Here is a 225381-nt window from a genome sequence, read left to right as displayed (position 1 = left end):
GGCCTACGCCGAGAGCCAGCCGACCTGGTTCGACCTTCTCTCGCAGGCCGTGCTCGACTGGTTCGGATCGCTCTCACTCGGTGAGGGCGGCGGACCGCCCGCGCTCGCGCTCGTCATCGGTGCGGTGCTCATCGCGGCCGCGATCGGGGCCGCGCTGCTCGTGTACGGGCTGCCGCGCTGGCGCGCCCGCAGCCGACACGACGCCGAGCTGTTCGGCGAGCGCGACCGCCGCTCGGCGCGCGAGCTGCGGCGCGATGCCGAGCGGGCCGCGGGCGCCGGCGATTTCGATCGTGCGATCGCCGAGCGATTCCGTGCCATTGCGCGGGCGCTCGACGAGCGCACGCTCGTCTCGGCGCTGCCGGGCATGACGGCGCACGGCTTCGCGCGGGCCGCCGGCCGCCGGTTTCCCGAGCACGCGGGGGCGCTGGAGGCCGCCGCCGACCGATTCGACGGGGTGCGCTACCTCGGCCGGCCGGGGACGGCCGAGCACTACGCGGCCGTGCGCGCGCTCGATGAGACGCTCGACGCCGCCCCCTCGCCGCTGCACGACGAGCTCGACGCCATGGTCACGGCCCCCCGATGAGCGCACCCACGACCGACCTCAACGCCGAGCTGTCGAGCGTCATCACGACGCCCACGGTGCGGCGCGCCGTGCGGCGATCGCTCTACTGGGCGGTCGCGATCGCCGGCCTGCTCGTGCTCGGGGGCGTGACGGTCGCGCTCAGCGGCGCCTCGCGCGAGCCGCAGCGCTGGGGCGCCGACGAGACGGCCCCCGCGGGCTCGCGCGCGGTGCTCGAGGTGCTGCGGGACGCCGGCGTCGAGGTCGTGACCGTCGGCCGGCTCGACGAGGCGCTCGCCGCGCTCGACGGAGAGGGCACGACGCTGTTCGTCGGCGACACCCGCGAGATCCTCGGCGACGAGCAGTGGCCGCTCCTGCTGGGCGTCGCCGACCACCTCGTCATCGCCGAGCCGACCCAGACGGCACTGGATGCCCTGCGCATCGATGCCCTCACCGCAGCGCCGCTCAGCGACAGCGGCGACCCGCTCGAGCTCGCCGCGGGGTGCACGGTGCCGGCCGCCGAGCGGGCGGGAAGCGTGCGCGCGACCGGCATCGGCTACAGCACGATCGACGGCGAGGTCTGCTTCGACGCCGGGGAGACGGGCGCGGGCCTCGTGCGGCTCGACGTCGAGGGGCGGCAGGTGAGCGTGCTCGGGGCGGGCAGCGTGCTGCAGAACGGCGACATCACGCTGGCCGGCAACGCCGCGCTCGCCCTCGGACTGCTCGGCGAGCATCCGACCCTCGTCTGGTACCAGCCCACGCCGGCCGATCTGTCGGCGCCGACGATCGGCGAGTTGACGCCCGACTGGGTGAACCCCGTCGCCTGGCTCGCGGTGCTCGTCGGGCTCGCCGCCGCGTTCTGGCGCGGTCGCCGCTTCGGCCCCGTCGTCGTCGAGAACCTGCCCGTCGTCGTGAAGACGACCGAGACCATGGAGGGTCGCGCCCGCCTCTACGCGCGCGAGGGCTCGCGACTGCGCGCCATCGACGCGCTGCGGGTCGGCACGCTGCGCCGCATCGCCGCGGGGCTCGCGCTCGGCCGCGGGGCCGGGGTCGACGACATCGTGACGGCCGTCGCCGCCATCACGGGCCGCGATCCGGCCGCCCTGCGCGCCCTGCTCATCGACCGCGAGCCGTCGAGCGACCGCGAGCTCATCGAGCTCAGCGACGGCCTGCTCGAGCTCGAGTCGCACATCGCGCGCCGCGTCGGGCTCGACGACCTCAGTACCGCCACCGACCCCGCTCCGACCGGAAGAATGGACGCATGACCACGACAGATCTTCGCGACGCCTTCGGGCGCGTTCGCACCGAAGTCGGCAAGGCCGTCGTCGGCCAAGACGGCGCCGTCAGCGGCCTCATCGTCGCCCTGCTCACGGGCGGCCACGTGCTGCTCGAGGGCGTGCCCGGTGTCGCGAAGACGCTGCTCGTGCGCTCGCTCAGCGCCGCGCTCGATCTGCGCACGACGCGCGTGCAGTTCACGCCCGACCTCATGCCGGGCGACGTCACGGGCTCGGTCGTCTACGACGCGAAAGCGGGCGACTTCGAGTTTCGGCGCGGACCGGTCTTCACCAACATCCTGCTCGCCGACGAGATCAACCGCACGCCGCCCAAGACGCAGTCGGCCCTGCTCGAAGCCATGGAGGAGCGCCAGGTCACGATCGACGGCGAGACCCACCCGCTGCCGCACCCCTTCATGGTCGCGGCGACGCAGAACCCCGTCGAGTACGAGGGCACCTACACGCTGCCCGAGGCGCAGCTCGACCGCTTCCTGCTCAAGCTCGTGCTCGACCTGCCCGCGCGCGACGCCGAGGTCGAGGTCATGCAGCGGCACGCCGAAGGCTTCAATCCGCGCGATCTCGCCGCGGCGGGCGTCACGGCGGTGCTGAGCGGCGAGCAGATCACGCAGGCCCGCGCGCTCGTGGGCGAGGTGGGCGCCTCGGCCGAGCTGCTCGGCTACCTCGTCGACCTCGCGCGCGCGACGCGCCAGAGCCCCTCGGTCAAGCTGGGCGTGAGCCCGCGCGGCACCACGGCGCTGCTCGCGGCGGCGAAGGCCTGGGCCTGGCTGCAGGGGGCCGAAGCCATCACCCCCGACCACGTGCAGACCATGCTGCTGCCCGTGTGGCGGCACCGCATCGCCCTGCGCCCCGAGGCCGAGCTCGAAGGCGTCTCGGCCGACACCATCCTGCGCTCGATCGTCGCGCAGGTGCAGGTGCCGCTCTGATGATCGGGCGCTAGCCATGGCCCTCACCGGGTGGTTCGTGCTGCTCGTCGCCCTCGGCGTCGTGCCCGTCGTCGCGCTGTCGCCGGTCGCGCCCGCCGGGCTCGTGCTGCTCGGCTGGCTCGTGCTGTGCGTCGTGCTCGCGGGCCTCGACCTCGCGCTCGCGGCGTCGCCGCGCGCGCTGCGCCTGCAGCGCCAGACGGATGCCCGGGTGCGGCTGACCGAGACCGCGACCGCGACGCTGCTGGTCACCAACCCCTCGCGGCGAATGATGCGCGGCATGATCCGCGATGCGTGGGAGCCCTCGGCCGGTGCGGCCCCGACCCGGCAGCGGCTGCTCGTGCCGCCCGGCGAACGCCGGGCGATCGTCACCGAGCTCACGCCGTGGCGCCGGGGCGAGCGCCGCACGGCGCTCGTCACGGTGCGCGCCCGAGGACCGCTGCGGCTCGCCGAGCGGCAGGCGAGCATCCGCGTGCCCGGGGCCATCACGGTGCTGCCCGAGTTCGCCGCGCGCAAGCACCTGCCCTCGCGGCTCGCGCGCTTGCGCGAGCTCGACGGCCGCACGAGCGTCATGGTGCGCGGCCAGGGCACCGAGTTCGACAGCCTGCGCGAGTACGTGCGCGGCGACGACGTGCGATCGATCGACTGGCGCGCGACGGCGCGACGCTCGGGCGGGCCCGGACCCGGCGGCGCGCCCGGGCAGACGCTCATGGTGCGCACGTGGCGGCCCGAGCGCGACCGGCACGTCGTCGTCATCGTCGACTCGGGGCGCACCGCCGCCGCCCGCATCGCCGACGAGACACGGCTCGATACTGCCTTCGAGTCGACCCTGCTGCTGAGCGCCCTCGCCGACCGCGCGGGCGACCGCGTCGACGTCGCCGTGTTCGACCGGCGCGTGCGGGGCCGTGTGCAGGGAGCCCGCGGTGCCGACCTGCTCGCGAAGCTCGTCGAGACCATGGCGCCGATCGACCCCGCGCTCATCGAGACCGACTACACGGCCGTGCCCGGGCTCGTGCGGTCGATGACGGCGCAGCGCTCGCTCGTCGTGCTGTGCGTGCCGCTCGAGTCGCCCGGCGCGACACGCAGTCTGCTGGCGATGCTGCCGCAGCTCACAACCCGGCACCTCGTGCTCGTCGCCGCGGTGACCGACCCCGCGCTGCTCGACGCGGCCGGCGAGCGCGACACTCGGGCGTCGGTCTACCGGGCCGCCGCGGCCGAGCGTGCCCTGCTCGACGCCGAGCGCGTCGCGGCCGCCGTGCGCCGGTTGGGCGGCGATGTCGTCAGCGCGGCGCCGCTCGACCTGCCGCCCGCGGTCGCCGATCGGTACCTCGCCTACAAGGCGGCCGGACGGCTGTAGTCGCGCGACTCGGCGCGAGGGGGTCAACGGCGTCGGCAGATCTCGCGGCCCATTTGCAGTCCAAACAGCCTCAACTCGGGTTAGTCTGGCGCCATAAACCCCCGGCACTCCATGGTGCCCCTGCGCCCGAGAGAGTGCTCATGCCGACGCATCACCCGAATTCAGGCGCGCGCGTGCGCCGACCCGTTCGCCGCATCGCCACCGTCTCGGCGGTTGCGATCATCGCCTCCGCACTCGTGTTTCCGACCGCGGCGATCGCGGCGGTCGACACCCCGTTCACGTTCGACGATCCGGCGCCCGCGACCTCGGGCGTCGTGCAGTACTCCGCCAGCGGAGCCACCGTCACGACACTGACGGGCACCGGTCCGGATGGCGCAACCGTGCGCATCGAGACCATCGATGCCGGCACGTTCGCCTTCGGGTACCCGTGCTCGACCACGGTGGTCAACGGCGCCTGGAGCTGCGACGTGACCCTTGGGTCGTTCGTCGGAACCGTCGGCGCGCAGCGGATGGAAGACGTGGGCGGACTCTCGCTCCCCGCTGAAACCATCAGCCGCACGATCGTCGCGCTCTCGCCCCCCGCCTTCGACTCGGCCTCGACGGGCGTGGTGAGCTCGAGCACGTCGCCGACCATCTCGGGAACCGTCACGCCGCTCGCCGGAACGACGAGTGCGACCGTTCGGCTGACCGTCGAAGGAGACGAGGTCTGCATCGCCACCGTCGCGATGGCGGGAACGTGGACGTGCTCCATCTCGGTCGCCGGAGCACTGGACGGCCCGCTCGACCTGGCCGTCACGCAGACCCGCACGGCGGGGGGTGTGAGTGGCACGTCGCTCGCCGCGACGACCACCTACACCCTCGACACGACCGGACCGACCGTGCCCGCCACGTTCACGACGCCGGCAGGTTCAACCCTCACGGTGGGGCCGGGGGCGTTCGTGCTCGCGGGCACGGCTGAGGCATCGGGCACCGTGCGCGTCACGGCAGGCGCAACAACCGTCTGCGGGCCGCTGACCGTGAGCGTCGGGGGCACCTGGTCGTGCACCGCAACAGGATTGCCCGTCGGTTCGTACACGCTGTCAATCGTGCACGCGGATGCCCGGGGCAACGCCTCCTCGAGCACGTCCGAGTCGATCGCTCTGACCGTGCAGTCGGTGATCGTCATCCCCCCGCCGAACCTCATCATCTCGCCGCCGTCGTTCGTGACGCTCCCGAACCTGAACATCGCGCCCCCCGCGGTGCCCACGACGATCATCACGGATCTGCCGGGGCAGCTGATCGAGGTGTCGACCGCGCTCGCTACTGACTCGCCCGCGCGCGACATCTTGCAAGACATCCTGGTCACGAATGTGCAGGGCTTGTTTGAGGCAGTCGATGATCGCGGTCTTACGTACCGCTACGCGGTTCCCATCAACCAGTTGCCCGATCTGAACATGCGGCTGGCGTTGAGTCGGATGTTTCCCGACGGCTTGACAGACGTCAACGTGATCGACCCCTCCACAGGCCTGACCGGACCTCGCCCCCCTACCTGGAGCGACATGCCCTGGCGAGCGCAGGTCGTCTTCCTTTTCGCCGACTACCGCCCCCCCACTACGGACGAAGACCCGTTCAACCAGGGCCTCGCAAACTCAATTGCTCCTTTCGCGGACGCCTCCGGTAGGAACGCTCGTACCGTCCTCAATGAGGGCGAGATTCTCATCGACCAGCAAGAACTCACTGGCGACGGCGATGTCACGCTCTCCGGTTCCTTGCCGGAGGGCGTGGAGCCCGGGGATTACGACCTCATTGTGCGCGTCGTCCTCGAGCCCGACGAGAATGTCGGCATTCCCGTGCCCGACACGATCGAACCGATCGAGGTCAGTGTGCCCGTCACGCTCGTCGCGGACGAGCCTGCGGCCGCAGCGGGCGTCTCGCCCTGGCTGTGGGCAGGAATCGCGGCCGTCGTGCTCGGTATCGTCGCCATCGTCGTGATCATGGCCCGAACCACGCGCCGCAGGGCCTGACGACCGCGCGGCGGCAAGGCAGCGGAACCGCCCCGCCGGCTCAGTCGCCGACGACGACCCGGGCGCCGCGGCTGATCGGGTCGAGGTCGCCCGTCTCTCCGTCGCGGAAGGCTCGGCCCCCGAGCATCCACTGGTAGAGCAGGAAGGCGACGAGCGCGACCGTGCCGATACCGATGCGGATGACGTCGGGCCACTCCTGCCGCGTCACGTAGCCCTCGATGATGCCGCTCACGAGCAGCGCCGCAACGAGGCCGCCGATGATCGAGAACAGCGAGCGGCCGTCCTCCGCGAGCGCCTGCAGGCGTGTGCGCGGACCGGGCGACACCCACGACCAGAAGATCATGAGCCCGCCCGCCGCGGCCACGAAGATCGCGTAGATCTCGAGCTGGCCGTGCGGCAGGATGTTGAGGAAGAACACGTCGAGGCGGTCGAACTCGGTCATGATGCCCGCGCTCAGCCCGAGGTTCTGCGCGTTCTGGAACACGATGAACGGCACGTAGACGCCCGTGATGCCGAAGGCCACTGACTGTGCGGCGATCCAGGCGTTGTTGCTGAACACCTGCAGGCCGAAGACGGCTTCGCTCGACGCGCTGTAGTAGCCGACGAAGTCTTCCTCCGCGTAGCGGCGCAGATCCTCGTAGTCGCCCAACGCGGCGATGACGGCGGGGTTCGAGGCCACCCACACGGCGTAGAGGGTCGCGATGACGGCGAAGAGTCCGGCCACGACGAGCGTCAGATACCGGATGCGGTACAGCGCCGCCGGCACCTCGCGCGTCGCGAAGCGGGCCAGCTGGGCGAGCGGCTCGGCCGTCGCCCCCGTGAACCGCAGCCGCGCGCGCGACAGCAGCACGCTGAGCGAGGCCGCTTGCGGAACCTGGCCGGCACTCGTCGTGATCGCCGAGAGCTGGGTGGCACCCGCCTGGTAGTGCTCGATGAGCTCGTCGGCGTCGCGGCCGGCGAAGCGCCGACGGCGCGCGAGTTCACGCAGCCGATCCCATTCGGCGGCGTGGGCTGTTGAGTAGGCGTCGAGATCCATCTGTTTAGATGATGGCATGTCGAGCCCGCAGAACGCCGCGAGCGAGTACGACGCCGAGCGCGAGCTGCTGACGGGCGAAGCCGTGGCCCTTGAGCTGCGGCCGACGAGCGTCGTGCTGCGCATGGCGGGCGGCATCATCGACTACCTGCTCTACTCGATCGTGACGGGGCTGCTCGTGTGGCTCTCGCTCTCGGTGGCCTTCTCGATCGGGGTGCCGGAAGAGCTCGGCACGGCGATCGTCATCGCCTGCATCGTCGTGGGGCTCGTGCTGCTGCCGGCCGTCGTGGAGACGGCGGCGCAGGGCAAGTCGCTCGGGCGCCTCGCGCTCGGCGACCGCATCGTGCGCGACGACGGCGGTGCCATCGCGTTCCGTCACGCCGTCATCCGCTCGTTCGTCGGCGTCGTCGAGATCGTGTTCACCTTCGGCGGGCTCGCCGTCGTCGTGGCGATGCTCAACACGCGCGCGAAGCGGCTCGGCGATCTACTCGCCGGCACCTACAGCCAGTACGAGCGCGTGGGCACGGTGAACGCTCCCGTCTACGGGGTTCCTGTCGAGCTCACCGAGTGGGCCTCGACCGCCGACGTCGCTCGGCTGCCCGACGCACTCGCTCGCCGTATCGCCCAGTTCCTGCGCCAGGCGGGCGGGCACACTCCCGCGACGCGCGAGCGCATCGCGCGCGACCTCGCGATCGAGGCGGCGCTCTTCGTCTCGCCGGTGCCGGCGGGCGACCCCGAACTGTTCCTCGCGGCCGTCGCCGCGCTGCGCCGAAGCCGTGAGGCGACGGCGCTGCGGCTCGAGCGGGCGCGGCTCGATGAGTTGCAGCCCACTCTCGCGGCGCTGCCCCACGGGTTTCCCGACCGCGGCTAGGGTCGCAGCATGAGCTCGAGCGCAGCATCCATCGCCGTCACGGTCGTCGGCGGCCCCACCGCCCTGCTGGAGTGGGCGGGCCTGCGGCTGCTGCTCGACCCCACCTTCGACGAGCCCCAGCGCTACGGGCCCGATGACGACGACCTCGAGAAGACCGACGGCCCCGCTGTCGCCGTCGATGAGCTCGGGCGCATCGACGCCGCCCTCGTCTCGCACCACCACCACGAGGACAACCTCGATCACCAGGGCCGCAACCTCGCGCTGACCCTGCCGCTCGTCGTCACGACGCCCGCCGGGGCTGAAGACCTCGGAACCCGCGGCGGTACCGCTCGCGTCATCGGGCTCGCCGACGACGAGGGGATCGCGCTCGACGACGCGCTCATGGTCGGCACGGTCGTCGCCTCGCTGGCGCCCGCGGGCGCTCGACTGCACGCCCTGCCCGCCCAGCACGGCCCTGCCGAATGGGCCGAACGGCTCGGGCCAGTCTGCGGGTTCCTGCTCACCGCCCCCGGGCACCCGACCGTCTACGTCTCGGGCGACAACTCAGAGGTCTCGGTCGTCGAGACGATCGTCGCCCGATACGGCACGGTGGATGCCGCGGTGCTGTTCGCGGGCGCCGCCCGCGTTCCGGCGATCGACGCCGCCCTCACCCTCACGGCGGCGGACGCCCGCGCCGCCGCCCTCGTGCTCAGCGCGCGCCGCGTGGTCGGGCTGCACGTGGACCAGTGGACGCACTTCAGCGAGGGCCGCGACGCCCTCGAGCGCGAGTTCGCGGGGCTCGAGTCGCCCGCGGGCGGAGCGCTGCTCGCCGCCACGCCGCTCGGCGCCCGAACCGAGATCACCCTCTAGCCCGAGCCAACACTCCCCCCTGGCCGCTCACCTCGAGGGGCGACGCCCACGGCGCTGACTGTGCCGACGACGATGAGCGTGTTGACCCACGGGTCGTCGGACCCCGACCACTCCCTCGCGGCGACTTCAACGGATTCGGAACTTCATGATGCAGATTCATGAAGTTCCGCGTCCGTTGTAGTGCGCGCACCGTGGAGCAGTCCGCATGGAGCAGTCCGATTGATCACCAAACCTTGACGAGCTCTTCATCGGTCTCGGTGGCCGTACGCGTCGCACCCTCGTCGTCGACGTACTCGTAGGTTGTCGTGCTGACGACTCCCGTCCGCACGAAACCGAGTCGTTCGTAGAGCGCAGCGGCCCTCGGGTTGTCGAACACGACGCCCACCACCAGGCGTCGCGCGCGCCCGGTCGCGAGGTCGGCGCGCTCTTCCACCACTTTCTCGGCCGCAGCGATGATGGCTGACCCCACTCCGCGGCCTCGTGCCGACGCGTCGACCGAGAGGCTCTTGAGCTCAGCCGGGTCAGTCATCGCCGCAGCATCGTCAGGCGTGCAGCGCCGCACGACCACGCCAGCGGATGCCATGCCGACCTAGAAGTCGGTGTTGAGGGGGTGCGCGCCGACGCGCTGGTCGCGGTCGCACGCCGCGATCGTCGCCATCTCGTCGGCCGAGAGCTCGAAGTCGAAGACCGCCGCGTTCTCGAGCATGCGCTCGCGGCGCACCGTCTTCGGGAAGACGATCAGGCCCTCCTGCAGGTGCCACCGGATGGCGATCTGCTGCACGCTCTTGCCGTGGCGCGCGGCGATCTCGGCGAAGCCGGGTAGCTCGGCGAGGTCGTAGTTGCCGCTGCCGAGCGGGCTCCACGACTCGGTGTGGATGCCCCGCGCCTCGTGGAACGCCCGCAGGTCGCGCTGCTGGAACGCGGGGTGCAGCTCGACCTGGTTGACCGCGGGCACGACCTCAGTCGCCGCCGCGAGGTCGTCGAGGTGGGTCTGCATGAAGTTCGAGACGCCGATCGAGCGGGCAAGCCCGGCGTCGCGCAGCTCGATCACGGCCTCCCACGACTCGACGTGCTTGCCGTACTTCGGCGACGGCCAGTGGATCAGGTACAGGTCGACCTGCTCGAGCCCGAGCCGTTCGAGGCTCGCCTCGGCCGCGGCGCGCACGGTGTCACGGCCCTGGTCGCTGTTCCACAGCTTGGTCGTGATGAAGAGCTCGTCGCGCGGAATGCCCGACTCGGCGATCGCCCGGCCGACACCCGCCTCGTTCTTGTAGACGCGCGCCGTGTCGATGTGGCGGTAGCCGACCTCGAGGGCCTCGGCGACCACACGGTGCGCTTCATCGTCGTCGATCTGCCACACGCCGAGCCCGAACTGCGGGATGCGGTGGCCGTCGTTGAGCGTGATGTGCGGGGTGGGAATCGCGTCAGTCATCCTGCCAGTCTCCCCCATCTGCCTTGACGCTCCCTCTCAGACGGCGCTCCCCTTCAGACGGCGCTTCCTCTCAGACGGCGCTCGGCACCGATCGCTCATCGGGGCCGGTGTAGAGGCTCAGCGGGCGGATGAGCGCGTTCGCCGCGAGCTGCTCGCGCACGTGCGCCGTCCACCCGGTGACGCGCGCGGCGATGAACAGCGGCGTGAAGAGCTCGGTGTCGAAGCCCATGAGGTCGTAGGCCGGCCCCGAGGGGTAGTCGAGGTTCGGCTTGATGCCCTTCGCCTCGTCCATCGCCTTCTCGAGCGCGTCGTAGAGGTCGAGCACCTCGGGCCGCTCGTAGTGCGCCACGAGCGTCTCGAGCGCGGCCTTCATGGTCGGCACGCGCGAGTCGCCGTTCTTGTAGACCCGGTGGCCGAAGCCCATGACCTTGCGCTTGGCGGCGAGCGACTCCGCCAGCCAGCTCTCGGCGTACTGCGCCGAGCCGACCTCGCGGAAGGTGTGCATGACGGCCTCGTTCGCCCCACCGTGCAGGGGGCCCTTGAGGGCGCCGATCGCGCCCGTGACGGCCGAGTAGACGTCGCTGAGCGTCGAAGCGATGACGCGCGCCGTGAACGTCGAGGCGTTGAAGGAGTGCTCGGCGTACAGGATCATCGACACGTCGAACGCGCTCACGACGACGAGCTCGGGCACCTCGCCGAACGTCATGTGCAGGAAGTTCGCCGAATAGCCGAGGTCGTCGCGGGGCTCGACGAGCTCCTGCTCGCGCAGGCGGCGCTGCGCGTAGGCGACGATCGACGGCAGCTGCGCCCACATCCGGATGCTGCGCTCGAGGGTGAGGTCACCATCGATCCACGTGCTGTCGATCGTGAGCGACTCGTCGAGCGCGCCGAGCACGCTCACGGCGGTGCGCACGACATCCATGGGATGCGCGCTCAGCGGCAGCGCATCCATCGCCTGCTTCACCGTCGGGTCGAGGTGCCGCAGCGAGCGCTCGAGCGTCTCGAACTCCGCCAGCTGGGTCGGGCTCGGCAGCTCGCCGTGCCACAGCAGGTAGGCGACCTCTTCGGCCGTGCACCGCTCCGCGAGCTGCTGCACGGGGTACCCGCGGTAGAGCAGCGAGTTCGTGTCGGGGTTGACCTTCGAGATCGCCGTGACGTCGACGACGACGCCGGCCAGGCCCTTCTTGATGTCGTCGAGCATGTCGGTCTCCTTGTGGGTCAGCGGCCGTTATAGGTATAGATGCCCGCGTCGAAGGCGTTGTACGCCTCGTAGTCGAGCAGTTCGTAGAGCCTGCCTCGAGTCTGCATGCCCGCGACCTCGCCGTCGAGGGTTCCGGTGGATTGCAGCGTGTCGAGCGCGCGCTCGATCGCGCCGAACGCGATGCGCAGCAGCGAGACGGGGTGGATCACCAGGTTCACGCCCACGTCGGCGAGCTGCTGATGCGTGAAGAGCTCGCTCTTGCCGAACTCGGTCATGTTGGCGAGGATCGGCACGCTCACGGCCTTCCGCATCTGCTCGAACTCCGCGAGCGTGCCCATCGCCTCCGGGAAGATCGCGTCGGCACCGGCCGCTTCGAGCGCCTTGGCGCGGTCGATCGCGGCGTCCATGCCCTCCACCCCGCGGATGTCGGTGCGCGCCATGATCACGAGGTCGGGGTCGCGGCGGGCATCGACGGCCGCGCGGATGCGCTTGACCGCCGTGTCGAGATCGACGACGGCCTTGCCGTCGAGGTGCCCGCAGCGCTTGGGGTTGACCTGGTCTTCGAGGTGCAGGCCCGCGACGCCCGCGTCTTCGAGCTCGTGCACCGTGCGGGCGACGTTCATGGGTTCGCCGAATCCGGTGTCGGCGTCGACGAGCGTCGGCAGGTCGCTCATGCGGCTGATCTGGTGGGCGCGGTGCGCGACCTCGCTGAGCGTCGTGAGGCCGATGTCGGGCAGTCCGAGCTCGGCGGCCATGACGGCACCCGAGATGTAGGCGCCGTCGAAGCCCTTGTCTTCGATGAGGCGGATGCTGAGCGGCGTGAACGCGCCCGGGAAGACCTGCAGGCGCCCGCTCGCAAGCCCCGCGCGGAACGCCTGACGGCGCTGGCTCGGCGTGGTGGAGGTGGAGAGCATCAGAAGAGTCCCTTCGGGGCGGCGGGCACGGGGTGCATCGGGGTCACGGTGAGGCCGCCGAGCTCGGCGGGGCTCAGCTCGGGCAGGCGCTGGGCGACCGAGAGGAAGCGGTCGATCTCGTCGGGGCTCAGGATGCCCTGCGCCAGCATCCGGAACTTGCCCACGTACTCGGCCCGACCGAAGGGCCGCGCGCCCAGCGGGTGCGCGTCGGCCACGGCGATCTCGTCGACCACGCGCTCGCCGTTCGTCAGCTCGATCTCGATGCGGCCGCCGAAGGCCTTCTCGCTCAGGTCGAGGGAGTGGTAGCGGCGGGTCCACTCGGCGTCTTCGGTCGTCGTGATCTTCTGCCACAGCTCAACCGTGTCGGGGCGGGTCGCGCGCTCGGGGGCATAGGAGTCGACGTGGTGCCAGCCGCCGTCCTGCAGGGCGACCGCGACGATGTACGGCACCGAGTGGTCGAGCGTCTCGCGGCTCGCCGTGGGGTCGTACTTCTGCGGGTCGTTCGCGCCCGAGCCGATCACGTAGTGGGTGTGGTGGCTCGTGTGCAACACGATCTTCGCGATGTTCGCGGGGTCACGCAGCTCGGGGCGCTCGGTGCCGAGGCGACGCGCGAGGTCGATCCAGGCCTGGGCTTGGTATTCGGCAGAGTGCTCTTTCGTGTAGCTGTCGAGGATGCCCGTGAGCGGTTCACCGCTGTCGGGCAGCGGAACCTCGTAGCGAGCATCCGGCCCGCTCAGCAGCCACGCGATGAAGCCGTCTTCGCCTTCATAAATGGGGCTCGGGCTCGTCTGGCCGCGGATCGCCCGGTCGACGGCTTCGATCGCCATCTTGCCGGCGAAGGCGGGGGCGTGCGCCTTCCAGGTCGAGATCTCGCCCTTGCGCGACTGCCGTGTGGCGGTCGTGGTGTGCAGGGCCTGGCCGATGGCCTGGAAGATCGTCTCCGTCGGCAGCCGCAGCAGCGTGCCGATGCCGGCCGCGGCGCTCGGGCCGAGGTGGGCGACGTGGTCGATCTTGTGCTCGTGCAGGCAGATGGCGCGCACGAGGTCGATCTGGATCTCGTAGCCGGTCAGCAGGCCCTTGAGAAGCTGCGCTCCGTCGGCGCCGGTGTGCTGGGCGACGGCGAGGATCGGCGGGATGTTGTCGCCGGGGTGCGAGTAGTCAGCGGCGAGGAAGGTGTCGTGGTAGTCGAGCTCGCGCACGGCGACCCCGTTGGCCCAGGCGGCCCACTCGGGGCTGTAGCGCGTGTCGGCGGGCGTGCCGAACACGGTCGCGCCGGGGCGGTAGGGGTGCGCTTCGGCCTGCCCGCGCGCGCTGATCACGGGGGCCCGGTCGAGGCTCGCGACGGCGACGGCGGCGTTGTCGATGACGCGGTTGATGACCATGTCGACGGCCGCCTCGTCGAGCGGACGGTCCTGCTCGGCGGCGAGCGCGGCGAGCTTGCCGGCGAGTTGGTCGGCGGCGGCGAGGGGTTCGCTGCTCTTGTAGGTGCGCACGGTGTGGGTGGTCGTCATGGTCGCTCTTTCGTCTGGTCGTCGCCGCTACGCGGCAGGTGGGCGTGGATGCTCGTGAGGGCTTCGTGCAGGTGCAGCCGAGTCGCGGCGGCTGCGCGCTCGGGGTCGCCGTCGGCGATGGCGCGGGCGATGGCGGCGTGCTCGGCGGCGCTGCAGGCGAGGCGGTCGTCGTCGTCGCGGGCGAGGCGGCGCACGCGGGCGAGGTGCACGCGCGTGCTCGCGATCGCGGAGGCGAGGTAGGGGCTGTCGCTCAGACTGTCGTCGAGGGCGGCGTCGAACTCGGCGACGAGGGCGTAGTAGTCGTGGCGCTGCGGGTCGTCGGCGCTCAGGCTCGCGGCGTCGACGGCGGCGAAGCGGGCGGCGAGCTCGGCAAAACGTGCGCTGCTCTCGTCGGTGCTCGCCCGGCGGGCGGCGAGGCGCGCGGCCTGCTCGTCGAGGGCAGTGCGCAGTTCGAAGAGGGCGGTGACGTCGTCGGGCTCGATCTCGCTCACGACGAGGGTGCGGGGTCCGCGCTCGGTGGCGAGCCCGGCGGCGATGAGGCGGGCGAAGGCCTCGCGCACGGGGGTGCGGCTGACTCCGAGTCGCGTCGCCTGCTCGACCTCGGTCAGCGGGGCGCCCGGCGTGAGCTCGCCCTCGACGATCGCAACGCGCAGGGCGTCGAACGCGCGGTCAGCAGCCGTGCGCAGCCCAGCGGGAACGCCCGCACGCGCCGCGCTCTCGATCGCCATGCCCCCAATGTATACATTGAGCGACTTGAGCGCTACACAGCGCCGATTTCACGAGACTTTCGTATACACCAACACCCCTCCTCGTCCTCTTCCTTCCCGCTCGGCGCTCTCTCCACTCCGATGTCGAGGTCGCGACCGTCGAGGTCGAGGTCGTCGTACCGGGCCGGTTCGCGAAGGCTGACCAGGCGCTCGACGAGGACGGCGAGCGCTCCGATCACTCGCGGACTCAGCCGGTAGATGCGAGCGTTCATGTCGATGCGTGTCGTCACGAGGCCCGCGCGGGCGAGCCGGTTCAGGTGCTTCGAGATGGCCTCGCGACCGACGCCGCGCTCGCTCTGCAAGGCGTCGGCGAGTTGGCCGGCCGAGTGCTCGCCGCTCGCGAGCACCTCGATGAGCCGCCAGCGCAGCGGATGGGCAAGGAGGAAGAGGGTTTCCATTCCGCGAGTGTGCCCGCCGCGGCATGTGCCGCGAGCGGCACATTGCCCGAGCGGGAATACCGCTCCCGGGAGACGGGCGGAGGAGGGAGCTCGGTGCTGACGAGAAGGGGCGGGCGGGCACTCCGCATCGATGTCAGCAGAGCGCCCCGCGGCTCAGCGGTAGCGGCGGCCCTCGTCGCGGCGGTAGAGCCAGAGGGCGAGGGCCGCGGTGGCGAGGGTCCAGGCGAGGGCGCCGGCGAGCATCCACAGTTCGGGGGTTGTTCCCTCGACGGCGGCGAGCGTGAGCTCACGGGCGTGCCGCGACGGGAAGAACCGCGAGAGCGTCTCGAGCCAGTCGGGGAAGAACTGCGGCGGGAAGAACAGCCCACCTCCGAAGGCGAAGCCGAACATGCCGACCTGGATGATCGCGATCGCCGCCTTCGACGAGAACGCGTAGCCGATCGACGCCCCGAGCAGCAGGAACGGGATGCTCGTGAGCGCCAGAACCACGAGCCCCGCGACGAGACCGACAGCGGAGACCGACGCCTCGGTCGCGAGCGCACCGACGATCAGCACGGGCACGATCGAGAGGAAGCTGAACACCGCGGTCGCCGTGATCTGCGCGCTGATGCGCACCGCGGCGGGCAGGGGCAGGCTGCGCAGGTAGGGATCCCACGGCTTCTCGCGGTTCTCGGCGATCGTGAGACCCAGGTTGAAGAGGGCGCTCACCATGACGGCGAAGACCGCGAGCGATGCCACGGCCTGCGTCGCGAAGACCGGGTCGTCGGCCACGCCGCGGTTGGGCACGACGAAGAAGAGCAGGCTGAGCGCGGGGAACACCATCGTGCCGATGACGGCGATCGGCACGCGCAGCGTCTCGATCACGAGCATGCGCACGTGCATCGCATACAGCGGAAGCATCGGCACTGTGCGCGGCGCGACGGCCGAGATGTCGGGGGTCGTGATGGTCATGCGGCGCTCCGATCGGTCAGCGTGAGGGCGAGGAAGGCTTCTTCGAGGGATGCCCCGCGCACGGTGAGGCCCGAGAACGGCACCTCGGCGCGCACGAGCGAGCGCACGAACGCATCCGCGTCGTCGACCGTGAGACGTATCCGCTCACCGCCGACCTCGCTGCGCACCACGCCGGGCAGGGCGCGCACCGCATCGGGTCGGTCTGTTGCCAGCTCGATCACGGCCGAGTCGACCCGATCGCGCACGGCGGCGAGGGTGTCGTCGGCGAGCACGACGCCGTTGTCGATCACGATGACGCGCTCAGCGAGCGCCTCGATCTCCTCGAGGTAGTGGCTCGTGACGACGATCGTCGTGCCCTCGGCGTGGTGACGGCGGATGCCCTGCCAGAGGCCGTGCCGCGCATCGACGTCGAGCCCCGTCGTGGGTTCGTCGAGCAGCACGAGCTGCGGGCGCCCGACGAAGGCGAGGGCGACCGCGATGCGGCGCTTCTGGCCGCCCGAGAGGGCGCCGCACTGGCGGCGGAGCAGGTCGGAAAACCCGAACTCGTCGGCGAGAGCATCCGTCGGCACGCGGTCAGGGAAATGCGCGGCCACGAGGTCGACGACCTCCGAGACCCGCAGGGTGTCGGGCAGGGCCGTCTCTTGCGGCGTGCTGCCGAGGCGGGCCCGGCGGCGCGGGTCGGTGGGGCTGCCGCCGAAAAGCTCGACGGTGCCCGACGACGGACGGCGTCGGCCCTGCAGCAGGCTCAGCAGCGTCGACTTGCCGGCTCCGTTGGGGCCGAGCAGTCCGACGAGCTCGCCGCCGCCGATCGTCAGGCTGACATCGTCGAGCGCGACGGTCTCGCCGAAGCGGCGGGTCGCGTTCTCGAGGCGCGCGAAGGTCGTATGCGCGGTCGCGGTCATGGCTTCTCTCCCAGCAGGTGTCGAAGGGTCTCGGTGTAGTCCTCGAACGCACGCCGTCCGCGGCGGGTGAGGCTGACGAAGGTCGTGGGGGTGCGGCCCTGGTGGGTCTTCTCGACGACGACGTACTCGGCGTCTTCGAGCTTGCGCAGGTGGGTCGAGAGGTTGCCGGCGGTCATGTCGAGCAGCTCCTGCAGCCGCGGGAAGGTGATGCGGTCGCCCTCCTCGAGGCTCGCGAGCGTCGCCGAGATGCGCAGGCGGGCGGCGGCGTGGATGACCGGGTCGAGCTCGGTCACGCCCGGCCCCTCTTCAGGCCCAGGTGCATGACGAGGGCGGCGATGAGGAACGACCCGCCGCCGAGCACCGCCATGACGAGGTTGTTGGTCGGGGCGCCGAAGAAGGGCGCGATCGTTCCGGCGACGATGATGACCGCGCCGAGGACGAGCTGGTCGATCGATCGCCAGAGCGCAGCGCCCATGAGGTACATGACTCCGGCGACGAGCGCGTAGATCGCCGGGAAGTACAGGCTCTGCAGCGTGGAGTCCATGCCGTTGACGGCGAGGGCGACCCCGATGAGGTACGCCCCGAGCGAGACGACGGGCCAGGCGATGCCATAGACCGCTCCCGAGAAGTTCGAGGGGCCGCGCACGCCGCGGTTGAGGCGCATGCCGATCACGGCAGAGATGATGATCGACACGAGCAGCAGCACGCCGAAGATCGTCGCGGCAAGGCCCAGCGGGAGCTGGAACCACCGGTTGCCGCCGTCGTAGCCCGACCAGAGAGCGAGGAAGCCGACCGTCCAGGCGACGCCCCACACTCCGAGGATCCAGGGGATGCCGCGCAGCTGGTCGCGCTCGAGCGCGCTCTGCTGCTCGCGGATCAGAGCGAGCGCCTCGTCGGCGCTCGGCGGGGCCTCATCGAGGTCGGCCGGCGCGGGGTGATCGATGTGGTCGGTCATGAGTACTTTGTAACGCAAACCAGTTTGCGTGTCAAGAAGGTTTGCGGACGCCGCACCGCAAGCGGCGCCGCTCTAGACTGGAGGGCTGATGACTGCCGACGCCGATCACCCTGAGCCCCGCATCCCGGGCCTGGTGATCGCCTACCCGCCCGACCTGCCGGTGTCGCAGCGGCGCGACGACATCGCAGCCGCAATCCGCGACAATCAGGTCGTCATCGTCGCGGGCGAGACCGGATCGGGCAAGACGACGCAGCTGCCGAAGATCCTGCTCGAGCTGGGCCGCGAGCGCATCGCCCATACGCAGCCGCGCCGCATCGCCGCGCGCACGATCGCCGAGCGCGTCGCCGAGGAGCTCGGCAGCGAGCTCGGCGGGCTCGTCGGCTACAAGGTGCGCTTCACCGACCAGGTCGGCCGAGACACGCGCGTCACGCTCATGACCGACGGCATCCTGCTCGCCGCCCTCCGCGGCGACCGCGAGCTCAAGAACTACGACGCCATCATCATCGACGAGGCGCACGAGCGCAGCCTCACCATCGACTTCCTGCTCGGCTACCTCAAGCAGTTGCTCCCCCGCCGCCCCGAGCTCAAGCTCATCATCACCTCCGCCACGATCGACCCTGAGAGCTTCGCGAGGCACTTCGCCGCAGCCGACGGCAGCCCCGCGCCGATCATCGAGGTGAGCGGGCGCACCTTCCCGGTCGAGATCCGCTACCGGCCGCTGGTGCCTGACGGCGCCGACACCGACAACCTCACCGACCCCGACGATGACGATTCAGACGGCCCGAGCACCCCCGGCGAGGCCATCGACATGATCGAGGGGGTCATCGCCGCGGTCGACGAGCTCGGCCGCGAAGGCGACGGCGACGTGCTGGTGTTCTTCAGCGGCGAGAACGAGATCCGCGACGCGGCGGATGCCCTCACTGGGCACCTCGCCCGCCAGGGACCGCGCGGCGCGGGCACCGAGGTGCTGCCGCTGTACGGCCGGCTCAGTGCGGCCGAGCAGCACCGGGTGTTCGAGCGGGCGCCCGCGGGCATCCGTCGCCGGATCGTTCTGGCGACCAACGTCGCCGAGACGAGCCTCACCGTGCCGGGCATCCGCTACGTCGTCGACACCGGCACCGCGCGCATCAGCCGCTACAGCGCGCGCTCGAAAGTGCAGCGGCTGCCGATCGAGCCGATCTCGCAGGCCAGCGCCAACCAGCGGTCGGGCCGCTCGGGGCGCACGAGCGACGGCATCGCCATCCGCCTCTACAGCGAGCTCGACTACACCAAGCGGCCCGAGTACACCGACCCCGAGATCCTGCGCACCAACCTCGCGGCCGTGATTCTGCAGATGATCTCGCTCGGGCTCGGCGACATCGAGCAGTTCCCCTTCCTGCAGCCGCCCGACAAGCGCGGCATCGCCGACGGGCTCGACCTGCTGCTCGAACTCGGCGCGGTCGACAAGAAAGACGGCGCCCACCGCATCACGCGCGTCGGTCGCGAGATCGCGCAGCTGCCGCTCGACCCGCGCTACGCGCGCATGGTTGTCGAGGCTCAGAAGCTCGGGGTGGCGCGGGAGGTCATCGCGATCGTCGCGGGGCTCAGCATCCAAGACCCGCGCGAACGGCCGGTCGAGAAGCGCGAGCGCGCCGACCAGCTGCACAACCGGTTCCGCGACCCGACGAGCGACTTCATCACGCTCCTCAACCTCTGGAACCACCTGCAACGGCGGCAGCGCGAGCTCAGCGGCAACCAGTTCCGCAAGGAGGTGCGCAGCGAGTTCCTCAACTACCTGCGCATTCGCGAGTGGGCCGACGTCGAGCGGCAGATCAGACGCCAAACCAAAGGCGTTGGCAAGCATCCCGCCGATGGCGAAACAGGAGCCGACGCCACCGCGATCCACAAGGCGATCCTCAGCGGCCTCCTCTCCCACATCGGCCTGAAAGACACCGCGAAGCGGGACTACCTCGGCGCGCGCCAGCGCCGCTTCGTGCTCTACCCGGGCTCGGGGCTCGCGAAGAAGCAGCCCGACGCTGTCATGGCCGCCGAGCTCGTCGAGACGAGCCGGCTGTTTGCCCGCACGGTCGCCGTCATCGATCCGGCGTGGGCCGAGCCGCTCGCGGGCGAGCTCGCGAAGCGCTCGTTCAGCGAGCCGCGGTGGGAGAAGCGCCAGGGCGCCGCAGTCGTCGACGAGAAGGTGACGCTGTTCGGGGTGCCGGTCATCCCGCGCCGGCGCGCGCAGCTGAGCCGCATCGATCCGGCTCTCGCGCGCGAGCTGTTCATCCGCCACGCGCTCGTCGAGGGTGAGTGGGATACCTCCCGGCTCGACAAGCGCCTCACCGCGTTCCTGCGCGACAACGCGCGCGTGCGCCGCGAGCTCGAGCAGCTCGAAGAGCGCAGCCGGCGCCGCGACATCCTGCTCGACGACGAGAAGATCGTCGAGTTCTTCGAGACACGTATCCCCTCGGACGTCACCGACGTGCGCCGCTTCGAGCGCTGGTGGCGGGATGCTGTGCGCGAGCATCCCGAAACGCTCACCCTCACCCGCGATGACCTCGTCGAGGCCGAGCAGCTGCCGGCCGACGACGGTTCGTACCCGACGCGGCTCACGCTCGGCGATCAGACGCTCAGTGTCGGATACCGCTTCGAGCCCGGAGCCGCCGACGACGGCGTCACCGTCACCGTGCCGCTGCCGCTGCTGCCCCGTCTCGACACGGCGGGGTTCGACTGGCTCGTTCCGGGTTTGCGGCTCGAGCTCGTGACCGCGCTGCTCAAGACGCTGCCGAAGGCCATTCGCCGCAACGTCGTGCCCGCCGCCGACTGGGCCGCTCGACTCTTGGCGGCCGTGCCGCCCGGGGCCGACCTGCGCGAGCTGTCGATCACCGAGTTTCTCGCCACCGAGATCCGCCGCCAGACCTTCACGCCCGTCGACCCCGACGACTTCGATCTCGACCGCCTGCCCCCGCACTTGCGCATGGGGTACGCGGTCGTCGACGAGCGCGGCAGCAAGCTCGCGCGCGGCACCGACCTCACCGCTCTGCAGCAGAAGCTGCGCGAGCGCACGCGCGACTCGGTCGCTCGCGTGGCCACGGCCGCCGCGAAGAGCCCGATCGAGCGCGGCGGCATCACGGCGTGGGACGACACCATCGGCAAGGGGTCCGGCGGCGACGGCGGTGCCGGCGGCACCCTGCCCCGGCAGCTCGACATGCGCCGCGGCGAGACCACGATCCGCGCCTACCCCGCGCTCGTCGACGAAGGCGGCTCGGTGGCGATCCGACTGCAGACCTCGGTCGCCGACCAGGTGGCCGCGCACCGTGCGGGGGTTCGCCGGCTCGTGCAGCTGGGGGTTCCGTCACCGCTCGCGTACATCCAAGAGCACTTGACGAGTGCCGAGAAGCTCAGCCTCGGCGCCTCGCCCTACCGCTCGACGGCCGCGCTCATCGATGACGCGCTGCGGGCCGTGATCGACGCCGAGCTCAGCGCCGCCGACGCGAACGCTGATGCGCGGGATGCTCTGCCCTGGTCTCGCGCGCAGTTCGAGTCCCTCCGCGACCGCGTCAACGCCGGCCTGCCCGACCGCCTGTTCGGCATCGTGGCGACGACGGCGGCCGTGCTGGCGGCGGCGCGCGAGGTCGATGTGCTCATCGGTCGCAGCTCGAGTCTGCAGTTGATGGCGCCGCTCGCTGACGCGCGCGAGCAGCTCAACGCCCTCGTGCACGACGGATTCATCGGACGCACGGGCCTCGCCCGCCTCCCCCGGCTGGTGATCTACTTGCGGGGCATCGCCCACCGCGTCGAGCGGCTCGCCGACAACCTCGGCCGCGACCGCGCGTGGATGCTCGAGGTGCAGCAGGCCGTCGAGCTCTACACCGCGGCGGGTGGCACGCTGCCGCTCGGCGTCGACCCCGAGCCCCGCATCCGCGAGGCCCGCTGGATGCTCGAAGAGCTGCGCCTCTCGCTCTTCGCGCAGCCGCTCGGCGCGCAGGGCCCGATCTCGGTGCAGCGCATCCGCAAGGCCCTTTCGGTCTGATGGAGAGTCGCCCAGAACTCGAGATGGCCGATCGGCCCGCGGACAACAGCTGGGCGGCTGGGCGGCGCGTAGGATCAGAGACCATGTCGACGACTCACGACCGCGCCCTGACGATCTCGCGAATCGTCAGCGCCGTGATGCTGCTGGCGGCGGGCGGCATCCACCTGTTCCTGGTCATCGACGGCGCCGGCGGGCTGCTGGGCGTCGCGTTCGCCCTCAACTTCGTCGCTGGCCTGGTGCTCGGGGTCGGGATTCTCGTGGTCTCGCGGCGACTCCTGCTCGCCGTCACCGCGCTCGGGCTGGCGTTCATGGCGGCGAGCCTCGGGGCGATCATCGTCTCGATCACCGTCGGCCTCCTTGGCGTGCAGCCCGACTGGGACTACCCGCTCATCCGAGAGACGGCCATCATCGAGTCGATCGGGGTCGTCGTGCTGGCGGTCGCCACCGTGATCGCCTTCCAGGAGCGGCGTACCCGGCTCACTCCGGATCGCTGAACGCGGCGACGAACCGGTCGCGGAAAGCGTCCATGCGCCACACTGGCGCGTCGGACGACGGACGGAATCCGGCGTCCCACCCCCATTCCTCGATGTGCTCAAACACGGCAGAATCCTTCGACACGATCGTGATGGGCACGTCGGTGTCGGCTGTCTCGCCGCTCACGATGCGCGAGGGCTGGTGGTCGCCGACGAGCACCAGAACGAGATTCGACGGGTCGTACGTCTCGAGAAACGAGAGCGTCGAGCGAAGCGAGTATCGGATCGACTCGGCGTACGCGGCACGCACGCGCTGGGCATCCGGCCAGACGTCTGCAGAGTCGCGCGGTTGAGCGGAGAAGGGGCCGGGCTTGCCGATGTGTGCCCACGGGACCAACTGCGGGTTCGGTGTCCAGGGCGAGTGCGACGAGATGAGACTCAGCTGGGCCATGATCGGGGCGGGCCGCGACAGCTCCTCCTCGGCGAAGCGGTGCCACGTGAACTGGTCGGGCACGCTCGCGAAGCCGAAGGCCGGCCCCTCGTATGCCAGGGCACTCTTGTCGAGCAGCCGGTCGAAGCCGTAGAAGGCGGCGCCCTCGGGCCAGGGCTCCGTGACGGCCGGACTGACGACGACGGTGCGCCAGCCCGCGTCGTGAAAGAGCCGACTGATCGTCAGGCGGTCGCTCTCGAGCAGCGTGTCGTACTTCTGCTGCGAGTCAACCCACATGCCGCTTTGCAGGGTGCTGTGGGCGAGCCAGCTGACACCGCCGAAGGTCGGTGAGCTCAGGAACGCGCTTTCGGCGCGGTACCCGTCACGGCTCAACCGCGCCGCGTACTCGTCGATGGTGCGGCTGATGCTCGACATCGGCCCTGTGCCCGACACCGCGACCTCGCCGAAGCTTTCGACGAAGGCGATGACGACATCCTTGCCACGCAGTGATCCGAGCAGTTGCCCCGAGGCCTGCGCAACCAGCGGATCCACCCGGAGCTCTGCGGCGAACGCGTCCCGTTCGCGGGCGCTCTGTGTCGCATATTCCACTGTCGTGGACAGCGATCTCAGCGAATCGGCCGCGGCGACAGCTGTGCCGGTGGGGTACTGCACCCCGGCGATCGCGAGCGCGCTCCAGGTGACAGCCGCCGCGGTGACCGCAATGCGTCCGTGGTTGCCTGTGTCGTGGAGGGTACGCGCGCATCGTTGGGCGCACCACACGAGCACCACCATCAGGGCGATTGCGATGGCGACGGCGAGAGTTGCGGCGAGGGCCGCAAGGGTCGGGCCCACGACGCCATCCACGACGCGGTAGGCGTTGGCGACGGCACGCCAGTCCTCCGCAAGCGCGAAGCCGCGGTCGATCGTCGCAAGGAACGACCGATCGAGCACAGCGATCGCGATGGCGACGACGGTGATCATCGCAAACGCTGACGCCACGACGAGTCGGAGCGTGGGGTGCCGCAGAAGGAGGCTCAGAAGAAGCAGCAGGATCGTCTCCACGGGAAGCCGTGCCGCTGACGCCGATGCGCAGCCGAGCATGCCCGGCAGCAGCGGGGCCGCGATCACGGTCACCCAGGCGAGCACGGTCAGCAGCATCGCCCGCGGGGATGGCGTGGTGGCGATCAACGATTCACTGCCCATGGTGGCATCGTACGGCGGGCAACGAAACGGCCCCGCCGAGGCCGAGCTGATCGTGAGCGGAGACGGCACGTACGGGTCGCAGTCGGTCGCGGCTCGAGCGTCGCGGCCCGAGCCGCGCATCCGCGAGGCCCGCTGGATGCTCGAAGAGCTGCGTCTCTCGCTCTTCGCGCGGCCGCTCGGCGCGCAGGGCCCGATCTCGGTGCAGCGCATCCGCAAGCAGCTCAGCACCTAGCGGACGGGCATCGACGACACTCGCTACCCAGCCGCGAGCGGGAAGACGCTGGAGCTGATCGAACCGTCAATGTTGACGCCCACGGTCCAGACGCTCTCGGGAGTGCGGAGTTGCACCGTGAGTCCGCTTCGTTCGACGCGCGAGAGAGCGCCGCAACTCGTCGTAGAAGCCACTTCAGGATGGCGCGCCCTCAGGCAGTACTCTGGCTCGCCGTCGAGCTCAGCACTGTCGATGAGGTACGCCGAGAAGTCTGCACCACTACCCTCCGCCTCCCGTGACACATAGACCGCGGAGGGCCCCATGAGAAGTCGATCAGGCTCGTCGATGTCGTCAAACGGTTCGACGACAGCAGAGCCCCCGTAGGCACCGAAGGCAATGACATCGAGCACGCTCAGCGTTTGCTCGTTGCCGTGCAGGCTCTGATCGTTCTCAAGCCTGGGGCTACCTACGGGTCCCCACGCGAACAGGCCAGAACCGGAGGTGCTGCCGCCCGGACTCGCGACCACGCCTGCTTCTTCGAACACAGATGGCAGTACGCAGCTGCCCCCGGCACTCCATCCCCCAGACCCTTCGGGGAGATCGGCGACAGTGATGCAATACAGGTCCCACTCGGTACTCCGCCCGTCGGGCACGGTCGAAGCCCGATACACGATGCCGAAACGATCGTTCCCCAGTGGAGTGACCCTCGGACCTCGCGTGATGTTCGACGTGTAACCCTGCTGAAGTCGCGATGCCCACTCGCGATCCTCTTGGCTCTCCGGTTCGTCGAAGATCGCGAGGGGATCGGGATCGGGTAGTGCCAGCGCCCACCCGATCATCGGGATGGCCAGCAGGGCCGAGATCACGCCAGCCACCCCGACGGCACGCATCCTCCGCCTTCTGCCATCGTCCGCGTCGTCGGGTGCAGATTCCCGTTCGTTCTGCTCGGCGAGATTCGCGATGCTGGCGGCGAGTTCTGCGCTCGCCCGTTCCGCAGCCGCAACGTCGGCACGACGCGCGAGCTCCTGGGCCGCGGCGTCGGCCAGCGCTACTCGCTCGGACGTGTCTGCACGAGAGTAGGCCAGGCGTTCAAGCTCCCGGTCGTATGCCTCTGACAGATCGCGGTTCATGACGATCAGTCAACCATGGTGGTGGCAGGGTCCGATCTCGGTGCAGCGCATCCGCACGCAGCTCAGCGGTTAGTCGGCACCCCAGGCGAGCAGCTCAAGCGGGATCGGGATGGGCTTGCGGCGCAGCTCCATGAGATCGCGGGCGTGCTCGTCGAGCCGATGGTCCTCATCGCTGACGAGCGGCAGCGGGGCGACGGGGGCGGCCCGGCCGTCAGCTGCGCGGTCGACGAAGACCGTCATGCACGTGGTGGTGAGGGCGAGGTCGTGCGGGCGACGCGGCGAGCCAGCACGCACGCGCACCGCGATGTGCATCGAGCGGTGTCCGGTGTGGATGAGCCGGGCATCCACCTCGACAAGGTCGCCGATGCCGATCGGCTGCGAGAACTGGATGCCGCCCGAATAGACGGCGACGGCGTGCTCGCTCGACCAGCCAGCGGCGCAGGCGAAGGCGGCCTCGTCGATCCAGCGCATGACGGTGCCGCCGTGCGCCTTGCCGCCCCAGTTGGCAACCGAGGGCGAGGCGAGGAAACGGAACGTCGTCCGCGGCGCCGTGCCCTCCTCGGTGTACGCCTGCGCGAGCATCGCCTCGCGGATCTCGCGCCGAACGAGGATGCGCTGCTCGGCGCTCGCCTGCAGCACGCGGTCGTCGTCGGAGCGGGGCCGCCAGGGTTCGACGGGGCGCGCGGAGCCATCGGCATCCACCGCGACGAAGACGAGGATGCAGTGGGTCGCGATCGAGAACTCGCGCGTGCGCGGGCTCGCCGACTCGATGACGACGAGCACCTGCATGCTCGTGCGGCCGGTGTGCACGATGCGCGCGTGCGCCTGCACGAGATCGCCCGGCGCGATCGAGCGCGTGAAGTGCACGTTGCCGACGTAGGCGGTGACGCAATAGGAGGCGCTCCAGCCGACGGCGCAGGCGTAGCCGGCCTTGTCGATCCATTCGAGCACGCTGCCCGCCGCAACGGTCGCGCCGCCCACCGCCGAATCCTTCGGCTCGGCGAAGAACTGCAGCGTGATGCGGTCGGCCGGTGACTCCACGTGTCGATTAGACCACGCGGCGACCCGGGCTAATCGGCCGGCGACGCGACCGGCATACCCAGCGCGGATGCCGCGGCCAGCAGTCGCTCGTCGTACGCAACGAACGCGGTCAACTCGTCGCGAAGCTCCAGCGCGCTCGCGAGGTGAATCGCGTCGAGGCTGCGCAGTGATGGCGGCGACAGTCGCGCTGCCGTGTCGAGCACCTGGGTGTCGATGACCAGCAGGTTGCCCTGCGCGAGCAGGTCGAGCGCCCGTGGCACAACGGAGGGATCGGCGCGAAGGAGTGCCCGCACCAGCTCGGTTCGCACGAGTGCGCTCGAAGCCCAGTCGTGGTGGCTCAGGTACGCCCGAAGTGCCGAAGACTCCTTTTCCTCGATCAGAAGCTTCACCGCGGCAGACGTATCGAGATACAGCACCTAGAGCCGCTCTTCGCGTTGTTCATCGAGAAGATCAGCGATCGACGGCCTGCCGTGCTCCGGGTTGATCGGGGTGGGAGGATTCGCGGCGAGCCACGCGGCAGAGCCCCCGCGCCCCGGCGTCATGCGCCTTTCGTCAATCAGTTCTTGCACTCGCGAATCTTTCACTGTCGGCACGGGCCCGATGATCGCGACCGGCACCCCACGCTCGGTCACCTCGATCGACTCGCCTTGCTTCACGCGGTCAAGGTACTTGCTCGCGTTCTGCCGCAGCTCGCGCACCCCGATCCGGTCCATGTGCTACACGGTAGCACTTTGGTGTGGAGGACGCCGCTCGGTGTCCGCGGGTCAGCCGAAGACGCGACGGCCCGCCACCCAGGTGCCGACGTTCCGGGTGGCGTGGATGCTCGCCGCGGGCCTCGCGAACGGGTCGCGGTCGGTCGCGGCCAGGTCCGCGACCGCTCCGACCTCGATGACGCCCGTAACGTGCGCGTCGCCCGGCCCGTTCCCGTTGATGAACGCCGAGCCGGCCGTGTAGGCGTCGAGCGCCTCGGCCAGCGTGAGCTCCTCGTGCGCGAGCAGCGGCTCGGGATCGTGCTCGGGGTCGTCGGCGGGCAACGTGCGATTCACCGCCACGTGGATGGCCTGCCACGGATCGGGCGTCGAGACGGGCCAGTCGCTGCCGGCGCACAGGCGCGGGCGAGCATCGGTCGCCGCGCCGTCGTGACCGGCACTGCTGCCTGCGTGCAGGATGCTCGCGAAGGGGTACTGCGTCGCGGCGCGCTCGGGGCCGACGAGCGGCACGGTGAGGTCGCGCATCTGCGGCTCGTTGCAGGCCCAGAGCGCCTGCATGTTGGCGGTCACGCCGAGCGCGGCGAAGCGCGCCACGTCGTCGGGGTGCACGAACTGCAGGTGGGCGAGGTGGTGGCGGCGGGCATCCGTCGACGGGCGCTCTGACCACGCGTTCGCGGCCGCGGCCGCCTCGAAGGCGTCGAGGGCGTCGCGCACTGCGCGGTCGCCGATGACGTGCACGTGCGCGCTGAAGCCAGCGGCGTCGAGCGCCATGATCGCGTCGGTGAGCGCCTGCCCGCCGACGAAGGCGATGCCGGTGGGATGCTCGCTCGGCGCCGCGCCGTCGAGAACCAGGTACGGCTCGAGCATCGCCGCCGTGCCGTTCTCGACGACACCGTCGGCCATGATCTTGACGGCGCTGAGTCGAAAACGGGAGGCGGGGCCCAGCTCGGTCGCATGCGCCTCGCGGCGCGCGACGAGCTCGGGCACCTGCTCGATGCCGCGGGCACGATCCCACCACAGCGCGCCGACGACGTCGACCGTCAGTCGCCCCTCCGCCAGGGCGCGGCGGTAGACGAGAGCCGTGTCGCTCGCGCCGAAGTAGTCGCCGACGATCGCGTCCTGCCACGCGGTGATGCCGAACGAGTGCGCGTAGCGCTGCGCCTCGAGCAGGGCGGCGTACTCGTCATCGGGCGTCGCGGCGGGGGCGACCGCGGCGACGAGCGCGGCGGCGCCCTCGTGCAGCGTGCCCTGCGGACTGCCATCGGGTAGCCGCTCGATGCGGCCGTCGGCCGGGTCGGGAGTGTCGGCGGTGATGCCCGCGAGCGCGAGCGCGGCCGAGTTGGCCCAGGCGCCGTGGTGGTCGCGGTTGTAGAGGAAGACCGGCCGGATGGGCTCGATCGCGTCGAGCTCGGCGGCACTCGGCGTGCCGCCGGCGAACGCGCTCATCGCCCAGCCGCCGCCCGTGATCCACGCGCGCGAGGCGTCGCAGCCGCGCGGAGGATTGAGCTGCGCGTACTCCGAGATGAGCCGCGCGTAGTCGTCGGCTGAGGAGCCGTCGCTCAGGTCGCAGCCGAGCCGCTCGAGGCCGCCCTGGATGGGGTGGATGTGCGCGTCGACGAACCCCGCGTGCAGCATCCCGCCCGCCAGATCGACCACCTCGGTAGCCGGGACGCGCCAGGCACTGAGGTCAGCATCCACCGCCGCGATGCGGCCGTCGACGACCGCGACCTGCAACGGAGCGGGCGCTGCAACCCCCGGAACAGTGCCGCGGCCCGGCCCCGCATAGACGACTCCTCCGAGGAAGAGCAGATCTGCGTGGGGCACGGGCCGCGGACTGGGGGGTGGGAAAGGGCGCGAACGCCGGGGCTAGGCCGAGGTCTTGGCGTTGACCTCGTACGAGGTGTTCGTCGACTCGAAGAAGTTGACGAGCTGCAGGGTGTCGTTCGCCGTCGCCATCCACTTCGCCGGGTTCGACACGTTGTACTCGGGCTCGAAGCCGAGCTCTTCGAGACGACGGTCGGCCAGGTACTTGACGTACTGGTTGATGTAGTTGGCGTTGAGGCCCAGGATGCCGTTGGGGAGGAGGTCGTGGTTGTACTGCTCCTCCATCTCGACGGCGTCGAGGATCATCTGACGGATCTCGGCGGCGAACTCCGGCGTCTGCAGGTCGGGGTTCTCCTCCAGCACCGTGAGGATGAGGTTGATGCCGAACTTCAGGTGCAGGCTCTCGTCCCGCACGATCCAGTCGACGAGCGAACCGAAGTTGCGCAGCAGGTTGCGCTGGCGGAACGACAGGGCGACCATGAAGCCCGAGTAGAACCAGATGCCCTCGAGGATCACGTTGTAGGCGACGAGGTTGCGGATGAAGTCCTGCTTGCCCTCGGTCGTCGTGATGTCGAGCGTGTCCTCCGTCATGCGGCGGATGAACTTGACCTCGAACTCCTCCTTGCGCGCCATCGACGGCACGTCGATGTGGCTGTCGTAGGCCGCGGCGCGGTCGATCGGGAAGGTCTCGAGCACGTACTCGAAGCTCATGCAGTGATTGGCTTCCTCCCACATCTGCTTCGCGAGGTAGAGGTGCGCCTCGGGAGCCTTGACGTAGGGGTAGACGCCGAACGCGAGCGCCTTGTTGACGAGCAGCTCGTTCGGGTTGAAGTACGACATGAGGAACGTGATGGCGTGACGCTCTTCGTCGCTCATCTTCTTGAAGTCGGCGATGTCTTCACCGAGCTGGATCTCGTTGGGGAACCAGGTGTTGGCAACCGCCTGGTCGTAGAGGTCCATGGCCCACTTGTAGGTGACCGGCTTGAGCAGCAGGCCCTCCTGGATTCCGGTTCCGAGGATTCCCATGATGATTTCGCGCTTTCTGTTCCGTGATGCGGGATATGAGGAGTGTGGGGTGGATGGCGAGCGCGGCCTACTGGCAGCTCTCGCAGTGCAGCTCGTCCATCGGGTCGATCGGAACCTCGTACTGGGCGAATGATTCGAACCGAGCCGGCATAGCCGTCTCGGCGCTGGCGTCGCGAGATCGCGGTGCGATCTCCATAGCTCCAGCGCGGGTGGAGGTCATGACGCTCACTCCCCCGCCTTCGCGGCGCCGCCGAAGCCGAAGCCCTTGCGCGCGGGTGCCGCGCTCGCGGTCTCGGCCGGAGCCGCGGCGACGGCCGAGCCGAAGCCCTTCTTCGGGGCGCTGCTCGCATCCGCGTTGATCGCCTCAGCCTTGTTGACCTTGACCGTCGACTGCTCGGCGGTGTGGCGCGGCTTCATGTGCAGGTAGTAGGTCGTCTTCACGCCCTTCTTCCATGCGGCGCTGTAGATGTCGATCATCTCGTCGACGTCGCGCGTCTCGAGGTACATGTTGCGGCTGATGGCCTGGTCGATCCACTTCTGGGCGCGCGCCGCGACCTCGAGGAAGGCGTAGGGCGAGAGCTGGAAGCTCGTCTTGTACGCCGCCTTGATGTCGTCGGGGATCGCCGAGATGCCCTGGATGTCGCCCTGGCTGCGCAGGATGTCCTCCCGCACGCGCTCCCAGAGCCCGTGCGCCTGCAGCGCGTTCACGAGGTTGCGGTTGACCTCGAGGAACTTGCCCGAGCTCGTCGAGCGGCTGAAGATCTGCGAGAACTGCGGGTCGAGGCCCGGCGTGGTGCCGGCGACGAGACCGATGGATGCCGTGGGCGCGATGGCCATGAGGGTCGCGTTGCGCATGCCGCCCTTGACCTTCGTGCGCAGGGCGTCCCAGTCGAGACGCGTGGTGCGGTTGACCTGCACCTCGACACCGCGGTCGGCCTCGGTGAGGTCGATCGTGTCGAGCGGCACGAGGCCCTGCGACCAGCGGCTGCCCGCGAAGTTCGCGTACGAGCCGCGCTCCTGCGCCAGGTCGGCCGACTCGTCGATCGCGGCGTACGAGACGTGCTCCATGATCTCGTCGATGAGGTCGAAGGCCTCCTCCGAGTCGTACGAGAAGCCGAGGCGCTCGACGACGTCGGTGAAGCCCATGACGCCCAGGCCGATGGCCCGGTTGTTCTGGTTGGCGTGGTCGGCCTCGTCGACGCTCGACACGGTGATGTCGATGAGGTTGTCGAGCTGACGCACCGCGAGGCGCGCGCTCTCGTCGATCTTCGCCCAGTCGAGCGCGCCGCGGCCGTCGGCCCCGACGACGAAGTGCTGCGAGAGGTTGATCGAGGCCAGGTTGCAGACCGAGATGTTGTCGCGGTCCTGCGGCAGGCAAATCTCGGTGCAGAGGTTCGAGAGGTGGATCGTGCCGGTGTTGTTGTTGATGGCCCGGTTGTTGATCGTGTCCTTCCACGTCAGCCACGGGTGGCTCGTGCTCTGCAGCGAGATGAGGATCTGCTTGAACTGCTCGCGCGCACCGATCTTCTTGAACATGTTGAGCTCGCCGCGCTCGGCCATGGCGATGTACTCGGCGTAGCGCTTCGAGAACTCCTTGCCGTACAGCTCGTTGAGGTCGGCGACCTCGAGCGGGTCGAAGAGGTACCAGTCCTCGTCGTTCTGCACGCGCTTCATGAACTCGTCGCTGATCCACACGGCGGTGTTGGCGGTGCGGGTGCGGCGGTAGGGGTCGCCCGAGTTCTGGCGCAGGTCGAGGAACTCGGGGAAGTCCATGTGCCAGTTCTCCATGTAGAAGCACAGGGCGCCGAACTTCTTGCCGCCGCGGCTGACCGCGCGCAGCACCGAGTCGATCGTGTGCATGAAGGGGATCGGCCCGGTGGAGGTCGTGTTGTTCGAGCGGATGGGCGAGCCCTGGGCACGCAGCTTGGTGACCGCGAGGCCGATGCCGCCCGTGCCCTTCGTGAGCCACATGACGTCGCGCACGCTCTTGGCGATGTGCTCGATGTCGTCCTGCATCTCCATGACGAAGCAGTTCGACAGCTGCGGGTAGCTCGTGCCGGCGTTGACGAGCGTCGAACCCGCCGCGAGGTACTCGAGCTTCGACATCTTGGCGTAGAAGGCGATCGCGTGCGTCGTGGGGTCGGCCTCGTTGAGCGAGAGGCCCATGGCGACCCGCATCCAGAAGTACTGCGGGGTCTCGAGCGGCTCGCCGTTGCGCGCCTTGATGCCGTACCGGTTGTTGAGGGTGACGACGCCGATGTACTTGAGCAGCTCGTCGTTCGAGGGGTCGAGCACGTCGGCGAGGGCGTCGAGGTCGAAGAGGTCGGGGAACCGCGGGTCGAGCAGCGCCTCGTCGACGCCGCGGTGGATGTACTCCGCGAAGTGCGCGCGGTGCAGCTCGCGCAGTTCGGCCGAGTTCTCGTAGTCGCCGAGCACGCGCTTGTAGATGGTCTTGAGCAGGAGGCGGGCGGCCACGACGTCGAACGCCGGGTCGTCTTTCACGTTCTGCAGGGCGACCTGAATGACCGCCTCGTCGAGCTGCTGCGTCGAGATGCCGTCGAAGAGCGTGAGCTCGAGCTCGCTCGCGATCTGGGTCACCCAGGCGATCGAGTCGGGCAGACCCTCAGCAGCGCGCTCGATCGCCAGGTTGATCTTGTTGGCGTCGTACGGCTCCCGGGCCCCATCGCGCTTGACAACGGTGATGCTCACGTGGCCACTCTCCCTCTTGCGCCTCGATCGGCGCCCTGCTCGATAACGGTGCTCGCGCTCCCGTGTGCGGTGTGTACTGCTGGTCAAAAAAGCCCGGAATTCCGGGCTGATCGCGCTGTTCCCCTCGCGCGGTTCCATCACTATATATGCGGGGTCTGACAAAGTTCACACCCAAGATGTAGTGGGCGTGTCGTCCACAGCTGTGCATAAGTCGGGCGACTTATCCCCAGCCTGTGGGCAAGCACCGACACGCCGACAGCAGCCGCGAGAACGCCGTGAATCGGGGCGAATCGGGCGCTCCGCATCCCGTCGCGCAGCCGCCGGAGGCGCCCACCGGACGCTCTAGGCTGGAGACCTTGTGAGTGGATACGTCGATCTTCTGAAGACGCCTGGCGTCGCGCGCATCATCGGCGCACAACTGACCGCGCGTATTCCCTCGGGCATGATCTCGCTCGCCTTCCTCATCCACATCGAGAAGATCTTCGACTCCTATGGCGCCGCCGGGCTCGTGCTCGCCGCGACGAGCGTCGGCCAGGCCATCGCCGGTCCGCTCACCAGCCGCTGGATGGGGCGCTTCGGCATGCGCCCCGTGCTCATCACGACGCTCGTCATCTGCAGCACCGGCATCGGCCTGATCGCCTTCGCGCTCATGCCCCTCTGGCTGTTCATGGTCATGGGCTTCATCGTCGGCATCTCGACGCCGCCCATCCAGCCCGCCGTGCGCACCATCTACCCGAAGATGGTCACCGGCAAGCAGCTCACCCCGCTGTTCTCGCTCGACGCCTCGGCGCAAGAGATCATCTGGGTGACCGGCCCCGTCATCACCGTGCTGCTCGCCACCCAGGTGTCGAGCGTTGCAGCCATCGCCGTCGCCGGGCTCTTCCTCGTCGGGGGCGGCATCTGGTTCATCGCGAGCCCCGAGGTCGGCAAGGTGCGCATTCCGCTGAGCCGGCGGCGCATCGGGGTGGTGCTCAAGAACCGGGCGGTGCTGCTCGCCACCGTGTGCGGGTTCCTGCTCATCGGCTCGGCCGCCTCGATCGAGGTCGGCGTCGTCGCGGTGTTCGGCGAGGGCGGCACCGAGGCGGGCATCCTGTTCGGCATCTGGGCGATCGCCTCGCTCGTCGGCGGCCTCTCGATGGGGCACCTGCCGATCGGGCCCTGGGCGCTCGCCCGCCGCTTCGGCATCGTCGTGGTCGGCATGGCCGCCGCGCCGTTCGCGCTCGAGTTCTGGTGGCTCGCCCTTGCGCTGACGATCGCCGGCATCGGCATCGCGCCCGTGCTCGCCGTCATGTTCGCGATCGTCTCGGCGAGCGTCAAGTTCAGTGAGACGGCCGAGGCCTACGGCTGGCTCGGTACCGGGCAGCTCATCGGTGCGGCGCTCGGCTCCGCCATCGCGGGCTTCCTCATCGACGGCATCGGGCCGATCGGCGGGTTCTACGCCGCCTTCGCGTTCGCCGCGATCGGGATGCTCGTGGCCGTGCTGTTCCGCAGCTGGCACCCCGACCTGCGCGGGCGTGACGCGAGCCCGCTGCCTGACACCGAGCCGGTGCAGACGATCAGCTGACCCTGCTGGGCACTACCGCTCGAGAACGACCGCGAGCCCCTGCCCGACACCGATGCACAGCGCCACGACCGCGACACCCCGCCCGCGACGCGCGAGCTCGTGCGCGGCGTGACCGATGATGCGACCCCCTGACGCCCCGAGCGGATGCCCGATCGCGAGCGCGCCGCCGTGAACGTTGACGCGCTCCGGGTCGAGGTCGGGCCAGAGCCGGATGCACGCGAGGCTCTGCGAGGCGAACGCCTCGTTGAGCTCGACCAGGTCGACGTCGGCCCAGGTGCGACCGGCCCGCGCGAGCGCGCGGTTCGCCGCCTCGACCGGAGCGACACCGAACATGTCCGGATCATTGCCGAACGCGGCTCGGCCGGCGATGCGCGCCAGCGGCTGCGCATCCACGGCGCCCTCGGCGCCGAGCAGCACGGCGGAGGCCCCATCGTTGATCGACGAGGCGTTGCCCGCGGTCACCGTGCCATCCTCGGCGAACAGCGCGGCGAGAGTGGCCAGTCGCTCGATCGTCGTATCGGGTCGGATTCCCTCATCACGCGCCAACTCGTGACCGGCGACCTGCACGATCTCGCCCTCGTACGCACCGCTCTCCCACGCCGCAGCCGCGAGCGCATGGCTGCGGAGCGCGAAGGCGTCCTGGTCGTCGCGCGAGATGCCGTAGACGCGTGCGAGCTTCTCGGCCGACTCGCCGTTCGAGATCGTCCACTCCGACGGCAGCGAGCGGTTGACCATGCGCCAGCCGATCGCGGTGTTCCACAGGGTGGGGTTGCCGATCGCCGGATACGGCCTCGCCGACTTCTCTAGAACGTAGGGCGCTCGGCTCATCGACTCGACGCCGCCCGCGAGGATCACCTCGGCGTCGCCCGACTCGATCGCGCGCGAGCCCTGGATGACGGCGTCGAGCGACGATCCGCACAGTCGATTGACGGTGGTTCCCGTGACGGTGGTGGGAAAGCCCGCGAGCAGAGCGCCGAACCTCGCGACGTTGCGGTTGTCCTCCCCCGCCTGATTCGCGTCGCCGAACACGACATCATCGATGCGCGCGGGGTCGAGGCCCGCGCGCTCGACGGTGGCGCGCATGACCGTCGCGGCGAGGTCGTCAGGGCGCACGTCGGCGAGGGCGCCGCCCGCGCGGCCGAACGGAGTGCGCACGGCGTCGTACACGAAGCTCGCAGTCATCAGAACTCCTCGTCGATGGCGGCCTGATCGACCAGGGTCAAGGCCAGGCCGGTCAGCTGGCGCAGCTCGTCGAGGGTTGTCGTGCCGAACACCTCGCGAACGGCGAACCCCTCCGGCGTCACATCGAACACGGCACGGTCGGTGTAGACCCGCGTCACGCATCCGACGCCGGTCAGCGGGTAGGTGCAGGTCGCGACGAGCTTCGACTCACCGCTCTTGGTCAGCAGGTCGGTCATGACGTAGACCTCCTTCGCGCCCATCGCGAGATCCATCGCGCCGCCGACGGCGGGAATCGCGTCGGGAGCGCCCGTTGACCAGTTCGCGAGGTCGCCGGTCTGCGACACCTGGAAGGCGCCCAGGATGCACAGGTCCAGATGGCCTCCGCGCATCATGCCAAACGAGTCGGCGTGGTGGAAGTACGCCGCCCCGGGCAGTTCGGTGACCGCGAGCTTGCCGGCGTTGATGAGGTCGGGATCGATCTCACCCGGTGCGGGCGCGGGGCCCATGCCGAGCATCCCGTTCTCGGTGTGCAGGATGATCTCGGTGCCGGCAGGCAGATGGTCGGCGACGAGCGTCGGTGCGCCGATGCCGAGGTTCACGTAGGCGCCATCGGGAATGTCGGCGGCGACGCGGCGGGCGAGCGCGTCACGACCGATGCGGTCGGTGCGGTCGGTGCCGTCGATTCGGTCGGTCATCGGTCTCCTCCCGCGCTCGGGGCTGCGGTCGCGCCCGCGAGCGGCTCGCCGTGCAGGTCGACGCCGCCGACGAAATCGCCGTTGTGGAGCCAGCGTCGGCCCCCGACCGCGACGACACGGTCGACGAAGATGCCCGGGGTGACGATCGCCTCGGGGTCGAGCGTGCCCAGCGGCACGACCTCATCGACCTGCACGATGGTCGTGCGCGCGGCCGTCGCCATGATGGGTCCGAAGTTGCGCGAGGTTTTGCGATAGACGACGTTGCCCCAGCGGTCGGCGCGCAGGCCGCTGATCAATGCGACATCAGCAGGGATGGGGTGCTCGAGCAGGTAGGTGCGGCCGTTGATCTCGCGATGCTCCTTGCCCTCGGCCAGCGGGGTTCCGACGGCGGTCGGCGAGTAGAAGGCGCCGATTCCGGCCCCGGCGGCACGAATGCGCTCGGCCAGATTGCCCTGCGGCACGAGCTCGAGCTCGAGGCGACCCTCGCGGTAGGCGCGGTCGAAGTGCCACGAATCGGTCTGACGCGGGAACGAGCAGATGATGCGGCTCACGCGGCCCTCGGCAATCAACCGAGCGAGGCCCGCATCGCCGCCACCGGCATTGTTGCTCACGATCGTGAGCCCGCTCGCGCCGACCTCGATGAGCGCGTCGATAAGCTCAATGGGCTGGCCGGCGCGACCGAAACCGCCCACCATCACCGTCGCTCCATCGGCGATACCCGCGACCGCCGCGATCGGGTCGCTCACTGTCTTGTCGATCAAGAATCCCCCTTAGTCCGCTCTACGAACGCGTGATTGTCGGGCGAACCCGGTGGTCGATCCGCCGCTCCGAGACTCCTCAGCGGCGTCGGTGCACCGACTGCGGCGTCAAGTAGGCCTCCAGACCCTCGACGCCGTACTCGACACCCATGCCCGAATCGTGTCGACCTCCGAAGGGAGCCGAGTGGTTGGAGGCGAAGAAGTTGATGCCGACCGACCCCGAGTCGACGCGGCGAGCGACCTCGAAGGCGCGCTGCTCGTCGGCGCCGAACACGATGCCGCCGAGGCCGAAGGGGGTGTCGTTGGCGACCTCGATCGCGTGCTCGACGTCGCGCACCGGAATGATCGTGATGACCGGCCCGAAGATCTCCTCCCGGGCGATCGTCATCTCCGGGGTCACCTCGGTGAACACCGAGGGCACGACGAAGGTGCCGACACCGACCGGGTTCGGCAGGTCGCCTCCGGCCACGACGCGCGCACCCTCCTCGATTCCCGACCGGATGTAGCCCCGCACTGTTGTCTCTTGCGCGGCCGTCGCCGTCGGCCCGAACACGGTGGCCGGATCAAGCGGGTCGCCGAGCGGGGAGTTCGCGATCGTCTCGGCAACCAGGTCGACCACGGCGGCCTCGTTCTCGGGCGTCACGAGGATGCGCGTCGAGATGTAGCAGGTCTGGCCCGTGTTGCGCATGCAGCTGCGAACGAGCACACGGCGAAGCTGGTCGAGGTCGGCGTCGGGAAGAACGATCGCCGACGACTTTCCGCCGAGCTCGAGGGTGACGGGCCGCAGCAGCTCGCCGCACGCGGCGGCGATGCGGCGGCCGACGGGCGTCGAACCGGTGAACGCAACCTTGTCGACACCCGGGTGGCGCACGAGGGCATCACCGGCCGCGGCGTTGCCGGTGATGAAGTTCACGACGCCCGCCGGTATGCCCGCGGCCGCGGCCGCGTCGACGAGAAAGCGCGTCGACAGCGGGGTCGGCGACGCCGGCTTCATGACGACGGTGCAGCCGGCCAGCAGCGCAGGCGCGAGCTTGATGACGACGAGGTTGATGGGAAAGTTCCACGGCGCGATGAGGGCGCAGACCCCGATGGGGTCACGGTTCACGACCGTCTCGTTGACGCCGTCGGGGAAGGGCCGGATGTCGTCGCGTTCGAGGTGCGGGGCCAGCCCCGCGAAGTGCCGCAGGATCGACGCCGCGTTCGCGGCCGCCTTCGAGGTCTCCGCCACAGGCGAGCCGTTCTCGAGGGTGTTCGTGAGGCCGAGCGGCACGGCGCGTGCCTCCACCTCATCGGCCATGCGGCGCAGCAACTCGGCGCGATGTGCGGGCGTGGTCGCCCGCCAGTCGGCGAGCGCGGAACGCGCGGCGCCGACGGCGGCATCCACATCGTGGCTGTCAGCGACCGGCACCGAGCCCCACTGCTCACCCGTCGCCGGGTCGGTGACCGGCGAGGTCGCCGTGCTGTGGGATGCCCGCCACGCGCCGCCGATGAACTGGTCGGTCACGTGACGGTAGGGCAGGCTCTCTGCCGCCGAGGCATGCGCGCGGCGCAGCGCCTCGACGTCGATCGTCACGACCGTCACGAGAGGAGCGCCGTCTTCAGCAGCGCTTCGGCTCGCGCGAGTTCGGCCTCGGCCATCTGCACGGCGGCCTCGGTGAGCAGTTCGGGGATGATCTCGGAACGCAGTCGGCGCGCGTACTCGGCCGGGCTCAACCCGAACCAGCCGGAGGCGAGCGCGATGCCGGTGGCCGTGAAGCGCCAGAGCCGGTCGGCGTCGCGCACGAGGCTGTCTTCGAGCGAGTGCGAGACCTGCCGCGTGTCGTGACCGTCGATGATGTCGGTCACGCGGCGGATGAACGCGTCGTCGTAGCCCAGCCCCGGGAGCACCTCGCGCGCGATATCGCAGCCGTGACGCTCGTGCTCGAACCGGATATCGGCCTTGCGCCAATCACCGGAGAAGCCCTCGGAGATGATCTTGGTCTCGTCGACGCGCGCCCACCCCGTGTCGTGCAGGAGCGTCGTGACCCGGACGACCAAGGCATCCGCCTCGGGGTAGGCATCGCACAGACGCTCGGCGTAGGCGACCGAGATCGGCAGGTGGATGTCGTTGGCGCGCGTGCGCGACTCCACGACGATCGCCCGCCAGAGCGGGTCGAGATCGTCGATGTCGGAGTGCGCCGTGATGGGCGAGGTGTCGACGGCGACCGCGGTGGGGAGGGGCATGACGGGCTCCTGGATCAGACGAGGGAGGGCGCGGTCGGTTCGACCACGGACTTCTTGAGGGGGGTGGACAGGTCGGCGGCCGCGTCGGCGGGAACGGTGGCACCGCGTCCGAGGGCGGAGCGCACGGCCATGAAGTCGAGCGGCTGGTTGATGCAGTCGGCCGCGATGAGCTCGCCGTCGCGGTAGTAGAGCACGGAGAACTTCTCCGACTCGGGGTCTCCGCGCAGCACGGTGGCGTCGTACCCGGTCGACAGACCAGCGATCTGCAGCTTGATGTCGGCCTGGTCTGACCAGAACCAGGGCACCGTGCGGTAATCCGCGGGCTGCCCCATCAGCGTTGCGGCGGCCACCTTGGCCTGCTCGAGCGCATTGTGCACGCTCTCGAGGCGCACCATGGGCATGCTGCCGCGCGCGTAGGGGTTCGGCATGATCGCGCAGTCCCCCGCCGCGACGATCGACGGGTCAGACGTGCGGCAGGCCGAGTCGACGACGATGCCGCCGTCGACCTGGAGTCCGAGCTGGGTCGCGAGGTCGATCCGGGGCACCACGCCGATGCCGACGAGCACGATATCGGCGGCGATCACCGTGCCGTCGTCGAGGCGCACCCCGGTCACCGCGTCGGTGCCGTCGAGGGAGGCGATGCGAGCATCCAGCACCACATCGATGCCGCGCCGGCGATGCGCGTCGAGATAGAACGCGCTCGTCTGCTCCGAAACGACCCGCCCGACGAGCCGGGGGGCGGCCTCGAGGACTGTGACGGCGACACCCCGCTTGCGCGCGGATGCGGCCACCTCAAGACCGATGAAGCCTCCGCCGATGACCACGAGCGACCGCGCTGTCGCCAACCGTGCGGCGATCGCCGCAGCGTCGTCTGCCGTGCGCAAGTAGTGCACGCCGGGCAGGTCGATACCGGGCAGGTCGAGCCGGCGGGGTTCGGCACCGGTCGTGAGCGCGAGGCGCGCGAAGGGGATGCGGCGGCCCGAACCGGTGACGGCCTCTCCGCCCCCGGTGGCATGCCGGTCGACCGCGGCGATCGTCTCGCCTGCCAGCACCTCGATGTGGTGCTGCGCGAACCACTCGGGAGTGCGAAAGACGAGGTCGTCACTCGTGATCTCGCCCGACAGATAGGCCTTCGAGAGCGGGGGGCGCTGATAGGGAGCGTGCGGTTCGTCGCCGACGAGCACGATGGGGCGGTCGTCGCCGAGCTCGCGCAGGGTCGCCGCGAGCTGCACGCCCGCTTGCGATGCCCCGATGATGAGCGTTGCATCTGCGATGCCGGTGGTCATGTCACACCTGCTCTCGGGGAGTGGTCACGCAGTAGGTGTTTCCGTCGACGAGCTTGATCTGGCACGACAGCCGCGAATTCGGCTCGCGGTCGACGGCCGTGCCGTCGAGCATCTCGTCTTCGATCTCGCTCATCTCACCCGCGATCGCAGCCGTCTCGTCCGAGACGAAGACATGGCACGTCGCGCACGACATGCTGCCGCCGCACTCACCGACGATGCCGGGCACGCCGTTCCGCAGTGCGGTCTCCATGATGGATGCCCCGGGTGCGCCCTCGACGGTCGTCTCGGTGCCGTCGAATGCGGTGTAGGTGACGGTGGTCACGTTTCCTCCTGGTGGTGTGGATGAGACAACGGCGACTAGAGATACTGGCGGCCGCCGTCGACGACGACGGTCTGACCGGTGACCGATCGACTGGCCTCATCGGCCAGGTACAGCACCGTGCCCACGATGTCGTCGGGCTGAATCGGGCGGCGCAACGCGCTGCGCTCGACACCGTAGGTCTCGGCGCCCTCGATGAGGCCGTGGCTCGCCTCGGTCAGGGTGAAGCCCGGGGCGACCGTGTTGGCGGTGATGCCGCGCGGGCCGAGCTCGGTCGCCATCACGCGGGTCAGACCGATCACGGCGGCCTTGCTCGCCACATAGTGGGCCCAGTGAGCCGAACCGCTCATGACGGTCGCCGACGAGATGTTGATGATGCGCGAGCCCTCGCCCAGGTGCGGCGAGCAGGCGCGCACGACCTGCCAAGGACCCTTGGCATTGACCGCCATCACGCGATCCCACTCGGCTTCGGCAATCTGCTCGAGGGGCGATCGCGTGAGCGTTGCGTAGATCGCGGCGTTGTTGATCACGACATCGATGCGCCCCGCGCCGAGCTCGGCGGCCGCAGCCGCGAGCGCGTCGGTCGAGGCGGCGTCCGTGACGTCGACACCGACGGCGAGGGCCCCCTCGAGGGCCGCCGCGACGCGGGTCGCGGCGGCCACATCGATGTCGGCGACGACCACGCGGTCACCCCGGGCCGCGAAGGCTTCGGCGAAGGCGCGGCCGAGGCCGCCCCCCGCGCCCGTCACGATCACCGTGCGGGCGTTCCGCGTGGTCGTCATCGTCAGCTCCCCCTAGTCCAGAATCGTGACGGTGCCGGTGTTGCCGTCGACGCGCAGCATCTGACCAGTGCGGATCTCGGTCGAGCCGGTTCCCGTTCCCGTGACCGCGGGCATCCCGTATTCGCGGCAGACGATGGCCGCGTGGCTCATCATTCCGCCGATGTCGGTCACGGTCGCGCGAATCTTGCCGAACACGGGCACCCAGCTCGGTGCCGTGACGGGAGCCACGAGGATCTCGCCCTCCTGCACATCGCTGAGCTGGCTCGCGCTCGAGATGACGCGAGCAGGACCCTCGGCGATGCCCGGCGACGCCGCCATGCCCTTGAGCGTGCCCTCGACCGCGTCGCCCTTGCCGAGCCAGTTCTGAATCTGCTCGGTCGTGATGCCCCAGAGCATGAGGGTGAAGGGCTCGGTGATGACCTCCGGCGGCGTGTTGAGGGCCGGCTGAGGCCGCGCGGTCTCGAGCGCGGCGACGATGCTGCGCCGACGCTCGACCTCGGCGGGCCAGTAGTCGGGCCCGATCGCCGGTGCGCCGACCATCCAGCCGTTGACGTAGTCGAACAGCACCTCGCGCACCTCGTCGCGGCGCAGGTAGAACATGTCGTTCGCCTGGGGCCAGAAACCCGCCTCGTGCAGCACGGCCGAGAGCTGACGCGTCTTGCGCCAGAACACGCCCATCGTCCAGTGCTCGATGTAGAAGTTGTGGTTCTCGACGTACGGGTACACCGTGCGAGCGAGTCCGATCTTGCCGCGGAAGGTCTCGAGCGCCTCGCCCTCGAGCAGCTCGGCGTACTCCTCGGTGATGCGATCGCGCTCGACGATCAGGTGCTGGATGTCGCGGTCGATGTCCTGACCGGAGTGGATTCGGTCGATGTAGCCCTTGATGAACGCCAGGGGCGTGGAGGGCACATCGCGCCAGTACTCGTCGTGGGCGTAGAAGCCGTTGCCGGTCGTGAAGTTGAACCACGGGTCTTGCGACTCGGTCCACTGCGCGAGCCACTCGGCACCGCCGCTGCGCGCGCCGATCGCCGCGAGGAGCGCCTCGGCGTCAGAGGTGTCGGCGAACAGGTCGGCAAGACCGTTCGCGACCGCGAGCTTCGCGAGCTTCTTCAACTCGTCGTCCGGCCGGAAGAGCTCCATGTCGACGCCCTGCACCATCGTCGCGATGGCCTGGTCGGAGATGCGGGGGAACACCTGCTTGCAGAACATGAAGAGGTCGAGGTAGGCGACGTAGCCGAGGTTGAGGAACTCGAAGTGGTACTGCCACGCGCGGTACGCGAGCGCGATGATGCGGTCGTAGTCGCCGAGCAGCTCAGTGCCGGGGCCCGTCCCCTTCCCGCTCAGCACGTCCTCGAGCGCGATCTTCTCGGGCAGCGCGGTGAACTCGATCGACTCCATCTCGTCGATGGTCGCGCGCAGCTTGACGTGCCAGTTCTTGAGCAGGCTCTCCCAGTTCTGGAAGTAGTGCCCGGCACGCTCCATGAACTGAGGCACGCGCGCCTCGATCTGCTCGGGAGCGACCGCGACGGGCGACATGTAGAGGTACCCGTTGTGAATGCGGTACTCGATGCCGTTCGCGGTCGGGATGAGCAGCTGGCGCGAGTTGTACTGGCCCAGGCAGCCGACAGCGAACTCGAAGCCGATCGTCTCGAAGGGCTTGGTGACGGCCGGCCAGTGCTGGCTGTCGCAGAACCAGAACTTCGCCTCCTCGACCGCACGTCGGTTGTCTTGGAAGACCAGGTTGTAGGCGTACAGGTCTTTCCAGCCTTCGGCTCCCGCGGGCGGGGCCTGGTTGTACGGGCTGGGGAACGACCCCGAGGCAGCGGAGTCGCCCTCACGGGAGGGGGCGGCAGTCGTCGTTGACATGCGAATCCTTTCAGCGGAACGGGTTGACGTCGAACGGTCGCGGTCAGCGACCGATCTGGGTGAGCAGGGAACGGGTGATGCTTTCGATGCCGAACCCCGACGTGGCCGTCGAGGGCTCGGTGGTCTTGATCGACCAGACGGTCTCGGGCCGCGACTGCAGGAGGAGGAGGTTCTCTCCCTCCGGCAGGCCGCGATCGATCGCCCACTCGATGTCTTGCGGGCAACCGAAGTGCTTCTCGGCACGCTTGGCGATCGCGGCGATAGCGGCGACGTCGGCATCGCTCAAGCACCGCACGGTGCGTCGCTCGGGCTCGACCTCGCGCTCGATGACGCTGCGCGACGCGGCGTCGGGCACCAGCTCGATGTGCTTGTCGCCGATGATCTCTTCCGACACCGTGCGCATGACCTTGTCGACCCGCAGGTTGTCGGGGGTGACAGTGCCGGAGACGACGAGCTCGCCGAGGCCCCACGAGGCGTCGATCACGATCGTCGACTTGTCGCCGTTCACCGGGTCGATCGTCATCGCGACGCCCGCGGTGCGGGCGTCGACCATCTTCTGCACGGCGACCGCCATGGAGAGGCCTTCGTTCGGGATGCCGTTCTTGAGCCGGTAGACGATCGCGCGCGAGGTGTAGAGCGAGGCCCAGCACTGACGCACGTGAGCGGCGACCTCGTCGCGGCCGAGGAGCCACAGGTAGGTGTCCTGCTGACCGGCGAAGCTCGCGTCGGGCAGATCCTCCGCCGTGGCCGACGAGCGCACGGCCACGGGAGTCTCGCCGGTGAATCGCGCCTGCAGCGCTTCGAAGGCCTCGGTGAAGGCGTCGTGGATCTCGACCGGCACCGGTCGGCTGATGATCTCCGAGCGGATCTGCTCCGACACGGCATCGATGCTGGCGGTGTCGTCGGCATCGATCGTGCCGAGCATCCGATGGATGTCGTCTGCGATGCCGGCCGCGTGGATGAAGGCGTCGAATGCGATCGTCGTGACGGCGAAACCGGGAGGGACCGGCAGCCCGGCTTCGGTCAAGGCGACGAGCGAGGCGCACTTGCCCCCGAGGAGCTCATGGGCGGCAGGCTCGCCGCCGTCGAAGAACTGGATGTATGCGGGCGCAGTCATGTCAGGCCTTCCAGGTGACGGGAACGGAGGTGGGAGCGCGGAACGAGAGGTTCTCGCCGAAGGTGATCTCTGCGCCTTCGACGAGGCGCAGCTGCGGCGCACGGGCGATCGTCTCTTCGAGCACGATCTTCGCCTGCAGCTTGGCGAGCTGGTTTCCCAAGCAGTAGTGGATGCCGAAGCCGAACGACAGGTGGCTGCGGGCGTCAGGGCGCGTGATGTCGAACTCGTCGGGGTTCTCGAACACGGCCTCGTCGCGGTTCGCGGACCCCATGACGAGCAGAATGTCGGCCCCCTTCGGCACGGCCACTCCGCCGATCTCAGCGTCAGCGAGCGCGCGCCGGCGCCAGGCAAGAATCGAGCCGCTGTAGCGCAAGACCTCGTCGATCGCTCCGGGAATGAGGGCCTGGTCGGCGACGATCCGGTCCCACTGATCGCGATGGCTCAAGAGCACGCGTGCGGAGTTGGCGATGAGCGTCGTCGTCGTCTCGTGTCCGGCGAAGAGCAGGCTGTAGCAGAGCGAGGCGATCTCGTGATCGCTGATCTCGGCGCCGCCCTCCTGGGCACGCACCAGGTCAGCGACGAGGCTGTCGCCGCCGTCGCGGTGCGCCTGCACGACCAGCTGGATGCACTCCTGCCAGTACTCCACGAGGTTGCGAGCGTGGGGCAACTGCTCGTCGTCGCTGAGATCGCCCCAGGTCATGGCTGCGCGCGAGTCTGACCAGCGCTTGTAGGTCGGCACCATCGACGGGTGGACGCCGAGCAGGGTGAGGATCGTGATGGTGGGGATGTCGTAGGCGACGTCGGTGAGGAAGTCACCGGTGGCGTCGCTCGAGGCGAGCATGGCGTCGAGGGCGAGACGGGTGTTCTCGCGAATCGTGGGCTCGAGCAGCTTGAAGCGGCGCGGCGTGAAGGCGCGCTGCGCGATGGCACGAATGCGCGTGTGCTCCGGGGGCACGCGGGCCGAGAGACCCGAGTACGCGGTGAAGCCGCCCTCGGTCATGATCTCGGTGGCACCGGCACTGCGCGGACGGATGGGGGCCTGGGCGTTCTCGCTCGAGAAGGTCTCCCAGTCGTCGAAGACGGCCTTGACGTCGGCGTAGCGCGTGACGACCCAGTAGCCGATGCGCTCGTCGAAGTGCACGGGAGCGTTCCGACGTAGGCGCTCGTAGGAAGGGAACGGGTCGGTCATGTCGAACGGCTGGTACCCGTAGTGGTTCTCGGCACCGTCGTGCGTGTCGGCACCGGAGCGATCGGCCGTGCCGAACTGCCCGTGGTCGACGGGGCACCCGCCGGTAGCGGCGGGTGCGGTGCTGGTCTCGATGGCCATGACGACTCCTTCGTGGTCTGGCAGCGCGAACGATGCGCTGGCTGTATTGAACGCACGGTCTGCACCACGCGACACTCAACCTTCCATTGAATGGAAGTGACCTTAGGGCCGGTCGACGACCGGGCGCACGCCGAGCTGGCGCAACGGGAAGGCTCCGACGCTCGCCTCGATTCGCCGCGCGATGCCGCGCATGGCGGGAAGATGGCGCTCGAGCACGTCAGCGTCGCCGCGCTCGGCGACGAGCCCCAGAGCCGCGCCGATACCTCCCCCGCGTTGGAAGACGGGAACGGCGATCGAGGCCGATCCCACCCGCACCTCCTCGATCGCGAGCGCGTATCCGCGTTCGGCGATGATCGCCAGTTCCTGGCGAAGCTGCCCGGGGTCGACGTGGGTATGCGGGGTGCGGCTCTCGAGCGGCTGCGCGAGCACGGCCTCGCGCAACCACGATTCCTCGAACGCCAGCAGCACCTTTCCCACCGCCGTCGCGTGCAGCGGCAGGCGCCCGCCGACCCGCGAGGCCTGCGGCACGCGGCGGGTGCCGTACACGCGGTCGATGTAGAGCACCTCCGTCTTGTCGCGAATCGCGATGTGCACGGTGTGCTGGGTCAGGCTGTACAGATCTTGCAGGAGCGGGCGGGCGATCTCACGCACCTGTCGCCCGGCATGCTGGCCGAGCTCCCAGAGCCGCAAGCCGATCTGATACCGGCCATGCGGGTCACGCTGCAGGGCCCCCCATTGCTCGAGCTCGCCGACGAGGCGGTGCGTCGTGCTGAGCGCCAGCCCGGTCTCGGCACTGATCTCGGTGAGGCTGCGAGGGGCCAGGCTCTTCTCGAAGACCGACAGGATGCTGAGCACCCGCCCGGTCACGCTCGAGGGCGGCGACTCGCTCTCAGGGTTCTTCGTCATGGGGCCTCCTCGCCACCGACACCGCGACCATCACCGACCTTCCGGTGAACGGAAGCATAGTTGTGCTGCCCGAGCAGTGGTGCGAGCGTTCGTTCATGAGCTCACCGACGAGCACGCGGTACGGTCGCGACGTTCGTGCCCACATTCCGAACGCGGTCGACGTGCCCGGCTATCTCACGCTCAGCGAGCGAGACAGTGCGATCTGGGAGCTCGCTCGCGGCCACCTGCGCGTGCGCAACAACGACACCCACACGCTCTACGCCTACGGCATCGCTCGGGCCCTGGTCGCCCTCGTACCCGACGCCGACGAATCCGTCGTCTTGCCGGCCATCCTGCTGCACGACACCGGCTGGTCGACCGTGGCCGACCACGAGATCCTCGAGGCGATCGCGCCGGGCGGCGGCCGACCCGACCTCGTGCGGCAGCACGAGATCGAGGGTGCTCGCATCGCCACCGAGGTGCTCGGCGAGCTGGGGCATCCACCCGAGATCATCGATCGGGTGGTCGCGATCATCGACGGGCACGACTCGCGCCACGAGGCCCTCTCGGTCGACGACGCGTGCGTCAAGGACGCCGACAAGCTGTGGCGGGTGACGCCGCACGGCATCGAGATCGTGTGCGGCTGGTTCGGTCTCACGCGCGACGAATCGCTGCGCATCACCTCGGCGCGCGTGCAGTCGAGCCTGTTCACCGACGAGGCGCGAGCCATGGGCCTCGCGCTCGCGGCGATCGCGTCGATCGATCTCGTGCCGCAGCGGCAGGGCCTGATCTAGAGAGGCCCGTCGGCCGCGATCACGCGCCGGCCGACTCCCCCTCATCGAGGATCGGGCGGGCGAGCGCGAACGCCGTGTTGGCCGCCGGAACGCCCGCGTAGATCGCGCTCTGCAGTATGACCTCGACGATCTCGTCGCGCGTCAGCCCGTTGCGCAGCGCCGCGCGCGCGTGCATCGCGAACTCCTCGTGGTGGCCGAGGGCGATGAGCGAGCTCAGCACAGCCACGGACCGCGACCGCCGGTCGAGCCCCGGCCGCGACCAGATGTCGCCCCAGGCGTAACGGGTGATCAGGTCTTGGAACGCCGCCGTGGTCGGGGTGGTGCGCTCGATGGCGGCATCGACGTGCGCGTCGGAGAGCACCTCGCGGCGCACGCGCATCCCCTGGGCATAGCGCTCGCCGTCCGTGAGTCCGTCTCCTGACGGGCGTGCGGGTGAGTCGGCCATCTCAGTCCTCTCGGGCAGCATCGGCGAAGAACCGGCGCAGAGCAGCGGCGGCCGCCTCCGCGTTCTCGGCAGGAGGCAGGTGTGCCACGCCGGGCACCATCGCCGAGCGACCGTCGACGACGCCGCGGGCGATCTCGACGGCCTTCGCCTCGGGGGCGACCGTATCGTGTTCTCCCCAGAGCGCGAGCACGGGCATCCGCACCTCGCCGAGTCGTTCGCGCACGTCGTACCCGGCGAGCGCTTCGCAGCAGCGCGCGTAGCTCTCGTCATCGGCGTCTTGCAGCGCATGCAGCAGTCGCCCCGACAACTCGGGCTCGCGCTCCATCGCCCCGGGAGCGAACCAGCGCTGCGCCGAGGGGATGATGAGCACCGAGGTTGACTGCGCGCGCACGGTCGCGGCGCGCTCGTGCCAGGCGGCGGGATCGCCCAGCTGGGCTCCCGAGGCGACGATCGCCGTCGCCGCGACGACGGCGGGATGCCGCAGCGCGAGCTCGAGGCCGGTCGCGCCCCCGAGCGACACCCCTGCGTACAGGATGCGGGCTTCGCCCCGCTCGGCGACGGTAGCCGCGACGGCATCGGCCAGCTCGCCGACGGTGAACGGCTCGGCGGCCGGCGGCGCGTCGCCGTGCCCCGGCAGATCCCACGCGCACACCCGGTAGCGCTCGCGCAGGAGCGGCACGGTCGACTCCCACAGAATCGTGGAGGTGCCCAGCGACGGGCCCAGCACGAGAAGAGGCGCCTGGGCGGGTCCCTCGATCGCGGTGAGATGAATCTTCGGTACCGTCATGACCCCTCCCCGAGGGTGGTCGCGCGATCGACGAGGGTGCCGGCGAGCCCGAGGTAGGCGGCGGGATCGAGAAGCGCCGCGATGTCGTGCCCGGCAAGGCCGGGCTCTGCGTGCAGCACGCGCTCGAGGTCGTCGACACTGGTGGCCGCGGCCACGATGCTGCGCGCGCGATCGATCCCGATGATCGGGCCCAGAACGATCGCGAGGCGTTCCGTCACCAGCAGGCCCGCCGACTGGTCGAGGTTGCGCGCGACCGCGGCGAGGTCGACAGCAAGCCCTGCAGTGAGTCGACTCGCCGTTCCGGCGGCGCCGAGCGCGAGCCGCAGCAGCTCGCGCACCGTGGGCCACTCGGCGTGCCAGGCACCGTCGGGGCGCTCGTCGACAGCGAGAGCCGCCGCGAGATGCAGGGTGGCTCCGAGCTGGGGGGCCCGCAGGGCCGCCGACCGGATCAGCACCGAGGCGGCAGGGTTGCGCTTGTGGGGCATGGCCGAGGACCCCCCGGGAGCCGATTCGACGAGCTCGCCGATCTCGGTGCGCGCGAGGGTCGCCACATCGCCAGCGATCACGCCCAGGCTGTCGATGGTCTGCACGAGCGCATCGCCGAGCTCGGTCACGGGCCAGCGCACGGTATGCCAGGGGTGCTCGGGCACCGCGAGATCGAGCTCGTTCGCGAAGGCCGCCACGAGGCGCTCGACGACCTGTTCGGCTTCGGCACCGTGTGCGACGCGCGCGTGCTCGACGAAGGCCGACAGCGTGCCCGCGGCACCGCCGAGTTGCGCGGGCAGGTGCGCGAGGGCGTGCTCGAGGCGACGTCGCGCACGCCGAACGCCCACGAGCCAGGTTGCCGCCCGCAGACCAACGGTGGTGGGCACCGCATGCTGACCGAGCGTGCGCGCGACCGCGACCTCATCGCGGTGCCGCACCGCGAGCGCGACCAGCGAGGCGTCCACCTCGCCGAGGTGCTGCACGATCGTGTGGCCGACCCCTCTCGCCAGCAGCATCACCGCCGAGTCGAGAACGTCTTGACTGGTCGCTCCGCGGTGGACCCAGGCGCGGTCGCTCTCGGGGACGCGGGACCGCAGGCGACCGACGAGCGGGATCACCGGGTTGCCGCCGTCAACGGCCGCCGTCGCCAGTTCGGCGAGGTCGATGCCGTGGCCGAGGGCGAGGAGGCCGGGGCCCGACCACCCGAGCTGGGTCGAGACGCGCTCGGCCAACTCGGCCGGGGCATCCCCCACCACCGCCCACGCCCGCGTCAACGCGATCTCGACGGCAACGAGGGCGCCGAGGACGGCGTCATCGCCGACCGCGTCGGCAGTGCCCACGGTCACGGGCGAGAGCAGACCCCGGTCGACCGACCCGTCAGTAGGCAAGGAACACGGTCTCCTTCTCGCCCTGCAGCCGGATGTCGAAATGGAGGGCACCCTCGGGCGTGCGCGTTGCGATGAGCGTAGCGCGCTCGTCGGCCGACAGAGCGGAGAGCAGCGGATCAGCGTCGAGCGCGGCCGCGTCGTCCGGCAGGTACGCCCGGGTGTGCAGCTTGTTCGGCAGCCCGCGAGCGTAGACGACGATGGCGAAGAAGGGCGCCTTGCCGGCCTCGGCGCCCGGCTCCCGGGTCCAGAACTCGTACCGGCCCTCGTCGCTCGTGAACGCGCGCCCGAACCCGGTGAACGTGTGGCCATCGCGTTTGCAGGCGCCGCGAACGCGGGGAATCGAACCGTCGGAGTCAGCCTGCCAGAGCTCGATGAGCGCATCGGGAATCGCCGCCCCAGCTCCATCGGTGACCGTGCCACCCAGAACGAGCGAGTCCGGCGAGTGCGGGAAGACGACCTGGTTCATCGCGGGGTACTGCAATCCGAAGGCGAAGAAGGGGCCGACGGTCTGGCCCGGGGTGGGCTCGAGGGTGCGGGGCGGGACGGTGGTCATCAGTGGCCTTCCTCGGGCTCGAACCAGGTGGCATCGGGGCCGTCGACGACGATGTCGAAGCGGTATCCCATCGAGAACTCGGGGCTCGTCAGGTCATGGTCGTAGACCCCGATGAGTCGATCACGGTCTTTCTGCGTGCGGATCGAGTTATAGATCGGATCGAGCGCGAAGAGCGGGTCGCCGGGGAAGTACATCTGCGTGATGATCCGCTGGGTGAACGACGAGCCGAAGATCGAGAAGTGGATGTGCGCGGGCCGCCAGGCGTTGACATGGTTGCGCCACGGGTAGGGCCCGGGCTTGATCGTGACGAAACGGTACCGGCCGTCGTCGTCGGTGATGGTGCGGCCGGCTCCGGTGAAGTTCGGGTCGAGCGGCGCGGGGTGCTGGTCGCGCTGGTGGATGTAGCGCCCCGCGGCATTGGCCTGCCAGATCTCGATGAGCTGGTTGCGCAGCGGGCGTCCCCACGAGTCGAGCAGTCGGCCCTCGACAGTCATGCGCTCGCCGAGGGGCTCGCCCGTGTGCTGCAGCGTGAGGTCGGTCTCGATCGCGGCGACATCGCGCTGCCCGAACGCGGGCGAGAAGAGCTCGATGGTCTCGGGGTCGACGAGCCGCGGGTTCTTCGTGGGGTGCCGCAGAATGCTCGAGCGATAGGCGGGGAAGTCGTAGAGCGTCGTCGGCAGCGACTCGCCCGCCGCGACGCGCCTCTCGGCCTCGGCGTGAGCGGCCACGATCTCGGCGGTGATCGCCGACTGGGTTGCCTGGTCGGGCGCTGCGAGCAGTGACTCAGGCGCGGCGGCGGGCGGCGGGGTGATCGTCATGGGTGCTCCTCGACAGCGGGGTGGCGGTGCCGGTCATTCTTGCGGCCGCCGCGATCGCGGCGCCCGAGGCTTCCCACTGAATGGGAATGAATGTCATGCTCGGGTCATGGCGAACTCCTCCACCGGCGACTCGGTGACCGACCGTCTCGTTCGCGTGCTCGAGACCTTCACCCCGGCGCGCACGGTGCAGACCGCCGCCGAGATCGGGCGGCGGTCGGGGCTTCCTCGCTCGACGGCGCACCGCATCGTCGGTGAGCTCGTCGACGCGGGGCTTCTCGAACGAGACGACGATCGCCGCATCCGCATCGGCATGCGCCTCTGGGAGCTCGCGACGCGGTCGTCTCAAGCGCTCCGCCTTCGGCAGGCCGCGATGCCCGCGATGGAGCGCGTGCAGGCACGCATCCGCGAACACACCCAGCTCGCTGTGCTCGAGCAGGACGAAGCGCTCTTTCTCGAGCGCCTGAGCGGGCCGGAGTCGGGCTCGAACGTCACCCGCGTTGCCGGCCGCCTGCCGCTGCACGCCTCGTCATCCGGCCTCGTGCTGCTCGCCTACGGCGGGCATGAGCTGCAAGAACGAATACTGGCCAGCCCGCTCACCCGGCTGACGACCGAGACCATTGCCGATGCCGGCGAACTGCGGCGCAAGCTCGCCGAAGTGCGCGCGCTCGGCCACGCGATCGCCCGCGGATCCATCGAAGCCGTGTCGACCGGGGTCGCCGTGCCCGTGCGAGACGAGACGGGCACCGTCGTCGCCGCACTCTCCGTCGTGATCCGCCGCGATGCACCCACTGTGCCGGCCCTCGCCGAGCTGCATCGCGGCCGCACGGAGATCGAGCGCGCGCTCGGCGTGCGCTCCTGAGCGCGTCGGCGAGCGAGACTAATCCCGTTCATCGGGACTCTTTCGCACTCGGAGCGGTTGCCCGCCACACAATGAGGGCGCCGCATCCCGCACCCCGTCGAAGGAGACCTCATGACCACCACCGTGCGCACGCCCGTCGCCATCGTCGGAGCCGGCCCGGCCGGCCTCATGCTCGCCCACCTGCTCGACGAGGCGGGCATCGACTCGGTGATCGTCGACCTGCGCACGCGCGGTGAGATCGAGAGCACCATCCGCGCCGGCATCCTCGAGCAGGGCACGGTCGAACTGCTCGACACGATCGGCGAGCACAGCCGAGCGCGCACCGTCGGGCGGCGCCATGACGGCATCGAGCTGCGCTTCGAGGGCGAAGGCCACCGCATCGACTTCCCGAGCCTCACCGGCCGCAGCGCCTGGCTCTACCCGCAGCACGAAGTGCTGAAAGATCTCATCGCCGCGCGCCTCGCCGCCGGGCAGGACCTGCGCTTCGGGGTGACCGTCGACCGCATCGACGACTCGAATCCCGATCGCCCGCGAGTGCTCGCGGCCGATGCCGATGGGCAGGAGCTCGTCATCGAGGCCGACTTCGTCGTCGGCGCCGACGGTTCCCGCAGTGTCGTGCGCCCCACCGTCACGGGCTCGAGCCAGGGCGGGTACTTCCGCGAGTACCCCTTCGCCTGGTTCGGCATTCTCTGCGAAGCACCACCGAGCTCGGAGGAGCTCATCTATAGCAACTCGCCCGACGGCTTCGCGCTCATCAGCCAGCGCAGCGAGACGGTGCAGCGCATGTACTTCCAGTGCGACCCCGCGCTCGACCCCGACTCGCTCTCAGAGGCCGAGATCTGGGAGAACATGCAGAAGCGCGTGCCCGGCACCCGCCTGATCGAAGGCCCGATCTTCCAGCGCGATGTGCTGCGATTCCGCAGCTTCGTGGCACACGCCATGCGCCGCGGCCGCGTCGCCATCATCGGGGATGCCGCTCACACGGTGCCGCCCACCGGCGCGAAGGGCATGAACCTGGCGATCGCGGATGTCGCCCTCCTGCACGTCGCGCTGCGTGCGCTCCTTCTCGAGAACGACGCGCGCCTCATCGACTCCTTCGAAGAGCGGGCGATGCAGCGCATCTGGAAGGCGCAGCACTTCTCGTGGTGGCTCACCACCATGCTGCACGTGACCGACGACGCCTCAGACTTCGATCGGCGTCGACAGCTCGGCGAGCTGCGCTCGATCGTGGAGTCCACCGCGGGCCAGACCTATGTGGCCGAGGGCTACACCGGCTGGCCGCTCGCCGCAGAGTCCTGACGACGACCGGCTAGCTGCGCAGCGGGCGCAGCGCCTCGGCGTATCGGTCGAGGCCGTCGAGGAGCTTCGCGAGCGTCGCATCGTTCTTCGCGTCCGCCGCGAACGTGCCGTCGACGAGCTGAGCGTGCGGCCCGTTGATCGCCACGTCGACGGGAACCCGCACGAGGCCGATCGTCGTCAGCACCGCATCGAGGGCGGCGGCGCCCCGCAGGCCTCCGGATGCTCCGCCGTAGCTCACGACGCCGACGGGCTTGCCCTGCCATTCGAGCGCGAGGAAGTCGAGCGCGTTCTTGAGCGCCGGGCTGTAGCTGTGGTTGTACTCGGGGCTCACGAGCAGCACGGCATCGGCCTGCTCGACGCGCGCGCTCCACGCGATCGTGTGCGGCTTCGTATAGGCGCGCTTGGCGGGGTGCTCGGGCTCGTCCATGAACGGCAGGTTCAGCACGGCGAGGTCGACGAGGTCGACCTCGTGACCCGCGGCGGCGACGCGGTCGCGCACCCAGTGGGCGATGGGCAGGCCGATGCGGCCGGGACGGACGGAGCCGATGATGATCATGATGCGGGTCATGCTGAGCCGTAACCGGGGTGCCGGGCGATCGATTCCCGCACTCAGCCGATTCGCGGTCCGGCCCGACGCGGCGGGCCGGCGACGGCGCGACTAGGCTCCTGCGCATGAGCACGGTGACACTGCCCCGCTGGCACTGGGGCGACCCCGAGAGCCCCCGACGCGCGCTGCTCGTGCACGGACTGGGGTCATCCGCTCAGACCACGTGGCGCATCAGCGAGGGTCTCGCCGATGCCGGGTGGTCGGCGACGGCCGTCGATCTGCGGGGGCACGGCGCCGCGCCGCGGGCATCCCGGTACCGCATCGAGGACATCGCCGGTGATCTGCTCGGCACGCGGCCCGAGGGCGACGGCCCCTGGCAGCTCGTCGTGGGGCACTCGATCGGCGCGGCCGCGGCGGCGCAGGCGGCGGGCACCGAGTCTGCGTGGTCGGAGCGGCTCGTGCTGCTCGACCCCGCGCTGCAGCTCGACGAGCCCGCGCGGCAGAGCGTGCTCGCGGGTCAGCTCGCCAACCACGACGGCGCGACGGTCGCGAGCATCGCCGAGCAGTTTCCGCACTGGCACCCGCTCGACATCGAGTTTCGGGTGTGGGCGGTGCAGGCCGCGTCGCGGTTCGCGCTCGAGCGCATGGTGCTCGACAACGACGACTGGAATGTCACGGCGTTCGTGCCGCACATCGCCGCCCCGACGCTGGTGATCGCGGCCGACCCCGACCACGGGGCGATGTTCGCCGGCGAGCACGCGGCGGCGGTGCTCGCGACCAACCCGCTGCTCGAGGCCGTCGTGGTCGCGGGCGCGGGTCACAGCGTGCACCGCGATGCGCCCGAGGCGACGCTGCGGCACCTGCTCGACTGGCTGCGCGCGAGCGAGACGCCCTAGCGCTTCCAGTAGCCCTTGACGACGGCGCGCTCGACGTCGATGCCCCAGTGGGCGAGCACCGCGCGGGCGGGGGCGACGAGCGACTGCTCGCCGCACGCGAAGACGAAGCGCTCGAGCGGGTCGGTGGGAGCCGGCAGCGCGGCGAGAGCCTCGGCGAGCGCCACGCTCGGTCGGTGCGGGTCGGGGCTCAGGATGCTCACGCGCAGCCCCCCGGGCGGCTCGATGCCGAGCGATGCCAGGTCGAACCGGGTCTCGAGCAGCAGGTGCCCGGTGATGCTCGGGCCGAGCATCCGGAGGTAGCGGCGCACCGCCGGCAGGGCGCTGTCGTCGCCCGCGAGCACGACCTCCTCGGGTGCTCCGGACAGCACGACCGAGCCCTTGGGCCCCGCCATGACGGCGGGCGACCCGAGCGGAGCCTGCGCCGCCCACGCGCCGATCACCCCGAGCTCGGCGCCCGGCTCACCGTGCACGAGCACGTCGAGGTCGATCCATCCGTCGTCGACGGAGTGGTCGACGACGGTCTCGGTGCGGGGTTCGCCCTCGACCGCCTCGACGCGCACGTGGTCTCCCCCGCCGGGCGCGACGAATCCCGCGAGCTCGCCGGGCCTCGCCTCGACGAGCCGCAGGCGCACGTAGGCGTCGTCACCGGCGACGCTCAGCACCGTTCGCGCGCCGAGGCGCACCTGCCGCACCGCGGGCGGGAAGGGGTGACGGGCGAGCGAGTACGGCACGACGGCTCGATTCAGGCGGCGGGCACGACCGGCACGGTGCCGGTCGGCGGGGGTGGGGCATCCCCGTTGTCGATGTCTTCGGGATTCGGAAGCGTCATCAAGAAGCGGTAGAAGATCAGGCCGAGCACGGTGATGCCCGCGCCCCCGACGATCCACGGCACCGTGAGGTCGATGAGGGCGAGCGCTCCGCCGATGAGCGAGCCGATGGGCATCGTGCCCCACAGCAGCGTGCGCCACGTGCCGTGCACGCGGCCGAGCAGCCGGCCCGGGATGATCGCCTGGCGGAACGACATCATGAGCACGTTCCAGATCGTCGTCGTCGCGGCGCCGAGCGCGAACAGCACGATCGCGGCGATCGGCACCGGGAACAGCCCCGTCAGCAGTACGAGGATGCCCGCGAGGAGGTTCATCGCCGCCATCACGGGCCCGAGCCCGAAGCGGCGCGCCAGCCGCGAGGCGACGACCGAGCCGAGCAGCCCGCCGACGGCGCCGGAGAGCAGGAAGAGCCCGAATCCGGCCTCGGGGATGGCGAGGGTGTCGAGCACGAAGAGCACGAGCGTCGCGCTGGAGGCCGAGAACAGGATCGCGACGGGGATGCTGACGAACCACAGCGTGCGCAGCATCCGGTTGCCCATGATGAAGTGCCAGCCGTCGGCGAGCTGCCGGCGGAACGGCACGACCGGCTCGGTCGATGCCGCATGGAACTGCCGCCCGGAGGCGATCGCCGGCAGCAGCACGGCGAGGAGGGCCGCGAGGCCGAACGCCGCGACGAGCCCGCCGATGGGGATGAGCACGGCGACCGCGAAAAGTGCCGAGGTGAGCGGCGCGGCCGCGAAGTTCTGCACGACGAGTTCGGCACCCTCGATGCGCGCGTTGGCCCGGGGCAGCTGCTGCTTCGGCACAACGCTCGGCACCACGGCGCGGATGGCCCCGTCATACAGCGTCTCGCACACGCCGTAGACGAAGATCACGAGGTAGAGCCACCAGATCGTGAGTGCGTTCATCGCGACGAGCACGAGAAGGACGACGGCGAGCAGTGTGCGCACGCCCGCGGCGAGCGCGAGAGCTCGGCGGCGATCCATGCGGTCGACGAGGATTCCAGCCGGCAGGGCGAAGAACAGCCACGGCAGCATCGCCACGGCGCCGATGCCGGCGATGAGCACGGGGTCGTCGGTGAGCCGCGCGGCGAGCAGCGGGGACGCCGTGCGCGCGATGCCGTCGCCGAGGCTCGAGGCGAGGTTCGCCGTGAAGACGTTGGCGAAGGTGCGGCCGAGCCCCCGACGCGGGGTCGGGCCGGTGGATGCTGCGCCCGGGGTGGAGCCGGAGATCACGCCGCGCTCGCTACCAGCGCTCGTGCACGGCCGCGCGGAACCGCCGGTCGTAGAGCTCGACGACGCGGGCGTGGAACTCGGCGCCGAGCTCGTCGACCTCTCCCGCAGCGGCATTGCCCCGCGCCTGCTCGGGCGAGCGGGCACCGGGGATGACCGTGCTGACGCCGGGCAGCTGCGCGAGCCAGGCCAGCGCGGCCGTCGCCGGCGCGAGGCCGTGCTCGGCGGCGAGCGCCGAGAACTCGACGGCCGCCTCGACGCCGGTGGCGTAGTCGACCCCCGCGAAGGTCTCGCCCTGGTCGAAGTGCGAGCCGTCGCGGTTGTAGGTGCGGTGGTCGTTCTCGGCGAAGACGGTGTCCTTCGTGTAGCGCCCGCTCAGCAGGCCCGAGGCGAGCGGAACGCGCGCGATGATGCCGACGCCCGCGGCGATCGCGGCGGGCAGCACCGCGTCGAGCGGCTTGAGCCGGAACGCGTTGAGCACGATCTGCACGCTTGCCACGTTGGGGCGGGCGATCGCCGTGAGCGCCTCCTCGGCCGTCTCGACGCTCACGCCGTAGTTCTTCATGACACCCTCGTCGACCAGCTGATCGAGGTCGTCGTAGACGCGGTCGATCGAATAGACGGGAGTCGGCGGGCAGTGCAGCTGCACGAGATCGAGCGTGTCGACGCCCAGGTTGCGGCGGCTGCGGTCGCTCCAAGCGCGAAAGTTCTCGGTCGAGTAGTTCTCGACCGTCTGCTCGACGCGGCGGCCCATCTTCGTCGCGACGAACACGGAGACGTCGGGGCGCGACTGCAGGTAGCGGGCGATGAGCTGCTCGCTGCGGCCATCGCCGTAGGCGTCAGCAGTGTCGAAGATCGTGACGCCCGACTCGACGGCGGCGTCGAGCACCGCGTGGGCATCCTTCTCGCTCACGTCACCCCAGTCGGCACCGAGCTGCCAGGTTCCGAGGCCGATAGAGGAGACGGTCGCACCGGTGCGGCCGAGGATCGAGGTCTTCATGCCGCCAGCCTATTCGCCGTTCGAGGCTCCCCACGGCGCCGGTGGTTCGGAGACGACGCGCGCAACCGCCTGCGCGAGCTTGGGGCGGATGATGTGCGCGACACCCGAGACGCGGTGCGCGCGCACGTGCCGAAGCTGCTGCACGATCGCCAGACCCCCGGGCGCGAGGAAGGGGTCGAGGGCGCCGTAGACGAGGTCGATGGGCACCCGCACGCGAGACAGGTCGGCGAGCGTCGTCTGCGACTCGATCGCGTTCTGCAGCGAGAGCATGAACGGCTGCCAGTTCTTCTCGGTGAGCTCGAGCACGTTCTTGATCGGCGCGATCGCGGCGAGCGCGGCCGCCGTGCGCCGCGTGAAGCTCGGATTCAGGCGCAAGAACTCGTAGACCGTGAAGTAGGCGCCCATGCTGGCCCGGTCGACCGAGTCGCCGATCATCGCGGGGGGCAGGTAGATGGGCGAGCTGACGAGCACCAGCCGGTCGAGCTCGCGCCGGTGGGCCACCGCATAGCGCGCCGCGATCAGGCTGCCGAGCGAATGGCCGACGAGCGTGAAGGGCTCGCGCAGCCGCAGCGAGCGGATCGTGCGGTCGAGCGCGGCGGCGTGCTCGTCCAGCGAGTACGTGGCCCCTTCCGGGCTCGGCGACGCACCGAAGCCGAGAATGTCGATCGTGATGCAGCGGTGCGTCGGCTCGAGCAGCGGCACGAGGTGGTGAAACGTGACCGACGACGAAGCGATGCCGTGGATCATGACGACGACCGGCCCGCTGCCGGTGTCACCCGTGACCGACAGCAGCGGAGCATCCCGCCGGAACCACGACCATCGCGCCATGGCCCGATTATGGCGGATGCTCACGACCGCCGTGCGAGACCGGGAACGAGAGAAGGGGGCCGGCTGAGCCGACCCCCTTGACCTACGCGTCCACCCCTAGTCGCGGAGGAATTATTCGAATGTAGGCGACCGATCGGAGCCGCGGCCGGCTTCTCGCCCTTCCCTCTGGGTTCTCTCGGCACAGGCACAGGCTCGCGCGGCAGCGGCCGGCACTCGGCGGCAGGTCACGATCGTGTTTCAGCCGAAAACGTTGGGTGGTGCCGCGGCGAACGACGGGTCTACCGTGAGCGCCATGCGCACCCCACGACTGCTCACCGCCCTCCCCGCCCTCGCCCTCAGCGCACTGCTGCTGAGCGGCTGCGCGGCGGCCGCCACGTCCGAATCGGGCAGCGACTCGGGCGGGATGCCGGGGTTCGAGGAGGGCGTCGGCGCCCCGGTCACCGACGAGGCGGCGGGCGACGGCGACCTCGAGAGCCAGCCGGGCGACGAGGATCGCGCCGTCATCACGACGGGGTACCTCTACCTGACCGTCGATGCTCCGCTCGACGCGGCGACCGAAGCCGTGTCGATCGTCGAGGCCGCGGGGGGTCGTGTGGACGGGCGCACCGAGTACGGCCCACAATCGCTCTCGTCGCGCATGGCAACCGATGCCGGCGGAGCAGAACTCGTGCTGCGCATCCCGGCGGAGCGCCTCACGGCCACGATCGAGAAGCTCAAGGCGCTCGGCGAGGTGGAGGAGCTGCAGGTGAGCTCGAGCGATGTGACGCGCGAGGTGCAAGACATCGATGCGCGCGTCGTCGCGCTGCGGTCGTCGATCACGCGCCTCCTGGCGCTGCAGGATGCCGCCGCGACGGTCGAAGATCTCATCGCCCTCGAGACGGCCATCAGCGATCGTCAGGCGCAGCTCGAGAGCTACGAGGCGCAGCAGCGCTACTACGCCGATCAGGTCGGCCTGTCGACCCTGACCCTCACCCTGGGATCGCTCGCGATCGCCCCGATTGACGAGCCCGACACGTTCCTGAGCGGACTCGTCACGGGCTGGGAAGCACTCGTCGCCTTCGGCTCCGGGCTGCTCGTGGTGGTCGGCGTGCTGCTGCCGTGGCTGCTCGCGCTCGGTCTCATCGGGCTCGTCGTGCTGCTGATCGTGCGGGGCGTCGTGCGCCGAGGATCGTCGCGGGCCGCGACCTCGCCCGAGGCTGCCGCCCCCGTCGCGACCGACACCGATCACTCGTAGACCTTCACGACGAACCAGCGGGCCGGATCCCCCTCGTCGCGCACGTCGAGCACGCAGCTGCGCCCATCGTCTGCCGTGGCCTGGAAGCGCCAGCCGGTGCAGGTGCGGGGAGCCACGGCGAGGGCCTGAGCATCCACGTCGAGGCGGCGCCACCACGAGACGGGCTCGGTGATGACGGTCGGGCGGTCGGTGACGCGCCAGCGGGCCCCGGCCCAGACGAGCCGCATGGGGCGGCCGTCGGGGTCGGCCCACACGATCGCGACCGGGTCGGCAGGGCTCTCGTCAGGAGCCGAGGGGTCAGGGAGAGAGGAGGCACGGGCCGGCACGGCTGTCTCGCATTCAGGGGTCGCGCGCGCTCCGGCCCGGCGCTGGTCTGACGGGGTTCACTCGAACATACGTTCGAGCGCCGACACTACGCCGGGCGGCCGCGACACGCCAAGCCGCGTCAGCACGAACCGCCGGATACGCTCGAGCCATGCCGCTGACAGGGGAATACGCACCGAGCACCTCCGACTGGGCCCGTGAGCAGGCCGAGCTCTACGAGCGCACGAACGGCGTCGAGGGCAATGACCTGCGGGGTCGCCGCATCATCGTGCTCACGACCCTGGGCGCGAAGACCGGGATGCTGCGCAAGACGGCCCTCATGCGCGTCGAGCACGACGGCGACTACGTCGTCGTCGCCTCGAAGGGCGGTGCGCCCGAGAACCCGGTCTGGCACCACAACCTCATGGCCCACCCGCTGTGCGAGCTGCAGGACATGGCCGAGAAGCACGACTACCGCGCGCGCCTGCTCGAGGGTGACGAGCGCGTCACCTGGTGGGAGCGGGCGTGCGAGAACTGGCCCGACTACGCCAGCTACCAGCTGAAGACTGAGCGGCAGATTCCGCTCTGGGTTCTCGAAAGGGCGTAGTGCTCGAGCGGGCCTAGCCGGCCGAGCCCTCGCGGCGCTGCAGCAGGTCTTCCGCGGCGACCCAGGCGAGCATCGCGCACTTGACGCGCGCGACATACTTCGAGACCCCGCTGAGGGCGGCCGCGTCGCCGAAGCGCTCCTCGTCGAGCGGCATGGCCCCGCGCGAGCGCAGCGCCTCGCGGAACTCCTCGATGAGCGCCGTCAGCTCGGCGGGCGTCCACGCGGCGCTCTCCTCGGCCGACTCCTCGGCGAGGGTCGCGAGCAGCGAGGCGCTCGCCTGCGAGATCGAGCAGCCCGAGCCCTCCCATGCGACGGCCTCGACGCGCTCGCCCGCGGCATCCCAGCGCAGCGCGAGCGTGATCTCGTCGCCGCACACGGGGTTGCGCTGGTGGCTCGTCTCCTCCCCCGCGGCCAGGCCGACGCCGTGCGGGTGCTTGGAGTGGTCGATGATGATCTGCTGGTACAGCTGCTCGAGGCCGCTCACGCCGGCGCTCCTTCCGTGAACCCGAAGAATGGGCGGATGCTCGCCACGGCCTCGAGCGCCCGGTCGACCTCGTCGGCCGTCGAGTGCACGCCGAGACTCAGGCGCAGGCTCGCCGTGACGCCGAAGCGGCGATGTAGGGGTTGCGCGCAGTGGTGGCCGACGCGCGCGGCGATGCCGGCCTCGTCGAGCACCTGACCGGCGTCGTGCGCGTGCACGTCGTCGACGACGATGCTCGCGAGGCCGACGCGCGGCGCGGGGTTCTCGGCCCCGAGCACGCGAACGTGCGGGATGCGCGCAAGGCCCGCGAGCATCCGTTCGGTGAGGGCGTGCTCGGTCACCGCGATGCGGTCGAGGCCGATCTCGGTGACGAAGCGCACGGCCTCAGCGAGCCCGATGGCCTGGGCGATGCGCGGCGTGCCGGGTTCGAAGCGCTGCGGCGCGGGCAGGTACTCGGCACGCTCCATCGTCACGGTCGTGATCATCGACCCGCCGTAGAGGAACGGCGGCAGCGCGTCGAGCAGGGCCGCGCGTCCGTAGAGCACGCCGATGCCCGTCGGCCCGTAGAGCTTGTGACCGCTGAACACGGCGATGTCGACGTCGAGCTCGCGCGGGTGCAGGGTGAGGTGCGGGGCCGACTGGCAGGCGTCGAGCACGACGAGCGCGCCGACGGCGCGCGCAAGCGGCACGAGGTGCTCGAGCGGGGTCACGCCGCCCGTGACGTTCGAGACGTGCGTGAGCGCGAGCACGCGCGTGCGCTCGCCGATGATCGTGGCGGCGGCATCGAGGTCGAGCGCGCCGTCGTCGAGCACGGGGATGAAGCGCAGGGTCGCTCCCGTGCGGGCCGCGAGCTCTTGCCACGGAATGAGGTTGGCGTGGTGCTCAAGCTCGGTCACGACGATCTCGTCGCCCGCGTGCAATCCATAAGGAGCCGCCGCGGCGCTCGCCCCGGCGCCGCGGCCGAGGCTCGCCGTGCCGAGGGCGTAGGCGACGAGGTTGAGCGCCTCGGTGGCGTGGCTCGTGAACACGACCTCGTTCTCGTCGACCGCGAGGAGGGCGGCGATCGTGCGGCGGGCATCCTCGTACAGCTCGGTCGCCTCGCCCGCGAGCGTGTGGGCTCCGCGATGCACGGCCGCGTTCGACTCGCGATAGAACGCGCTCTCGGCCTCGATGACGCGCAGCGGCTTCTGCGCCGTCGCGGCCGAGTCGAGGTAGGCGAGCGGATGCCCGTTCACCTGCCGCGCGAGGATCGGGAACTGCGCGCGCACGCCCTCGAGCTCGGCAGAGGTCAGGGGTGCGGCGGTCACCCCTCCAGGGTATGCCGTGCGGCTCGCTGCGTGCTTCGCGCGGAACACCGCCATGCTGGCAACACCGCTCCGTCTCGTGCTCAGCCCTGCCCCCTGCGTTCGGTGGCCCGCGAGACTTCCAGAAGCGCGGAACATCGTGACGCGTATTCGCAGAAGTCCGCGCTTCTGGAAGCGAGTCCACGGGCATAACGACCCAGCGCGCTGAGGGGGCTCAGCGGGCGGTTAGAGAACTGTTACTCAGCGCCCAGTCGACCGCCGCCTGAGCGTGCAGGCTCGTGGTGGCGAAGAGCGGAATGCCGACGTGGCGCGCATCGATGAGCAACTCAATCTCGGTGCAGCCCAGCACGACCCCCTGAGCACCCCGTTCGACGAATCGTTCGATGATCTGCTCGTACTCCGCGCGCGAATCGTCGCTCACGACGCCGCGGACAAGCTCGTCGTAGATGACCCGGTGCACGACGGCCTGGTCGTCGAGATCAGGCACGAGAACCTCGATCCCATGGGCCTCCACACGCTCGCGATAGAACGCTTGCTGCATAGTGAACCGCGTCCCGAGCAGTCCGACGCGGGTGAGGCCGGCGGCCATGACCGCCTCGGCCGTGACGTCAGCGAGATGCAGCAACGGGATGCTCACCGCGGCCTCGATCGCCGGTGCGACGATATGCATGGTGTTGGTGCAGAGCACGATCACCTCAGCGCCGGCCACCTCCAGAGCACGCGCCTCGCGCGCGAGCAACTCACCGGCGCGTTCCCACTCGCCCGCGGCCTGCAACTGCTCGACCTCGGCGAAGTCGACCGAGATCATGACGACGTCGGCCGAGTGCACCCCGCCGAGCCGCTTGGCGGTGCCGTCGTTGATGAGCGAGTAGTAGAGCGCCGAGCTCTGCCAGCTCATGCCACCGAGCAAACCGATGCGTCGCATCGCGCCAGCGCTCACGAACCGAGCTCGACCTCGTAGACCGGCGTCAGCACGACCGTGACCAGCTGGGGGTCGACGCCGCGGTCGGCCAGCGCCGTCTCGAGCGATGCGGTGTCGGGCACCGGCAGGGGCCCTTCGAGGTGGATGGTGAGTTCCGCGCCGCTGTAGTCGATGTTCTGCACGCGCCAGCCGGCGTCGCCGCTCCAGTCGTCGATGACCTCGATCACCGCTCGTTCGATGATCGACTTGGCGCCGATCTCGACGCTTGTCAGCGAGAGCGGGATGCCGATGATGATGAGCATCGAGATGAGCAGCACCGCGGGCTTGCGCAGGCTCGCCGCCCGAGAGCCGCCCGCCGCCACGGCGTCGGCGCCCACAGCGCTGAGCTTGTTCACCCCGTAGAACGACATGACCACGATGCCCGTCGCGATGATCGCCACGACGTTCGTGACGAACAGCAGCAGAGCCCCGAAGGCCTCGTCGACAGCGCCAGCCTCGAGGGTGAGCCCCACGACGGTCAGCGGCGGCACGAGCGAGATCGCGATCGCGACCCCCGGCAGGGTGTCGGAGATGTCGCGGCGCACGAGCGCGACCGATCCGACGACCCCCGTGCCGAGCGCGGCGAGCAGGTCGATGAGCCGGGGGCTCACGCGCCCCGCCACTTGCGAGTTCGTCGCCGTGACGACGTCGCCCGTCACCGTGAGCCCGATCGCGAAGCCGATCGCGACGGCCACCGCAGCCCCCGCCACGACGAGCAGCAGAGAGCGGATGAGGTTCGCCCGATCGCCGAGCACCGTCGCGAGCATCGTCCCCTGGATAGGCCCGAGCAGGGGCGCGACGATCATCGCGCCGATGACGGCGGCCGTCGAATCGGCCACGACGCCCGCCGAGGCGATGATCGATGACAGCACCAGCAGCATCCAGAACCGCGAGTACCGGGCGGGCGCCTCGGGTCCGTCGAAGAACACGGATGCGCGCATGTCGACGGGGGTGGCGAATCTCGACTCCATGGCGCGAATCTAGCCCCCGCGCGGCCCCGCGACCATCCCTATAGTGAGAGCATGATCCGCCACATCGTGCTGTTCCGCCTGGCCGCCACCGACGACGCCCAGCGCCGCGACGACGCCCACGGCATCGCCGAGCGGCTCGAAGCGCTCGAGACGCAGATCGCGGGCATCCAGAGCATCCGCGTCGACCGCGACCTCGGCCTCGTCGATGGGCACTGGGATGTCGCGCTCGTCTCCGAGCACGACGACAACGCGGCCCTCGAGGCCTACCAGGCGCACCCCGCGCACAAGGAAGCCGCCGCCTACATCGCGAGCGTGATCACCGACCGCGCGGTCGTCGACTACTCGGTCTAGCGTGCCGCGATGACGGCCGACGAGCAGGTCGCGGCGCCCGTTCCGCGCATGCCGGGCTGGATGATCGCCCGTTCGGGCGAGCCGCTCAGCGTCGAACGCCTGCGCGTCCGACTGGCGGCGTACGTCTACGGCAACATCCTCGTGCTCACGGCGATCGTGATCGCCACCGGCAAGTCGATCGTCGGCGGCGAGGCGGCCCTGCTCGTGACCGTGACCGCCCTCACGACCTACAGCGCGCACATCCTCGCCCACGATGTCGGCCAGCAGCTGGGCCGCGGGCACGGCGAGCACCGCCCGCACATGGCCCACGAGATCCGCGACGCGCTGCCGATCCTCGTCTCGGGCTTCGTTCCGGCCGTCATCCTCTTCATCGCCACGTTCAGCTTCATTCCGACGCAGCTCGCGCAGCTGACGGCTGCCGTGTGGGTCGTCGGCCGGCTCGCCCTCATCGGCTTCATCGTCGAACGGCTCAGCGGCCGACGACCCACCTGGCGCACGCTCTCGGGCGGCATGCTGCTCGCCCTGCTGAGCGCGGTCGTCGTGGTGCTCAAGGTGGTGTTCGCGCACTGAGCGCGCGCGGCGCGGTCAGCGCTGCGCGATGGGCGCGACCCGCGCCCCCGGCAGCCCGGCGAGGTACTCACCCGTCACGAGCAGCTTCGCCCCGCGGATGCCCGCCCCCACGATGAGCGGCCCGCTCGCCGCGACGGCCTCGTCCACGAGGATCGCCCACTCGGCCGGCAGGCCGAGCGGGGTCACGCCGCCGTACTGCATGCCGGTCGCCTCGATCACGGCATCGAGCGGCGCGAAGGATGCGCGGCGTGCGTCGAGCATCCGGCGCACCGCCCCGTTCACATCGATGCGATCGCTGCCGAGGATCATGCAGGCGACGAGCGTGCGGGTCTCACCGCGCCTCGCTTCGACGACGACGCAGTTCGCGCCCTGCGACGGGTCGACCTCGTAGCGCGCGCAGAACGCGGCCGTGTCGGCGAGCACGGCGTCGATCGCGCCGACGAGCACGCGCTCGTCAGGGTGCGCGGCGAGGAAGTCGCGCACGGGCGCCGCGAGCAGCTCGGGGTGCTCGGCGGCGGGGGCGAGCTCGAGGGTTCCGAAGCGGGTCGTGCTCACACGCCGAGGGCGTTGAGCCCGCCGTAGACGGCGTAGGCCGGCCACACGATCGCCTGCAGCAGACCGAGGATGACGCCGCCGAAGCTGCCGTCGCTCTGGCTGATGAAGTAGATCGCCGCGCCGATGTAGGCGAGCAGGCCGGCGAAGCCCCACGTCGCACCCTGCTGCACTGCCTTGCCTGCCATGGTGGTCCTCCTCGTCAATGCACCAGCAGCGCGGTGCAGCACCCGAATCTACACCTGCGCGGCGTGCCGTCCACGGCGTGAGAGCCGTCCGTCATGCAGCTCGAGAACGCGATCAGCGAGGGCCGCCACGGCGGGGTCGTGGGTCGACACGAGTGCGGCGACCCCCTCCGAGCGCACGACCGAGACGATGAGGTCCATCATCGAGGCTCCCGTGCCGCTGTCGAGCTGACCGGTGGGCTCGTCGGCGAGCAGGATGCGCGGCCGGTTGGCGAGCGCACGCGCGATCCCGACCCGCTGCTGCTGCCCGCCGGAGAGCTCGTACGGCCGCTGCTCGCTGTGGGAGCTGAGACCGACCCGATCCAGCAGCTCGGCCACCCGCGCCTCGCGCTCCGCGGCGGGGGTGCGCAGGATCCGGAGCGGGATCTCGATGTTCTCCGCCGCCGAGAGCACGGGGATCAGGCCGAAGCTCTGGAAGACGTATCCGATGCTCCGCGCACGCAGATCAGCGGCCGCCGGCTCGCTCAGCGTTCCCAAGTCGGTGCCGTCGATGACGACGCGACCCGCGGTCGGCACGTCGAGCCCGCCCAGCAGCGTGAGCAGAGTCGTCTTGCCCGATCCCGACGGACCCCGCAGCACGACGAGCTCGCCCGCGTCGATGCTCAGATCGACGTCGTCGAGCGCGGTGACCGCCCGATCACCCGACCCGAATACGCGGCTCAGGCCCGTGGTCTGGAGCACCGCGCTCATGATGGCTCCTCGGTGGGTGCGGTCGGCGCGACGGGGTCGAGCCCCGGCCTCACCTCGACGTGCTCGGGCTGCAGGCTCAGCCGCACCCGCTCGCGCAGGCCGAGCGCATCGACGTAATCCTGCGGCAGCTGCAGCCGGCCGACCTTGTCGAGCACTGCGAACTCCTCGGCGTGCACCTCGCCGCCGTCGACGGCCGTGCGGCGCAGCGTCTCGGTCGCTGTGCGGCCGTCGCGGATCTGCACGGTGCGGCGCACGTGCTGCGAGACGCTCGCATCGTGCGTGACGATGAGGGTGGTGACCCCGAGCTCGCTGTTGACGGTGCGCATGGCCTCGAGCACATCGGCCGTGCTGTCGTCATCGAGCTCGCCCGTCGGCTCGTCGGCGAGCAGCACCGTGGGATTGTTGGCCAGCGCCACAGCCATCGCGACGCGCTGCTGCTGCCCGCCCGAGAGCTCCGCCGGCAGGCGATCGGCGAGCTCGGAGACTCCGACGAGCTCGAGCAGCTCGGCCGTGCGTGCGGCGCGCTGCCGACGCGGTGATCCACCGATCGACAGCACGAGCTCGAGGTTGTCGGCCGCACTGAGGTACGGCACGAGGTTGCGGCTCGTCTGCTGCCAGATGAACCCGACCGTGTGCCGCCGGTAGAGCACGCGCTCGCGCTCGCTCATGGTCAGCAGGTCGTGGCCAGCGACTCTCGCCGCGCCCGCGGTCGGGGCATCGAGCCCCGACAGGATCGTCAGCAGGGTCGACTTGCCCGAGCCGCTCGCGCCGACGATGGCGGTGAGCTCTCCGGGGTCGACGCGCAGGGTGAGACCCTGCAGCGCCTGCACCTCGACGCCCTGGGCGATGAAGATGCGCACCAGGTCGGTGCACACGATGTGCGGTTCGGTCATGATGACTCCGTTCGCAGGGTGGTGAGCAGGGGCGGTCGTCGGTCGAGCGCGGTCGCGATCGCGATGACCGCGATCACGCCGACAAGCACGCAGACGACCGTGCCGATGATGAGGCCGGCATCGAGGGATGCGGCGACGGGGTCGGGAACGCCGATGACGAACCGCAGGTCGACCGCAGCGGTCGCGAGGGGCACGAGGCCGAGGCCGACGAGGCTGCCGACGAGAGTGCCGAGGACCGCCGGCGGTGCGAGCTCCCAGGCGACGAGCGACGACGACCGTCGCGCGCCGAGCACGAGCGCGAGCCCCTGCACACGCTGCCGACGCGGTCGACCGACGAGCGCGGCGACGGCGAGCGTCGTGATGGCGAGACCGACGGCGAGCACCGCGGCGCAGAGCAGCGTGACGCGCAGAGCGGCCGTCAGGGGCACGGCGCGCGCCTCCGTCGCAGCGGACTGGGCGATCGCGATCCGGGCTTCCCCGTCCGGCTCGTCGGAGGTGAGGGTGCGCAGAGCATCGCCGAGCTGCGTCGGGCTGACTCCTGGCGCCGGCTCGACCAGCACGGTGTCGATGGCCAGCCGGTTCGTGAATAGATCCGCATCCGCCTCGCCGACGAGCACCCACGAGCTCGGAGCGCCGTAGCCCGCCGCGACCCGGCCGGTGGCGACGACCGTCACGGGCACCCCGTCGACCGCGATGTCCGCATCCGCAGCCGGAAGCCCGTCGACGGTCGGCAGCAGGTCATCACTGAACATCACGGGCACCCGGTCGTCATCAACCGTGGCTGTCGCAGGGGGCCAGTCGGCGGGCGCGTCGGTGCGCAGCCGGGCGGCGGTCTCGTCCAGGACGATGACCGTCGCGTTCTCGCGCACTCCGTCGATGCCGAGCACGACGGGGCCGATGACGTCGATGCCTCCTACGGCGGCCGCCTCGGGCAGCTCGCGCACCGCGGCGACGAGCACGGCGTCGACGGCGGGACCGGTGATGCGCACCGCGGCACCCAGCCGGTCTCGCGCGGCACCGTCGAGTCCGGCGTCGATCACGGCGAGCAGCGAGAGCGACGAGACGGCGACCGATGCCGCGATGACGGTCGCGACGACGACGGGCAGTCCCACCGCCCGATCGCGGGATGCCCGCCGCGCGCCGATCACCGCGACGGCACTACCAGCCCGGCCGATGACGCGCTGGGCCAGGGCGACCAGCACGGGGTAGAGCCGAGCCGTGAGCACGCTCGCGGCGAGCGCGACGAGCAGCGGCATGGCGACGAGCAGCGGATCGACGCCGACCGCAGCCGCGGCGGTGACGATACCCCGCTGCAGCACGAGCGCGACGGAGATCACCGCGAGGGCCACGGTGACGAGCTCGACGAGCGTGCGCGCGCGGCTGGCGCCCGCGAGGTCGGCTCGGCGCTCGCGCACATCAGCCGCGCGGGGCACGAGGGTAGCGAGCATGACGGCGGGGACGAGCGTGATGACCACGAGCGCCGTGAGCGGGGCGGGTGAGAGCAGGCTCGCGGCCGAAGCGGACAGGCTGTCGCCGATCAGCGTCCCGGCGACAAGCGCCCCCGCGACGGCGCCGAGGAGCGTGGCGGGAACCGTGATGAGCAGCGTGTCGACGACGACCGCTGCGCGCAGTCGCGTGCGCGAGGCACCGCGCGCGAGCTGCAGGGCGAGCACCGACCGACGCCGGTCGATCGTCGAGCGGGATGCGAGCATGAACACGACCCCGAGCGCCCCGAGCGGACCCGCCGCCATGAGGGCGAGCACCGCGGTCGTCACCGATGCGCGATCGAGCACGTCGTCGGCGGCGGCGGGGATCTGCGAGGCCAGCGATGCCGTCGTCGAGAGAGACCCGCCGCCGACGACCAGGGGCACCGTCAAGCCGGTCGACACGAACGCCCGCAGCTGGGGCAGCAGGACGTCGATCGTGCGCGCGTCGAGGCGGGAGACATCGAGCGGGAACCAGACCCGGATCGGCCCGAACGCCGTCGGCGCCCCGACGCTCAGCGGGTTCACAAACGCCGCGGCGGTCTCGCGCGGTTGCTGATTCCCGTCGTCGAACCGCTCGGACTCGGGAGCGCCCGGGATGCCGAGCCAGTACGCGTCCTGCTCATCGATTGGCCCGACGATGCCGACGAGCTGCAGATCGATGCCCGAGACGGGATCAGCCCGGCGTTCTCCGATCGACCAGCGCAGGGCATCCGCACCATCGGTGGTGAGCACGAGCTCAACGGGCGCCGCCGTGCCGCCCTGCGGTTCGGGCACGACGAGCGTTCCCGGCGGCTGGGCAGCGGCGCCCGGGGCCCACGGCTCGGGAAGACGTCCGTCGATGACGGTCACTCGCTGCTCGAGCAGCGGGTCGATGACGGTGCGGACGAGGAACCGGGGATCCGCGGGATCCGGGCTCTGCGGCAGAACAGACACCGGCTCGTTGATGATGACGATCTGCGCCTCACCGAGCGCTGAGCGCAGTGGCTCTGGTTGCGATTCCCGCGCTTCGCGGAGGGTGCCGAACAGGCTCCCGTAGGCGTCGTCTTCGGTCACGGACTCGTCGGAGAAGACCGGCAGGTCGATGACGGTGAGATCGAGGATCTCACCCGTCGGGTCGCGTCGGTCGGCGGGAAGAGTCGCGATCGCGGTTCGCAGTTCTTGCGAGGTGGCGTGGGTCAGCCCGATCGGAGCCGCGATGACGATCGCCGCCGTCAGGGCCACGAGAACCCCCAGCAGTGCGAGCGTGGCACCGGACGAGCGCAGCTGGGCGAGGGCGATGCGGGCAGGGCGCGTCATCGCAGCACCTCCCGGGCGGAGAGCGTTCGCGCCTGACGAGCCGCCTGCCGTGCGGCGCTGAGGCTGAGCGCAGCGATGGCCCCGAGCAGGAGCGCGCCGAGCACTGCGGCGAGCACTGGCTCGATGGTCGCGCGAACCGGGAGTGCGGGCGGAACGTCGACGATGAGGGCTCGAGCGAGGTCGCCGACGAGCAGGAGCGCTGCACCGGTTCCCACTGCGATCCCGCCCACCGTCGCCACGGTCAGCACGGCCCCGAACTCGAGGGCACGCGCACGGGCCTGCGCACGCGCAGCGACCCCGATCGCTCGAAGCACCACCACGTCGACGTCGCGGACCCCGCCGATCGCACGGGAGACGATGGCGGCGGCAGCGATCGCGAGCACCAGGGCGCCGAGCGCCGCAACCCACAGAGCGGTGCGAGCACCCTCGGCGAGCACGCCCGTCGGCGCATCGGCGACCGCATCGACCGACGACCCGCTGGGGACCAGCATCCGCAGCTCGTCAGCAGCCTGCCGGGCCGACCGCGCGTCGATCACGGCGTCGTCGTCGGGCGACAGCAACACCCCGGTCACAGGCAGGGGGGTCTCCGAGCCCGCGAGCTGCGACTGCGCGACAGCGACCAGGTCGGCGACGACGGCCACGACGGTCACGGCGCCGGGCACAGCGGGCACGATGTCGGTCACGACCCCCACGATCTCGCGCCCCGAGCCCGCGACGATCACCGTGATGCTGTCTCCGAGCTGCGCCCCGACCCGATCCGCTGCGGCCGGAGTGACCGCGAGCCGCACGGGCGCCGGTTGCGGCATCACCCGCACCGTCCCCGACCCACCGGGGCGCGCATCCCATTGCTCGTCCACATCGATCACCGTCTCTGCGCCGGCGGCGTCGGTGACGATGACTCCCGACCGCGCGATCTCGAGCTCGTCACCGCTCACGACCGGCTCGATGTCGAGGGCGAGCACGCGCCAGGGACCGCCGGCTCCGGGGAGCGAAGCCTCCCCGCTCTCGTCGGCAGCCACGCGGGTCACGCCGCCCTGCGCATCAGCGACCCAGAAGGCCGCCGCCGCCTCGGTGCTGCCGAGCCGGATGCTCGTGGCCGTCGCCGCGATCTCGATCCCCGGTGCTGAATCGACGCGGATCGCGGCGGCGATCCGCTCACGATCGACGGCACCCCCAGCTTCCGCGACGACCTCGGTGAGGGCGGTCGGATCGATGGCGACGAGCGTGCCCGGCCCATCGTCACCCGTGAGCTCGGCGACCGAGACCGGCACCCCGCGCCAGGCCGTCCCGGCGAGGGCGACGGGCTCGCCGGCCGCCCCGACAACCGCTCGGGCATCAAGGTCGAGCACGCCCCCGCTGATCGCGAGCTCGGCACCGAGCGCGAGTTCTCGAGCGGCGCGTTCCGACGAGCGCGTGGTCGCGTCGACCGTCGCGGCGATGACGAGCCCGCCCACGGTGAACCCGATCAGCAGTACCGGCGCGGTGACGATCGCCGTCGACCGCGCGAGCGAGCGCGAGATGAGCACGGGGATGAGGCGGTCTGCGCCCGCCGTCGCGCGTGAGACGAGCCGAGCGAGCGGTTCCACAAGCACCACAGCCAGCAGTGCTCCGGTGACGAGAACGAGTACGGGCGTCAGCGCCGCGATCGGGTCGACCGCAATGCCTCCCTCTGCCGTCGGCACAATCGGGCCGCGGTAGAGCACGAACTGGCTCACGGCGACTCCGGCGGCGATGGCGCTCACGACCAGGGCGGCGCCGCTCACCGCGCGCGACGGGCGGCCGGAGTCGAGAAGTGTGTCGCGACGCAGGGCAGAACGAGCGCTGCGCGTGGTGATGACGACCGCGAGCACCACCGTCACGACGGCGACAGCGAGCGCGCTTGCGCCGGTCACGACCATCAGGGGTGCGGGATCGGCCAGGGCGCGCTCGAGAGTTCCGGGACGCGTGACGAGGGTGATGGCAGCACCGAGAACCGAGCCGATCACCGCGCCGGGTACGGCGATGATGAGCGACTCGACCGCGGCGTTCGACGCCAGCCGTCGCGGCGACGCGCCGCGCGAACGCAGCAGGGTCACCTCTTCTCGCCGCACGGTCGTCAGCAAGCGCTGCAGTTCGAGCAGGGTCGTGAGCGCGGCGACACCGACGAGCGCGATCGCCACCGGGAGCACAGCCCCGACTCCCGCCGCCGCGCGCTGAACCTCGGTGACCGTGCTGCCGAGCCCGCCGTCGACGACGATACCCGTGCCCTGGCTGCGAGGATCATCGTCGATCACCTGCGCCAGTGACGGCAGCCCCGCCGCGATCTGGTCGAGAGCAGCGGGCGAGGCCCTGCGCGGATCGAGCGCCGAGACCCACTGCGCGATCGGGCGCGTCGAGAGCCCGCGCCATAGCGCCTCATCGACTACGAGCGGGCCGACGGCCGAGCCCACCCGCCCGCTGTCCACGAGCGGATCGCCTGCCCAGACGGGGTCGCTGCTGTCGAGCGGCAGCCAAAGGGCGGCGACGGTGACCTCGACGGGCTCATCACCGGCTGCCGGAAGAGTGATGCGGTCGCCGATGCGCACGTCGAGCGCGTCGGCCGCGCGGCGGTGCAGGGCGGCCTCTCGGGGTGTCTGCGGCCACGTACCCTCGACGACCTCGACGCGGTCGAGCAGGCTCGCATCGCTCAGGAGCACGACGGTGTCGGTGAACGGGGCGACCTCAAGAGGCTCGCTCCGGATGCTCGGCTGCGGCGCGAACACCGCCGTCGGCATCAGGGTATCGAGCGCGTCGCGCACCGCCGCATCCTGCTCCTCCGCCGCGCGGAGCGCGGCCGACTCGCTCGTGCCCCCTTGCCCGGCCCAGCGGATGGCGACCCGCACGACGGCATCATCGTCCTGCGCGGCACCGATGACGGCGCCCGCTCCGTCGATGATCGTCGCGTTCGCGAGCACGCCGATCCCCGCGCCGAGCCCCGCCGACAGCGCCACGACGCCCGCGGTCGCGAGCAGCAATGACTGGCGGCTGCGCAGTCTGCGGACAAGCATCATGAGCGCGGGGTGCTCGCCGTCGCCACCGAGAAACCGCTCATCGGACGAGGCTATCAGCGACGAGAATTGCTCGACCAGGGCGCGCGGGAGGGCCCGCGACGCTCACGTCGACTCTCACCGCTCGGCGACGTACTCGGCGAGGTGCTGCCCCGTGAGCGTCGAGCGGGCGGCGACGAGATCGGCGGGCGTGCCCTCGAAGACGACGCGGCCGCCGTCGTGGCCCGCGCCCGGCCCGAGGTCGATGATCCAGTCGGCGTGCGCCATGACGGCCTGGTGGTGCTCGATGACGATGACCGACTTGCCGCTGTCGACGAGTCGGTCGAGCAGGCCGAGCAGGTTCTCGACGTCGGCGAGATGCAGGCCGGTCGTCGGTTCGTCGAGCACGAAGACCGCGCCCTTGTCGCCCATCTGCGTGGCGAGCTTCAGCCGCTGCCGTTCGCCGCCCGACAGCGTGGTGAGCGGCTGGCCGAGCGTCACGTACCCCAGCCCGACATCCACGAGGCGCGCGAGGATGGCGTGCGCGGCCGGCAGCGTCGCATCACCCGCGGCGAAGAACTGCTCCGCCTCGGAGACGGGCATCGTCAGCACCTCGCTGATGTTCTTGCCGCCGAGGGTGTACTCGAGCACGCTCGCCTGAAAGCGCCGACCCTCGCACTCCTCGCAGACGGTCGACACTGTGGCCATGGGCCCGAGGTCGGTGAAGATGAGACCGTTGCCGTTGCACGCGGGGCACGCGCCCTCAGAGTTGGCGCTGAACAGCGCGGGCTTCACCCCGTTGGCCTTGGCGAAGGCGCTGCGAATCGGATCGAGCAGGCCCGTGTAGGTCGCGGGGTTGCTGCGCCGGGATCCTCGAATGGCACCCTGGTCGATCGCCACGACTCCGTCGCGGTGTGCGACCGAACCGTGGATGAGCGAGCTCTTGCCCGAGCCCGCGACACCCGTGACGACGACGAGCACCCCGAGCGGAACATCCACGTCGATGTTCTGCAGGTTGTGCGACGAGGCGCCGCGCACCTCGAGAAGGCCCGTGGATGCCCGCACCGCACTCTTGAGCCGTGCGCGATCGTCGAGGTGCCGCCCCGTGAGAGTGCCGCTCGCCCGAAGCCCCTCGAGGGTGCCCTCGAACACGATCTCGCCGCCGGCGGTTCCCGCGCCGGGGCCGAGGTCGACGATGTGGTCGGCGATCGCGATGGCCTCGGGCTTGTGCTCGACGACGAGCACGGTGTTGCCCTTGTCGCGCAATTGCAGCAGCAGCTCGTTCATGCGCTGGATGTCGTGCGGGTGCAGGCCGACGGTCGGTTCGTCGAAGACGTACGTGACGTCGGTGAGCGATGACCCGAGGTGCCGGATCATCTTGGTGCGCTGCGCCTCGCCTCCCGAGAGCGTGCCCGAGGGCCGGTCGAGCGAGAGGTAGCCGAGACCGATGGTGACGAACGAGTCGAGCAGGCGCCGGAGGTTGGCCATGAGCGGTGCGACCGAGGGCTCGTCGATCGTGGCCGCCCACGCGGCGAGGTCGCTGATCTGCATGGCGCACGCGTCGGCGATGCTGATCCCGTTGATCGTCGACGAGCGCGCGCCGGCGTTGAGGCGTGTGCCCTCGCACTCCGGGCACAGCGTGAACGTGACGGCGCGCTCGACGAAGGCGCGAATGTGGGGCTGCAGCGCATCCACGTCTTTCGACAGCATCGACTTCTGAATCTTGGGAACGAGGCCCTCGTAGGTCATGTTCATCTTCTCGATCTTGACCTTGACCGGCTCTTTGTAGAGGAAGTCATTGCGCTCGGCCTCGGTGAAGTCGCGAATGGGCTTCGCCGGGTCGAAGAACCCTGACTCGATGAAGATGCGCACCATCCAGCCGTCGACCGTGTAGCCGGGGATCGTGAGGGCGCCGTCGAGCAGCGACTTCGACTCGTCGAACAGTTGCGTGAGGTCGATGTCGTTCACGCGCCCCATGCCCTCGCACCGCGGGCACATGCCGCCGAGGTAGGTCTCGTTCTCGATGACCGTCGTCGCACCCGTGCTCGTCGTGCGGGTTCCACTCGTCTGACTCGACGGGATGTTGAACGAGAAGGCGTTGGGCGAGCCGATGTGCGGCTCGCCGAGCCGCGAGAACAGGATGCGCAGCATCGCATTGGCATCGGTCGCCGTGCCGACCGTCGAGCGCGAGTTGGCGCCCATGCGCTCCTGATCGACGATGATCGCCGTCGTGAGCCCGTCGAGGCTGTCGACGTCGGGCCGGGCGAGGCTCGGCATGAAGCCCTGCACGAACGAGCTGTAGGTCTCGTTGATCATGCGCTGCGACTCAGCCGCGATCGTGCCGAACACGAGGCTCGACTTGCCCGAGCCCGAGACGCCCGTGAAGACGGTGAGCCGCCGTTTGGGCAGGTCGACGCTGACGTTCTTGAGGTTGTTCTCGTTCGCACCCTCGACGCGGATGATGTCGTGGCGGTCGGCGGGGTGCTGGTCGGCGGGGTGCGGCGTGCTCGTCATGAGCACAGTCTGGTGGCTCGGGGCGACACCATGCGAGGGCGGTCGCGCGCAGGTGCATGGGGCAGGATCGACCCGTGACCACCTCCGCCTCGCCCGATGTCGACGCTGTCGTTGTCGGCGCGGGGCCGAACGGACTCGTCGCCGCCGTGCGGCTCGCTGAGGCGGGCCTGCGGGTGCTCGTGCTCGAGGCGGCTGAGCACCCCGGCGGCGGGCTGCGCAGTGCCGAGCTGACGCTGCCCGGGTTCGTGCACGACCTCGGCGCGACCGTGCACGCCCTCGGCCTCGCCTCGCCGGCGATCCGGGCGCTCGACCTGCAGGCTGATCGTGATGGGCACAGCGGTCTTGAGCTCGTGCATCCGCCCACCCCGCTCGGCCACGCGATCGACGCGGGCCGCTCGGCGCTGCTGCACCGCTCGATCGACGCGACGGCCGAGGGCCTCGGCCGCGACGGGCGCGCCTGGCGCGGGATGCTCGCGCGCCTCTCCACGAATTGGCCGGGCCTCGCCGCCTCGGTGCTCGACCCGACCCGACTGCCGCCGCACGATCTGGGCGCGCTGCTCGGCTTCGGGGCGCGGGGGCTCTGGCCGGCGTCGCTCGTCGAGCGCACCGTCTTTCGCGACGAGCCGGCCCGCGCGCTGTTCGCGGGCCTCGCCGCCCATGCGGCCGTGCCGCTCGGGCAGCCGCTGACGACGGGCATCGGGCTCATGCTCGGCGGCCTCGCGCACGGGGTCGGCTGGCCCGTCGCCCGCGGCGGCTCGCAGTCGGTCGCCCACGCGCTCGTCGCTCGCCTGCTCGCGCTCGGCGGCGAGCTGCGCACGGGTCACCGCGTCACGTCGCTCGCCGAGCTGCCGAGCGCGAGCATCGTCGTGCTCGACCTCACCCCTCGGCAGGTGCGCGCGATCGCGGGCGACGCCTTGCCCGCGCGCTACGCCCGCCGCCTCGACCGCTGGCGGTACGGCGCCGGGGCGTTCAAGGTCGACTGGGCGCTCGACGGCCCCGTGCCGTGGGCCGACCCCGCGCTCGCCGGCGCCGGAACCGTGCACATCGGCACGGCCGAGCAGGTGGCTCGCACCGAGCGCGAGGCCGCGCGCGCCCGGCACGTCGACGACCCCTGGGTGCTCGCCGTGCAGGCGACGGTCGCCGACCCCACGCGCGCGCCCGCCGGCAAGCACACGCTGTGGGCCTACTGCCGGGTGCCCAATGGCTCGACCGTGGATGCTCTGCCCGCGATCGAGGCCCAACTCGAGCGCGTCGCCCCGGGGTTCCGCGAGCGCGTGCTCGGGCGGCACGTCATGGGCCCGGCCGCCCTCGAGGCGTGGAACGCCAACCTGGTCGGCGGCGACATCGGCGGCGGCGCGACCGACTGGCGGCAGCTCGCCGCCCGGCCCTCGCTCTCGCTTACGCCCTGGGCCACGCCCGTGCCGGGGCTGTACCTGTGCTCGTCGTCGACGCTTCCGGGCGGTGGGGTGCACGGCATGGGCGGCTGGAATGCGGCGGGTGCCGCGCTCGCCCGGCTGACCTAGGCGACCGAGTCCCACCAGCGCAGTACGCGGAGTGACAAGAAGGTCAGCCACGGCGACGGCGCGCCGACGGGCACGTCGAGCTCGAACCAGACGCGGCCCGGGTGGCGGCGCTCTTGCAGCCAGCTGCCGTCGGGCTGCTGGGCGGCACGAATGATCCCGATCGCGTCAGATGCCCGGTCATCGGGCGCGGTGCCCTCGAGCAGTGAGGCGCGTCGTAGGTAGTCCATGACGTTGAGGGCGCTGTAGACGTGGCGGAACGGGTAGCCGAAGTGCGTGGCCCAGGGCGCCACGAGCTCGCCGGTCGACTCTCGGTAGAGCATCCGTCGCCGCAGCAGGTAGTCGTGCGCCGCATGTCGCGCCGGGCGCAAACGGGTGTCGCCCGTGCGCTCCTCCCACTCCAGGATGCCCTTCAGCGCGTTGAGCGTCGAGTGGAAGCTCGACCGCACCGAGCCCTGGACCCACTCGCAGTTCCAGCCGCCCTCGGCCATCTGGTGCTCGGCGAACCACGTGGCGATCGCATCGACGTCGGCGCCGAGCCAGGGGCCGTTGGCGAGGGTGAAGCCGTTGATGCACGCGTCGACCTCGCCGCCCCAGTAGGGCAGGTCGTCGTACTCCCAGCGCGCGTTCGCGGCGAGCTTCTCGGCCGTGCCGGCGAGCGCCGCGGCGTCGAGGCCGAACTCGCGCAGGGTGTTCAGGGTCCAGGTGGTGGCGGTCCACGGCTGGCCCTCCTGGGCTTCCTCGCTGTCCCAGTCGAACCCCGCGGGGAAGTACGCGCCACCCGCCCACTGGCCGTCGGCATCCTGATGCGCCAGGAGCGCGGCGCCCATGCCCTCGGTGGCGACGCGGGCGCGAGTCGCCTGCCACACGTGCTCGGGCTCATCGGCCAGGTCGCGCTCGACCTGCCAGCGCAGGGCCGGGTCGGTGTCGAGCAGCCACTGCAACACGACCGAGTCGATCGGGGTGGGGTCGTTTGCCATGCCGCGAGCGTAGTGCGCCGCGCTACCGTGCGCTTTTTCTCAACGACTCTGTCACGTCGAGGTGTCTTGGTGAGCGAGTTGCCAGATGATGTCGATCTCACGGAACTCGTGTTCGTAGCAGCGTTGGTCTACCCCGCTGTCGACAGCCTCAGCGGGAATTCCGAACTGATAGCTTTCGTTCTTCTCGCCGTTGAGCACGAGGGCGTAGCCCTCAGCCGCTAGGCACGAGCGGTATCGGGAAAACCCCGACTCGTACTCATCCGAGCTAATGACACCATCGGCAACTGCTGTGGCTTGATCGTCAGACATCCATTCTGGCGTCGACGTTCCCACCGGAGCCGGACCCGCACACGCAACAAGCGCAGCCCCCACCGCGACACCGATAGCTGCCCACGTCACCCCTATCCGCATCTGTCTGCTCCTCGGGCTCATGGGGTCGAGAGCTCTCAGTCGGTCTCTTGCGGTGCGGCGTGCCGTCGATGCAGAGGGCCAACATAGGCGTCAAGCACGAGAAGAGTCACGACCACGAGTGCACCGATGACGGTCACCATAATGCCTATCGGGACGAGGTCAACCGTGTAGCCCGTCTCCGTATCGACATCGAAGTCTGACGCCACCCACACGACTGTCTGCCGAGTGGCCAAGAGCACGCTGCCCACAAGAAGGGCTACCGCCCCTACACCCCACAGCGCCCAGTAACTGAAGCGTGCACGGGCGGGGACCGAAGTATTCGTCGACATGGGCTGTAGTCAACCAGGAGGAAAGGCTCAGCGACACGAACTCGCCGAACTCAATGCGCGGATGCCGCCAGGTCAGTCAGCAAGTACTGCTCGAGCTTGAGCCACTTCGGTGGCCGCTGGGTGCCCTCCGGCAACAGCGCGAACGCCGTGGCCTCGTCGATGAGCCGCGGTTTCGTCACGACCACCTCAGTGCCTCCGGTGCGCAGCCGCGCCGACCCGGCGGCCAGTACGTTGCGCACCCAGTCGGAGTTCACGCCGTAGACCGGCACGAAGAGGTAGCCACCGTCGACAGCGTGCGCATCGAGAGGGGTCTGGTACTCACGACCCGACCTGCGCCCGACGTGAATGATCACGGGGCGCTCGCCCTTCGCGAGCTCGCGCGGATTGAAGGTCCACTTGTTCATGCGGGCCCACCATCGCGGCATCGGCATGGCTCGAACCCTATCGCCGAGACCGCTGTTCACGCGAGCGTGCGGCGACGGCTCGTCGAGCGATGTGAGAGCAGAGCGGGAGACGGTGGACCTGAGGGGATTCGAACCCCTGACCTCCTCGATGCGAACGAGGCGCGCTACCAACTGCGCCACAGGCCCGTGGTGCGTCGACCACATTACCATTCACGCGCGGGGCGCTCGACCGGGTGCCTCGCGGGCTCAGCCGGCGGCGCGACGGCGCTCGAGCACCTCGTCGAGGTCGGGCGCGCGCGTCGGCAGCCCGTCGACGAGGCCCATGCCGGCGAACCGGCTCGCGGCGGGTTGGGCGACCTCGGGCGACTTCGACTCCGAGGTGATGGAAGCCGCGGCGACGTCGAGGGATGCCGCGCGGGCTGCCGCCCGCTGCGCCCGCTCAGCCTCGGCGGCGGCAGCGGCGAGCGCGGCCGCGTGGTCGAGAGCCGGAGCCGCGGCCCCGGTCGGCACGACCGGCGCGCTGAGGTAGCTCGGCTTGGGCAGCGGCACGGGCGTCCACTCGCGGCGCGCGACCGCGGGAGCCCGACGCACCGGAGGTGCCAGATCGACGAACTCGGGGGCGGCGACACCCGCGACGGGAGCCGTGCGGCGGCGCTGCGCGCGCGCGAGGCCCGTGAGCAGCATCCCGCCGCTGATGGCGACGAAGGCTGCGAAACCGGCCCAGGCCCACGCTCCGAGAGCCACGGCAACGCCGATGCCGACGAGAGCGAGCAGGGTTGTGAGCGAGGTGAGGGCGCGCGACCGACGCAGCCGGCGCTGGCCGACGCGCGCGGCATCCATCTCGGCCATGAGGCCCGGCGCCGACTCGGTGAGTCGCGCCCGCAGGGCCCGCTGCGCGGCGGCCTCGCGCGCGCGTTCGATCGCCGCGAGCTCGCGCTGCCGGGCGGCGAGTGAGCGCTGCTGCGCCGCGACGTCGCGCGCCGTCAGCTCGGCGCGCACCGACTCGGGCACCTCGGCCGCGTGCGCCATGATGCGCAACGTCTGCTGCAGGCGGATGGCGTTGCGCTCGGTCGCGAGGTACTCGCGGCGGCGGCGCCACATCGGCACGAGGTAGAGCAGCCACAGCCCAGCGGCGATCGCGATGAGGATCGCCGTGCCGCCGCCCGTGGACTCCATGCGGCAAAGGTACGATTCACGAGCCGATGCGGTCGGCAGGTCGGCGGAGTGTTGGCAGACCGGAGGCCGCATCCCCCTTCCCCCACCCCCTCTCAAAGGACACCATGTCGTCGACCCCTGCCCCCGCGCCCGCCGAAGCCGCCGCTGCACCCGCGGAGAAGACCGGCCTGCGCGCCTTCTTCGGCAACGCCGAGCTGCTCATCGTCATCCTGCTCGGCATCGTCTCGGTCGCCACCGCCTGGGTGTCGTTCCAGGCGGCGCTCTACGACGGCCAGACTGCCAAGTCGCTCTCGCTCTCGCAGAGCGCGACAGCCGAGGCCGAGTCGCTCTACCTCGAAGGCAACCAGGAGTACGTGCAGGATGCGCAGACCCTCGCCCGCCTGACCGAGCTGCAGGCACAGATCGACGCGGGCGACCCCGTCGCCGCCCAGGTCTACGACGCCCTGTTCTTCGTCGCCGTGAGCGAGCACTTCGGTGCCGCGATCGAGCGCACCGACGCGATCAACGCCGCCGACACCGAGTTCTACACGAGCCCGCTCGACGACGAGGAGTACCAGAACGTGCTGTTCGGCGCCTACGGCGAGAAGAGCGAGGAGGCCGTCGAACTGACGAAGCAGGCCGACGAGCTCGATGCTCGCGGCGACTGGCTCACGCTCACGACCGTGCTCATGGCCATCTCGCTGTTCCTGCTCGGTGTCGCCGCCGTCGTGCGCGCGCGCCGCGTGCAGTACGCGCTCATCGTCATCGGCTCGGCGATCTTCGTGTTCGCCGCCGCCATCATGCTGACGATCCCCGTCACCTGGGTCTGAGGTCCGCCGATCACCGCACGGGCGGCAGGCTGATGCCCCGGCGTGCGGCGATGACATCCAGCTCAGGGATGCTCGCCGCACCCGGGGGAACCCGCCCCGCCTTCCAGCGCTGCAGCACGCCCTGCGGCACCTCTTCGACCGTGAGCGCGAAGCAGAAGTGGTCGCGCCAGTCGCCGTTGATGTGGATGTAGCGCCGCCGAAGCCCCTCGTACCGGAACCCGAGCTTCTCGACGACCCGCAGGCTGGGCGCGTTCTCGGGACGGATGCAGATCTCCATTCGGTGAAGTCCGACGGTGAAGAACACGTGGTCGGTGGCGAGCGCGACAGCCGTGGGCGTGAGCCCGCGCCCGGCGAACCCCGCCCCCACCCAGTAGCCGATCGTCGCCGAGGCGAGCGAGCCGTAGGTCATGCCGCTCACGTTGAGCTGGCCCGCGAGTCGACCGTCCGTCTCGATGATGAACGGCAGGCCGGTTCCCGCGCGCGCGGCGCTCAACAGGCTGCGGATGCTCCCCCGCGTATCCCAGTGCAGGGGCGCCGACGGGCTGGTCGCCTCCCACGGCCGCAGCCAGCTGCGGCTCTCAATCAGCTCCGACTCGAGCGCGCGCGCGTCGCGCACCCGGATGGGACGCAGCACCGTCGCGCCATCGCGCAGCGTGGGGATGATCGATGCCACGCCTCAGTCTAAGCGCGCGGCGAATTCCTTCAGCCAGGGGCGCAGCTCGGGCCCGAGGTCGTCGCGGTCGACAGCGAGCTGCACGATCGCCTTGATGTAGTCGAGGCGATCACCCGTGTCGTACCGGCGGCCGCGGAACACGACGCCGTAGACGCCGCCGTTCTCGGGCTGCTGGGCGAGCTCGAGCAGGGCATCCGTCAATTGGATCTCGCCGCCCTTGCCCGGCGCCGTGTGCTCGAGGATGTCGAAGATCTCGGGCCGCAGCACGTACCGGCCGATCACGGCGTAGTTCGAGGGCGCCGTGCCGGGCGCGGGCTTCTCGACCAGGTCGACGACCTTCACGACGTCGGGGTCGTCGGTCGGCTCGATCGTGGCGACGCCGTAGAGGTGCGCTTGCGCGGGATCGACCTCGAGCAGGGCGATGACGCTCGTGTTGTGCGACTCGTGCACGTCGATCATGCGCTCGAGCAGCGGATCGCGCGGGTCGATGATGTCGTCGCCGAGCAGCACCGCGAAGGCCTGACGCCCCACATGCATGTGGGCGCGCAGCACGGCGTGGCCGAGGCCGAGCGGATCGCCCTGCCGCACGTAGTGCATGTCGGCGAGGCCCGTGGAGTACTCGACCTTGGCGAGCTTCTCGGTGTCGCCCTTAGCCTCGAGCGTCGCCTCGAGCTCGCCGACGCGGTCGAAGTGGTTCTCGAGCGCATTCTTGTTGCGCCCCGTGATCATGAGCACGTCGGTGAGGCCCGCGCCGACCGCCTCTTCGACGACGTACTGGATGGCGGGCTTGTCGACCACCGGCAGCATCTCTTTCGGCATCGCCTTCGTGGCGGGCAGGAACCGGGTGCCGAGTCCCGCAGCGGGGATCACGGCCTTGCTGATGCGCGGGGTCATGGGCTCAGCGTATCGGGGAGGCCGTTTCGAGCCCCGGGCTTGCCACAGCCGTAGCATGGCGGTATGCCCTCCGAGCCCGACGGCGACGCGATCGCGACCAAGCGCGCCCTGCGCGCCGAACTGCGCGGTCGGCGGCGCATCCGGCCGCAGCACGAGCGCGAGGCGGCGACCGAGGCGCTCACGACCCAGCTCATCGCCCTCACGTCGACGCTCGGGCCGCGCTCGCTCGCCTGCTACCTCGCGACGCCCGACGAGCCCGAGACGCGCCCGTTCCTCGCCTGGGCGTGCGCGCAGGGCATCCGCGTGCTGCTGCCCGTCTCGCGCGACGACGGGCTGCTCGACTGGGCGCCGTACGACGCCGCCGACGAGCGGCTCGACGTGATCGGCATGCCCGTGCCGACGACCGAGCTGCTCGGGCCGATCGCCGTCAACGACGTCGGGCTCATCCTCGTTCCCGCCGCCGCGGTCGACCGATCGGGCATGCGCATGGGCTGGGGGCGCGGCTACTTCGACAAGACGCTCGGCTCGATGGACCGCCGCCCGCCCGTGTTCGCAATCGTGTTCGACGGCGAGCTCGTCGACGAGCTGCCGCGCGAACGCCACGACCAGGGGGTTGACGGCGCAGTGACCCCGAGCGGCATCACGCGCTTCACCGCCTGACCGCGGTTCGGGGGGATGCTCGGCCCGCCGTATCCTGGAGGGTGGAGGTCTTTCATGCCCACGTACTCGTACCGCTGCACGGAGTGCTCGACCGCGTTCGACATTCAGCAGGCCTTCACCGACGACTCGCTCACCGAGTGCCCGACCTGCCAGGGTCGGCTGCGCAAGGTGTTCTCGGCGGTCGGCGTGACCTTCAACGGCTCGGGGTTCTACCGCACCGACAGCCGCTCCACGACGAGCTCGACCGACTCGGGGTCATCGTCGGGGTCTGCTGCCCCCGCGAGCACCCCGGCCCCCGCGGCCACTCCCGCCGCCAGCTAGACGCGTTCGGTCGCTAGCATCGGGGCATGCTCAAAGGTTTTCGTGAATTCATCCTGCGCGGCAACGTCATCGACCTCGCCGTCGCCGTCGTCATCGGGGCGGCCTTCACCGGAGTCGTGAATGCCATCGTCACGGCCGTCATCAACCCCGCAATCGGGGCGCTCTTCAACGCCGCCACGCTCGAGAAGGCCCTGCCGGTCGTCATTCCGACGGTCTCGGGCGACGAGGCCGTGCTCTACTTCGGCGCGGTCATCGGCGCGGTTCTCAACTTCCTCATCGTCGCCGCGGTCGTCTACTTCGCGCTCGTCGCGCCCGTGAACCACCTGCGGCGCCGTGCCGAGCAGCGCCGCCTGGCCGGTCAGCCCGCCGACGAAGCGGCGCCGCCGACCGAGCTCGAGCTGCTCGCCGAGATTCGCGACCTGCTCGCGAAGCGCGACGCAGCACCGCCCGCGGCGTAGAGCCGCGCAACGTTGCCGCCCGCGGGCGGCGACGTCAGTAGTGCGGCGACGTCAGTAGTGCGGCGGCTTCTCGGCCGTGAGGCGCTCGTCGTTCTCGTCGAGCCGATGCCGTGCGGGTTCGGGGCTCGGAGCGGGATCCGACCCGGGCGGTGGAGGCGTCGTGGCCCGGCGCGCCCCGCGGGCGCGGCCGCTCGGGGCGCGCCCCGCATCCACCTCGTTCATGCCCTCCAGGGTACGCGAGCGCGCGGCGGGGTCAGCGGGTGATGGCGAGCTCGTCGGTGGGGTGATCGGAGCCGCGGCCCAGCACCGGACCCGTGCCGGCGGGCGCTGAGGGCGCACCGCCCGCGAGGGCGACAACGCGGTCAGCCACCGCTTCGGGGTCGCTGAACAGCTCGAACACGTGCACGCGTGCATAGTGCCAGCCGAGGCGGCGCAGCAGGTCGGGCCGCAGGCGCAGCGACTCGCGCAGGCTGAGGTGCCCGAGCGCCGCATCCGTCTCGATCGCGACGCAGTAGCCGCCGCGGCTCGCCACGAGCGGCAGCTTGCCGCGGTGCCCGAGCGCCACGGTCATGCCGCGGGCCTCGAGGCGACGAGCCAGGTCGATGAGCATAGGGTCGCTGTCGTCGGGCAGCTCGACCGCGGTGCGGCGCGCCTCGATGTCGGCGAACAGGTCGGCGAGCGCGCGGGCGCCGTGCGAGAGCCGGTCGTCGTCGAGATCGCTCGGGCGGATGCAGCTGACGATGCGCACGTAGCGCCGCGCCCGCGTCATCGCGACGGCGAGCAGACGGTCGCCGCCCGCGCGCCCGAGCGAGCCGAACTCGCTCAGCACGCGGCCGTGCGGGGTGCGGCCGAAGCCGATCGAGAAGATGACGCGGTCGCGCGACTGCGCCACCGACTGCTCGATCGTGAGCACCGCGAAGGGCTCGGGGCGGTCGCCGAGCAGCACGTCGTGCAGATCGGGCCGGTGCGTGAGCGCCTCGAGCACCGCGGTGTGCACGCGCGCGGCGTGCTTGGCGCTCGCCGTGACGACCATGAGCGACTCGTTCGGCCGCGCGGTGGCGTGCTCGATCACGAGGTCGACGGTGCGGCGTACTTCGACGTCGACGCTCTCGATCGCGCCCGTGTCGTCGTCGGGCATGCCGTGACCGTCGTCGAGGTAGTCGACCGCGATCGAGGGATGCCCGAGGAACGACCCGGCCCACGGCAGCGACTCGATGCGGCCGGCGTAGAACCTCCGGTTCACGAGCTCGGCGAGGTCTTCACCGCCGGCGCGGTACGAGCGCGTGAGGGAGAGCGCGGGCAGCAGCTCGCTCAACTGGAAGAGGGCGGATGCGGCGTGCCGGGCATCCACATCGCCGTCATCGACGGGGTCGCCGACCGCGATCGCGAACGGCGCGGGAGCCTGAGTCACCGGATCGCCCACGGCGACGACCTGGCGGGCACGGCGCACCGAGCCGGCGACCTCGGCGACCGTGACGGCGCCCGCGTCGAGCAGCAGCACGGTGTCGAAAGGAATCTCGTCGCTGATCTCGTGCACGTCGTAGGGCGAGGCGAGCCACACGGGCGCGATCGGGCGGCTCAAGTGCGGGGCCTCGCGCTGCAACTGCATCGAGGTGATCGAGCCGCTCTTGAGCAGGGCCTTGAGCGCCGCGGCCTCGTCGGGCCAGTCGGTGATGCCGATGGACCAGTTCTCGGCGAGCTGCCACGCGAGCAGCTGCGCGCTGCCCGCCGCGTGCGCCTCGTCGACGAGCCGGAAGTCGGCCTCGAGGCGGTCGAGCACGCTCGGCTCGGCGCCGAGCAGAGCACGATCGTGCTGCAGCAGGCTGTCGAGCGCCGAGCGCCACCAGGCGAGCTCGAGCTCGGCCGCGACCTGCGACTGCGGCACGTGCCGCGCGGCGAGGTCGCTCAGCAGCGGCCCGACATCCCAGCGCTCGAGCCGCTCGAGCAGGGCGGTGCGCTCCTGCAGGTTGGCGAGCACGTCGCTCTCGGCGGCGAGACCCTCGAGCAGGGCGTGCAGCTCGGCCAGCGGGCGGTGGGCGAGCTGCTGGTCACGGCTGTGGTGGCCGAGCGGAGCATCCAGCGCCTCGAGATCCTGCTCCACCTGCTGGTAGGCGACGGCCACATCGGCGATGCCGACGGGCACGGTCGGCGTGAGCCCCGTGGGTACGAAGCGCTGCCACAGCACGCGCTGCTGCTGGATGCGCACGAGCGCCTCGTGCAGGTCGCTGACGGCGACGCCCGGCCGCAGGTACTCCTTGGCGAGGCCCTTCAGTCGTCGACGGGTGGCCGCGGGCATCGTGCTCGCCTCGCGACGCGGGGCCGTGGCGGCGATGAGCTCGCTGAGCGAGCGGTCGAACACGGCTGGCTGGAACTTGTCGAGCGTGTCGCGCAGGTCAGAGAGCAGGCGCAAGTACACGCCGAGCTCGGCGATCGTCTCGAAGGGGCGCATCGGGGTCGCGCCGATGAGGGCACGACCGCGCTCGACGAGGCGCGGGACGAGCTCGTGGTGCAGGCGGCGGGCGCGCTCCTGCGCGTGCGCGGCGTCGTCGCCCGTCGTGAAGCGCGCGCCGTACCAGGGTGAATCGCCCGGGCCGTAGCTGAACTGGCCGAGCTCCGCGGCATGCACCATGGCGGCCGCGGCCTCGCTGCGGTCGGCGGCGAGCAGCTCGACGGCCGCACGGCTAAGGCGCGCGCGCGTCGTCGGCGGCGTCGGCAGCAGCTGCAGCCGGCTGAGCTCGGCGATGCAGTCGAGCACGCTGATGCCAAGCTCGGCGTCGGGGCGCCCGAGCGCTTCGCGGTAGTCGACGAGCACCGTGCGCAGGCGCACGAGGGCGTCATTGACGTCGGCGACGCGCGGGCGCTGCGCCTTCTCGTTGCGGCCGATCGCCCGGATGAGGTCGCGTCGCAGCGTCGCCGCGGCGACAGCCGTGGCGGGCAGCCCGATGTCGACGAAGCGCTGCGCGATCGTGCGCAGTGTCGCGCGCCGCGGGCTCACGACGAGCACGCGCTTGTTCTGCGCCACGAGCGCGCCGAGCGCGTTGACCACCGTCTGCGTGCCGCCCGTGCCGGGCAGGGTCTTGACCACGATCGAGTTGCCGGCCGCGATGCTCGCGATCACCTGCTCTTGCTCGGCATCGGCGTCGAGCAGCAGCAGGTCGGTCTCGGGCGGGCGCTGATCGGCGGGCATCGCCTCCACCGGCGACTGGCCCTCCTGCACCGCCCAGCGCGCGCTCGTATTGCCCGCGAGCGCGTCGAGCACGGGGTGCGCGAGGTCGTGGGCGTCGGCCACCATCGCGGGGCCGACCTCGGCGAACGTGCTGACGACGAGGCGTGGGCTGATCGTGAAGCCCTCGAGGTGCGCGGTGAGCCCGCGCAGGCGATCGAGCGGCGGGTTGGGCTTGAAGGCCTCGCCGTCGTGGGCGAGGGCGACGAAGGCGTCTTCGTCGAGGTGCAGCGAGAACTGGGCGGCGAGCGCCCGCACCAGGGCCGGGTTGACGCCGACGCGTCCGGTGAGCGTGAGCTCCACATCCCGACCCCGACGCCGCAGGCGCAAGGGGCGCAGCAGCAGCGGGGCGCAGTGATCGACGCCGTCGTGCTGCCAGGCCACGAGACCGATGCCGAGGGCGACGGCGTCGATGCCGCGCACGCTCGCGAGCTCGACCCCGAGGTCGGCGATGCGCTCGGCCGCGACGCGCGCCTGCCGCAGGGCGACGTCGTCGCGCACGAGGTTGCTGAGCAGGGTCGGGCTGCCCGCGATGAAGCGTGCGAGCCCGCCCGGGTGGCTCGTGCCGAGCTCGATGCGACCGCGCGGGTCGTCGGTGAAATGCAGCAGCGTGCTCGCCCCGCCGACGCGCGCGAGTTCGACCCGCCAGCGGTCCCAGATGGGGGCGGCGACGTTCATCGGCACGACCCGGGGGTCGTCGAACCGCACCGACGAGGCATCGAGCGGGTTCTCACCGCTCGCCTCGCCGGCGTCGATCTCATGATCGTCGTATCGGTCGGCGCGCCACACGCGGCCACTGTATGTCTGGCGGGCCGGAGTTCTGGGGATTTGGCCCGGTCTGCCGCGGTTTCGAGCGCGACACGACGGCGGACGGTCACGACTCGTGCCGCTCGTCGTTCGCCGTTCAGGAAGCGCGGCGGGCAGGACCGGTTCGGGGCGTGGTGCGCCGCGTGTCGCGCGCGGTGGCGTCAATCTTCCTGAACCAGCAGCAGTGCGCGGCTCTCTAGAATCGGTGCGTGGAGCTCGTGGGCGGTCTCGTGTCGGCGATCGTCGCCGCGGGCACGACCGTGCTCGTCGTCGTCGCTGCTGTGCTCATCGGCGGCATCGTCGTCGTCGCGCGGCGCCGCGGCCGCTCGGGCCGGCTCGTGAAGGCCCCCGACGACATCCGCCGCCGCGCCGGCTCGGCCCTCGTGCGGGCCGACGACCGCATCGGCGAGGGCGAGGCCGACGTCGAGTTCGCGATCGCCCAGTTCGGCGAGCGCGCCGCGCAGGATTACCGCGGTGCCGTGCGTCGGGCCCGCGCCGACCGCGACGAGATCTTCCGGCTGCACCGGCTCATCGACGCCGAGCCCGAGGCGGGGCTCGCGAACCGCGAGCGCGCCGACCGCATCGTCATGCTCGCCGACCGCATCGAGCGCGGCCTGGGCGAGCAGGCGGCAGCCTTCCGCGACCGCCGCTCGCTCGAATCGACCGCGCCCGACCGCCTCGACCGGCTGCGCTCACGCATCGCGGAGGCGCGCGCCCGACTGACCGAGGCGACGCGGCAACGGGATGCCCTCCTCGCCCGGCACGCCCGCACCGCGCTCGGCGCCGCCGCCGACGCGCCCGAGCGCGCCACCCGCGAGCTCGATCGTGCCGAGGGCCTGGCGGCGGATGCTGTCCCGGGCAGCACGGCCCCCGCGAGCAGCGTCATGGCGACCATCAGCGAGGCCGAGCGGCTGCTGTTCTCGGCCGAGGAGGCGCTCGAGCAGGTGCCGGCCGCGGCCGCGCGGCTCGATGATGCAGGCGACGCTCTGCGCCGACTGCGCGACGACGCACGCGTGGCGCGCACCGAAGCGCTCGAGGCCGCCGGCGCCGCACCCGACGGCGACACGGGTGTCGCGATCACCGAGGCCGTGGCGCAGCTCGACCGCGCGGCGGACGCCGACCCGGCGGGAGCCGACGACCCCATCGAGCGGCTGGGGCAACTGCGCGCCGCGATGGACGCCGTCGAGGTGTCGCTCGCCTCGTCGCGCACGCAGGCGCAGCGCCTTGCGCACGCGCGCGAGGCGTACCACGCGGCGCGCGTGCAGGCCGAGGCGCAGGTGCTCGTCGCGCGCGACGCCGTCGGCTCGGGCGGCTCGGCGGGCGCGCGGGCACGACTGGAGGATGCGGTCGACGAGCTGCGAGCATCCCGCAGCATGCTCGACACCGACCCGGTCGGCGCGCTCGACGCCGTACGCCGCGCCCTCACGCATGCGCGCGACGCCGAGGTGCTCGCCCGCTACTGAGCGCTACTGAGCCTGCAGCCAGGCCAACACGGCGAGCACGCGGCGGTGGTCGCCGTCGGCGGCGTCGAGGCCGAGCTTGGCGAAGATCGCCGAGATGTGCTTCTCGACGGCGCCCACCCCGATGAACAGGGCCCCGGCGATCGCCCCGTTGGTGCGGCCCTGCGCCATGAGCTCGAGCACGTCGCGCTCGCGCGCCGTGAGCGACTGCAGCGGGTCGACGCGACGCGCCATGAGCTGCGTGATGACCTCGGGGTCGAGCACCGTGCCCCCCGCGGCGACCCGGTCGAGCGCATCCCGAACCTCGTCGAGCGAGACGACGCGGTCTTTCAGCAGGTAGCCCACGCCGCCGGTGCCGGCCGCGAGCAGCTCTTGCGCGTAGGCCACCTCGACGTACTGCGACAGCAGCAGGATCGCGATCGAGGGATGCCGCCGCCGCAGCTCGATCGCCGCGCGCACGCCCTCGTCGCGGAACGTCGGCGGCATGCGCACATCGAGCACGACGGCGTTCACCTCGAGCGACGGCACCGCCGCGAGCAGTGCCTCCGCGTCGCCGAACGCCCCGACCACCTCGACCCCGGCGTCGCGCAGCACGCGAACCAGCCCTTCGCGCAGCAGCACCGAATCATCGGCGACCGCGACGCGAAGGGCTGACATGCCCTCCAGATTAGGCACTCGGCTCGCTGCCGTCGGCAGGGGCGAGGGATGCGGAGCCCACGCCCGCGAGCGGCAGCGCCACCCGCACGGTGGTCGGGCCGCCGTCGGGGCTCGAGATCTCGAACGTTCCGCCCATGCCCGCCGCGCGGTCGCGCAGCCCCGCGAGGCCGTGCCCGACCGACTCGACCGCGCCGCCGACGCCGTCGTCGGTCACGGCGACGACGAGCGCGCCGTCGACGGTCGTGACGCTCAGCGTGATGGCGCTCGCCTGCGAGTGCTTGGCGGCGTTCGCGATGAGCTCGCTCGCCACGAAGTAGGCGTTGCGCGCCACCTCGTCGGGCAGGTTCGCGGTCGCGCCGAGCTCGGTCTCGAGCGTGACGGGGATGCTCGACCGCGTCGCGAGCGACTCGAGCGCGGCGAACAGCCCGCGGTCGAGCAGCAGCGGCGGCGCGAAACCGCGCGACAGGTTGCGCAGTTCGTCGAGCGCGTCCTGCGCCTGGCGCCGGGCATCCTGGATCAGACCGGCGGCCTCATCGGGGTTCTCGGCGAGGCGGCGCTCGGCGGCGGCGAGATCCATCTGCAGGCGGATGAGGCGCTGCTGCGGTCCGTCGTGGATGTCGCGCTCGATGCGGCGCAGGGCCGAGCCCTCGGCCGCGACGGCCGCCTGACGCGAGGTGAACAGGCTCGACACCTGCTGCTCCAGCTGCTCGTTGGTGAAGCGTCCGAGGAAGGGGCGGGCGATCGCCGCGTGCAGCCAGGTGAGGCCGCGCAGCACGTAGGGCAGGGTGACGAGGGCGATGACGCCGAGCACGATCGCCACGATCACGGCAACGGGCGCGAAGTTCTCGACCCACTCGTTCGGAATGACCCAGCTGCCGCCGTCGCGACCCTCGATGACCCAGCGGTCGAGGTCGAAGAAGGCGACGCGGATGGGGACGGCGATGCTCGCCGCGATGAGCGACAGCCACACGGTGACGACGATGAAGCTCAGCGTCGCGATGATCGGCGCGACGATGGCGCCGTGCAGCAGGCTCAGCCAGTAGCGACCGTTCGCGAGCGGTCGCAGCCAGCGCTTCCACCACACGATGCTCGGGTCGTTGGGCCACGCCGGTTCGGTGATCGGCGTCTCGCCCGACCAGCGCAGACGGATGACCTCGAAGGTTCCGGTGTAGCGCGCGAGCAGCAGGGTGAGGGCGAGCAGGTAGATGCCGACGATGACGATGAGCAGGCTCACGGCCGTCGAGACGAACGAGCTGAGCGCCACCGAGACGGTGATGGCGATCACGAAGGTCGGCAGCAGGTAGCCAAGAGCGCGCGGCACGCGGCGCCACAGGGCGCCGTAGCTCCAGCTGTCGGCGACGGCGGGCACCGCGGCGGGAGCCGGGGCTGCGGGGGCGGTGGTCATGGGATTCTCCTGAGGTCAGACTGCCACGGCGCACGGCGCGCCGGGGTGACTCCAGCCTCGCGATCGGCCGCGTGCGGCGGCATCCGAGCCACCCCCGAACCGTGCGGGGGCAATCCCCCGTGCCGGTGCCTCAGAGAGCTCAGGCTTCGAGGCGCAGCGCCACCACGGTCACGGCGATCGTCACGCTGATGGGCGCCTGCCACTCGAGCAGCACCTTCTCGACCTTCGCCCGGTCTTGGTGGAAGGCATTGGGCCCCATGAACACGGCGTCGAGAGCCTGCTCGACACTCAGCTGTACGCGCTGGCGCACCTCGACCGAGCTCACGAGGGTCGCATCGGGGATGCTCGCCGCGACCTCTTCCGCCTTGCCGGCCGGCACCTTCATGAGCTTGAGGCCGTGGCCCAGCTCGCGCATGTGGTCGGCGTGCGGCACGGCGAACACCGCGGTGCCGCCCGGCGCGAGGATGCGCCGCACCTCGCCCGCGGCGCCGGGCGCGAAGATGCGCAGCACCACGTCGACGCTCGCGTCGCGCAGGGGCACGCCCGTCCACACATCGGCGCTCACCCCGGCCAACCGCTCGTGCGCGCGGGCCGCGATGCGCACCGCCGGGGCCGAGGCGTCGAGGACGACGCCGTGCAGCTCAGGGCGGGCATCCAGAACCGAGGCCGCGTGCCAGCCGGTGCCGCCACCGAGGTCGGCGAGCCAGCCGCGCGCATCAGCCGGAACGGCCGCGAGCACGGCCGCGCGAATGTCGTCGTGGAAGCCTTCGGCCTGGAAGCGCTCACGCGCCTCGAGCATCTCGGGGGTGTCGCCCGTCGCCGGAGCACCCTTGCCCTTGTGGGCGGCGCGCAGGCTCAGGTAACCCTGGCGGGCCCGGTCGAAGTGGTGACGGTTGGCGCACGAGGCGCCGCCGTCGGCCGCGCTCAGCGGCTCGCCGCAGCTCGGGCACTGCAGGATGTCGAAGGCCGCGTCGAGGGTGCTCACGTGCGCAACCGTACAGGGCGGGGCGGCCGGCGCCGCCCTCGGTAGGCTGGCGACGGCGACTCCCGAGCTCGTTCGGCGGCCATCCTCCTCTGCGCGAAGGTCACTCCATGGCGGTCGTCTTCATCCTCATCAACGCGCTGTTCATCTCGGTGAGCAACGTCATGGGCGGGGTCGCAGCGCGCCGCTTCCCCATCGCGATCGTCGTCGCGATCGCTGGTCCGACGACGATCGTCATCGCGCTGCTGCTCGCCCTCGTCATGCCCGGCACGCCGAGCTGGCCCGGATTCTGGATCGGGTTCCTCGCCGGACTCTTCGGCGGAAGCGGCCTGCCCGTCGCCTATCGCGCCTTCGCGATCGGGCCCGTCGGCATCGCGGGCGCGGTGCTCGCCGTCGTCGGCACGGCGCTGCTCGTGCTCGTGGGCGTCATCACGGGCGACACGATCACCCCCCTGCGCGGGGCGGGGCTCGCCCTCGGGCTCGTCGCCATCCTGCTCGTCACCTACCGCCCGCCGGTCGACGGGGTGCGGCCGAGCCTGCGCGGGCCGCTGCTCGCCGCGGTCGCCGCCACGCTCTTCACGGGCTTCATCGTCACGATCAACTCCGCCCCCGCAGCTGACGGCCTGTGGCCGATCGTCGGCGCCCGCTTCGGCGTCACGACGATCGCCATGGTGCTGCTGGGGTGGATGCTGTGGCGCGAGGGCGCTCGCACCGTCGGCGCGCACGTCCGCACCCGGTACGTTCTCTTCCCGATGATCACGGGGGCCGCCGACATTCTCGGCAACCTGTTCCTCGTGCTCGCGCTGCAGACGGGCGACCTCGTGCTGCTCGCGATCCTCGCGCCTGCCGCCCCCGTCTTCACAGCGATCATCGGCCGCGTCTTCCTGCGCGAGCTCATGACGCGCTGGCAGGTGCTCGGGCTCGTCGTGGCCTCGGCCGCGCTCGTGCTCGCGTCGCTCTAGCCGCGGCGTCGAGCCACCAGGCGGGCGAGCACGCGCGCCCCGATGAGCACCTCGACCGCGGCGGCCGGGCGCAGCCAGCGCGAGCGCGGCACGTCGACCATGCCGCCTTTCGCGAAGCTGGCCACCGTCAGCCCCGCGACCGGGATCGCCCACGCCGCGAAGGTCGCGAGCTGCCATCCCCGGCTGCGCTCGTGCGTCACGGTGAACCAGGTCCAGAGCGCGGCGTCGGCGAGGTAGTCGCCCTGCGTGCCGAAGCGGGTGACCGTGCCCGTGCGGCGCGCGAGCTTGCCGTCGACGAAATCCGTGGCCAGCGCCAGAACCGGAACGGCCGACCCGAGTCGCGCCGCGGCGGCCGGCAGATTGGCTCGGGCGACCGTGAGCAGATTGGGCAGGCCCATCGTGCGGCGCTCTTCGAGCATCCCGAGATGCGTGACGGTCATGAGCCAGCTCGTGGCGACCCAGACACGGCCGTGCGGGTGCGCGAGCGCGGCCATGCCCGCGTGCACGGCGGTCGCCTCGGCGAGGGCGATAGGCCGCTTGCGGGCCTCGCGGATGCTGCGCAGCGTCGCGTCGGCGATGAACGCCCCGAGAGCGCGGCCCCCGAACCCGCCGCGGCGAAGCCCGCCGAGCAGCTCGTCGGTCGCGGCGCGCGAGTCGGCGCCGTCGAGGATGCGCGCGCGATGCCGATCGTTCCAACTCATCGCCCCACCCCCTCGCTCGTCACCCTATTCGGCGCGAGCGAGGCGATGGTGGCAGTCAGCGGCCGGTCGAGTCGGGCGCGCGGTCGACGTCGCCGCGCCAGGCGCCGGTCTCGAAGCCGTTCGTTTCGACGAGGTGCTTGAACTTCTTCAGGTCGCGGTCGATCTGGATGTCGTCGACCTGCAGCAGGGCTCCGATCTTCTCGACGATGCCCTGCGGGGTCCAGGTGAGCTGGAGGGTGATGCGGGTCGTGTCGGCCGCGAGGCGGTGGAACGTGACGACACCCGAGTGCTCCTCGCCGACGCTGGAGTTCCAGGCGATGCGCTCGTCGGGGTGCTGCTCGACGATCGTCGCCTCGAACTCGCGCGTAACGCCGGCGATCGAGACGGTCCAGTCGGTGAGGGTGTCGCTCTTCTGCACGATCGAGTCGACCCCCGACATGAACTGGGGGAAGCTCTCGAACTGAGTCCACTGGTTGTAGACGGTCGAGATGGGTGCGTCGATGTCGATGCTGGAATTCACGGTGGCCATAGTGGTCTCCCCTGTTCGGTCGGTGGTCAGCCACGCTATGGCTGCTGCTCGATCGCCCGTCAGGGGTTGACTTCACAGGGTCGCGGTCACGACCCGGGGGTTCGGCGCGCGTCGAGCGCGCGGGCGATGGTCTCGATCACGTCGAGCGGCAGGGGCTGTGCGTGCGGGAAGTGCACCGAGTCGGTCTTCGCGCGATACGGCCCGACCACTGCCTCGAAGGCCTCGTCACCCCGGTAGATCGGGTACAACGCGAGGTGCTTCGTCCAGTTCGCATAGTGCAGGCCGTGGCGCGCGTCGATCATGACGGCGGGCATCCCGTACCGGAACGCCTCGGTGCCGCCCGGCACGCAGCGCCGCAGCGTCTCGCGCACGGCGAGCAGGCGCTCGCGCGCGGCCTCGGGCGCTGCCGCGATGTAGTCGTCGATCTCGCTCATGCGCTCATCCAACACCCCGGCGGAGCTCAGCGGGCGGCGGCGACTCGGGCGAGGGCAATGCGGTCGGCGGCGTCCAGCGGTGTAATGCCCTCTGCCTCGGCCGTCGCGAGCACCTCAGCGAGGGTGCCGCCGATGCCGCGCAGCCGCGCGTCGACGGTCTCGGGAGTCTCGCCGCGCTCGGTGAGAGCGAGGTGAATCACTCCCCCGGCGTTGACGACATAGTCGGGGGCGTACAGGATGCCCCGCGCGGCGAGCGCGTCGGCCCCACTGCGCTCGGCCAGCGGGTTGTTGGCCGGCCCGCAGACGGCGCGCACGGGCAGCTGCGCGATCACGGGCGCGGTCAGGATTCCGCCGAGGCCCGCCGGCACGAACACGTCGGCGGGCGTCGACACCGCGTCGGCCGCGTCGATCCAGGTCGCGCCGAGCTGGTCGGCGATCGCGAGGGCGCTCGGGTTGATGTCGGTGACGGTGAGCACGGCCCCCGCCTCGGCGAGGCGCCGCGCGAGGCGCGAGCCCACCTGCCCGAGTCCCGAGATCACGAACGACCGGCCTTCGACCGAGGCCGAGCCGAACACCGCGAACAGCACCTGCTCGATCGAGGCGAACACGCCGAGCGCCGTACCGGCGGCCGGTTCCCCCGCGCCGCCATCGGCGGCGGGCAGGCCGACGACGTGCTGGGTCCGCTCGCGCACGATCAGCATGTCGTGCTCGGTGACTCCCACGTCTTCGGTCGTGATGTACGCGCCGCCGAACGACTCGACGAGGTCGCCGAGGTCGAGCAGGGCATCCCGTCGCCGCGCCGCGTCGAGAACGTCACCGGGGGCCAGCGCGATGACGGCTTTGCCGCCGCCCGCGCCGATGTCGGCGAGCGCGTTCTTCATCGTCATGGCCTGGCCGAGCCGCATCGCGTCGGCGACGCCGTCGAGCCAGTGCTCGTAGGTCCAGAGACGGCAGCCGCCGAGGGCGGGGCCGATCGCGCTCGAGTGCAGCGCGACGGTCAGGTGCAGGCCCGAGCGCGCGCCCGTGACGGTCGTGACGCGCTCATGGGTGAAGTCGGGAAGAGGGGCGGCGATGGTCATGCGAGCTCCTTGACGCTCTCGGCGGGTCGGGTGGCGAGGCGCTGTGTGAGCTCGACGAGCAGGCGCGGGGCGTCGTCGCGCGGCAGCTGCACGCGCACGAACAGGGCGTCATCCGCGGCCGACCCGGCGACGGCGAGGGCCGCGCGCAGCTCGCCCGCGGTCGTCGCCTCGAGAACGCGCACGCGCGAGCCGCCGAGCGCGGCGGGGATGAGCCGCCAGTTCCACGGCACGATGTCCTGGTAGACGGCCTCGGGGCTCTGGATCATGCGCTCGACCGTATACCCGGCGTTGTCGATGAGCAGGATGACCGGCGCGAGCCCGTGGTGGAACACCTGCCCGAGCTCTTGCACCGTCAGCTGCGCGGCGCCGTCGCCGATGATGAGCACGGGCCGACGGTCGCGGCGGGCGAGGCCCGCGCCGAGCATGGCGGGGATCGTGTAGCCGATCGACGACCACACGGGCTGGCCGAGCAGGTCGCTGCGCTCGGGCAGCCGCAGGTCGAGGGCGCCGTAGAACGAGGTGCCGGCCTCGGCGACGACCGTCGTCTCGCGCGGCAGCCAGCCCTGCAGCTCGTGCCAGAAGATCGCATGGTCGAGCGACGCTGCGTCGTCGGCCGCCGCGGGTGCGGCAAGGTCGGGCACCTCGATGACCTCGGCCGCCGCGAAGCCGGCCGCAGCGGTCACGCGCGCGAGCACCTCGAGCGCGTCGTCGAGCCGCACCTCGGGGTAGACGGCGTAGCCGATGCGCGCGTGGTCGAGGGCGAGCTCGACGGCCGCGGTCGGGTCGAAGGCCTGCGTGAAGAAGCCCGTCGTGAAGTCGCTCACGACCGTGCCGACCATGACGAGCAGGTCGGCCTCGTCGACGGCGCGGCGCGCGCGCTCGGTCTGCGTGATGGCGCCCATGTAGGTGCCGAGGCTCGCCGGGTGGTCTTCGTCGATCACGGCTTTCGAGCCCACCTGGCTGGCGATGCGCACCCCGGGCAGGTCGGCGAGCGCGGCGACCCGGCCCTCGACTCCGCGGCGGTGGATGCGCGGCCCGGCGAGCACCGTCACTGCAGTCTCCCCGGCGAAGCGCTGCGCGAGCGCACGCTCGAAGGCGGCGAGGGCGCCCGGCTCGCTGCCGCGGGCCCGGATCGGCTCGGCCAACCCGGCGGCGCTCACCCGCGCGACCGCGACGTCGGTGGGCACCCCGAGGTACACGGGCTTGCTCGAGGTGAGCGCGACGGTCAGCACGCGGTCAATTTCCGCGGTCGCCGTCTCGGTGGTGAGCACCGTCTGCGCCGCGGTGACCTCGCGGAAGGCGCGCACGAAGTGCTCGTGGTCGCCGTCGAGCAAGCTGTGGTGCAGCAGGGCGCCGCTGCCGAGCGCGCCCGTGGCGGGCATGCCGACGATCGAGATGACGGGCACGTCTTCAGCGAAGGCGCCCGCGATGCCGTTGATGGCGCTGAGCTCGCCGACGCCGTAGGTCGTGACGACGCTCGCGATGGTGCGGCCGACGCGCGCGAAGCCGTCGGCGGCGTAGGCGGCGTTGAGCTCGTTACTCGAGCCGACCCAGGTGAGGCGGTCGTCACTGTGCTCGTTGACGCTGAGCAGCTCGTCGAGCAGGCTCAGCGTGAAGTCGCCGGGGATGCCGAAGGCGTGCGATCCGCCGCACTGCACGAGGCGGGAGGCGAGGTACTGGCCGACACTGATGGTCTCGTCATTGGTCACCATGACGAGAACAGTGGCCCCTGGTGGATGCTCACGACAAGATCAGCGTCAAAAACTGGTCGATTCGACCACACTTCGGCGTAAAGTGGCGCGCATCATGGTCAGATCAGCCACCATCCTCGACGCCACCACGCGGCGCATCGTGCTCGCCCTCGACGCCGACCCGCGGGCGACCGTCGGTGGTCTCGCCGAGTCGCTGCGGCTCGCGCGCGGCACCGTGCAGAGCCGCATCGCGCAGCTCTTCGACGGCAGAACCCTGCGACCCCAGAGCGTGACGGTGCCGCCCGAGGCGCTCGGGTACAGCATCCGGGCCATCGTCACGGCGGAGGTCGATCAAGACCGGTTCGACGAGGCGATGGTCGCGCTGCGCGAGATTCCGACGATCATCGAGTGCGTCGCCACGTCGGGGCAGAACGACCTGCTGTGCCAGGTGGTCGCGCGCGACACCGACGACCTCTACGCGGTGGGCCAGCGCATCCTGCGGTGCCCCGGAATCCGCCGAACGGCGACATCGATCGTGCTGAAGGAGCTCATCACCTACCGCACGACGCCGCTGCTCGAGCAGTAGCGCGACACGTGCACGATGTGCGTTCCATAGAAAACGGGTCTAGCATCGCGCGAGTGGGAGATATGCAGTCGCACCTGACCTGCAACGTCGAGCAGTTCAGTCAGCGCATCAAGATGCGCGACAACGTCGATGAACCGCGCGAGGTCGAGCACTTCGCCAACTTCGCCGCCATCAAGGATGCGCGCGCGGCTGCCACGTCGCTCGAGGCCCTCGGCTACGCCGCGACGGTGACCCGGCGCATGCTGTTCCGCGGCACACTGCGCGTCGCCAAGATCGCCACGGTCGACGTTGAGACCGCCGACCGCATGGTCGAAGAGGTCTTCGCCGTCGTCGCCGCCCACCACGGCGACTACGACGGCTGGGGCGCCCCGGTCATCCAGGGCTGACGACATCGTGCGCGGATTGCTCTGCGCTCTGTGTTTCAGCCTGTCGGTGGTCATGCTCTCCGCGTGCTCCGCCGTCGTTCCGGGTGGCAGTGCGACTGCTGTGTGGGAGCTCGCGCCGCAGCAGACGATCGATGACAGTACGACGACCGTAACGATGCTCGTCTCGCGCCTCGGCTGCAACGACGGCGTGACGGGAACCGTGAACGAGCCGAGCGTTCAGGTCACCGATGAGCAGGTCATCATCACGGTGACGGTAAGCCCCGGGGAGCCCCTCGCCGCGAACTGCCAGGGCAACGATCAGGTCGCCTACGAGCTCACCCTCACCGAGTCGCTCGGCGACCGGGCGCTCATCGACGGGGCGTGCACGACCACTGACGCGGCGGCGACCGTCTTCTGCGAGAGCGACGTCCGGTACGCGCCCTAACGAGGCTCAGGCACCAGCGGCCTCGAGGTCGCCGACGCTCAGCGACACCGCGTCGGCGAGGTCGGTGATGGAAGACGGGCGCGCGGGCATCCACGTCACGCGCTTCTTCCAGCGGCCGCGGCCGAAACCGCCGACGAGCGCGCGCAGCACCGCCGTCTCGTCGAGGCCCGCCTCGGCGAGCGCCGCGAGCTCGTGCGGGTTCACGCCGAGCGGCTGCGGACCGTTGCCGAGGTCGCTGCCGTAGAGCAGCTCTCCCCTGGCGGCGAGGAACCGGCGCACGTTCGCCGTCGCGATGTCGCGATCAGTCGCCGGAACCTGTTCCTCCGTAGTCACAGGCCGGTCGTCCTCGGGCCTGTGGATCGCGAGCGTCGACACCCAGCGCTGCCCCTGCGCGACGGCCTTCGCGATAAGCGACTCCGTTAGCGCTTCAGTGAACGGCGCGTGGGCGAGCACGTCGACGCCCGCCTCGATCGCGCGTGCCGCCTGGCCCGCGCCCTCGACGTGCGCGACGACCGGCAGCCCGGCCGCGCGGATCTCGGCGACGACCTCGGCGAGCAGCGCGTCGTCCCAGACGGGCCCGGCGTCGGCGTTGAGGGCGATCTTGATGCGGGATGCTCCTGCCGCGACCTGCTCGGCCACCGCGAGCTCGGCATCGTCGGCCGACGAGACAGCGCGCCACGAGCCCGCGGGCGCCCACGCCCGATCGCTCGGGTAGCCGCCCGTCGCGGTGAGGAAGGCCCCCGCGAACTCGAGCGCCGCGGCGAAGGGGTCGGGCTCAGCGAGAACCGCGAGCGCGTCGGGGTCGCCCCCGAGGTCGATCACGCGTGAGAGGCCACCCGCGGCGAGCGCCTCGAGCGCGTCCGCCGGCAGCAGCTGCAAGTGCACGTGGTGGTCGGTGAATCCGGGCAGCAGCACGCCCGGCAAGGGGATGGCCGCGGCGTCCGCGTCCGCTGGCCCGACGTAGTGCAGAGTCGACCCGCCACGGCGGAACACGCTGGGGCCCATCCACTCACCGCGCCAGGCGTCGGCGACGCGGAAGGTCGCGGGAGGAGCATCCATCGCCTTCGGGGTCACGACTGGCCGATCTCGGTGCGCACCGCGTAGAGCTCGGGGAAGAACGTGAGGTCGAGCGCGCGCTGCAGGAAGTCGACGCCCGCCGAACCGCCCGTGCCGCGCTTGAAGCCGATCGTGCGGCGCACGGTGCGCAGGTGGCGGAAGCGCCAGAGCTGGAAGTTGTCCTCCAGGTCGACGAGCTCTTCGCAGGCCTCGTAGACGCGCCAGTTCGACGCGTCGGCGTCGTGCGCGCCCTCGTAGATCTCGACGAAGACCGGCACGAGCTCGGGGGTGAAGACGTGCGCCTTCGTGACATCGCGCTCGAGCACGCTCGCGGGGATCGCGATGCCGTGACGCGAGAGGTGGCGCAAGAACTCGTCGTACAGGCTCGGCTCGTGCAGCAACTCGTCGAGCACGGCATGCGCCGCCGGGTCGCTCTCGAAGACGGCCAGCATGCCGGCGTGCTTGTTGCCGAGGATGAACTCGATCGCGCGGTACTGGTGCGACTGGAAGCCGGAGGAGTTGGCGAGGAAGCCGCGGAACTCGGCGTACTCGGTGGGCGTAAGCGTCGCGAGCACGCTCCACTGCTGGATGAGCGCCTCTTGAATGTGCTTGATGCGGGCGATGCGCTTGAGCGCGCCGCCGAGGTCGTCGTCGATGAGGCACTGCCGGGCCGAGCGGGCCTCGTGCAGCAGCAGCTTCATCCAGAGCTCGCTCGTCTGGTGCTGGATGATGAACAGCAGCTCGTCGTGGTGCTCGGGCTCGCTGATCGGGCGCTGCAGTTGCAGCAACTCATCGAGCGCGAGGTACGAGCCGTAGCTCATGCGGGTCGAGAAGTCGGTGACGACGCCCTCGTCGATGTCGCGCGTGTTCTCGGTCATCACAGCTCCGGGGTGTGCGGCGGCGGCACGCGCGTGCCGCCGAGGGCGGACCCGGGCCGGTCGGCCGAGGCTTCGAAGGCCGCCGCGAAGGCGAGCAACCGGGAGTCGTCGTACGCGCGGCCCGCGAAGGTCAGCCCGATGGGCATGCCGATGTCGGCCATGAGCCCCATGGGCACTTGCACGCACGGGATGCCGAGGTGCCGCGGCACGAGGTTGCCGTTGGCGACCCAGGTGCCGTTGCGCCACGCGAGCTCGGCGCTCGCGGGGTTCACGTCGGCGTCGGCGGGCCCCACGTCGGCGACTGCCGGGAAGACGACGGCGTCGAGGCCGAGGTCGTCCATCCACGCTTCGAGGTCGAGGCGCCGCGCCTCTTCGAGCCCGCGCACGCCCTCAGCGATGTCGGGGATGCTCTCGAGCGCGGGCACGCCCGTCGCGCGGGCGCGGTGCACGTAATCCTCGAGCGGAACGTCCTCGGGCGCGAAGCGGCTGAGGTGGTCGTCGTACCGGCCGGGCAGCGAGCCGGGCGGGGTCGGGAAGATCAGGTCGGGATCCACGTCGGCGAGCCGGTGCAGGGCGGGGTCGCCGTTGGCCTGGAGGAACTCCTCCCACCCCCACATGCTCAGCTCGTAGAGCTCGTGGTCGGCGAAGTGCGGCGGAACGAGGCCGCGCGCGACCATCGAGCGGTCATCCGCCCGCCCTCGGCTCTCGTAATTCGTGACGACCGGGAAGTCGACCTCGACGACGGTCGCCCCCGCCGCCTCGAGATCGGCCCGCGCCTTCTGCCACTGGGCGATCACGGTGGGCCGCGTCTCGATCGGGTCGTCGACTGTCATGTCGCCCACATACATGCGCGGCACGCCGAGGCGCACACCCTGCAGCGCGGCCGGGTCGGCGAGCGCGGGGTACGACTCCGGCCGCAGAGTCGATGACGGCGGGATGCTCACCCACGGCTGCACCCGCCAAAAGTCTCCGCGGGTCTCGCCATCGTCGGCCACGACCGCGTCGAGCACGAGCAGCAGCTCGGCCATCGTGCGCGTGTACGGAACGACGACGTCCATCGTCGGCACGAGCGGCCAGTTGCCCCGCACCGAGATGACGCCGCGGCTGGGCGTGTAGCAGCACAGGCCGTTATTGCTCGCGGGGCCGCGGCCGCTCGACCAGGTCTCTTCGGCGAGCGCGAACGCCGCGAAGCTCGCCGCGAGGCCCGAGCCCGAGCCGTTCGACGAACCCGAGCCGAACGGTGCCGTCAGGTAAGCGGGGTTGTAGGGGTTCTCGGCGCGGCCGTAGAGCCCGCGCTGCATTCCGCCGTTGGCCATGGGCGGCATGTTCGTGAGCCCCAAGCAGATGGCACCCGCCGCGCGCAAGCGCTCGACCGTGAAGGCGTCGTTCTGGGCCACGAGGTCGGCGAAGGCGGGCGAGCCACTCGCGACCGTCAGGCCGCGCACCATGTAGCTGTCTTTCGCGAGGTACGGGATTCCGTCGAGCGGGCCGAGCGCGGCGCCGGATGCTCGCCGTTCGTCGCTCGCCCGCGCCTCGTCGAGCGCAGCCGGGTTGTCGACCACCACGGCGTTGAGGGCGGGGCGCGTGCCATCGGCCGACGGCTCACGGTCGTAGGTCGCGATGCGGTCGAGGTAGCCCTGCACGAGCTCCACCGCCGTCACCTCGCCCGCAGCGAGCGCCGTAGCGAGCTGCGTGATCGAGGTCTCGACGAGCGGAATGCGGGTCATCGTGCCGGAGCAGCAGGCTGCTGCTGCGTGATGCAGTGAATCCCTCCGCCGCGCGCGAGAATTTCACGGGCGTCGACCGTCACGACCTCACGGCCGGGGTACGCGGCGCCCAGCAAGTCGCGGGCACGAGCATCCGCCACCGGGTCGTCGTAGCCGCACGCGATGACGCCGCCGTTGACGGTGAGGTGATTGACATAGTTCCAGTCGACGAATCCCTCGTCATCCGTCAACTGGGCCGGGGCGGGCAGGTCGATGATCTGCAGGCTGCGGCCAGCGGCATCCGTCGCCTGCTCGAGCACCGCGCGCACCTCGCGCATGACGGCGTGGTCGGGGTGGCTCGCATCCGGCTGCTCGTGCACGAGCACGGTGCCGGGCGCGGCGAAGGTGGCGATCATGTCGACGTGGCCGCGTGTGCCGAGCGGCTCGTAGTCGCGCGTGAGCCCGCGCGGCAGCCAGATCGTGTGCGTCGTGCCCAAGGTGCGAGCGAGCTCGGCTTCGACACGCTCTTTCGTGGCGTAGCGGTTGCGGCCCGGGTCGAGCTGCACGGTCTCGGTCACCATCACGGTGCCCTCGCCATCGACGTGGATGGCGCCGCCCTCGTTGACGAGCAGCGAGGGCACGCGCTCGACGCCCGCCCGGGCGAGCACGAACTCGGCGATGAGCGCGTCGCGCGCGAAGCTGCCGCCCTGGTCGCCCCACGCGTTGAAGATCCAGTCGATGCCGCCGAGCTCACCGGTCTCGTCGTCGATGACGAACGTGGGGCCGATGTCGCGCATCCAGAAGTCGTCGAGCGGCGCCTCGACGACGTCGATCTCGGCGCTCAGCATGCGCCGGGCGCGCTCGCGCTCACTCGGGTCGACGACCATCGTCACGGGCTCGAACGGCAGGATGGCGTGGGCCACGCTCGTCCACGCGGCGTAGGTCGCCTCTCGGGCGGCCGAACTGTCTCCCATGACCTCTCCCTCGCGGGGGAAGGCCATCCAGATGCGGTCATGCGGAGCGGTCTCCGCGGGCATGCGCCAGGTCATGCGGTGAGCCTATCGAGCGCCTTCACCCCCGTCATCCGGCGCCGCCTGTCATACTTCCCGCAACCCGATGCACGACGAGGCAGGGGTGGGGGGACACAGAACGATGGGAACACTGACCTACGATTCGACCTTGTCGGCCGACTTCGATGACCGCACGCTCGCGCACCTGCAGATGGTCATGGGTGCCAAGTTGCGCCGCAATGAGGCCTTCTACTTCAGCTGGAAAGACGACCACTCGATCGGCAACGGGCGCAGCGTCATCTGGATGCACCCCACCATCCCGATCTCATTCAAGTTCTTCGGCAGCCGACCGCCGGCGATCAACCGCGAGTGGATCGACGAGCTCATGCTGCTCGCCAACACCCCCTCGGGGCTGTACCTGGTGCCCGAACCGACGACGCCCGCCAGCACGGCCAAGGAGGATTCGTGATGCGCACCACCATCCACTACGACGGCGAGGAATACATCGTTCCGCGCAACTCGAGCGAGCTGAAGGTGGAGATCGAGGCGATCCTCGCGACCGGCGAAGCGGGCTGGCTGCGGGTCAACCACGGGCGCGGACAGCTCAAGACCGCCGACCTGCTCATCCACCCGGGCGTGGCGATCGGCCTCATCGACACGAGCGACCCCGAGCACATCGCCGGCGAAGAGTAGCCGCCGAACGCACGACGAAGGGCCGGTCCCCGCGGGGTCCGGCCCTTCGTGGCGTTCAGGTCGTCTCTAGCGCGTGGCGCGCGACCCGCGCGTCACGAGGCCGTAGATGAGCAGCACGATGATCGCGCCGCCGATCGCGAGCAGCCACGTGGTGATGTCGAAGAAGCCCTCGAGCCCGACACCGAAGAGCTGGCTGCCGATGAAGCCGCCGAGCAGAGCGCCCACGACGCCGAGCACGAGGGTGATGACCCAGCCGCCGCCCTGGCTGCCCGGCAGGATCGCCTTGGCGATGGCTCCTGCAATCAGTCCGAGGATGATCCATCCGATGATGCCCATGTCGACCTCCCAGTCGATTCTGTGGTGCTGACCCCGCAGTTCAGGGCCCGGATGAGACAACCACAGGCGCAACCGTCAGCCCCACCCCTTGCCACGCTCTCCGACACGTGATACGAGCGCCTACCGCACTACGCCAGGTCGGGTCAAGACCCCCTCTCGCGCTTGCCCCCCGAACGGGGGCCATGTCAGTGTGAGGCAACGACCGCCGACGGCCAGAGGCACCCTCTTGGCTGAATCAGTGGCGATGCAGGAGGGGCGCACGTGGGAATTCTGAGGTACCACAACGAAGAGTTCGATTTCGATGATCGGTTGCTCGCCCACGTGCAGATCGTCATCAGCACGAAGCTTCGCCGCGGCGAGAACTTCTTCCTGACCTGGGCGCTTCCAGCCAGCAGCGGCAGCGGTCGGCATGCGCTGTGGATCGACAACGGCGTTCCGTTGCACATCACCTACTCCGGATCGCGCTCGCCCCAGATCAACCGCGAGTGGATCGAGGCGCTGATCCTGTCGTCGGCGACAGGTGGCGTCAACCTTGTCGACGACCCTCCGCCATCCTCAGCCGACTGACCGCCGCGAGAGCAGGACGACGTAGCCGCATCCACCGCAAATAGCAAGGCCTGTCGAACACCGCGGCACCGCACGTACCGTGAACCGCGAAGGAAGGCTTCTGCCATGACCGCCGCACTGCTGATGATCAACAACGAGCGCATCGCGCTCGCCGAGGATGTCGACCTCTCCACCCTGATTGCCGAGATCATGAACGCTCTCAGCCAGGGCGGGGCGTTCGTGCACATCGATGGTGGTCGCGGTGATCAATACGACGTTCTGATCACCGAGGCCACTCATGTGATGGTGCGACACGGGAGCCTGTCATTCGAGGCCGGTACGCCCGCAGGCCCCTGGAACTCCAGCATCGACCTCGACATCTAGGAGGCACACCGCATGTCACTGCACGAACACCGACGATTCCGACCGCACGGACCTCGAGACGACAGCGAGGGCAATGCGTGGGATGACGTGCGCATCACCTCGGTCACCCGCCCGACGCTGTCGGCCCCCCTCATCTCGACGGTCGACTGGCTCGACGGCGATCTGGGCGGCGACCTCAGCGCACCGAGCGAATCGGCAGCACCGCGAGGGCCCCAAGCACACTCAGGGTGATCGCGGCCGGGAACAGGCCGACGAAGCCGAACGCCAGCACGACGGCACCTGCGATGGCGGGGGCGATCGTCTGGGGCAGCGTCGCCGCGATGTTGACGACTCCGAGGTCTTTCGCGTGCGCGTGGGAGTCGGGCAGCACCTGCGAGACGAGGGCCGTGTCGACCGCCTGGAAGGCGCCGAAGCCGAGACCGGCGAGCAGCGCGAAGACGATCATGCCCTCGAACGTCGGCCACACCCATGGCACGACCTGCGCGAGTCCCACGATGAGCGACGAGGCGACGACGAAGGGCTTGCGGCGCCCGACGTGGTCACTCCAGGGCCCTGAGATCGCCACAGCGAGCACGAGCGTCGGCAGCGCCGCCGCGGAGACGAGCGGCAGCAGCACGACGGCCTCATCGCCGAGCCCGATGTAGTCCTGCAGCAGGTAGAGCTGGTACGCGACGACGAGGAAGTACCCCGTGTAGAGCAGCAGTCGACCCGTGAAGGCCCAGAAGAAGTCGGGATGCGCGATCGGGTTGACCCAGAAGGTCAGCAGGAAGTCGCGCACCCGGAACGCGGCGCGCGGCTCGGCGCGGTTATCGCGCGGACCGGTGAACACGGCAAAGAGAGTGAGCAGCACGACCGAGACGCCCGCGAGCACGAGGTAGGCGCCAGGGATGCTGCCGGCGAGCAGCGAGGCGAGGATGACGCCGCCGAGCGAGCCGACCATCGTCATCGCGCCGATGACGGCCGCGAAGGTACCGCGCACCGACTCGGGCACGCGATCGGGCAGCATCGCCGAGTAGGGGCCCTGGACGACATTGAACGAGACCTGCACGAGGGTCCAGCACAGGGCGACCATGAGGATGCTGCTCGAGAGCCCGAGCGCGACGAGCGCGAGCCCCCCGACGAGGGCCCCGCCGACGATGTAGGGCGCCCGGTTGCCGAACCGACTGCGCGTTCGGTCGCTGATCGTGCCCGCGACGGGCTGCGCGATCATGGCCGCGAGCGCGCCGATCGTCGTGACGATCGCGAGGTTGGCGACCTTGTTGGCCGGGTCGAGCTGCTCGACCTGCAGCGGCAGCAGCACGGTGGGGATCGCGCCCCACAGAATGAAGATGCCGAGCGTGCCGGGCACGAACCAGAGCAGCAGGCTGCGCAGCGGGCCCTGGATGCGCACGCGCTCAGCAGTCGTCACGTCCGCGGGCGTCGCGCCGTCGGCGGCCGGCGGGGTCGAGGTGGTCGTCACGGGCTTCCTCTCGCGGCGCTCCCTTGCGCCGCACTCAGCGTACGACGCGTGCACGTGTCGGCGAGCACGACCTAGTCTCGTGTTCGTGACGACCCGCATCGACGCGACCTCGCTGAGCACCGACGAGCAGCTCTCGCTGCTGTCGGGAGCTGACTTCTGGCGTACCCGCGCCCTGCCCGAGCACGGCATCCCGGCGGCGATGCTGGCCGACGGCCCGCACGGCCTGCGCGCGCAGCTCGAAGCGACCGACCACTTGGGGCTCGCGAGCAGCGTCGCCGCCACGTGCTTCCCGCCCGCGGCGACGCTCGCGAGCAGCTGGGACGAGCGGCTCGTGCAGGAGGTCGGTGCCGCCGTGGGCCGCGAGGCGCGCGCGCTCGGCGTCGACGTCGTGCTCGGTCCGGGCATGAACATCAAGCGGCACCCGCTGTGCGGCCGCAACTTCGAGTACTCGAGCGAAGACCCGCTGCTGAGCGGGCTGCTGGCGGCGAGCGCCGTGCGGGGCATCCAGAGCGCGGGCGTCGGGGCGTGCCTCAAGCACTTCGCCGTCAACAATCAGGAGCACCGCCGCTTCGTGATCGACGCGATCGTCGACGAGCGCACGCTGCACGAGCTCTACCTCCGCGGCTTCGAGATCGCCGTGCGCGCGAGCGCTCCGCGCATGGTCATGGCCGCGTACAACCGCATCAACGGCGACCATGCGACCGATGCGCGCTGGCTGCTGACCGAGACGCTGCGCGAGCGCTGGGGCTTCGACGGCGTCGTGGTGAGCGACTGGGGCGCGACGGCCGACCGGCCCGCCGCTGTGACCGCCGGCATGGATCTCGAGATGCCCGGCGGCGCGGGCACCGAACCCGCCATGCGCGCCGCCCTCGCCGCCGGCACCCTCGACCCCGCCGACGTCGCGCGGTCGGCGCAGCGCGTCATCGACCTCGCCGTGCAGGCGCAGGATGCCCGTGCCCACGCCGCCCCGACGATGGCCGAGCTGCTCGACCCCCACGACGCGCTCGCCCGCCGCGCGGCGGCGTCGAGCTCGGTCGTGCTCACGAATCACGGGATTCTGCCCCTGCAGCCCGGCGCCCGCGTCGCGCTCATCGGCGCGTTCGCCGAGCACCCGCGCTACCAGGGCAGCGGCAGCTCGCTCGTGACGCCGACGCGCCTGACGACCGCGCGCGAGGCGCTCGAGGCCGCGGGGGTGGTGGTCGACTACGCCCCCGGCTACGAACCGGTGCGCTCGGCGGCCGATGCCGCGCTCATCGACGAGGCCGTCGCGGTCGCCCGCGACGCCGACATCGCGATCGTCATGGTCGGGCTGCCCGGCATCGCCGAGAGCGAGGGATTCGACCGCGACACGCTCGCCCTGCCCGCGCAGCACGACGCGCTCGTCGCGGCGGTCGCGGCGGTGAACCCGCGCACGGTCGTCGCCCTCAGCGTCGGCGCGCCGGTGCTGCTGCCGTGGCGCGACGATGTCGCCGCGATCCTGCTGAGCTCCCTCGGCGGGCAGGCGAGCGGCGGCGCACTGGCCGACGCGCTGCTCGGCATCGTCGAGCCCGCCGGCCGACTCGCCGAGACGTGGCCGGCCGCGCAGAGCGATGTCGCCGCCGATCCCTTCTTCCCCGGAGACGACGCGCAGGTGCACTACCGCGAGGGGCTGTTCGTCGGTTACCGGCACGCGACGACGGCGGGCGTCTCACCGGCCTTCGCCTTCGGGCACGGCCTCGGCTACGGGTCGAGCGAGTGGGTCGAGGCGCGCGCGAGCGCCGCGACGCTCGCCGAGGGCGGCCGTCTGACCCTCACGGTCGAGGTGACTAACACCGGGCCGACCGCGCGCTCCGAGCTCGTGCAGGTCTACGCCCGCGACCGATCCGGGGTCGTGCTGCGGCCGCGCCGCGAGCTCGTCGGCTTCGCCCGGGCGATGCTCGCCCCCGGCGAGACCCGCTCGGTCGAGGTCGAGGTGGCCGCCGAGGCGCTGCGCTACTGGGATGTGCGGGTGCACGACTGGGCGCTGCCGCGCGGCCCGGTCGACCTCGAGGTCGCGCGCTCGAGCGAGACGATCGAGGCCGTGCTGGCGATCGAGGTGCTCGGCACGGCATCCGACTCGGCCGAGCCGCCGTCGACCGCTCCGATCGCGGCGAGCGATGAGCAGTGGGCGCGGCGCCTGGGCCGCGCCATCCCCACCCCTGCGCCCGCCCGCCCCTTCACGCGCGAGTCGACGCTCGGCGACATCGGCGGTACGCTCGTCGGCCGCACGTTGCGGAGTGCCGTCGTGCGCATGGCCCCGGTGAGCGAGGAGGACCGCCGCGACCCCGCCTCGCTCGCCCTCATCGAGCGCAGCATCGACGAGCTGCCCCTGCGCGGGCTCGCCCAGATGTCGCAGGGGAAGATGTCGTGGGCGGTCGTGGATGCTGTGGTCGCCGCCGCGAACCGCCGTCCGCTGGCGGCAGTCGGGGCCCTGCTGCGTCGTCGCTGACGACCACGCGCGCGGGCGCACTCACCCGAAGAGTGCACCCGCGCGGGGCGGCGCGCGCGACGGATCGTCGGGCGCCGCAGAGCAGCGCTAGCCCCCTAGCGCTCCTCCTCCTCAGCGCGGGTGAGGCGCTGAGAGACGTAGACGGGGATGAACGACAGCAGGATCAGCACCGTCGCGATGACGTTGACCTGCGTCGCCTCGTTGGGGCGGGCCATCTGGTTGAACATCCACAGGGGCAGCGTCTCGACGCCCGCCGGGGCCGTGAAGATCGTGACGACGATCTCGTCGAAGCTCAACGCGAACGCGAGCAGGCCGCCGGCCACGAACGCCGTGCGGAACTGCGGGAACGTGACGAGTCGGAACGTCTGCCACAGGCTCGCCCCGAGGTCCATCGACGCCTCCTGCATGCTCGGGTTCATGCGGCGCAGGCGGGCGAACACGTTGTTGAAGACCATGACGATGCAGAAGGTCGCGTGGGCGATGATCATGCCGAAGTAGCCGACCTGGATGCCGGCGGGCTCGAGCACGTTGTTGAACGAGTTGCTGAAGGCCACACCGGTCACGACGCCCGGCAGGGCGATCGGCAGCACGATGAGCAGGTTGACGGTGTGCTTGCCGAAGAAGTCGTAGCGCTGCAGCGCGAAGGCCGCGAGCGTGCCGAGCACGAGGGCGATGACCATGGCCCCGGCGGCGACGATCGCCGAGTTGGTCACGGCCGTCCACAGCGCCTCGTTCTGGAACGCCCGCACCCACCAGTCGAGCGTGAAGCCCGTGATCGGCCAGCTCGCGATGGGCGCGATGTTGAACGAGTTGATGATGACGAGGAACAGCGGCACGTACATGAACAGCAGCACGATGGCCACGACGATGCCGAAGGCGACCTTGGTTCCGCGGGTGAGTCTCAGCACGGGCCGCTCACATCCTCTCGAGGGCGCCGGTGCGCCGGGTGACCAGCAGGTAGATGACGACGAAGGCGATCGGGATGACCGAGAACGCGGCGGCGACGGGCGGGTTCAGGTTGATGTTCGAGGCGATGATGCTGCCGATCATCTGCGCGTTGGCCCCGCCGACGAAGCGCGCCACGATGTAGTCGCCGAGGCTCAGCGAGAACGTGAAGACGCTGCCGGCGATGAGGGCGGGCCAGAGCAACGGCAGCACGACCGTGCGGATGGTCGTGAACCCGTGGGCGCCGAGGTCGGCCGAGGCGTCGAAGAGGTTGACGGGGATCTGCCGGATGGCCGTGTAGACGGGCAGCGCCATGTAGGGGAACCAGAGGTAGGTGAGCGTGAGCACGACCGTGACGATGCTGAAGCCGGGCCCCGTGATGCCGAACGGCGCCATGAGCCAGTTGAAGAAGCCCTCCTCGGTGAAGGTGATGCGCATGGCGAGGATCTTGACCAGGTAGCCGGCCCACAGCGGCAGCGTGATGGCGACGGCGAGCACGGCGCGCATCCACGGCGAGGCCAGCTTGGCCATGAAGATGCCCAGCGGTACCGCGAACACGGCGCTGAGCACGGTGACGGCGAGCGCGACGCCGAGCGTGCGCAGCGAGGTCGTGATGTAGGCGGGCTCGCTGAAGACGAGCGCGAAGTTGTCGAGCGTGAAGCCCGGGATCACCTTCGAGGTGAATGAGTCGATGTACCAGAAGGCCGTGACGAGCAGCAGCGCGAGCGAGACGATGTAGAGGCCGATGAGCCAGGTGAGCGGCAGGCTCAGCAGCCCGACGAGGCGCATCCAGCGATGCCGGTAGAGCAGCGTCGAGAGCGGCTTGCTCGGTCTCGCCGGTGTCGTCGTGGTGGTCACGGGTGTCCTTCTCGCGTGCGGGGGTGGAAGCGGGTGGTGCGGAGGGGCGGGACGGTCGGCCCCGCCCCTCCGCGGTCAGGGTCTAGCCCTTGATGGTCGCCCAGGCGTTGGTCCAGTCCTGGAACGAGGTGCACTGCACCTCGGTGCGGCCGTCGATGCACTGCTCGATCGGGGTCGTCCAGTACCAGACGTTCTCGAAGTACTCCTCGTTGAGCGCGTTGAACTGCTCGCAGTGAGCAGCCGCCTCGTCGCTGAGCTCGCAGAACGCACCGTTGGCGGGAGCCATACCGAAGTTCATGGCGATGGCGCCGTTGACTTCGGCCGCGCTCGTGTAGTCCATCCAGAGGTAGGCGCAGTTCGGCGCGTCCGACTTGCTCGAGATCATCCACGCGTCCGACCAGCCGGTCGAGCCCTCGACGGGCAGGGTGCCGCCGAACTTCTCGGTGTCCTCCGTGAACTTGCGCAGCACCTCCCACGAGGTGCCCGCGACGGTCGTGCCGCCGAGGAACGAGGTGATCTGCGCGACCGGGTCGGCCCAGTACTCGGCAACGATCGCGTTCTGCTGCTTGAGCAGGTCGACCGCGGCGGCGAGCTGCGTCTCGTCGAGTGCGTAGGGGTTCTGGATGCCCAGCTCAGGCTGGTGGTACATCAGGTACACCGCGGCGTCGGCGATGTAGATCGGCGCGTCGTACGCGGTGATCTGGCCGGCGTAGGGGCTGTCGGCCTCCCACACGATGTCCCAGCTCTCGGGCGTCTCGGTGACGACCTCGGTGTTGTACTGCAGGATGTTGGCGCCGCGGCCGATCGGAACGCCGTAGACCTTGCCGTTGATCGTGTCGTACAGCTGGCCCTGCATGCCCGGAACGATGTCGTCGCCGAAGTTCGGCAGCAGGTCGCGGTTGATCGGGGCGACGTCGCCACCGACGATGAGGCGCAGGCTCGCGTCGCCCGAGGCCGAGACGAGGTCGTAGTCGCCGGTGCGCATGAGCTGCACCATCTCGTCGCTCGTGCCCGCGACCTTGCGGTTCACGACGCAGCCGGTCTCCTCGGTGAAGGTGTCGGACCAGGCCGGCTCGACGAAGCCCGACCAGGCGATGATGTCGACCTGGCCTTCGCCCTCGCCGAGCGCCTCGAGCATGGGCACGTCGGGCACGTCGAAGACGAGCTCGCCTGAGCCCTCGTTCGCGGCGGGGGCCGCGCAGCCGGCGAGCATCAGCGCCGACACGGCGGTGATCGCCGAGAGCGCCATCAGTTTCTGTCGCATGTTTCCTCCTTGATGTGGGGGTGGTGCTGTGGTGGTGCTGTGGTGGTGCTGGGGTGGTGCGTCGGTGGTCGTCGGGGCGCGGGTCAGGGCACGATCGCGGCGTGCTCGGTGACCCAGACAGCGCGCACGGCGTCGCCGCGGTGGTACGGCGCCGTGTCGCTCGGGGCGTGGTCGTTATGGCGCTCGGCGACGACGCGGAGCCCGTCGACGGTGTCGACGATGTACCGCGTCGTGGGGCCGGTGTAGACCGTCTCGACGATCGTGCCGTCGACGCAGGTCTCGTGGGCGGCGGGCTCGGTGCGGGCATCCATGAGGCGAACGCGCTCGGGGCGGACGCTGATGGCGGTCGCGACGCCCGTGAGGCGCTCGGCGTGCGCGGCGTCGATGAGGTTCGACAGGCCGAGGAAGCTCGCGACGAAGGCGGTCTGCGGGTACTCGTAGACCTCGCGCGGCGTGCCGACCTGCTCGACGCGGCCGTTGTTGAAGACGGCGATGCGGTCGCTCAGGGTGAGCGCCTCCTCCTGGTCGTGCGTGACGAAGATGAAGGTGATGCCGACCTCGCGCTGAATCTGCTTGAGCTCGATCTGCATCTGCTCGCGCAGCTGCTTGTCGAGGGCGCCGAGCGGCTCGTCGAGCAGCAGCACGCGCGGCTGCAGGATGAGCGCGCGGGCGAGCGCGATGCGCTGGCGCTGGCCGCCCGAGAGCTGGTGCGGCAGGCGGTCGGCCACGTGGCTCAAGCGCACCTGCTCGAGTGCCGTGGCGACGCGCTCCTGCTGCTCGGCCTTGGCGACCTTGCGCACGCGCAGGCCGTAGGCCACGTTCTCGGCGATCGTCATGTGCGGGAAGAGCGCGTAGTCCTGGAAGACCGTGTTGACCGTGCGGTCGAAGGGCGCGGCGCCCGTCACATCGGTGCCCGCGATCGCGATGGTGCCGCTCGTGACCTCTTCGAATCCGGCGATGAGGCGCAGCACGGTGGTCTTGCCCGAGCCCGAGGGGCCGAGCATCGAGAAGAACTCGCCCGACTCGACCGAGAGCGTGAGGTCGTCGACGGCGGTGGTCTCGCCGAAGCGCTTGGTGACGGACGTGAGCTCGACACCGCCGTGGCCGCGGCCGGAATCGGAGGGCGCGGCGTCGGGCGCGCTGGGGGCGGTCGTCGCGTGGGGGGCGGACATGGCGGCGGGATTCCTCCGAGACATCGTTGGTCGGTGCAATAACTGTAAACGTATAGTTTCATATCTTTTATTTCGATCGCATAACGGCGGTGTAACGCTCTCGGGTCTGTGCCGGACAATGGGGCTATGAGCACCCGCAGCGTCGCGCCCCGGTCGGGCCGACCCACCCGGCTGCACAGCGCCGTCTTCCAGCCCATCGGCGACGAAGGGCGCGCCGCCCTCGTCGAGCGGCGTATCGCAGAAGCGATCATGGGCGGCGTGCTCGCCGCCGGCGAGCGCCTCCCGCCCGAGACCGAACTCGCCGCGGCGTTCGGAGTCGCCCCCGCCACCGCCCGTGAAGCCCTGCTGGCCTTGCGCGAGCGCGGCCTCATCGTCACGCGGCGCGGCCGCACGGGCGGCAGCTTCATCGCCGACAGCGCCGACCCGGTGCGCTTCGCCACCCGGGCCCTGCTCGACGGCTCGCGCGTGAGCCTGCGCGACGCCGCCCAGCACTACCTCGCGATCACCGCCGCCTGCGTCGAGCTCGCCGCCCGTCGCGCAGACGCCACCGAGATCGCCATGATCGTCGCGCGCCTCGAGCGCGGCGACGATCGCGACCTCGCGGCCTGGCGCCGCGCATCCGACGACGCGGTCATCGAGCTCGCCGCCCTCAGCCAGTCGGCGCGGCTCACGCGCGAGCAGATGAAGCTGCAAGGCGAGTTCTCGCCGCTGCTCGCGCTCATCGACACCGATCCGACCAGCCGCACCGAGAGTCGAGCCCACCTGCTCGACGTGCTGCGGGCCGTCGGTGCGGGCGACGCTGAGGCCGCCGTGCAGGCGCTCCGCGCCAGCACGCGCGCCACGATCGACTGGCTCATCGCCTACCGTGAGCGGCACGCGAGCGCCGTCACCGCCCCCATCGCGACCGTCGCGCCGCCGAACGCGTCGACCGCGGCCACCCCGCCCCGAACCGAGAGGAGCAGCACGTGAGCATCCACCCCGCCCCGCCCGCGTCGCGCACGACGACCGAGCATCCTGTTGATCTCGTGACCGAGTACTTCGGCCGCGCCATCACCGCCCTCGCCGCCTGGAACACCGCGCTCGCCGACGAGATCGCGGCCATACGACGCACCGGCCCCATCACGACCGACCGACTCGACGAGGTCGTCGAGCCCTCGGCGCTGCGGCTCTTCGACACCGTCGACCTGCCCGTGTACGGCTCGGGCTTCATCGCGGCGCTCGACTCGCTCGCCGACGCCAACAGTCACCTCGCATGGTGGCAGGGGCCCGAGCGGGCGCAGCTCGTGCTCGCCTCGCAGTCGGTGAACAAAGAGCACATCGACTACAGCGAGCTCGAGTGGTACCGCGTGCCGCACGCCACGGGCCAGCCGCATGTCGCCGGGCCCTACGTCGACTACCTGTGCAGCGACGAGTACACGATCACCGTCGCGGCCCCCGTGCACATCGACGGCGAGTTCATCGGCGCCGTGGCGCTCGACCTGCTCATCGATCGCGTCGAGCGCGACCTCACTCCGCGCCTGGCGGCGTTCGGCGATGACATCTCGATCGTCAACGGCGTCGGACGCGTGCTGCTCTCGACGAGCCCCGCGCGTGAGACGGGCGACACGATCCGGGGCGATGACCTCGCCGCGTTCGAGCGCTTTCCCTGCCCGGGCATGGCGCTCGACGTGCTCATCGCTCGCTGAGGCGACCTCCCCGAACAGACACGCACGGGCGAGGCGACCCGATCGCCCCGCCCGTGCGCGGTTTCTCCCCAAGGCGCTATCCGACGCCCTCGAGCAGGTCGGTCTCGGTCGTGCCGATGGCCTTCACGACCTCCGGTCGACGACGGGCCAGGTAGAGGTACCAGACCATCGTGAGACCGAACAGCAGCGCGAAGAGCCACGGGATGATGTTGAACGGGAAGGCGGGCACGGGCACGATGTTCGACCAGAACACGTACGCCATGCCGCCGACGGCGACGATCACGGCGACGGGCAGCAGACGGTTGGTCACGCCCAGTCGGCGCACGTAGACGATCGACGCGATCGCGATCACGGCGTACGCGACCATGTAGCCGTACGTGCCGAAGGTGTTGACCCACACCAGCACGCTGATCGGGTCGACCCCGACGAGGTAGAATACCGCGGGCACGAGAACCACAGCGGCCCCGGAGATCAGCAGCGCCCGGTGCGGTGTCTGGAAGCGATCGTGCGTGCGGCCGAGGCGGCCGTCGACGACGCCCTCCTTGCCCATGACGTACAGGATCCGGCCGATCACGTTCAGCGGAGCGACGACAACCGCGAAGAACGATGCCGCGACGCCCGCATTGAGGATCGGGTTGAACCACGAGGGCATGCCGATCAGCACGGCGATTTCGTCGAGCGGGCTCGCCGAGGCGCCGAGGCCATCGCCGAGCGCCGCGACCTGGGTGTAGGCGCCGAAGATGTACAGCACTCCCACCCCGAGTGCGCTCCACATGATGGCGCGGGGAATCGCGCGGAACGGGTTCTTCGCCTCGCGACCGAGGGCATCCGCGCTCGAGAAGCCGACGAAACCGAGAATCGCGAGCACCATGCCGGCCGCGACTCCCGAGAAGCTGGTCTGCGACAGGTCGAACTGGCTCGGATCCCACGCCGCCGGGCCGAGGTAGCCGAGGGTCAGCACGAAGAGCAGCACGATGATGCCGATCGAGAGCAGCTCCAGCACGAACGAGACACGGGCCGAGATGCGGATGCCGCGGATGGTGAAGAAGACCGCGAGCCCCCCCAGCACCGCAGCGACCACGATCTGCGCCACGAGCCCCTCCAACGGCACACCGATCTGGGTCAGGGTGAGCATCGTGTACGAGACGCTTCCGCTCAACGAGGCCGCGGCGATGCAGAAGCAGCCGATGACGAGCGTGACGCCGGTGACGTAGGCCCCGACCGGACCGAGGCCGATCGCGGCGTAGTTGTAGAGCGACCCCGCAGAGGCGCGGCGCTTGGCGAACTGCAGGATCGAGTACCCGACCGCGAGGATGATGATCGTCGCGAGCAGGAACGAGAGCCACGTGCCCTTCCCCGCAGAGAGGTAGATCGCCGCCGCCGTGAAGGCGATGACGGCACTCGGAGCGATGTTGGCGATGGCTTGCGCGAAGAGCTCGGTCGAGCCCATGACGCCGCGCCGAAGACCGGCGTCGGCAGGAGGGGTGGATGTCGCGGTCACAGCATTGTGCCTTTCGTGAGGGGTTGGATGGAGGAGGGGTTTCAGGGGATGAGCAGCGTGCGCAGCGCGGTGCCAGCCTGCAGATCATCGAGGGCGGCGACCGCCTCGTCGAGCGAGCGTCGGCCGCTCACCATGGGCTCGAGCAGCAGTTCGCCGTCCATGACGCGGTCGACGAGGGCCGGAATGTCGATCGCCGGTCGCACGCTGCCGTAGTTGGAGCCGAGGATGCGCTGATCCGCTTCGGCGAGAACGAGCGGCTCGAACGACGCGCGGGCCCCGGCCGGCGGCAGGCCGACGATGACCGCCGCGCCACCGAGGCCGAGCATCCGGATCGCCTGCTCGGTGGTCGACGTCGTGCCGATGGCGTCGAAGGCATAGTCGACGCCATCGGGAAGCAGGGCGCGGATGGCCTCCACCGCATCGACCTGCGAGGCGTCGATCTCATCGGTGGCCCCGAGGCGGCGCGCCAACGCGGTCTTCTCCATGCGCACGTCGATCGCGACGATGCGCTCCGCGCCGGCCAGGCGCGCACCTTGAACGACGGAGAGGCCGACGCCACCGCACCCGATCACGGCAACATGCGCTCCGGGCTCGACGGCCGCGGTGTTGACGACGGCTCCCACCCCCGTCGCGACGGCGCATCCGACGATCGCGATCAGATCGAGCGGCGCATCATCGCGAACCTTGATGGCCCCGGATGCGGGAACCACGGCCTCCTCCGCGAACGACGAGACTCCCAAGTAGTGGTGCACCATCTCGTCGCCCAGGCTCAACCGCGATGTGCCGTCGTGCAGCACGCCGCCGGGAGCGACGACGGTGGCGACGAGCGAGCAGCGCGCCTCGTGCCCGGCCAGGCAGTACCGACAGCTGCCGCAGGGGGCGACCCACGACATCACCACGTGGTCGCCCTCGACCAGGTGCGTCACCCCCGGTCCGACGGCGGTGATGACGCCGGAGCCCTCGTGCCCCATGACGAGCGGGGTCGGAACGGGCCATTCACCGCGCCGCACGTGCAGGTCGGAGTGGCACACCCCCGCCGCCGCGATGCGCACGCGCACCTCACCGGGGCCGGGGTCGGCGAGATGAACGTCCTCGATGCTGATCGATCGATCGCTGCTGCGGAACACGGCGGCCTTCACGGGCGTCCTCCTGATGGGGCGGTGAGCGGATTCCGCAACGGTACGGAGACCGATGACCGGCGCGCGATGACCGAAGTGGACAGCGTGAGGGGAACACCACGCCGAAACGGTTAATCGCAGGCCGCGTAGGGTCATCTGCGTGAGCATCGATGTGCCGGAACCCCCTGCGCAATGGACGGGTGAGGCAGGCCTGCGGTACGTCAACCGCGGGATGCGAACGCTACTGCTCGCGAGCACGCGGGGCGGCTCGGCGGCGACGCTGGCTGAGCTCTCTCGTCTCGTCCGCGGCTGGTCGGTGCTGTTCGATGCCCACGGCACCGTGGTCGACGCGGCCGGCGCCGGAGTCGTGCACCGCGATGACGCTCGGCGCGCTGCGTTCGGCCCTACCCGGGCGATCCGTCACACGGGGCTCAGCGTGCACCCGATCGGTGGCGACAGCGCGCCGCGCGGTTTCCTCGTGGTCGCGACCCGGCCGCAGCACATCGCGGTCGCGCGCGAGCTCGCCTCCATCACCGCCGAGCTGCTGACGCACGTTTTCTTCCCCCGCGCTGACGGGCGCCTCGAGCCGATCGCGCGCGCCGACGCCATCGACATCCTGCTCTCGAGCGATGCCGCTCTCGCCGGTCGGGTGGCACGCCGGTGGTCGCTGCACTCGACCGACGCCGTCGTGAGCGTCGTGCGAGCCCGATCACGGGGCGTGCGCCTCGAGAATCACGTGCTCGACTGGCTCGACGACTGCGCGCTGCCGCCGCTCGCGACGACCCGGGGCGATGACGTCATCGCGGTGCTGATGCCCGATGCGGTCGACGTCTGGCGGGCCCGCGTCGAGCTCGGCCACGAGCGTGACGGGGTGCCCGTGCGATGCGGCGTCGGCGGCGCGGCTGAACTCGGCGAACTCGACCGCAGCCACCGCCAAGCGGTGCAGGCGCTTTCGAGCGGCATGGCCAGTCGCGCGCCGTTCGTCGCCTTCGACGAGGGGGCGGTGCTGCGCACCGTCTTGAGCAACCTGACGGGTGCGGCGCAGCGAGACCTCACCGATGTGCTCGTGCCGCTCGACGACGCCGACCCCGTACTGCGCGCCACGCTCGAGATCTTCCTCAGCGAGAACGGCAGCTGGGAGGCAGCGGCGACTCGCCTCGGCGTGCACCGCCACACCGTGCGCAACCGCATCGCCCGCATCGAAGAGCTCAGCGGGCTCGATCTCGATCGCGTCGACGACCGCGTTCTCGCGTGGCTCGCTCTCTCGGCGCGCAATACGGGCAGCTGAGGATCACGGGTTCTGCGATGCCTGACACAATGGCGGCATGTCGTCGTGGACCTTCCTGACCCACCATGCGCACGTGCTGCTCGAGGTCGCGAAAAACCCCGATGCCACCGTGCAGCAGCTGGCCGATGAGGTCGGCATCTCGACGCGCTCGACCGTGACGATCCTCGGCGACCTCGTCGACACGGGATATCTCGAGCGTGAGCGCCGCGGGCGGCGCAACCACTACGCGGTGGTGCCGACCGCCCCGCTGCGGCACCCCTCGAACGCCGGCCACACCGTCGGCGAGCTCATCAGCGCCCTCGCCGAACTGCGCTGAGCCCCGAGACCCGCGCTCGCGCCGATAGGCTCGCCCCATGTCTGATCACGACGACCGCCCGGTGGGCTTCCTCGGCAAGCTGCGCAGCATGAAGGTCATCACCTGGGTGCTCATCATCGGCCTCGTGGCCATCACGCTGAGCGGCACGACGCTGCTGTTCGTGCTGCTCGGCAGCTAGGCGCCTCAGCCCAGGATCACGGCCTTCTTCGCCTCGAACTCTTCGGGCGTCAGGATGCCCGCGTCACGCAATTCTCCGAGCTGCTTCAGCTGCTCGAGTTTCGCGCCCATGTCGTTCGCCGGCGGGGCGGGCGCGGCAGCGGGCGCGGGGGCCGGAGCGGCCGCAGCCGGCGCCGCGGCGGTCTGCTGAGCCCACTGGGCCTGCTGGCGGCGCGAGACCTTGTTGTGCACCGAGCTGGCGACGGCGGCGTGGGTGGCGGTGCGGAGCAGTCTCATGGTCAGTCCTTCTCGGTCGTCGACGACGCGGTCGCGTCGGGCTCAGTGGAATCGATGGCGGCGACGAGCGCCTCGACCTCGATGGGCCCTTCGGCCAGCAGCACGGCGCCCTCGTTCTCCCACGCGAGGAGTGCCGAGATCATCGACAGCTCTTCGTAGATGACGACGACGGCGACGCTGCCGGGCGACATCGCCTGGCCGATCTCGTGGATGTCGTCGTCTTCCAGCAGGTACGAGGCCGCGCCGTCGAAGAATCCCATGTCGACGCCGTCGATCTCGCCGAGGTCGTGGGCGGGCACCGTGACCACGTGCCCGTCGGCACTCTTGCTGAGGAACTCGATGTCGAGCACGAGGATGCGCGCGGCATCCGACAGCTCGACGATGCGGCGGAAGCCCGCCCCCGTGACGTGGCCGTCAGGAAACTCGATGACCAGGTAGTCGATCGGTCCGAGGCGTTCTGTGGTCTGGGCCATCGTTGCTCCATCTGCTCGGGCCGCCGCTCGCGGGCTGGTGCCGCTCACTGTAGCGAGGCGCGGCACGCGGCAGAAGTGCTTCTCGATGAACGCTCAGGCGTGACACGGTCGTGGGGCTGCGCCACGATGGGGCGATGCAGCCCGTCACCGATCTCATCGCGGGGCTCGACGAGCCCGCGCGCTCCGTGCTCGAGGGCTGGCGCTCGCGCGCGCTCGAACTCGTCCCCGACGCCCTCGAGGGCGTCTCGTACGGCATGCCGGCACTGCTGCACCGCGGCAAAGGGCTCGTCGCCGTCGCGGTCACGGCGTCGGGCTACTCGCTCTATCCGTTCAGCGGGCAGGTGATCGCCGCGCTCGGGGACGCGCTCGGCGACCTGCCGCGCTCGAAGGGCGCTGTCTCGTTCACCGACGCCCGCCCGCTACCGCGTTCCGCGTTCGACGCGATCGTGCGGGCGCGCCGCGACGAGATCGATGCGGCACTCGACCGAACGAGCTGAAATCCGCTGCGCGGTGCCGGACATGGTGCAGTGTGAGAGCCGTGACCGATGCCGTGCGCGAGCAGCGCTTCCGCACGATCGCCGAGCTCGTGGTCGAGCCCGTGCGGCGCTATCTGGCGCGCCGCACCGACGCCGCGACGGCCGACGAGGTGCTCAACGAGACCCTGCTCGTGTGCTGGCGTCGACTCGACGAGGTGCCGGCCGGCGACGAGGCGGTGCCCTGGGCGATCGTCGTGGCCCGCAACCTGCTCGCCAACGCGCAGCGGGCCGAGCGGCGCCGAACCCGGCTGGTGGGCAAGATCATCGCGCTCGATCCGCCCGAGTCGGTGGTCGAGTACACGCTCGACGGCGGCGATCCGATCGCGGTGCGGGATGCCCTCACCCGGTTGCGCCGCGACGACGCCGAGCTGCTGCGGCTGTGGGCCTGGGACGGCCTCGAGTCTCCGCAGCTGGCGACCGTGCTCGGCATCAGCGCGAACGCCGCGGCGATCCGACTGCACCGGGCGAAAGCGCGCCTGAAGACCGAACTGATGAAATCCGCACCGCCTGCCGGACATGTCGAAGCAGAGGAAGGGAGCACCGATGCACGACGATGACCGCTCGCTGCGTGACCAGTTGCGCGGCGCCGACCCGGCGCGCGATCTGGCTCCCCTCCCCCCGACGTGGCTCGACCACAGGATGGAGCAGATCATGACCGACACCACCACCCCCTCGGTGCCCGCGCGCAGCGCTCGCCGCACCTGGATTCCGATCGCGGGAGTCGCCGCGGCTCTCGCCATCGGCGCCGCGATCGCCGTTCCACTCGCGATCGGCGGCACGCCGACCGTCGAGCCGCTCGCTCTGCCTGAGGGCGGCGGGCTCGCCAGCGGCAGCTGCCTGACCGTGGACGCCGCAGGGCTGCTCGCTCAAGAGCAAGCCTTCGCCGCGCGGGTACTGACCGTCGAAGGCGACATCGTGACCTTCGAGGTGACCGAGCGTTTCGCGGGCGACGTCGCTGACCGAATCACGGTGCCGCAGGTCGACGAGCTGACAACGAGCACCGACTTCTCACTCGAGCCCTTTGCTGCCGGCGACAGCTACCTCGTCACGGCGACCGACGGCACCATCAGTGCATGCGGACTCAGCGGCCCCGACACCCCCGAGCTGCGCGCCCTGTTTGTTGAGGCCTTCGGCGGCTAGATGCTCTAGATCAGCCAGCGGGCCTGCCGCACGAGCGCGAGTCGCTTCCACGGCAGGCCCGCTCCCCACGTGTCGCCCGCGTGCGTGACGGCGATGACGGTGAGCGACAGCGCGTAGATGACGTGGTAGTTGACGATCGGGTTGGTCGAGCCCGCATCCATGCCGATCGGCCACTCGGCCAGGTACATGGCGAGCAAGACGAACGACCCGATCACGGCGCTCACGCGCAGCCCGATGCCGAGCATGACCGCGAGGCCGATGCCGAACACCGCGAGCATGAACAGCACGTCGGATGCGGGGCTCGCGATCGCCGCGAAGAACGGCTTGAGCGGCCCGACGACGGCGTCGCCCAGCAGGAAGCCCTGGCTCGGCGTGCCGCCATTCACCCAGGCCCGCTCGGCGGGCGTGGAGTAGCCGAGCCCGAAGGTCTTGTCGAGGAAGGCCCAGAGGAAGATGAAGCCGGTAGCGAGTCGCAGCACGGCGAGCACGCGTCGGGCGACATCGGACCGCACGATGTCGAGCTGCGTCGCGGGGCGGGATTCGGTGGTGCGGGGAACGGTCGTTGCGGGCTCGGTAGTCATGGAGTGTCCTCAGCGGTCGGCGGGCAGATGAGCCGCTGCCGAGGTCTGGGGCAACTGGCCGAACGGTAGCACGCGGGCGCGTCGCCCGGGTATAGCGTGTTCGCACCTGCCCTCACCCCGTCGAAAGGTGCCCGACATGCTCCGGTTCCTCATCCGTCTCGCGATCTACGTCGGCACGGCCGCGCTCGCCCTGCTCATCACCTCGTGGATCCTCCCCGGGTTCGGGCTCTCGCTCTCGGGGTTCATCGTGGCCGTCGCGGTGTTCGCGCTCGCGCAGAGCATCCTGACCCCGTTCATCGTCAACATGGCGCGCAAGTACGCGCCCGCCGTGCTCGGCGGCATCGGGCTGGTCTCGACGTTCGTGGCGCTGCTGCTCGCGAGCTTCTTCCCCGGCGGCATCACGCTCACCGGCATCGACACGTGGGTGCTCGCGAGCCTCATCGTGTGGCTCATCACGGCGCTCGGCGGATGGCTGCTGCCGCTGCTCCTCCTGCGCGGCAAGCTCGCCGACCCGGGCCCGGCCAAGAAGTAGCCCGACTCAGGGGGCGGTCAGCGCGCACCGATGCGGCCGTCGGCGCGCATCCAGGTGGCGTGCGTACTGTGAGAGCGCGTGAGGGACGCCGTTCGACGCTCCCCCGCCATCGCGTGAAGGGAACCGCTATGCGCAGCTCATCCTCCTCCTCCGGCTTCGACATTCGTGAGGCCGTCGAGAACCTCCGCGAGGCCTTCACGCCGCGCGGCAGCAGCGGCTCGGGTTCGGCGCACCCCGACCTGCGCACGGCCATCCTGACCGCGCTCGCCCACGAGGCGAAGAACGGCCACCAGATCATGCAGGCCATCGGTGCCGCGAGCGGCGGCGCCTGGATGCCCACCGCGAGCCAGGTGTACCCGATGCTGCAGCAGCTCGCCGACGAGGGTCTCATCAGCACCCAGCACGACGGCGAGCGCACCGTCTACACGCTCACCGATGCGGGCCGCGAGGCCGCGGCCGCCGCGAGCGCCGAGCCGCACGGCACCGAGCGCGAGGGCTGGTCGCGCCCTGACTGGGGCATGAGCGACTTCACCGACCGCATGAGCGGGCGCTGGAACGACCACTGGAACGAGCGCACGGCGGCGGTGCCGCGCGCGGGCGCGAAGCTCGCCCAGGCCGCCGCGCAGGTGACGCAGAGCGGCACGCGCGAGCAGCAGGAGCGCGCCGCCGCCCTGCTCGACCAGACGCGCAAGGCGCTGTACGCCATCCTCGCCGAAGACTAGAACGTGCCGACCGAGGGCGCGAACCGCGCTCCGACGACCGATCCGGCCCTGACGGCCCGCTACCGCCGCATCATGCGCTTCGCGGCGCGCGCCCTGGCGCAAGCCTGGTGGTTCGAGCTCGTGCTGCCGCGGTTCGGCCTGGCGCGCTTTGCGGCGCGCGGGCGCATCCGTCGCCTGCAGAAGCTCGCGCGACGGTTCCACGACCTCGCCGCCGACCTCGGCGGGCTCATGATCAAGGTCGGGCAGTTCCTGTCGTCGCGCCTCGACATCCTGCCGCCCGAGATCACGCGCGAGCTCGAGGGGCTGCAAGACGAAGTGGCTCCCGAGTCGTTCGCGCGCATCGTCGAGCAGATCGAGCGCGAGCTCGGCATCCCGCTCGATCGCGCTTTCGCCAGCATCGAGACCGAGCCGATCGCGGCGGCCTCGCTGGGCCAGGCGCACCGCGCGCGGCTCTCCCCCGGCATCGCCGCCGACCTCGGGTTCGAGCAGGTGGTCGTCAAGGTGCTGCGGCCCGGCATCGAGCAGATCGTCGAGGTGGACCTCGCCGCCCTGCGTCGCGTGGGCCGCTGGCTCTCGCGCGTCAAGCTCGTCAACCGCCGGGCCGACGCGCCCGCGCTCGTCGAAGAGTTCGCGACGACGAGCCTCGAAGAGATCGACTACGTGCATGAGGCGATCAACGTCGAGCGCTTCGCGGGCGACTTCGCCGACGACCCCCGCGTCGGCACCCCCGTCGTCGTGTGGGAGCGCAGTGCGCGCCGCGTGCTCACCCTCAGCGACGTGACCGCGATCAAGATCTCCGACGTGGCAGCGCTGCAGGCCGCGGGCATCGACCCGAACGCGGTCGCCGCCGAGCTCGCGCGCGCGACTTTCGAGCAGATCTTCGTCGCCGGCTTCTTCCACGCCGACCCGCACCCGGGCAACATCTTCGTCACCCCGAGCGCCGAGCACGGCTTCACCCTCACCTACATCGACTTCGGCATGATGGGCGAGATCACCGACGAGCTGCGCACGGGCCTGCAGCAGTTCATCTTCGCCGTGGCCGCACGCGACGCCCGCGGTTGGGTCGTCGCGACCCAGCGGCTTGGCGTGCTGCTGCCGAGCGCCGACACCGTCGAGCTCGAGCGCGCCATCACTGCCCTCTTCGACCGCTTCGGCGGCATGGGCGTGGCCGAGCTGACGCGCATCGACCCGCGCGAGCTCGAGCAGTTCGCGCTGCAGTTCAGCGAACTCGTGCGCACCCTGCCGTTCCAGCTGCCCGAGAACTACCTGCTGCTGGTGCGCACCATCTCGCTCATCTCGGGCGTCACGAGCGCACTCAACCGCGACTTCAACATGTGGGACGCCGTCGACCCCTTCGCCCGCACCCTGCTCAACGGCGGCGGCGCCTCGACCCTGCGCTCGGTCGGCCGCGAGGGCGTCGCCATCCTCTCGGCGCTCGCGCGCCTGCCGCAACGGGTGGATGCTCTCGCCACGCGCCTCGACCGCGGCGAGCTCGCCACCCGCAGCCCCGAAGTCGAGCAGCGGCTGCGGGTGCTCGATGGCAGCGTGCGCCGCGCGACCTCGGCGATCCTCTTCGCGGCGCTCCTCATCGGCGGCATCCTGCTACGCCCCAGTGATGAGGTGCTCAGCTGGGTGCTGCTCGGCGCCTCGGCACTGCCCCTGCTGCACGTCGTGCTGCCCTGGCGCCTGCGGTAGCCCGGCGCGCGCGTCGCTAGGGTTGGCCGCATGCGCACACCCGCTCGGCTCGCCCTCGCCCTCACGCTCGCAGCCGGCGTCGCCCTCGCGCTCGCCCCGAGCGCAGCCCTGGCCGACACGAGCGACTTCACCTTCGACTCGTTCGACGCCGAGTACACGCTCAGCCGCGAGGCCGACGGCACCGCGACCCTGCAGGTCGTCGAGACGATCGTCGCCCGTTTCCCCGAGTTCGACCAGAACCGCGGCATCATCCGGGCGATCCCCGACGACTACGACGGCGTGCCGCTCAACACGCAGGTCATCAGTGTCGTCGACGAGAACGGCGACCCGGTGCCCTACGAGTCGGCGTACTCCGGCGAGTTCATCGAGCTCGCGCTCGGCACCGACGACTTCGTGCGCGGCGTGCAGACCTATGTCATCAGCTACACCCAGCAGAACGTCGTGCGCTCGTTCGACGACACCGCGTCCGACGAGTTCTACTGGGATGTCAATGGCACCGCCTGGCAGCAGCCCTTCGGCCGCGTGAGCGCGACGGTGACCCTTGCCCCCGACGTGGCCGAGGCCCTCACCGGCAACGCGGCCTGCTACGTCGGCGCCTTCGGCGAGAACGAGCAGTGCACGATTCAGGATGCGAGCGGCGTGTTCACCGCGAGCGCGACAGACCTCGCCCCCCGCGAGACGGTGACCGTCGCCATCGGTTTCGAACCCGGCACGTTCCTCACCCCCGAGCCAACACCCCCACCCGAGCCGCAAGACGTGCCGTGGTGGATGCACCTGCTCTCGGGCGGAGTCGGCCTCGCGAGCCTGGGCGCACTCGCCGCCGCGATCGTCTCGCGCGTGCGCGCGGGCACGGGTGCGAAGAGTCGCGGAGCGATCATCGCGCAGTACTCCGAACCCGAAGGCATCGACATCGTGCAGTCGGCGCACCTCCTCACTCGACCGGCGAGCGGCATTCCCGCCGCTGTCGTGCGCCTGGCCGTCCGCAAGAATCTGCGCATCCTGGCGTACGCGGTCGATGAGGGCGGGGCGCCCTACACGCTGCAGTACCTCGGCGACGATCGGGCCGACGCGCTCGACCTCGCCCTCCTCGACGCGATCTTCGGCACCGATCGAGTCGCGGGGGCCCTGACCCCCTACGGCGAGTACGACTCGGCGCTCGCGGTGAAGCTCGACACGCTGTCGACGAGTGCGTTGTCGTCGCTCGAGCCGCAGGGCTTCCGGCGCACGCCCTCCGGTCGCGGCTTCGGCTGGCTCATGCTCGCCGCGCAGTGGCTGCTGCAGGCGCTCGCGTTCGGCGCGATCGTCGTGTCGACGGGGCTGTTCCTGAACGTCAGCCCGCTCGCCTTCGTGTCGCTGCTCGTCGCCTTCCTTGCCGGCTTCGCGGCCTTCGGCCTCGCCATCCGGCCCCTGCAGCTCACCGAGAAGGGTCGGGCGGCGAAAGACCAACTCGACGGCCTCAAGCTCTACCTCACGGTCGCCGAAGAGGAGCGGCTGCGCGTGCTGCAGAGCCCGCAGGGTGCCGAGCGCATCGATGTCGGAGACAATCTGCAGCTCGTGAAGCTCTACGAGAAGCTGCTGCCGTGGGCGGTCGTCTGGGGCGTCGAAGACCAGTGGATGCGCGAGCTCGAGGTGCGCGTCGCCGCCACCGACACGGCCCCTGACTGGTTCGTCGGCACCAACGGCTTCGAGGTGGCGCTCTTCACGTCGGCCGTGCGGGGAATGACCGCGACGACGACCGCGCCGGTGTCGAGCTCGTCGTGGTCGGGCAGCGGCGGCGGCAGCTTCTCGGGCGGCTCGTTCGGGGGCGGCTTCTCGGGTGGCGGCGGAGGAGGAGGCGGGGGCGGCGGGCGCTAGCCCGCGGCGGCCGTCTCGGCCGCGCGACGCGCGAGGTGCCGTCGCTCGGCCTCGTTGCTCGTGAGCTCCCGAGCCCGCTCGAAACTGGCGGCCGCGGGTCGACCGGCGCGCGCGAGCAGCTCGCCGCGCGTGGCGTGGAACAAGTGGTAACCGTCGAGGCCGGCGAGCCGGTCGAGCACCGCAAGGCCGGCGAGCGGACCGTCGGCCATCGCAATCGCCACAGCACGGTTGAGGTCAACGACGGGGTTCGGGGCCATACGCCCCAGTTGCGCGTAGAGCTCAGCGATCGCCGACCAATCGGTATCGGCGGCCGTGCGCGCGTTGGCGTGGTGGCCGGCGATGATCGCCTGCACTTGGTAGGGACCCGGCGCCATGCGCGTCATGGCGCTGTGCAGTCGGGCGTTGGCTTCGGTGATGACGTCGAGGTTCCAGCCGGTGCGGTCTTGGTGCTCGAGCAGCACGAGTTCGCCGAGCCCATCGACCCGCGTGCCCGAGCGGGCGTGGTGGTAGAGCTCGAGGGCGAGCAGCCCTTCGGCCTCGGCACTTGCGGGCAACTCGTCGACCACCTGGCGCGTCAGCCGAATGGCCTCGAGCATGAGGTCGACCCGCGTCACGTGCGCGGCGCCGCGCGACAGGTACCCCTCGTTGAAGATCAGATAGAGCACCCGCAGCAGCGCGTCCACGCGCTCGTCGAGATTCGCCGGAATCGTGAGCGGCATGCCCGCCTCGCGAATCTTGCGCTTGGCCCGCACGACGCGCTGCGTGAGCGTGGCCTCGGGCAGCAGGTAGGCGGCCGCGACTTCGGCGGCGGTCAATCCCCCCGCCAGGCGCAGGGTCAGTGCGACCTGCGTGTCACGGTCGAGCGCCGGGTGGCAGCAGAGCAGAAGAAGTCGCAGCCGTTCGTCGCCGAGAGAAGAAGCATCCATGATCAGGTCGTCCTCCTCTTCCGGCTCGGTGGTCGTGTGGTGCGCGGTCAGTTCGGGCGCGGCGTCGTGCAGGCGGCGACGGGATGTCCGGTCTCGCCGTAGTTGGTCGATCAACGTGTTGCGGGCCACCGTGTAGAGCCACGCGGCCGGACTTTCGGGAATGCCCGACTGCCACGCGGTCAGGGCGGTGATGAGGGCATCCTGAACCGCATCATCAGCGGCGTCGAGGTTGGTGAAGCGTCGCGTGAGGAGAGCGAGCACGCGCCCGCTCTCCTCACGCGCCAGCCGGGTGACGGCGTCGGCGATCTCCGCCGAAGTGGTCACGCTGTGGTCACTCAGCGACGGTTACGCCGCGTCGGGCCGGAACGCGACGGGGCGAATCTCGAGCGAGCCCGAGTCCATCGGCAGCTTGCTCGCGAGAGCGATGGCCTCGTCGAGGTTCTCGGCCGAGATCAGGTAGTAGCCGCCGAACTGCTCCTTCGTCTCGGCGAACGGGCCGTCGACGATCTCGGGGGCCTGGCCGGGGCTGCACCGCAGGGTCGTGGCCGAGCTCGTCGGCGCGAGGTTTGCGCCGCTGACCCAGTGGCCGCCCTCGATGAGCATCTGGTTGTAGGCCATCCAGCTGCCCATGAACTCGTCGAAGCCGGGGTCGCCCGGGGCGAGGCGCGGGGAGGACTCGTCGCCGTGGATGAGGATCATGAATTCCATTGTCGTTTCTCTCTTTCTGGGGTGGACGGGATCAGTTGCCGACGAGACCGATGACGAGCGCCATCGTGAGGAGAACAGCGAAGTCGTGCCCGGTGTTGATGAGAAGCAGTTTCACAGAGCGCGACTCGAAGACGGTGGTGATGAGCGCGCGACCCGCCGAGAACGCGAGCCACCCGAACACGGCCGAGTAGAGCGCGGCCTCGAGCAGGCTCACCTGGTTGGCGATCTGCGATGCCGAGCCGATGTAGGCAAGCACGAATGCGCCGAGCAGGTTGACCACGAATGCGATCGGGTACTGCACCGCATCCTTCGCCGCGGGGCGCTCATCGAGCTGCGCGAGGCGCGTCCAGGGCTTGCGGAAGAGAAGGCCGAACCACAGCCAGCCCACCACCATGGCGGCGACGGCGGCTCCGAGAACGGCGAACAGGTTGATGTCGATCGACATGAGGGTCTCTTTCTGAGGCCCGCTCCTTGCGTGCTCTCACTCAGATGACGCGCGGCTCACGACCGATCGACAACCTGAGGAAAAGGTTCTTTCTCAGCGGTCTCGTCGGGGCGTGAGCGCCACCAACGGATCGAGAGCAGCGAGGCGAGAGCCGCACCGAGCGCATTGATGAGCACGTCGTCGATCGACGAGACCCGGCCGACCTGCAGCACGAACTGCAGGGTCTCGACCATGACCGAGAGCCCGGCGGCGACGAGCACGACGACCGCCGGCACCCATCGAGCGCGCGCCAGCCGTAGCCGAATCGGCAGGAAGAACCCGACCGCGGCGAAGGCCAGCAGGTTGCCGACGAGCTGCACGAGCGTGTCGCCGCCGCGCAGCACGTCGAGCAAGTCGCGCAGCGGCACGAGCTGCAGCCCGCCGGCCCCACCCGACGGGGTGAGGATCATCCACAGCCACGGGGCCGTGCCCACGAGCATCCCGATCTCGCTGATGCTCGCGCGCAGCGCCCACGATCGCGACCAGCCCGAGCGCACGCGGGCCCGCACGAGCAGGGCCACGGCGAGAGCGCCGAGCGGCACACCCACGAGCAGGGTGACCAGGATGACCGGGCCGTAGCGCTCTGCGATCGACGTCATCATGGGTGTGGTCTCGCCCTTACGCGGCGGGGGCTCGGTGGTCGATCGCGAGCCAGCTCGTCAGCACGCGCCGCAGCCCCGGTTCTTTCGCGCGAATGTCGTCGGCGTCGGCGAAGGTGATCAGCCCGCGAATGTCGGAGGCCCACTCGACGAGCCCCTCGTCGTCGACGAGCACGGGGGCACCCTTCTTGTCCTCCGGCCGCGTGGCGCCCATGTGCAGCACGAGCTTCACGACGCCCTCCTTGTTGCGCAGGTTCATCGTGATGCGGTCTTCGCCGTCGAGCACGTAGCTCGGGGCGTTCCACTTGACGTGCTCGGTAAGGTCTGGGTCGAGCGACCCGATGATGTCGCGCAGCAGCTGCACCTGCTCGCGCGTCTGGTCGTCGAGCGCGCTCACGAGGTCGGCGACAGACGGCTGCGCGCTCGGGGTCATGGGCTCAGCGTAGAACGACGTGCCGTCATCACGGCGCGGCGGCGGTGGTCGCGTCCAGGCGTGCGAGCTTGCGGATGAGCCGGTGCACGATGAGGAGCGGGATGATGCCGATGATTCCGAACGACATGTCGATGAGCATCCACCCGAAAGGAATGCCGCGCACGCTGCCGGCGATCAGGGCCAACGGAATGACGGCGACGCAGCAGATCATGCCCCACTGGATGATCCAGATGTTGCGCACCGGGTCGCGCAGCGGCCCGATGAACGCGATCGCGATGACGAGGTGCGCGAACGCGAGCCAGTCGGTGCCGTAGGCGAGGAACGGATAGTCGTCGTTCGTGGCGATTAGGGCGTCGCGGATGCGGTCGATCCACGCCATGAACTCGGGGGCGAGCTGCGGGATGGGCGTGGCCCGCAGCAGATCGGAGCCCCAGCGCAACTCTGTCTCCAGCGGAAACGCCGTGATGCCGCTGACCACGAGCGCCACGATGAAGAAGATCAGCCAGGCGCGGATCCACCGCAGGGTTGTGGTGCGCTCGTCGCGAGGGGCCATGGTTGTCATTCTCTCGCGTTCGCAGTGGTGCGGCGGCGAGCCCCGACCCACGCCACGACGAACAACACCGTCGCGAGCGGAACGGTGATGCCGTAGAAGAGCCAGCCCGTCGGGATCGGGTCCGGTGCCGACGTGAGCAGCGCGAACACGGGCGTTGCCACGACCGGGATGACCGCCAGGCGACCCAGGGCACGCCAGGGCGTCGGGCCTGCGAGGGGCTCGGGCGCAGCATCCGTCGGCGCAGATTCGAAACGCCGCGGCGCGGTCGTAATGAGCGCCAGCACTGCCAGCCCCACGAGAGCCGGCCCGACGAGCGTCAGCGGGTTTTCGATGGCGTTGAGCACGGCGAGCGCCGCGAGCAGCAGGAGGGCGGTGAGGGTTCCGGGCAGGCCGGGTGCCGCACGGTGGCGCAGCGCCCACCAGCCGGCGAGGCCCGCGGCGAAGGCGACGGTTGTGACGCCGACGTAGGCCGCGAACTCGCCGATCGAGCTGGTCGCGCCCTCTTCGAAGCGCCAGAAGGCGGCCCATGCGCCGACGGATGCTCCCACCGCCGCGAGCCGCCACACCGAGCCGCGCGCCGGGCGGTCGAGGGTTCGCGGAATCCACCACCACCCCACCAGCACCGTGAATAGTGCGTGCCAGGCGAGGCCCGTCCAGCTGATGGTGAGCGGCAGGTCGTCGATGACGGTCGTCACGATGCCTCCTTCGACGAGCCAGCCGAAGAGCGCCCCGAGCAGCAGGATGCGCCGCCACGCGCCCGGCCCCGTCGCGCTCACGCGCCAGCGCTGCGCCACGAAGCGCACCACCTGCACGGCGAGCCCGTAGGCCACGACCGTGCTCGCGAACCCCAGCACCGAGTCGCCCGGCCGCAGCTTCGCCCAGAACCACGACTCGCTCACCACCACCGTGGCCACGGCGAGAGACGCGGTCGCCGCGAACGAGAGCGCGAGGCGCGCTACGGGGCTGTGGGCGTGTGACATGGTTGCGCGCTTAGTGCCGCCCGCGCGCGCCCATCACCGACCGGCTCCCGCGAAACGCCATGATCGACACCACCGACACGGCCGACAGCACCGCCGCGAAACTCAGAAACGACCCGATCGACAGCACCGAGAACGCCGACCCAATCGAGCCGATCGACCCCACCGACCCCACGCTGCCCACCGACAGCACCGACCCCGAGCTGCCCACCGACAACAGCGAATTTCGCGAACGGATGCTCAGCAACGACCCACTCGACCGGCGACCCTTCGGCATGAGCTCAGAGTAGTTCTGCGGCCTCTGCTACGCCATGGCCTAACGAGCGATGCTCGAAGTATTCTGACCGAATGAAGAGTTCTGAAGCACTGTCGACCCTTGCTGGGATGCTCACGGCGGCGGGCGTGAATCTGGCGAGCCCCTCGGGCGCTGACCTCAGTAAAGCCCTGGCGGTCTTCCGGGACTTTTCGGAGATCCCGGTCGAAGACGTGAACAAGGAAGAGGACGGCGACATGGTTCTTTTCCAGTACGGCACCTACGACTGGGGTTCAGGAGAGTTCTTCGAGTTGGACCTCGTCAGGCAACTCATGCACCCGGGCGAGGACGACGAGGAGGACGACGACGTGATCTTCCAGTTGCATTGCACGTTCCGGTACGTGCCGACCGAGTCGCTGCGCGCCTTCGGGTCTTTCGATCGCTGGATGGCCGCCGGCGACGAAGACACGTTCTGGAACGAGATCCAGGCGATGCCTGCTTTCGGGCTAACGGAAGCGCCTTCGTCTCTGTCCGTCAGCTACGAAGGCGTCTAGACAGGAGGACGCCGCTTGAGGACGGCGCAAGGTTCAGACTTCGCCGGCTGGGTTGAGCGCGGCGTGCGGATCTACCAGGAAGGCCTGTCGCGCATCATGACCGGTGTGCAGCTGGGCCCGATGATCACGCAGAGTTGAAGGCACTCAGACTGGCCAGCTAACGATAATGGCGACTCCAACATCACTGGGGCATCCGAAGCGACGAAGAAATCGACCGAGGCTCAGCCGGTAATGCGGCAGAGGTAGTCACACATCGGCATCCATTAGTGACAAAGTCAACGCCGGATCCTCCTCGAAGATTGCCTTCATGATTGTTCCCAATTCATCCGCGACGGAGTCGGCTCTAGTACCGAGGTCCTCCCGGTATTGCTCAAGTGATTGGCAGCCCGCACAGTACTCGATTGCCTGCTTCACCTTGTCGCGAGATGTCGAACTGCTCGCGTAGTAGTCCTCGATCGCACCGAGCGCCAGAACATGGGTTCGCGTCGGGCGAAGCAAATCGAGTACTTCACGCTTCTTGCTGTCGATTTCGCCGGTTGAGTCCATAAGCGCCACGAGGCGATCGGACTTGTTTCGGTAAGCGAAGAACTGATCCATGGCCTCATGAAGCGCGTATGCACTCTGTTCAGTGCCATCGAGCGCAGCTCGTGCCGTCTCCACCTGGCGCCAGAGACCCCGCGCATCTCCACTTCCGGCGAGCTTCTTCGCTTGGGCCTCGGTCATCTCGGACGAGCTTGGTGAAAGCTGGGCATCCACAAGCTGCAATAGCGCTGCACGAACGGCCGCCGTCTTGTGGTCCGCTTCGAGTTTGTCGAAACCGCCCACGAGCGCATCTAGGTCGCAGATCACGTGCACCGGGATCCCGAACTTCTTGAAGAACGATCGGTAGTTCTGAATGTTGCCTTTTCCATTAGTGCGCGCGAACGCAATGTTCTGTTCAACCGCGTCCCAAGCAGGATTCAGCAGCTTGGCGATGTGCTGGAGAAGCAAAGCGTCACTGTCCCCTTCAACTAGGACAACTTGCTTGGCAAAGAAGCCGATGCTGTTGTTCTCGTGGCAGATGATCTGAAACGCCATCTTGGTAGATAGGTCATCGATCACGATCGGTCGAATCCTCGTGAATGGAACGGACCCGTCTCCCGGGCGAACCTTTTCGAACTTCGTGAACGACTGCGTCGCGTTGGCATCGAAGAAGAGCGGGGAGTGCGTGGTTACCATCACTGGATGCTCTCTGGCGAACACCTCAAGCGCAGAGAAAAGCTGCTTCTGTGCACGTGGATAGAGGTATAGCTCCGGCTCCTCGAATAGAAGCCAGTAGTAGCTCCCTGAGGGACGCGCGCTTGAGATCCCCGAAGAACGGAAGCTTGTGTAGGCCCGCAATACAGCAAAGGCAACTGCTCGCTTGAGGCCATCACCTTTCGTGATGATCGGTCCGTCATGGCCATCATTCGCGGAAATCTCGGCTGATGCCAGGATCGTCTTCATCTTTGGGACCGGTACCGAGATGGTCAGATCCACGTCGGGAAAGCTCTGCCGAACAAAACTGTTGATGAGCCCCTCAACTGCCTTTACTTGGTCGATGCGATCATCAACCACAGCACCGCTGTCATCAAGAACCCGGCTTAGTTTGCGCTGAATCTCCTTGAACTGCTTCTCCACGTCTTCGAACTCGCTCTGCACTTCCTCAAGGAGCAGACCGAGCAACTTCCCGAATGTTGCCGAGTCGGTTGTCTTGACCTCGTCTGACACTTCCTTGACTGCCTCGATGTAGATCGGCTCAGGCAGGAAGTTCTTGATTCCCGCATCGATTCCGGTGCCTAAAGGCTCGTCGCGATACACCAACTCGTCGTCCGAAAGCGTTGCGACCAGTTCGTCCCGAGCCTGCCTGATGGCAGTCTGAGTCGGTTTGGGAGGTAGCACATCATCTAGCTCGGGAATGAGGCCAATGACGGTTTCACGAAGCTCTTCGCCCGACTTGTTTCTCATGGCAGGGTCAAGCACTTCTGACGTCCAGTTCTCGTTCTTTGGTCCCAGCCTCGAAATGAGGAGTTGAGACTTGCCGCCAGGCGCTGGCTCTACCAAACGCACAAGCCTGACACTCCCCCCAACAACGTCAGCACTGAAGCTTGCGCGATGAGCATCGTTCGAGATGCGGGATAGATCGATATCTGAGATCTCGTCTATTTGGACTTCAATCCGAATCGGTAACGACTTGTCAAAGAAGTCAGTTTCGGCAGGCTTTTTGGCACTACCGGGCAAGAAGACAAGGAGCGCCTGGAGCACTGACGACTTACCGGAGTTGTTCTCACCAATGAGACAGCCGAACTGCGAAAGGGGAACGGTAACTTCCTTTAGGCCCTTGTAGTTCTGAACGTGCAGGCTCGAGAGTTTCATTGATTTTCCTCACTTTTCTTTAATTGTGACGATTCCATCGGATTTCGCAAGCATCGGGGAAGCTACGGGTGAACTGAGCTGCTGAAGGTGCCCCGAGCACGAAAGTCGTCGGCTCAAGGCGATGTCGGTGGCATCAACGATGCTGTTTCTGTGATGAAGAAGATCCTGAGTGAGTGGCTTGGCTACTGGCGCTTTCGGCGTGAGCTCGCACAGCTCCAGCGTTCGCAGTTTGCCCGCGACCAGTTCAAGCAGGGATACCTCGTCGGTTACCACAAGGGGCGTCTTCACGAGCGGGTCGGCGCGCTAAACCTCCTCGAGCCCGACCTCGATCCGCCGCACCCGCAGGTCCAGATCGCAAACATTGCGGTCGATGTCGGGATGCGGGACTTGTTGGAGGCGCTCTGGAAGTGGGGCCTCTGGACGCAATTCTCGTGCCAGGGCGACCCAGATAAGTTCGCCCCGCACGAACCTTACGGCCGGGAGTACGCGACGCAGATCGTCTTCAGCACCTTCGACGAGGCAGTCACGTTCACAAAGAAGTCCGCCAGCTTGCTCGGCTTCAAGAACCATTCCGAAGGCGGTTTGGTGCTTCGCACCATGGCTCCCATGGACGGCGAAACAGCGCGTGCTGAAGTTACCTTCTCGCCTCTGTTGTTGCCCGAGATCACGGCATTGTGGGTCGAGTTCGAAAAGACCCCAACGGTGGCGGCGGAGCAGAGCAGCGCGCCTAGGAGAAAACAATCAGGTCAGATGGTGGATGTCGGCCGGCTTGCCGCCGACCAGAAAATCCGACCGGAATAGCGGTGCCCCTGCTACAGGTTTACTCGAACCCCTCGCGCTCTGCTCCCTCACCTCAAGAACTGCTGTTCCGCTCGACAGCTAATGAGCACCAGGATGCTCGCCCCGAACCACGTCGGCGAGCCCGCCAACTTCGAACGCACGGAGCTAAGGCTGTTGTCGGTCGCTACCGCGAGGTCCGCAACATTCGAACCGTCGCTGCAGAGCTACAGCTCTCTCGGTCAACTGTTGCTCGTATCCTCAATGAACACGGCGTCGACGCAACGCGCAGGATGACCACAGCCGAGATCTCCGAGGCGGCCGAACTTTACGAGCAGGGGCTGTCAAGTGGAGTGATCGGCAAGCAGCTCGGATTCGACAATCACACGATCTTGAGGGCCCTGCGTCGGCGTGGAGTACCCATCAGGCCGGCTGCCCACCGGAGGTGAGAATGCGGCTTCACACGCGCAATTTGACTAGACACCGTTCGCTGGTGCACGTGGGGTGCGGCGCTCTGCCGCACCCCACGCAGTTCAGAACTCCGCCATCATCGTCCAGGTCGCTCCGCGATCTTCAGACCTGTGTACGCCCTCGATTCCGGCCACGACGATCGAGCCATCGTTGCCAACGGCCAGGGCATCCGTGAGGGGTGGCGCCAGCCCGATCGGCATCCACGTCACCCCGTCGGGGCTGGTGTGAACATAGCCGTCGACGTCGATTCCGACCAGGAATGCCTCAGTTGACACGCCTGCCGGGCTGGACGCGATCAGAACCAAGAGCGGAGCACTGTCCGTTGCGGTGAACGTCATGCCGTCGTCGGTGCTGACGAGGAGACCCTGCTCCGTCGTTGCGTAGAGACTCTCGGCGTTCGAATCCCAGCTGAGGGAGCGCGCGCCGATCGGCATTCCTGCCGCCCAACTCTGCGCACCGTCCCGACTGACCATGACCTGACCTGTGGCCGAGTCGATGCCGGCCAACGCCATCCCGTCAGACGACTGCGCGATCGTCATGCTGTGAAAATCTACTTCCCCGAGAAGGGAGATCGGCGCGAACTCCCCAGTCGGCACGCTGAGTTCATAGACGCCGATGTTCGGCGGCAGATTCTCGTCGGGTGCCGGGTGGCCGGAGAAGTAGATGGTGTCGCCGAGGCGCGCCATCCCCATCACATCGCCTGCCCATTGACCGATGCGTTCGACCGAACCGTCCGCTGCCACGCTGAGGACTCCGTCATGCGTCGCGACGTAGGCACTTTCGCGCTGCAGGTCGTAGTCCACCGCGTGCACGTGCGACACGACGATGGGGGTCTCCGTCGTGGGGGAAGTGCATCCCGCCAGACCGACGGAAAGGACGGCGGCCGCTGTCACGGCCGCCACTCCTATCCGCCGCATCAGGAGTCGAGCATCGAGCGCATCAGCTCGATCTCCGCAGTCTGGCTGGCGATGATGTTTTCCGCCAGCTCACGCACACCGGGGTGCTCGCCATCATCAAGGACGTCCTCCGCCATCTCGATTGCGCCCTCGTGGTGGACGATCATCTGCTCGAGGAAAAGGTCACCTGCTTCAGGCCCACTGGCGTCCTCGAGTGCCTGCATGTCCTCTTCGGTCATGCCTGCCATGCCGTCCATGCCGCCCATGCCGCCGTGGTCCATGCCGTCCATGCTGTCGCTCATGGCGGGCATGCCCCAGTCGTCGAGCCACTGCTTCATCTGCTCAATCTCGGGGCCCTGGGCGGCCTTGATTTGCTCTGCCAGCTCTACGACCTCGGGATCGACTCCCGACTTGGCAAGCAGGATGTCGCTCATCTCGATGGCTCCCTCGTGGTGGGGGATCATCATCTGCACAAACATGACGTCTGCCATGTTGGCGCCGGAGCTCTCGGGTGGCTCTGTGGTGGTCGAGCATGCAGCGAGCCCCATCACGGTGATCAGGGCGAAGGCACCAGACGCGAGCGCGCGGATGCCGAATGGCTTCTTCATGGTTCTACTTCTTTCGTCGGTGTTGGTTATTCGGTCGCAGTGATGACGGCGTGGCTACGCGGTCATCCGGCGGCGAATCACTGACGAATAATGCAGAGTTCCGTGAGCTCAGGCGGGCGCGGATCAGCAAGCCCACGGGGTGTGGTGTCGACCCTCGACACTCCCGGCGCTAGCAGCCCATGACGAAAAGCAACGAGAGGGAGAACCAGGCTGATGACCACAATGAGCGCCAAAAACACACATGCCATCAACAGCCCGGCGTGATCGCCTGCGCAATCCACGCACGTGGAGTTTTCGTCGTCAGAGAAGTTCGCGTCGAGATGAGGAGCGACAGGCGCAGAGTGGTCGTGCTCCAGGGGCACTGCAGATTCAGCGACGGAGCTCGTCACGGTAGTGGAGTGGCCGGCGGGGGTCGAGCCATGAGTGCCCATGGCGATACCGACGACCGCGAACGTCGCGATCAGCAGTACGTACCCCAGGCGCCGAAGCATCTCTCATACCTCCAGGGGGTATGGTCTCACATCTCCCTCACTCGAAATAGCGTATTCGCTGAGAACAGAGCTCACGATCGACGCACAACGCTCCGGGTCGCTCAGGGGCAAACGATGACCGCCGGGCAGGCGTGTCGCGGTGATGTTCGGGTGCGCGCGCTCGAGCTCTTCGGCACGACCGGGAACTTGCACCGGGTCTTTCTCACCGTCAACCAAGCGAACTGGAACGTTGCGCGCAGCCAGATCGACGAGCGCGTCAGACCAGCCAGAATCGCGCACCAGCGAGTCGAAGCCTGCGATGTACCCCGACCAAGTGTGCTCGACCGAGTCCCGGGCGACCGCCACGGGGATCTGCGGGCTGATTGCGATCGCAACCCCGCGAGCCACCGTGCGGTTGTGGCACATCCACTGGCACACCCGCTCGGCGAGCGGACCTTGGGCGAGCAGCGCCTCGAACCAGCCCATATGCCGGATGCGGTCGTTGGCCTCTTCAGCAGAACGATACAGGGGAGCATCGAATGCCACGACTGCCCTCGTCGGTGCGTGTCTCGCGCCCGCCCGGAGCGCCAGGGATGCGCCCATGGAGTGGCCGACGAACACGACGGGCTGAGTATGTAGGTCGAGGGTCCGCAGCACTTCGAGTACAGCATCGACGTGCACCCCCGCATCGACGGTCTCCTGAAGCGCCGGATGGTGAATCGAAGCACCGAATCCGATCGGGTCGATGGCCACGACCCGCGCGCGCTGTCCAATCACGTCATACTTCTCGCCCCAGAATCGTTCGCTCGAGGCGAGGCCCGCGAGAAGCACGACGACCGTCTCGCCCAACCCATACATCCGCACTCCGAGGCCGGCAACCTGGGTGCGCTTGCCGGTACCCGGTCGCCAGAGACGCGCCTCTTGAGAGAGAGCGTGAATGCTCGTCCACAAGAGCGGCGGCACTGCAAGGGCCGCCGCACTGACGACGTGCCACACGTTCATGAGCGTCGAGCGTAGCCAACAGGAAAGAGATGCGCTTTACAGGTTTGCAAGCAAGCTCTCCATCTCGGCGATCTCATCGGTCTGTTGCTCAATGATGGAACGAGCGAGCGCGACAGCCTCAGGGAACCGGCCGCCTTCGACCTCGACTTGGGCCATCTCTACCGCGCCTTTGTGATGAATGATCATTCCTTCAAGGAACAGCCGTGCGGCTTCAACGCCCTGGGCGTCCTCGAGAGCCATCATGTCTGCCTCGCTCATCATGCCGCTCATCATCATGGAGTGACCACCATGACCGCCGGCCATGGTCGGGGTGCCCCACGCTTTAAGCCAGTCGTTCATCTGGTTGATCTCTGGCTGCTGCGCAGCTTCAATCCGAGCCGCGAGCTCTTGAACTTCCGCAGGAATTCCCTCTTTGCTAAGAATTACTTCGGCCATTTCCAGGGCCCCCACATGATGGGGCACCATGTTCGAGGCGAAGGCAACGTCTCGATCGTTGAATGGTTCTGCTCGGTTCATCCACGCGAGCGCTCCTGCGACACTTATTCCAAGAATCGCAACGATCCCGGAAATGATTGCTATACGTTGTTTCACTGTCATCCTCCTTCCACTTTCGTGGGTGTTAGTACTCGACTTGAAAACAAGTCGAGGCGTCGCAGTGGCTGAACCACTGCGACGCCTCACCTCGTTCTAGGAGCGCACCAACCGCGCGATTGCTTGGGCTGCCTCCTCAAGTTTGGCTTCGGCAACGTCACCACCAGATCGAACGGCATCACTAACACAGTGCTTCAGGTGTTCATCTAGGAGCCCCACGGCCACGCCTTGTAAGGCGCTTGTGAGGGCCGAGATCTGAGTCAAGATGTCGATGCAGTACTGCTCTTCATCCACCATGCGGTGAACACCACGCGCCTGGCCCTCGATGCGCTTGAGCCGAACAAGGTACTTCTCCTTATCGGCAAGGTAGCCATGGGTGCCCTGATCAGCTGACATGCGCAACCTCCGACTTCTGCGCGGGTAGCGAACCCAAGATGGCCTTCACGCTCGCCTCGGGTTTCAGGTCAAGGCGTCTCAGCCACTGCGCGTTCAATGCGACCACGATGGTCGAAACCGACATCAAGACAGCCCCGATGGACATCGGCAGCACGAACCCGATCGGCGCCAGCACACCAGCCGCAAGCGGCACCGAGAGGAGGTTGTAGCCCGCTGCCCACCACAGGTTCTGCTTCATCTTTCGGTAGGAAGCCTTCGAGAGCTGAATCACCGACAGCACCGATCGCGGGTCAGAGCTTGCCAAGATCACCCCGGCCGAAGCGATGGCGACGTCAGTACCTGCACCAATGGCGATACCGACGTCTGCTTGTGCCAGGGCTGGAGCGTCATTGACGCCATCACCGATCATCGCGACCGAGCGACCTTCGTTCTGAAGCTCCCGCACCTTTGCCGCCTTGTGCTCGGGACGAACTCCAGCAAAGACACGATCGATGCCGAGCTCGGCCGCGACCGTATGAGCGACCGCTTCCGCATCGCCAGTGATCATCACGACCTGACGTCCAAGAGCGTGCAACGCCGCTACTGCTTCTCGAGATTCGTCTCTGATCGCGTCAGCCAGGCGCAGCGCCCCGACCACTTTTCCGTCCGAAACGACGTGGAGGATGATTGCTCCCTCCTTGCGCCACTCATCTGCGATTTCGAGTTCTGTCACGTTCTCCTCAGTGAGGAGGTGTGGCCCGCCCACGCGAACTTTCTGACCGTCGACTTGCGCGGTCACGCCAACTGCTGGGGAAGAGGTGAAGCCACTCGCCCTTGGCACGTCGATGCCGCGACTTCGCGCCGCCTCAACGATTGCGCGAGCCAACGGGTGTTCGGAGTCAGACTCGGCGGCGGCAGCGAGCGCGACGACCTGATCTTCCGTGATCCCATCGGTGGCTTCGACTGAAGTGACGGTCGGCTCACCCTTGGTGAGGGTGCCCGTCTTGTCAAACAGGATGGTGTCAACCGTCCGCATGCTTTCAAGGGCGAGGCGATCCTTAATGAGCACACCCCCGCGCGCTGCTCGCTCAGTCGCGATCGAAACAACAAGCGGAATGGCAAGACCGAGAGCATGCGGACAGGCAATGACCAGCACCGTCACAGTTCGAATGACCGCATCCTCCGGAAGACCAATAAGGCTCCACACGACCGCAGTGACGACTCCGGCGGCAAGCGCGAACCAGAACAACCACGCAGCAGCGCGGTCTGCGATCCGCTGTGCTCGCGACGTCGAATTCTGCGCCTCGGTAACCAGACGCTGAATGCCAGCCAACGCAGTGTCTTCGCCCACCGCGGTGATCTCAACACGAATCGATGAGTCCGTCGCGATCGTGCCGGCGACAACAATCTCGCCTTCACTCCGTGTCACCGTCTTCGACTCACCGGTGATCATCGACTCATCCATGCTCGCAGAACCCGAAACGACTCGGCCGTCAGCCGGAACGCGACCACCAGGACGGACCACCACCACGTCGCCGAGTTCCAGATCCGCCGGCGCGACAGTGCGGAACTGATCTCCGTCGACGACTTCCGCTTCGTCAGGAAGCAAAGCAGCCAGCGAGTCAAGCGCCGATGTCGTTTGCGCGAGGGAACGCATTTCGATCCAGTGGCCAAGGAGCATGATGACGATCAGCAGTGCAAGCTCCCACCAAAAGTCGAGCTGATGATCAAGCAGCCCAAGGCTTGCGCCGAGCGACGCGACGAACGCCACGGTGATAGCAAGTCCAATGAGCAGCATCATTCCAGGCTTGCGGGATCGAATCTCCGAGACTGCTCCCACCAGGAAGGGCCGACCACCCCAGAGATAGATGACCGAACCGAGCAGCGGCGAAACCCAGGTCACCCAAGGCCAATCAGGGAGTTCGTAGCCAAGAAGCATGGCGAACATGCTCGAGAGCCCAACCACTGGTACTGCGAGCACCAACATGATCCAGAAGAGACGTCGGAACTGACCCACGTGATCACCGTGACCAGCGTGACCACCGTGGCCAGCGTGCGCACCGTGTTGCATCGCGGAGTGGCCCGAGGACTGATGCCCACCATGCTCATGGTGGGTGTGGTCATTATGGGCGTGCTCTTCTTCGGACGCGGCTCGTCGTCGGATCACTTCGTGGGGAGACGGGAGCGTTTCAGCGGATGCCGCGAACTTCTCCGGATCCGCGTCAAAGCGGAGGACGCATCCCTCGCAGCACAGCCAATACCTTTGCCCCTGGAAATCTCGGTAGAGACCCGCTTCCTCCGAGTCGCTCTTCACGACCACGGTGTTGGGCATCACAGGACAGACCGCAAGCTTCGACTCCGGCGTGGTCGCTGATGCTGTCGAAGGGTGGACATGGTGATCGTGATGCTGCATTGCTTCTCCTTACCCGCAGGGGCTTCTCACCTCAGTATACCCCAGGGGGGTATCAGCGTAAAGGCTTTTCGAGGCGCGTGATTGAACGCTTGACTGACCAGATCGGTCTCCTCGCCAACGACAGACTTCCCCGCAAGAGGCAGGGGCGAAGACGAGCTCGGCGAGCGCAGGCGTGACGAGGAGCTTCGCCGAGCGGAATACCCGACCGGAATACCAGTGGGGCGATTGCGGAATGACCCAGCTACCGCCCCGGTCCGGCGTGAGATGGCCTATTTCTGCAATCGAACATCGGGCGCATCCCACCGGAGGCTCGACGATATCCCATTAGAGTCACGGCACGGACCACCTCTTCTCGTTCCGTTCCGGCTGGAGAGACCCAGCGCACCGGGCGGGCGGCCCGTTCGCCTGTGTCGCATCCAGCGGCTCACGGCCCTAGTTGACGGGGATGATGTCGCAGATGCCGCTTTCGGAGCACGACATCGGGTCGACGTCCTTTCCGGAGTCGATGAGCGCGACGAGCTGATCCTCCATCTGAGCAAGTTCGCGCAGTCGGGCGCGCACCGCAGTGAGCTTTTCGTCTAGGAGCGACTCCACGTGAGAGCAGGGCGCCTGGCCTGACTCGCGTAGCTTGAGCACATCCGAAATCTCGCTCAGCAACAACCCGGCAGCTTGCGCTGAACGTATGAAGTGGATGCGTGCGGCAGCGCCGTCCTGGTAGCGGCGGTACCCGTTCGCCTCGCGGTGAGGAGGAGGCAGGAGCCCCTCCCGTTCGTAGAAGCGGATCGTCTGAGCGCTCACTCCCGAAGCCTCGGCAAGGTCACCTATTCGCATGCGTCCTATCGAACCACTTGACCTTGTACTCCACTGCAATGTCTACAGTCGGGCCATGGAGATCACGCTGCAGTACTTCGACGGATGCCCCAACTGGACCAAAGCCGATGAGCTGTTGCAGGTGCTCGCGCGTGAGAACCCGAGCCTAGAAGTCAGGACGCAGCGAATCGCCACTCCCGCCGAAGCGGATGCTTCGAGCTTCTACGGATCGCCGTCCTTCCTCATCGACGGGAGACCGCTGTTCGAACTACCCGACTCGACGCCCGGCCTTGCCTGCCGCGTTTACCGGACTCCGAGCGGGCTCGCCGGATCGCCTACTCTCGAGCAACTGCGCGCCGCCATCGATGCCGCAGGACGGTTCGACCGATGAGCGACGCCTACGACCTCATCGTTATCGGCGCAGGGATGGCAGGGACTTCGGCGGCCAACAAGTGCGCCGCGCAGGGATGGAGGGTTGCGATCGTAGACGAGTTGCCGTACGGCGGGACGTGCGCCCTGCGGGGGTGTGATCCAAAGAAGATCCTTCGCCGCGGCGCCGAGATCATCGACGCCGCCCGCTTGCTCGACGGCGACGGCACCCATGACGGCGAGACCAGCATCGACTGGTCGGATCTGGTGCGACGTAAGCGCCGATTCACAGAGCGAATCCCGGCAGCTCTGGAGGAGGAGCTGATCGGCAACAACGTGGCGACTCTGCACGGACAGGCGCAGTTCGTTGGTCGGCAGGAGGTCCGAATCGACGACAGGGTGTACACGTCGAAGAAGTTCCTGGTTGCGACCGGAGCGCGACCCAGGACACTCGAGTTCCCGGGCGCTGAGCATGTCATCGATAGCACTTCGTTCCTCGACCTCGACAGGCTCCCGAAGCGGATCGTGTTCGTCGGAGGGGGCTTCATCTCTTTCGAGTTCGCTCACATTGCCGCACGAGCAGGCGCGGAGTGCATCATCCTCGACCACGGCCCGAGACCGTTGCGCGGATTCGACGAAGAACTCGTTCGGCGGCTGGTGCGACGCAGCGAGCAAGCGGGCATCAGCGTTCTGCGAAACACCTCGGTCGACCGGGTAGAGCCGCGGCAGGCGGGGTTCGTGGTCCTCGTTGCGACCGACGGAACGACATCGACGATCGATGCGGACCTGGTGGTTCACGGCGCGGGTCGAGTCGCTGCGCTAGACGACCTGGATCTAGAGGCGGCCGAGGTCGCCTACGGTTCGCGCGGCGTGACGGTTGCAGACCACCTGCAGAGCCCCACCAATCCGGCCGTGTTCGCCGCAGGGGACGCCGCCGACACAGCAGGCCGCCCCCTCACGCCAGTCGCCGTGTTCGAAGGCAAAGTTGCGGCGTCCAACATGCTCCGCGGCACGACCACCGCGCCGGACTACACCGGCGTGCCTACCACCGTCTTCAGCATCCCCGAACTGAATCGGGTCGGGCTACTGGAAGACGAGGCGCGCGCTCAGGGATTCGATGTCCACGTCCGCTTCACCGATACCAGCGATTGGTACTCCAGTTACCGGGTCGGGGAGACGGAATCTGCGGCGAAGATCGTGATTGACACGGCCACAGACATGGTGCTCGGAGCTCACCTTCTCGGGCACGGATACTCCGAGCTCATCAACACGTTCGGCATGGCGATGAAGCTGGGCTTGACGACGAGGCAGTTGAAGTCTGTGACCGCCACGTACCCTTCACTCGGCTCAGATCTCGGATCGATGCTCTGAGCCCTGCGAAGCGGAGGCGGCAGATCAGAGATCGTCACTGTCGGCACCGCGCGGACCGCGACCATCGTCCGTCGTCGTGACGTATATGCCGGGTGACCGCGCCGCACCTGATCGGACACAGGGTGGGTCGATACGTCTTGCCCGTGTCCCTCACGCGAGTCACCTTCCGTCGTAGGTCGAGACAGCGTCGGGTGAGCCTGTCCGCCAGATGTCGGCACCCTGTCCCCTCAAGGGCCATCGAGCGCCTGCGGTGGCGGGCCGCGGCAGGTCAGACCGCGACATTTCCGCAATCGAGATCCGACATTTCCGCAATCGGCCCCCAGTGCCCCTGGAGGGACTCGAACCCCCAACCCTTTCCTTAGGACGGAACTGCTCTTCCATTGAGCTACAGAGGCGGTGCATCCAGTGTATTCGCCGGGTTGTGGCTAGGGGGCGCCGAGCGACGCGAGCAACTTGGCCGCGCGACCGCGCACCGACTTGAGTCGGCTCGTGGCCAGCGCGCGCAGCTCGGGCACGAGCCACGCGGCCAGCTCGGGGCGCTCCCGGGCGAAGTGGGCGAGCGAGTCGGCGGTGGTGTTCTGCACGATCCAGTCGTCGTAGTGCAGGTTTGCCTGCATGAGGGCGATGGCCGCGTCGCGCTGCGGCGGGGTCATGTGGTCGTCGAGCAGCACGAAGAGAATCGAGAGCGTCCACTTGGTCGAAGCCTGGTCGATCTGGGCCACCCAGCCGAGTAAGTCGTCGAGGTGCTCGGCCACCCACTCGGGCCGCTGCTGCGCCACGCGCTTGACCGCGCTCGACACGCGCAGCCGCACCACGGCATCCTCGCTGCGATAGCAGGCTACGAGCTCGGCGAGCAGCGCCCGATCGGCCAGCACCTCGTCGACGACGCTCACGGTGTTGCCGAGCGAGTTCGGATGCCCGCCTGTCAACGGGGCTTCGAAGCGGCTCACCGGCATGCCGCCAGGGTAGCCCCGCCGCGAACTAGATTCGGGGCATGGTCACCGACGACTCCCCCGCCTTCCACCCCGACCTCACGCGCGCGCGGTTCATGCCGCGCACGTCGGCCACGCGGGGCAACCGCCGACTGCTGCGGGCGCTCACTCGTATCGGGCGTGGCCGCCCGCCGAAGGGTGGCGAACTCATCGACCTGGGCGACGGGGTCACGATCCGCGTGCACCGGCCAGCAGTGATGGATGCCGGCGAACGCCGCCCGGGAATCCTGCACCTGCACGGCGGAGGCCTCATCATCGGCTCGGCCACCCAGGGCGACCCACTCTGCCGGCGCCTCGCCGACGAGCTCGGAGCGGTGGCCATCAGCGTCGACTACCGCATGCCGCCCGAGCACCCCTACCCGACGCCGCTCGACGATGCCTATGCCGCCCTGCAGTGGTTGGCCGCGCAGCCTGATGTCGACCCGACACGCATCGCCGTGATCGGCGAGAGCGCCGGAGGCGGCCTCGCCGCATCCCTCGCCCTCATGGCCCGCGACCGCGGCGATATCGCGCTGGCCGGGCAGGTGCTGGCGTATCCGATGCTGGATGACCGCACCGACTCCCCCGCGGCCGCCCACCCGCGCATGCTGCGCCTCTGGAACGGCCCCAGCAACCGCCTGGGCTGGGGCATGTACCTCGGCGCGGGCGCGAACGGCCCCGCCGCGACGCCCCTCGACGCAGCGACCCTCGAGCGCGCAGTGCCGGCGCGCCGCACCGACCTCAGCGGCCTGCCGCCGACGTGGATCGGCGTCGGCACGCTCGACCTCTTCCACTCCGAAGATGTGGAATACGCGCGACGGCTCGCGGCGGCGGGCGTGCAGACCGAGCTGCACGTCATCCCGGGCGCGTACCACGGCTTCGACGCGGCCGAGCCGACGGCCGCGGTCTCGCGCGACTTCGTGCAGCGCCAGGTCGACGCCCTGCGGGGCATGCTCGGCGCCCGGGATTAGGACTTCTCGCGCGGGAAGAGCGGCGCGAACCGCGCCAGCTGATACCCCACGGCGATCGCACTGAGCGCGACCGCCGCGATCACGCCCGCGATCACCGCGACGCTCGTCGGCAGCCCGAGCGGACTCGTGAGCACGAGCACGACGATCGCCCCGCCGACGACGGCGTTGACCGCGCCGATGACCGTCGCCATCGTGAAGAAGACCGCGCGGCGGTTCGCCCGCCGCAGCCCGAGCGACCGGCTCGCCTCGCCCACCTCGGTCTCGACCACGCCGAAGAGGTGCGCGCCGGGCGGCCAGATGCCGGCAAAATGCCTCCGGATGCGCGCCATCTGCTGCAGCACCCGCACGTTCTCGACGCTCGTGTCGACGAGGCGCACGACCGTGAAGGTGCCGAGCAGAAACAGCACCGGCAGCACCACGGCCGCGAAGGCGAGGAACGACTCCGCCGAGGCGTTCAGCACGAAGCCGAGTGCGATGAGGCTGCTCGAGAGCGACACCATGTAGAGCGACGACCGGCTGCTGCTCTCGGAGATCGTGGCGCCCGAGGCACCCTGCAGCACGAAGTACTCGGTCGCCAGGGCGCTCTCGAACCGCGCTCGCGCGTCGGCGTCATCCGCATCGCTCATGGTCGCATTGTGGTCGACGAGCCCGTCAGATTCCAGATTGGATGCGTCGCGCTCGTCAGGGCAGCTGCAGGTGAAACTCGACGACGTCGACTACCGCATCGTCGGGCAAGCCTGGGTAGTGATTGCGGAGACCGTCACGCAGGTCATCCACCGAGTCGGCGCCTTCAGCCGCCGCGTGCGCGCTGGTCAATTCATTCAGCGGCACTGACTTAACCGACTCCACGCGTGCCGCTAGCGACAGGAACTCCGGGTGGTCTTCAAAGATCAGCGTCGCAGGGCCGACAGAGAGCGGGTCATCGAATCGGATCGTCATTCTCTTCGCCCCCGACTGGATAGCTTCGGCATAGCGACGGTTGAAGCGAACGAGTCGTGGGGGCATCGCGTCCGGAAAGCGATACGTGTCCGGGAGGAGGGCCCGAAGAGTTCGCGGCTGTGGGCCGGCAGTCGTCGGAACGATCACGATTGCGTCCGGGTGGGTGTCGAGCATCACCTGCCGGCAACGTCCACACGGCGCGATGAGACCGCGGCCGCCATCTCCAGCAGCTGCCATCGTCATGATCGGCCTGCCGCCCGAGGCGGCGACGGCCCCGAGAACCACTAACTCCGCGCAGGGCCCGCCGGTGAAGTGGTACATATTCACTCCGGTGTAGATGCGACCGTCGATGTCCATCGCGGCTGCGGCAACCGAGTGATCTCCACTCGACCCGAGTGTGCGCGCCACGGCCTCAGCAGCGTTCAGAACTGCTTTCTCCGACTCCAGCATCCGCATGTCGCCATACTGCCGCACCCGTCATGAGCTGTGTGCCTCTCGCGGCACATGCCGCGAACGTCACATTGCGTGGGGAGGCTTCCGGGCCCCGAGCCGAATCACCCGACGCGCGGCGCAGCGCACGGCGCGCATCCCGCGATCATGCGGCGAGCGGCGCCAGGTACTCGTTCCAATCGGGCAGCGGGCGCTCGATACCGCGCACCAGCCAGGCCGTGCCGTGCGGTGCCTTCGGCACCACCCGCAGTTGCCAGCGCATCTCGGCCGGCGTGCGGTCGCCCTTGATGTTGTTGCACTTGAGGCAACACGCCACGAGGTTCTCCCACGAGTCGGCGCCCCCGCGCGAGCGCGGCATGACGTGGTCGATGGTCGTGGCGTTGCCGCCGCAGTAGGCGCAGCGGTTGCCGTCGCGCCGCAGCACGCCGCGGCGGGTGAGCGGCACTTGACGCGAGTGCGGCACGCGCACATAACGGCGCAGCACGATGACGCTCGGGCGGTCCCACCGGCCGTCGATGCCGAACACCGGATGCTCCCCATCGGAGGCGAGCACCGTCGCCTTCTCGTTCATCACGAGCACGAGAGCTCGGCGGAACGACACGACGGCGAGGGGCTCGTAGCCCGCGTTGAGAACGAGAGTGCGCATTGACGGCTCCTGTCGAACGGGCCCGCATGGCCTGCGGGCGTTCTATCCGGGTCGTGGCATCTCACGGTGCGAGGCCGAGCCGCTGCCCCTTCGGGCACAAAAAAAGCACTGCCGTCAGGCGGCAGTGCTCACTTCGGCCAGACCGCGACAGGGCGCGATCCAGCGGGCGCGGGCGGCTATGCGAAAGACGGCGCGCGCATCCACGGTTTGGATGTCGCGTCGCTCACTCATGGCCACTCCTCGGGTGCCCGTGCGGCACCACGAGGCAAGGCTAACCCAGAAGAGGTGACAATCCGGTGACAATCAGATGCCGACGCGCACGATCCAGTAGTTGTCGGTCCAGATCGGGCGCACGCTCACGACGCCGCCGGCGCGCGGCGAGTCGATGAACGTGCCGTTGCCCATGTAGATGCCGTTGTGCCCGGGCATGATGACGATGTCGCCGGGGCGGGCGTCGGCCCGCGAGATGCGCGTGCCCGCGGCATCCTGCCCGCTCACCGAGTGCGGCAGCGACACGCCGAACTGCGCGTACACATACTGCACGAAGCCCGAGCAGTCGAAGCCGGCCGGGGTCGCGCCGCCGTAGCGGTACGGAACACCCTGGTACTGCAGCGCCACCTGCACGACACGGTCGAGGCTGAAGTTCGGGTACGGCGGGTTGGCGAGGAAGTCGCTGACCGACGGGCCACGCCAGGCGGCAGCCGCGGCAGCGCGCTCGGCAGCGAGCTGCGCGCGACGCAGGGCCGCAGGGTCCGTCGCACCGAACTCGGCGCGCGTCGCGTCGACGACGACAGCCTCCTCGGCCGTCAGCTCGATCTCCTGCGACGCCGTCGCCTGCAGCTGAGCAACAGCCTCAGCGCTAGCGTTCGACTCGGCGTTGGCCGGGGGCGCGATCGCGGTGCCCGGAAGAGCCAGAGTAGCGACGATCGCGGTTGCCGCGGTCATGGCGCCGATGTTCAGAAGCGAGCGCTTCCACGAGGTAGAGCTGTGATCCAAGAGAGAAACCTCCTGCGCTTCGCCACTCACATCGCGTGGCCCGTCCGCTTTCGTGTTATCCACGGTCCGATGCAGGAGACGGGCGTGCGAAGCGTCCTGCGTCAGAGTCGCCGACCGGTTGGGTGTGGCCAAGCAACTGGTTGAGTGTACGCGACGTTACCGAGTCGTGACAAAACGACGCGCAGAACCACATCTAGTGGTCAGGAGTCACTCAGCCACGTAGATGTGCTGAGCGATCTCGGCGGGCAGGTCGATCCCCTCCGCCTGGCCGATCACCTCGACGCTCACATAGCCATTCGGTTCGGGGCGGATGCGGGCCTCCGCACCCGGCACCACACCGGCTTCGCGCAGCTGGTGGAGCAGATCGGGATCGACCTGCACGGGCTCGGCGAGGCGCCGAATGGTGCCCGTGCGCACACCGGCCGCCGCGGCATGGGCAAGCGAGACGACACCGTCGAGGAAGGCGTCGGCGGCCGAGCCGCCGAGGTGCTCAAGACCCGGGATCGGGTTGCCGTACGGCGACTCCGTCGGCTCGCCGAGCAGTTCGATGATGCGGCGCTCAACCTGCTCGCTCATCACGTGCTCCCACCGGCAGGCCTCGTCATGCACGAACGCCCAGTCCAAACCGATCACGTCGGCGAGCAGCCGCTCGGCCAGCCGGTGCTTGCGCATCACGGCCACCGCCTTCTCACGGCCGCCCGGCGTCAGTTCGAGGTGCCGATCGCCTTCGACGCGCACGAGGCCGTCGCGCTCCATGCGCGAGATCGTCTGCGACACCGTCGGGCCCGAGTGCCCGAGACGCTCGCTGATGCGCGCGCGCAGCGGCACGATCTGCTCCTCCTCGAGGTCGAGGATCGTGCGCAAGTACATCTCGGTCGTGTCGACGAGGTCGGTCACGGCTCCTCCTCTCGGGCTCGAGCAAACGGGTGGCAGTCAGGCTTGCCTAGCCTAATCGACGGGGATGCACGCCTCCGCGCCCGGCGATCGGCCGGGCAGGCGCTCAGTACGATTGAGGCATGGCCGACATCACGATTCCCGCCGAGCTGCTGCCCTCCGACGGACGCTTCGGGTGCGGACCCAGCAAGGTGCGGAAGGAGCAGCTGGCCGACCTCGCGGCGGCGGCGAGCATCCTGGGCACCTCGCACCGCCAGGCGCCGGTCAAGAACCTCGTCGGCAGCGTGCGCGCCGGGCTCGCCGACCTGTTCCGGCTGCCCGAGGGCTACGAGGTCGTGCTCGGCAACGGCGGCTCGACTGCGTTCTGGGATGTCGCGGCCGCCGGCCTCATCGCCCGCCGCAGCGCCCACCTCGACTTCGGCGAGTTCGGATCCAAGTTCGTCGCCTCGGCCTCGGCGCCCTGGCTCGAGGCGCCGCACGTCGTGCAGACGCCTGGCGGCACGCGCGGCTCGCTCGAGGTCGTCGACGGCGTCGACGTGTACGCCTATCCGCACAACGAGACCTCGACGGGCGTGAGCGCGCCCGTGCGGCGGTTCGGCACGGCTCCGGATGCGCTCACTGTCGTCGACGCCACGAGCGCCGCCGGCGGCATCGATTTCGATGTGGCCGAGACCGACGTCTACTACTTCGCGCCGCAGAAGAACTTCGCCGGCGACGGTGGGCTGTGGATCGCGCTCATGAGCCCCGCGGCGATCGAGCGCGCGTACGCGATCGCCGCGACCGACCGCTACATCCCGCCGTTCCTCTCCCTCACCGCGGCGATCGACAACTCGCGCCTCGACCAGACGCTCAACACGCCCGCCCTCGCGACGCTCGTGCTGCTCGACAGCCAGCTGCGGTGGATGAACGCCTCGGGCGGCCTCGCCTGGGCCGGCGCCCGCACCGCCGAGAGCTCGGGGCACCTCTACGACTGGGCCTCGGCGCACCCGCTCGCGACGCCGTACGTCGCCGACCCCGCGCACCGCTCGCCCGTCGTCGTGACGATCGACTTCGACGACTCGGTCGACGCGGCGCGCGTGGCCGCGGTGCTGCGAGCCAACGGCATCGTCGACACCGAGCCCTACCGCAAACTCGGACGCAACCAGCTGCGCATCGCCACCTTCGTCGCCGTCGAGCCCGACGACGTGCGCCAGCTCACGCGCAGCATCGACTACGTGCTCGAGGCGCTCGCGAGCTGAGCCGCGCGGGCGCGCGCCGTGCGCGCCCGGTCGCCCGCGCCGCTCGCCCCGCGCATCCCGCGCATCCCGCACCACGCCAGCCCGGTCGCCCGCACCTCCGCGCACCACGCGCGCGCCGCTCGCCCCCGCACCCCGCCCGGCTCGCCCGCGCGCCGCGACCCTGCCAGACTGAGCCGCATGAGGCTCTACGTTCCGCACGACGAGCGCCGGCCGCAGCCCGAGCCCGCGGTCACGAACGACGCGCTCGCGTTCGCGATCGGCCTCGGCGGCTGGCTCATCGGCCTCGCGATCGTGCTCGGGATGCTCGCCGCGCCCACCCCGTTCGACCCCGCCCGCGTGCTCACGACGATCGCCGTCGGGCTCGTGCTCGGCATCGCCGGCCTGCTCGTCTCCCGCCGCCGCTAGCCGCGCTGCTCTCCCAGCTCCCCGCTCCTTCCCCCGCCCTTTCTCCGCGAGCGGTGTCATTCGTGGCACAAGTCGCGAAACCTTTCACGACTCACGCCACAGAGAGCCCCTCTCACCACCGCAGACCGATGCGCCGAAGTCGCTCGACCAAGAGCCTGTGCGAACCCGCAACCGTCCAGTCCCAACGCCCGTAGCCGCGCAGATCGAGCCGCACGTCGTCTTCTCGCACCTTCTCGTCGTAGACGACCTGTTCGACAGAGCGTCCACCCCTGAAGGCCGGGTCGAAATACTTGATGCGCCCGTCGAAGTCGGCCCCGATGTTCTGCTGCGGCCAGTAGAAGTCGAGGTAGTACACCTTCCCGCTCGCACTCACGATGCGGTGCTGCAGCTCCGGTAGAGGCACGCCCGCCTCGATCATCGTTGCTCGCGAGAGCGACTCACCGGGTCGGTCGGCACTCCCGTCGACGGCATCGATCACTCGTCGCGCCCGCGCGACGCCTCGACGTTCGACGGTCCCCTCGAGGACTCGCATCAGCTCGCGGCGAAACGCTCGCGCGCTCGGCGGTGATGGCGCCTGCTGATCGTGGTACCGGAGCGCAGCATCCCCCATGGCCAGGGCCGTCGAGAACGACGCAACGCGGGCGATGTCGACGACCGTTTCGGCGAGCGACGTCAGAGGCACTCGATCGACGCTCGTGGCGGGATCGATGAGCCCGCGGCGATGGCGGGTCAAGATCGTCGTCGAGCGCCGAGCAGCATCGGCCGGAGCCGTGACGTGAACGGTGGTCGGCCATTGGCCGATGATCGGCAACTGCCAGAGCGCGGCGGCCGACCAGTGCGACAGCACCTCGGTTGCATGGATGCGGTCGAGCGCAGCGCTGATGAGCGCGAGATACTGTGCGTCGGGTCCGAGCTCGCTCCAGTCAGCTGACGAGACGTACGTTCCGGGACTGAGTCGCACCAACTCGCCCCTCTTGACGGAACGGTAGCCATGAGACCGGAGTCCTTGGTCGACCTGCTCTGGAAGTCGGATGAAGTTCGGCAGCGTTTCGAGGGGGCTCATGGCCGCACCGTGCCACGGCGCCCCGAAGACAACGGGCCGCTGACGCTAGGCCAGCGCATTCGTGAGCGGACGCGAGCGCGGTGGAGGAGCGCCTGTCGCGGTCAGAGCCCAGGACTCCGAACTCGGGACTGGTTGGCGCCGAAAGTGGCACGAGTCGGTGAACGTTTCACGACTCGTGCCATGAACGGTAACTCTCGCGAGAGAGTCGGCCCCGGCGCGGCTACGGCGCGGGCGGCTCGTCGTCGAGGTGCAGGTCGATGTCGACGCCGTCGAACACGTCGTCGCCGTCGTCGCCGTGCAGGTCGTGCTCGTCGTGGTGGTCGTCGAGGGCATCCGCCTCATCATCAGCGAGGTGGCCGCCGTCGATATCGCCGACGCCGTCCTCGTCGTCGTCGTCATCGTCGTCGTCGTCGAGGTCGTCGTCGTCGTCGAGCTCATCGTCGTCGAGGTCGCCGTCCAGCTCGTCATCGGCGCCCTCGAGCGCCTGCTGCGCGAGGTACTCCTCGAGGCGGTCGGCCCACGGCACCCACTCGGGCGCGAGAAGAGCGCCTTCCGCGGGCATCAGCTCGGTCTCGAGCACGCTCGGCTCGAGGCCGGGGTTGACGGCGATCGAGACCGTCCAGAACCAGCCGAGGTAGCCGCCCTGGGTGGTGGCGAAGCGAACGGTGGCGACATCGTCGGCGACGACGACGTCGCGCAGGGCTCCGACATTCGCCGGCCGCGTGATTTCGCCGAGCGCCTGGCGGGCGATCGGCTCGAGCACCGCGGCGTCAGACACCGCGGCATCAAACACCGCGGCATCAGACACCGCGGCATCAGACACGGCGGCGTCGGGCGCGACGGCCGTCGCGGCCGCCTTCTTCGAAGCGCGCGCCACGGGGGCCTAGCCCTCCAGGTCGTCGGCGACGCGGCGCAGCACGGCCGCGATCTTCTTGCCGTGGTCGCCGTCGGGGTAGCGGCCTCGCTTGAGGTTCGAGCCGATGCCGTCGAGCAGCTTGACGAGGTCTTCGACGATGATCGCCATGTCATCGGCCGACTTGCGGTTGGCGCGGGCGAGCGAGGGCTTCGCATCCAGGATGCGCACGGAGAGGGCCTGGGCACCGCGCTTGCCGTCGGCGATGCCGAACTCGAGCTTGGTGCCCGCCTTGACGACGGCGCCTTCGGGCAGCGCCGAGGCGTGCAGGAACACCTCATCGCCCTCATCGCTGGCGATGAAGCCGAATCCCTTGTCCTGGTCGTAGAACTTGACCTTGCCGGTGGGCATGCGCACTCCTCGAGAGTTGATCCAACCTCCAAGGGTACCCGGCCGACCCCACCCCCAGCACGCGGGGTACATCGGGGTCGGTGCCGACCCGTAGTCTGGAGGGGTGCCCGAGGAATCGTTCGTGATGAGCAACCGCGTCGAACGCGTGCTCGCCTACATGGTGGCGGGCATCATCGTGCTGAGCCTGGCGGCGTTCATCGCTCTCATCGTCGCCACCGGCATGGGCCTCGAACGCGACGACTTCACGTCGGGAATCTGGCCCGCCGTCACCGTGCTGCCCCTCATCGGCCTGCCGATCGGCTTCGTGCTCATCATCGTGCTGCTCGTCGTCAGCGCCGTGCGCCGGGGGCGAGCCGCCAAGGATGCCGGCAACTAGCGCGGCCTCTCTCGCCCTCGCGGTGCGACTGCGCGATCTCGACGACGCGGTCGTCGCGCGCGTCATCCGCGAGCGCGCGATCGCCCCGGCGAGCCTGCGCGATGTCTTCGACCTCGCCGAGGCGCTGCTCGACCCGGCGGCACTCGCCATCGCCCTGTCGGGCCTCACTCGGCGCGCCCTCGCGGCGCTGGCCACGGCGGCCGAGCACCCCGATGGCGCGACGCCGGGCGAGCTCGCTGCCCGCCTCGACCGCACGCCCGACGAGGTGCTGCAGGCGCTGGCTCCGGCACTGGATGCTCTGCTCGCCGACCACGACGGAACCCGCGTGATCGTGTGGCCGGCGGTCGCCGCCGAGCTCGCGGCCTGGCCCGCACGCGGCCTGCCGAGCGCCGCCGAGCTGCGCTCGGCAGCACCTCCCGCGGTGCTCGCCCCCGTGGACGACGCCGACCGCCGTTTTCTCGACCGCGGCGCGGCCGAGCGGGCGTTCACGACGACGACGGCCGTGACCGAGGTGGTGCTGGCGCTCGCCGATGCTCCCGCGCGGCTGCTGGCCCGCGGCGGACTCTCGCTGCCCGACGCCAAGCGGCTCGCGGCGGCGGCCGGCTGCGAGCTCGACGACGTGGCGACGCTGACCGATCTGGCGGCGCTCGCGGGACTCATCGACGACGAGGCGGGGTTCACGCGCCCGACCGAGGCGGGCGACACGTGGCGGCGCGGCCTGCTCGCGGCGCGCTGGAGCGCTCTCGCCGCGGCCTGGCGCGAGGCGCTGCCCGCCGAACTCGTGGCGCTGCTCGCCGAGCGCGCCGATTCGCGCTGGGGTGCGGGGCTCGCCGACTTCCTCGACTGGCTCTACCCGGCGGGTGGCGAGGCGCTCCTGGCGCGGTTGCGACGCCGCGGCCTGCAGGCCGATCGGCTGGGTATCGCGGTCGACGGGCGCCCGAGCAGCATCGGCCGCGTGCTCGTGGCAGAGGGCGCCGAGCCGGCCGCGGCCGTGCTCGCCCCGCTCGTACCGGCCGAGGTCGAGCAGGTGTACCTGCAGCACGACCTCACGATTGTGTCGCCCGGCCCCCTCGCGGGCGCTATCGACGAGCGACTGCGCCGAGTGGCCGAGGTCGAGAGCTCGGGGCTGGCGGGCCGCTACCGCATCACGGCCGACAGTGTGACGCGCGCCATCGCGATGGGCGAGACCGCGGCGGGGCTCTCGCAGTTTCTCGCGAGCATTTCGCTGACGGGCGTGCCGCAGCCGCTCGCCTACCTCATCGACGAGACGGCTCGCCGCTACGGCGCCGTACGCGTCGGCGCGCTCGAGCCCGACGAGGCGGCCGAGCTCGGCGCCCGCACGGGGGTGCGCAGCGACGAGCCGCTGCTGCTCGAGACGATCCTCGTCGACGCGGCCACGGCATCCCTCGCTCTGCGTCGCGTGGGCCCGCACCGCGCCGTCAGCCGCTTCGATACGGATGTCGTGCTCTGGACCTTGATCGACGCGCGCTACCCGGCGGCGGCCGATGAGGGCACGACAACCCCCGAGCGCCCCGGCCGCACGCGCAGCCGCCCCGCGCCCACGGTCGTCGACGACTCGGTGGCGGCAGCGGTCGCGCGCATCCGCAGCGGTTCGACGGTGGGTGTCGACGGCGACTCGGCGTGGGTGGCCCGGCAGTGGGAGCTCGCGCTGCGCGGCAAGCTGTCGCTGCGCGCGACCGTGCGGCTGCCCGACGGCAGCGAGCGCTCGTTCGACCTCGAGCCGACGGGCATCGCCGCCGGCCGGGTGCGCGGGCGCGACAAGGCCGCCGACATCGAGCGCACGCTGCCGGTGTCGAGCATCACGGCGCTCGAACCGCTCGAGTAGGGGGCGCGCGGGCGCTCTCAGCCGCGCCACCTAGACTGGCCCGTTATGAATCCCGAGGGCCCCCTGATCGTTCAGAGCGACCGCACCGTGCTGCTCGAGGTGGCCAACCCGCAGGCCGATGAGGCCCGCCACGCGCTCGCCGTCTTCGCCGAGCTCGAGCGGGCGCCCGAGCACGTGCACACCTACCGCATCACGCGCCTCGGCCTATGGAACGCGCGCGCCGCCGGTCACGAAGCCGACGAGATGCTCGCCGTGCTCGAGAAGTACGCCAAGTTCCCCGTGCCGCAGTCGGTGTCGATCGACATCACTGAGACGGTGGGCCGCTACGGCCGCCTGATCATCGTGCGCAATGAGGAGGGCACCCTCGTGCTGCGGTCGACGGATGCCGCTGTGCTCACCGAGATCGCCGCCAACAAGAAGGTGGCCCCGCTGCTGACCCGGCGCATCGACTACTCGGCGTTCGAGCTCGCGCCCTGGGCGCGCGGCCAGATCAAGCAGGAGCTCGTGAAGATCGGCTGGCCGGCGGAGGATCTTGCGGGCTACACGCCCGGCACTCCGCACCCGATCGACCTCGACCTCGCCGCGTGGGGCCTACGGCCCTACCAGCAGCAGGCGATCGACCAGTTCTTCGTCGGCGGCTCGGGGGTCGTGGTGCTGCCCTGCGGCGCCGGCAAGACCCTCGTCGGTGCCGGCGCGATGGCGCAGGCCGACACGACCACGCTCATCCTCGTCACCAACACGGTCTCGGCGCGCCAGTGGCGGGCCGAGCTGCTGGCCCGCACGAGCCTCACCGAGGACGAGATCGGCGAGTACTCGGGGCAGGTGAAGGAGGTCAAGCCGGTCACGATCGCGACCTACCAGATCCTCACCGCGAAGCGGAAGGGCGAGTACGCCCACCTCGCCCTGCTTGACGCCCTCGACTGGGGCCTCATCGTCTACGACGAGGTACACCTGCTGCCGGCGCCCGTCTTCAAGCTCACGGCCGAGCTGCAGGCCCGCCGCCGCCTCGGCCTCACGGCGACGCTCGTGCGGGAGGACGGCCGCGAGGGCGACGTCTTCAGCCTCATCGGGCCCAAGCGCTTCGACGCCCCGTGGAAGGAGATCGAGGCGCAGGGCTACATCTCGCCCGCGAGCTGCTTCGAGGTGCGCATCGACCTGCCCCCGACCGAGCGGCTCGAGTACGCGGCGAGCGCCGACGACCAGCGCTACCGGCTCGCGGCGACGGCACCGGCCAAGCTCGGGGTCGTGCAGCGCCTGGTGAAGCAGCACGAGGGCGAGCGCATCCTGATCATCGGGCAGTACCTCGACCAGATCGACGAGCTCAGCGAGGCGCTCGGCGTGCCCCAGCTGACGGGCGCGACCCCGGTCGACGAGCGCGAACGGCTGTTCCAGGAGTTCCGGGACGGCCGCACGCCCGTGCTCGTCGTGTCGAAGGTCGCCAACTTCTCGGTCGACCTGCCGGAGGCGACGGTCGCCATCCAGGTGTCGGGCTCGTTCGGCTCGCGGCAGGAGGAGGCGCAGCGCCTCGGGCGGCTGCTGCGGCCGAAGCAGAGCGGTATTCCGGCGAGCTTCTACACGCTCGTCGCCCGCGACACCGTCGATCAGGACTTCGCGCAGAACCGCCAGCGCTTCCTCGCCGAGCAGGGCTACAGCTACACGATCCTCGACGCCGACCAGATCGCCACGGCCGCCTAAGCCACGGAGCCCAGCGGCACCCGCTACGGCTGAATGGCGGTCAGGATGCTGCGCGCGAGCTCGGCCGGCTTCGTGAATTGCGGCCAGTGGCCGGTGGGCAGCTCGATGATGTCGAGCTGCTGCATGCGCGCGAGCTCGCCCGCCCACTCGCGCTCGTTGCCGATCGCCTGGTGCAGCAGCGCGGCGGGGAACTCGCACGCGATGATCGTCACCGGCACCGCGAACCGCGCCTCGTCGTCGAGACGCGTCGGCTCGTGCGCGACGCCCACGGGCTCCGGCTTCGCGATGGCTCGGAAGTGGGCGCGCAGTTCGTCGTCGAGATCGACGAGATCTTCGTCTTCGAAGAGCGACCAGTCGGGCAGCGGCACGGCATCGCCCTCGACGGGCAGCTCGTCGTTGATGCACGTGCCGGCGGGCATGGGGATCGCGTCGACCGTGACGACGCGGGCGATGCGCTGCGGCCGTGCGTCGGCGACGGCCCACGCGATCGTTCCGCCGCCGGAGTGCCCGACGAGCACCACGTGGCCCGGCAGCCCGTCGACGACCGCGAGCACAGCATCCACGTGATCGCGCAGCCCGATGCCGGCCAGGTCGGTGTCACCGGGGCGCTTGCCGGGCAGGGTCAGGGCGTGCACCGTGTGGCCCGCGGCCTCGAGATCGCGCGTGACCGGGCCCCACGAGTCGCCGTCGAGCCAGAAGCCGGGGATGAGAAGAATCTGCATGGGCGAACGCTAGCGGGCCGCACCGATATCGCGACAGGCCGAGCGCATTCAGGAAACTTTCACGGAAAGCCCAGATACTGGGGCCATGGCTGACGGACCCAAGATTCTCATCGTTGACGACGAGCCCAACATTCGCGACCTGCTCACCACGAGCCTGCGCTTCGCCGGCTTCGCCGTGCGCGCCGTCGGCAACGGGGCGCAGGCCATCTCGGCGGTGCTCGAAGAAGAGCCCGACCTCATCATCCTCGACGTCATGCTGCCCGACATCAACGGCTTCGGCGTGACCAAGCGGCTGCGGTCGAGCGGCTACACGAGCCCCATCCTCTTCCTCACCGCGAAAGACGACACCGACGACAAGATCATGGGTCTGACCGTCGGCGGCGACGACTACGTCACCAAGCCCTTCAGCCTCGACGAGATCGTCGCCCGCATCAAGGCCATCCTGCGCCGCACCATGCAGGAAGAGGACGACGCCGTCATCCGCACGGGCGAACTGACGATGGACCAGGACACGCACGAGGTGACGATCGGCGACGAGGTCATCGAGCTGAGCCCGACCGAGTTCAAGCTGCTGCGCTACCTCATGCTCAACCCCAACCGCGTGCTGTCGAAGGCCCAGATTCTCGACCACGTGTGGGAGTACGACTTCAACGGCGACGCCGGCATCGTCGAGAGCTACATCTCGTACCTGCGCCGCAAGCTTGACCCCTTCACCGACGAGCCGCTCATCCAGACCAAGCGCGGCTTCGGCTACATGCTGAAGGCCGCCAAGGTCTAGCGGAGCCCCGCTAGACCGGCGTCGCCGATGCACGAGCAGCTGACCCAGTGGTGGGAGTCCATCTCCCTGCGCTCGAAGATCACCGGCGTCACGGTGCTCGTCGTGACCCTCGGGCTGCTCGTCGTCGGCACCGGCACGCTCACGGTGCTGCAGCGCACGCTCGTCGATGAGGTCGACCGGCAGATCACCCAGGCGTCAGAAGAGCTGCCGCGATCGCCCGATAGCTTCACGCTCGACGACTTCGACTCGTTCACCGACCTGACGCCCTCGATCTTCTCCAACCCGTTCTACTTCGGGGCGGTCGACGCCGACGCCGTGCTCATCGACGACAACGTGAGCGAGAGCAGCCGGGCGCAAGCGCCCGACGTGTCGCGCCTCACCGCCGAGTTCGTCGACGAGCTCGACGGCGGCATCACGATCACGAGCACCGACCGCACGACGCAGTGGCGCATCATTACGTTCCCGCTGCGGGTGACCGATGCCGACAGCGGCGAGACGACCACGGCGACCCTGCTCATCGGCGCCGACCTCGCCGACGCCAACGCCATCATCAGCTCGTTCGCCTCTGTCTTCCTGGGCTTCGGGCTCGTCGTCGTCATCCTCAGCGCCGCCCTCACGCGCATGCTCGTCACCTCGACCTTCACACCCTTGCGCGACGTCGAGGCGACGGCAGCCCGCTTCGCGAGCGGCGACTTCAGCCAGCGCCTCGGCGGGGCGACGCCCAACACCGAGGTCGGCCGCCTCAACCGCTCGCTCAACACCATGCTGAGCCGCATCGACCGCGCCTTCGCCGATCGCGCCTCGACGATCTCGCAGATGCGCCGCTTCGTCGGCGACGCGAGCCACGAACTGCGCACCCCCCTCGTCTCGGTGCGCGGCTACGCCGAGCTGTACCGCATGGGAGCCCTCGCGACTCCCGACGACGTCGCCCAGGCGATGGAGCGCATCGAGAAGGAAGCGATCCGCATGGGAGCGCTCGTGAGCGACCTGCTCGAGCTCGCACGACTCGACGAGTCGCGCCCGCTCGAGCTCGCGCGCGTCGACCTCGTGCCGCTCGCGCGCGACGCCGCCCTCGACGCCATGGCCAGCTCGCCCGACCGCGACGTGACCGTCGTCATCGACGACGCGGCTCCGTCCGACGATGTGGCGATGGATGCTGCGCTCACGCACGACGTGCCGGGCAGCGCCCCTGCCGCGAGCGGCCTGGGCCTCGCGGGCTCGGCGTTCGCGCGGCTGCGCGGCCGGCGGGGGCGCCGGCCCGCGGCGAGCATCCCGGGGCCCGACCCGACGACCGCGCCCCTCGCGCCCGCTGTCGAGGCCGTCGTGATCGGCGAGGAAAACAAGCTGAGGCAGGTGATCACCAACCTCATCGGCAACGCTCTGCGCTTCTCGCCGGACGGATCGCCGATCGAGCTCGTCGTCGGCGTCGACCCCGCCGCCGGCCGGGCATCGATCGCCGTGGTCGATCACGGCGACGGAATCCCCCCGCAGCTCAAGGAGAAGATCTTCGAGCGCTTCTTCCGCGCCGATTCCTCGCGCGCGCGCGATACGGGCGGCTCGGGCCTCGGGCTCGCGATCGTGGCCTCGATCGTGGCGCTGCACCAGGGCCGCGTCGAGGTGCTCGACACTCCCGGTGGCGGGGCGACCTTCCGCGTGGCGCTGCCGCTCGCGAGCGCCTCGCCGCTCCTCCCCACCGAGCACGCGGCGACGGATGCTGCGCTCGAGCAGCACGCCGGCCCCCGCTCCCCCGCCGGGGCCTAGCCTTCCCCGCGACGCCGGGCGACCGCCCCGGCGCGGAAGGAGAGCACCATGACGCGCTACCAGGTCGACAGCGAGGCGGTCTTCACGGCCACGAGCACGGCGCGCGCCTCGATCGGGCGGTTCCAGGCCGAGGCCGCGGCGCTGCAGAGCACCCTTTCGGGGTTGCAGGGCACGTGGAGCGGCGCCGCCGCGACGGCGTTCCAAGGACTGCTCGGCGAGTGGACGAGCGCCTACCAGCGCGTCGAGCAGGCGCTCGCGGGCATGACCGAGGCGCTCGCCCACGCGGGGCAGGGCTACGCCGAGGTCGAGCAGCAGGCCGCACGCATGTTCCAGCGCTGAGACGCCGAAGGGCGGCTCCCCCTCGGGGAAGCCGCCCTTCGTGTGCTCTGCGAGCGCGTCGGACTAGAAGTCCATGCCGCCGCTCGGGTCGCCCATGGGCGCAGCGTGCTTCTCGGGCTTGTCGGCGACGACGGCCTCCGTGGTGAGGAAGAGACCGGCGATCGAGGCCGCGTTGAGCAGCGCCGAGCGCGTGACCTTGACCGGGTCGGCGATGCCGGCACCGAGCATGTCGACGTACTCGCCCGTGGCCGCGTTGAGGCCGAAGCCGACCTCGAGGTGGCGCACCTTGTCGGCGACGACACCGGGCTCGAGGCCCGCGTTGAGGGCGATCTGCTTGAGCGGAGCGTCGATGGCGACCTTGACGATGTTGGCACCGGTGGCCTCGTCGCCGACGAGGTCGGTCATCTCCTTCGACTCGAACGCCGTCTTGCCGGCCTGGATGAGGGCGACGCCACCACCGGCGACGATGCCCTCCTCGACGGCGGCCTTCGCGTTGCGCACGGCGTCTTCGATGCGGTGCTTGCGCTCCTTGAGCTCGACCTCGGTGGCCGCGCCCGCCTTGATGACGGCGACGCCGCCGGCGAGCTTGGCGAGGCGCTCCTGCAGCTTCTCGCGGTCGTAGTCCGAGTCGGTGTTCTCGATCTCGGCGCGGATCTGCTTGACGCGACCGGCGATGGCCTCGGCGTCGCCGGCACCCTCGACGATCGTGGTCTCGTCCTTGGTGATGACGACCTTGCGGGCGCGGCCGAGCAGGTCGAGGGTCGCGTTCTCGAGCTTGAGACCGACCTCCTCGCTGATGACCTGGCCACCCGTGAGGATCGCGATGTCCTGCAGCATGGCCTTGCGGCGGTCACCGAAGCCGGGAGCCTTGACGGCGACCGACTTGAAGATGCCGCGGATCTTGTTGACGACGAGCGTGGCCAGGGCCTCGCCCTCGACGTCCTCGGCGATGATGAGCAGCTGCTTGCCGCTCTGGATCACCTTGTCGACGACGGGCAGCAGGTCCTTGATCGCCGAGATCTTGCCGTTGACGATCAGGATGTAGGGGTCTTCGAAGACCGCTTCCTGGCGCTCCGGGTCGGTCACGAAGTACGCCGACAGGTAGCCCTTGTCGAAGCGCATGCCCTCCGTGAGCTCGAGCTCGGTGCCGAAGGTGTTCGACTCCTCGACGGTGACGACGCCCTCCTTGCCCACCTTGTCGATGGCCTCGGCGATCAGGGCGCCGATCTCGGGGTCGGCGGCCGAGATGCTCGCGGTGGCGGCGATCTCCTCCTTGGTCTCGACCTCCTTGGCGTTCTTCAGCAGCTGGGCCGAGACAGCCTGCGTGGCCTTCTCGATGCCGCGCTTGAGGCTGATGGGGTCGGCTCCGGCCGCGACGTTGCGCAGGCCCTCGCGCACGAGCGCCTGGGCGAGCACGACCGAGGTGGTCGTGCCGTCACCGGCGACGTCGTCGGTCTTCTTGGCGACCTCCTTGACGAGCTCTGCGCCGATCTTCTCGAACGGGTCGTCGAGCTCGATCTCTTTGGCGATGGAGACGCCGTCGTTGGTGATGGTGGGGGCGCCCCACTTCTTCTCAAGGACGACGTTGCGCCCGCGCGGGCCCAGCGTGACCTTGACGGCGTCAGCCAGGATGTTGAGGCCGCGCTCGAGGCCGCGACGGGCCTCCTCGTCGAAAGCGATGATCTTAGCCATGTGTCTCTCGTCCCTCCCGGACGCTTCACGTACGGTAGCTCTTGGCACTCACAGAGCGTGAGTGCTAAACGATTCTGGCACTCGCAGAGGGCGAGTGCAAGCCGCGCCGCCTGCTACTGGGCGGGGCGGGAGAACGTGACGGAGCCAGCGAGCGGCACGAGCTCGACCCAGGTGTTGCCGGGCGCGAGGCGCACCGCGACGCCGTTGGCGTCGAGCAGCCGGATAGGCGCCGTGAGCGACCGCTTCGACCATGTGGCCTTGATCGTCGCGCCGCCGCTCGAGACCCACGCCTCGCCCGATCCGATGAGCTTCGTGGTCGGGATGCTGCTGATCACCTGCACGGGAACCCGCAGCACGACGACGTTGACGGCGCTCAGTTGCTCGCCCGAGGCCGCCATATCGCGATCGCCGCCCGTCATGAAGCGCACCCAGCGCTGCGAGTTTTCGCCCCACTTCCAGACGGGCGTGGCCGAGCCGCCGAACACGAGCGAGATCGCGCTCGTCGGGCGGCCCTCTTTCGTCGCGCTCGCCGCGGCGAGGCTCTCGGCGAAGGCGAACTGCTGTCGGGGCGCCGTGAGGTCGAGGTGCTGGGCGATGAGTTCGGGCGCCTTGACGAGCACGTTGTGCGGGGCAGGCGCGTTGTCGCCGCGGTAGAAGGTCGATGCCGTGTCGCTCTGCCCGTGGATGGCGTTGTAGACGGGGGCCGAGCGCATGAGCTGCACGAAGCGCTGCTGCCCACCCGAGTAGGCCACGATTCCGCCGAGGGGCGAAATGATCTCGGGGTCCATCGGGCGGATCGACCGAACCGGGCCGATGACCGAGGGCACGTCGGAGTGCCAGACGGCGACGTATCGCGTGAGCCCGCCCTCGACGAGCTCTTCGAACACGATGTCGGTGCGGTCGAGCCCGACCTGCGGCCGTGCTGAGGGGTGGTTGTCGACCTTGGCGGCGAGCGACGGGGCCGTGAGCGCGCCCACCTCGATCTGCTCGCCCGTGAGGGGCGCGATGCCGTACTCGGGCGGCGGCACGTAGGTCGACACGTACGAGGGGCTCGGGGTCGGGGTGGGCATGGGAGGCTCGGTCGCCGTGCAGCCCGCCGCGCCGAGCACCGCCGCGACGCCCAGCATCGCGACGAGTCCGCGCGCGGCTCCCCTGCTCATGGGGGTCACCCTAACCCACGGGTCGAGCGACGGTCAGGCGACGCGCACGCCTTCGGCCTGCGGCCCTTTCGTGCCCGTGCCGATCTCGAAGGTGACGGCCTGGCCCTCTTCGAGAACCTTGTAGCCGGGCATGTCGATCGCCGAGTAGTGCACGAAGACGTCGCTGTCGCCGCTCTCGAGGGTGATGAAGCCGAAGCCTTTCTCGGCGTTGAACCATTTGACGGTGCCGTTGGGCATTGCTGGTGCTCCTTGCATTGCGGGAATGCCGCGAGACTACCCGCGCGAGCGCACCCCGACGCGGCCGGGAACGACCTTTTTACCGAGCGGAAACGTGCGTGTAACGCGGCGCTCCTACGGCGCCGCGATCGCCGCGAAGTCGGCGCCGACGGCGATCGTGATCGGGGCACCGGGGAAGGCGTCCGAGAGCTCCCACACCCCCGCGCCGAGCAGCTCGACCATGCCCGCGGCGACACCCTCGAGCGTCGGGTCGCTGTAGTAGACCACCGTCTCGGCCAGGTCGGACTGCGCGGCCGACGTCACGGTGCCGACGCGCCAGCCGGGGGGCGTCAGCAGGTCGCGGGCGGCACGACCCAGGCCGTCGACCTCGGTGCCGTTGAGCACCGTGATCGTGAAGCCCGCGGGCAGCTCGGCGAGCGCCGGGTCGGTGATGGGCTCGACCGTGGGAGGCGCCGAGGGCGTCTCGGTCGGGGTGGGCATCGGCTCTGCCGTGCCCAGGCCGGGCAGCTCGAACGTGACGCGGTCGCTGATGAGCGAGAGGCCGTAGAGTCCCGCCACGATGAGAGCGCCGCTGGCGAGCGCGGCCCAGGCCACGACGATCCAGGCGCGACCGCGCGCGGGCGCCGCGCGGTGGGCGCCGACGCGGCTCAGCGAGTCGGAGACCTCGTCGAAGCGATCCGGGGTGTACTCGGCCATCGGGGGGACGCCTTCCGCGAGGGGTGGTGGAGGAGACTCAGCTGGTGCAGGAGACTCAGGCGGCGCCGGTGGCGCCCGCACGTCGAGTGCGCCGCCGTTCGGCGCGATCCTCGCGCACCTCGCGCAGCCGGCCCACGAGAACGGGGTCATACCGCACGGCGACATCGGTGTCGATCACGGCGTTCAGGACCTGATAATACCGGGCCGCCGTCCAGCCGAACTCGCGACGGATGCCGAGCTCCTTCGCACCGCTGTGCCCCCACCACGCGCGCTCGAACTCGAGCACGCGTTGCGCGCGCTCGTCGAGCAGGTCGGAGGGAGCATCCATCACTCACTCAGGCTAGAGGCCGGGGACCTTCGACCCTGGACGGCTCGCGGTTGCTGCGGCAGGCTCGCTCGCGTGCCCCGCGCACGCCTCATCGGGTGCACAGCCGCGCGGAATAGGCTCGCCTCACTGCCGGCGCCCGCACCGCCCGGCCTCGCAGCCCTCGACCGACCGGACCCATGACGCCTCGACCCCGCTCCCGCCCCGCTCGCGCGGCCGGACTCGCCGCGATGCTCGCCGCGCTCGCCCTGCTCGGTGGATGCGCCGTCGCCGCCCCGCAGGCGACCGCCGAGCCGACGGCGCCGAGCGGACCGCGCGTGCCGCTCAGCGAGCTGACCGTGAGCGACTCGCCGCGCACCCTCACGGGCCCCTCCACCGCCCTCATCGAGTCGTCGCGCATCGAGCCCGTCGCGGTCGATCCCGCGCAGTCGCTGCCGGCCACCGTCGTCTCGCGCGACCTCGACGGCGACCGCGAGGTCGTCGTCGCCGACGCGAGCCGCATCCTGCCGCTCGACATCGCCGGCTCGATCGCCGCGACGGTCTTCGCCCTCGGCTTCGGCGACGCCGTCGTCGGCCGCGACATCTCGACGACGTTCCCCGAGGCCGACGGCCTGCCCGTCGTCACGAGCAGCGGGCACGCGATCAGCAGCGAAGCGGTGCTGGCCCTGCGACCCACGCTCGTCATCACCGACGGCACCGTCGGGCCGACCGACGTCGTGCTGCAGCTGCGCGATGCGGGCGTGACCGTCGTCTACGTGGATGCCGAACCGGGCCTCGGCGCCCCCGCCGAGCTCGCCCGGCAGGTGTCGGCCGCCCTGGGCTCGCCCGCGACCGGCGAGCTGCTCGCCGAGCGCCTCGAGCAGGAGCTTGCCGAGGTGCTCACCGCCATCGAGTCGATCCGCCCCGAGAACCCGGCCGATCGCGTGCGCATCCTGTTCCTCTACCTGCGCGGGGCCTCGGGCATCTACTACCTGTTCGGCGAGGAGTCGGGTGCTGACGAGCTCATCGAGGGGCTCGGCGGCATCGACGTGGCGGGCGAGATCGGCTGGACGGGCCTGCGGCCCATGACCGACGAGGCTCTCGTCGCGGCCGACCCCGACCTCATCCTCGTCATGACCGGCGGGCTCGAGAGCGTCGGCGGCGTCGACGGGCTGCTCGCCGAGAAGCCCGCGGTCGCGCTGACGCGCGCGGGCGAGGCCCGCCGCTTCGTCGACATGGCCGACGGCGAGGTGCTGAGCTTCGGGCCCCGCACCCCCGCAGTGCTCGACGCGCTCGCCCGCGCGATCTACGCGCCCGGCATGTGAGCCGCGGCGAGCGCACGCTGGCGGGCGTGGGCGAGTTCGGCCACCGCATCCCACTCGCCCTCGAGCCAGGCGCGGATATCGCCGTGGGCTCCCAGACCGGAGGCCTGCGCGGCCCACAGCACGATCGCCGGCTCGCGGTCGAGTTCGGCGAGGGTGTCGATGAGGGCCAGGCAGTCGTCGTCGGCCGCCACGGTCTCGGCCCAGACGGCGAAGCGCGAGCGGTCCGCCTGCTCGCGGGCGAACCGCCGGTACCGCTCAGCGGTGGAGGTCACGCCTCCATCATGGCACCGCGGGCGGCGGCGGCTCGGGAAGACGCGACCGGCGTCGTGCTCGCAGCACGAGATGCACGGCGATCGAGATCGCGACCCCGAGCAGCACGGCCCCCGCGATGATCGCCCCCTGGGCGACCGGCGCCCCGGCCCGCGCCGCGACCGCGGCCTCGGCGCACGCGTCCGTCGTCTGCACCTCGAGCGTGATCGGGTCGAAGGCCTCGCCCGCCGGGTAGGTTCCGAAAGCCTCCGCGCCCTCGGGCGTGAGCGTCAGCGGAACGCCGTCGAGCCGCAGCGTGCCGCCCTCGGCGCTCCACGTGGCGAGCGTCAGGTCGCCCGTCAGGAACGGCACGGCGGCGGAGTCGATGGGGACGAAGTCTTGCGTCGTGCCGCGGATGTCGACGACCACGACGAGGCGGTCGGCGCTCTCGACAACGAGGCGCGGGTTCGCGATCGTGGTGTCGAGAATGCCGTCGTGGCCCGTGAAGCGCAGCGCCCCCTCGACCGCGAGCGTGCCGGCGAGAGGGTCGAGCGCCACCTCGCCCGCGAGCCGCTCGCTGAAGAACGCCGGGGTCGCGTAGTCGATGCCGCCCTCGGTGCTCCACTCGCCGTTCGCGATCGAGCCGCTGATGTAGGCGCGGAACGACTCCTTGAACCCCCACGAGAAGGCCCCCGTTTCGGCCGTGCAGCCGGCCGCGGGGGCAACCGCGAGGGCGGCGGCAAGGGCGAACGCAGCGATCATGGTGCGCTCAGCGTACGGGGTCGGCCGTCGGTGCCGGCTGGGCGGGGCGGTGCATGCCGATGTGCGGGATGCCCGCCTCGAGGTACTCCTCGCCATAGGCCGCGAAGCCGACGGCGGCGTAGAGCGGCTGCACATAGGTCTGCGCGTGCAGGGCCAGCGGCTCGTGCCCGTGTCGCTCGATGACGTGCTCGAGCAGTCGGCGCGCCAGGCCCTCGCCGCGGCGGTCGGCGCGGGTGACGACGCGGCCGATGAGGCGGCGGGCATCCTGATTGCCCGGGTGCGGGGTGTCGTCGACGACGACCCGCAGGTACGCGGCGGGGCCGTGCTCATCGGCGATCCACACGTGCTCGGTCGACTCGTCGCGGTCGCGATCGTCGAGTTCGGGCTCGTCGATGCGCTGCTCGAGGAAGAACACCTCGGTGCGCAAGCGGGCCAGCTCGAAGAACTCGTCGCGGGTCAGCTGACTCCAGGTTCGCTGGATCGGGGAAGCGTCGGCCACGATGAGGAGTTTAATGGGGGGAGATCAACCGCCTGCGGGCGAGGAGAAGAGGGATCATGGGCCAGAACCCGGCAACCGACGGCAAGGCGTACGCGGTCGAGAAGACCGAGCAGGAGTGGCTCGACGAGCTCGGCGAGGAGCGCTACCAGGTGCTGCGCCAGGCGGGCACCGAGCGCGCCTGGACGGGCGAGTTGCTCGATGAGAGCCGTGCCGGCATCTACACCTGCGGCGCGTGCAACGCCGAGCTCTTCGTCGCCGGAACGAAGTTCGACTCGGGCTGCGGCTGGCCGAGCTTCTACGAGTCGGTGCGCCCCGAGGCCGTCGAGCTCATCGAAGACACCTCGCTCGGCATGGTGCGCACCGAGGTGCGCTGCGCGAACTGCGGCTCGCACCTCGGCCACGTCTTCCCCGATGGCTTCGGCACGCCCACGGGCGACCGCTACTGCATGAACTCTCTCGCGCTCGACTTCACGCCGACGGCCGACTAGCGCCGCCACCCCGGCGTCGCCACCGGATGCTCGCCACGAGCACGCCGGCGAACGCGAGCACGACGGCGATCGCGGTGGCCGTCGTCGATGCGGGCCCCAGCGGCGCCACGGCGTCGAAGACCAGCGACGCCGCAAGCTGCCCTGCCACCAGGCACAGCCCGAGAACGAGAACGCCGATACGGCCGACCGTCACCGTCTGGATGGCGATGAAGATCGCCCCGACCGCGCCACCGAGGTAGAGCAGCGGGTTGGTCGGCAGTGCTTCGGGCAGCCCCGCGACGAGCAGATGCACGAGCGTCGCGCCGGCGAGCGCCGCGGTTCCGACCGTGAAGTTGATGGTGGTCGCGGCGAGCGCCGACCGCGCCTCGGCCCGAACGCGGCCGTTGAGGCCCTGCTGGAAGGCGACGGCGACCCCCGCGAGCACGGGCAGCACGACCGCCGCGATCGGGAACCCCTCGCCGCCGAGTCGTGGCACGACCGCGACGGCGACCGCCGCGACCGTGAGGGCGGCGCCGATCACGCGGGCGGGTGCGATCGCCGTGCGGCGGGCTCCCGCGAAGCCGGTCGCGTCGAGGGTCAACCCCGTCACGGTCTGGCCGGTGACGATCGCGATCGTGAAGATCGCGACGCCGAGCATCCCGGCGACAAGGCCCTGCGCCAGCACGAAGTAGCCGCCGGCCAAGCCGCCCAGCAGCATCCACCACGCGAGGCGGCCGTGGCGCACCTCGGTCATGACCCGCGAGATGCCGGCGCGGCCGCGGGGTGCGAGAGCGAGGATCGTGAGCAGGATCACCCAGCCGCTGCCGAACGAGATGAGCGCCGCGGTGTATCCGTCGTCGAGCAGCTGCCCGAGCTCGCCGTTGATGCGGCTCTGCGTCGCGACGCCGACGCCGGCCGCCAGCGTCGCGGCGATCGCGAGCGCGGTCGCGGCGCGCGAGCCGTGCTCGGGGTGCGAGCCGCGCTCGGGGTGCGAGGCGTGCTCGGGGTGCGAGGCGTGCTCGTCGTTCGCGTCGTCGTCGTGACTCGGCGGGGGCGGTGTGCTCATCGTTCCCAGCATCCCACGCGCTCGCGACTGCCCCGCCTCGCGTCGACCGGCGGGAGGGTGCTCGTCGCGGGTGCCTTCCGCGGATGCGGAACGTCGCGAACGGCATTCACAAAGGTCCGCATCCGGTGAAGCGCCTCAGTCGTCGTCGAGGTCATCGCCCTCGAGCGCGCGGGCGGCGAGCGACTCCTCGCCCGCGAGCCGCCACACCTCGAGGGCCGCACGACCGTTGAGCACGACGATGAGCGTGCCGAGCACGATGTCGGGCCAGCCGGTGCCGATCCACAGCGTGATCACCCCCATCGCGACGATCGCGAGGTTGATGACCACGTCGTTGCGCGCCGCGAGCCAGGCCGCCCCGACCATCGAGCCGCCGGCGGCGCGGATGCGCGCGAGCAGCAGGGCGCACACCAGGTTGACGACGGCGGCCCCGGCGGCTGCCAGCATGAGCGGCAGGGCCGCGGGCGCCTGAGGGTCGCCGACCTTGAGCACGAGCTGCACGACCACGGCGATGGCCGGCAGAAGGATGACGATCGCGAGCACCCGACCCACTCGCGCCCGCGCAGCGAGCGACCAGCCGAGCGCGAGGGCGATGAGCACGTTGACCGCCGTGTCCTCCAGAAAATCGACACTGTCGGCAAGCAGCGCGACCGAGCCGATCGCCACAGCGACGACGACCTCGATGCCGAAGTAGGCGAGGTTGATGACCGCGACGAGAAGCACCGTGCGGCGCAAGACAGTGGTGGCCGAAGCCGGGCCGTCAACCGTCATGAGTGCTCCGTTCTCGACGCTCGAGCCGGATGGAGAGGAGTGCAGCCGCCTGTGGGAATCGAACCCCGTCGCGCGCAGCGCGAGCGCACCAGGACAAGACGGAGCGGTTCAGGTTGATCACGGAGCCGCCTGTGGGAATCGAACCCACGACCTTCTCATTACGAGTGAGACGCTCTGCCGACTGAGCTAAGGCGGCGGACACGGCCGAGGCCGTGACACGAGGTGAAAGCTTAGCCGATTCCGCCTGGCCGCGCAGACCGCACGATCAGCCCTCGCAGACGAGCCCGTCGACGGGAACCGCGCCGGTGAGGAAGTACTCGTCGACGATGTCGTTGATGCACGGGTCGCCTTCGTCGTAGGCGATGTGGCCTTCGCCCACCCACGTGAGCAGCACGCCGCTCTCGAGCTGCTCGGCCAGCGCCTCAGCCCACTGGTAGGGCGTCGCAGGGTCTCCCGTCGTGCCGACGACGAGGATCGGGGCCGCCCCCGCACCGCTCACCGGCCCGAGCTCGCCCTCGAACTGGTGCGGCCAGTTGGCGCACAGCACGTCGCCGAGCGGCGACGGGTCGCCGGTCGTCGGGGCGACCGCGCGGATCTGCTCGTTCTGTTCGGCGATCACGGCGCGGTCGGTCTCGACGGGATAGTCGAGGCAGTTGATGGCGATGAAGGCCTCGAGCGAGTTGTCGATGTACTCGCCGTTCTCGCGCCCGTAGTAGAAGTCGGCCAGGAGGAAGCCCGTCTCGACGACGCCCGTGCGCAGTTCGGTGAACATCTGGCTGAGGAACGACCACGAGCCCTCGTCGTAGAGCGCCGTCGCGATCGCGATGTCGAGCACTGCGCCGTCGAAGAACCGCCCGTCCTCGGCCTCGATCGGCGTCGTGTTGAGGCGGTCGTAAAGGTCGCGGATGAGCGTCAGGCTGTCATCGAGCGAGCCGGGGAACGGGCAGGCCCCGAGCTCGGGACACGCCTCGAGGTAGGCGCGCAGGGCCTGCTCGAAACCTTCTGACTGCGCGAGCACGACCTCAAAGGTCGTCGTCGTCGGATCGGTGGCACCGTCGAGCACGAGACGCCCAACCTTCTCGGGGAACCGGTCGGCGTAGCGCGCACCGATGTCGGTGCCGTAGGAGTATCCGAAGAAGTTGAGCTGCGCATCCCCCACGATCGCCCGCATCATGTCGAGATCGCGCACTGTGCTGTTGGTGTCGACGAACTCGAGCAGCGGGCCCGTGTTCTCGGCGCAGGCCTCGGCGAACGCGATCGAGCTGTCGATGACCTCGGCCTCCCACTCGGGCGTGCCGAACGTGGCCTCGGGAATCCCGAAGATGAACTGATCGAGATCGGCCGGGTCGGTGTAGCAGGTGACGGCGCTCGACCGGCCGACCCCGCGCGGATCCCAACCGACAATGTCGAACTCGCGCTGGAGGTCGGCGCTCACCGCGAAGTCGACGCTGTCGCGCACGAAGTCGAAGCCCGACGCGCCGGGACCCCCGGGGTTGATGAAGAGCGAGCCCTGCGCCTGCTCCGTGGCCGGGTGGCGCACGAGCGCGAGCTCGACGTCGTCGCCCTCGCCGGGGTTGTCCCAGTCGAGCGGCGCGATCGCGGTGGCGCACTCGGCACCCCCACCGCACCCCGTCCAGGTCAGTATCTGGGTGTAGTACGGACGAAGCTCGTCGGCGACCTCCTCGCCGGTCGGCGTCGAGACGGTGCCCCCGCCGACGAGGCCCTGCAGCCAGCTCGGCACACAGCCGCTCAGCAGCAGGGCGGGCACGAGGATCAATGAGACGAGGGCGGCCGTACGAGGCGCGGTGCGACGGGTCACGAGGGGGAGCCTAGCGCTGGCACCCGTCCGCTCGCCGCGATGAGCATCGCCTCGAGGGCGAGCGCCGGGGGCGTGTTGCCCTCGATGCGTCGGCGGGCCAGCGCGATCGCGTCGAGCGCGGCGAGCGACAGCGCGGCGCTGCCCGCGCGCGCGGCGACCTCGAGCTCGGGTCGCACCGCCTCGTTCACGAGCTCGACCCCCGCACCGAGCTGCAGCATCGCGAGGTCGCGGTAGAGCGACATGAGGTCGACGAGCACGCGGTCGATGCCGTCGCGCACCGAGCGCGTCGCGCGGCGCTTCTGGTCCTCTTCGAGGGCCTTGAGGCTCGCGCGCAGACCCGCGGGCACCGCCGCCCCCGGCTCGATGCCGAGCGAGCGCAGCGCCGCGGCCCGCTCCTCCTCCTCGCGCTCGGCCGTCAGCGCCTTCGCGTCATCGGTCGCGACCGCGACCAGCTGCTCGGCGGCGAGCACGGCGCCGCTCACGCTCTGCACGCCGAGTGCCAGCGCGATTGTGCGAGCGCGGCGCTCGCGCGCCTCGGCATCCGTCGCCAGGCGCAGCGCCATGCCGATGTGCGTCTGCGACTCGCGCGCCGCGCGCTCGGCGAGCGCTGGCTCGACGCCGTCGCGGCGCACCAGCAACTCGGCGACCTCGGTGACGCTCGGCACGCGCAGGCGCACCGTGCGCACACGCGAGCGGATCGTCGGGATAAGGTCGGCCGCGCTCGGCGCGCACAGGATCCAGACGGTGCGCGGCGGGGGCTCTTCGAGCGCCTTGAGCAGCACGTTCGAAGTGCGCTCGGTCATGCGATCGGCGTCTTCGATGACGATGACGCGGTAGCGGGCCGTGCTCGGCGAGAACTGGCTCTGCGCCACCAGGTGCCGCACTTCGTCGATCGAGATGATCACGCGGTCGGTCGCGAGCACGGCGAGGTCGGGATGCGTGCGGGCGGCGACCTGCGCGGCCGTGCGCCGGGCCTCGTCGTCAGACTGCCCGCCCTGCAGCAGCGCTGTGGCGAAGGCGAAGGCGAGGTTCGAGCGCCCCGAGCCCGGAGGGCCCGTGATGAGCCAGGAGTGGGTCATCGCCTGCGGGTCGGCAGCGGCATCCTGCAGCGCCGCGATCGCGGCCTCCTGACCGGTCAGCTCGTCCCAGGCGGTCATGGCGCCACCCTAGTCGAGCAGGGCCGACACCCGGTCGCGGATGCCCGCCTGCAGCTCGTCGACCGGCCGGGTCGCATCGAGCACGAGAAACCGCTCAGGTTCGGCCGCGGCGAGCGCGAGGTAGGCGTTCCGCACGCGCTCGTGGAAGGCGGCCTCCTCCGCTTCGAGGCGGTCGTAGCGAGTGCGGCTCGCGTCGAGGCGCTCGCGGCCGACGGCGGGGTCGAGGTCGAGCAGCACGGTGAGGTGCGGCAGCAGACCCTCGGTGGCCCACAGCGAGAGGTCGCGCACCTCGTCCGGGTCGAGCACGCGGCCCGCGCCCTGGTACGCCACCGACGAGTCGAGGTAGCGGTCTTGGATGACGATGTCGCCGCGCTCGAGCGCCGGGCGCACGACGGTCGCCACATGGTGTGCGCGATCGGCCGCGTACAGCAGCGCCTCGGCGCGCGGCGCGATGTGTCCGCGGCGGTGCAGCACGATCTCGCGCAGCTCGAGCCCCAGGTCGGTGCCGCCCGGCTCGCGCGCCTGCACGACGGTGCGATCGTGCCCCTGCAGCCACTCGGTCAGCGCACCCATCTGGGTGCTCTTGCCCGACCCGTCACCGCCCTCGAGGGTGATGAAGAGCCCGGTCACGACGCCTTCTTGGGCGCCGCGGCCTTCTTCGCGGGAGCCTTCTTCGCCGCCGTCTTCGCCGCCGTCTTCGCCCCGGCCGCGGGCGCGCGCTTGACGGGCTTCTTCGCCGGCCCCTTCGCGCGCTTGTCGGCGATGAGCTGCACGGCGCGATCGAAGTCGATCTCCATCGGGTCTTCGCCGCGGGGCACCGTGGCGTTCGTCTCGCCGTCGGTCACGTACGGGCCGAAGCGGCCGTCCTTCAGCTTGATCGGCTTGCCGCTCACGGGGTCGGCGTCGAACTCCTTGAGCGCGCTCGAGGCCTTGCGCGCGCCGTACTTGGGCTCGGCGAACTTGGCGAGCGCGCCCGCCAGGTCGATCTCGAAGATCTGCGCCTCGGCATCGAGCGAGCGCGTGTCGGTGCCCTTCTTCAGGTACGGGCCGTAGCGGCCGTTCTGCGCCGTGATGGGCTCGCCGCTCTCGGGGTCGTCGCCGACCACGCGGGGCAGGCTCAGCAGCTTCATCGCCGTCTCGAAGTCGACCGTCGCCGGGTCCATGTCTTTGAACAGGGATGCCGTGCGCGGCTTCTCGACGGGCGCCTTCTTCTTCGGGGCCGCGCGCTTCTTCGGCGACGGCAGCACTTCGCCCGTGGCCGGGTCGACCACGGGCTCTGCGGCGAGCGCCGCAGCAGCAGCCGCCGCGGCGGCCTCCTCCGGGCTCACCTCGGGCTCCGGGTCCAGCTCGGTCACGTAGGGGCCGAAACGGCCGTCTTTCGCCACGACGCGCTTGCCGTTCTCGGGGTTGATGCCCAGCACGCGGTCGCCCACGACGGGAGCATCCACCAATTCCTGCGCCTTCGCCGGGGTCAGCTCGTCGGGAGCGAGCTCTTGCGGCAGGTTGACGCGTCGCGGGGTCGCCGGGGTGCCGTCGGCCGCGGCCTCGGCCGCGGGGTCGATGACCTCGAGGTAGGGGCCGTACTTGCCGATGCGCAGCGTGATGGTGTCGGTGAGCGGCATCGAGTTGAGCGTCTTGGCGTCGATGTCGCCGAGGTTGTCGATGACCGGCCGCAGGCCAGGCTGGTGCGCGTCGCCGAAGTAGAAGCCTTTCAGCCACTCGGTGCGGTCGGCTTCGCCGTTGGCGATGCGGTCGAGATCGGCCTCCATCTCGGCCGTGAAGTCGTACTCGACGAGGTCGCTGAAGTTCTCCTCGAGCAGGCGCACGACCGAGAAGGCGATCCAGTTCGGCACGAGGGCCGAACCGCGCGGCGTGACATAGCCGCGGTCGACGATCGTCGAGATGATCGCCGCGTAGGTGCTCGGGCGGCCGATGCCGCGCTCTTCGAGCGCTTTCACGAGGCTCGCCTCGGTGTAGCGCGCGGGCGGGCTCGTCTCGTGGCCCTTCGCCTCGACATCGACGACGCTCAGCGACTGCCCGACGGTGAGCGGCGGCAGTTTGGCCTCGGCGGGCTCGGCCTTCTCGTCGGTGTCGCGCGCCTCGTCCTGCCCCTCCTCGTACGCGGCGAGGAACCCGCGGAACGTGATGACGGTGCCGCTCGCCGCGAACTCGGCGATCGCTCCGGCGGGGGTCGCCGAGCCGGAGGTCGGGCCGGCCTGGATGCTGACCGACGCCGTCTGGCCCCGGGCATCCGCCATCTGGCTCGCGACGGTGCGCTTCCAGATGAGGTCGTACAGCTTCCAGTCGTTGCCGCGCAGCGTGCCCTCGAGCTCGCTCGGCGTGCGGAACACGTCGCCCGCGGGGCGCACGGCCTCGTGCGCCTCCTGCGCGTTCTTCGACTTGCTCGCGTAGACGCGGGGGGTCTCGGGGATGCTGTCGGCGCCGTAGAGGGCGGCCGCCTGCGAGCGCGCCGCATCCACCGCCTGCTGCGAGAGCGTGGTCGAGTCGGTGCGCATGTAGGTGATGTAGCCGTTCTCGTAGAGCGACTGCGCCACCGACATGGTCTGCCGGGCGGTGAAGCGCAGCTTGCGCCCGGCCTCCTGCTGCAGGGTCGAGGTCGTGAACGGCGCGGCGGGTCGACGCGTGTAGGGCTTCGACTCGACGCTCGTGACGGTCACCGCGATGGCCGGATCGCGCAGCGCCTCGGCGAGCGAGGTGGTGAGCGCCTCGTCGAGCGCGACCGTCTCCGACCCCTTGAGCTCGCCGCGGTCGGTGAAGTCGCGGCCCGAGGCCACCTTCTTGCCGTCGAGGCGCGCCAGGCGGGCGGTGAAGGGCGTCTCGCCGCCGAGGGGCGAGAGCGTCGTGTCGAGGTCCCAGTAGCTCGCGGTGATGAAGGCGAGGCGCTCGCGCTCGCGGTCGACGACCAGGCGCGTCGCGGCCGACTGCACGCGGCCGGCGCTCAGGCCCGGGCCCACCTTGCGCCACAGCACGGGGCTCACCTCGTAGCCGTAGAGGCGGTCGAGGATGCGCCGCGTCTCTTGCGCGTCGACGAGCGCCGTGTCGAGCTCGCGCGTGTTGTCGACGGCGCGCTGGATCGCCTCGGCGGTGATCTCGTGGAACACCATGCGCTTGACGGGAACCTTCGGCTTGAGCACCTCGAGCAGGTGCCACGCGATGGCCTCGCCCTCGCGGTCTTCATCGGTCGCGAGCCAGAGCTCGTCAGCCTCCTTGAGCGCGCGCTTGAGGTCGGCGACGGTCTTCTTCTTCGAGTCGGAGACGACGTAGTAGGGCTCGAAGCCGTTGTCGACGTCGATGGAGAACTTGCCGAGCGGCCCCTTCTTGAGCTCGGCCGGCAGGTTCTTGGGCTCGACGAGGTCGCGAATGTGGCCGACCGAGGCCTGCACCTCGTAGTCGTCGCCGAGGTACTTGCCGATCGTCTTCGCCTTCGCGGGCGACTCGACGATGACCAGCTTCTTGCCCTGTGGCACGGTGCTCCTCTACATATGACCGTCAATGCGGCGGGGGGATCGCATCCGCACCCCGGCCGGTGCCGCGGCACGGTGGCGAAGCCGTGTGCCGCAATCAGGCACACCATACACAGGAATTAGGAGCGCGCTACCACCCGACCTCCGGCGCACCGGCACGCGCGGACCGCGCGACGACAAGGCTCAGGATGCTCGTCTCGACCCGCACGACGACAGCGAGCCCCTCGTCGCGGCACTCGACGAGCCGCACGGCATGCGCGTCGGCAAGCCGCTGCGCCGCGGCGCACGGCTCGCCCGGAGCCCAGCCGAGCAGCACGTCGGCGGCCGCGAGCGCGGCGGCGTCGGCCGCGGCCGACAGCTGCTGGCCGCGCACGAGCGCGTGCGCCGCGCCGAGCACGGTCAGCCCGGCGAGGAGCACGGTCGAGACGAGCGCGACGACGAGCACCGAGCCCGCGCCGCGATCGGGATCGACATCGCGGGCACCCGCGGGGGCAGCGCCCGGTGCTGCGCCGCGGGCCGCGCGGGGGGCCGCGGCGCGCCTCGCGCTCATCGCCCGCCGTCGAGCGCGCACGACGATCCCGCCACTCGCACGGGCACCAGCAGCACCCGCTGCTCGACGACCACGCGCGCGCAGACGAGGTCGGCGGGTCGGGAGATCGTGAGCGCGGCGCCGGGCACCGAGCGCGCCACGTGCTGCTGGGCCGCCGACGCAGGCTCGCCGCGGCCCAGCAGGCGGGCGGCGTCGGCGGCGGCATCCTGCGCCCGCAGGTGCGTCGTGGCGAGGCCGAGCCCGCCCAGGCACGCAGCGAGCACGATGACCACCGCCGGCAGCCCGACGGCGATCTCTGCCGTCACCGAGCCGCGGTCGCCGCCGGCGCGGCGCGGCCGCGAGCGGGCCGCCGCGCTCACCCGCCGACGGTGAGCGCTGTGCGCACGAGGTCGGTGAGGATGCCCCGCACTTCGTCGCTCTGCATGATGACGACGAGCAGGCTGGCGAAGCCCACGGCCGCCATGGTCGCGATGGCGTACTCGGCGGTCGCGGCACCGCGGTCGTCGACGCACCGACGCGAGATGCGCGCGACGAGGGCGCGAGCCGGACGGTGCCGACGCCGCAGCAGAGGCACGTGCGGGTCGACGTGCGGGTCGGGGTTCGGGCTCGGCGCGGTGTACGCGGTCGACGCGGTCATGGGGTGCTCCGTTCGGTCGTGCCCGCCGTGCGGGCGATCGGTCGGCACGAACGCGAGCAGTGTGTCGCACCGGAGGCGCGCTGCGGGCGGCGATCGTCGATCGGGCTCCGCCGAGTCAGAATGCGCCCGCTGTGGAGGACAGCAGCCCGATAAGCATCGGCACGACCCCCAGCAGCAGGAAGGCGGGGAGGATGCACGCGCCGAGCGGCAGCATGAGCCGCACGGCGAGCTGCTCGGCGGTCTCGCGTGCCGCCGCTCGTGCGCGGGCGCGCTCGTCGGTGGCCTCAGCCCGCGCGAGCTCACCGAGGGGTGCCCCCGCGGCGCGGGAGAGCCGCACGAGGTCGTCGAGGGGGTCGGGCTGCGCGAGCGGCAGGCCCGAGCGGTCGAGCTCGGCGCGCACGAGCGCGGCGGCCGCCTCCGGCGCGCCGCCGCCCCCGGCGGCGACCGCGAGCAGGTCGAGCGCGAGGCCGACCGTGGGCGGGGGCGGCTCGGCGGCGCGCAGCAGCCGCCGCATCCACCGCCGCGCCACGAGCATGAGCAGCAGTCCGCCGCCGATCGCCCCGGCACCGAGCGGCGTCGCGACCGTCGCGGCGAGGTCGACGCCCATGAGCAGGCCGAGCAGCACGGCGACCGCCGGCAGCACCATGACGATGCGGGCGGTCGCGCGGGGCCCGGCGAGGGCCACCCGGATGTCGCGGCGAGCCGCCTCGCGATCGCGCAGCCCCTCGGCGAAGCCTCGCAGAGCCGGGGCCAGCGGGGCACCGCTCGCGGCGGCCACGCGCCAGGCTGCCGCGAGCGAGCGCCAGGCGTCGCCGCCCTCGTTCCCCGCCGCGTCGAGCGCATCCGGGATTCCCCCGCCCTCGTCGATGGCCGAGACGACGCTCGCGAGCACGGGTTCGGGCGAGGACCCGGCCGCGTGGCTCCACGCCGCACGCGGAGTGAGCCCCGCCGCGATGAGCACGGCGAGCCGGTGCAGGTGGCCGGCAAGGCGCGACTCGTCGACGACGGTCATGACGGTTCGCCGGCGGGTTCGACGACCAGTCGCTCGCGCGCGTCGAGCCCGAACCGGCCGAGCCCCGCGCGTCGCCCTCCCGCCCGGTCCCGCTCGAGGTGCACGACGAGGTCGATGCCACTGAGCACCTGGCGAGCGAGCGCCTCGGGCGCCAGCCCCGCGATCATGCCGATGGCCTCCAGCCGGCTCGGCACGTCGACGAGCGAGTTGGCGTGCAGGGTTCCGGCGCCTCCGCGGTGGCCGGTGTTGAGCGCGGCGAGGAACTCGCGGATCTCGGCGCCGCGGCACTCCCCCACGACGAGCCGGTCGGGGCGCATGCGCAGCGCCTCGCGCACGAGCCGGGCGAGGTCGACCCCGCCCGCGCCCTCCATGTTCGGCTGCCGGCACTCGAGTGAGACGACGTGGGGATGCGCGATCGGAGCCTCGGCGACGTCTTCGATCATCACGATGCGGTCGGTGGTGAGCGCCTCGCTCAGCCAGGCGGCGAGCAGGGTCGTCTTGCCGCTGCCCGTCGCCCCGGTGAACAGCACCGTGCGGCGGCGCTCGAGCGCTTCGCGCAGCGCGGACTCGATCGAGGGGTCGAGACCCGCGGTCGCGAGCGTCACCCGCTCGACGCGGGGCAGGCGCACCGAGATGGCCGTGCCGGCCCAGGCGATCGGCGGCAGCGCCACGTGCACGCGCATGCCGTCGCCGAGGCGCACGTCGGCGCACGGCGTCGCCTCGTCGACGTGACGGCCTCCCACGGCGATGAGTCCGACCGCGAGCTCGCGGGCAGCAGCGGGCTCGAAGCGCAGGCCGGGTACGGCCTCGGCGCCCGAGCCCGTATCGACCCGCACGCGGCCGTCGGCCGTGACGAAGACGTCGGTCGCCGCGGGGTCGGCGACGATCGCGGCGAGCGGCCCGAGCGCGCTGCGCGCCGCAGCGGGGATGGGCCGCTCGCGCGACGCATCGTGCCGGAGGGTCGGCGGCGCAGCCGATGACTCGATCGAGGGTGTGCCGGCCTGCCCACTCGGCGGCGCGGTCGCCGGCAGGCGCGGGTCGCGAGGCACGAAGGGCTGCACCGGTCGAGGATGCCGCGAGCTGACGGGCGGCGCGGCGCGCGGCGGGCATCCTGAGGGCAAAATGCCGACGGCCCCTCGTGGTGAGGGGCCGTCGGTCACGCTGTGGCGCGGATGAAGCAGTGATGCGAAAAGTCAGGGGCGGCGCTCGCATTGGGGGGAATCGAGCGCCGCCGCAGCAACACGTGATTGGGGGGAATCGTTCGCGTCACTGAAGTCAGGCTTGCTGCTGACTCCTCAAGTGTATGCGTCGGAATGGTCAGGTCAAGCGAAATCGCCCCCCGTTTTGTCCTCCATAGGGAGGACTCAGGAAAATGTCCCCCGATGGGGTACGGAATTGCGTCCGACGGGAACGATGGCGCGCATCCGAGCGGCGCATGTCGTCGCACGACACGAGACGACCGCGACGGCACGCATCGCCCTAGGATGACCCTGATACCCCGTTCCGAAGTCGGCAGACCAGGCCAGTCCGCTTCACATCGACCAAGGATGACGATGTCAGAAACCTCGATCGACAGCCTCCTGCACGAAGACCGCCGCTTCCCGCCGAGCCCCGAGTTCGCCGCGGCGGCCGTGGCGAAGCCCGAACTCTACGACGAAGCGCGCGCCGACCGCCTCGAATTCTGGGCCGACCGCGCCCGCGAGCTGCACTGGCACCGCCCGTTCACCGAGACCCTCGACTGGTCGAACCCGCCCTTCGCGCGCTGGTTCGCCGATGGCGAGCTCAACGTGGCGTACAACTGCCTCGACCGGCACGTGCTCGCGGGCAACGGCGACCGCGTGGCCATTCATTGGGAGGGCGAGCCCGGCGACACGCGCACACTCACCTACGCCGAGCTCACACGCGAGGTGAAGCGGGCGGCGAACATGCTCGCCGCCCTCGGCGTGTCGCGCGGCGACCGGGTCGTGATCTATCTGCCGGTGATTCCCGAGGCTGTCATCGCCATGCTCGCGGTGGCGCGCCTGGGCGCGATCCACTCCGTCATCTTCGGCGGCTTCAGTGCCGAGAGCATCAGGGCCCGTGTCGAGGATGCTGATGCCTCGCTCGTCATCACCGCCGACGGCGGCTGGCGCAAGGGCCGGGTCTTCCCGCTCAAGCAGGCCGTCGACTCGGCCCTCGCGGCCGCGGAGTCGAGCGTCGAGCGGGTGCTCGTCGTGCGACGCGGCGACAACGAGGTCGAGTGGACCGAGGGTCGCGACCTGTGGTGGCACGAGCAGCTCGAGGGCGTTTCGGACGCGCACGAGGCCGAGGGCTTCGAGGCCGAGAACCCGCTGTTCATCCTGTACACGAGCGGCACGACCGGCAAGCCCAAGGGAATCCTGCACACGAGCGGCGGCTACCTGACGCAGGCGGCGTTCACCCACAAGAACGTGTTCGACCTGAAGCCCGAGACCGACGTCTACTGGTGCACGGCCGACGTCGGCTGGATCACCGGCCACAGCTACGTCGTTTACGGCCCGCTCGCCAACGGCGCCACGCAGGTGCTCTACGAGGGCACTCCCGACACGCCGCACCCGGGCCGATGGTGGGAGCTCATCGAGAAGTACCAGGTGAGCATCTTCTACACCGCGCCCACGGCCATCCGATCGTTCATGAAGCTCGGGCGCGAGATCCCCCAGTCCTTCAACCTCTCGAGCCTGCGCGTGCTCGGCTCGGTCGGCGAGCCCATCAACCCCGAGGCGTGGGTCTGGTACCGCGAGATCATCGGCGGCGGCCTCACCCCCATCGTCGACACCTGGTGGCAGACCGAGACGGGTGCGATCATGATCAGCGCCCTGCCGGGCATCACCGTGGCGAAGCCCGGCTCGGCGCAGGTGCCGATCCCCGGCATCAGCGTCGACGTGCTCGACGAGGCCAGCGTGCACGTGGGCAAGGAGGCCGGCGGCCTGCTCGTCATCACCGAGCCGTGGCCGAGCATGCTGCGCGGCATCTGGGGCGACCCCGACCGGTTCCGCGACACCTACTGGTCGAAGTTCGCCGACGCGCCGAACGGTCCGCTCTACTTCGCGGGCGACGGCGCGCACCTCGACGCCGACGGCGACGTGCAGCTGCTGGGCCGCGTCGATGACGTCATGAACGTCTCGGGCCACCGCCTCTCGACGATGGAGATCGAGTCGGCGCTCGTCTCGCACCCCATCGTCGCCGAGGCGGCCGTCGTGGGCGCGAGCGATGACACCACCGGCCAGGCCGTGGTCGCCTTCGTCATCCTGCGCGCCAAGAAGGCCGCATCGGTCACCGCGACCGAGGCGAGCACCCTGCTGCGCCAGCACGTCACCGAGCAGATCGGCGCGATCGCGCGGCCGCGCGAGATCTTCGTGGTCGCCGAGCTGCCCAAGACGCGCTCGGGCAAGATCATGCGCCGACTGCTGCAAGACATCGCCGAGGGGCGCGAGATCGGCGACACGACGACGCTCACCGACGTCAACGTCGTGCAGTCGATCCGCGGCACGCTCGACTAGTACGAACCCCGCACCTCGTACCGGAACGGACACCTCGCACGCTTCACACCGTGCGAGGTGTCTGGTTCCGTGCGAAGCACGAGCCGCGGACCCTGGGGCGCGGCCGCCCGACGCGGGCTAGGCGAACTCGAGGATGAGCTCGACCTCGACGGGGGCATCCAGCGGCAGCACCGCGACGCCGACGGCGCTGCGCGCGTGCGCGCCCGCCTCGCCGAAGATCTCGCCGAGCACGGTCGACGCGCCGTTGGCGACCGCGGGCTGACCCGCGAAGTCGGCCGTCGAGGCTACGAACACGACGACCTTGACGACGCGCGTGACGCGGTCGAGCGAGCCGATGACGCTCTGCGCGGCGGCGAGCGCGTTGAGCACCGCGGTGCGCGCGTAGCCGGCGGCCTCTTCGGGCGTCACGGCGGCCCCGACCTTGCCGGTGGCGGGCAGCGCGCCGTCGACGAAGGGCAGCTGGCCGGCCGTGAACACCAGGTTTCCGCTGGTCACGGCGGGCACGTAGGCGGCCACGGGCTTCGTCACGGCCGGGATGCTGATGCCGAGCTCGGCGAGGCGCGCGTCGATGGCGCTCATGCCGTCACCCCCGCGATCGGGCGCTTGAAGTAGGCCACGAGCCCGCCTTCGGGGCCCGTCACGACCTGCACGAGCTCCCAGCCTTCCGAGCCCCAGTTGTTGAGGATCGCCTGGGTCGTGTGGATCATGAGCGGAGTCGTCAGGTACTCCCATTGGGTCATTGCGGTGTCCATTCAGCGTCGTCATAAGCCGGGTGGCGTACCCTTGAGCATATGTCTGCCCAGAATCAGAAGGCTTCCGGAGTCATCGGCGCCATCGGCGGGATGCTCGGGCTCAGCGCGCTCGCCGGCGTTCTCGTGACCGTCATGGTCACGCCGGCCCTCGCTGTCTCGAGCATGGCCGCCAGCAACACCATCGGCATTTTCGAGGGTCTGCCCGAATACATCAAGATCAACGAGCAGACGCAGCGCAACGTTCTCTACGCGCAAGAGACCGACGACCCCGCTGACGGCTACCGCCAGATCGCGATCGTCTTCGCGGAAGACCGCGAAGAGGTCGCCTGGGACGAGGTCTCGCAGTTCGTGAAAGACGCCACGGTCGCCGGCGAGGACCGCCGCTTCTACGACCACGGCGGCGTCGACCTGCAGGGCATCGTGCGCGCCGCGATCGGCAACGTCACCTCGGGTGGCGTGCAGTCGGGCGCATCGACGCTCACCATGCAGCTCGTCAAGAACATCTTCGTCAACGAGTCGCTCAAGGCCGAGACCGAGGAAGACCGTGACCGGCTCTACGCCGAGGCGCAGGAGCAGTCGCTCGAGCGCAAGCTCAAAGAGGCCAAGCTCGCGATCGGGCTCGAGAAGGAGTACACGAAAGACGAGATCCTGCTCGCCTACCTGAACCTCGCCAACTTCGGCGGCAACACGTACGGCATCCAGGCCGCCGCGCAGCAGTACTTCGGCGTCGACGCGATCGACCTCACGATCGCCCAGGCCGCGAGCCTCATCGCGATCGTGCAGTACCCGAACGAGCGCTCGCTCGAGACGCCCGACAACTACGCCAGCAACCAGGAGCGTCGGGACTACATCATCCGCACGATGGCCTCGGAGGGGTACATCACCGAGGCCGAGCGCGACGAGGCCCTGGCGATCGCGGTCGACGAGGAGTTCGTGAACCTGTCGGAGCGCCAGAGCGGCTGCATCGCGGCCAACCGCAACGCTCAGCAGTTCTGCGACTACGTCGTGAAGAACATCAAGAACCTCGAGTCGCTCGGCGCGACCGAAGAAGAGCGCCTCGACAACTGGCGTCTCGGCGGCTATGAGATCTACACGACCCTGAACTTCAAGCTGCAGGCCGCAGCGCAGAAGAAGGTGCGTGAGAACGTGCCGACCCGCAGCACGATCCTCAACATCGGCAGCGTGGCGACCTCGGTCGAGGTGGGAACGGGCCGCATCCTCACGATGGCGCAGAACCGCCCCTTCAACGACTCGCAGACCCCCAAGCAGGGCCAGACCGCCGTCAACTACGCGACCGACCGCGACTACGGCGGGTCGAGCGGCTTCCAGGTGGGCTCGACCTACAAGATCTTCGCCCTCGTCGAGTGGCTCAAGCAGGGCCGCGGACTCAATGAGGTCGTCGACGCCTCGCGCTTCGAGCTCAACCAGGCCGCGTTCCTCGACACGTGCGACGACGGAGGCGGCCCCTGGGGTGGCCCCTGGAAGTTCAAGAACTCGGGTGGCGCCGGTGGCGCCGCGATGAGCGTCTTCAACGCGACGGTCAACTCGGTCAACTCGGCCTACGCCTCGATCGCCGAGCAGCTCGACCAGTGCCAGATCCGTGCGGCCGCCGAGTCGCTCGGGGTGCACCGCGCCGACGGCGACCCGCTCGAGACCAACCCCTCGGCCGTTCTGGGCACGAACAACATCGCCCCGTTGACGATGGCCGCGGCCTTCGCCGGCATCGCGAACGGCGGCGTGTTCTGCGAGCCCATCGCGGTCGACCGCATCGTCGACCGCGACGGCGTCGAGCTCGATGGGCAGACGCAGGACTGCCGCCGTGCGATGACGGCAGAGGTCGCCGCGGCGACCGCCGCCCCCATGGCCACCGTCATCACGGGCGGCACGGCGACCGCCTCGAACATCGGCGACGGCGTGCCGATCATCGGCAAGACCGGCTCCACCGACAGCTTCAACCAGACGTGGATGGTCGGCTCGACCCGCAAGGTCGCGACGGCCGTCTGGGTGGGCAACGTCAAGGGCCAGGTCTCGATGCTGAACTACCCGGGAGGGTCGGGAATCCGCCACATCATCTTCCGCGGCATCATGGCCGAGGCCAACCGCCAGTACGGCGGCGGCGGGTTCCCGGCGCCGCCGGCGAACCTGCTGGCCGGCTCGGGCGTGAAGCTGCCGGGCGACGTCATCGGCATGACGCAGGAGCAGGCCAAGTCACTGCTCGAGGGTCTCGGGCTGCGCTTCGAGGTCGCGGGCCAGGTCGACTCGGCGCTCGAGGCCGGGCGCGTCGCGACCATGTCGTTCTCGCCGGGCACCCTGCTCGCGCGCGGCACGATCGTCAAGGTGTCGATCAGCCGCGGCAACCTCGTCGAGCTGCCCAACGTCGTCGGCCAGCTGTACGACGATGCCGTGGCAGCGCTCAACTCGGCCGGCTTCACGAACGTCAGCGAGGCCTGTGTCGTGATCCCTGTGGACGGAGACCCGGGTCAAGACGGCATCGTGACGGCCCAGAACCCCGCTGGCGGGGCGAAGATCAAGTACGAGCGAACGATCCAGCTGACCGTCTCGAGAGTCGTCTGTTCGTGACCTCAGGCGCTCGTGCCGCGGCCGCCGTCACCCTCGGGGTGGCGGCGGCCGCGGCCGTCTACGCCATCGCGATCGAGCGGCGCGCGTTTCGCGTGCGCCACGAGGTCGTGCCCGTGCTCGCGCCCGGCGCCGACCCGATCCGCGTGCTGCACCTGAGCGACCTGCACCTGGCGCCCTGGCAGTCCGACAAGATCGCCTGGGTGCGCTCGCTCGCGGCCCTCAAGCCCGACCTCATCGTCGACACGGGCGACAATCTGGGGCACGTGGATGCCCTGCCGGCGCTCGCGGAGGCGCTCATGGCCTTCGACGGCGTGCCCGGAGTGTTCGTGCACGGGTCGAACGACTACTTCGCGCCGACCCCGAAGAACCCGCTGCGCTACCTGCTCGGCCCCTCGAAGGGCCAGACCGAGACCGCGGTGCCGCTCGACATCGACGCGCTCGAGGCGCTGCTGGGCGACCGCCTCGGCTGGTCGTCGCTCAACAACGCGGTGGCGCAGCTCACCATCAACGGCTCGATCCTCGAGTTCATGGGCACCAATGACGCTCACCGCGGCTGGGACCGCCTCGATCGCCTGCCCGGTCTCGTGGATGCCCTGCGCGAGCTCGACGAGGACGACACCGACGACCCCGCCGTCATGATCGGGGTGACGCACGCGCCGTACCGGCGTGTGCTCGACGCCTTCACCACGCAACGGGCCGACGTGATCTTCGCCGGCCACACGCACGGCGGCCAGGTCTGCGTGCCCGGCGTCGGCGCCCTCATCACCAATTGCGACCTGCCGCGCGATCGCGCGCGCGGCCTCTCGATGTGGCACCACGCCCACGAGGCCTCGTTCCTCAACGTCTCGGCGGGCATCGGCACGTCGATCTACGCGCCCGTGCGGTTCGCGTGCCCGCCCGAGGCGGTGCTCGTGACACTCGTGGGCGACGACATCGGCTATTCTTGACGGGTTGCCCCGGCTCGCCGGGGCGGCACCGGGGTATGGCGCAGCTTGGTAGCGCGCGTCGTTCGGGACGACGAGGCCGCAGGTTCAAATCCTGTTACCCCGACGAATGACAAAAGGATCGCCAACGGCGGTCCTTTTGTCATTCGTGCACTTATTGGTCGGGGAAGCGCAAGCGCTCCCCCGACGCGAGCTGCTCCGGTCGGGCGGCGGGCTAGCTGAAGTCGGGGTCGGGGCCGAGCGATCCCGACACGAGCGGGTCGACCGCGTCGAGGGGAACGGGAGCACGCCATCCCGACGCGAGGTTGTCGCCGGATTCGTCGAGATAGCAGGCGGCGCACAGCGACTCGTACGTCACATCGACCCCATCGATGGCCACCTGATCGCCGTCGAACACGAAGACGCCGTCGATCGACCGGCCGTTGAAGACGGCCTTGCGGCCGCACCGGCAGATGGTCTTGAGCTCTTCGAGCGAGTGCGCGATCTCGAGCAGACGACGGCTGCCGGGGAAAGCCACGGTCTGGAAGTCGGTGCGGATGCCGTAGGCGATGACGGGAACGTCCTCGCGCACCGCGATGCGCAGCAGATCGTCGACCTGCTGCATCGTGAGGAACTGCGCCTCATCGACGAGCAGGCACGCCACGTCGGTGCCCGTCGAGCGCAGGATCGCCGCGCGCTGGGCCTGGAAGCGCGCGTAGACGTCGTCGGCGGCGTCGATCGTGAAGTCGACCGGGCGCGTCACGCCGAGCCGCGAGACGATCGTCTGATCGCCCTTCGTGTCGATGCGCGGCTTCGCGAGCACGACCGTCTGGTCGCGCTCCTCGTAGTTGTACGCGGCCTGCAGCAGCGAGGTGCTCTTGCCGCTATTCATGGCGCCGTATCGGAAGTAGAGCTTGGCCATTACTGCAGGTGTCCGTCTTCTGCCGCTCGTCGGATGAGGTCGGCCTTGGTGCTCGCCGGGCGCCCTGCCCGGGAGTACTTCTCGCGCACGCGCCGCAGGTAGGTCTTCGCGGTCTCGTACTGCACGTTCATCTGGCTGGCCACTTCGGCCATGCTGTATCCGCTCGCGTACAGCGCGAGAGCCTCGCGCTCGCTCGTCGAGAGCTTCGGGCGGGCGGGATGCTGCGCCCCCTTGGGCAGGGGCCGCCAGTCGCGCACGGGCTCACCCGTCGATTCCATGCCCATGACGCGCCGAGCGGTCTCCATGACCTCGCCGAGCGGCATGGCCTTGGAGAGGAAGGCCGACGCCCCCGCGTCGAAGGCGCGGTCGCGCGCCTCGACCGTGTCGAGGCTCGTGAGCACGATGACCTTCGCACCGGCGGCGCGGCAGGTGCGCACGCGGGCCTCGATCGAGACGGGCTCCTGCAGCTGGAAGTCGAGCAGCACGAGGTCGGTGGGGAACTGATCGCTCTGCACGAGCTCGAACCACGTGGGGGCGGTGAGCACGAGGTCGAAGTCGGGCGCGCGCGTCGCGATCCACGACGAGAGGCTGTCGAGCAGCAGCTCGTGGTCGTCCAGGATCGCCAGCCGCACCCGGGATCCGGAGCGCGCGTCAGTATCCATACTCAAACTCTAGGACCAGTCGGCCCGGCTGCTCGTGAACCGAGGAGCGCAGGGTGAGCCCCCGGATGAGCTCGAGCATGGCGCGCAGCTCGCGGCGGGCATCCGGCATCGCCTTCGGGGTGTCGACGGCCCAGCGCACGACGAGGCCGCCCTCGGGGCCGCGGCGCAGCCCCAGCTCGAGTCGTGAGGCCGCAAGGCGCTCGAGGCTGACAGCCGCGAGCGCGCGCAGCAGGGTGCGCCGCTCGAGCACGGCGTGCCGGCCGAGGTCGTCGGGGTCGTCGGCGATCACGGTGATGTTGAGCCGCGGGTGGCGCCCGACCAGGTCGTCGAGCATGAGCTGGGCCCAGGTCTTCTCGACATCGCGCACGAGCAGGCCCCGGATGCTGCGTGCGATGCGGCGCGCCTCGTCACGGTCGTCGTCACCGATGCTCTCCGCCGCGACGACCCGCTGAAGGTACGGCACCACCTCGCGGTTGAGCAGCGAGATGCGACGCTGCTGCACTGAGCGCGCCACGCCGCTGCGGTGCTCGAGCGCCGCGGCGGCGGCGGACTGCCACGCGCGCTCGTGCCAGAGCTGGGTCGAGCTGTTGAGCGAGCGCGCGTAGGCGGCCGCCGCGAACCCCATGACCGCGACGCTGAACGATCCGGAGACCGCGAGGGTGAACTCGGGCACGTCGGTGACCGAGGCAGGGGCCTGCACCACGCCGAGAGCGGCGCTCAGCAGCGTGTGGACGATCGTCCAGAACAGGATCTCGCGCGCCGGTCGATAGGGGGTGCTCGCGACGAGCAGCACGCCCACGACGAGCGGCGCCCAATCGTCGCGAATGAGTGCGTTGGCCCCCGCCGTCGACGCGGCACTCGCGATGAGCACGATCATCAGCAGCACCTGGAACCACTGGGCCGACGGCCGCATCCACGCGGGCGTCGCCACTCGGGAGCGATGCAGCAGGAGCGACACCGCGGCGATGAGCGCCGCGTAGGCCACCACGAACCACAGCGGCTGGGTGACCTCGTCGCTGCGGGTGACGAGCGTCACCAGGGGAAGGGCGAGTGCGAGCAGGGCGGCTCCGGTGGTGACGGGCCGCGCGGCGGCCGCCGAGAGCGGGTCGAGCCGGTCGAGCGTGACCTCGGCGGACGGGATGGGCGGGTCGAGGTTCATGCGCGCACCCGCCGAGCGCCGTCGGCGCGCGCCGCGGGAACGCGCAGCAGCACCGAGGTGCCCTTGCCGGGCTGCGACCAGACGGTCGCCGAGCCGCCGATCGTCTCGAGCCGCCCGACGATGCTCGTACCGACTCCGAGGCGGCCATCGGTGCGGGCGTCGAGCGCGAACCCCCGGCCTCCGTCGATCACCATCGCCGAGACCTCGTCGGCTGCGCCCCCCAGCACGACGTCGGCCGTCGGCGTGCCGGCGTGCCGGCGCACGTTGGCGATGCATTGACCGATGGCGCGGCTGAACTCGTCGAAGCCCTCGGGGTCGAGGCCCTCGAGCACGGCCGCATCACCCGAGATCTCGACCCGCACCTCGGTGCCCGCGGCGTCGTCGATGATCGCCCGAAGCCGCTCGGCGCGACCGCTCGCCGGGCTGGAGGACTCGTGGCCCGCGTCGCGGGCGTCATCGACCGACGCCACGTCGAACCACTCCTGGCCGACGATCGACTCGAGGTCGGCGCGGATGGCGGCGCGCACGGCCGGCGAGAGATCGCCCGTCGTCGCCGTGATGACCGCGAGCTGATTGAGCACGGTGTCGTGCAGGAGGGCCGTGGCCCGCTGTTCGAACACGCGGCGAACATCCGCCAGCATCTCGTCGCGCGCCGCGCGGTAGATCTCAGACTGCGAGTCGCGGCCGGTGAGACGGTCGATGCGCAGCACCGCGAGCAGGCCGATGACGATGAACCAGGCGGCGAACGAGATGGTGTCGAACCGCCACGGTGCGCCCAGCATGACCAAGGCCGCGACCGAGGCGAGCTCCCCGACGACGTAGGCGACCGTCGTCCAGACCATCGAGACGCCGAGACTCGGCCCGACGCCGATCACGAGGATGAGGGCGAGCTTGAGCAGCACGATCGTGAAGTCGTCGTTCGCCACGGGCGTGTCGAGCTGCGTCGAGGCGATGAGCGAGTACCAGGTGACGCAGAGCCCGCCGATCACGAGGTAGCACACCGCGATGAACGACGACGGGCTGCGTTCGAGCAGCACGAGCAGCACGATCATGGGGATGAGCACGACGAGCGCCGGCCAGAGGATGACCTGCGGCAGGTAGGCCTGGATCGACACGACGACGAGCCCGACGGCCGTGAGGCAGACGGCGGCCGCGGCGTGGCCCGCTCGAGCGATGGCCGTGCTCGTCGTGCGTGCCGCGAGGTGCGGGGGCAGGCCCAAGGGCACGGGCAACCCCTTCCTGAACTCCATTCGGGCGTATGGAGAGTCTCTCGCATTATGGCCGAGGGCTCGCCCGGCGGCCAGTCCTCGACGGGGGCGATCGCGGGGGCGCGCGTCGTAGGCTCTCGGCATGGTGACCGTCGACCTCAACAGCGACCTGGGCGAATCGTTCGGCGCGTGGACGATGGGCGACGACGCGGCGATGTTCCCGCTCGTCACGAGCGCGAACCTTGCCTGCGGCTTTCACGCAGGAGACCCCGCGACCATGCTCGCGTCGTGCCGCGCCGCGGCGAGGCACGGCGTCGCGATCACGGCGCATCCGGCATACCGCGACCTCGCCGGATTCGGCCGGCGCGACATGGAGGTGCCGGCGGAGCACCTGCACGCCGACGTGCTGTACCAGGTCTCGGCGCTCGCAGGCATCGCCGCGCATGCGGGTGCGGCCGTGCGCTCGCTCAAGCCGCACGGGGCCCTCTACAACCGCATCGCCGTCGACCTCGAAGTGGCCGAGGTGGTCGCCGATGTCGCACGCGGTCTCGGTCTTCCCGTGCTGGGCCTGCCCGGCTCGGCGATCGAGACGGCCTGCCGCGCCGTCGACGTGCGCTTCGTGCCCGAAGCCTTCGTCGATCGCGGATACCTGGCCGACGGCACGCTCGCGCCCCGGGGGCTCTCCGGCGCCCTGCTGACCGACCCCGAGCAGGTTGCCGAGCGGGCCGTGCGGATGGTCGTCGAGGGAGTCGTCGTGGCGATCGACGGCACCGAGCTGACCGTGCACCCCGAATCGCTGTGCGTGCACGGCGACACCCCGGGTGCCGTCGCGATCGCCCGCGCCGTGCGCGCCGCGCTCGACGCCGCCGGTGTCGAGGTCGCGGCCGTCGTATGAGGCTGCTGCCCTGCGGCGACCGGGCGCTGCTCGCCGAATTCGCCTCGCTCGAGAGTGCGCGCGCGGCCCACGCCCGCTGGAGCGCCGAGGCTCCCGGCGGCATCGTCGAGCTGGTCCCCGCCGCACGCACGGTGCTCGTGCGCCTCGACCCCGCCGTGCTCGGTCTCGGAGCAGCCGAGCACTGGCTCGCGGCGCACGAGCCCGACGCCGTCGCGATGGCCACCGTCGGCGGCCTGGTGACCCTGCCGGTCGTCTACAACGGCGACGATCTCGACGTCGTCGCCGAGGCCTGGGGGTGCTCGCCGGCAGCCGTCGTCGAACGTCACGCGGCGACCGAGTGGGTGTGCGCGTTCATCGGATTCGCTCCCGGGTTCCCGTACCTCGTGCCTGCGGGCGCCGCACTGCCGCCCGTACCGCGGCGCGCGACGTCACGGCCCTCGGTGCCGGCCGGCGCGGTCGCCCTCGCCGCCGAGTACTGCGGCATCTACCCCCGCTGCTCCCCCGGCGGCTGGCAGCTGATCGGCCGCACTGACGCGGTGCTGTGGGATGCCGACCGGGTCGATCCGGCCCTCGTCGCCCCGGGCGCACGGGTGCGCTTCACGGCGGTGCGCTCGTGAGCGCGGTGCAGGTTCTCGACCCGGGAGCGCGCGCGCTCGTGCAGGACCTCGGTCGACCCGGACTCGCGCACCTCGGCGTGAGCGCGTCGGGTGCCTTCGATCGCGCGGCGCACCGGCTCGCCAACCGGCTCGTCGGCAACGACGAGGGCGCCGCGGCCTTCGAGTGCCTGCTCGGCGGCCTTCGCCTGGCCCTGCCCGCCGGAACGTGGGTGGCCGTCACGGGCGCGTGGAGCGACGCCGTGCTCGTCACCGATGGTCGACGCACGCCCGTCGAGCCACACACGGCGGTACGGGCGGATGCGGCGGCCGAGCTGCACCTCGGCGCGGTGACGCGCGGCCTGCGGTCGACGGTCGCCCTGCGCGGTGGACTCGACCTGCCCGCGGTGCTCGGCTCGCGCGCCCGCGACACGCTCGCCGCGCTCGGCCCCGAGCCGGTGCGCGCGGGCGACGTGCTGCCGCTCGGCCCCGAACCCGCGTCGCCCGTGCCACTCGGCGACCTCGTGCCGGTGGATCCGCCGCCCGACGGGACCGTCGAGCTCGGGGTGCGCCCCGGGCCCCGCCACGACTGGTTCGACGCCGCGGCGTGGGAGCTGCTGCTGACGAGCGAGTGGACCACCTCGGCGCGCAGCGACCGCACCGGGGTGCGCCTCGAGGGGCCCGCGCTCGCCCGGGTGCCCGACCTCGTCGGGGTCGAGCTCGCCAGTGAGGGGATGCTGCGCGGGAGCATCCAGGTGTCGCCCGACGGCGCGCCCACCGTGCTCGGCCCCGACCACCCCGTGACGGGCGGATACCCCGTCATCGCCGTGGTTGTGGATTCGGCACTCGACCGCCTCGCCCAACTGCGCCCCGGACAGCCCGTGCGCCTGCGGCTCGTCGCCGGGCGACGCTAGCCCCCCAGCGCGAGCACGGTGCCCGACCAGCGACGCCGCAGCCAGCGGTCGTGGCTCGCGACGACGACCGCACCCGGGTGGGTGCCGAGCGCGTCCTCCAGCTCGGTCGCGAGCCGCAGCGAGAGATGGTTCGTCGGCTCGTCGAGCAGCAGGAGGTGCGGCGGCCGCCCGAGCACGAGGGCGAGCTCGACCCGGCGTTGCTGGCCGACCGAGAGCACCCCGACCGGGCGGTCGAGGTCGCGCGGGCCGAGCAGGCCCAGGCTCGCCAGGGGCACCGCCGCGGCCCGGCCCGCCCCGAGCGCTCGTTCGTAGAGCTCGCGCGGGGTGCGGTGCGGCTCGGCCAGGCGCGTGTCTTGCGCGAGCACGCCCACGCGCAGGCGCGGTTTCGCTGTGCGCCGGCCAGCATCGAGCGGGATGCTCGCCGCGAGCACGGCGAGCAGCGTCGACTTGCCCGATCCGTTGGGGCCGGTCACGAGCATCCGATCGCCGGCCCGCAGCGCGAGCGTCACGGGGGCGAGCCGGCGGTCGACCGCGGCCGACTCGAGGGCGACGAGCGGGTCGTCGCCCTCGAGCGCGGCCGTGCCCGGCGGGAGCCCCGCGAAGCGCAGCGGCTCGGGGGGCGGCGCGACCTGAGCGGCCTCGAGCTCGGCGAGGCGCCGCTCGGCGTCGCGCACCCGGCGGGCGACCTCGGCCTCGACACGGGCGCCCTTGAAGTGGCGGATGAACTTGTCGTTGTCGCGCGGCGGGCGCCCGCCCGTGTCGATCGCGCGCGCCCCGACCGCGACCTCGCCGCGCAACCGGCTCAGCTCGCGCTGCTCGAGCCCGTGCTGGCGTTGCCAGCGCTGCCGTTCCCGCTCGCGCTCGGCCAGGTAGTCGCTGAAGCCGCCGCCGTACCGCACGGCCTGGCCTCCCCCGTTCTCGCCGGTCGCCGCGCGACGACTCGGATCGAGGTCGACGAGCTCGGTGGCGACCTCGTCGAGCAGCGCGCGGTCGTGGCTCGCGAGCAGCACGGGGCCGCGCCAGCCGAGCAGCTGCTCGCGCAGCGCGTCGACCGCGCGGTCGTCGAGGTGGTTGCTCGGCTCGTCGAGCACGAGCGCCTCGGGGCAGCTCAGCAGCAGGGCGGCGAGCGCGAGGCGGCTGCGTTGCCCGCCCGAGATCTCACCGAGCGGCGTCGCGAACGGGATACCCGCCACCCCGAACGCGTCGAGCAGGGCATCGCGGCGCGCGTGCCGGCTCCACAGCTCGACCCGCTCGGCCTCGTCGAGCGCGGCGCTGTAGGCGGCGTCCACCCCCGGGTCGGTGCCGAGCAGCGCCGCCGTCGCCTCGATCGTGCGCTCGAGGGCGAGCAGCGGCGCGTCGGCGGTGTCGAGGATGCTCGAGACGGGCATCCCCGAATCGAACGGCACCTCTTGCGGCAGCCAGCCGAGCCGCGCGGGGCGCACGATCTCGCCCGCGTCGGGCTCGTCGACCCCGGCGAGCAGGCGGAGCAGGGTCGACTTGCCCGCGCCGTTCTCGCCGATCAGGCCGACGCGCGCGCCCGCGGGCACGATGAGGTCGACGTCGCGCAGCACGGCGCGGCCGCCGAGGATTCGGGTGACGCCGCGCGCGATGAGGGGCGCGCGGTCGCCAGAGGAAATGAGCGCAGTGGACAGGGTCGGAGACATGGAGTACCGCCGGGGTTCGCAGGATTCCCGCCGGGCTCAGCCTCGGGCGCGGGACTTCGACTGCGTCACAGCTCCATGCGACCAGGCTACCGGCCGCACCCGCTGACGGTCTAGCGGGCCTGGCGCTCCGCGGTCTCGACGACGTTCGCGAGCAGCAGCGCGCGCGTCATGGGGCCGACCCCGCCGGGGTTGGGCGAGATCCACGACGCGACCGTCGCGACGTCGTCGGCCACGTCGCCCGCGATGCGCGAGACGCCCGTGTCGGGGTCGACGAGCCGCGAGACGCCGACGTCGAGCACGATCGCGCCGGGCTTCACGTCGGCGGCGCGAACGATGCCCGGCACGCCCGCGGCCGCGACGATGACGTCGGCCCGCCGCAGGTGCGCCGCGAGATCGGTCGTGCCCGTGTGGGTGAGCGTGACGGTAGCGTTGTACTCGCGCCGCGTGAGCAGCGAGCCGATCGCGCGCCCGACGGTGACGCCGCGCCCGATCACGACGACATCCTTGCCCGCCCACGACAGCCCGTGCCGTTCGACGAGCTCGATGACGCCGCGCGGCGTGCACGGCAGCGGGGTGTCGATCGGGCGGTCGACGCGCAGCACGAGGCGCCCGAGGTTGGTGGGGTGCAGCCCGTCGGCATCTTTATCGGGATGCACGCGCTCGAGAATCGCGTCGGTGTCGAGGTGCTTCGGCAGCGGCAACTGCACGATGAACCCCGTCACCGCCGGGTCGGCGTTCAGCTCGTCGATGACGGATTCGAGCTCGGCCTGCGTCGTCGTCGCCGGCAGATCACGGCGGATCGACGCGATGCCGACCTCGGCGCAGTCGCGGTGCTTGCCGGCCACGTACCACTGCGAGCCGGGGTCGTCGCCGACGAGCACGGTCGCGAGACCGGGCACGATGCCACGCTCACGCAGCGCTGTGACGCGCTCGGTGAGCTCGGCCTTGATGGCCGCGGCCGTGGCCGTGCCGTCGAGGCGCTGGGCGGTGGAGTGCGACTCCGCCACGACTACAGCCCCGGGTAGAGCGGGAACGCGTCGGTCAGCGCCGCGACGCGCGACTGCAGGGCCGCGACGTCGGGGTTCGGCATGAGGGTGTGGGCGATGATGTCGGCCACCTCGGTGAACTCGGCGTCGGCGAAGCCGCGCGTGGCGAGCGCGGGGGTTCCGATGCGCACACCGCTCGTCACCATCGGCGGGCGCGGGTCGAACGGCACACCGTTGCGGTTCACCGTGATGCCGACGTGGTGCAGCAGGTCTTCGGCTTCGAGGCCGTTGAGGGGCGACTCGCGCAGGTCGACGAGCGCGAGGTGGACATCCGTGCCCCCCGTCAGCACGTTGACGCCGCCGGCGATCGCGTCGTCCTGCGTCAGCCGCGCGGCGAGGATCTGGGCGCCGCGGATGGTGCGCTCCTGTCGCTCGACGAACTCCGGCGTCGCGGCGAGCTTGAACGCCACGGCCTTCGCCGCGATGACGTGCATGAGCGGCCCGCCCTGCTGCCCCGGGAACACGGCCGAGTTGAGCTTCTTGAAGAGCGACTCGTCGTTGCTGAGGATGATGCCCGAGCGCGGGCCGCCAAGGGTCTTGTGCACCGTCGAGCTGACGACGTGCGCGTGCGGAAGCGGCGAGGGGTGCAGGCCCGCGGCGACGAGGCCCGCGAAGTGCGCCATGTCGACCCAGAGCTTGGCGCCGACCTCGTCGGCGATCGCGCGGAAGGCGGCGAAGTCGAGCTGGCGCGAGTACGCAGACCAGCCGGCGATGATGACGGTCGGCTTGACCTCGAGCGCCTTGGCGCGCACGACGTCCATGTCGACGAGCATCGTCTCAGGGTCGACGCCGTAGCTCGTGGCGTTGTAGACCTTGCCCGAGAAGTTGAGCTTCATGCCGTGCGTCAGGTGGCCGCCGTGGGCGAGCTCGAGGCCGAGGATCGTGTCGCCGGGCATCGCGAGGGCGTGCAGCACGGCCGCGCTCGCCTGGGCGCCCGAGTGGGGCTGCACGTTGGCGAACTCCGCGCCGAACAGCGCCTTGGCCCGCTCGATGGCGAGGTTCTCGGCGATGTCGACGAACTCGCAGCCGCCGTAGTAGCGCTTGCCGGGGTAGCCCTCGGCGTACTTGTTGGTCAGCACCGAGCCCTGGGCTTCGAGGATGGCGCGCGAGACGAAGTTCTCGCTCGCGATCATCTCGAGCGTGCCGCGCTGCCGGCCGAGCTCCTGCTCGAGCACCGCAGCGATCTCGGGGTCGACGTCGGTGAGGGCGTCGTTGAACGAGGAGGGGAGTTTGTCGGACACGGGAGTTCTCCTTCGAGGGTCTGCCGGGCGCAGCCGGCGGGATTCTGCTGGGGGCCCAGGCGTACGGCCCCACACCGTGTCGGTCGCTCCCTGATGGTGACCCATCCGAACGCCAGTCGCGACAGCTCACATTCTACGGCTCTACGCTGTGCCGATCATGTCGAATCGAGCGAACTCGGGCCTGCGCGTCAATCTGCTGCGCCCGTCGAGCGGGTCGGGCTCGGAGCGCGCCGACCGGGTGAGCTTCGTCGAGCTGTTCTTCGACCTCGTGTTCGTCTTCGCGCTCACGCAACTGAGCGACGTCGTCGCACACGTCGACTCGGTGCCCTCAGGGGTTGTCGCGGTCGTACTGCTGCTGGCGATGTGGTGGCTCTGGATGCAGACCACCTGGACGACGAACTGGCTCGACCCGCAGCGGCTCGAAGTGCGGGCGATGCTCATCGCGCTCGCCTTCGTCGGCCTCGTCGTGTCGCTCTCGCTGCAGGAGGCCTCGGGCGAGCGCGCGCTCGTCTTCGCCCTCGCCTACGTCGGCCTGCAAGTGGGGCGCACGCTCGCGATGATCGCGGCGACCGCACACCACGATCGGGCCGCGAACGCAGACTTCCGGCGCATGGCCGCGTGGTTCGCGCTGAGCGGCGTCGCCTGGATCGCCGGCGCTCTGCTCGGCGGCACCGCCCTCGTCGTGCTCTGGGTGTTCGCCGTCGTCATCGACTACCTCGGCGCGGCCGTGTCGTACCGCACGCCCGTGCTGGGCCGCGGCGACATGGAGCGTTGGGACCTCTCGGCGGCGCACATCGCCGAGCGGGCATCCCTCTTCGTCATCATCGCGCTCGGCGAGACCTTCCTCGTCACGGGCTTCGCCTTCGTCGCCGAAGAGCTGACCGTCGAGCGTTCGCTGGCGCTCGTCAGTGCGTTCCTCTCGGCCGCGGCCATGTGGTGGTTCTACTTCGACCAGGGCGAGTGGTGGGGCGAGCGGCGCTTGGAAAAAGGCGCGAAGACGGGCGCGATCGCGCGGTCCGCCTACGCCTACGCGCACGTCGTCATCATCGGCGGCATCGTGCTGACGGGCGTCGCCGACAAGCTCGTCGTCGGAAAACCCGACACCTGGTCGACGATCGCGATCGTCAGCATCGTCGGCGGACCGGCGCTGTACCTGCTGGGCTGCGCGATCTTCCGCCGTATCGTGGGCGCGCCGGGCGTGCTCGTCGCGGCCGTCGCCGGCCTCGGGATGCTCGCCCTGGCCCCCCTCGCCCTCATCGCATCACCCGTGCTCGTGTCGCTCAGTGCCACGGCCCTGCTCGTGGCCACGGCCGCGCTCGACACCGCACTGCGGGTGCGCCGCGGAGGAAAGTCGCGCGGGTAGTCGCGCGGGTAGCGACGCCTACGGCGACTCGGCCTCGACGATCGCGATCGGACGGGTCACGAGCGGCACGCCGCGCGCCCGCCGCCGCGCCTCCATGATGATGAGGGCGAGGATCGCGAGCGCGAGCGCGCCCGCCTCGACCCACGGCAGCCAGGTCGTGCCCGAGAACGAGAACAGCACGGCGCCGATCGCGGCCCCGCCGCCGATGCCGATGTTGAACGAGGTCGTCAGCAGCGCCGCGCCGACGTCGCGCACGTTGGGCGAGGCCACCTGCAGCAGGCGCGTCTGCAGCAGCGTCGGCAGGCCGCCGAATGCTGCGCCCCACACGACGAACGCGATGACGACGACCACGGGAACCCCGGCGAAGAGCGCCAGAACGCTGACGGCGAGGATGACCCCCGCGAGCATCCCGTACAGCCCGCCCCGCAGGTACCGCCCGCCGACCACGCCCGCCAGCACGAGGCCGATGGCACCCGCGCCGCCGTAGAGGAAGAGCAGGATGCTGAGCGCCTCGGGCGCGAAGCCCGCGGTGTCGAGCACGAACGGCGCGATGTAGGTGTAGAAGACGTTGTGGCCCGTGACGATGATGACGACGAGCAGGCAGATGAAGAGCACGGAGGGCATCGTGGGGTCGCGCCGCACGGGCACCTTGATCTCGCCCGTCGCGAGCGTCACGCGGTGGTCCACGGCGGGCAGGAACCGGATGACGAGCACGACGAGCACGACCACGACGGCCGCGATGACGCCGAACGCGGCCCGCCACCCGAGCGCGATGCCGAGCGCGGTGCCGAGCGGCACGCCGAGCACGAAGGCCGTCGTGCCGCCCGCACTCGTGACGGCGACGGCACGCGCGAGCTGGTGCCGCGGCACGAGGTGCCCGGCGTAGGCGCCCGCGATAGCCCAGAACAGGCCGTGCGCAAGCCCACCGAGCACCCGGGCGCCGATGAGCAGCTCGTAGCTCGGCGCGATCGCGGCGAGCACGTTCGCGAGCGCGAAGACCGCGAGCACGGCGAGCAGCAGGCTCTTGCGCGAGTAGTGCCGGGTGAGCGCCGCGAGCGGGGCCGCCGAGACCACGACGGTGCCCGCGAAGATCGTGATGAGCAGGCCGATCTGCGACTCGGTGACGGCGAGGTCGCGCGCCATGACGGGCAGCAGTCCCGTCGGCAGGAACTCGCTCGTGACGAGCACGAAGATGGCGGTGGCGAGGGTGACGAGCCCGACCCAGGGGAACGGGCGATCAGCAGAAGACATGAGACGAGAAGCGCTTTCGCGGTCGGCGTAACGGGCCGACGGGTCCGGGGATGCCCGGGCGGAGCATCCACATCTACGCTAGCGCTACCGCCAGCCACCAGGAGTGCCCGTGACCCGCTACCTGCCCGTAATCCGCCTGTTCCGCAGCCGCGAGGCCGGCGCCGACCGCGTCGCGTTCATCGAGCTGTTCTTCGACCTCGTCTTCGTGTTCGCGGTCACGCAGCTCTCGCACCACCTCATCGAGCACGTGACCTTTCGGGGCGCGCTCGAGACCCTCGTGATGCTCGTGGCCGTGTGGTGGGTGTGGATCTACACGACGTGGGTCACGAACTGGATGAACCCCGAGAAGGGCCCCGTGCGGTGGATGCTCATCGCCCTGATGCTCGCCGGTCTCGTGCTGAGCACCGCGATCCCCTACGCCTTCGACGATCGAGGCCTGCAGTTCGCCCTCGCCTATCTCGTCATGCAAATCGGGCGCACCCTCTTCGTGGTCGTGAGCTATCGCCGCGTCGGCGAACCGCAGGCCGCGCTCAACCTGACGCGCATCACGATCTGGTTCGTCTACTCGGCGCCCTTCTGGATCTCCGGGGCGCTCATCGGCGGTGACCTGCAGCTCGTGCTGTGGTCGATCGCTCTCGCCATCGAGCTCTCCGCGCCGGCCGTGCGCTACTGGGTGCCGGGCATCAAGGCCTCGCCGATCGAGAGCTGGCAGGTGGCCGGCGGCCACATGGCAGAACGTGCGGGGCTGTTCATGATCCTCGCCCTCGGCGAGTCGATCATCGTCACCGGCACGCTCTTCAGCCGCGCCGAGATCACGACGTCGAGCGTGCTCGCCCTGCTCGCCGCCTTCGTCGGCACGATCTTGTTCTGGCTGCTGTACTTCAGTCACGGGGCCGAGCACGGCACCCGCTTCATCAGCGCCTCGGCGCAGACGGGTCGCATCGCGCGGCTCACCTACACCTACCTGCACATGGTGCTCGTGGGCGGGGTCGTGCTGCTCGCGGTCGGCGACGACCTCGTGCTCGCGCATCCCGATGACCCGCTCGATGCCGCCACGAACGCGATCGTCGTGGGGGCCGCGGCCCTCTACCTGCTCGGCAACCTGCTGTTCAAGCGCTCGATCGGGCGGCCGTGGCTGCGCTCGCACCTGCTCGGCATGGCGGCGCTCACGGTGCTCTGGGCCCTCGCGCCGCTCGTACCCGGCATGACGCCGCTCGCGCTCACCTGGATCGTCAACGGCATCGTCGCGCTCGTTGTCGTGATCGACGAGTACGTCTGGCCCACCGATGAGGAGGCCGAGCGCGAGGTTCAGGAGGCGGCAGACTCCGTCGAGATCTGATGGCGTGACGGGCGGGCGAGCCCGCCGACGACGGCGACGAGCCCGATCGCCGCGAGCAGCAGCGCGACAGTGACGAGCGGCAGCGCGGCGAGCGACCACGCACCGATGACGAACCCTCCGAGCAGCGCGCCCCCGCCGATACCGATGTTGAACGCGACCGTCAGCCACGCCGCCGCGATGTCGAGCAGGGCGGGGGATGCGGTCTGCAGCAGGCGCGCCTGGAAGATGACCGGCACCCCGCCCAAGAACGCGCTCCACAGCACGATCAGCACGATGACCGCGAACGGATGCGCGGCGAGCGCCGCGAGGCCCGCGACCGAGAGCCCCACGCCGACGAGCAGCACGGGCAGGAGCGCGCGCGGGAAGCGGTCGCCGAGCACGCCGGCGACCGCGACGCCGATGGCGCCCGCAGCACCGAAGAGCAGCAGGACGCCCGCCACGGCACTGCCCTCGAATCCCGCGACGTCGATGACCCAGGCCGCGATGTACGTGTAGAAGGTGGCGTGCCCGAGGGTGACGAGGACGACCGTGGTGCAGAGCACGAGCACGGGGGCGAGCGTCGCATCGCGTGCCGGTCGGCCGACGACGGCGTCGCGTGCGTGGGTGCGGTGCTCGACCGGCGGCAGCACGGCGACGATGAGCGCCGCGATCACCACGACGAGTCCGGCGATGACGGCGAACGACGCGCGCCAGCCGACGACTGACCCCAACAGCGTTCCGAGCGGCACGCCCGCGACGGTCGCCACGGTCGCACCGGACGTCGCGATCGCGACCGCGCTCGCGAGGCGTTCCGGCGGCACGAGCCGCGCGGCATACGGCGACACGACCGCCCAGAACACTCCGTGGGCGGCACCTCCGATGACGCGAGCGACCACGAGCACCGCGTAGCTGGGGGCGAGTGCGGCGACGAGGTTGGCCACGGCGAAGATGGCCAGCAGCACGATGAGAAGACGCTTGCGCGGCACCGCTCGCGTCAGGTGCGTCAGCGGCGCGGTCGCGACGACGACGGTTCCTGCGAAGACCGTGATGAGCATCCCCACCTGGGCCTCGGTGATGCCGAGCTCGTCGCGCAGCTGGGGCAGCAGCCCAATCGGCAAGAATTCGCTCGTGACCGCCACGAAGATGCCGGCCGACAGCAGCAGCAGCGATGACCAGGGCAGGCGCACGCGCTCAGCGTAGCCGCGCGGGGGCGCCGCGCCCCGGCGAATAGGCTGGACGCGTGAGCGAGACCCCCCACCACTGGATCGTGACGCTCGTCTGCGACGACCGCCCCGGCATCGTGCACGCCGTCACGGGCGCCATCGTCGCGGCCGAGGGCAACATCACCGAGCTGCAGCAGTTCTCGAGCCTCGGCTCGGGCCGCTTCTTCCTGCGACTGCAGACCGAGACGCGTGCCGACCGCGACGAGCTGCTCGCCGCACTGCAGCCCGTGATCGACCGCTACGGCATGCTGTGCCGCATCGACGCCGTCGGCCGGCCGCTGCGCACCCTCGTGCTCGTCTCGAAGGCCGCGCACTGTCTCAACGACCTCCTGTTCCGCCAGCGCAGCGGGCACCTGCCGATCGAGATACCCCTCGTGCTCGGCAACCATCCCGACCTCAGCGAGCTCGCCGCGTTCTACGACGTGCCGTTCGAGTCGCGCCCGGTCACGACGGCCGATGAGAAGGCCGCCATGGAGGCCCGCATTCTCGAGGTCGTCGAGCAGCACGACATCGAGCTCGTCGTGCTCGCCCGCTACATGCAGATCTTCTCGCCCGAGCTGTGCGCGGCGCTCGAGGGTCGCGCCATCAACATCCACCACTCTTTCCTGCCCGGCTTCAAGGGTGCGAACCCCTACGCGCGGGCGCACGCCCGCGGGGTCAAGCTCATCGGCGCGACGGCGCACTTCGTCACGAGCGATCTCGACGAGGGGCCGATCATCGAGCAGAACGTTACGCGCGTCGACCACTCCCGCTCGCCCGATGAGCTCGTCGTGATCGGCCGCGACATCGAGAGTCGCACGCTCAGCCAGGCCGTGCGCTGGTTCGCCGAAGACCGCGTGCTGCTCGACGGGCAGCGCACGATCATCTTCACCTAGGGGGTCTGCCGTGCCGACGCTGCTGACGAACGCGAGCCTGCTCGACGCCGACGGTCGGCGAGACGGCTGGGTGCTGATCGACGGCGATCGCATCGCCGCCGCCGGGCTGACGGGGGTGGATGCTCCGGCTCCCGCCACGACCACGATCGACCTGCACGGCCGCACCCTGACGCCGGGCTTCATCGACCTGCACGGGCACGGCGGCGGCGGAGCCGCCTTCGACAACGGTGCGGAGGAGATCGCCACGGCGCTCGCGGTGCACCGGTCGCACGGCACGACCCGGTCGGTCATCTCGCTCGTCGCCAATCCGCTCGTCGACGTGCGCGAGTCGCTGTCGCTCGTCGCGGGCCTCGCCGAGGCCGATCCGACGATCGTCGGCGCGCACCTCGAGGGCCCGTTCCTGGCGATCGGCCGCCGCGGCGCGCACGCCCCCGAGTTCTTGCGCCAGCCCGACCCGCAGACCATCCAGGGCCTCATCGACGCCGGGCGCGGAACCATCCGGCAGGTCACCATCGCGCCCGAGCTGCCCGGCGCCCTCGACGCCGTGCGGCAGTTCGCCGACGCCGGCATCGTCGTGGCGATCGGCCACACCGAGGCTGACGAGCACATCGCGCGGGCGGCCTTCGACGCGGGGGCGACGCTCGTGACGCACGTGTTCAACGCGATGCCGGGCATCCACCATCGCGACCCCGGCCCGATCGCGGCGGCGTTCGACGACGACCGCGTCGCGCTCGAGCTCGTCGCCGATGGCGTGCACGTGCACCCCTCGATCGTGCAGATGGTGTTCCGTGCCGCACCCCACCGGGTGGCGCTCGTCACCGACGCGATGGCGGCGGCGGGCGGGGCCGACGGGCACTACCGCCTCGGCTCGCTCAACGTCGACGTGCGCGACGGCATCGCGCACCTCGCGGACACCTCGACGATCGCCGGCTCGACGTTGACCCAGGATTCCGCGCTGCGGCACGCGGTCATGGTCGCGGGCGTGCACGAGAGCGCGGCCGTCGAGGCGCTCACGCGCACGCCCGCGTGCGTGCTCGGTCGCGACGACGAGTGGGGCTCGCTCGCCGCGGGGTACGCGGCCGACCTCGTGGTGCTCGACGAGCACTGGCGGGTCGAGCGCGTGTGGGCAGCGGGCGCGGAAGTCGGAGCGAGCGCATGAGCGGCATCGAGAACCCCGCCGAGCCGGTGTTCGCGCGCGGCACCTGGACCCGGGAGCCGGTCTCCGCAGAGATCGAGGCGACCGGCGCCCTCGTCGTCGAGGCCGCCGAGGGCAGCGACTGGTGGCGCGACACCGCATACGGCTTCCGGCATGAGAACGGGCACGCGCTGCTCGCGCCCTGGCAGCCGGACACCGCGGTCGAGGTGACGTTCGAGCTCGAGGGGTTCACGGGCCAGTTCGACCAGGCCGGCCTCGCCGTGATCGTCGACGACGCCCACTGGATCAAGGCGGGTGTCGAGCACAGCGACGGGCACCAGCAGCTCGGCGCGGTCGTGACCGTCGGGGCGAGCGACTGGTCGACCGGTCACGTCGACGACTGGGTGGGCACGGCGGTGACGGTGCGGGCATCCCGTATCGCGGATGCCGTCGTCATCCGCGCGCGGTCGTCCGCCGACACCGAGTGGCGCCTGGTGCGCGTGGCGCGATTCCCGCACGAGTCGGCGCGCATCGGCCCGATGCTGTGCGCCCCCACCCGCCCGGGCCTGCGCGTGCGCTTCCTCGACTGGCGCGTGACCGCGGCCGACACCGCGCTGCACGCCGAGGAGACCGCCTAGGCGGGTCGAGCCGTCAGAGCCCCTGCCACGCGGGCTTGTGCGCCCAGGCGTGCCGGTAGTAGTCGGCGAAGCGCAGCGCCGAGGCGGCGGCGTCGTCGACGACGACCGTGACGCGCCCGTGCAGCTGGATGGCTGAGCCGGGCAGCGACGAGGTGACGGGCCCTTCGACCGCGGCCGCGAGCGCCTCGGCCTTCGCCGCCCCGAAGGCGAGCAGCACGAGGTGCCGGGCGGCGAGGATCGTGCCGAGGCCCTGCGTGATGCAGTGCAGCGGCACCTCATCGGGCGCGGTGAAGAAGCGCGCGTTGTCGCGGCGCGTCTGCTCGGTGAGGGTCTTGACGCGCGTGCGCGAGGCGAACGACGACCCGGGCTCGTTGAAGCCGATGTGGCCCGTTGCGCCGATGCCGAGCAGCTGCAGGTCGACGCCGCGCGCCGCCGCGATCGCGGCCTCGTAACGCTCTCCCGCCTCGGCGAGCGAGGTCTCGTGGTCGGCCCCGGTCGCGGGGAGATCGTCGCCCGGCACGCGCACGCGCGCGGGGTCGAGGCCGAGCGGACCGATCACCTCGCGCTCGATGACCGCGCGGTACGACTGGGGATGCCCCGCCGGCAGCCCCACGTACTCGTCGAGGGCGAAGCCGCGCACGTCGCGCAGCAGCGCCGCGTGCGGACGCAGGGCCTCGTACACGGGCAGGGGGCTGGATCCGGTGGCGAGCCCGAGCACGGCATCCGGGCGCCGCTGCACGAGCGCGACGATCGCGTCGGCGACGAGCGCCCCGCCCGCAGCGGGGTTCGGAACGATGACGACCTCGGTCATACGCCGACCACCTCGGCGCTCGGCGCCCCCACGAGTGCGGCGCCCACGGCGCCCACCGGGCTGCCGGCCGGCACGAGCAGCACGCGCTCGGCGAGCGCGAGCGAGGCGAGGAAGGGCGAGGTGCGCGCGTCGGCGTCGAGCCGCGCGCGCACCTGCCCGAGCAGTCGATCGCCGAGAGAGCTCAGGCCTCCCCCGATGACGACCGCGTCGACGTCGACAGCGAGCACCAGGATGCGCACCGCCGCCGCCACGTTGCCGACGAGCCGCTCGGCCACGGCGGCCGCCTGCTCGTCTCCGGCCCCGGCCGCCGCGAAGAGCGCGCTCGCCGGGGCGCCGGCGCCCTGCGGCCACAGCCGCGCAAGCGCCGAGCCCGAGGCCAGGGTCTCGAGGCAGCCGCGCTGGCCGCACCGGCACAGCTCCCCCTGCGGGTCGACGGGAATGTGCCCGATCTCGCCGGCCACGCCGCGCGAGCCGCGCCACACCCGGCCGTCGAGCACGAGACCCGCCGCGAGTCCGGTGCCGAGATTGAGGTAGGCCATCGAGCGCAGCCGCGGGTCGCCGAGCAGGTGGAACGCACCGAGCGCCGCAGCATTGACGTCGTTCTCGACGACGACCGCACGGCCGAGCCGGGAGGCGAGCAGGGCGCCGAGGTCGAGCGAGTCGAGCCCCAGGTTGACCGCGTGCGCGACATGCCCCGTCGCGGGGTCGACACGGCCCGGCACGCCGACGCCGATCGAGGTGAGGGCGCTCGGGGCGACCCCGAGGTGCTCGGTGAGCTGCACGACGGCGGCGTGCGCGCTCGCGACGACCGCCTCTGCTCCGAAACCCGTGGGCAGGCGGGCCTCGGCGACGACCGCGCCCGCATCGTCGAGCGCGACGGCGTGCACCTTGGTGCCGCCGATGTCGACGCCGAGCCGCAGGGCGCTCACGAGCTGCTCCGCTCGAGCCAGTCGAGCAGCGCAGCGCCCATGGCGCGCGAAGCGCCCCACGTCACGACGTCGGCGTGCTCGCGCGCCTCGTCGGGCCAGCCCATATCGACGACGATCGTGTCGGGATGCGCAGCGCGCGACTGCGCGATGAGCGCGCGCACCCAGGCGTGACGGTGCACGCCGAGCCCCACGAGCACGGGTTGCACGCCCGGCTCGAGCGCGAGCGGCTCGCCCTCGCCGAGTTCGACGACCTCGGCCCCCGCGGCGCTCGGACCCCACGGCGCCACGCCGACCGCGATGTTGGCGACGGTGCGCAGGGCGATGAGCTGGCGGTGCGGGTGAACGACGACGCCCGGCACGGCCTCGATCGCCCCGCGCAGCACGGCGAGATCGACGGGCGGCGCGTCGTCGGCCGTGATGCCCGCGGGCACGGGAGCGGCGGCGGCGATGCGGTGCGACTCGGCGGCGAGGGCGGCCACGCGTGCGGCCGCGTCGTCGACTCGGGCGAGTGAGAGCTCGCCGCGCGCGATCGACTGCTCGACCGCGGCGACGATGTCGTCGAGCTGCGCATCCGAGTTGTCGGTGCCGATGCAGAGCAGGTCGCAGCCGGCGGCGAGCGCGCGGGCGGCGGCGGCCGGGATGCCGAGCTCGCCGCTCGCGCCGGCCATGTCGAGGGCATCCGACACGATGACACCGTCGAAGCCCAGCTCGTCGCGCAGGATCGACTGCAGGATGCGCGTCGAGAAGGTCGCGGGCCCGCTGTCGTCGACGTCGGGCAGCAGGATGTGCGAGGTCATGATCGTGCGCGCCCCCGCGGTGATCGCGGCGACGAAGGGCACGAGTTCGCGCTGGCGCAGCGCCGCGAGGTCGCCGCGCACGATCGGCATCGCGAGGTGCGAGTCGAGCTCGGTGTCGCCGTGGCCGGGGAAGTGCTTGACGCTCGCCGCGACGCCCGTCGACTGCAGGCCGCGCACCCACGCCGCCGTGTGCCGTGCGACGAGGTGCGGGTCGGCGCCGAACGAGCGCGTGCCGATGACGGGGTTGAGCGGGTTCGAGTTGACGTCGGCGTCGGGCGCCAGATCGAGGTCGATGCCCGCGAGCCGCAGCTGCCAGCCCACCGTGCGCCCGACGTGCTCGGTGAGCGCGAGGTCGTCCAGCCGGCCGAGCACGGCATTGCCCGGGTAGGGCGAGCCGACGTCGTAGAACAGCCGTGTGACGTCGCCGCCCTCCTCGTCGATCGCGACGACGGCGTGCGGGTTCGCCGCGCGAATCGCGGTGACCAGGTCGACGAGCTGCGCGCGCGAGCGGATATTGCCGCCGAACAGGCACACGCCTCCGAGCCCTGCGCGCAAGCGGTCGGCGAGCCAGTCGGGCAGCTCGGGCCCCGCGAAGCCGGGCATGAGGGTGCCGAGCACGGCGCTCATCCCTTCACCGCCCCGGCGACGAGCCCGCTCGTCATGCGGCCCTGCACGACGAGGAAGAAGATGATGACGGGGATCGCCATGAGGGTCGAGCCCGCCATGATCGCCGCCCAGTTCGTGGTCTGCGTCGCCTGCTGGAAGGTGCGCAGCCACACCGGCAGCGTCATCATCTCGGGCCGACTCATGACGACGAGGGCGAGCAGGAACTCGTTCCAGGCCTGGATGAAGGCGAAGACGCCCGTCGCGACGAGCCCCGGTGCGAGCAGCGGGAACGTCACGCGCCAGAAGGCCTGCGTGCGCGTGCAGCCGTCGATCATGGCCGCCTCCTCGAGCTCGATCGGCACCCCGTTGACGAAGCCGCGCAGCGTCCAGATCGTGAACGGCAGCACCGTCGCGACGTAGACGAGCGTGAGGCCCACGATCGTGTTGAGCAGCTGCCAGCCGTCGAGCACCCGGAAGGTGGAGACGATCATGGCCTCGCCCGGGATCATCTGGATGACGAGGATCGTCAGGATGAACGCCTTGCGGCCGCGGAACCGGAACCGGGTGACCGCGAGCGCCGCGAGGAAGGCGAACAGCAGCGCGACCATGACCGTCAGCAGCGTGACCATGAGCGAGTTGCCGAGCGCGGGCAGGAAGGGCGCGCGGCCCTCGCCACTCAGCACGAGCTCGTAGTTGCGCAGCGTGAACTCGTCGGGCCAGAAGTGCGGCACCGGGCCGCGGATGAGGTTGTTGGGCAGCAGGCTCGTGTTGAGCATCCAGTAGACCGGGAACACGCTCACGAGGAAGACGACCACGGCGATCGCGCTGAGCGCGACCTGCGTCGCCTGCCGCTTGACGAGGGCGGGGCTCACAGCGTCTCCTCCTGGATCGACTTCTTCACGTAGTAGATCGAGATCGCCATCATGATGATCACGAGGATGACCGCGATGGCACCGCCGGCCCCGAAGTCGCCCGTGCCGAGCGAGGTCTGGAAGATGTAGACGCCGATCGTGCTCGTCTGCTCGCGGATACCGCCGATGCCCTGCAGGGCGTAGATCTGCGTGAAGACCCGCAGATCCCAGATGACCTGCAGGATCGTCACGACGAGGAAGATCGACTTGAGGTACGGGAAGACGATGAGGCGGAACCGCGCGACGGCTCCGGCGCCATCGAGCTGCGCGGCCTCGAGCACCTCGTCGGGCACCTGCGTCAGACCCGCGTAGACCGTGAACGCCACGAAGGGCACGCTCTGCCACGTGATGATGATGGTCGCGACCGCGAAGAAGCTCAGCGGCTCGATGAGCCACGAGTGGCCGATGAGATCGACGCCGGGCAGCTGGCTGAGCACGTAGTTGATGACGCCGTACTGGGTGTCGAACATCCACCCCCAGACCACGACGGCCGTGAGGGCGGGCATGGCCCAGGCGAGCAGCAGGCCGACCGATACCAGCAGCCGGAAGAAGCGGCTGAGGCGCGTCATGAGCAGTGCCACGAGGGTGCCGAGCACCATGGTCAGGGCGACATTGGCGGCGGCGAACAGGATGCTGCGGCCGAGCACATTCCAGAAGACCGGGTCGCTCAGCACGGCGACGTAGTTGTCGAGACCGACCCAGGGGGCGGGGGCCCCGAAGATCTGGGCCCGACCGAACTCTTGGAACGAGATGATGACGAGCTGCAGCAGCGGCCAGCCGATGATCGCCAGCAGCACGACGCCCGTGGGCACGAGCAGCAGGGCCGGAGTCAGCGTGCGGGGCCGGCGGCGGCGCGCGGGTGGCGCGGCGCGGCCCGCGAGGGGCGGCAGGTCGGCGTGCGGCGGCGGCGATGCCGGCCGGGTGCCGATGGGTGCCAGAGCCATGGGTGCTCCTTGTAGATTGACACGGTGTCGTCACCTTCCTAGGGCGATGGTCACCGTCCGGTGGTGGCCAGGGGCAACTGGCCACCACCGGTGGGGATGAGTCGTGCTGAACCGCTAGTTGAGGATCTCGGCGATGCGAGCGTCGACCTCGGCCGCGAGGGCCTCGACGTCACCGCCCTGCGCGATCTTCACGAAGAAGTCCTGCAGCACGCCGGCCGCCTCGACCTCGGCCCAGGCGGGCGAGGCGGGGGTCAGCTTGGCGTTGCTCGCCGCTGCCGAGATCGCCTGCGCGGTCGCATCGGTGCCGATCGTGTCGCCGAGCGAGACGAGCGCGGGCACGAGGCCGGCACCGCCGAGAATCGACTGGTAGCCCTCGCTGAGCATGATCGCGAGCGCCTTCTTGGCCAGCTCGGGGTACTGCGAGTTGGCCGACACGGCGATGTTCGAGCCGCCCGCGAAGACCTGAGCGGGGCCGCCGTCGATGCCCGGCAGGGCGAACACACCGAGGGTGGCCTCCTTGTCGGGGCAGCCGGGCGCCTCGGCGTCGGCGGGGGCCAGGATGCTCCACTTGAACCAGCTCGGAGCACTGAGGTGCCCGATCTCGCCGGCGCAGAACGGCACCTGAGCCTCGGCCTCGTTGCCATCCTTCGGCGCGACCGAGGCCTCGGTCATGACCTGCTGCACCTGTGCGAGGCCCGCGAGCGACTCGGGGCTCGAGAAGCCGGGCACCCACTCGCCGCCCTCGAACGTGGCGATCTCGCCGCCGTTCTCCCAGATGTAGGGCAGGGCGTTGTACCAGTCCTGGCCGGGGAAGTAGATGCCCGAGACGCCGGGGTTGGCCTCGGCGATCGCGATGCCGTTGGCGATGTACTCGTCGAGCGTCGTCGGAACCTCGAGGCCGAGCTGCTCGTAGAGCGCGGTGTCGTAGAACACGACGCGCGCGCCCGAGTAGTACGGCGCCGCCGAGAAGACCCCGTCGTAGGTGCCGGCCTCGACGAACCCGGGCAAGAGGTCGTCACCGCCGAGCGCCTCGAAGTCGGCGGTCAGGTCGAGGAACGCACCGGCGCTCGTGAAGGCGGCCGCCTGCGTGTTGCCGACCTCGACGACGTCGGGGCTGTCGCTACCCGAGAGGCTCGTCGTGAGCTTGTCGACGAGCCCTCCCCAGGCCTGCTCCTCGATCACGAGGGTGTTGCCGGGGTTCTCGGCCTCGAAGGTCTCGACGAGGTAGTCGCGGGCCTCCTGCGGGGTGTCGGTGCCGACGAGCCAGACGCGGATCTCGGCGCCGGTGGTGGCCTCGGGGGCCTCCGTGGCGCAACCCGCGAGGGCGAGCGCGGCGGCCGCGCCGAACGCGACAATGCTGAGCTTTCTCATGGTGCGTACCTTTCCTAGGGCGATGGTCGTGCCGGCCCGACGGCCGGCACCCGTGGTGCAGGGGCCCCTCACGAGACCCCGAGGCGCGCGGAGAGCACCATGACGGCAGCGCCGCGCATCACGATGTCGTCTCCGAGCGTGGTCAACCGCACCGTCAGGTCGCCGTGGAACTGCTCCATGGTGCGCTGACGGAGGGTGTCGACGGTCGCCTCAGCGAGGCTCCCGTCCAGCAGCTCGACGGGGCCCGAGAGCACCACCTCGCTGAGATTGAGGGCCACGACGATGGGGGCCAGGGCGATGCCGAGACGCTCGCCGGCCTGGCGCAGCACCGCCTCGCGCGGCTCGCCCGCGGCGAGGCGCGCCCGCAGTCGCGGCACCGCGAGCCAGGTCTCGAGGCAGCCGTGCTTGCCGCACGCGCAGGCCTCGCCGCCATCGGTGCCGACGACAACGTGCCCGATCTCGCCGGCCGCGAAGCGCGAGCCGAACAACGGAGTGCCGTCGAGCAGCAGCCCCGCGCCGACGCCGTAGCCGATCATCACCAGCATGAGGTCGGCGGATGCTCCGCCGAAGCCGTACTCGGCGAGCGCCGCGGCGTTCGCGTCGTTGGCGACGATCACGGGCAGCCCGAGCTCGGCCTGCAGGCGCGCCTGCAGGGGCAGATCGCTCCAGCCGCGGTTGGGGGCCGTGAGCACGCATCCGGCGAGGTCGACGATGCCGGGCGATCCGATGCCGACGCCGAGCACGGGCCGGTCGGCGAGCGCCGTCAGTTGGCGGGTGAGGGCGAGGGCCGCGGCCGCGGCGTCCTCGCCCACGAGGCCGCGCGCATCGACCTCGCGACGCTCGAGGATCATGCCGTCGAGGTCGATGAGGGCGCCGCGGAACACCTCGGTATCGCCGAGGTCGATGCCGACGATGCGGTGGCCGTCGCGGTTGAGGTCGAGCAGTGTCGCGGGCTTGCCGGGGCGGCTCGCGTCGACACGCGTGCCGAGCTCGAGCGCGAGCCGCTCGTCGATGAGCTCGGCGACGAGGTCGCCCACGGTCACGCGCGTGAGGGCCGTCTCGCGGGCGAGGTCGGCACGGCTCAAGGGGCCCGAGCGGTAGAGGGTCTGCAGCACGAGGGATCGGTTGTGCGCCCGGGCCTGCTCTGGCAGCACCTTGACGCTCGGACGCAGCACGCGGCGCGGCCCGAAGCTGTCGACATCCATCGTCATGTTTGTTAGTAAACCTTACGAACATAAATGTCGCAAGGGCCAGATTCTCGGCGCGCGCTTACCCGCAGCCCGCACGCTGGAGAGCAGGCCGCGACAGTGAGGAGCATCGGTGAACCGGAGGACGAGGACAGCCCGCGCCGGGAGCATCGGCACGGCAGTGCCCCTCAGCACCCTCGCGCTGCTCGGCACCCTCACCGGGTGCGCGGCCGCCGCCGAGCAGGTCGCCGCACCGGAACCCGCCGACGACGCGACGCGGGAGACGGCCGCCGTCGACGCCAGCTACCGCGACGGCAGCTATCGCGCCGATGGCGCCTACCAATCGCCCGCGGGCGGCGAGAGCATCATCGTCGTGCTGCAGCTCGAGAACGACATCGTGACCGACGTCGAGATCGGCCTGTACCCCACGAGCGCGACCAGCTCGACCTACCAGGCGGAGTTCGCGAGCGGCATCGGCGAGCTCGTCGTCGGGCAGGACATCGACTCGCTCGACGTCACCGTCGTCGCGGGGTCGTCGCTCACCTCCACCGGGTTCCGTGCGGCGCTGGCGTCGATCAAGGCGGAGGCGGTCGAGAGCTGAGCCCGTCGAGAGCCGCGTGCGCGGCATGCGGCAAACCCTTGAGGCGAGTACAGCGAATACCCACCGAGACCCGACAGGCTGATGACCGTCGGCTGAGTGCCGCCTGAACCCCGCGACGCCCTGGAGAACCGATGACCCGCATGCTGACCACGAGCGCCCGCACGACTGCCGCGCGCATCGCCGCCCCGATCGGCGCCACCGCCGCCCTGCTCGGCACCCTCACGGGGTGCTCGACCGCGGCCGGCACCGACGTGCCCGTCGACGCGAGCTACCGCGACGGCACCTACCAGGCGAACGGCACCTACCAGTCGCCCAACGGCAACGAGAACATCATCGTCGTGATCGAGCTCGAGAACGACCTCGTCACCGACGTCGAGATCACGGTCAACCCCAACAACCCGACGACGGCCAACTATCAGGGCCAGTTCGCCGACGGCATCGGCGCCCTCGTGATCGGGGAGGACATCGACACCCTCGATGTCACCGTCGTCGCGGGCTCCTCGCTCACGAGCAACGGCTTCCGCGAGGCCCTCACGGCGATCAAGGCGGATGCGCTCGAGAGCTGAGGCCGCGGCGCCCACGAGCTTCGACGCGATCGGGGCGCCGTGGCGCATCGGCGTCGGCGGCGCGCAGACCCCCGTGGCCTCGCTCGGAGCGCCGCTCGCCGATGACGACCTCGCCGCCGTGCTCGAGCGGATCGAGCGCTTCGACCGCGAATGGTCGAGGTTCCGCGACGACTCGCTCGTCAGTCGCATCGCCCGCGACGCCGGCTCGTGGCGACTGCCCGCCGACGCCGAGCCGCTGCTCGACCTCTACGAGCAGCTGCACGCGCTGACGGATGCGCGGCTCAGCCCCCTCGTCGGCGCCTCGCTCGAGCGCCTCGGCTACGACGCCGCCTACCGCTTGACCCCGAGCGGCGGTCCCCTGCCGGCGCCGAGCTGGGTGGACTCGATCGCCCTGCGCCGCACGGCCGACGGGCTCCAGCTCGACACTGTGGCTCCCGTGCTGCTCGACGTCGGCGCCGCCGGCAAGGGCTATCTCGTCGACCTCGTCGGCGACCTGCTCGCCGCCCGCGGCGTGACCGAGACGCTCGTCGATGCGAGCGGCGACGTGCGCATACGGGGTGGGCGCAGTATCCGGATCGCCCTCGAGAACCCGGCCGACCCGACGAAGGCGGTCGGCGTGGCCGAGCTGCACGATGCCGCTCTCTGCGCCTCTGCGCTCACTCGCCGTTCGTGGGGTGCCGGGCTTCACCACATCGTCGACGCCGTCACCGGGCGGCCGGTCGCCGACGGCATCATCGCCACCTGGGTCGTCGCCGATTCGGCACTGGTCGCCGACGGCCTCGCCACGGCCATGTTTCTCACCGATCCGGCGCGTCTATCCGCAGCGTTCTCGTTCGAGTGGGTTCGACTGAGCATCGACGGTCGCCTCGAGGCGAGCGCGGGGTTTCGAGGGGAGCTGTTCGCATGAGAGCACGGGTTGATGCGCTGACCGGCCGCGTGAGCATGTACCGGCTCGCGACCATCACGCTCGCGATCCTGCTCGCCCAGGCGGTGCTCTTCGGGTTCCTCGACGTGATCGGCCCCGACGGATACGCCATCCTCGGCACGCTCGGCGTCGTCGTCGTCGCGACGCTCGGCGCCAACGAGATCGCCGCGCGGCTCGCGCACGTCGTGCCGCACCGCGAGTCGAGCGTCATCACGGCGCTCATCGTCACGTGCATCGTGCAGCCGAGCCTGACCACACCGGGCCTCATCGCCGCAGCAGGCGCCGGCGTGCTCGCGGCGCTCTCGAAGTACCTCATCGTGTGGCGCGGGCGCCACTTGCTCAACCCGGCCGCCACGGGCGTGCTCATCGCGGGCATCATCGGCTACTACGCCGGCCAGGGGGTCGGGTTCTGGTGGGTCGCGACGCCCGCCCTGCTGCCCGCCGTCGCGGTCGGCGCTCTGCTGCTGCTCGACCGCACCCGCCGACTCGACGTCGGGCTCATCTTCATCGGGCTCACGATCGTGCTCATCGGCATCCGGCTCGTCGTGACAGGCACGGCACCGCTCGGCGCGATCACGACCGTGCTGCAGCTGTTCCCCGTGGTCTTCCTCGCGGGCTTCATGCTGAGCGAACCCGTGACCCTGCCGCCACGGCGCTGGCAGCAGTGGCTGACCGCCGCGGTCGTCGCCGTGGCCTTCTCGGTGCCGTTCGGCTTCGGACCGATCTACACCTCGCCCGAGCTCGCCCTCGTGCTCGGCAACATCGTGGCCTTCGCCGTGTCGCGTCGCGAGGGCTTCTCGGTGCGGCTGGTCGACCGCGCGGCGCTGTCGCCGTTCGCGACCGAGTACCGCTTCGAGCCGTCCCGCCCCCTGCGCTTCGAGGCGGGGCAGTACCTCGAGCTGCATCTTCCGCACGCTGCCGACATCCGCGGCATGCGCCGAACCTTCTCGATCGCCTCCGCCCCCGAGCGCGCGGTCGCCGACGAGCCGCGTCTCACGATCGGCATCCGCACTCCCGAGGGCGGCAGCTCGTTCAAGGCGGCCCTCGGCACCCTCGAGCCGGGCACGCGCATCGCGGCGACGCAGACGGCCGGCGACTTCCTGCTGCCGCGCGATGCGGGCATCCCGCTCGTCATGGTCGCCGGGGGCATCGGCATCACGCCCTTCGCGAGCCAGCTCGCGAGCCTCGCCGAGCGGGGCGAGCAGCGCGACATCGTGCTCGTCGTGATCTCGTCGAACCCAGGAGAGGTGCTGTACCGAGACGTGATCGACGCCGCCGGAACGCGCCTCGTCGAGCTGGCTCCCGACCAGCTGTCGGCGGATGCCCTCCGGGAGCTGATCCCCGACCTCGCCGCGCGGCGCGGGTACGTCTCCGGCGCGCCCTCCGTCGTCGCGGCAGCCCGCACGGCCCTCCGACGGGCCGGAGTCCGCCGCGTGCGCACGGACTACTTCGCCGGCTACTGACCCGACGGCAGCACGGGCACGCCGCGGCGTGACGGCATGACATCGAGCCCCGGCACGGGCGCCGCGCCGGCGCGCACCGCACGCAGGGCTCCGAGGATGGCCACGAGGTCGACGACTTCCTGCAGGGCGGCTCCCGCGATCGCCGGCAGCAGGCCGACGGCCGCGACGAGCATGAGCCCGATCGAGATCGCGATGCCGAGCCAGATGCTCTGCAGGGCGATGCGCACGGTGCGCTGCCCGATCGCGACGGCACGCGCGACGCGCGAGATGTCGTCGAGCAGGATCACGACGTCGGCCGACTCGCTGGCGGCCGTCGAGCCCCTCGCCCCCATGGCGATGCCGACGTCGCTCACGGCGAGCACGGGCGCGTCGTTGACACCATCGCCGACCATGACGACCGGGCGCGGCTGCGCCTCGCGGATGATGCGCACCTTGTCGTCGGGGAGGCACTCGGCGTGCACTTCGCTGATGCCGAGGCCCGCCGCGATCGGTTCCGCGGTCGCGGCGATGTCGCCCGTCACCATGAGCGTGCGCGTGACCCCGAGGGTGCGCAGGGCATCGAGAGTGGCCGCGGCATCGTCGCGCACCGCATCCCGCAGCACCACGACGCCCGCGAACCGCCCGTCGATCGCGGCGTAGATCACGGCCTCGCCGCTCTCACCGGTGCGCCGCACCACATCGGGCGCATGGTCGCCGACGAACGCGGGTTTGCCGACGACCACCTCGCGACCGCCGATCATGGCGATCACGCCGTGAGCGGGGACCTCGCGCGCGTCCGTCGAGTCGAGCAGCGCGAGCTCGCGGTCGACCGCCGCCTGCTGCAGCGAGTCGGCGAGCACGTGCGAGGAGTAGCGCTCGGCCGAGGCCACGAGCTGCACGAGCTCGTCGTGCTCGAAGCCCGGCTCGGCGTGCGCTCCGACGACGACCGGCCGACCCAGGGTGAGGGTGCCCGTCTTGTCGAAGGCGACGGTGCGGGCCCGCGCGAGCTTCTCGAGCGAGCCGGCATTCTTCATGACGATGCCGCGCTTGGCTGCACTGCTCATGCCGCCCATGAAGGCCACGGGTGCGGCGATCAGCAGAGGGCACGGGGTGGCGACGACGAGCACTTCGGCGAAGCGCACCGGGTCGCCGCTGAGGGCCCAGGCGACACCCGCGATGCCGAGCGACACGGCTGTGAACGGCAGGGCGTAGCGGTCGGCCAGCCGCACGAGAGGGGCCTTGCTGCTCGCGGCGTCGCGCACCAGCTCGACGATGCGCTGGTACTGCGAGTCGGCGGCCAGGGCCGTCGCCACGACCTCCACGGCGACCGGCCCGTTGACCGAGCCGCTCATCACCGCGTCTCCGGCGGTCTTGTCGACCGGCAGGCTCTCGCCCGTGAGCGACGACTCGTCGAAGCCGCCGAGCGGGCTCGCGAGCTCGGCGTCGACCGGCACGATCTCGGCGGGCCGCACGAGCAGACGATCGCCCGTGCGCACCTGGTCGGCGGCCACATCGACGATCGAACCATCCGCCTCGATGCGGTGGGCGAGCTGAGGCACCCGGTCGAGAAGCGCGCGCAGCTCGCGCTGGGCGCGGCCCGCGGCCGCGACCTCGAGGGCCTCTCCGCCCGTGAGCATGAGCACGATGACGAGGCTCGCCCAGTACTCCCCCACGACGATCGTGCTGACGATCGCCGTGACGGCGAGGATGTCGAGGCCGAACTGCTTCGACAGCAGCCCGCGGATCATGCGCACCGCCTCGACGCCCGCGATCGCGAGCGCGTAGAGCGAGATGAGCCAGCGCGCGGCCGGCTCGAGTCCCGAGGCGACGAGCACGCCCGCGACGAGCCCGATCGCGACGGTCACGGCGACGAGGGGGAAGCGGCGCACGAGCGCGAAGAGTCGGGTCACGACTCCGGTCTAGCGCGATTCCACCGGCGCCACCAGGGCCAGAGGGCTCTTCTCCGCGATGGAACGCGATCCGCACCTCGAGCGGCCGCCGTGAGGCGCCCGGGTCGGGTCGGGTCTAGCCGCAGGTGCAGCGCTGCGCGGCAGGCACTCCGTCGAGCGCTTGCTCGATGTGCTGGCCGCAGCCCGACCAGGTGACCTTGCCGCAGACCGAGCAACGGGCGGGTGAGCACATGGGGATTTCCTTTCGGAGGACGAGGGGCGCTGAACACGCATCGTCAGAATACCCCCCGGGGTATATTCTCGCAACCGTGCCGTGCTCGATCCCACCGCCCTCCCGACGAGTCGAGAAGCCCTCACTCTGGCTTAGGCTGGGCAGACTGTTCACATTGACCCCTGGGGGAATCATGCAGCACCACCCTCGCGCTTCGCTGCTCACGGCGACCGCGGCCCTGACGATCGCACTCATCGCCGGGTGCTCGAGCCCCGCATCGCTCGACGATTCCGCCGTCGAACCCGCCCCTGCTCCCGCGGAGCAGAGCGTGACAGAGGCCTGCAACGAGATCCTCAACCCGATCGTCGACCTCGGCACACAGCTGCAGGCGCTCGAAGAGAACGCGACCTCCGACCCGCAGTCCGTCGTCGACGGGTTCACCGAAGCGGCAACCGAACTGAAGGCCGTCTCGTCATCACTCGACAACGCCGAAGTGCAGTCCACGCTGGACACCGCGATCGCCTCGCTCGACGGCGTCTCCACGTCGCTCCAGGCGATCATCGATGACCCCGAGAACGCTGACATCGACGCATTCCAAGACTCGCTCAGCAGCATCGTCGCCGACTTCGGCGCCATCGACACCCTCTGCGGCGGCTGAGCCCCTGCGGCAACGACGACGGGCCCCGCACCACGGTGCGGGGCCCGTCGTGTGAGCCGGCTCAGCCCAGGCGCGTCTTCAGGTTCTCGTCGAGCGCCGCGAGGAAGTCCTCGGTCGTCAGGTACGGCTGCTCGGAGCTGATGAGAATCGCGAGGTCCTTCGTCATCTTGCCGCTCTCGACCGTCGTGATCACGACATCCTCGAGGGTCTCGGCGAAGGTGATGAGCGCCTGGTTGCCGTCGAGCTTGCCGCGGTGCATGAGGCCGCGGGTCCACGCGAAGATCGAGGCGATCGGGTTCGTCGACGTCGGCTTGCCCTGCTGGTGCATGCGGTAGTGGCGCGTGACCGTGCCGTGGGCGGCCTCGGCCTCGACGACCTTGCCGTCGGGGCTCGTCAGCACGCTGGTCATGAGACCGAGCGAGCCGAAGCCCTGCGCCACGGTGTCGCTCTGCACGTCGCCGTCGTAGTTCTTGCAGGCCCAGACGTAGCCGCCCTCCCACTTCATGGCCGAGGCGACCATGTCGTCGATGAGGCGGTGCTCGTAGGTGATGCCGGCGGCCTCGAACTGCGCCTTGAACTCGGTCTCGAAGACCTCCTCGAACAGATCCTTGAAACGGCCGTCGTAGGCCTTGAGGATCGTGTTCTTGGTCGAGAGGTACACGGGGTAGTTGCGGGCGAGGCCGTAGTTCAGCGAGGCGCGCGCGAAGTCGCGGATCGACTCGTCGAGGTTGTACTGCACCTGGGCCACACCGCTGCCGGGCGACTGGTAGACCTCGAACTTCAGGGGCTCGGAGCCGTCTTCGGGCGTGAACTCCACGGTGAGCGTGCCCTTGCCCTCGAAGCGGAAGTCGGTGGCGCGGTACTGGTCGCCGAAGGCGTGGCGGCCGATGATGATCGGCTTGTTCCAGCCGGGCACGAGGCGCGGGATGTTCGAGATCACGATCGGCTCGCGGAAGATGACCCCGCCGATGATGTTGCGGATGGTGCCGTTGGGGCTCTTCCACATCTTCTTGAGGCCGAACTCTTCGACGCGGGCCTCGTCGGGCGTGATCGTGGCGCACTTGACGCCCACACCGTGCTTGATGATGGCGTGCGCGGCGTCGATCGTCACCTGGTCGTCGGTCGCATCCCGGTGCTCGATGCCGAGGTCGTAGTACTCGAGCGTGAGGTCGAGGTAGGGGTGGATCAGGCGGTCCTTGATGAACTGCCAGATGATGCGGGTCATCTCGTCGCCGTCGAGCTCGACGACCGTTCCTTCGACCTTGATCTTCTCCACGAGGGGGTGCCTTTCCGTTGGTGATGTGCCGCCCGCCAGCCTACCGGCTCCCCCGGGTTGTCTCGATATCGAGATACATCAGCGCCCCCGCCGATCAGAGGCACCGTCTACCCTGGGGTGCATGGGGAGCTTGAGACTGGAAGAACTGTCGGCCAAGACGATCGTGGCGGCGAACGGCCTGACGCTCAGACCGGGGCAGGAGCAGTTCGTCACGCCCGTCTCGTATTCGGCGGCCGACGCCTACGTGAACCCGACGACCACCTGGGCGCGCGTGGTGCTCGACGGCGACGACGTCGTCGGCTTCATCCGCGGCAACTTCGACGCCGAGAACCCGAAACCCGAGTTCCGCAGCTGCATCTGGCGCATCAACGTCGACGCGACGGCGCAGGGGCGCGGCATCGGCAAGTTCGCGGTGCATGAGCTCGCCGAAGAGGCGCGCCAGCGCGGATTCCACACCGTCACGGTCATCTGGGAGACCGGCGACGACGGCCCGGGCGAGTTCTTCCGTCGCATCGGCTTCGTCGAGACGGGCGAGACCGAGTACGGCGAGAAGATCGGCTCGCTCACCATCTGACCACTCGGTGGCGATCGATCACGGGATGCCCGCCGCGAGCGAGGTGCCCCTCGACTTCGGCGGTGCCGTGCTGCTCGTGGTCGACGGCATCCCGCCCGGCCGCGTCATGACCTACGGCGACGTGGCCGCCGAGCTCGGCTCACGCGGCGCTCGCGCGGTCGGCCGGGTGATGGCGACGGAGGGCTCGAGCGTGCCGTGGTGGCGCGTCGTGCGGGCGGATGGCCGCCCACCCGCGGGGCATGAGGCCGAGGCGCTCGCGCACTACTGCGCCGAGGGCACGCCGCTGCGCGCGGCTGGCGCCGATGAGCCCGCGCACGCCTACCGGCTCGACCTGTCGACGGCGCGCTGGGCCCCGTCGTAGCGCCGAACGCTCCGCGGCGATACTGTGCCGTGCAGCGGCGCGTGCCGCGCATCCCCACCCCTCGGAGGCCTTCGTGACCGACTCGTCCACCCCCGCACCGCGCCGCCGCACCCCGAAGGCCGCCGAGCCGGTCGAGACCCCGGCCGAGACGGCCCCCGCCGAGCAGACCCTGTCGATCGACGTGAGCGCCGTGCCGGGCTTCTTCCGGGCCCTCGTCGACTTCCGGTTCACGACGTTCATCACGCGGCGCATCGCGGGCTTCATCTACGCCATCCTGCTCGTCAGCATCGTGCTCTCGGGACTCATCGCCTTCTTCAGCATCGTCGTGACGGGCGTGGGGCTCATGACGGGCGGGCAGCCCGTCTCGGGCGTGCTCACGGTGCTCGGTGCGCTCGTGCTCGTGCCGATCGCGACGCTCGTCGCGGTCGTGCTCGCGCGCATGATCGTCGAGGTCAACGTGGCGCTCGTGGCGATCGCCGAGAACACGGCGGGGCTGCGCCGCCCCTAGGCCCGGCCAGGAGGCGGGGCCGAGGAGGTCGCGGCGCCGTGCGCTACAGTCGGTGCAAGCGCTTGCACTCGGCGAGCGTCCGACGAGGGGGTCCGGCATGCTGCGCTCACTGCTCGCCGCGACGGCGGCGGCAGCCCTGCTGTTGACGGCCGGCTGCACTCCCGCCGCCGCGCCGCCCGAGCCCGCCGAGCGACGCGATGCGGGCATCCTGCTGTTCCAATGGGGCTGGGATGCGATCGCCGAGGAGTGCCCCGCACTCGCCGAGATCGGCATCGACTGGGTGCTCACGAGCCCGCCGCAAGAGCACGTCGTGCGCGACGAGTGGTGGGGGCACTACCAGCCCGTGAGCTACCGCATCGAGTCGCGGCTCGGCACGCGCGATGAGTTCGCCGCCATGGTCGCGACGTGCGCCGAGCACGACGTCGACATCGTCGCCGATGCCGTGATCAACCACATGACGGGCCTCGGCACGCCCGGCACGGGCTGGGCCGGCAGCGCGTACGAGCACTACTCCTACCCCGACATCTGGGGCCCTGACGACTTCCACCGGTGCACCGAGTCGCCGACGGGCGACATCATCGACTACCGCGACGCCGCC

The 225381-nt window shown here is 70.3% G+C and carries 232 protein-coding genes, 4 tRNA genes and 1 riboswitch (2 of these 237 cut by a window edge); of the genes, 84 read left to right on the top strand and 152 right to left on the bottom strand.

Annotated elements, in window-relative coordinates; translation table 11 throughout:
• From NNL39_RS08205 to NNL39_RS08185, 5 genes are all read left to right on the top strand, one after another.
• On the top strand, positions 1-583 hold the 3' portion of the coding sequence (locus tag NNL39_RS08205) for a DUF4129 domain-containing protein (RefSeq protein WP_255158743.1). It extends 74 nt beyond the left edge of the window; only the last 583 of its 657 coding nucleotides appear in the window; the start codon falls outside the window, past its left edge; the stop codon is at positions 581-583.
• On the top strand, positions 580-1824 hold the full coding sequence (locus tag NNL39_RS08200; protein WP_255158741.1) for a DUF4350 domain-containing protein: 1245 nt from the start codon (positions 580-582) through the stop codon (positions 1822-1824). The genes NNL39_RS08205 and NNL39_RS08200 overlap by 4 nt, the downstream gene beginning before the upstream one ends.
• Positions 1821-2777 (top strand): AAA family ATPase, encoded by a 957-nt coding sequence (locus NNL39_RS08195; RefSeq protein ID WP_255158738.1) that lies wholly within the window; start codon positions 1821-1823, stop codon positions 2775-2777. The genes NNL39_RS08200 and NNL39_RS08195 overlap by 4 nt, the downstream gene beginning before the upstream one ends.
• Positions 2778-2793: 16 nt before the next feature.
• Positions 2794-4131 (top strand): DUF58 domain-containing protein, encoded by a 1338-nt coding sequence (locus NNL39_RS08190; RefSeq protein ID WP_255158736.1) that lies wholly within the window; start codon positions 2794-2796, stop codon positions 4129-4131.
• 173 nt (positions 4132-4304) lie between these two features.
• Positions 4305-6134: an Ig-like domain-containing protein gene (locus NNL39_RS08185; RefSeq protein ID WP_255158735.1), complete on the top strand. Its 1830-nt coding sequence runs from the start codon at positions 4305-4307 to the stop codon at positions 6132-6134.
• Between the two features lie 40 nt (positions 6135-6174).
• On the opposite strand, the gene NNL39_RS08180 is transcribed toward NNL39_RS08185, so the two are convergent.
• A complete protein-coding gene (locus NNL39_RS08180; protein ID WP_255158733.1) occupies positions 6175-7170 on the bottom strand; it encodes a stage II sporulation protein M in 996 nt (331 codons plus the stop codon).
• A 16-nt stretch (positions 7171-7186) separates the two neighbouring features.
• Between NNL39_RS08180 and NNL39_RS08175 the strand changes: the two genes are divergently transcribed.
• Entirely contained in the window at positions 7187-8038 is an 852-nt protein-coding gene (locus NNL39_RS08175; protein ID WP_255158732.1) for an RDD family protein, read from the top strand.
• 9 nt (positions 8039-8047) lie between these two features.
• On the top strand, positions 8048-8887 hold the full coding sequence (locus NNL39_RS08170) for an MBL fold metallo-hydrolase (protein WP_255158731.1): 840 nt from the start codon (positions 8048-8050) through the stop codon (positions 8885-8887).
• Between the two features lie 223 nt (positions 8888-9110).
• Here the strand turns inward: NNL39_RS08170 and NNL39_RS08165 are convergent, their stop codons facing one another.
• The 11 genes from NNL39_RS08165 to NNL39_RS08115 form a co-directional block, all read right to left on the bottom strand.
• Positions 9111-9416, bottom strand: coding sequence for a GNAT family N-acetyltransferase (locus NNL39_RS08165; protein ID WP_255158730.1), 306 nt, complete (start codon positions 9414-9416; stop codon positions 9111-9113).
• Positions 9417-9476: 60 nt separating this feature from the next.
• Positions 9477-10319: an aldo/keto reductase gene (locus NNL39_RS08160; protein WP_255158728.1), complete on the bottom strand. Its 843-nt coding sequence runs from the start codon at positions 10317-10319 to the stop codon at positions 9477-9479.
• Positions 10320-10389: 70 nt separating this feature from the next.
• Positions 10390-11520: a bifunctional 2-methylcitrate synthase/citrate synthase gene (locus NNL39_RS08155; protein WP_255158726.1), complete on the bottom strand. Its 1131-nt coding sequence runs from the start codon at positions 11518-11520 to the stop codon at positions 10390-10392.
• 17 nt (positions 11521-11537) lie between these two features.
• On the bottom strand, positions 11538-12434 hold the full coding sequence (gene prpB, locus NNL39_RS08150; RefSeq protein ID WP_255158724.1) for a methylisocitrate lyase: 897 nt from the start codon (positions 12432-12434) through the stop codon (positions 11538-11540).
• Positions 12434-13945, bottom strand: coding sequence for an MmgE/PrpD family protein (locus NNL39_RS08145; protein ID WP_255158723.1), 1512 nt, complete (start codon positions 13943-13945; stop codon positions 12434-12436). Before NNL39_RS08145 ends, prpB begins: the two co-directional genes overlap by 1 nt.
• Positions 13942-14673, bottom strand: a complete 732-nt coding sequence (locus NNL39_RS08140; RefSeq protein WP_255158721.1) for a GntR family transcriptional regulator — start codon at positions 14671-14673, stop codon at positions 13942-13944. The genes NNL39_RS08145 and NNL39_RS08140 overlap by 4 nt, the downstream gene beginning before the upstream one ends.
• A 32-nt stretch (positions 14674-14705) precedes the next feature.
• Positions 14706-15110, bottom strand: a complete 405-nt coding sequence (locus tag NNL39_RS08135) for an ArsR/SmtB family transcription factor (protein WP_255158719.1) — start codon at positions 15108-15110, stop codon at positions 14706-14708.
• A gap of 153 nt (positions 15111-15263) precedes the next feature.
• Positions 15264-16061, bottom strand: a complete 798-nt coding sequence (locus tag NNL39_RS08130) for an ABC transporter permease (protein ID WP_255158717.1) — start codon at positions 16059-16061, stop codon at positions 15264-15266.
• Positions 16058-16963, bottom strand: a complete 906-nt coding sequence (locus NNL39_RS08125) for an ABC transporter ATP-binding protein (protein WP_255158715.1) — start codon at positions 16961-16963, stop codon at positions 16058-16060. The genes NNL39_RS08130 and NNL39_RS08125 overlap by 4 nt, the downstream gene beginning before the upstream one ends.
• Positions 16960-17256 (bottom strand): transcriptional regulator, encoded by a 297-nt coding sequence (locus tag NNL39_RS08120; protein WP_255158713.1) that lies wholly within the window; start codon positions 17254-17256, stop codon positions 16960-16962. Before NNL39_RS08120 ends, NNL39_RS08125 begins: the two co-directional genes overlap by 4 nt.
• A complete protein-coding gene (locus tag NNL39_RS08115) occupies positions 17253-17918 on the bottom strand; it encodes a hypothetical protein (protein ID WP_255158712.1) in 666 nt (221 codons plus the stop codon). Before NNL39_RS08115 ends, NNL39_RS08120 begins: the two co-directional genes overlap by 4 nt.
• A gap of 88 nt (positions 17919-18006) precedes the next feature.
• Between NNL39_RS08115 and hrpA the strand changes: the two genes are divergently transcribed.
• Entirely contained in the window at positions 18007-21930 is a 3924-nt protein-coding gene (gene hrpA / locus NNL39_RS08110) for an ATP-dependent RNA helicase HrpA (protein ID WP_255158710.1), read from the top strand.
• An 83-nt stretch (positions 21931-22013) separates the two neighbouring features.
• The gene (locus NNL39_RS08105; RefSeq protein ID WP_255158709.1) at positions 22014-22424 is read left to right on the top strand and encodes a hypothetical protein; all 411 of its coding nucleotides are present in this window, start codon (positions 22014-22016) and stop codon (positions 22422-22424) included.
• Here NNL39_RS08105 and NNL39_RS08100 read toward each other — a convergent pair.
• On the bottom strand, positions 22408-24036 hold the full coding sequence (locus NNL39_RS08100) for a sulfatase-like hydrolase/transferase (protein WP_255158707.1): 1629 nt from the start codon (positions 24034-24036) through the stop codon (positions 22408-22410). The two genes, NNL39_RS08105 and NNL39_RS08100, sit on opposite strands and share 17 nt — an antisense overlap.
• Between NNL39_RS08100 and NNL39_RS08095 the strand changes: the two genes are divergently transcribed.
• Positions 24035-24268, top strand: coding sequence for a DUF3418 domain-containing protein (locus tag NNL39_RS08095; protein ID WP_255158705.1), 234 nt, complete (start codon positions 24035-24037; stop codon positions 24266-24268). The genes NNL39_RS08100 and NNL39_RS08095 overlap by 2 nt on opposite strands.
• A 23-nt stretch (positions 24269-24291) precedes the next feature.
• Here the strand turns inward: NNL39_RS08095 and NNL39_RS08090 are convergent, their stop codons facing one another.
• The 7 genes from NNL39_RS08090 to NNL39_RS08060 form a co-directional block, all read right to left on the bottom strand.
• The gene (locus NNL39_RS08090) at positions 24292-25377 is read right to left on the bottom strand and encodes a hypothetical protein (RefSeq protein ID WP_255158704.1); all 1086 of its coding nucleotides are present in this window, start codon (positions 25375-25377) and stop codon (positions 24292-24294) included.
• A 69-nt stretch (positions 25378-25446) separates the two neighbouring features.
• Positions 25447-26418, bottom strand: coding sequence for an acyl-CoA thioesterase (locus NNL39_RS08085; protein WP_255158703.1), 972 nt, complete (start codon positions 26416-26418; stop codon positions 25447-25449).
• A gap of 29 nt (positions 26419-26447) precedes the next feature.
• On the bottom strand, positions 26448-26834 hold the full coding sequence (locus tag NNL39_RS08080; protein ID WP_255158702.1) for a type II toxin-antitoxin system VapC family toxin: 387 nt from the start codon (positions 26832-26834) through the stop codon (positions 26448-26450).
• Positions 26835-27131: a type II toxin-antitoxin system Phd/YefM family antitoxin gene (locus NNL39_RS08075; RefSeq protein WP_255158701.1), complete on the bottom strand. Its 297-nt coding sequence runs from the start codon at positions 27129-27131 to the stop codon at positions 26835-26837.
• Positions 27132-27182: 51 nt separating this feature from the next.
• Positions 27183-28952: an amidohydrolase gene (locus NNL39_RS08070; RefSeq protein WP_255158700.1), complete on the bottom strand. Its 1770-nt coding sequence runs from the start codon at positions 28950-28952 to the stop codon at positions 27183-27185.
• A 42-nt stretch (positions 28953-28994) separates the two neighbouring features.
• Positions 28995-29978: a ribonucleotide-diphosphate reductase subunit beta gene (locus tag NNL39_RS08065; RefSeq protein WP_255158698.1), complete on the bottom strand. Its 984-nt coding sequence runs from the start codon at positions 29976-29978 to the stop codon at positions 28995-28997.
• Positions 29979-30203: 225 nt separating this feature from the next.
• The gene (locus NNL39_RS08060; protein WP_255158696.1) at positions 30204-32687 is read right to left on the bottom strand and encodes a ribonucleoside-diphosphate reductase subunit alpha; all 2484 of its coding nucleotides are present in this window, start codon (positions 32685-32687) and stop codon (positions 30204-30206) included.
• A 358-nt stretch (positions 32688-33045) separates the two neighbouring features.
• Here NNL39_RS08060 and NNL39_RS08055 point away from each other — a divergent pair, with 358 nt between their 5' ends.
• Positions 33046-34251 (top strand): MFS transporter, encoded by a 1206-nt coding sequence (locus NNL39_RS08055; protein WP_255158694.1) that lies wholly within the window; start codon positions 33046-33048, stop codon positions 34249-34251.
• Between the two features lie 12 nt (positions 34252-34263).
• Here the strand turns inward: NNL39_RS08055 and NNL39_RS08050 are convergent, their stop codons facing one another.
• The 12 genes from NNL39_RS08050 to NNL39_RS07995 all read right to left on the bottom strand — a co-directional run bounded on the left by NNL39_RS08050 (position 34264) and on the right by NNL39_RS07995 (position 46712).
• Complete coding sequence (locus tag NNL39_RS08050; protein WP_255158693.1) at positions 34264-35433, bottom strand: thiolase family protein; 1170 nt, start codon at positions 35431-35433, stop codon at positions 34264-34266.
• Entirely contained in the window at positions 35433-36128 is a 696-nt protein-coding gene (locus tag NNL39_RS08045; protein ID WP_255158691.1) for a 3-oxoacid CoA-transferase subunit B, read from the bottom strand. Before NNL39_RS08045 ends, NNL39_RS08050 begins: the two co-directional genes overlap by 1 nt.
• On the bottom strand, positions 36125-36889 hold the full coding sequence (locus NNL39_RS08040; RefSeq protein WP_255158689.1) for a 3-oxoacid CoA-transferase subunit A: 765 nt from the start codon (positions 36887-36889) through the stop codon (positions 36125-36127). The genes NNL39_RS08045 and NNL39_RS08040 overlap by 4 nt, the downstream gene beginning before the upstream one ends.
• Before the next feature lie 76 nt (positions 36890-36965).
• On the bottom strand, positions 36966-38468 hold the full coding sequence (locus NNL39_RS08035; RefSeq protein ID WP_255158687.1) for an aldehyde dehydrogenase family protein: 1503 nt from the start codon (positions 38466-38468) through the stop codon (positions 36966-36968).
• A complete protein-coding gene (locus NNL39_RS08030; protein WP_255158685.1) occupies positions 38465-39109 on the bottom strand; it encodes an HD domain-containing protein in 645 nt (214 codons plus the stop codon). Before NNL39_RS08030 ends, NNL39_RS08035 begins: the two co-directional genes overlap by 4 nt.
• A 14-nt stretch (positions 39110-39123) precedes the next feature.
• A complete protein-coding gene (locus NNL39_RS08025) occupies positions 39124-40395 on the bottom strand; it encodes an NAD(P)/FAD-dependent oxidoreductase (RefSeq protein WP_255158683.1) in 1272 nt (423 codons plus the stop codon).
• Position 40396: 1 nt separating this feature from the next.
• The gene (locus NNL39_RS08020) at positions 40397-40717 is read right to left on the bottom strand and encodes a 2Fe-2S iron-sulfur cluster-binding protein (RefSeq protein WP_255158681.1); all 321 of its coding nucleotides are present in this window, start codon (positions 40715-40717) and stop codon (positions 40397-40399) included.
• A 35-nt stretch (positions 40718-40752) separates the two neighbouring features.
• Entirely contained in the window at positions 40753-41496 is a 744-nt protein-coding gene (locus NNL39_RS08015; protein WP_255158680.1) for an SDR family NAD(P)-dependent oxidoreductase, read from the bottom strand.
• A gap of 12 nt (positions 41497-41508) precedes the next feature.
• Entirely contained in the window at positions 41509-43362 is a 1854-nt protein-coding gene (locus tag NNL39_RS08010; protein WP_255158678.1) for a PEP-utilizing enzyme, read from the bottom strand.
• A 43-nt stretch (positions 43363-43405) separates the two neighbouring features.
• Positions 43406-44479 carry a PEP/pyruvate-binding domain-containing protein gene (locus tag NNL39_RS08005; RefSeq protein ID WP_255158676.1) on the bottom strand — a complete coding sequence of 358 codons (1074 nt, stop codon included), beginning with the start codon at positions 44477-44479 and terminating at the stop codon, positions 43406-43408.
• Between the two features lies 1 nt (position 44480).
• Positions 44481-45806 (bottom strand): cytochrome P450, encoded by a 1326-nt coding sequence (locus NNL39_RS08000; RefSeq protein WP_255158674.1) that lies wholly within the window; start codon positions 45804-45806, stop codon positions 44481-44483.
• Positions 45807-45908: 102 nt separating this feature from the next.
• Positions 45909-46712: an IclR family transcriptional regulator gene (locus NNL39_RS07995; RefSeq protein WP_255158672.1), complete on the bottom strand. Its 804-nt coding sequence runs from the start codon at positions 46710-46712 to the stop codon at positions 45909-45911.
• Positions 46713-46807: 95 nt separating this feature from the next.
• Between NNL39_RS07995 and NNL39_RS07990 the strand changes: the two genes are divergently transcribed.
• Entirely contained in the window at positions 46808-47485 is a 678-nt protein-coding gene (locus tag NNL39_RS07990; protein WP_255158671.1) for an HD domain-containing protein, read from the top strand.
• Positions 47486-47504: 19 nt separating this feature from the next.
• On the opposite strand, the gene pcaC is transcribed toward NNL39_RS07990, so the two are convergent.
• From pcaC to pcaH, 5 genes are read right to left on the bottom strand one after another with little or no spacing between them, the layout of a single operon-like run.
• Positions 47505-47930 carry a 4-carboxymuconolactone decarboxylase gene (pcaC, locus tag NNL39_RS07985; protein ID WP_255158669.1) on the bottom strand — a complete coding sequence of 142 codons (426 nt, stop codon included), beginning with the start codon at positions 47928-47930 and terminating at the stop codon, positions 47505-47507.
• A gap of 1 nt (position 47931) precedes the next feature.
• A complete protein-coding gene (locus NNL39_RS07980; protein ID WP_255158667.1) occupies positions 47932-48717 on the bottom strand; it encodes an alpha/beta fold hydrolase in 786 nt (261 codons plus the stop codon).
• Positions 48714-50048, bottom strand: coding sequence for a lyase family protein (locus NNL39_RS07975; protein WP_255158665.1), 1335 nt, complete (start codon positions 50046-50048; stop codon positions 48714-48716). The genes NNL39_RS07980 and NNL39_RS07975 overlap by 4 nt, the downstream gene beginning before the upstream one ends.
• Positions 50049-50079: 31 nt before the next feature.
• The gene (gene pcaG / locus NNL39_RS07970; protein WP_255158664.1) at positions 50080-50643 is read right to left on the bottom strand and encodes a protocatechuate 3,4-dioxygenase subunit alpha; all 564 of its coding nucleotides are present in this window, start codon (positions 50641-50643) and stop codon (positions 50080-50082) included.
• A complete protein-coding gene (pcaH, locus tag NNL39_RS07965) occupies positions 50643-51461 on the bottom strand; it encodes a protocatechuate 3,4-dioxygenase subunit beta (protein ID WP_255158662.1) in 819 nt (272 codons plus the stop codon). Before pcaH ends, pcaG begins: the two co-directional genes overlap by 1 nt.
• A 106-nt stretch (positions 51462-51567) precedes the next feature.
• On the opposite strand from pcaH, the gene NNL39_RS07960 reads away from it, so the two are divergent.
• Positions 51568-52320 carry an IclR family transcriptional regulator gene (locus NNL39_RS07960; RefSeq protein WP_255158661.1) on the top strand — a complete coding sequence of 251 codons (753 nt, stop codon included), beginning with the start codon at positions 51568-51570 and terminating at the stop codon, positions 52318-52320.
• Between the two features lie 111 nt (positions 52321-52431).
• Positions 52432-53619: a 4-hydroxybenzoate 3-monooxygenase gene (locus tag NNL39_RS07955; RefSeq protein WP_255158660.1), complete on the top strand. Its 1188-nt coding sequence runs from the start codon at positions 52432-52434 to the stop codon at positions 53617-53619.
• Positions 53620-53629: 10 nt separating this feature from the next.
• Here NNL39_RS07955 and NNL39_RS07950 read toward each other — a convergent pair whose 3' ends face one another.
• Positions 53630-54187, bottom strand: coding sequence for an NADPH-dependent FMN reductase (locus NNL39_RS07950; RefSeq protein WP_255158659.1), 558 nt, complete (start codon positions 54185-54187; stop codon positions 53630-53632).
• Positions 54188-54291: 104 nt separating this feature from the next.
• Here NNL39_RS07950 and NNL39_RS07945 point away from each other — a divergent pair, with 104 nt between their 5' ends.
• Positions 54292-55062 carry an alpha/beta fold hydrolase gene (locus NNL39_RS07945; protein WP_255158658.1) on the top strand — a complete coding sequence of 257 codons (771 nt, stop codon included), beginning with the start codon at positions 54292-54294 and terminating at the stop codon, positions 55060-55062.
• Here NNL39_RS07945 and NNL39_RS07940 read toward each other — a convergent pair.
• Genes NNL39_RS07940 through NNL39_RS07925 form a run of 4 tightly spaced genes read right to left on the bottom strand, consistent with a single transcriptional unit; the run spans position 55059 to position 58949 of the window.
• Entirely contained in the window at positions 55059-55793 is a 735-nt protein-coding gene (locus NNL39_RS07940; protein WP_255158655.1) for a siderophore-interacting protein, read from the bottom strand. The two genes, NNL39_RS07945 and NNL39_RS07940, sit on opposite strands and share 4 nt — an antisense overlap.
• An 11-nt stretch (positions 55794-55804) precedes the next feature.
• Positions 55805-57124, bottom strand: a complete 1320-nt coding sequence (locus NNL39_RS07935; protein ID WP_255158653.1) for an MFS transporter — start codon at positions 57122-57124, stop codon at positions 55805-55807.
• A 10-nt stretch (positions 57125-57134) separates the two neighbouring features.
• Positions 57135-58121 carry an aldo/keto reductase gene (locus NNL39_RS07930; RefSeq protein WP_255158651.1) on the bottom strand — a complete coding sequence of 329 codons (987 nt, stop codon included), beginning with the start codon at positions 58119-58121 and terminating at the stop codon, positions 57135-57137.
• 9 nt (positions 58122-58130) lie between these two features.
• Positions 58131-58949 carry an alpha/beta fold hydrolase gene (locus NNL39_RS07925; protein WP_255158649.1) on the bottom strand — a complete coding sequence of 273 codons (819 nt, stop codon included), beginning with the start codon at positions 58947-58949 and terminating at the stop codon, positions 58131-58133.
• A gap of 292 nt (positions 58950-59241) precedes the next feature.
• Here NNL39_RS07925 and NNL39_RS07920 point away from each other — a divergent pair, with 292 nt between their 5' ends.
• Positions 59242-60183, top strand: a complete 942-nt coding sequence (locus tag NNL39_RS07920; protein WP_255158647.1) for a DUF4349 domain-containing protein — start codon at positions 59242-59244, stop codon at positions 60181-60183.
• On the opposite strand, the gene NNL39_RS07915 is transcribed toward NNL39_RS07920, so the two are convergent.
• Complete coding sequence (locus tag NNL39_RS07915; protein ID WP_255158645.1) at positions 60174-60509, bottom strand: hypothetical protein; 336 nt, start codon at positions 60507-60509, stop codon at positions 60174-60176. The two genes, NNL39_RS07920 and NNL39_RS07915, sit on opposite strands and share 10 nt — an antisense overlap.
• A gap of 149 nt (positions 60510-60658) precedes the next feature.
• Between NNL39_RS07915 and NNL39_RS07910 the strand changes: the two genes are divergently transcribed.
• On the top strand, positions 60659-61093 hold the full coding sequence (locus tag NNL39_RS07910) for a nitroreductase family deazaflavin-dependent oxidoreductase (RefSeq protein ID WP_255158643.1): 435 nt from the start codon (positions 60659-60661) through the stop codon (positions 61091-61093).
• 13 nt (positions 61094-61106) lie between these two features.
• Here NNL39_RS07910 and sufU read toward each other — a convergent pair whose 3' ends face one another.
• The 4 genes from sufU to NNL39_RS07890 all read right to left on the bottom strand — a co-directional run bounded on the left by sufU (position 61107) and on the right by NNL39_RS07890 (position 64810).
• Entirely contained in the window at positions 61107-61577 is a 471-nt protein-coding gene (sufU, locus tag NNL39_RS07905) for a Fe-S cluster assembly sulfur transfer protein SufU (RefSeq protein WP_255158641.1), read from the bottom strand.
• Positions 61574-62881, bottom strand: coding sequence for a SufS family cysteine desulfurase (locus NNL39_RS07900; RefSeq protein WP_255158640.1), 1308 nt, complete (start codon positions 62879-62881; stop codon positions 61574-61576). Before NNL39_RS07900 ends, sufU begins: the two co-directional genes overlap by 4 nt.
• 211 nt (positions 62882-63092) lie before the next feature.
• Positions 63093-63803: an aspartate/glutamate racemase family protein gene (locus NNL39_RS07895; protein WP_255158638.1), complete on the bottom strand. Its 711-nt coding sequence runs from the start codon at positions 63801-63803 to the stop codon at positions 63093-63095.
• Between the two features lie 11 nt (positions 63804-63814).
• A complete protein-coding gene (locus NNL39_RS07890; RefSeq protein ID WP_255158636.1) occupies positions 63815-64810 on the bottom strand; it encodes a DUF389 domain-containing protein in 996 nt (331 codons plus the stop codon).
• A 51-nt stretch (positions 64811-64861) separates the two neighbouring features.
• Here NNL39_RS07890 and NNL39_RS07885 point away from each other — a divergent pair, with 51 nt between their 5' ends.
• Entirely contained in the window at positions 64862-65161 is a 300-nt protein-coding gene (locus NNL39_RS07885) for a Dabb family protein (RefSeq protein WP_255158634.1), read from the top strand.
• Positions 65162-65170: 9 nt separating this feature from the next.
• A complete protein-coding gene (locus NNL39_RS07880; RefSeq protein ID WP_255158632.1) occupies positions 65171-65731 on the top strand; it encodes a hypothetical protein in 561 nt (186 codons plus the stop codon).
• A 15-nt stretch (positions 65732-65746) separates the two neighbouring features.
• On the opposite strand, the gene NNL39_RS07875 is transcribed toward NNL39_RS07880, so the two are convergent.
• The 7 genes from NNL39_RS07875 to NNL39_RS07845 form a co-directional block, all read right to left on the bottom strand.
• Complete coding sequence (locus NNL39_RS07875; protein WP_255158630.1) at positions 65747-66286, bottom strand: YbaK/EbsC family protein; 540 nt, start codon at positions 66284-66286, stop codon at positions 65747-65749.
• Positions 66283-66471, bottom strand: a complete 189-nt coding sequence (locus tag NNL39_RS07870; RefSeq protein ID WP_255158628.1) for a hypothetical protein — start codon at positions 66469-66471, stop codon at positions 66283-66285. The genes NNL39_RS07875 and NNL39_RS07870 overlap by 4 nt, the downstream gene beginning before the upstream one ends.
• A 48-nt stretch (positions 66472-66519) precedes the next feature.
• A complete protein-coding gene (locus NNL39_RS07865; RefSeq protein WP_255158626.1) occupies positions 66520-67218 on the bottom strand; it encodes an ABC transporter ATP-binding protein in 699 nt (232 codons plus the stop codon).
• Positions 67215-68111, bottom strand: coding sequence for an ABC transporter ATP-binding protein (locus NNL39_RS07860; protein WP_255158624.1), 897 nt, complete (start codon positions 68109-68111; stop codon positions 67215-67217). Before NNL39_RS07860 ends, NNL39_RS07865 begins: the two co-directional genes overlap by 4 nt.
• The gene (locus NNL39_RS07855) at positions 68108-70894 is read right to left on the bottom strand and encodes an FtsX-like permease family protein (RefSeq protein WP_255158622.1); all 2787 of its coding nucleotides are present in this window, start codon (positions 70892-70894) and stop codon (positions 68108-68110) included. Before NNL39_RS07855 ends, NNL39_RS07860 begins: the two co-directional genes overlap by 4 nt.
• On the bottom strand, positions 70891-73923 hold the full coding sequence (locus tag NNL39_RS07850) for an FtsX-like permease family protein (RefSeq protein WP_255158620.1): 3033 nt from the start codon (positions 73921-73923) through the stop codon (positions 70891-70893). The genes NNL39_RS07855 and NNL39_RS07850 overlap by 4 nt, the downstream gene beginning before the upstream one ends.
• 114 nt (positions 73924-74037) lie before the next feature.
• Positions 74038-76413, bottom strand: a complete 2376-nt coding sequence (locus NNL39_RS07845; protein WP_255158619.1) for an ATP-binding cassette domain-containing protein — start codon at positions 76411-76413, stop codon at positions 74038-74040.
• Between the two features lie 74 nt (positions 76414-76487).
• On the opposite strand from NNL39_RS07845, the gene NNL39_RS07840 reads away from it, so the two are divergent.
• Positions 76488-77936 (top strand): phytoene desaturase family protein, encoded by a 1449-nt coding sequence (locus NNL39_RS07840; RefSeq protein ID WP_255158618.1) that lies wholly within the window; start codon positions 76488-76490, stop codon positions 77934-77936.
• Here the strand turns inward: NNL39_RS07840 and NNL39_RS07835 are convergent.
• The 5 genes from NNL39_RS07835 to NNL39_RS07815 all read right to left on the bottom strand — a co-directional run bounded on the left by NNL39_RS07835 (position 77933) and on the right by NNL39_RS07815 (position 81233).
• The gene (locus NNL39_RS07835; protein WP_255158617.1) at positions 77933-78913 is read right to left on the bottom strand and encodes a squalene cyclase; all 981 of its coding nucleotides are present in this window, start codon (positions 78911-78913) and stop codon (positions 77933-77935) included. The genes NNL39_RS07840 and NNL39_RS07835 overlap by 4 nt on opposite strands.
• Positions 78914-78964: 51 nt before the next feature.
• A complete protein-coding gene (locus tag NNL39_RS07830; protein ID WP_255158616.1) occupies positions 78965-79222 on the bottom strand; it encodes a hypothetical protein in 258 nt (85 codons plus the stop codon).
• A gap of 481 nt (positions 79223-79703) precedes the next feature.
• The gene (locus tag NNL39_RS07825; protein WP_255158614.1) at positions 79704-80084 is read right to left on the bottom strand and encodes a nitroreductase family deazaflavin-dependent oxidoreductase; all 381 of its coding nucleotides are present in this window, start codon (positions 80082-80084) and stop codon (positions 79704-79706) included.
• An 86-nt stretch (positions 80085-80170) separates the two neighbouring features.
• Positions 80171-80243, bottom strand: a tRNA-Ala gene (locus NNL39_RS07820).
• 60 nt (positions 80244-80303) lie between these two features.
• Positions 80304-81233 carry a hypothetical protein gene (locus NNL39_RS07815; RefSeq protein WP_255158612.1) on the bottom strand — a complete coding sequence of 310 codons (930 nt, stop codon included), beginning with the start codon at positions 81231-81233 and terminating at the stop codon, positions 80304-80306.
• Between the two features lie 104 nt (positions 81234-81337).
• On the opposite strand from NNL39_RS07815, the gene NNL39_RS07810 reads away from it, so the two are divergent.
• A complete protein-coding gene (locus NNL39_RS07810) occupies positions 81338-82042 on the top strand; it encodes a hypothetical protein (RefSeq protein WP_255158610.1) in 705 nt (234 codons plus the stop codon).
• 10 nt (positions 82043-82052) lie between these two features.
• Here the strand turns inward: NNL39_RS07810 and NNL39_RS07805 are convergent, their stop codons facing one another.
• Complete coding sequence (locus tag NNL39_RS07805; RefSeq protein WP_255158608.1) at positions 82053-82715, bottom strand: GNAT family N-acetyltransferase; 663 nt, start codon at positions 82713-82715, stop codon at positions 82053-82055.
• 3 nt (positions 82716-82718) lie between these two features.
• Positions 82719-83609: a UTP--glucose-1-phosphate uridylyltransferase GalU gene (gene galU, locus NNL39_RS07800; protein ID WP_255158606.1), complete on the bottom strand. Its 891-nt coding sequence runs from the start codon at positions 83607-83609 to the stop codon at positions 82719-82721.
• A gap of 63 nt (positions 83610-83672) precedes the next feature.
• Here galU and NNL39_RS07795 point away from each other — a divergent pair, with 63 nt between their 5' ends.
• Genes NNL39_RS07795 through mscL form a run of 3 tightly spaced genes read left to right on the top strand, consistent with a single transcriptional unit; the run spans position 83673 to position 85048 of the window.
• A complete protein-coding gene (locus tag NNL39_RS07795) occupies positions 83673-84269 on the top strand; it encodes a 5-formyltetrahydrofolate cyclo-ligase (RefSeq protein ID WP_255158604.1) in 597 nt (198 codons plus the stop codon).
• A 54-nt stretch (positions 84270-84323) separates the two neighbouring features.
• On the top strand, positions 84324-84590 hold the full coding sequence (locus tag NNL39_RS07790) for an FmdB family zinc ribbon protein (RefSeq protein WP_255158602.1): 267 nt from the start codon (positions 84324-84326) through the stop codon (positions 84588-84590).
• Between the two features lie 26 nt (positions 84591-84616).
• Positions 84617-85048 carry a large conductance mechanosensitive channel protein MscL gene (mscL, locus tag NNL39_RS07785; protein WP_255158600.1) on the top strand — a complete coding sequence of 144 codons (432 nt, stop codon included), beginning with the start codon at positions 84617-84619 and terminating at the stop codon, positions 85046-85048.
• A gap of 51 nt (positions 85049-85099) precedes the next feature.
• Here the strand turns inward: mscL and NNL39_RS07780 are convergent, their stop codons facing one another.
• Entirely contained in the window at positions 85100-85270 is a 171-nt protein-coding gene (locus tag NNL39_RS07780; RefSeq protein WP_255158599.1) for a hypothetical protein, read from the bottom strand.
• A 31-nt stretch (positions 85271-85301) separates the two neighbouring features.
• Complete coding sequence (locus tag NNL39_RS07775; protein ID WP_255158597.1) at positions 85302-89060, bottom strand: DEAD/DEAH box helicase; 3759 nt, start codon at positions 89058-89060, stop codon at positions 85302-85304.
• 227 nt (positions 89061-89287) lie between these two features.
• Here NNL39_RS07775 and NNL39_RS07770 point away from each other — a divergent pair, with 227 nt between their 5' ends.
• Positions 89288-90541, top strand: a complete 1254-nt coding sequence (locus NNL39_RS07770; protein WP_255158595.1) for a coiled-coil domain-containing protein — start codon at positions 89288-89290, stop codon at positions 90539-90541.
• A gap of 3 nt (positions 90542-90544) precedes the next feature.
• On the opposite strand, the gene NNL39_RS07765 is transcribed toward NNL39_RS07770, so the two are convergent.
• From NNL39_RS07765 to NNL39_RS07755, 3 genes are all read right to left on the bottom strand, one after another.
• Positions 90545-91195: a response regulator transcription factor gene (locus NNL39_RS07765; RefSeq protein WP_255158592.1), complete on the bottom strand. Its 651-nt coding sequence runs from the start codon at positions 91193-91195 to the stop codon at positions 90545-90547.
• Between the two features lie 10 nt (positions 91196-91205).
• Positions 91206-92600, bottom strand: a complete 1395-nt coding sequence (locus NNL39_RS07760; RefSeq protein WP_255158591.1) for a sensor histidine kinase — start codon at positions 92598-92600, stop codon at positions 91206-91208.
• A 139-nt stretch (positions 92601-92739) separates the two neighbouring features.
• Positions 92740-93585 (bottom strand): putative RNA methyltransferase, encoded by an 846-nt coding sequence (locus NNL39_RS07755; protein ID WP_255158589.1) that lies wholly within the window; start codon positions 93583-93585, stop codon positions 92740-92742.
• A gap of 107 nt (positions 93586-93692) precedes the next feature.
• Between NNL39_RS07755 and NNL39_RS07750 the strand changes: the two genes are divergently transcribed.
• Complete coding sequence (locus tag NNL39_RS07750) at positions 93693-94544, top strand: DMT family transporter (protein ID WP_255158587.1); 852 nt, start codon at positions 93693-93695, stop codon at positions 94542-94544.
• Here NNL39_RS07750 and NNL39_RS07745 read toward each other — a convergent pair.
• The 5 genes from NNL39_RS07745 to NNL39_RS07725 form a co-directional block, all read right to left on the bottom strand.
• Positions 94541-95245, bottom strand: coding sequence for a CDP-alcohol phosphatidyltransferase family protein (locus NNL39_RS07745; protein ID WP_255158585.1), 705 nt, complete (start codon positions 95243-95245; stop codon positions 94541-94543). The two genes, NNL39_RS07750 and NNL39_RS07745, sit on opposite strands and share 4 nt — an antisense overlap.
• A 55-nt stretch (positions 95246-95300) precedes the next feature.
• A complete protein-coding gene (locus NNL39_RS07740; protein ID WP_255158583.1) occupies positions 95301-95774 on the bottom strand; it encodes an SRPBCC family protein in 474 nt (157 codons plus the stop codon).
• An 86-nt stretch (positions 95775-95860) separates the two neighbouring features.
• A complete protein-coding gene (locus tag NNL39_RS07735) occupies positions 95861-96208 on the bottom strand; it encodes an iron chaperone (RefSeq protein WP_255158581.1) in 348 nt (115 codons plus the stop codon).
• 26 nt (positions 96209-96234) lie between these two features.
• Positions 96235-97287 carry a Glu/Leu/Phe/Val dehydrogenase family protein gene (locus NNL39_RS07730; RefSeq protein WP_255158580.1) on the bottom strand — a complete coding sequence of 351 codons (1053 nt, stop codon included), beginning with the start codon at positions 97285-97287 and terminating at the stop codon, positions 96235-96237.
• Positions 97284-98999 carry an alpha-keto acid decarboxylase family protein gene (locus tag NNL39_RS07725; protein ID WP_255158579.1) on the bottom strand — a complete coding sequence of 572 codons (1716 nt, stop codon included), beginning with the start codon at positions 98997-98999 and terminating at the stop codon, positions 97284-97286. The genes NNL39_RS07730 and NNL39_RS07725 overlap by 4 nt, the downstream gene beginning before the upstream one ends.
• Before the next feature lie 94 nt (positions 99000-99093).
• On the opposite strand from NNL39_RS07725, the gene NNL39_RS07720 reads away from it, so the two are divergent.
• The 3 genes from NNL39_RS07720 to NNL39_RS07710 all read left to right on the top strand — a co-directional run bounded on the left by NNL39_RS07720 (position 99094) and on the right by NNL39_RS07710 (position 100374).
• Positions 99094-99564, top strand: coding sequence for an Lrp/AsnC family transcriptional regulator (locus NNL39_RS07720; RefSeq protein WP_255158578.1), 471 nt, complete (start codon positions 99094-99096; stop codon positions 99562-99564).
• 62 nt (positions 99565-99626) lie between these two features.
• The gene (locus NNL39_RS07715; RefSeq protein WP_255160914.1) at positions 99627-99950 is read left to right on the top strand and encodes a ribonuclease E inhibitor RraB; all 324 of its coding nucleotides are present in this window, start codon (positions 99627-99629) and stop codon (positions 99948-99950) included.
• A gap of 46 nt (positions 99951-99996) precedes the next feature.
• On the top strand, positions 99997-100374 hold the full coding sequence (locus NNL39_RS07710) for a hypothetical protein (RefSeq protein WP_255158577.1): 378 nt from the start codon (positions 99997-99999) through the stop codon (positions 100372-100374).
• A gap of 6 nt (positions 100375-100380) precedes the next feature.
• Here NNL39_RS07710 and NNL39_RS07705 read toward each other — a convergent pair whose 3' ends face one another.
• Genes NNL39_RS07705 through NNL39_RS07690 form a run of 4 tightly spaced genes read right to left on the bottom strand, consistent with a single transcriptional unit; the run spans position 100381 to position 105063 of the window.
• A complete protein-coding gene (locus NNL39_RS07705; RefSeq protein ID WP_255158576.1) occupies positions 100381-101448 on the bottom strand; it encodes an amidohydrolase family protein in 1068 nt (355 codons plus the stop codon).
• Entirely contained in the window at positions 101445-102308 is an 864-nt protein-coding gene (locus NNL39_RS07700) for a tryptophan 2,3-dioxygenase (protein ID WP_255158574.1), read from the bottom strand. The genes NNL39_RS07705 and NNL39_RS07700 overlap by 4 nt, the downstream gene beginning before the upstream one ends.
• A complete protein-coding gene (locus NNL39_RS07695; RefSeq protein ID WP_255158572.1) occupies positions 102308-104035 on the bottom strand; it encodes an amidase in 1728 nt (575 codons plus the stop codon). The genes NNL39_RS07700 and NNL39_RS07695 overlap by 1 nt, the downstream gene beginning before the upstream one ends.
• Positions 104032-105063 carry an agmatine deiminase family protein gene (locus NNL39_RS07690; protein WP_255158570.1) on the bottom strand — a complete coding sequence of 344 codons (1032 nt, stop codon included), beginning with the start codon at positions 105061-105063 and terminating at the stop codon, positions 104032-104034. Before NNL39_RS07690 ends, NNL39_RS07695 begins: the two co-directional genes overlap by 4 nt.
• A gap of 67 nt (positions 105064-105130) precedes the next feature.
• On the opposite strand from NNL39_RS07690, the gene NNL39_RS07685 reads away from it, so the two are divergent.
• Together NNL39_RS07685 and NNL39_RS07680 are read left to right on the top strand one after the other, a co-directional pair.
• Positions 105131-105493 carry a DUF7882 family protein gene (locus tag NNL39_RS07685; protein WP_456085688.1) on the top strand — a complete coding sequence of 121 codons (363 nt, stop codon included), beginning with the start codon at positions 105131-105133 and terminating at the stop codon, positions 105491-105493.
• Positions 105490-105717, top strand: coding sequence for a hypothetical protein (locus NNL39_RS07680; RefSeq protein WP_255158566.1), 228 nt, complete (start codon positions 105490-105492; stop codon positions 105715-105717). Before NNL39_RS07685 ends, NNL39_RS07680 begins: the two co-directional genes overlap by 4 nt.
• A 66-nt stretch (positions 105718-105783) precedes the next feature.
• Here NNL39_RS07680 and NNL39_RS07675 read toward each other — a convergent pair whose 3' ends face one another.
• Positions 105784-106053: a GlsB/YeaQ/YmgE family stress response membrane protein gene (locus tag NNL39_RS07675; protein WP_255158565.1), complete on the bottom strand. Its 270-nt coding sequence runs from the start codon at positions 106051-106053 to the stop codon at positions 105784-105786.
• 261 nt (positions 106054-106314) lie between these two features.
• On the opposite strand from NNL39_RS07675, the gene NNL39_RS07670 reads away from it, so the two are divergent.
• Both NNL39_RS07670 and NNL39_RS07665 read left to right on the top strand, forming a co-directional pair.
• Positions 106315-106620, top strand: coding sequence for a DUF7882 family protein (locus NNL39_RS07670; protein ID WP_456085687.1), 306 nt, complete (start codon positions 106315-106317; stop codon positions 106618-106620).
• Positions 106621-106725: 105 nt separating this feature from the next.
• Positions 106726-106983, top strand: a complete 258-nt coding sequence (locus NNL39_RS07665; RefSeq protein WP_255158560.1) for a hypothetical protein — start codon at positions 106726-106728, stop codon at positions 106981-106983.
• A gap of 175 nt (positions 106984-107158) precedes the next feature.
• Here NNL39_RS07665 and NNL39_RS07660 read toward each other — a convergent pair whose 3' ends face one another.
• Positions 107159-108442 (bottom strand): MFS transporter, encoded by a 1284-nt coding sequence (locus NNL39_RS07660; protein WP_255158558.1) that lies wholly within the window; start codon positions 108440-108442, stop codon positions 107159-107161.
• An 85-nt stretch (positions 108443-108527) separates the two neighbouring features.
• Between NNL39_RS07660 and NNL39_RS07655 the strand changes: the two genes are divergently transcribed.
• Positions 108528-110909, top strand: coding sequence for a glycoside hydrolase family 3 C-terminal domain-containing protein (locus NNL39_RS07655; protein ID WP_255158556.1), 2382 nt, complete (start codon positions 108528-108530; stop codon positions 110907-110909).
• Positions 110910-111004: 95 nt separating this feature from the next.
• Here the strand turns inward: NNL39_RS07655 and NNL39_RS07650 are convergent, their stop codons facing one another.
• The 4 genes from NNL39_RS07650 to NNL39_RS07635 form a co-directional block, all read right to left on the bottom strand.
• Positions 111005-111817, bottom strand: coding sequence for an ABC transporter permease (locus tag NNL39_RS07650; protein WP_255158554.1), 813 nt, complete (start codon positions 111815-111817; stop codon positions 111005-111007).
• 7 nt (positions 111818-111824) lie between these two features.
• On the bottom strand, positions 111825-112712 hold the full coding sequence (locus NNL39_RS07645; RefSeq protein ID WP_255158552.1) for an ABC transporter permease: 888 nt from the start codon (positions 112710-112712) through the stop codon (positions 111825-111827).
• Between the two features lie 82 nt (positions 112713-112794).
• The gene (locus NNL39_RS07640; protein WP_255158549.1) at positions 112795-113976 is read right to left on the bottom strand and encodes a type 2 periplasmic-binding domain-containing protein; all 1182 of its coding nucleotides are present in this window, start codon (positions 113974-113976) and stop codon (positions 112795-112797) included.
• A gap of 83 nt (positions 113977-114059) precedes the next feature.
• Positions 114060-115148 carry an ABC transporter ATP-binding protein gene (locus tag NNL39_RS07635; protein ID WP_255158546.1) on the bottom strand — a complete coding sequence of 363 codons (1089 nt, stop codon included), beginning with the start codon at positions 115146-115148 and terminating at the stop codon, positions 114060-114062.
• 126 nt (positions 115149-115274) lie between these two features.
• Between NNL39_RS07635 and NNL39_RS07630 the strand changes: the two genes are divergently transcribed.
• Together NNL39_RS07630 and NNL39_RS07625 are read left to right on the top strand one after the other, a co-directional pair.
• Positions 115275-116117 (top strand): FadR/GntR family transcriptional regulator, encoded by an 843-nt coding sequence (locus NNL39_RS07630; RefSeq protein WP_255158543.1) that lies wholly within the window; start codon positions 115275-115277, stop codon positions 116115-116117.
• Positions 116114-116833, top strand: coding sequence for a cache domain-containing protein (locus tag NNL39_RS07625; RefSeq protein ID WP_255158540.1), 720 nt, complete (start codon positions 116114-116116; stop codon positions 116831-116833). Before NNL39_RS07630 ends, NNL39_RS07625 begins: the two co-directional genes overlap by 4 nt.
• Before the next feature lie 76 nt (positions 116834-116909).
• Here the strand turns inward: NNL39_RS07625 and NNL39_RS07620 are convergent, their stop codons facing one another.
• Together NNL39_RS07620 and NNL39_RS07615 are read right to left on the bottom strand one after the other, a co-directional pair.
• Positions 116910-118334, bottom strand: a complete 1425-nt coding sequence (locus NNL39_RS07620) for an APC family permease (RefSeq protein ID WP_255158538.1) — start codon at positions 118332-118334, stop codon at positions 116910-116912.
• 41 nt (positions 118335-118375) lie between these two features.
• Positions 118376-119473: a Zn-dependent alcohol dehydrogenase gene (locus NNL39_RS07615; protein ID WP_255158537.1), complete on the bottom strand. Its 1098-nt coding sequence runs from the start codon at positions 119471-119473 to the stop codon at positions 118376-118378.
• A gap of 139 nt (positions 119474-119612) precedes the next feature.
• On the opposite strand from NNL39_RS07615, the gene NNL39_RS07610 reads away from it, so the two are divergent.
• Genes NNL39_RS07610 through NNL39_RS07600 form a run of 3 tightly spaced genes read left to right on the top strand, consistent with a single transcriptional unit; the run spans position 119613 to position 121234 of the window.
• Positions 119613-120740: a PucR family transcriptional regulator gene (locus NNL39_RS07610; RefSeq protein WP_255158536.1), complete on the top strand. Its 1128-nt coding sequence runs from the start codon at positions 119613-119615 to the stop codon at positions 120738-120740.
• A 37-nt stretch (positions 120741-120777) separates the two neighbouring features.
• On the top strand, positions 120778-121056 hold the full coding sequence (locus NNL39_RS07605) for a MarR family transcriptional regulator (protein ID WP_255158535.1): 279 nt from the start codon (positions 120778-120780) through the stop codon (positions 121054-121056).
• 37 nt (positions 121057-121093) lie between these two features.
• Positions 121094-121234: a hypothetical protein gene (locus tag NNL39_RS07600; RefSeq protein WP_255158533.1), complete on the top strand. Its 141-nt coding sequence runs from the start codon at positions 121094-121096 to the stop codon at positions 121232-121234.
• 5 nt (positions 121235-121239) lie between these two features.
• On the opposite strand, the gene NNL39_RS07595 is transcribed toward NNL39_RS07600, so the two are convergent.
• Positions 121240-121509, bottom strand: coding sequence for an SHOCT domain-containing protein (locus NNL39_RS07595; RefSeq protein ID WP_255158531.1), 270 nt, complete (start codon positions 121507-121509; stop codon positions 121240-121242).
• Between the two features lie 2 nt (positions 121510-121511).
• Complete coding sequence (locus tag NNL39_RS07590) at positions 121512-121982, bottom strand: DUF6325 family protein (protein WP_255158529.1); 471 nt, start codon at positions 121980-121982, stop codon at positions 121512-121514.
• A gap of 134 nt (positions 121983-122116) precedes the next feature.
• Here NNL39_RS07590 and NNL39_RS07585 point away from each other — a divergent pair, with 134 nt between their 5' ends.
• Genes NNL39_RS07585 through NNL39_RS07575 form a run of 3 tightly spaced genes read left to right on the top strand, consistent with a single transcriptional unit; the run spans position 122117 to position 123658 of the window.
• Positions 122117-122479, top strand: a complete 363-nt coding sequence (locus NNL39_RS07585) for an iron chaperone (RefSeq protein ID WP_255158527.1) — start codon at positions 122117-122119, stop codon at positions 122477-122479.
• A gap of 41 nt (positions 122480-122520) precedes the next feature.
• Positions 122521-123075, top strand: coding sequence for an RNA polymerase sigma factor (locus NNL39_RS07580; RefSeq protein ID WP_255158524.1), 555 nt, complete (start codon positions 122521-122523; stop codon positions 123073-123075).
• The gene (locus NNL39_RS07575) at positions 123062-123658 is read left to right on the top strand and encodes a hypothetical protein (RefSeq protein WP_255158521.1); all 597 of its coding nucleotides are present in this window, start codon (positions 123062-123064) and stop codon (positions 123656-123658) included. The genes NNL39_RS07580 and NNL39_RS07575 overlap by 14 nt, the downstream gene beginning before the upstream one ends.
• Positions 123659-123663: 5 nt before the next feature.
• Here the strand turns inward: NNL39_RS07575 and NNL39_RS07570 are convergent, their stop codons facing one another.
• The gene (locus NNL39_RS07570) at positions 123664-124239 is read right to left on the bottom strand and encodes a DoxX family protein (RefSeq protein ID WP_255158519.1); all 576 of its coding nucleotides are present in this window, start codon (positions 124237-124239) and stop codon (positions 123664-123666) included.
• Positions 124240-124375: 136 nt separating this feature from the next.
• Between NNL39_RS07570 and NNL39_RS07565 the strand changes: the two genes are divergently transcribed.
• The 4 genes from NNL39_RS07565 to NNL39_RS07550 all read left to right on the top strand — a co-directional run bounded on the left by NNL39_RS07565 (position 124376) and on the right by NNL39_RS07550 (position 129042).
• Complete coding sequence (locus NNL39_RS07565) at positions 124376-124771, top strand: phage holin family protein (RefSeq protein WP_255158516.1); 396 nt, start codon at positions 124376-124378, stop codon at positions 124769-124771.
• Positions 124772-124899: 128 nt separating this feature from the next.
• Positions 124900-125493: a PadR family transcriptional regulator gene (locus NNL39_RS07560; RefSeq protein WP_255158513.1), complete on the top strand. Its 594-nt coding sequence runs from the start codon at positions 124900-124902 to the stop codon at positions 125491-125493.
• Positions 125494-125565: 72 nt separating this feature from the next.
• Complete coding sequence (locus tag NNL39_RS07555; RefSeq protein ID WP_255160913.1) at positions 125566-127188, top strand: ABC1 kinase family protein; 1623 nt, start codon at positions 125566-125568, stop codon at positions 127186-127188.
• Between the two features lie 30 nt (positions 127189-127218).
• Positions 127219-129042: a DUF2207 domain-containing protein gene (locus NNL39_RS07550; RefSeq protein WP_255158511.1), complete on the top strand. Its 1824-nt coding sequence runs from the start codon at positions 127219-127221 to the stop codon at positions 129040-129042.
• Here the strand turns inward: NNL39_RS07550 and NNL39_RS07545 are convergent.
• From NNL39_RS07545 to NNL39_RS07515, 7 genes are read right to left on the bottom strand one after another with little or no spacing between them, the layout of a single operon-like run.
• Positions 129039-130292, bottom strand: a complete 1254-nt coding sequence (locus NNL39_RS07545) for an RNA polymerase sigma factor (protein WP_255158509.1) — start codon at positions 130290-130292, stop codon at positions 129039-129041. The genes NNL39_RS07550 and NNL39_RS07545 overlap by 4 nt on opposite strands.
• Before the next feature lie 21 nt (positions 130293-130313).
• Entirely contained in the window at positions 130314-130676 is a 363-nt protein-coding gene (locus NNL39_RS07540) for a YciI family protein (protein ID WP_255158507.1), read from the bottom strand.
• Positions 130677-130707: 31 nt separating this feature from the next.
• On the bottom strand, positions 130708-131121 hold the full coding sequence (locus NNL39_RS07535; RefSeq protein WP_255158505.1) for a DUF1761 domain-containing protein: 414 nt from the start codon (positions 131119-131121) through the stop codon (positions 130708-130710).
• A gap of 56 nt (positions 131122-131177) precedes the next feature.
• Positions 131178-131762: a VanZ family protein gene (locus NNL39_RS07530; RefSeq protein WP_255158503.1), complete on the bottom strand. Its 585-nt coding sequence runs from the start codon at positions 131760-131762 to the stop codon at positions 131178-131180.
• A 16-nt stretch (positions 131763-131778) separates the two neighbouring features.
• Positions 131779-132192: a DUF1801 domain-containing protein gene (locus NNL39_RS07525; RefSeq protein WP_255158501.1), complete on the bottom strand. Its 414-nt coding sequence runs from the start codon at positions 132190-132192 to the stop codon at positions 131779-131781.
• 28 nt (positions 132193-132220) lie between these two features.
• Positions 132221-132745, bottom strand: a complete 525-nt coding sequence (locus NNL39_RS07520; protein ID WP_255158499.1) for a hypothetical protein — start codon at positions 132743-132745, stop codon at positions 132221-132223.
• A 5-nt stretch (positions 132746-132750) separates the two neighbouring features.
• On the bottom strand, positions 132751-133725 hold the full coding sequence (locus NNL39_RS07515) for a hypothetical protein (RefSeq protein ID WP_255158497.1): 975 nt from the start codon (positions 133723-133725) through the stop codon (positions 132751-132753).
• Between the two features lie 59 nt (positions 133726-133784).
• Here NNL39_RS07515 and NNL39_RS07510 point away from each other — a divergent pair, with 59 nt between their 5' ends.
• Together NNL39_RS07510 and NNL39_RS07505 are read left to right on the top strand one after the other, a co-directional pair.
• Positions 133785-134012 (top strand): hypothetical protein, encoded by a 228-nt coding sequence (locus tag NNL39_RS07510; protein ID WP_255158495.1) that lies wholly within the window; start codon positions 133785-133787, stop codon positions 134010-134012.
• 58 nt (positions 134013-134070) lie between these two features.
• Positions 134071-134529, top strand: coding sequence for a hypothetical protein (locus tag NNL39_RS07505; RefSeq protein WP_255158493.1), 459 nt, complete (start codon positions 134071-134073; stop codon positions 134527-134529).
• A 246-nt stretch (positions 134530-134775) separates the two neighbouring features.
• Here NNL39_RS07505 and NNL39_RS07500 read toward each other — a convergent pair whose 3' ends face one another.
• Positions 134776-136923: an ATP-dependent nuclease gene (locus tag NNL39_RS07500; RefSeq protein WP_255158491.1), complete on the bottom strand. Its 2148-nt coding sequence runs from the start codon at positions 136921-136923 to the stop codon at positions 134776-134778.
• 150 nt (positions 136924-137073) lie between these two features.
• Here NNL39_RS07500 and NNL39_RS07495 point away from each other — a divergent pair, with 150 nt between their 5' ends.
• The gene (locus tag NNL39_RS07495; RefSeq protein WP_255158488.1) at positions 137074-137724 is read left to right on the top strand and encodes a hypothetical protein; all 651 of its coding nucleotides are present in this window, start codon (positions 137074-137076) and stop codon (positions 137722-137724) included.
• A gap of 509 nt (positions 137725-138233) precedes the next feature.
• Here the strand turns inward: NNL39_RS07495 and NNL39_RS07490 are convergent.
• The 6 genes from NNL39_RS07490 to NNL39_RS07465 all read right to left on the bottom strand — a co-directional run bounded on the left by NNL39_RS07490 (position 138234) and on the right by NNL39_RS07465 (position 144184).
• Positions 138234-139064 carry a WD40/YVTN/BNR-like repeat-containing protein gene (locus tag NNL39_RS07490; protein WP_255158486.1) on the bottom strand — a complete coding sequence of 277 codons (831 nt, stop codon included), beginning with the start codon at positions 139062-139064 and terminating at the stop codon, positions 138234-138236.
• 23 nt (positions 139065-139087) lie between these two features.
• The gene (locus NNL39_RS07485) at positions 139088-139675 is read right to left on the bottom strand and encodes a DUF305 domain-containing protein (protein WP_255158485.1); all 588 of its coding nucleotides are present in this window, start codon (positions 139673-139675) and stop codon (positions 139088-139090) included.
• Positions 139676-140169: 494 nt separating this feature from the next.
• Positions 140170-141147, bottom strand: coding sequence for an alpha/beta fold hydrolase (locus NNL39_RS07480; protein ID WP_255158483.1), 978 nt, complete (start codon positions 141145-141147; stop codon positions 140170-140172).
• A 36-nt stretch (positions 141148-141183) separates the two neighbouring features.
• Positions 141184-141738 (bottom strand): DUF305 domain-containing protein, encoded by a 555-nt coding sequence (locus NNL39_RS07475; protein WP_407665101.1) that lies wholly within the window; start codon positions 141736-141738, stop codon positions 141184-141186.
• 96 nt (positions 141739-141834) lie between these two features.
• The gene (locus NNL39_RS07470; protein WP_255158481.1) at positions 141835-142134 is read right to left on the bottom strand and encodes a metal-sensitive transcriptional regulator; all 300 of its coding nucleotides are present in this window, start codon (positions 142132-142134) and stop codon (positions 141835-141837) included.
• Positions 142124-144184, bottom strand: a complete 2061-nt coding sequence (locus tag NNL39_RS07465) for a heavy metal translocating P-type ATPase (protein ID WP_407665169.1) — start codon at positions 144182-144184, stop codon at positions 142124-142126. Before NNL39_RS07465 ends, NNL39_RS07470 begins: the two co-directional genes overlap by 11 nt.
• On the opposite strand from NNL39_RS07465, the gene NNL39_RS13045 reads away from it, so the two are divergent.
• The gene (locus NNL39_RS13045; RefSeq protein ID WP_407665178.1) at positions 144131-144487 is read left to right on the top strand and encodes a hypothetical protein; all 357 of its coding nucleotides are present in this window, start codon (positions 144131-144133) and stop codon (positions 144485-144487) included. The two genes, NNL39_RS07465 and NNL39_RS13045, sit on opposite strands and share 54 nt — an antisense overlap.
• A 471-nt stretch (positions 144488-144958) precedes the next feature.
• Here NNL39_RS13045 and NNL39_RS07460 read toward each other — a convergent pair whose 3' ends face one another.
• Complete coding sequence (locus NNL39_RS07460) at positions 144959-145357, bottom strand: heavy metal-responsive transcriptional regulator (protein ID WP_255158480.1); 399 nt, start codon at positions 145355-145357, stop codon at positions 144959-144961.
• 55 nt (positions 145358-145412) lie between these two features.
• Here NNL39_RS07460 and NNL39_RS07455 point away from each other — a divergent pair, with 55 nt between their 5' ends.
• Positions 145413-145727, top strand: coding sequence for a thioredoxin family protein (locus NNL39_RS07455; protein WP_255158479.1), 315 nt, complete (start codon positions 145413-145415; stop codon positions 145725-145727).
• Entirely contained in the window at positions 145724-147076 is a 1353-nt protein-coding gene (locus tag NNL39_RS07450; RefSeq protein WP_255158478.1) for a dihydrolipoyl dehydrogenase family protein, read from the top strand. Before NNL39_RS07455 ends, NNL39_RS07450 begins: the two co-directional genes overlap by 4 nt.
• Before the next feature lie 323 nt (positions 147077-147399).
• Here the strand turns inward: NNL39_RS07450 and NNL39_RS07445 are convergent.
• Positions 147400-147471, bottom strand: a tRNA-Arg gene (locus tag NNL39_RS07445).
• Between the two features lie 30 nt (positions 147472-147501).
• Positions 147502-148032 (bottom strand): hypothetical protein, encoded by a 531-nt coding sequence (locus NNL39_RS07440; RefSeq protein ID WP_255158476.1) that lies wholly within the window; start codon positions 148030-148032, stop codon positions 147502-147504.
• Positions 148033-148070: 38 nt separating this feature from the next.
• Between NNL39_RS07440 and NNL39_RS07435 the strand changes: the two genes are divergently transcribed.
• Positions 148071-149018, top strand: coding sequence for an alpha/beta hydrolase (locus NNL39_RS07435; RefSeq protein WP_255158475.1), 948 nt, complete (start codon positions 148071-148073; stop codon positions 149016-149018).
• On the opposite strand, the gene NNL39_RS07430 is transcribed toward NNL39_RS07435, so the two are convergent.
• The 5 genes from NNL39_RS07430 to NNL39_RS07410 form a co-directional block, all read right to left on the bottom strand.
• Positions 149015-149644 carry a hypothetical protein gene (locus NNL39_RS07430; protein ID WP_255158473.1) on the bottom strand — a complete coding sequence of 210 codons (630 nt, stop codon included), beginning with the start codon at positions 149642-149644 and terminating at the stop codon, positions 149015-149017. The genes NNL39_RS07435 and NNL39_RS07430 overlap by 4 nt on opposite strands.
• 55 nt (positions 149645-149699) lie before the next feature.
• On the bottom strand, positions 149700-150413 hold the full coding sequence (locus tag NNL39_RS07425; protein ID WP_255158471.1) for an ASCH domain-containing protein: 714 nt from the start codon (positions 150411-150413) through the stop codon (positions 149700-149702).
• Between the two features lie 139 nt (positions 150414-150552).
• Positions 150553-151053: an HNH endonuclease gene (locus tag NNL39_RS07420; protein WP_255158470.1), complete on the bottom strand. Its 501-nt coding sequence runs from the start codon at positions 151051-151053 to the stop codon at positions 150553-150555.
• 303 nt (positions 151054-151356) lie between these two features.
• Entirely contained in the window at positions 151357-151998 is a 642-nt protein-coding gene (locus tag NNL39_RS07415) for a C40 family peptidase (RefSeq protein ID WP_255158468.1), read from the bottom strand.
• A 258-nt stretch (positions 151999-152256) separates the two neighbouring features.
• Positions 152257-152946: a metal-dependent transcriptional regulator gene (locus tag NNL39_RS07410; protein ID WP_255158466.1), complete on the bottom strand. Its 690-nt coding sequence runs from the start codon at positions 152944-152946 to the stop codon at positions 152257-152259.
• A gap of 119 nt (positions 152947-153065) precedes the next feature.
• On the opposite strand from NNL39_RS07410, the gene serC reads away from it, so the two are divergent.
• Together serC and NNL39_RS07400 are read left to right on the top strand one after the other, a co-directional pair.
• A complete protein-coding gene (gene serC / locus NNL39_RS07405; RefSeq protein WP_255158464.1) occupies positions 153066-154181 on the top strand; it encodes a phosphoserine transaminase in 1116 nt (371 codons plus the stop codon).
• A gap of 18 nt (positions 154182-154199) precedes the next feature.
• A complete protein-coding gene (locus NNL39_RS07400; RefSeq protein ID WP_255158462.1) occupies positions 154200-154586 on the top strand; it encodes a hypothetical protein in 387 nt (128 codons plus the stop codon).
• 112 nt (positions 154587-154698) lie between these two features.
• On the opposite strand, the gene NNL39_RS07395 is transcribed toward NNL39_RS07400, so the two are convergent.
• The 3 genes from NNL39_RS07395 to NNL39_RS07385 form a co-directional block, all read right to left on the bottom strand.
• Entirely contained in the window at positions 154699-155547 is an 849-nt protein-coding gene (locus tag NNL39_RS07395; protein ID WP_255158460.1) for a hypothetical protein, read from the bottom strand.
• Between the two features lie 322 nt (positions 155548-155869).
• Positions 155870-156526, bottom strand: a complete 657-nt coding sequence (locus tag NNL39_RS07390) for a DUF3027 domain-containing protein (RefSeq protein ID WP_255158458.1) — start codon at positions 156524-156526, stop codon at positions 155870-155872.
• Between the two features lie 6 nt (positions 156527-156532).
• Positions 156533-156913: a cold-shock protein gene (locus NNL39_RS07385; protein WP_255158456.1), complete on the bottom strand. Its 381-nt coding sequence runs from the start codon at positions 156911-156913 to the stop codon at positions 156533-156535.
• Positions 156914-157016: 103 nt separating this feature from the next.
• On the opposite strand from NNL39_RS07385, the gene NNL39_RS07380 reads away from it, so the two are divergent.
• The 3 genes from NNL39_RS07380 to NNL39_RS07370 are packed head-to-tail and all read left to right on the top strand — an operon-like array spanning position 157017 to position 160830.
• Positions 157017-157289 (top strand): multidrug ABC transporter ATPase, encoded by a 273-nt coding sequence (locus tag NNL39_RS07380; RefSeq protein ID WP_255158454.1) that lies wholly within the window; start codon positions 157017-157019, stop codon positions 157287-157289.
• Positions 157276-159135 carry a helicase-associated domain-containing protein gene (locus NNL39_RS07375; RefSeq protein ID WP_255158452.1) on the top strand — a complete coding sequence of 620 codons (1860 nt, stop codon included), beginning with the start codon at positions 157276-157278 and terminating at the stop codon, positions 159133-159135. The genes NNL39_RS07380 and NNL39_RS07375 overlap by 14 nt, the downstream gene beginning before the upstream one ends.
• 45 nt (positions 159136-159180) lie before the next feature.
• On the top strand, positions 159181-160830 hold the full coding sequence (locus NNL39_RS07370) for a DNA repair helicase XPB (protein WP_255158450.1): 1650 nt from the start codon (positions 159181-159183) through the stop codon (positions 160828-160830).
• Between the two features lie 23 nt (positions 160831-160853).
• On the opposite strand, the gene NNL39_RS07365 is transcribed toward NNL39_RS07370, so the two are convergent.
• Positions 160854-161552, bottom strand: a complete 699-nt coding sequence (locus tag NNL39_RS07365; RefSeq protein ID WP_255158448.1) for an alpha/beta fold hydrolase — start codon at positions 161550-161552, stop codon at positions 160854-160856.
• Positions 161553-161637: 85 nt separating this feature from the next.
• On the opposite strand from NNL39_RS07365, the gene NNL39_RS07360 reads away from it, so the two are divergent.
• The 3 genes from NNL39_RS07360 to NNL39_RS07350 are packed head-to-tail and all read left to right on the top strand — an operon-like array spanning position 161638 to position 164430.
• A complete protein-coding gene (locus tag NNL39_RS07360; RefSeq protein ID WP_255158447.1) occupies positions 161638-162330 on the top strand; it encodes a response regulator transcription factor in 693 nt (230 codons plus the stop codon).
• Between the two features lie 27 nt (positions 162331-162357).
• The gene (locus NNL39_RS07355; protein ID WP_255158445.1) at positions 162358-164091 is read left to right on the top strand and encodes a sensor histidine kinase; all 1734 of its coding nucleotides are present in this window, start codon (positions 162358-162360) and stop codon (positions 164089-164091) included.
• Positions 164092-164139: 48 nt separating this feature from the next.
• Positions 164140-164430: a WXG100 family type VII secretion target gene (locus tag NNL39_RS07350; RefSeq protein WP_255158443.1), complete on the top strand. Its 291-nt coding sequence runs from the start codon at positions 164140-164142 to the stop codon at positions 164428-164430.
• A gap of 63 nt (positions 164431-164493) precedes the next feature.
• Here NNL39_RS07350 and groL read toward each other — a convergent pair whose 3' ends face one another.
• From groL to NNL39_RS07325, 5 genes are all read right to left on the bottom strand, one after another.
• On the bottom strand, positions 164494-166122 hold the full coding sequence (gene groL / locus NNL39_RS07345) for a chaperonin GroEL (protein ID WP_255158441.1): 1629 nt from the start codon (positions 166120-166122) through the stop codon (positions 164494-164496).
• Between the two features lie 113 nt (positions 166123-166235).
• Complete coding sequence (locus tag NNL39_RS07340; protein ID WP_255158439.1) at positions 166236-167282, bottom strand: DUF3048 domain-containing protein; 1047 nt, start codon at positions 167280-167282, stop codon at positions 166236-166238.
• A gap of 33 nt (positions 167283-167315) precedes the next feature.
• Positions 167316-167519 carry a cold-shock protein gene (locus NNL39_RS07335; RefSeq protein ID WP_255158438.1) on the bottom strand — a complete coding sequence of 68 codons (204 nt, stop codon included), beginning with the start codon at positions 167517-167519 and terminating at the stop codon, positions 167316-167318.
• A gap of 114 nt (positions 167520-167633) precedes the next feature.
• Positions 167634-168215, bottom strand: coding sequence for a LytR C-terminal domain-containing protein (locus NNL39_RS07330; protein WP_255158437.1), 582 nt, complete (start codon positions 168213-168215; stop codon positions 167634-167636).
• A 55-nt stretch (positions 168216-168270) separates the two neighbouring features.
• On the bottom strand, positions 168271-168543 hold the full coding sequence (locus tag NNL39_RS07325) for a DUF3263 domain-containing protein (protein ID WP_255158436.1): 273 nt from the start codon (positions 168541-168543) through the stop codon (positions 168271-168273).
• A 176-nt stretch (positions 168544-168719) separates the two neighbouring features.
• On the opposite strand from NNL39_RS07325, the gene NNL39_RS07320 reads away from it, so the two are divergent.
• Positions 168720-169844, top strand: coding sequence for a heme/hemin ABC transporter substrate-binding protein (locus tag NNL39_RS07320; protein ID WP_255158434.1), 1125 nt, complete (start codon positions 168720-168722; stop codon positions 169842-169844).
• Here the strand turns inward: NNL39_RS07320 and NNL39_RS07315 are convergent.
• The 3 genes from NNL39_RS07315 to NNL39_RS07305 are packed head-to-tail and all read right to left on the bottom strand — an operon-like array spanning position 169826 to position 171354.
• The gene (locus tag NNL39_RS07315; protein WP_255158432.1) at positions 169826-170116 is read right to left on the bottom strand and encodes a hypothetical protein; all 291 of its coding nucleotides are present in this window, start codon (positions 170114-170116) and stop codon (positions 169826-169828) included. The genes NNL39_RS07320 and NNL39_RS07315 overlap by 19 nt on opposite strands.
• Before the next feature lie 7 nt (positions 170117-170123).
• Entirely contained in the window at positions 170124-170855 is a 732-nt protein-coding gene (locus tag NNL39_RS07310) for an HtaA domain-containing protein (protein WP_255158430.1), read from the bottom strand.
• 7 nt (positions 170856-170862) lie between these two features.
• Positions 170863-171354 carry a GNAT family N-acetyltransferase gene (locus tag NNL39_RS07305; protein ID WP_255158428.1) on the bottom strand — a complete coding sequence of 164 codons (492 nt, stop codon included), beginning with the start codon at positions 171352-171354 and terminating at the stop codon, positions 170863-170865.
• A 56-nt stretch (positions 171355-171410) separates the two neighbouring features.
• Here NNL39_RS07305 and msrB point away from each other — a divergent pair, with 56 nt between their 5' ends.
• Positions 171411-171842, top strand: a complete 432-nt coding sequence (msrB, locus tag NNL39_RS07300; RefSeq protein WP_255158426.1) for a peptide-methionine (R)-S-oxide reductase MsrB — start codon at positions 171411-171413, stop codon at positions 171840-171842.
• On the opposite strand, the gene NNL39_RS07295 is transcribed toward msrB, so the two are convergent.
• The 12 genes from NNL39_RS07295 to NNL39_RS07240 all read right to left on the bottom strand — a co-directional run bounded on the left by NNL39_RS07295 (position 171823) and on the right by NNL39_RS07240 (position 183376).
• Entirely contained in the window at positions 171823-172887 is a 1065-nt protein-coding gene (locus NNL39_RS07295; RefSeq protein ID WP_255158424.1) for a DMT family transporter, read from the bottom strand. The genes msrB and NNL39_RS07295 overlap by 20 nt on opposite strands.
• Before the next feature lie 135 nt (positions 172888-173022).
• Positions 173023-173655: a cation diffusion facilitator family transporter gene (locus NNL39_RS07290; protein WP_255158422.1), complete on the bottom strand. Its 633-nt coding sequence runs from the start codon at positions 173653-173655 to the stop codon at positions 173023-173025.
• Positions 173656-173778: 123 nt separating this feature from the next.
• A tRNA-Thr gene (locus tag NNL39_RS07285) sits at positions 173779-173851 on the bottom strand.
• 69 nt (positions 173852-173920) lie between these two features.
• Positions 173921-175474, bottom strand: coding sequence for an alpha/beta hydrolase (locus NNL39_RS07280; RefSeq protein ID WP_255158420.1), 1554 nt, complete (start codon positions 175472-175474; stop codon positions 173921-173923).
• Positions 175471-176631 (bottom strand): DNA polymerase III subunit delta', encoded by a 1161-nt coding sequence (locus NNL39_RS07275; protein WP_255158419.1) that lies wholly within the window; start codon positions 176629-176631, stop codon positions 175471-175473. The genes NNL39_RS07280 and NNL39_RS07275 overlap by 4 nt, the downstream gene beginning before the upstream one ends.
• 9 nt (positions 176632-176640) lie before the next feature.
• On the bottom strand, positions 176641-177261 hold the full coding sequence (gene tmk / locus NNL39_RS07270; protein ID WP_255158418.1) for a dTMP kinase: 621 nt from the start codon (positions 177259-177261) through the stop codon (positions 176641-176643).
• On the bottom strand, positions 177258-180119 hold the full coding sequence (topA, locus tag NNL39_RS07265) for a type I DNA topoisomerase (protein WP_255158417.1): 2862 nt from the start codon (positions 180117-180119) through the stop codon (positions 177258-177260). The genes tmk and topA overlap by 4 nt, the downstream gene beginning before the upstream one ends.
• Positions 180120-180246: 127 nt before the next feature.
• Positions 180247-180666, bottom strand: coding sequence for an Rv3654c family TadE-like protein (locus NNL39_RS07260; protein WP_255158416.1), 420 nt, complete (start codon positions 180664-180666; stop codon positions 180247-180249).
• The gene (locus NNL39_RS07255) at positions 180663-181025 is read right to left on the bottom strand and encodes a TadE family type IV pilus minor pilin (RefSeq protein WP_255158415.1); all 363 of its coding nucleotides are present in this window, start codon (positions 181023-181025) and stop codon (positions 180663-180665) included. Before NNL39_RS07255 ends, NNL39_RS07260 begins: the two co-directional genes overlap by 4 nt.
• Positions 181022-181303 carry a DUF4244 domain-containing protein gene (locus NNL39_RS07250; RefSeq protein WP_407665099.1) on the bottom strand — a complete coding sequence of 94 codons (282 nt, stop codon included), beginning with the start codon at positions 181301-181303 and terminating at the stop codon, positions 181022-181024. Before NNL39_RS07250 ends, NNL39_RS07255 begins: the two co-directional genes overlap by 4 nt.
• Positions 181304-181418: 115 nt before the next feature.
• Positions 181419-182315 (bottom strand): type II secretion system F family protein, encoded by an 897-nt coding sequence (locus NNL39_RS07245; protein ID WP_255158414.1) that lies wholly within the window; start codon positions 182313-182315, stop codon positions 181419-181421.
• Positions 182312-183376 (bottom strand): CpaF family protein, encoded by a 1065-nt coding sequence (locus tag NNL39_RS07240; RefSeq protein ID WP_255158412.1) that lies wholly within the window; start codon positions 183374-183376, stop codon positions 182312-182314. The genes NNL39_RS07245 and NNL39_RS07240 overlap by 4 nt, the downstream gene beginning before the upstream one ends.
• Before the next feature lie 492 nt (positions 183377-183868).
• On the opposite strand from NNL39_RS07240, the gene acs reads away from it, so the two are divergent.
• Entirely contained in the window at positions 183869-185833 is a 1965-nt protein-coding gene (gene acs / locus NNL39_RS07235) for an acetate--CoA ligase (protein WP_255158410.1), read from the top strand.
• A gap of 117 nt (positions 185834-185950) precedes the next feature.
• Here acs and NNL39_RS07230 read toward each other — a convergent pair whose 3' ends face one another.
• Together NNL39_RS07230 and NNL39_RS07225 are read right to left on the bottom strand one after the other, a co-directional pair.
• A complete protein-coding gene (locus NNL39_RS07230; RefSeq protein ID WP_255158408.1) occupies positions 185951-186412 on the bottom strand; it encodes a RidA family protein in 462 nt (153 codons plus the stop codon).
• Complete coding sequence (locus tag NNL39_RS07225; RefSeq protein WP_255158406.1) at positions 186409-186573, bottom strand: DUF4177 domain-containing protein; 165 nt, start codon at positions 186571-186573, stop codon at positions 186409-186411. The genes NNL39_RS07230 and NNL39_RS07225 overlap by 4 nt, the downstream gene beginning before the upstream one ends.
• A gap of 51 nt (positions 186574-186624) precedes the next feature.
• Between NNL39_RS07225 and NNL39_RS07220 the strand changes: the two genes are divergently transcribed.
• The 3 genes from NNL39_RS07220 to NNL39_RS07210 all read left to right on the top strand — a co-directional run bounded on the left by NNL39_RS07220 (position 186625) and on the right by NNL39_RS07210 (position 190215).
• Positions 186625-189165: a transglycosylase domain-containing protein gene (locus tag NNL39_RS07220; RefSeq protein WP_255158404.1), complete on the top strand. Its 2541-nt coding sequence runs from the start codon at positions 186625-186627 to the stop codon at positions 189163-189165.
• Positions 189162-190112, top strand: coding sequence for a metallophosphoesterase (locus NNL39_RS07215; protein WP_255158403.1), 951 nt, complete (start codon positions 189162-189164; stop codon positions 190110-190112). The genes NNL39_RS07220 and NNL39_RS07215 overlap by 4 nt, the downstream gene beginning before the upstream one ends.
• Before the next feature lie 29 nt (positions 190113-190141).
• Positions 190142-190215 (top strand) — tRNA-Pro (locus tag NNL39_RS07210).
• Positions 190216-190323: 108 nt separating this feature from the next.
• Here the strand turns inward: NNL39_RS07210 and NNL39_RS07205 are convergent.
• The 4 genes from NNL39_RS07205 to NNL39_RS07190 are packed head-to-tail and all read right to left on the bottom strand — an operon-like array spanning position 190324 to position 194057.
• The gene (locus tag NNL39_RS07205; protein ID WP_255158401.1) at positions 190324-191010 is read right to left on the bottom strand and encodes a thymidine kinase; all 687 of its coding nucleotides are present in this window, start codon (positions 191008-191010) and stop codon (positions 190324-190326) included.
• Positions 191010-191672: a response regulator transcription factor gene (locus NNL39_RS07200; protein ID WP_255158399.1), complete on the bottom strand. Its 663-nt coding sequence runs from the start codon at positions 191670-191672 to the stop codon at positions 191010-191012. The genes NNL39_RS07205 and NNL39_RS07200 overlap by 1 nt, the downstream gene beginning before the upstream one ends.
• Entirely contained in the window at positions 191662-192831 is a 1170-nt protein-coding gene (locus NNL39_RS07195) for a hypothetical protein (protein WP_255158397.1), read from the bottom strand. Before NNL39_RS07195 ends, NNL39_RS07200 begins: the two co-directional genes overlap by 11 nt.
• A complete protein-coding gene (locus NNL39_RS07190; protein WP_255158395.1) occupies positions 192828-194057 on the bottom strand; it encodes a sensor histidine kinase in 1230 nt (409 codons plus the stop codon). The genes NNL39_RS07195 and NNL39_RS07190 overlap by 4 nt, the downstream gene beginning before the upstream one ends.
• A gap of 124 nt (positions 194058-194181) precedes the next feature.
• On the opposite strand from NNL39_RS07190, the gene NNL39_RS07185 reads away from it, so the two are divergent.
• The 3 genes from NNL39_RS07185 to NNL39_RS07175 are packed head-to-tail and all read left to right on the top strand — an operon-like array spanning position 194182 to position 196441.
• On the top strand, positions 194182-194934 hold the full coding sequence (locus NNL39_RS07185; RefSeq protein ID WP_255158393.1) for a 5-oxoprolinase subunit PxpA: 753 nt from the start codon (positions 194182-194184) through the stop codon (positions 194932-194934).
• Entirely contained in the window at positions 194931-195551 is a 621-nt protein-coding gene (locus tag NNL39_RS07180) for a 5-oxoprolinase subunit B family protein (protein WP_255158391.1), read from the top strand. The genes NNL39_RS07185 and NNL39_RS07180 overlap by 4 nt, the downstream gene beginning before the upstream one ends.
• The gene (locus tag NNL39_RS07175; protein ID WP_255158388.1) at positions 195548-196441 is read left to right on the top strand and encodes a 5-oxoprolinase subunit C family protein; all 894 of its coding nucleotides are present in this window, start codon (positions 195548-195550) and stop codon (positions 196439-196441) included. Before NNL39_RS07180 ends, NNL39_RS07175 begins: the two co-directional genes overlap by 4 nt.
• On the opposite strand, the gene NNL39_RS07170 is transcribed toward NNL39_RS07175, so the two are convergent.
• The 3 genes from NNL39_RS07170 to glyA form a co-directional block, all read right to left on the bottom strand.
• Positions 196438-198105 (bottom strand): ABC-F family ATP-binding cassette domain-containing protein, encoded by a 1668-nt coding sequence (locus NNL39_RS07170; protein WP_255158386.1) that lies wholly within the window; start codon positions 198103-198105, stop codon positions 196438-196440. The genes NNL39_RS07175 and NNL39_RS07170 overlap by 4 nt on opposite strands.
• A 110-nt stretch (positions 198106-198215) precedes the next feature.
• Positions 198216-199112 (bottom strand): bifunctional methylenetetrahydrofolate dehydrogenase/methenyltetrahydrofolate cyclohydrolase, encoded by an 897-nt coding sequence (locus NNL39_RS07165; protein ID WP_255158384.1) that lies wholly within the window; start codon positions 199110-199112, stop codon positions 198216-198218.
• Between the two features lie 2 nt (positions 199113-199114).
• Complete coding sequence (gene glyA, locus NNL39_RS07160) at positions 199115-200392, bottom strand: serine hydroxymethyltransferase (RefSeq protein WP_255158383.1); 1278 nt, start codon at positions 200390-200392, stop codon at positions 199115-199117.
• A gap of 46 nt (positions 200393-200438) precedes the next feature.
• A riboswitch (ZMP/ZTP riboswitch) is annotated at positions 200439-200522 on the bottom strand.
• A 27-nt stretch (positions 200523-200549) separates the two neighbouring features.
• Here glyA and NNL39_RS07155 point away from each other — a divergent pair.
• Positions 200550-201755, top strand: a complete 1206-nt coding sequence (locus tag NNL39_RS07155) for a low temperature requirement protein A (protein ID WP_255158381.1) — start codon at positions 200550-200552, stop codon at positions 201753-201755.
• A gap of 18 nt (positions 201756-201773) precedes the next feature.
• Here the strand turns inward: NNL39_RS07155 and NNL39_RS07150 are convergent, their stop codons facing one another.
• Positions 201774-203006: an MFS transporter gene (locus NNL39_RS07150; RefSeq protein WP_255158378.1), complete on the bottom strand. Its 1233-nt coding sequence runs from the start codon at positions 203004-203006 to the stop codon at positions 201774-201776.
• Positions 203007-203115: 109 nt separating this feature from the next.
• Here NNL39_RS07150 and NNL39_RS07145 point away from each other — a divergent pair, with 109 nt between their 5' ends.
• Entirely contained in the window at positions 203116-204345 is a 1230-nt protein-coding gene (locus NNL39_RS07145; RefSeq protein WP_255158376.1) for a low temperature requirement protein A, read from the top strand.
• Here the strand turns inward: NNL39_RS07145 and NNL39_RS07140 are convergent.
• Positions 204315-205511, bottom strand: coding sequence for an MFS transporter (locus NNL39_RS07140; protein WP_255158373.1), 1197 nt, complete (start codon positions 205509-205511; stop codon positions 204315-204317). The genes NNL39_RS07145 and NNL39_RS07140 overlap by 31 nt on opposite strands.
• Before the next feature lie 53 nt (positions 205512-205564).
• Here NNL39_RS07140 and purU point away from each other — a divergent pair, with 53 nt between their 5' ends.
• Genes purU through NNL39_RS07125 form a run of 3 tightly spaced genes read left to right on the top strand, consistent with a single transcriptional unit; the run spans position 205565 to position 208195 of the window.
• Entirely contained in the window at positions 205565-206422 is an 858-nt protein-coding gene (gene purU / locus NNL39_RS07135; protein ID WP_255158371.1) for a formyltetrahydrofolate deformylase, read from the top strand.
• A 10-nt stretch (positions 206423-206432) separates the two neighbouring features.
• Entirely contained in the window at positions 206433-207581 is a 1149-nt protein-coding gene (gene nagA, locus NNL39_RS07130; RefSeq protein ID WP_255158368.1) for an N-acetylglucosamine-6-phosphate deacetylase, read from the top strand.
• Positions 207578-208195: a DUF1349 domain-containing protein gene (locus NNL39_RS07125; protein WP_255158366.1), complete on the top strand. Its 618-nt coding sequence runs from the start codon at positions 207578-207580 to the stop codon at positions 208193-208195. Before nagA ends, NNL39_RS07125 begins: the two co-directional genes overlap by 4 nt.
• A 13-nt stretch (positions 208196-208208) precedes the next feature.
• On the opposite strand, the gene NNL39_RS07120 is transcribed toward NNL39_RS07125, so the two are convergent.
• The 7 genes from NNL39_RS07120 to NNL39_RS07090 form a co-directional block, all read right to left on the bottom strand.
• Positions 208209-209006: a glucosamine-6-phosphate deaminase gene (locus tag NNL39_RS07120; protein WP_255158363.1), complete on the bottom strand. Its 798-nt coding sequence runs from the start codon at positions 209004-209006 to the stop codon at positions 208209-208211.
• Entirely contained in the window at positions 209003-209935 is a 933-nt protein-coding gene (locus tag NNL39_RS07115; RefSeq protein WP_322972905.1) for an ROK family protein, read from the bottom strand. The genes NNL39_RS07120 and NNL39_RS07115 overlap by 4 nt, the downstream gene beginning before the upstream one ends.
• Positions 209932-211359 (bottom strand): beta-N-acetylhexosaminidase, encoded by a 1428-nt coding sequence (nagZ, locus tag NNL39_RS07110; RefSeq protein ID WP_255158361.1) that lies wholly within the window; start codon positions 211357-211359, stop codon positions 209932-209934. Before nagZ ends, NNL39_RS07115 begins: the two co-directional genes overlap by 4 nt.
• Positions 211356-212210 carry a carbohydrate ABC transporter permease gene (locus NNL39_RS07105; RefSeq protein WP_255158358.1) on the bottom strand — a complete coding sequence of 285 codons (855 nt, stop codon included), beginning with the start codon at positions 212208-212210 and terminating at the stop codon, positions 211356-211358. Before NNL39_RS07105 ends, nagZ begins: the two co-directional genes overlap by 4 nt.
• Positions 212207-213193, bottom strand: a complete 987-nt coding sequence (locus NNL39_RS07100; protein ID WP_255158356.1) for a carbohydrate ABC transporter permease — start codon at positions 213191-213193, stop codon at positions 212207-212209. Before NNL39_RS07100 ends, NNL39_RS07105 begins: the two co-directional genes overlap by 4 nt.
• Positions 213194-213307: 114 nt before the next feature.
• Positions 213308-214564, bottom strand: a complete 1257-nt coding sequence (locus tag NNL39_RS07095; RefSeq protein WP_255158353.1) for an extracellular solute-binding protein — start codon at positions 214562-214564, stop codon at positions 213308-213310.
• 68 nt (positions 214565-214632) lie between these two features.
• Positions 214633-215775 carry an ROK family transcriptional regulator gene (locus tag NNL39_RS07090; RefSeq protein ID WP_255158352.1) on the bottom strand — a complete coding sequence of 381 codons (1143 nt, stop codon included), beginning with the start codon at positions 215773-215775 and terminating at the stop codon, positions 214633-214635.
• A gap of 157 nt (positions 215776-215932) precedes the next feature.
• Here NNL39_RS07090 and NNL39_RS07085 point away from each other — a divergent pair, with 157 nt between their 5' ends.
• From NNL39_RS07085 to NNL39_RS07070, 4 genes are all read left to right on the top strand, one after another.
• Complete coding sequence (locus NNL39_RS07085) at positions 215933-216352, top strand: hypothetical protein (RefSeq protein ID WP_255158351.1); 420 nt, start codon at positions 215933-215935, stop codon at positions 216350-216352.
• A gap of 131 nt (positions 216353-216483) precedes the next feature.
• Complete coding sequence (locus NNL39_RS07080; protein WP_255158350.1) at positions 216484-216918, top strand: hypothetical protein; 435 nt, start codon at positions 216484-216486, stop codon at positions 216916-216918.
• Positions 216902-217825, top strand: coding sequence for an FAD:protein FMN transferase (locus NNL39_RS07075; protein ID WP_255158349.1), 924 nt, complete (start codon positions 216902-216904; stop codon positions 217823-217825). Before NNL39_RS07080 ends, NNL39_RS07075 begins: the two co-directional genes overlap by 17 nt.
• Positions 217822-219306 (top strand): FAD-dependent oxidoreductase, encoded by a 1485-nt coding sequence (locus NNL39_RS07070; RefSeq protein ID WP_255158348.1) that lies wholly within the window; start codon positions 217822-217824, stop codon positions 219304-219306. The genes NNL39_RS07075 and NNL39_RS07070 overlap by 4 nt, the downstream gene beginning before the upstream one ends.
• Here NNL39_RS07070 and NNL39_RS07065 read toward each other — a convergent pair.
• Complete coding sequence (locus NNL39_RS07065; RefSeq protein ID WP_255158347.1) at positions 219300-221195, bottom strand: heavy metal translocating P-type ATPase; 1896 nt, start codon at positions 221193-221195, stop codon at positions 219300-219302. The two genes, NNL39_RS07070 and NNL39_RS07065, sit on opposite strands and share 7 nt — an antisense overlap.
• A 404-nt stretch (positions 221196-221599) precedes the next feature.
• Here NNL39_RS07065 and NNL39_RS07060 point away from each other — a divergent pair, with 404 nt between their 5' ends.
• Complete coding sequence (locus NNL39_RS07060) at positions 221600-222064, top strand: hypothetical protein (protein WP_255158346.1); 465 nt, start codon at positions 221600-221602, stop codon at positions 222062-222064.
• A gap of 61 nt (positions 222065-222125) precedes the next feature.
• Here NNL39_RS07060 and NNL39_RS07055 read toward each other — a convergent pair whose 3' ends face one another.
• Positions 222126-223340, bottom strand: coding sequence for an NADP-dependent isocitrate dehydrogenase (locus NNL39_RS07055; RefSeq protein ID WP_255158345.1), 1215 nt, complete (start codon positions 223338-223340; stop codon positions 222126-222128).
• A gap of 121 nt (positions 223341-223461) precedes the next feature.
• On the opposite strand from NNL39_RS07055, the gene NNL39_RS07050 reads away from it, so the two are divergent.
• The 4 genes from NNL39_RS07050 to NNL39_RS07035 all read left to right on the top strand — a co-directional run.
• On the top strand, positions 223462-223914 hold the full coding sequence (locus NNL39_RS07050; RefSeq protein ID WP_255158344.1) for a GNAT family N-acetyltransferase: 453 nt from the start codon (positions 223462-223464) through the stop codon (positions 223912-223914).
• A 25-nt stretch (positions 223915-223939) separates the two neighbouring features.
• Positions 223940-224275: an MGMT family protein gene (locus tag NNL39_RS07045; protein ID WP_255160909.1), complete on the top strand. Its 336-nt coding sequence runs from the start codon at positions 223940-223942 to the stop codon at positions 224273-224275.
• A gap of 73 nt (positions 224276-224348) precedes the next feature.
• Positions 224349-224783 (top strand): DUF4282 domain-containing protein, encoded by a 435-nt coding sequence (locus NNL39_RS07040; RefSeq protein WP_255158342.1) that lies wholly within the window; start codon positions 224349-224351, stop codon positions 224781-224783.
• Between the two features lie 97 nt (positions 224784-224880).
• A protein-coding gene (locus NNL39_RS07035; protein WP_255158340.1) for an alpha-amylase family glycosyl hydrolase crosses the window boundary here: on the top strand, positions 224881-225381 show its start. The gene runs 954 nt beyond the window's last position; 501 of the gene's 1455 nt are visible here — the first part of the coding sequence; it begins with the start codon at positions 224881-224883; its stop codon lies beyond the right edge, outside the window.

The organism is Microcella humidisoli (assembly GCF_024362325.1).
Taxonomy (GTDB): domain Bacteria; phylum Actinomycetota; class Actinomycetes; order Actinomycetales; family Microbacteriaceae; genus Microcella; species Microcella humidisoli.
This window is presented reverse-complemented; position numbering and strand designations above follow the sequence as displayed.

Coding starts and splice junctions, on each gene's coding strand:
- NNL39_RS08200 (WP_255158741.1), top strand. CDS start 580: ATGAGCGCACCCACGACCGACCTCAACGCCGAGCTGTCGAGCGTCATC.
- NNL39_RS08195 (WP_255158738.1), top strand. CDS start 1,821: ATGACCACGACAGATCTTCGCGACGCCTTCGGGCGCGTTCGCACCGAA.
- NNL39_RS08190 (WP_255158736.1), top strand. CDS start 2,794: ATGGCCCTCACCGGGTGGTTCGTGCTGCTCGTCGCCCTCGGCGTCGTG.
- NNL39_RS08180 (WP_255158733.1), bottom strand. CDS start 7,170: ATGGATCTCGACGCCTACTCAACAGCCCACGCCGCCGAATGGGATCGG.
- NNL39_RS08175 (WP_255158732.1), top strand. CDS start 7,187: ATGTCGAGCCCGCAGAACGCCGCGAGCGAGTACGACGCCGAGCGCGAG.
- NNL39_RS08170 (WP_255158731.1), top strand. CDS start 8,048: ATGAGCTCGAGCGCAGCATCCATCGCCGTCACGGTCGTCGGCGGCCCC.
- NNL39_RS08165 (WP_255158730.1), bottom strand. CDS start 9,416: ATGACTGACCCGGCTGAGCTCAAGAGCCTCTCGGTCGACGCGTCGGCA.
- NNL39_RS08160 (WP_255158728.1), bottom strand. CDS start 10,319: ATGACTGACGCGATTCCCACCCCGCACATCACGCTCAACGACGGCCAC.
- NNL39_RS08155 (WP_255158726.1), bottom strand. CDS start 11,520: ATGCTCGACGACATCAAGAAGGGCCTGGCCGGCGTCGTCGTCGACGTC.
- prpB (WP_255158724.1), bottom strand. CDS start 12,434: ATGCTCTCCACCTCCACCACGCCGAGCCAGCGCCGTCAGGCGTTCCGC.
- NNL39_RS08145 (WP_255158723.1), bottom strand. CDS start 13,945: ATGACGACCACCCACACCGTGCGCACCTACAAGAGCAGCGAACCCCTC.
- NNL39_RS08140 (WP_255158721.1), bottom strand. CDS start 14,673: ATGGCGATCGAGAGCGCGGCGCGTGCGGGCGTTCCCGCTGGGCTGCGC.
- NNL39_RS08135 (WP_255158719.1), bottom strand. CDS start 15,110: ATGGAAACCCTCTTCCTCCTTGCCCATCCGCTGCGCTGGCGGCTCATC.
- NNL39_RS08130 (WP_255158717.1), bottom strand. CDS start 16,061: ATGACCATCACGACCCCCGACATCTCGGCCGTCGCGCCGCGCACAGTG.
- NNL39_RS08125 (WP_255158715.1), bottom strand. CDS start 16,963: ATGACCGCGACCGCGCATACGACCTTCGCGCGCCTCGAGAACGCGACC.
- NNL39_RS08115 (WP_255158712.1), bottom strand. CDS start 17,918: ATGACCGACCACATCGATCACCCCGCGCCGGCCGACCTCGATGAGGCC.
- hrpA (WP_255158710.1), top strand. CDS start 18,007: ATGACTGCCGACGCCGATCACCCTGAGCCCCGCATCCCGGGCCTGGTG.
- NNL39_RS08105 (WP_255158709.1), top strand. CDS start 22,014: ATGTCGACGACTCACGACCGCGCCCTGACGATCTCGCGAATCGTCAGC.
- NNL39_RS08095 (WP_255158705.1), top strand. CDS start 24,035: ATGGTGGCATCGTACGGCGGGCAACGAAACGGCCCCGCCGAGGCCGAG.
- NNL39_RS08100 (WP_255158707.1), bottom strand. CDS start 24,036: ATGGGCAGTGAATCGTTGATCGCCACCACGCCATCCCCGCGGGCGATG.
- NNL39_RS08090 (WP_255158704.1), bottom strand. CDS start 25,377: ATGAACCGCGATCTGTCAGAGGCATACGACCGGGAGCTTGAACGCCTG.
- NNL39_RS08075 (WP_255158701.1), bottom strand. CDS start 27,131: ATGGACCGGATCGGGGTGCGCGAGCTGCGGCAGAACGCGAGCAAGTAC.
- NNL39_RS08065 (WP_255158698.1), bottom strand. CDS start 29,978: ATGGGAATCCTCGGAACCGGAATCCAGGAGGGCCTGCTGCTCAAGCCG.
- NNL39_RS08050 (WP_255158693.1), bottom strand. CDS start 35,433: ATGACTGCGAGCTTCGTGTACGACGCCGTGCGCACTCCGTTCGGCCGC.
- NNL39_RS08045 (WP_255158691.1), bottom strand. CDS start 36,128: ATGACCGACCGAATCGACGGCACCGACCGCACCGACCGCATCGGTCGT.
- NNL39_RS08030 (WP_255158685.1), bottom strand. CDS start 39,109: ATGCCCCTCCCCACCGCGGTCGCCGTCGACACCTCGCCCATCACGGCG.
- NNL39_RS08025 (WP_255158683.1), bottom strand. CDS start 40,395: ATGACCACCGGCATCGCAGATGCAACGCTCATCATCGGGGCATCGCAA.
- NNL39_RS08015 (WP_255158680.1), bottom strand. CDS start 41,496: ATGACGACCACGCGGAACGCCCGCACGGTGATCGTGACGGGCGCGGGG.
- NNL39_RS08010 (WP_255158678.1), bottom strand. CDS start 43,362: ATGTCAACGACGACTGCCGCCCCCTCCCGTGAGGGCGACTCCGCTGCC.
- NNL39_RS08005 (WP_255158676.1), bottom strand. CDS start 44,479: ATGACTGCGCCCGCATACATCCAGTTCTTCGACGGCGGCGAGCCTGCC.
- NNL39_RS08000 (WP_255158674.1), bottom strand. CDS start 45,806: ATGGCCATCGAGACCAGCACCGCACCCGCCGCTACCGGCGGGTGCCCC.
- NNL39_RS07995 (WP_255158672.1), bottom strand. CDS start 46,712: ATGACGAAGAACCCTGAGAGCGAGTCGCCGCCCTCGAGCGTGACCGGG.
- NNL39_RS07990 (WP_255158671.1), top strand. CDS start 46,808: ATGAGCTCACCGACGAGCACGCGGTACGGTCGCGACGTTCGTGCCCAC.
- pcaC (WP_255158669.1), bottom strand. CDS start 47,930: ATGGCCGACTCACCCGCACGCCCGTCAGGAGACGGACTCACGGACGGC.
- NNL39_RS07980 (WP_255158667.1), bottom strand. CDS start 48,717: ATGACGGTACCGAAGATTCATCTCACCGCGATCGAGGGACCCGCCCAG.
- pcaG (WP_255158664.1), bottom strand. CDS start 50,643: ATGACCACCGTCCCGCCCCGCACCCTCGAGCCCACCCCGGGCCAGACC.
- pcaH (WP_255158662.1), bottom strand. CDS start 51,461: ATGACGATCACCCCGCCGCCCGCCGCCGCGCCTGAGTCACTGCTCGCA.
- NNL39_RS07960 (WP_255158661.1), top strand. CDS start 51,568: ATGGCGAACTCCTCCACCGGCGACTCGGTGACCGACCGTCTCGTTCGC.
- NNL39_RS07955 (WP_255158660.1), top strand. CDS start 52,432: ATGACCACCACCGTGCGCACGCCCGTCGCCATCGTCGGAGCCGGCCCG.
- NNL39_RS07950 (WP_255158659.1), bottom strand. CDS start 54,187: ATGACCCGCATCATGATCATCATCGGCTCCGTCCGTCCCGGCCGCATC.
- NNL39_RS07945 (WP_255158658.1), top strand. CDS start 54,292: ATGAGCACGGTGACACTGCCCCGCTGGCACTGGGGCGACCCCGAGAGC.
- NNL39_RS07930 (WP_255158651.1), bottom strand. CDS start 58,121: ATGAAGACCTCGATCCTCGGCCGCACCGGTGCGACCGTCTCCTCTATC.
- NNL39_RS07925 (WP_255158649.1), bottom strand. CDS start 58,949: ATGGCGCGATGGTCGTGGTTCCGGCGGGATGCTCCGCTGCTGTCGGTC.
- NNL39_RS07920 (WP_255158647.1), top strand. CDS start 59,242: ATGCGCACCCCACGACTGCTCACCGCCCTCCCCGCCCTCGCCCTCAGC.
- NNL39_RS07910 (WP_255158643.1), top strand. CDS start 60,659: ATGCCGCTGACAGGGGAATACGCACCGAGCACCTCCGACTGGGCCCGT.
- NNL39_RS07895 (WP_255158638.1), bottom strand. CDS start 63,803: ATGCGACGCATCGGTTTGCTCGGTGGCATGAGCTGGCAGAGCTCGGCG.
- NNL39_RS07890 (WP_255158636.1), bottom strand. CDS start 64,810: ATGGAGTCGAGATTCGCCACCCCCGTCGACATGCGCGCATCCGTGTTC.
- NNL39_RS07885 (WP_255158634.1), top strand. CDS start 64,862: ATGATCCGCCACATCGTGCTGTTCCGCCTGGCCGCCACCGACGACGCC.
- NNL39_RS07880 (WP_255158632.1), top strand. CDS start 65,171: ATGACGGCCGACGAGCAGGTCGCGGCGCCCGTTCCGCGCATGCCGGGC.
- NNL39_RS07870 (WP_255158628.1), bottom strand. CDS start 66,471: ATGGCAGGCAAGGCAGTGCAGCAGGGTGCGACGTGGGGCTTCGCCGGC.
- NNL39_RS07865 (WP_255158626.1), bottom strand. CDS start 67,218: ATGAGCGCGGTGCTCCAGACCACGGGCCTGAGCCGCGTATTCGGGTCG.
- NNL39_RS07860 (WP_255158624.1), bottom strand. CDS start 68,111: ATGACCGAACCGCACATCGTGTGCACCGACCTGGTGCGCATCTTCATC.
- NNL39_RS07855 (WP_255158622.1), bottom strand. CDS start 70,894: ATGACGCGCCCTGCCCGCATCGCCCTCGCCCAGCTGCGCTCGTCCGGT.
- NNL39_RS07850 (WP_255158620.1), bottom strand. CDS start 73,923: ATGATGCTTGTCCGCAGACTGCGCAGCCGCCAGTCATTGCTGCTCGCG.
- NNL39_RS07845 (WP_255158619.1), bottom strand. CDS start 76,413: ATGACGAGCACGCCGCACCCCGCCGACCAGCACCCCGCCGACCGCCAC.
- NNL39_RS07835 (WP_255158617.1), bottom strand. CDS start 78,913: ATGGCAAACGACCCCACCCCGATCGACTCGGTCGTGTTGCAGTGGCTG.
- NNL39_RS07830 (WP_255158616.1), bottom strand. CDS start 79,222: ATGTCTGACGATCAAGCCACAGCAGTTGCCGATGGTGTCATTAGCTCG.
- NNL39_RS07825 (WP_255158614.1), bottom strand. CDS start 80,084: ATGCCGATGCCGCGATGGTGGGCCCGCATGAACAAGTGGACCTTCAAT.
- NNL39_RS07815 (WP_255158612.1), bottom strand. CDS start 81,233: ATGGAGTCCACGGGCGGCGGCACGGCGATCCTCATCGCGATCGCCGCT.
- NNL39_RS07810 (WP_255158610.1), top strand. CDS start 81,338: ATGTCGTCGACCCCTGCCCCCGCGCCCGCCGAAGCCGCCGCTGCACCC.
- galU (WP_255158606.1), bottom strand. CDS start 83,609: ATGACCCCGCGCATCAGCAAGGCCGTGATCCCCGCTGCGGGACTCGGC.
- NNL39_RS07795 (WP_255158604.1), top strand. CDS start 83,673: ATGCCCTCCGAGCCCGACGGCGACGCGATCGCGACCAAGCGCGCCCTG.
- NNL39_RS07790 (WP_255158602.1), top strand. CDS start 84,324: ATGCCCACGTACTCGTACCGCTGCACGGAGTGCTCGACCGCGTTCGAC.
- mscL (WP_255158600.1), top strand. CDS start 84,617: ATGCTCAAAGGTTTTCGTGAATTCATCCTGCGCGGCAACGTCATCGAC.
- NNL39_RS07780 (WP_255158599.1), bottom strand. CDS start 85,270: ATGAACGAGGTGGATGCGGGGCGCGCCCCGAGCGGCCGCGCCCGCGGG.
- NNL39_RS07765 (WP_255158592.1), bottom strand. CDS start 91,195: ATGTCAGCCCTTCGCGTCGCGGTCGCCGATGATTCGGTGCTGCTGCGC.
- NNL39_RS07760 (WP_255158591.1), bottom strand. CDS start 92,600: ATGACCACCGCCCCCGCAGCCCCGGCTCCCGCCGCGGTGCCCGCCGTC.
- NNL39_RS07750 (WP_255158587.1), top strand. CDS start 93,693: ATGGCGGTCGTCTTCATCCTCATCAACGCGCTGTTCATCTCGGTGAGC.
- NNL39_RS07745 (WP_255158585.1), bottom strand. CDS start 95,245: ATGAGTTGGAACGATCGGCATCGCGCGCGCATCCTCGACGGCGCCGAC.
- NNL39_RS07740 (WP_255158583.1), bottom strand. CDS start 95,774: ATGGCCACCGTGAATTCCAGCATCGACATCGACGCACCCATCTCGACC.
- NNL39_RS07735 (WP_255158581.1), bottom strand. CDS start 96,208: ATGAGCGAGATCGACGACTACATCGCGGCAGCGCCCGAGGCCGCGCGC.
- NNL39_RS07730 (WP_255158580.1), bottom strand. CDS start 97,287: ATGACCATCGCCGCCCCTCTTCCCGACTTCACCCATGAGCGCGTCACG.
- NNL39_RS07725 (WP_255158579.1), bottom strand. CDS start 98,999: ATGGTGACCAATGACGAGACCATCAGTGTCGGCCAGTACCTCGCCTCC.
- NNL39_RS07720 (WP_255158578.1), top strand. CDS start 99,094: ATGGTCAGATCAGCCACCATCCTCGACGCCACCACGCGGCGCATCGTG.
- NNL39_RS07715 (WP_255160914.1), top strand. CDS start 99,627: ATGCAGTCGCACCTGACCTGCAACGTCGAGCAGTTCAGTCAGCGCATC.
- NNL39_RS07700 (WP_255158574.1), bottom strand. CDS start 102,308: ATGACCGAGAACACGCGCGACATCGACGAGGGCGTCGTCACCGACTTC.
- NNL39_RS07695 (WP_255158572.1), bottom strand. CDS start 104,035: ATGACCCGCATTCCGCTCGTCGAGACCTCGATCACGCAGCTCGCTACG.
- NNL39_RS07690 (WP_255158570.1), bottom strand. CDS start 105,063: ATGACCTGGCGCATGCCCGCGGAGACCGCTCCGCATGACCGCATCTGG.
- NNL39_RS07685 (WP_456085688.1), top strand. CDS start 105,131: ATGCACGACGAGGCAGGGGTGGGGGGACACAGAACGATGGGAACACTG.
- NNL39_RS07675 (WP_255158565.1), bottom strand. CDS start 106,053: ATGGGCATCATCGGATGGATCATCCTCGGACTGATTGCAGGAGCCATC.
- NNL39_RS07665 (WP_255158560.1), top strand. CDS start 106,726: ATGACCGCCGCACTGCTGATGATCAACAACGAGCGCATCGCGCTCGCC.
- NNL39_RS07640 (WP_255158549.1), bottom strand. CDS start 113,976: ATGCGACAGAAACTGATGGCGCTCTCGGCGATCACCGCCGTGTCGGCG.
- NNL39_RS07635 (WP_255158546.1), bottom strand. CDS start 115,148: ATGTCCGCCCCCCACGCGACGACCGCCCCCAGCGCGCCCGACGCCGCG.
- NNL39_RS07630 (WP_255158543.1), top strand. CDS start 115,275: ATGAGCACCCGCAGCGTCGCGCCCCGGTCGGGCCGACCCACCCGGCTG.
- NNL39_RS07605 (WP_255158535.1), top strand. CDS start 120,778: ATGTCGTCGTGGACCTTCCTGACCCACCATGCGCACGTGCTGCTCGAG.
- NNL39_RS07600 (WP_255158533.1), top strand. CDS start 121,094: ATGTCTGATCACGACGACCGCCCGGTGGGCTTCCTCGGCAAGCTGCGC.
- NNL39_RS07595 (WP_255158531.1), bottom strand. CDS start 121,509: ATGAGACTGCTCCGCACCGCCACCCACGCCGCCGTCGCCAGCTCGGTG.
- NNL39_RS07590 (WP_255158529.1), bottom strand. CDS start 121,982: ATGGCCCAGACCACAGAACGCCTCGGACCGATCGACTACCTGGTCATC.
- NNL39_RS07585 (WP_255158527.1), top strand. CDS start 122,117: ATGCAGCCCGTCACCGATCTCATCGCGGGGCTCGACGAGCCCGCGCGC.
- NNL39_RS07575 (WP_255158521.1), top strand. CDS start 123,062: ATGCACGACGATGACCGCTCGCTGCGTGACCAGTTGCGCGGCGCCGAC.
- NNL39_RS07570 (WP_255158519.1), bottom strand. CDS start 124,239: ATGACTACCGAGCCCGCAACGACCGTTCCCCGCACCACCGAATCCCGC.
- NNL39_RS07565 (WP_255158516.1), top strand. CDS start 124,376: ATGCTCCGGTTCCTCATCCGTCTCGCGATCTACGTCGGCACGGCCGCG.
- NNL39_RS07560 (WP_255158513.1), top strand. CDS start 124,900: ATGCGCAGCTCATCCTCCTCCTCCGGCTTCGACATTCGTGAGGCCGTC.
- NNL39_RS07555 (WP_255160913.1), top strand. CDS start 125,566: ATGCGCTTCGCGGCGCGCGCCCTGGCGCAAGCCTGGTGGTTCGAGCTC.
- NNL39_RS07550 (WP_255158511.1), top strand. CDS start 127,219: ATGCGCACACCCGCTCGGCTCGCCCTCGCCCTCACGCTCGCAGCCGGC.
- NNL39_RS07540 (WP_255158507.1), bottom strand. CDS start 130,676: ATGGAATTCATGATCCTCATCCACGGCGACGAGTCCTCCCCGCGCCTC.
- NNL39_RS07535 (WP_255158505.1), bottom strand. CDS start 131,121: ATGTCGATCGACATCAACCTGTTCGCCGTTCTCGGAGCCGCCGTCGCC.
- NNL39_RS07530 (WP_255158503.1), bottom strand. CDS start 131,762: ATGATGACGTCGATCGCAGAGCGCTACGGCCCGGTCATCCTGGTCACC.
- NNL39_RS07525 (WP_255158501.1), bottom strand. CDS start 132,192: ATGACCCCGAGCGCGCAGCCGTCTGTCGCCGACCTCGTGAGCGCGCTC.
- NNL39_RS07520 (WP_255158499.1), bottom strand. CDS start 132,745: ATGGCCCCTCGCGACGAGCGCACCACAACCCTGCGGTGGATCCGCGCC.
- NNL39_RS07515 (WP_255158497.1), bottom strand. CDS start 133,725: ATGTCACACGCCCACAGCCCCGTAGCGCGCCTCGCGCTCTCGTTCGCG.
- NNL39_RS07510 (WP_255158495.1), top strand. CDS start 133,785: ATGATCGACACCACCGACACGGCCGACAGCACCGCCGCGAAACTCAGA.
- NNL39_RS07505 (WP_255158493.1), top strand. CDS start 134,071: ATGAAGAGTTCTGAAGCACTGTCGACCCTTGCTGGGATGCTCACGGCG.
- NNL39_RS07500 (WP_255158491.1), bottom strand. CDS start 136,923: ATGAAACTCTCGAGCCTGCACGTTCAGAACTACAAGGGCCTAAAGGAA.
- NNL39_RS07485 (WP_255158485.1), bottom strand. CDS start 139,675: ATGAAGAAGCCATTCGGCATCCGCGCGCTCGCGTCTGGTGCCTTCGCC.
- NNL39_RS07480 (WP_255158483.1), bottom strand. CDS start 141,147: ATGAACGTGTGGCACGTCGTCAGTGCGGCGGCCCTTGCAGTGCCGCCG.
- NNL39_RS07470 (WP_255158481.1), bottom strand. CDS start 142,134: ATGTCAGCTGATCAGGGCACCCATGGCTACCTTGCCGATAAGGAGAAG.
- NNL39_RS07465 (WP_407665169.1), bottom strand. CDS start 144,184: ATGCAACACGGTGCGCACGCTGGCCACGGTGGTCACGCTGGTCACGGT.
- NNL39_RS07460 (WP_255158480.1), bottom strand. CDS start 145,357: ATGCGAATAGGTGACCTTGCCGAGGCTTCGGGAGTGAGCGCTCAGACG.
- NNL39_RS07455 (WP_255158479.1), top strand. CDS start 145,413: ATGGAGATCACGCTGCAGTACTTCGACGGATGCCCCAACTGGACCAAA.
- NNL39_RS07450 (WP_255158478.1), top strand. CDS start 145,724: ATGAGCGACGCCTACGACCTCATCGTTATCGGCGCAGGGATGGCAGGG.
- NNL39_RS07440 (WP_255158476.1), bottom strand. CDS start 148,032: ATGCCGGTGAGCCGCTTCGAAGCCCCGTTGACAGGCGGGCATCCGAAC.
- NNL39_RS07435 (WP_255158475.1), top strand. CDS start 148,071: ATGGTCACCGACGACTCCCCCGCCTTCCACCCCGACCTCACGCGCGCG.
- NNL39_RS07430 (WP_255158473.1), bottom strand. CDS start 149,644: ATGAGCGATGCGGATGACGCCGACGCGCGAGCGCGGTTCGAGAGCGCC.
- NNL39_RS07425 (WP_255158471.1), bottom strand. CDS start 150,413: ATGCGGATGCTGGAGTCGGAGAAAGCAGTTCTGAACGCTGCTGAGGCC.
- NNL39_RS07420 (WP_255158470.1), bottom strand. CDS start 151,053: ATGCGCACTCTCGTTCTCAACGCGGGCTACGAGCCCCTCGCCGTCGTG.
- NNL39_RS07415 (WP_255158468.1), bottom strand. CDS start 151,998: ATGACCGCGGCAACCGCGATCGTCGCTACTCTGGCTCTTCCGGGCACC.
- serC (WP_255158464.1), top strand. CDS start 153,066: ATGGCCGACATCACGATTCCCGCCGAGCTGCTGCCCTCCGACGGACGC.
- NNL39_RS07385 (WP_255158456.1), bottom strand. CDS start 156,913: ATGCCCACCGGCAAGGTCAAGTTCTACGACCAGGACAAGGGATTCGGC.
- NNL39_RS07375 (WP_255158452.1), top strand. CDS start 157,276: ATGCCGGCAACTAGCGCGGCCTCTCTCGCCCTCGCGGTGCGACTGCGC.
- NNL39_RS07370 (WP_255158450.1), top strand. CDS start 159,181: ATGAATCCCGAGGGCCCCCTGATCGTTCAGAGCGACCGCACCGTGCTG.
- NNL39_RS07365 (WP_255158448.1), bottom strand. CDS start 161,552: ATGCAGATTCTTCTCATCCCCGGCTTCTGGCTCGACGGCGACTCGTGG.
- NNL39_RS07360 (WP_255158447.1), top strand. CDS start 161,638: ATGGCTGACGGACCCAAGATTCTCATCGTTGACGACGAGCCCAACATT.
- NNL39_RS07355 (WP_255158445.1), top strand. CDS start 162,358: ATGCACGAGCAGCTGACCCAGTGGTGGGAGTCCATCTCCCTGCGCTCG.
- NNL39_RS07350 (WP_255158443.1), top strand. CDS start 164,140: ATGACGCGCTACCAGGTCGACAGCGAGGCGGTCTTCACGGCCACGAGC.
- groL (WP_255158441.1), bottom strand. CDS start 166,122: ATGGCTAAGATCATCGCTTTCGACGAGGAGGCCCGTCGCGGCCTCGAG.
- NNL39_RS07340 (WP_255158439.1), bottom strand. CDS start 167,282: ATGAGCAGGGGAGCCGCGCGCGGACTCGTCGCGATGCTGGGCGTCGCG.
- NNL39_RS07335 (WP_255158438.1), bottom strand. CDS start 167,519: ATGCCCAACGGCACCGTCAAATGGTTCAACGCCGAGAAAGGCTTCGGC.
- NNL39_RS07330 (WP_255158437.1), bottom strand. CDS start 168,215: ATGGCCGAGTACACCCCGGATCGCTTCGACGAGGTCTCCGACTCGCTG.
- NNL39_RS07325 (WP_255158436.1), bottom strand. CDS start 168,543: ATGGATGCTCCCTCCGACCTGCTCGACGAGCGCGCGCAACGCGTGCTC.
- NNL39_RS07320 (WP_255158434.1), top strand. CDS start 168,720: ATGACGCCTCGACCCCGCTCCCGCCCCGCTCGCGCGGCCGGACTCGCC.
- NNL39_RS07310 (WP_255158430.1), bottom strand. CDS start 170,855: ATGATCGCTGCGTTCGCCCTTGCCGCCGCCCTCGCGGTTGCCCCCGCG.
- msrB (WP_255158426.1), top strand. CDS start 171,411: ATGGGCCAGAACCCGGCAACCGACGGCAAGGCGTACGCGGTCGAGAAG.
- NNL39_RS07295 (WP_255158424.1), bottom strand. CDS start 172,887: ATGAGCACACCGCCCCCGCCGAGTCACGACGACGACGCGAACGACGAG.
- NNL39_RS07290 (WP_255158422.1), bottom strand. CDS start 173,655: ATGACGGTTGACGGCCCGGCTTCGGCCACCACTGTCTTGCGCCGCACG.
- NNL39_RS07275 (WP_255158419.1), bottom strand. CDS start 176,631: ATGACCGCCTGGGACGAGCTGACCGGTCAGGAGGCCGCGATCGCGGCG.
- NNL39_RS07260 (WP_255158416.1), bottom strand. CDS start 180,666: ATGAGCGCGAGGCGCGCCGCGGCCCCCCGCGCGGCCCGCGGCGCAGCA.
- NNL39_RS07250 (WP_407665099.1), bottom strand. CDS start 181,303: ATGACCGCGTCGACCGCGTACACCGCGCCGAGCCCGAACCCCGACCCG.
- NNL39_RS07245 (WP_255158414.1), bottom strand. CDS start 182,315: ATGACCGTCGTCGACGAGTCGCGCCTTGCCGGCCACCTGCACCGGCTC.
- acs (WP_255158410.1), top strand. CDS start 183,869: ATGTCAGAAACCTCGATCGACAGCCTCCTGCACGAAGACCGCCGCTTC.
- NNL39_RS07230 (WP_255158408.1), bottom strand. CDS start 186,412: ATGAGCGCCATCGACGCGCGCCTCGCCGAGCTCGGCATCAGCATCCCG.
- NNL39_RS07225 (WP_255158406.1), bottom strand. CDS start 186,573: ATGACCCAATGGGAGTACCTGACGACTCCGCTCATGATCCACACGACC.
- NNL39_RS07220 (WP_255158404.1), top strand. CDS start 186,625: ATGTCTGCCCAGAATCAGAAGGCTTCCGGAGTCATCGGCGCCATCGGC.
- NNL39_RS07205 (WP_255158401.1), bottom strand. CDS start 191,010: ATGGCCAAGCTCTACTTCCGATACGGCGCCATGAATAGCGGCAAGAGC.
- NNL39_RS07200 (WP_255158399.1), bottom strand. CDS start 191,672: ATGGATACTGACGCGCGCTCCGGATCCCGGGTGCGGCTGGCGATCCTG.
- NNL39_RS07195 (WP_255158397.1), bottom strand. CDS start 192,831: ATGAACCTCGACCCGCCCATCCCGTCCGCCGAGGTCACGCTCGACCGG.
- NNL39_RS07185 (WP_255158393.1), top strand. CDS start 194,182: ATGGTGACCGTCGACCTCAACAGCGACCTGGGCGAATCGTTCGGCGCG.
- NNL39_RS07180 (WP_255158391.1), top strand. CDS start 194,931: ATGAGGCTGCTGCCCTGCGGCGACCGGGCGCTGCTCGCCGAATTCGCC.
- NNL39_RS07170 (WP_255158386.1), bottom strand. CDS start 198,105: ATGTCTCCGACCCTGTCCACTGCGCTCATTTCCTCTGGCGACCGCGCG.
- NNL39_RS07155 (WP_255158381.1), top strand. CDS start 200,550: ATGTCGAATCGAGCGAACTCGGGCCTGCGCGTCAATCTGCTGCGCCCG.
- NNL39_RS07150 (WP_255158378.1), bottom strand. CDS start 203,006: ATGTCTTCTGCTGATCGCCCGTTCCCCTGGGTCGGGCTCGTCACCCTC.
- NNL39_RS07125 (WP_255158366.1), top strand. CDS start 207,578: ATGAGCGGCATCGAGAACCCCGCCGAGCCGGTGTTCGCGCGCGGCACC.
- NNL39_RS07120 (WP_255158363.1), bottom strand. CDS start 209,006: ATGACCGAGGTCGTCATCGTTCCGAACCCCGCTGCGGGCGGGGCGCTC.
- nagZ (WP_255158361.1), bottom strand. CDS start 211,359: ATGAGCGCCGTGCTCGGCACCCTCATGCCCGGCTTCGCGGGGCCCGAG.
- NNL39_RS07100 (WP_255158356.1), bottom strand. CDS start 213,193: ATGGCTCTGGCACCCATCGGCACCCGGCCGGCATCGCCGCCGCCGCAC.
- NNL39_RS07095 (WP_255158353.1), bottom strand. CDS start 214,564: ATGAGAAAGCTCAGCATTGTCGCGTTCGGCGCGGCCGCCGCGCTCGCC.
- NNL39_RS07090 (WP_255158352.1), bottom strand. CDS start 215,775: ATGACGATGGATGTCGACAGCTTCGGGCCGCGCCGCGTGCTGCGTCCG.
- NNL39_RS07080 (WP_255158350.1), top strand. CDS start 216,484: ATGACCCGCATGCTGACCACGAGCGCCCGCACGACTGCCGCGCGCATC.
- NNL39_RS07075 (WP_255158349.1), top strand. CDS start 216,902: ATGCGCTCGAGAGCTGAGGCCGCGGCGCCCACGAGCTTCGACGCGATC.
- NNL39_RS07070 (WP_255158348.1), top strand. CDS start 217,822: ATGAGAGCACGGGTTGATGCGCTGACCGGCCGCGTGAGCATGTACCGG.
- NNL39_RS07060 (WP_255158346.1), top strand. CDS start 221,600: ATGCAGCACCACCCTCGCGCTTCGCTGCTCACGGCGACCGCGGCCCTG.
- NNL39_RS07050 (WP_255158344.1), top strand. CDS start 223,462: ATGGGGAGCTTGAGACTGGAAGAACTGTCGGCCAAGACGATCGTGGCG.
- NNL39_RS07045 (WP_255160909.1), top strand. CDS start 223,940: ATGCCCGCCGCGAGCGAGGTGCCCCTCGACTTCGGCGGTGCCGTGCTG.